This is a genomic window from Larkinella ripae (assembly GCF_054780775.1).
Genome location: NZ_BAAGVR010000008.1, coordinates 57,672 through 288,357, shown reverse-complemented (window position 1 = coordinate 288,357; position 230,686 = coordinate 57,672). Strand labels below are relative to the sequence as shown.

At 56.7% G+C, this 230,686-nt stretch carries 178 protein-coding genes and 1 riboswitch (2 of these 179 only partly in view); of the genes, 82 read left to right on the top strand and 96 right to left on the bottom strand.

From position 1 onward, the window contains the following. A protein-coding gene (locus ACYVHX_RS06050) for a hypothetical protein (RefSeq protein ID WP_460670730.1) crosses the window boundary here: on the bottom strand, nucleotides 1–56 show its start. Its footprint begins 358 nt before the window's first position; only the first 56 of its 414 coding nucleotides appear in the window; the start codon lies at nucleotides 54–56; the stop codon falls past the left edge of the window. 331 nt (nucleotides 57–387) lie between these two features. Here ACYVHX_RS06050 and ACYVHX_RS06045 point away from each other — a divergent pair, with 331 nt between their 5' ends. From ACYVHX_RS06045 to ACYVHX_RS06005, 9 genes are all read left to right on the top strand, one after another. Beyond that, entirely contained in the window at nucleotides 388–2,895 is a 2,508-nt protein-coding gene (locus ACYVHX_RS06045) for a DUF2339 domain-containing protein (protein WP_460670729.1), read from the top strand. Further along, on the top strand, nucleotides 2,870–4,105 hold the full coding sequence (locus tag ACYVHX_RS06040) for a hypothetical protein (protein ID WP_460670728.1): 1,236 nt from the start codon (nucleotides 2,870–2,872) through the stop codon (nucleotides 4,103–4,105). The genes ACYVHX_RS06045 and ACYVHX_RS06040 overlap by 26 nt, the downstream gene beginning before the upstream one ends. Nucleotides 4,106–4,146: 41 nt before the next feature. Continuing rightward, nucleotides 4,147–4,848 carry an SGNH/GDSL hydrolase family protein gene (locus ACYVHX_RS06035; protein ID WP_460670727.1) on the top strand — a complete coding sequence of 234 codons (702 nt, stop codon included), beginning with the start codon at nucleotides 4,147–4,149 and terminating at the stop codon, nucleotides 4,846–4,848. A 98-nt stretch (nucleotides 4,849–4,946) separates the two neighbouring features. Further along, nucleotides 4,947–5,741 carry a sialate O-acetylesterase gene (locus ACYVHX_RS06030; protein WP_460670726.1) on the top strand — a complete coding sequence of 265 codons (795 nt, stop codon included), beginning with the start codon at nucleotides 4,947–4,949 and terminating at the stop codon, nucleotides 5,739–5,741. Nucleotides 5,742–5,762: 21 nt separating this feature from the next. After that, nucleotides 5,763–6,626 carry a CE1 family esterase gene (locus ACYVHX_RS06025; RefSeq protein WP_460670725.1) on the top strand — a complete coding sequence of 288 codons (864 nt, stop codon included), beginning with the start codon at nucleotides 5,763–5,765 and terminating at the stop codon, nucleotides 6,624–6,626. A 128-nt stretch (nucleotides 6,627–6,754) separates the two neighbouring features. Continuing rightward, nucleotides 6,755–7,786, top strand: a complete 1,032-nt coding sequence (locus ACYVHX_RS06020; RefSeq protein WP_460670724.1) for a bile acid:sodium symporter family protein — start codon at nucleotides 6,755–6,757, stop codon at nucleotides 7,784–7,786. A gap of 6 nt (nucleotides 7,787–7,792) precedes the next feature. Continuing rightward, the gene (locus ACYVHX_RS06015; protein ID WP_460670723.1) at nucleotides 7,793–9,493 is read left to right on the top strand and encodes an arylsulfatase; all 1,701 of its coding nucleotides are present in this window, start codon (nucleotides 7,793–7,795) and stop codon (nucleotides 9,491–9,493) included. A 4-nt stretch (nucleotides 9,494–9,497) separates the two neighbouring features. Beyond that, nucleotides 9,498–9,662: a shikimate kinase gene (locus ACYVHX_RS06010; protein WP_460670722.1), complete on the top strand. Its 165-nt coding sequence runs from the start codon at nucleotides 9,498–9,500 to the stop codon at nucleotides 9,660–9,662. Nucleotides 9,663–10,085: 423 nt separating this feature from the next. Continuing rightward, nucleotides 10,086–11,195, top strand: a complete 1,110-nt coding sequence (locus ACYVHX_RS06005) for a lipase family protein (RefSeq protein WP_460670721.1) — start codon at nucleotides 10,086–10,088, stop codon at nucleotides 11,193–11,195. 139 nt (nucleotides 11,196–11,334) lie between these two features. Here ACYVHX_RS06005 and ACYVHX_RS06000 read toward each other — a convergent pair whose 3' ends face one another. Beyond that, nucleotides 11,335–11,943 (bottom strand): TetR/AcrR family transcriptional regulator, encoded by a 609-nt coding sequence (locus tag ACYVHX_RS06000; protein WP_460670720.1) that lies wholly within the window; start codon nucleotides 11,941–11,943, stop codon nucleotides 11,335–11,337. Nucleotides 11,944–11,998: 55 nt separating this feature from the next. Between ACYVHX_RS06000 and ACYVHX_RS05995 the strand changes: the two genes are divergently transcribed. Beyond that, nucleotides 11,999–12,553 carry a cupin domain-containing protein gene (locus ACYVHX_RS05995; RefSeq protein WP_460670719.1) on the top strand — a complete coding sequence of 185 codons (555 nt, stop codon included), beginning with the start codon at nucleotides 11,999–12,001 and terminating at the stop codon, nucleotides 12,551–12,553. Nucleotides 12,554–12,957: 404 nt separating this feature from the next. Here ACYVHX_RS05995 and ACYVHX_RS05990 read toward each other — a convergent pair whose 3' ends face one another. Then, the gene (locus ACYVHX_RS05990) at nucleotides 12,958–13,362 is read right to left on the bottom strand and encodes a hypothetical protein (RefSeq protein WP_460670718.1); all 405 of its coding nucleotides are present in this window, start codon (nucleotides 13,360–13,362) and stop codon (nucleotides 12,958–12,960) included. A gap of 139 nt (nucleotides 13,363–13,501) precedes the next feature. Further along, nucleotides 13,502–13,648 carry a hypothetical protein gene (locus tag ACYVHX_RS05985; RefSeq protein ID WP_460670717.1) on the bottom strand — a complete coding sequence of 49 codons (147 nt, stop codon included), beginning with the start codon at nucleotides 13,646–13,648 and terminating at the stop codon, nucleotides 13,502–13,504. A 232-nt stretch (nucleotides 13,649–13,880) separates the two neighbouring features. Here ACYVHX_RS05985 and ACYVHX_RS05980 point away from each other — a divergent pair, with 232 nt between their 5' ends. After that, nucleotides 13,881–14,912: an SDR family NAD(P)-dependent oxidoreductase gene (locus ACYVHX_RS05980; protein WP_460670716.1), complete on the top strand. Its 1,032-nt coding sequence runs from the start codon at nucleotides 13,881–13,883 to the stop codon at nucleotides 14,910–14,912. Between the two features lie 70 nt (nucleotides 14,913–14,982). Here the strand turns inward: ACYVHX_RS05980 and ACYVHX_RS05975 are convergent, their stop codons facing one another. Continuing rightward, nucleotides 14,983–15,225, bottom strand: coding sequence for a hypothetical protein (locus ACYVHX_RS05975; RefSeq protein ID WP_460670715.1), 243 nt, complete (start codon nucleotides 15,223–15,225; stop codon nucleotides 14,983–14,985). A gap of 220 nt (nucleotides 15,226–15,445) precedes the next feature. Between ACYVHX_RS05975 and ACYVHX_RS05970 the strand changes: the two genes are divergently transcribed. Together ACYVHX_RS05970 and ACYVHX_RS05965 are read left to right on the top strand one after the other, a co-directional pair. Beyond that, on the top strand, nucleotides 15,446–15,898 hold the full coding sequence (locus ACYVHX_RS05970) for a putative periplasmic lipoprotein (RefSeq protein ID WP_460670714.1): 453 nt from the start codon (nucleotides 15,446–15,448) through the stop codon (nucleotides 15,896–15,898). Nucleotides 15,899–16,007: 109 nt separating this feature from the next. Continuing rightward, a complete protein-coding gene (locus ACYVHX_RS05965) occupies nucleotides 16,008–18,011 on the top strand; it encodes a S9 family peptidase (protein WP_460670713.1) in 2,004 nt (667 codons plus the stop codon). A 1-nt stretch (nucleotide 18,012) separates the two neighbouring features. Here the strand turns inward: ACYVHX_RS05965 and ACYVHX_RS05960 are convergent, their stop codons facing one another. Then, nucleotides 18,013–19,461: a hypothetical protein gene (locus ACYVHX_RS05960; protein WP_460670712.1), complete on the bottom strand. Its 1,449-nt coding sequence runs from the start codon at nucleotides 19,459–19,461 to the stop codon at nucleotides 18,013–18,015. Between the two features lie 334 nt (nucleotides 19,462–19,795). On the opposite strand from ACYVHX_RS05960, the gene ACYVHX_RS05955 reads away from it, so the two are divergent. The 11 genes from ACYVHX_RS05955 (at nucleotide 19,796) to ACYVHX_RS05905 (ending at nucleotide 35,616) form a co-directional block, all read left to right on the top strand. After that, nucleotides 19,796–21,058 (top strand): efflux RND transporter periplasmic adaptor subunit, encoded by a 1,263-nt coding sequence (locus ACYVHX_RS05955; protein ID WP_460670711.1) that lies wholly within the window; start codon nucleotides 19,796–19,798, stop codon nucleotides 21,056–21,058. A 13-nt stretch (nucleotides 21,059–21,071) separates the two neighbouring features. After that, on the top strand, nucleotides 21,072–22,517 hold the full coding sequence (locus tag ACYVHX_RS05950) for a TolC family protein (protein WP_460670710.1): 1,446 nt from the start codon (nucleotides 21,072–21,074) through the stop codon (nucleotides 22,515–22,517). A gap of 12 nt (nucleotides 22,518–22,529) precedes the next feature. Beyond that, a complete protein-coding gene (locus ACYVHX_RS05945; protein ID WP_460670709.1) occupies nucleotides 22,530–23,192 on the top strand; it encodes an ABC transporter ATP-binding protein in 663 nt (220 codons plus the stop codon). A gap of 93 nt (nucleotides 23,193–23,285) precedes the next feature. Continuing rightward, a complete protein-coding gene (locus tag ACYVHX_RS05940) occupies nucleotides 23,286–24,533 on the top strand; it encodes an ABC transporter permease (protein ID WP_460670708.1) in 1,248 nt (415 codons plus the stop codon). Between the two features lie 73 nt (nucleotides 24,534–24,606). Further along, the gene (locus tag ACYVHX_RS05935) at nucleotides 24,607–25,761 is read left to right on the top strand and encodes an ABC transporter permease (RefSeq protein WP_460670707.1); all 1,155 of its coding nucleotides are present in this window, start codon (nucleotides 24,607–24,609) and stop codon (nucleotides 25,759–25,761) included. Nucleotides 25,762–25,906: 145 nt separating this feature from the next. Next, nucleotides 25,907–27,295 (top strand): sigma-54-dependent transcriptional regulator, encoded by a 1,389-nt coding sequence (locus ACYVHX_RS05930; protein ID WP_460670706.1) that lies wholly within the window; start codon nucleotides 25,907–25,909, stop codon nucleotides 27,293–27,295. A gap of 112 nt (nucleotides 27,296–27,407) precedes the next feature. Next, the gene (locus tag ACYVHX_RS05925; protein ID WP_460670705.1) at nucleotides 27,408–28,697 is read left to right on the top strand and encodes a sensor histidine kinase; all 1,290 of its coding nucleotides are present in this window, start codon (nucleotides 27,408–27,410) and stop codon (nucleotides 28,695–28,697) included. 234 nt (nucleotides 28,698–28,931) lie between these two features. Continuing rightward, nucleotides 28,932–30,263: an agmatine deiminase family protein gene (locus tag ACYVHX_RS05920; RefSeq protein ID WP_460670704.1), complete on the top strand. Its 1,332-nt coding sequence runs from the start codon at nucleotides 28,932–28,934 to the stop codon at nucleotides 30,261–30,263. Nucleotides 30,264–30,470: 207 nt separating this feature from the next. Further along, nucleotides 30,471–31,676 (top strand): hypothetical protein, encoded by a 1,206-nt coding sequence (locus ACYVHX_RS05915; RefSeq protein WP_460670703.1) that lies wholly within the window; start codon nucleotides 30,471–30,473, stop codon nucleotides 31,674–31,676. Between the two features lie 211 nt (nucleotides 31,677–31,887). After that, nucleotides 31,888–34,164, top strand: a complete 2,277-nt coding sequence (locus ACYVHX_RS05910; protein ID WP_460670702.1) for a TonB-dependent receptor — start codon at nucleotides 31,888–31,890, stop codon at nucleotides 34,162–34,164. 48 nt (nucleotides 34,165–34,212) lie between these two features. Continuing rightward, nucleotides 34,213–35,616 carry an HmuY family protein gene (locus ACYVHX_RS05905; protein ID WP_460670701.1) on the top strand — a complete coding sequence of 468 codons (1,404 nt, stop codon included), beginning with the start codon at nucleotides 34,213–34,215 and terminating at the stop codon, nucleotides 35,614–35,616. Nucleotides 35,617–35,705: 89 nt separating this feature from the next. Here the strand turns inward: ACYVHX_RS05905 and ACYVHX_RS05900 are convergent, their stop codons facing one another. The 9 genes from ACYVHX_RS05900 to ACYVHX_RS05860 all read right to left on the bottom strand — a co-directional run bounded on the left by ACYVHX_RS05900 (nucleotide 35,706) and on the right by ACYVHX_RS05860 (nucleotide 42,792). Beyond that, nucleotides 35,706–36,857 carry a hypothetical protein gene (locus ACYVHX_RS05900; RefSeq protein ID WP_460670700.1) on the bottom strand — a complete coding sequence of 384 codons (1,152 nt, stop codon included), beginning with the start codon at nucleotides 36,855–36,857 and terminating at the stop codon, nucleotides 35,706–35,708. A 229-nt stretch (nucleotides 36,858–37,086) separates the two neighbouring features. Continuing rightward, the gene (locus ACYVHX_RS05895; RefSeq protein WP_460670699.1) at nucleotides 37,087–37,443 is read right to left on the bottom strand and encodes a DUF6686 family protein; all 357 of its coding nucleotides are present in this window, start codon (nucleotides 37,441–37,443) and stop codon (nucleotides 37,087–37,089) included. A gap of 28 nt (nucleotides 37,444–37,471) precedes the next feature. Then, nucleotides 37,472–38,080 (bottom strand): HmuY family protein, encoded by a 609-nt coding sequence (locus tag ACYVHX_RS05890; protein ID WP_460670698.1) that lies wholly within the window; start codon nucleotides 38,078–38,080, stop codon nucleotides 37,472–37,474. A gap of 41 nt (nucleotides 38,081–38,121) precedes the next feature. Beyond that, nucleotides 38,122–38,349, bottom strand: a complete 228-nt coding sequence (locus ACYVHX_RS05885; RefSeq protein WP_460670697.1) for a hypothetical protein — start codon at nucleotides 38,347–38,349, stop codon at nucleotides 38,122–38,124. 134 nt (nucleotides 38,350–38,483) lie between these two features. After that, complete coding sequence (locus tag ACYVHX_RS05880; RefSeq protein WP_460670696.1) at nucleotides 38,484–39,518, bottom strand: hemin-degrading factor; 1,035 nt, start codon at nucleotides 39,516–39,518, stop codon at nucleotides 38,484–38,486. 9 nt (nucleotides 39,519–39,527) lie between these two features. Further along, the gene (locus ACYVHX_RS05875) at nucleotides 39,528–40,367 is read right to left on the bottom strand and encodes a heme ABC transporter ATP-binding protein (protein ID WP_460670695.1); all 840 of its coding nucleotides are present in this window, start codon (nucleotides 40,365–40,367) and stop codon (nucleotides 39,528–39,530) included. Nucleotides 40,368–40,465: 98 nt separating this feature from the next. Next, complete coding sequence (locus ACYVHX_RS05870) at nucleotides 40,466–41,572, bottom strand: FecCD family ABC transporter permease (RefSeq protein ID WP_460670694.1); 1,107 nt, start codon at nucleotides 41,570–41,572, stop codon at nucleotides 40,466–40,468. Nucleotides 41,573–41,590: 18 nt separating this feature from the next. After that, nucleotides 41,591–42,451 carry a heme/hemin ABC transporter substrate-binding protein gene (locus ACYVHX_RS05865; RefSeq protein ID WP_460670693.1) on the bottom strand — a complete coding sequence of 287 codons (861 nt, stop codon included), beginning with the start codon at nucleotides 42,449–42,451 and terminating at the stop codon, nucleotides 41,591–41,593. Nucleotides 42,452–42,609: 158 nt separating this feature from the next. Continuing rightward, nucleotides 42,610–42,792, bottom strand: a complete 183-nt coding sequence (locus ACYVHX_RS05860; protein WP_460670692.1) for a hypothetical protein — start codon at nucleotides 42,790–42,792, stop codon at nucleotides 42,610–42,612. A gap of 140 nt (nucleotides 42,793–42,932) precedes the next feature. Between ACYVHX_RS05860 and ACYVHX_RS05855 the strand changes: the two genes are divergently transcribed. After that, nucleotides 42,933–43,508 carry an RNA polymerase sigma factor gene (locus tag ACYVHX_RS05855; RefSeq protein ID WP_460670691.1) on the top strand — a complete coding sequence of 192 codons (576 nt, stop codon included), beginning with the start codon at nucleotides 42,933–42,935 and terminating at the stop codon, nucleotides 43,506–43,508. A gap of 1 nt (nucleotide 43,509) precedes the next feature. After that, complete coding sequence (locus ACYVHX_RS05850; RefSeq protein WP_460670690.1) at nucleotides 43,510–44,652, top strand: trypsin-like peptidase domain-containing protein; 1,143 nt, start codon at nucleotides 43,510–43,512, stop codon at nucleotides 44,650–44,652. Between the two features lie 78 nt (nucleotides 44,653–44,730). Here ACYVHX_RS05850 and ACYVHX_RS05845 read toward each other — a convergent pair whose 3' ends face one another. Next, a complete protein-coding gene (locus ACYVHX_RS05845) occupies nucleotides 44,731–46,266 on the bottom strand; it encodes a PKD domain-containing protein (protein ID WP_460670689.1) in 1,536 nt (511 codons plus the stop codon). A gap of 284 nt (nucleotides 46,267–46,550) precedes the next feature. On the opposite strand from ACYVHX_RS05845, the gene ACYVHX_RS05840 reads away from it, so the two are divergent. From ACYVHX_RS05840 to ACYVHX_RS05830, 3 genes are all read left to right on the top strand, one after another. After that, a complete protein-coding gene (locus tag ACYVHX_RS05840) occupies nucleotides 46,551–47,588 on the top strand; it encodes a helix-turn-helix transcriptional regulator (RefSeq protein WP_460670688.1) in 1,038 nt (345 codons plus the stop codon). 179 nt (nucleotides 47,589–47,767) lie between these two features. Next, nucleotides 47,768–47,911, top strand: a complete 144-nt coding sequence (locus ACYVHX_RS05835; RefSeq protein WP_460670687.1) for a hypothetical protein — start codon at nucleotides 47,768–47,770, stop codon at nucleotides 47,909–47,911. A gap of 29 nt (nucleotides 47,912–47,940) precedes the next feature. Beyond that, entirely contained in the window at nucleotides 47,941–48,075 is a 135-nt protein-coding gene (locus ACYVHX_RS05830; RefSeq protein ID WP_460670686.1) for a hypothetical protein, read from the top strand. Between the two features lie 189 nt (nucleotides 48,076–48,264). On the opposite strand, the gene ygiD is transcribed toward ACYVHX_RS05830, so the two are convergent. The 3 genes from ygiD to ACYVHX_RS05815 all read right to left on the bottom strand — a co-directional run bounded on the left by ygiD (nucleotide 48,265) and on the right by ACYVHX_RS05815 (nucleotide 51,076). Beyond that, a complete protein-coding gene (ygiD, locus tag ACYVHX_RS05825) occupies nucleotides 48,265–49,098 on the bottom strand; it encodes a 4,5-DOPA-extradiol-dioxygenase (protein ID WP_460670685.1) in 834 nt (277 codons plus the stop codon). A gap of 110 nt (nucleotides 49,099–49,208) precedes the next feature. Next, nucleotides 49,209–49,742, bottom strand: a complete 534-nt coding sequence (locus ACYVHX_RS05820) for a hypothetical protein (protein ID WP_460670684.1) — start codon at nucleotides 49,740–49,742, stop codon at nucleotides 49,209–49,211. 89 nt (nucleotides 49,743–49,831) lie between these two features. Further along, nucleotides 49,832–51,076 carry a sugar MFS transporter gene (locus ACYVHX_RS05815; RefSeq protein WP_460670683.1) on the bottom strand — a complete coding sequence of 415 codons (1,245 nt, stop codon included), beginning with the start codon at nucleotides 51,074–51,076 and terminating at the stop codon, nucleotides 49,832–49,834. 303 nt (nucleotides 51,077–51,379) lie between these two features. Between ACYVHX_RS05815 and ACYVHX_RS05810 the strand changes: the two genes are divergently transcribed. Then, nucleotides 51,380–52,045, top strand: a complete 666-nt coding sequence (locus ACYVHX_RS05810; protein ID WP_460670682.1) for an arginine-tRNA-protein transferase — start codon at nucleotides 51,380–51,382, stop codon at nucleotides 52,043–52,045. A 32-nt stretch (nucleotides 52,046–52,077) separates the two neighbouring features. On the opposite strand, the gene tenA is transcribed toward ACYVHX_RS05810, so the two are convergent. The 7 genes from tenA to ACYVHX_RS05775 form a co-directional block, all read right to left on the bottom strand. Beyond that, nucleotides 52,078–52,728: a thiaminase II gene (gene tenA, locus ACYVHX_RS05805; RefSeq protein WP_460670681.1), complete on the bottom strand. Its 651-nt coding sequence runs from the start codon at nucleotides 52,726–52,728 to the stop codon at nucleotides 52,078–52,080. 5 nt (nucleotides 52,729–52,733) lie between these two features. Next, a complete protein-coding gene (gene thiD, locus ACYVHX_RS05800) occupies nucleotides 52,734–53,540 on the bottom strand; it encodes a bifunctional hydroxymethylpyrimidine kinase/phosphomethylpyrimidine kinase (protein ID WP_460670680.1) in 807 nt (268 codons plus the stop codon). A gap of 88 nt (nucleotides 53,541–53,628) precedes the next feature. Further along, nucleotides 53,629–54,261 (bottom strand): thiamine phosphate synthase, encoded by a 633-nt coding sequence (thiE, locus tag ACYVHX_RS05795; RefSeq protein WP_460670679.1) that lies wholly within the window; start codon nucleotides 54,259–54,261, stop codon nucleotides 53,629–53,631. A gap of 2 nt (nucleotides 54,262–54,263) precedes the next feature. After that, complete coding sequence (gene thiM, locus ACYVHX_RS05790; RefSeq protein WP_460670823.1) at nucleotides 54,264–55,064, bottom strand: hydroxyethylthiazole kinase; 801 nt, start codon at nucleotides 55,062–55,064, stop codon at nucleotides 54,264–54,266. 46 nt (nucleotides 55,065–55,110) lie between these two features. Beyond that, nucleotides 55,111–55,215, bottom strand: a riboswitch (TPP riboswitch). 29 nt (nucleotides 55,216–55,244) lie between these two features. After that, entirely contained in the window at nucleotides 55,245–56,492 is a 1,248-nt protein-coding gene (gene fabF / locus ACYVHX_RS05785) for a beta-ketoacyl-ACP synthase II (protein WP_460670678.1), read from the bottom strand. A gap of 113 nt (nucleotides 56,493–56,605) precedes the next feature. After that, nucleotides 56,606–58,027 carry a SusD/RagB family nutrient-binding outer membrane lipoprotein gene (locus tag ACYVHX_RS05780; protein WP_460670677.1) on the bottom strand — a complete coding sequence of 474 codons (1,422 nt, stop codon included), beginning with the start codon at nucleotides 58,025–58,027 and terminating at the stop codon, nucleotides 56,606–56,608. 24 nt (nucleotides 58,028–58,051) lie between these two features. Beyond that, nucleotides 58,052–61,174: a SusC/RagA family TonB-linked outer membrane protein gene (locus ACYVHX_RS05775; RefSeq protein WP_460670676.1), complete on the bottom strand. Its 3,123-nt coding sequence runs from the start codon at nucleotides 61,172–61,174 to the stop codon at nucleotides 58,052–58,054. 124 nt (nucleotides 61,175–61,298) lie between these two features. Between ACYVHX_RS05775 and ACYVHX_RS05770 the strand changes: the two genes are divergently transcribed. Next, nucleotides 61,299–62,513, top strand: a complete 1,215-nt coding sequence (locus ACYVHX_RS05770) for a cystathionine gamma-synthase family protein (RefSeq protein WP_460670675.1) — start codon at nucleotides 61,299–61,301, stop codon at nucleotides 62,511–62,513. A 33-nt stretch (nucleotides 62,514–62,546) separates the two neighbouring features. Next, nucleotides 62,547–63,626 carry a class A beta-lactamase gene (gene bla / locus ACYVHX_RS05765; protein ID WP_460670674.1) on the top strand — a complete coding sequence of 360 codons (1,080 nt, stop codon included), beginning with the start codon at nucleotides 62,547–62,549 and terminating at the stop codon, nucleotides 63,624–63,626. A 50-nt stretch (nucleotides 63,627–63,676) separates the two neighbouring features. Here bla and ACYVHX_RS05760 read toward each other — a convergent pair whose 3' ends face one another. Continuing rightward, entirely contained in the window at nucleotides 63,677–64,579 is a 903-nt protein-coding gene (locus ACYVHX_RS05760) for a metallophosphoesterase (RefSeq protein ID WP_460670673.1), read from the bottom strand. 144 nt (nucleotides 64,580–64,723) lie between these two features. Here ACYVHX_RS05760 and ACYVHX_RS05755 point away from each other — a divergent pair, with 144 nt between their 5' ends. From ACYVHX_RS05755 to ACYVHX_RS05745, 3 genes are all read left to right on the top strand, one after another. Continuing rightward, nucleotides 64,724–65,359, top strand: a complete 636-nt coding sequence (locus ACYVHX_RS05755) for a response regulator transcription factor (RefSeq protein WP_460670672.1) — start codon at nucleotides 64,724–64,726, stop codon at nucleotides 65,357–65,359. Nucleotides 65,360–65,470: 111 nt separating this feature from the next. Next, nucleotides 65,471–65,920 (top strand): hypothetical protein, encoded by a 450-nt coding sequence (locus tag ACYVHX_RS05750; protein WP_460670671.1) that lies wholly within the window; start codon nucleotides 65,471–65,473, stop codon nucleotides 65,918–65,920. A 21-nt stretch (nucleotides 65,921–65,941) separates the two neighbouring features. Continuing rightward, entirely contained in the window at nucleotides 65,942–66,544 is a 603-nt protein-coding gene (locus ACYVHX_RS05745) for a hypothetical protein (RefSeq protein WP_460670670.1), read from the top strand. Nucleotides 66,545–66,560: 16 nt separating this feature from the next. Here the strand turns inward: ACYVHX_RS05745 and ACYVHX_RS05740 are convergent, their stop codons facing one another. Then, entirely contained in the window at nucleotides 66,561–68,828 is a 2,268-nt protein-coding gene (locus ACYVHX_RS05740; RefSeq protein ID WP_460670669.1) for an NADP-dependent malic enzyme, read from the bottom strand. A 215-nt stretch (nucleotides 68,829–69,043) separates the two neighbouring features. Between ACYVHX_RS05740 and ACYVHX_RS05735 the strand changes: the two genes are divergently transcribed. Both ACYVHX_RS05735 and ACYVHX_RS05730 read left to right on the top strand, forming a co-directional pair. After that, a complete protein-coding gene (locus ACYVHX_RS05735) occupies nucleotides 69,044–69,460 on the top strand; it encodes a hypothetical protein (RefSeq protein WP_460670668.1) in 417 nt (138 codons plus the stop codon). Continuing rightward, on the top strand, nucleotides 69,457–70,068 hold the full coding sequence (locus ACYVHX_RS05730) for a hypothetical protein (RefSeq protein ID WP_460670667.1): 612 nt from the start codon (nucleotides 69,457–69,459) through the stop codon (nucleotides 70,066–70,068). Before ACYVHX_RS05735 ends, ACYVHX_RS05730 begins: the two co-directional genes overlap by 4 nt. Nucleotides 70,069–70,084: 16 nt before the next feature. Here the strand turns inward: ACYVHX_RS05730 and ACYVHX_RS05725 are convergent, their stop codons facing one another. From ACYVHX_RS05725 to ACYVHX_RS05690, 8 genes are all read right to left on the bottom strand, one after another. Further along, nucleotides 70,085–70,969 carry an FHA domain-containing protein gene (locus ACYVHX_RS05725; protein WP_460670666.1) on the bottom strand — a complete coding sequence of 295 codons (885 nt, stop codon included), beginning with the start codon at nucleotides 70,967–70,969 and terminating at the stop codon, nucleotides 70,085–70,087. 19 nt (nucleotides 70,970–70,988) lie between these two features. Continuing rightward, the gene (locus tag ACYVHX_RS05720; RefSeq protein ID WP_460670665.1) at nucleotides 70,989–74,966 is read right to left on the bottom strand and encodes an FtsW/RodA/SpoVE family cell cycle protein; all 3,978 of its coding nucleotides are present in this window, start codon (nucleotides 74,964–74,966) and stop codon (nucleotides 70,989–70,991) included. 26 nt (nucleotides 74,967–74,992) lie between these two features. Further along, nucleotides 74,993–76,297: a serine/threonine protein kinase gene (locus ACYVHX_RS05715; protein ID WP_460670664.1), complete on the bottom strand. Its 1,305-nt coding sequence runs from the start codon at nucleotides 76,295–76,297 to the stop codon at nucleotides 74,993–74,995. A gap of 6 nt (nucleotides 76,298–76,303) precedes the next feature. Then, on the bottom strand, nucleotides 76,304–77,869 hold the full coding sequence (locus ACYVHX_RS05710; RefSeq protein WP_460670663.1) for a serine/threonine protein kinase: 1,566 nt from the start codon (nucleotides 77,867–77,869) through the stop codon (nucleotides 76,304–76,306). Further along, nucleotides 77,869–79,299 (bottom strand): PP2C family protein-serine/threonine phosphatase, encoded by a 1,431-nt coding sequence (locus tag ACYVHX_RS05705; protein WP_460670662.1) that lies wholly within the window; start codon nucleotides 79,297–79,299, stop codon nucleotides 77,869–77,871. Before ACYVHX_RS05705 ends, ACYVHX_RS05710 begins: the two co-directional genes overlap by 1 nt. A gap of 159 nt (nucleotides 79,300–79,458) precedes the next feature. Beyond that, nucleotides 79,459–80,469, bottom strand: coding sequence for an FHA domain-containing protein (locus tag ACYVHX_RS05700; RefSeq protein WP_460670661.1), 1,011 nt, complete (start codon nucleotides 80,467–80,469; stop codon nucleotides 79,459–79,461). Between the two features lie 129 nt (nucleotides 80,470–80,598). Further along, a complete protein-coding gene (locus ACYVHX_RS05695) occupies nucleotides 80,599–82,563 on the bottom strand; it encodes a hybrid sensor histidine kinase/response regulator transcription factor (RefSeq protein ID WP_460670660.1) in 1,965 nt (654 codons plus the stop codon). A 216-nt stretch (nucleotides 82,564–82,779) separates the two neighbouring features. Further along, nucleotides 82,780–83,175, bottom strand: a complete 396-nt coding sequence (locus ACYVHX_RS05690) for a hypothetical protein (protein ID WP_460670659.1) — start codon at nucleotides 83,173–83,175, stop codon at nucleotides 82,780–82,782. A 552-nt stretch (nucleotides 83,176–83,727) separates the two neighbouring features. On the opposite strand from ACYVHX_RS05690, the gene ACYVHX_RS05685 reads away from it, so the two are divergent. Then, nucleotides 83,728–84,333, top strand: a complete 606-nt coding sequence (locus tag ACYVHX_RS05685; protein WP_460670658.1) for a DUF3455 domain-containing protein — start codon at nucleotides 83,728–83,730, stop codon at nucleotides 84,331–84,333. 223 nt (nucleotides 84,334–84,556) lie between these two features. Here ACYVHX_RS05685 and ACYVHX_RS05680 read toward each other — a convergent pair whose 3' ends face one another. Next, nucleotides 84,557–85,441 carry a gliding motility-associated C-terminal domain-containing protein gene (locus ACYVHX_RS05680; RefSeq protein ID WP_460670657.1) on the bottom strand — a complete coding sequence of 295 codons (885 nt, stop codon included), beginning with the start codon at nucleotides 85,439–85,441 and terminating at the stop codon, nucleotides 84,557–84,559. Nucleotides 85,442–85,762: 321 nt separating this feature from the next. Between ACYVHX_RS05680 and ACYVHX_RS05675 the strand changes: the two genes are divergently transcribed. Next, nucleotides 85,763–87,145 (top strand): DUF4932 domain-containing protein, encoded by a 1,383-nt coding sequence (locus tag ACYVHX_RS05675; protein WP_460670656.1) that lies wholly within the window; start codon nucleotides 85,763–85,765, stop codon nucleotides 87,143–87,145. On the opposite strand, the gene ACYVHX_RS05670 is transcribed toward ACYVHX_RS05675, so the two are convergent. The 6 genes from ACYVHX_RS05670 to cobA all read right to left on the bottom strand — a co-directional run bounded on the left by ACYVHX_RS05670 (nucleotide 87,120) and on the right by cobA (nucleotide 96,933). After that, nucleotides 87,120–87,608, bottom strand: coding sequence for a nitrate reductase associated protein (locus ACYVHX_RS05670; RefSeq protein WP_460670655.1), 489 nt, complete (start codon nucleotides 87,606–87,608; stop codon nucleotides 87,120–87,122). The genes ACYVHX_RS05675 and ACYVHX_RS05670 overlap by 26 nt on opposite strands. Before the next feature lie 51 nt (nucleotides 87,609–87,659). After that, on the bottom strand, nucleotides 87,660–89,135 hold the full coding sequence (locus ACYVHX_RS05665; protein ID WP_460670654.1) for a rubredoxin: 1,476 nt from the start codon (nucleotides 89,133–89,135) through the stop codon (nucleotides 87,660–87,662). A gap of 83 nt (nucleotides 89,136–89,218) precedes the next feature. After that, nucleotides 89,219–92,818: a molybdopterin-dependent oxidoreductase gene (locus tag ACYVHX_RS05660; protein ID WP_460670653.1), complete on the bottom strand. Its 3,600-nt coding sequence runs from the start codon at nucleotides 92,816–92,818 to the stop codon at nucleotides 89,219–89,221. Nucleotides 92,819–92,935: 117 nt separating this feature from the next. Beyond that, nucleotides 92,936–94,252, bottom strand: a complete 1,317-nt coding sequence (locus ACYVHX_RS05655; protein WP_460670652.1) for a NarK family nitrate/nitrite MFS transporter — start codon at nucleotides 94,250–94,252, stop codon at nucleotides 92,936–92,938. 15 nt (nucleotides 94,253–94,267) lie between these two features. Further along, the gene (locus ACYVHX_RS05650) at nucleotides 94,268–95,797 is read right to left on the bottom strand and encodes an alginate export family protein (RefSeq protein ID WP_460670651.1); all 1,530 of its coding nucleotides are present in this window, start codon (nucleotides 95,795–95,797) and stop codon (nucleotides 94,268–94,270) included. A 377-nt stretch (nucleotides 95,798–96,174) separates the two neighbouring features. Further along, the gene (cobA, locus tag ACYVHX_RS05645) at nucleotides 96,175–96,933 is read right to left on the bottom strand and encodes a uroporphyrinogen-III C-methyltransferase (RefSeq protein ID WP_460670650.1); all 759 of its coding nucleotides are present in this window, start codon (nucleotides 96,931–96,933) and stop codon (nucleotides 96,175–96,177) included. Nucleotides 96,934–97,212: 279 nt separating this feature from the next. Between cobA and nirB the strand changes: the two genes are divergently transcribed. From nirB to ACYVHX_RS05625, 4 genes are all read left to right on the top strand, one after another. Then, complete coding sequence (nirB, locus tag ACYVHX_RS05640; RefSeq protein ID WP_460670649.1) at nucleotides 97,213–99,732, top strand: nitrite reductase large subunit NirB; 2,520 nt, start codon at nucleotides 97,213–97,215, stop codon at nucleotides 99,730–99,732. Nucleotides 99,733–99,841: 109 nt separating this feature from the next. Next, on the top strand, nucleotides 99,842–100,198 hold the full coding sequence (gene nirD, locus ACYVHX_RS05635) for a nitrite reductase small subunit NirD (protein WP_460670648.1): 357 nt from the start codon (nucleotides 99,842–99,844) through the stop codon (nucleotides 100,196–100,198). Between the two features lie 6 nt (nucleotides 100,199–100,204). Beyond that, the gene (locus ACYVHX_RS05630) at nucleotides 100,205–101,665 is read left to right on the top strand and encodes an ATP-binding protein (RefSeq protein WP_460670647.1); all 1,461 of its coding nucleotides are present in this window, start codon (nucleotides 100,205–100,207) and stop codon (nucleotides 101,663–101,665) included. Then, nucleotides 101,662–102,351 carry a response regulator transcription factor gene (locus ACYVHX_RS05625; protein ID WP_460670646.1) on the top strand — a complete coding sequence of 230 codons (690 nt, stop codon included), beginning with the start codon at nucleotides 101,662–101,664 and terminating at the stop codon, nucleotides 102,349–102,351. Before ACYVHX_RS05630 ends, ACYVHX_RS05625 begins: the two co-directional genes overlap by 4 nt. A gap of 123 nt (nucleotides 102,352–102,474) precedes the next feature. Here the strand turns inward: ACYVHX_RS05625 and ACYVHX_RS05620 are convergent, their stop codons facing one another. Then, on the bottom strand, nucleotides 102,475–103,449 hold the full coding sequence (locus ACYVHX_RS05620; RefSeq protein ID WP_460670645.1) for a sensor histidine kinase: 975 nt from the start codon (nucleotides 103,447–103,449) through the stop codon (nucleotides 102,475–102,477). A 265-nt stretch (nucleotides 103,450–103,714) separates the two neighbouring features. Here ACYVHX_RS05620 and ACYVHX_RS05615 point away from each other — a divergent pair, with 265 nt between their 5' ends. The 4 genes from ACYVHX_RS05615 to ACYVHX_RS05600 all read left to right on the top strand — a co-directional run bounded on the left by ACYVHX_RS05615 (nucleotide 103,715) and on the right by ACYVHX_RS05600 (nucleotide 109,818). Further along, the gene (locus tag ACYVHX_RS05615; protein ID WP_460670644.1) at nucleotides 103,715–104,122 is read left to right on the top strand and encodes a sugar 3,4-ketoisomerase; all 408 of its coding nucleotides are present in this window, start codon (nucleotides 103,715–103,717) and stop codon (nucleotides 104,120–104,122) included. Nucleotides 104,123–104,173: 51 nt separating this feature from the next. After that, a complete protein-coding gene (gene porU2 / locus ACYVHX_RS05610; protein ID WP_460670643.1) occupies nucleotides 104,174–107,536 on the top strand; it encodes a putative type IX secretion system sortase PorU2 in 3,363 nt (1,120 codons plus the stop codon). A gap of 21 nt (nucleotides 107,537–107,557) precedes the next feature. Beyond that, on the top strand, nucleotides 107,558–109,126 hold the full coding sequence (locus ACYVHX_RS05605) for a capsule assembly Wzi family protein (protein ID WP_460670642.1): 1,569 nt from the start codon (nucleotides 107,558–107,560) through the stop codon (nucleotides 109,124–109,126). Between the two features lie 119 nt (nucleotides 109,127–109,245). Continuing rightward, a complete protein-coding gene (locus ACYVHX_RS05600) occupies nucleotides 109,246–109,818 on the top strand; it encodes a dihydrofolate reductase family protein (protein WP_460670641.1) in 573 nt (190 codons plus the stop codon). Nucleotides 109,819–109,853: 35 nt separating this feature from the next. On the opposite strand, the gene ACYVHX_RS05595 is transcribed toward ACYVHX_RS05600, so the two are convergent. The 18 genes from ACYVHX_RS05595 to ACYVHX_RS05510 all read right to left on the bottom strand — a co-directional run bounded on the left by ACYVHX_RS05595 (nucleotide 109,854) and on the right by ACYVHX_RS05510 (nucleotide 132,887). Beyond that, a complete protein-coding gene (locus tag ACYVHX_RS05595) occupies nucleotides 109,854–110,843 on the bottom strand; it encodes an MraY family glycosyltransferase (RefSeq protein ID WP_460670640.1) in 990 nt (329 codons plus the stop codon). Then, nucleotides 110,821–111,975 (bottom strand): glycosyltransferase, encoded by a 1,155-nt coding sequence (locus ACYVHX_RS05590; protein ID WP_460670639.1) that lies wholly within the window; start codon nucleotides 111,973–111,975, stop codon nucleotides 110,821–110,823. The genes ACYVHX_RS05595 and ACYVHX_RS05590 overlap by 23 nt, the downstream gene beginning before the upstream one ends. 27 nt (nucleotides 111,976–112,002) lie before the next feature. After that, entirely contained in the window at nucleotides 112,003–113,013 is a 1,011-nt protein-coding gene (locus tag ACYVHX_RS05585) for an NAD-dependent epimerase/dehydratase family protein (protein ID WP_460670638.1), read from the bottom strand. Beyond that, nucleotides 112,946–114,193, bottom strand: coding sequence for a glycosyltransferase family 4 protein (locus ACYVHX_RS05580; protein ID WP_460670637.1), 1,248 nt, complete (start codon nucleotides 114,191–114,193; stop codon nucleotides 112,946–112,948). Before ACYVHX_RS05580 ends, ACYVHX_RS05585 begins: the two co-directional genes overlap by 68 nt. Continuing rightward, nucleotides 114,190–115,761, bottom strand: a complete 1,572-nt coding sequence (locus tag ACYVHX_RS05575) for a heparinase II/III domain-containing protein (RefSeq protein ID WP_460670636.1) — start codon at nucleotides 115,759–115,761, stop codon at nucleotides 114,190–114,192. Before ACYVHX_RS05575 ends, ACYVHX_RS05580 begins: the two co-directional genes overlap by 4 nt. Next, nucleotides 115,758–117,935, bottom strand: coding sequence for a bi-domain-containing oxidoreductase (locus ACYVHX_RS05570; protein WP_460670635.1), 2,178 nt, complete (start codon nucleotides 117,933–117,935; stop codon nucleotides 115,758–115,760). Before ACYVHX_RS05570 ends, ACYVHX_RS05575 begins: the two co-directional genes overlap by 4 nt. After that, on the bottom strand, nucleotides 117,932–119,845 hold the full coding sequence (asnB, locus tag ACYVHX_RS05565; protein ID WP_460670634.1) for an asparagine synthase (glutamine-hydrolyzing): 1,914 nt from the start codon (nucleotides 119,843–119,845) through the stop codon (nucleotides 117,932–117,934). The genes ACYVHX_RS05570 and asnB overlap by 4 nt, the downstream gene beginning before the upstream one ends. Before the next feature lie 7 nt (nucleotides 119,846–119,852). Further along, nucleotides 119,853–120,659, bottom strand: a complete 807-nt coding sequence (locus ACYVHX_RS05560; RefSeq protein WP_460670633.1) for a class I SAM-dependent methyltransferase — start codon at nucleotides 120,657–120,659, stop codon at nucleotides 119,853–119,855. A 113-nt stretch (nucleotides 120,660–120,772) separates the two neighbouring features. After that, nucleotides 120,773–121,492: a hypothetical protein gene (locus tag ACYVHX_RS05555; RefSeq protein WP_460670632.1), complete on the bottom strand. Its 720-nt coding sequence runs from the start codon at nucleotides 121,490–121,492 to the stop codon at nucleotides 120,773–120,775. 29 nt (nucleotides 121,493–121,521) lie between these two features. After that, entirely contained in the window at nucleotides 121,522–122,682 is a 1,161-nt protein-coding gene (locus ACYVHX_RS05550) for a glycosyltransferase (RefSeq protein WP_460670631.1), read from the bottom strand. A 54-nt stretch (nucleotides 122,683–122,736) separates the two neighbouring features. Next, complete coding sequence (locus tag ACYVHX_RS05545; protein WP_460670630.1) at nucleotides 122,737–124,059, bottom strand: O-antigen polymerase; 1,323 nt, start codon at nucleotides 124,057–124,059, stop codon at nucleotides 122,737–122,739. Nucleotides 124,060–124,065: 6 nt separating this feature from the next. After that, nucleotides 124,066–125,418 (bottom strand): lipopolysaccharide biosynthesis protein, encoded by a 1,353-nt coding sequence (locus ACYVHX_RS05540; protein WP_460670629.1) that lies wholly within the window; start codon nucleotides 125,416–125,418, stop codon nucleotides 124,066–124,068. A gap of 42 nt (nucleotides 125,419–125,460) precedes the next feature. Beyond that, nucleotides 125,461–126,564 carry a Wzz/FepE/Etk N-terminal domain-containing protein gene (locus ACYVHX_RS05535; protein WP_460670628.1) on the bottom strand — a complete coding sequence of 368 codons (1,104 nt, stop codon included), beginning with the start codon at nucleotides 126,562–126,564 and terminating at the stop codon, nucleotides 125,461–125,463. Next, entirely contained in the window at nucleotides 126,564–128,852 is a 2,289-nt protein-coding gene (locus ACYVHX_RS05530) for an SLBB domain-containing protein (RefSeq protein WP_460670627.1), read from the bottom strand. Before ACYVHX_RS05530 ends, ACYVHX_RS05535 begins: the two co-directional genes overlap by 1 nt. 364 nt (nucleotides 128,853–129,216) lie before the next feature. After that, the gene (locus ACYVHX_RS05525) at nucleotides 129,217–129,915 is read right to left on the bottom strand and encodes a class I SAM-dependent methyltransferase (RefSeq protein ID WP_460670626.1); all 699 of its coding nucleotides are present in this window, start codon (nucleotides 129,913–129,915) and stop codon (nucleotides 129,217–129,219) included. A gap of 63 nt (nucleotides 129,916–129,978) precedes the next feature. Further along, nucleotides 129,979–131,067 carry a non-hydrolyzing UDP-N-acetylglucosamine 2-epimerase gene (wecB, locus tag ACYVHX_RS05520; RefSeq protein ID WP_460670822.1) on the bottom strand — a complete coding sequence of 363 codons (1,089 nt, stop codon included), beginning with the start codon at nucleotides 131,065–131,067 and terminating at the stop codon, nucleotides 129,979–129,981. A 169-nt stretch (nucleotides 131,068–131,236) separates the two neighbouring features. Further along, nucleotides 131,237–132,685, bottom strand: coding sequence for a serine hydrolase domain-containing protein (locus tag ACYVHX_RS05515; RefSeq protein WP_460670625.1), 1,449 nt, complete (start codon nucleotides 132,683–132,685; stop codon nucleotides 131,237–131,239). Then, nucleotides 132,591–132,887, bottom strand: a complete 297-nt coding sequence (locus ACYVHX_RS05510) for a hypothetical protein (RefSeq protein WP_460670624.1) — start codon at nucleotides 132,885–132,887, stop codon at nucleotides 132,591–132,593. Before ACYVHX_RS05510 ends, ACYVHX_RS05515 begins: the two co-directional genes overlap by 95 nt. Nucleotides 132,888–133,124: 237 nt before the next feature. Here ACYVHX_RS05510 and ACYVHX_RS05505 point away from each other — a divergent pair, with 237 nt between their 5' ends. The 17 genes from ACYVHX_RS05505 (at nucleotide 133,125) to ACYVHX_RS05425 (ending at nucleotide 149,249) form a co-directional block, all read left to right on the top strand. Continuing rightward, a complete protein-coding gene (locus ACYVHX_RS05505; protein WP_460670623.1) occupies nucleotides 133,125–134,042 on the top strand; it encodes a hypothetical protein in 918 nt (305 codons plus the stop codon). Between the two features lie 6 nt (nucleotides 134,043–134,048). Next, nucleotides 134,049–134,480, top strand: coding sequence for a GPW/gp25 family protein (locus ACYVHX_RS05500; protein ID WP_460670622.1), 432 nt, complete (start codon nucleotides 134,049–134,051; stop codon nucleotides 134,478–134,480). Nucleotides 134,481–134,483: 3 nt separating this feature from the next. Then, entirely contained in the window at nucleotides 134,484–136,358 is a 1,875-nt protein-coding gene (locus tag ACYVHX_RS05495; protein WP_460670621.1) for a type VI secretion system baseplate subunit TssF, read from the top strand. Nucleotides 136,359–136,371: 13 nt separating this feature from the next. Next, nucleotides 136,372–137,304, top strand: coding sequence for a type VI secretion system baseplate subunit TssG (locus ACYVHX_RS05490; RefSeq protein WP_460670620.1), 933 nt, complete (start codon nucleotides 136,372–136,374; stop codon nucleotides 137,302–137,304). A gap of 18 nt (nucleotides 137,305–137,322) precedes the next feature. After that, nucleotides 137,323–138,480 (top strand): hypothetical protein, encoded by a 1,158-nt coding sequence (locus ACYVHX_RS05485; RefSeq protein WP_460670619.1) that lies wholly within the window; start codon nucleotides 137,323–137,325, stop codon nucleotides 138,478–138,480. 207 nt (nucleotides 138,481–138,687) lie between these two features. Further along, nucleotides 138,688–139,599, top strand: coding sequence for a hypothetical protein (locus ACYVHX_RS05480; protein WP_460670618.1), 912 nt, complete (start codon nucleotides 138,688–138,690; stop codon nucleotides 139,597–139,599). Between the two features lie 17 nt (nucleotides 139,600–139,616). After that, nucleotides 139,617–142,145 carry an ATP-dependent Clp protease ATP-binding subunit gene (locus tag ACYVHX_RS05475; protein ID WP_460670617.1) on the top strand — a complete coding sequence of 843 codons (2,529 nt, stop codon included), beginning with the start codon at nucleotides 139,617–139,619 and terminating at the stop codon, nucleotides 142,143–142,145. 3 nt (nucleotides 142,146–142,148) lie between these two features. Then, complete coding sequence (locus ACYVHX_RS05470; RefSeq protein WP_460670616.1) at nucleotides 142,149–142,451, top strand: PAAR domain-containing protein; 303 nt, start codon at nucleotides 142,149–142,151, stop codon at nucleotides 142,449–142,451. A gap of 42 nt (nucleotides 142,452–142,493) precedes the next feature. After that, nucleotides 142,494–142,940, top strand: coding sequence for a hypothetical protein (locus tag ACYVHX_RS05465; RefSeq protein ID WP_460670615.1), 447 nt, complete (start codon nucleotides 142,494–142,496; stop codon nucleotides 142,938–142,940). Between the two features lie 211 nt (nucleotides 142,941–143,151). Then, entirely contained in the window at nucleotides 143,152–144,513 is a 1,362-nt protein-coding gene (locus ACYVHX_RS05460) for a DUF5458 family protein (RefSeq protein WP_460670614.1), read from the top strand. 26 nt (nucleotides 144,514–144,539) lie between these two features. Next, a complete protein-coding gene (gene tssD, locus ACYVHX_RS05455) occupies nucleotides 144,540–144,914 on the top strand; it encodes a type VI secretion system tube protein TssD (RefSeq protein ID WP_460670613.1) in 375 nt (124 codons plus the stop codon). A gap of 28 nt (nucleotides 144,915–144,942) precedes the next feature. Next, a complete protein-coding gene (tssD, locus tag ACYVHX_RS05450) occupies nucleotides 144,943–145,497 on the top strand; it encodes a type VI secretion system tube protein TssD (RefSeq protein WP_460670612.1) in 555 nt (184 codons plus the stop codon). 61 nt (nucleotides 145,498–145,558) lie between these two features. Beyond that, entirely contained in the window at nucleotides 145,559–145,960 is a 402-nt protein-coding gene (gene tssD / locus ACYVHX_RS05445) for a type VI secretion system tube protein TssD (RefSeq protein ID WP_460670611.1), read from the top strand. A gap of 28 nt (nucleotides 145,961–145,988) precedes the next feature. Further along, the gene (tssD, locus tag ACYVHX_RS05440) at nucleotides 145,989–146,534 is read left to right on the top strand and encodes a type VI secretion system tube protein TssD (protein WP_460670610.1); all 546 of its coding nucleotides are present in this window, start codon (nucleotides 145,989–145,991) and stop codon (nucleotides 146,532–146,534) included. Nucleotides 146,535–146,552: 18 nt separating this feature from the next. Next, nucleotides 146,553–146,924, top strand: coding sequence for a type VI secretion system tube protein TssD (gene tssD / locus ACYVHX_RS05435; RefSeq protein ID WP_460670609.1), 372 nt, complete (start codon nucleotides 146,553–146,555; stop codon nucleotides 146,922–146,924). An 18-nt stretch (nucleotides 146,925–146,942) separates the two neighbouring features. Beyond that, nucleotides 146,943–147,449, top strand: coding sequence for a type VI secretion system tube protein TssD (gene tssD, locus ACYVHX_RS05430; protein ID WP_460670608.1), 507 nt, complete (start codon nucleotides 146,943–146,945; stop codon nucleotides 147,447–147,449). Between the two features lie 3 nt (nucleotides 147,450–147,452). Continuing rightward, on the top strand, nucleotides 147,453–149,249 hold the full coding sequence (locus ACYVHX_RS05425; protein WP_460670607.1) for a type VI secretion system Vgr family protein: 1,797 nt from the start codon (nucleotides 147,453–147,455) through the stop codon (nucleotides 149,247–149,249). A gap of 2 nt (nucleotides 149,250–149,251) precedes the next feature. Here ACYVHX_RS05425 and ACYVHX_RS05420 read toward each other — a convergent pair whose 3' ends face one another. From ACYVHX_RS05420 to ACYVHX_RS05410, 3 genes are all read right to left on the bottom strand, one after another. Further along, the gene (locus ACYVHX_RS05420; protein ID WP_460670606.1) at nucleotides 149,252–150,013 is read right to left on the bottom strand and encodes a TssN family type VI secretion system protein; all 762 of its coding nucleotides are present in this window, start codon (nucleotides 150,011–150,013) and stop codon (nucleotides 149,252–149,254) included. A 180-nt stretch (nucleotides 150,014–150,193) separates the two neighbouring features. After that, nucleotides 150,194–150,670, bottom strand: a complete 477-nt coding sequence (locus ACYVHX_RS05415) for a hypothetical protein (RefSeq protein WP_460670605.1) — start codon at nucleotides 150,668–150,670, stop codon at nucleotides 150,194–150,196. A 114-nt stretch (nucleotides 150,671–150,784) separates the two neighbouring features. Beyond that, a complete protein-coding gene (locus ACYVHX_RS05410) occupies nucleotides 150,785–151,768 on the bottom strand; it encodes a glycoside hydrolase family 5 protein (protein WP_460670604.1) in 984 nt (327 codons plus the stop codon). Between the two features lie 133 nt (nucleotides 151,769–151,901). On the opposite strand from ACYVHX_RS05410, the gene ACYVHX_RS05405 reads away from it, so the two are divergent. Both ACYVHX_RS05405 and ACYVHX_RS05400 read left to right on the top strand, forming a co-directional pair. Then, nucleotides 151,902–154,931 (top strand): sensor histidine kinase, encoded by a 3,030-nt coding sequence (locus tag ACYVHX_RS05405; RefSeq protein WP_460670603.1) that lies wholly within the window; start codon nucleotides 151,902–151,904, stop codon nucleotides 154,929–154,931. 94 nt (nucleotides 154,932–155,025) lie between these two features. Next, nucleotides 155,026–155,661, top strand: a complete 636-nt coding sequence (locus ACYVHX_RS05400; protein ID WP_460670602.1) for a response regulator — start codon at nucleotides 155,026–155,028, stop codon at nucleotides 155,659–155,661. Nucleotides 155,662–155,706: 45 nt separating this feature from the next. Here ACYVHX_RS05400 and ACYVHX_RS05395 read toward each other — a convergent pair whose 3' ends face one another. The 7 genes from ACYVHX_RS05395 to kdpB all read right to left on the bottom strand — a co-directional run bounded on the left by ACYVHX_RS05395 (nucleotide 155,707) and on the right by kdpB (nucleotide 163,929). Then, nucleotides 155,707–156,435, bottom strand: coding sequence for an esterase family protein (locus ACYVHX_RS05395; RefSeq protein ID WP_460670601.1), 729 nt, complete (start codon nucleotides 156,433–156,435; stop codon nucleotides 155,707–155,709). 70 nt (nucleotides 156,436–156,505) lie between these two features. Further along, nucleotides 156,506–157,099: an SGNH/GDSL hydrolase family protein gene (locus tag ACYVHX_RS05390; protein WP_460670600.1), complete on the bottom strand. Its 594-nt coding sequence runs from the start codon at nucleotides 157,097–157,099 to the stop codon at nucleotides 156,506–156,508. 109 nt (nucleotides 157,100–157,208) lie between these two features. After that, nucleotides 157,209–158,948 carry a sensor histidine kinase gene (locus ACYVHX_RS05385; RefSeq protein ID WP_460670599.1) on the bottom strand — a complete coding sequence of 580 codons (1,740 nt, stop codon included), beginning with the start codon at nucleotides 158,946–158,948 and terminating at the stop codon, nucleotides 157,209–157,211. Then, complete coding sequence (locus tag ACYVHX_RS05380) at nucleotides 158,945–160,072, bottom strand: sensor protein KdpD (RefSeq protein WP_460670598.1); 1,128 nt, start codon at nucleotides 160,070–160,072, stop codon at nucleotides 158,945–158,947. Before ACYVHX_RS05380 ends, ACYVHX_RS05385 begins: the two co-directional genes overlap by 4 nt. Before the next feature lie 60 nt (nucleotides 160,073–160,132). After that, nucleotides 160,133–161,236, bottom strand: a complete 1,104-nt coding sequence (locus ACYVHX_RS05375; RefSeq protein WP_460670597.1) for a porin — start codon at nucleotides 161,234–161,236, stop codon at nucleotides 160,133–160,135. 32 nt (nucleotides 161,237–161,268) lie between these two features. Continuing rightward, nucleotides 161,269–161,832, bottom strand: coding sequence for a K(+)-transporting ATPase subunit C (locus ACYVHX_RS05370; protein ID WP_460670596.1), 564 nt, complete (start codon nucleotides 161,830–161,832; stop codon nucleotides 161,269–161,271). A gap of 12 nt (nucleotides 161,833–161,844) precedes the next feature. Then, on the bottom strand, nucleotides 161,845–163,929 hold the full coding sequence (kdpB, locus tag ACYVHX_RS05365) for a potassium-transporting ATPase subunit KdpB (protein ID WP_460670595.1): 2,085 nt from the start codon (nucleotides 163,927–163,929) through the stop codon (nucleotides 161,845–161,847). A 31-nt stretch (nucleotides 163,930–163,960) separates the two neighbouring features. Between kdpB and ACYVHX_RS05360 the strand changes: the two genes are divergently transcribed. Further along, nucleotides 163,961–164,269 (top strand): hypothetical protein, encoded by a 309-nt coding sequence (locus ACYVHX_RS05360; protein ID WP_460670594.1) that lies wholly within the window; start codon nucleotides 163,961–163,963, stop codon nucleotides 164,267–164,269. Continuing rightward, nucleotides 164,256–164,612 (top strand): toxin-antitoxin system TumE family protein, encoded by a 357-nt coding sequence (locus ACYVHX_RS05355; RefSeq protein WP_460670593.1) that lies wholly within the window; start codon nucleotides 164,256–164,258, stop codon nucleotides 164,610–164,612. The genes ACYVHX_RS05360 and ACYVHX_RS05355 overlap by 14 nt, the downstream gene beginning before the upstream one ends. Here ACYVHX_RS05355 and kdpA read toward each other — a convergent pair. The 6 genes from kdpA to ACYVHX_RS05325 all read right to left on the bottom strand — a co-directional run bounded on the left by kdpA (nucleotide 164,601) and on the right by ACYVHX_RS05325 (nucleotide 170,064). After that, on the bottom strand, nucleotides 164,601–166,331 hold the full coding sequence (gene kdpA, locus ACYVHX_RS05350; protein ID WP_460670592.1) for a potassium-transporting ATPase subunit KdpA: 1,731 nt from the start codon (nucleotides 166,329–166,331) through the stop codon (nucleotides 164,601–164,603). The genes ACYVHX_RS05355 and kdpA overlap by 12 nt on opposite strands. Nucleotides 166,332–166,341: 10 nt before the next feature. Then, complete coding sequence (locus ACYVHX_RS05345; protein WP_460670591.1) at nucleotides 166,342–166,434, bottom strand: potassium-transporting ATPase subunit F; 93 nt, start codon at nucleotides 166,432–166,434, stop codon at nucleotides 166,342–166,344. A gap of 385 nt (nucleotides 166,435–166,819) precedes the next feature. Continuing rightward, the gene (locus ACYVHX_RS05340; RefSeq protein WP_460670590.1) at nucleotides 166,820–167,161 is read right to left on the bottom strand and encodes an L-rhamnose mutarotase; all 342 of its coding nucleotides are present in this window, start codon (nucleotides 167,159–167,161) and stop codon (nucleotides 166,820–166,822) included. 104 nt (nucleotides 167,162–167,265) lie between these two features. Beyond that, complete coding sequence (locus ACYVHX_RS05335) at nucleotides 167,266–168,078, bottom strand: TIM barrel protein (RefSeq protein WP_460670589.1); 813 nt, start codon at nucleotides 168,076–168,078, stop codon at nucleotides 167,266–167,268. Beyond that, complete coding sequence (locus tag ACYVHX_RS05330) at nucleotides 168,075–169,115, bottom strand: zinc-binding alcohol dehydrogenase family protein (protein ID WP_460670588.1); 1,041 nt, start codon at nucleotides 169,113–169,115, stop codon at nucleotides 168,075–168,077. The genes ACYVHX_RS05335 and ACYVHX_RS05330 overlap by 4 nt, the downstream gene beginning before the upstream one ends. Further along, nucleotides 169,108–170,064, bottom strand: coding sequence for an aldo/keto reductase (locus ACYVHX_RS05325; RefSeq protein WP_460670587.1), 957 nt, complete (start codon nucleotides 170,062–170,064; stop codon nucleotides 169,108–169,110). Before ACYVHX_RS05325 ends, ACYVHX_RS05330 begins: the two co-directional genes overlap by 8 nt. 462 nt (nucleotides 170,065–170,526) lie before the next feature. Here ACYVHX_RS05325 and ACYVHX_RS05320 point away from each other — a divergent pair, with 462 nt between their 5' ends. Next, nucleotides 170,527–170,793: a hypothetical protein gene (locus tag ACYVHX_RS05320; RefSeq protein WP_460670586.1), complete on the top strand. Its 267-nt coding sequence runs from the start codon at nucleotides 170,527–170,529 to the stop codon at nucleotides 170,791–170,793. Between the two features lie 164 nt (nucleotides 170,794–170,957). On the opposite strand, the gene ACYVHX_RS05315 is transcribed toward ACYVHX_RS05320, so the two are convergent. Further along, on the bottom strand, nucleotides 170,958–172,037 hold the full coding sequence (locus tag ACYVHX_RS05315; RefSeq protein WP_460670585.1) for an NAD(P)H-dependent flavin oxidoreductase: 1,080 nt from the start codon (nucleotides 172,035–172,037) through the stop codon (nucleotides 170,958–170,960). A 337-nt stretch (nucleotides 172,038–172,374) separates the two neighbouring features. On the opposite strand from ACYVHX_RS05315, the gene ACYVHX_RS05310 reads away from it, so the two are divergent. After that, entirely contained in the window at nucleotides 172,375–174,981 is a 2,607-nt protein-coding gene (locus tag ACYVHX_RS05310) for an ABC transporter permease (RefSeq protein ID WP_460670584.1), read from the top strand. Between the two features lie 8 nt (nucleotides 174,982–174,989). Here ACYVHX_RS05310 and ACYVHX_RS05305 read toward each other — a convergent pair whose 3' ends face one another. The 5 genes from ACYVHX_RS05305 to ACYVHX_RS05285 all read right to left on the bottom strand — a co-directional run bounded on the left by ACYVHX_RS05305 (nucleotide 174,990) and on the right by ACYVHX_RS05285 (nucleotide 185,342). Continuing rightward, on the bottom strand, nucleotides 174,990–178,412 hold the full coding sequence (locus ACYVHX_RS05305) for a VCBS repeat-containing protein (protein ID WP_460670583.1): 3,423 nt from the start codon (nucleotides 178,410–178,412) through the stop codon (nucleotides 174,990–174,992). Nucleotides 178,413–178,521: 109 nt separating this feature from the next. Then, entirely contained in the window at nucleotides 178,522–180,054 is a 1,533-nt protein-coding gene (locus ACYVHX_RS05300; RefSeq protein WP_460670582.1) for a RagB/SusD family nutrient uptake outer membrane protein, read from the bottom strand. Between the two features lie 42 nt (nucleotides 180,055–180,096). Then, on the bottom strand, nucleotides 180,097–183,621 hold the full coding sequence (locus ACYVHX_RS05295; protein WP_460670581.1) for a SusC/RagA family TonB-linked outer membrane protein: 3,525 nt from the start codon (nucleotides 183,619–183,621) through the stop codon (nucleotides 180,097–180,099). Nucleotides 183,622–183,648: 27 nt separating this feature from the next. Next, complete coding sequence (locus tag ACYVHX_RS05290) at nucleotides 183,649–184,641, bottom strand: FecR domain-containing protein (protein WP_460670580.1); 993 nt, start codon at nucleotides 184,639–184,641, stop codon at nucleotides 183,649–183,651. 83 nt (nucleotides 184,642–184,724) lie between these two features. After that, on the bottom strand, nucleotides 184,725–185,342 hold the full coding sequence (locus ACYVHX_RS05285; RefSeq protein ID WP_460670579.1) for an RNA polymerase sigma-70 factor: 618 nt from the start codon (nucleotides 185,340–185,342) through the stop codon (nucleotides 184,725–184,727). 209 nt (nucleotides 185,343–185,551) lie between these two features. Between ACYVHX_RS05285 and ACYVHX_RS05280 the strand changes: the two genes are divergently transcribed. Continuing rightward, nucleotides 185,552–186,754, top strand: coding sequence for a DUF4185 domain-containing protein (locus tag ACYVHX_RS05280; RefSeq protein ID WP_460670578.1), 1,203 nt, complete (start codon nucleotides 185,552–185,554; stop codon nucleotides 186,752–186,754). A gap of 154 nt (nucleotides 186,755–186,908) precedes the next feature. Beyond that, nucleotides 186,909–190,745 (top strand): PVC-type heme-binding CxxCH protein, encoded by a 3,837-nt coding sequence (locus ACYVHX_RS05275; RefSeq protein ID WP_460670577.1) that lies wholly within the window; start codon nucleotides 186,909–186,911, stop codon nucleotides 190,743–190,745. Between the two features lie 16 nt (nucleotides 190,746–190,761). Here ACYVHX_RS05275 and ACYVHX_RS05270 read toward each other — a convergent pair whose 3' ends face one another. The 7 genes from ACYVHX_RS05270 to ACYVHX_RS05240 all read right to left on the bottom strand — a co-directional run bounded on the left by ACYVHX_RS05270 (nucleotide 190,762) and on the right by ACYVHX_RS05240 (nucleotide 203,961). Continuing rightward, complete coding sequence (locus ACYVHX_RS05270) at nucleotides 190,762–192,261, bottom strand: glycosyl hydrolase (protein ID WP_460670576.1); 1,500 nt, start codon at nucleotides 192,259–192,261, stop codon at nucleotides 190,762–190,764. A 62-nt stretch (nucleotides 192,262–192,323) separates the two neighbouring features. After that, nucleotides 192,324–193,406 carry a cell shape determination protein CcmA gene (locus tag ACYVHX_RS05265; RefSeq protein WP_460670575.1) on the bottom strand — a complete coding sequence of 361 codons (1,083 nt, stop codon included), beginning with the start codon at nucleotides 193,404–193,406 and terminating at the stop codon, nucleotides 192,324–192,326. 99 nt (nucleotides 193,407–193,505) lie between these two features. Further along, on the bottom strand, nucleotides 193,506–195,074 hold the full coding sequence (locus tag ACYVHX_RS05260; protein WP_460670574.1) for a RagB/SusD family nutrient uptake outer membrane protein: 1,569 nt from the start codon (nucleotides 195,072–195,074) through the stop codon (nucleotides 193,506–193,508). Between the two features lie 103 nt (nucleotides 195,075–195,177). Continuing rightward, entirely contained in the window at nucleotides 195,178–198,396 is a 3,219-nt protein-coding gene (locus ACYVHX_RS05255) for a SusC/RagA family TonB-linked outer membrane protein (protein WP_460670573.1), read from the bottom strand. 204 nt (nucleotides 198,397–198,600) lie between these two features. Next, the gene (locus ACYVHX_RS05250) at nucleotides 198,601–200,382 is read right to left on the bottom strand and encodes an ATP-binding protein (protein WP_460670572.1); all 1,782 of its coding nucleotides are present in this window, start codon (nucleotides 200,380–200,382) and stop codon (nucleotides 198,601–198,603) included. Between the two features lie 82 nt (nucleotides 200,383–200,464). Next, nucleotides 200,465–201,109 (bottom strand): response regulator, encoded by a 645-nt coding sequence (locus ACYVHX_RS05245; RefSeq protein WP_460670571.1) that lies wholly within the window; start codon nucleotides 201,107–201,109, stop codon nucleotides 200,465–200,467. 245 nt (nucleotides 201,110–201,354) lie between these two features. After that, nucleotides 201,355–203,961 (bottom strand): galactose oxidase, encoded by a 2,607-nt coding sequence (locus ACYVHX_RS05240; RefSeq protein ID WP_460670570.1) that lies wholly within the window; start codon nucleotides 203,959–203,961, stop codon nucleotides 201,355–201,357. A gap of 330 nt (nucleotides 203,962–204,291) precedes the next feature. Between ACYVHX_RS05240 and ACYVHX_RS05235 the strand changes: the two genes are divergently transcribed. From ACYVHX_RS05235 to ACYVHX_RS05200, 8 genes are all read left to right on the top strand, one after another. Continuing rightward, entirely contained in the window at nucleotides 204,292–207,519 is a 3,228-nt protein-coding gene (locus ACYVHX_RS05235; RefSeq protein WP_460670569.1) for a SusC/RagA family TonB-linked outer membrane protein, read from the top strand. 10 nt (nucleotides 207,520–207,529) lie between these two features. Beyond that, entirely contained in the window at nucleotides 207,530–209,320 is a 1,791-nt protein-coding gene (locus tag ACYVHX_RS05230) for a RagB/SusD family nutrient uptake outer membrane protein (RefSeq protein WP_460670568.1), read from the top strand. Nucleotides 209,321–209,332: 12 nt separating this feature from the next. Further along, nucleotides 209,333–210,067, top strand: coding sequence for a DUF3823 domain-containing protein (locus tag ACYVHX_RS05225; RefSeq protein ID WP_460670567.1), 735 nt, complete (start codon nucleotides 209,333–209,335; stop codon nucleotides 210,065–210,067). Between the two features lie 342 nt (nucleotides 210,068–210,409). Further along, a complete protein-coding gene (locus ACYVHX_RS05220; RefSeq protein WP_460670566.1) occupies nucleotides 210,410–212,884 on the top strand; it encodes a glycoside hydrolase family 95 protein in 2,475 nt (824 codons plus the stop codon). Nucleotides 212,885–212,914: 30 nt separating this feature from the next. Next, a complete protein-coding gene (locus ACYVHX_RS05215; protein ID WP_460670565.1) occupies nucleotides 212,915–215,170 on the top strand; it encodes a DUF7133 domain-containing protein in 2,256 nt (751 codons plus the stop codon). Between the two features lie 139 nt (nucleotides 215,171–215,309). Then, on the top strand, nucleotides 215,310–216,593 hold the full coding sequence (locus ACYVHX_RS05210) for a glycoside hydrolase family 71/99-like protein (protein WP_460670564.1): 1,284 nt from the start codon (nucleotides 215,310–215,312) through the stop codon (nucleotides 216,591–216,593). Between the two features lie 195 nt (nucleotides 216,594–216,788). Next, nucleotides 216,789–216,926, top strand: coding sequence for a class I lanthipeptide (locus tag ACYVHX_RS05205; protein ID WP_460670563.1), 138 nt, complete (start codon nucleotides 216,789–216,791; stop codon nucleotides 216,924–216,926). Nucleotides 216,927–217,239: 313 nt separating this feature from the next. Further along, a complete protein-coding gene (locus ACYVHX_RS05200; RefSeq protein WP_460670562.1) occupies nucleotides 217,240–220,662 on the top strand; it encodes a DUF7133 domain-containing protein in 3,423 nt (1,140 codons plus the stop codon). A 53-nt stretch (nucleotides 220,663–220,715) separates the two neighbouring features. Here ACYVHX_RS05200 and ACYVHX_RS05195 read toward each other — a convergent pair whose 3' ends face one another. From ACYVHX_RS05195 to ACYVHX_RS05175, 5 genes are all read right to left on the bottom strand, one after another. Next, the gene (locus tag ACYVHX_RS05195) at nucleotides 220,716–221,405 is read right to left on the bottom strand and encodes a LytR/AlgR family response regulator transcription factor (protein WP_460670561.1); all 690 of its coding nucleotides are present in this window, start codon (nucleotides 221,403–221,405) and stop codon (nucleotides 220,716–220,718) included. Then, complete coding sequence (locus ACYVHX_RS05190) at nucleotides 221,386–222,468, bottom strand: sensor histidine kinase (protein ID WP_460670560.1); 1,083 nt, start codon at nucleotides 222,466–222,468, stop codon at nucleotides 221,386–221,388. The genes ACYVHX_RS05195 and ACYVHX_RS05190 overlap by 20 nt, the downstream gene beginning before the upstream one ends. Beyond that, nucleotides 222,465–223,574, bottom strand: coding sequence for a serine hydrolase domain-containing protein (locus ACYVHX_RS05185; RefSeq protein ID WP_460670559.1), 1,110 nt, complete (start codon nucleotides 223,572–223,574; stop codon nucleotides 222,465–222,467). Before ACYVHX_RS05185 ends, ACYVHX_RS05190 begins: the two co-directional genes overlap by 4 nt. A gap of 129 nt (nucleotides 223,575–223,703) precedes the next feature. Further along, nucleotides 223,704–225,068: an enolase C-terminal domain-like protein gene (locus ACYVHX_RS05180; RefSeq protein WP_460670558.1), complete on the bottom strand. Its 1,365-nt coding sequence runs from the start codon at nucleotides 225,066–225,068 to the stop codon at nucleotides 223,704–223,706. Nucleotides 225,069–225,226: 158 nt separating this feature from the next. Beyond that, the gene (locus tag ACYVHX_RS05175; protein WP_460670557.1) at nucleotides 225,227–227,455 is read right to left on the bottom strand and encodes an outer membrane protein assembly factor BamB family protein; all 2,229 of its coding nucleotides are present in this window, start codon (nucleotides 227,453–227,455) and stop codon (nucleotides 225,227–225,229) included. Between the two features lie 725 nt (nucleotides 227,456–228,180). Between ACYVHX_RS05175 and ACYVHX_RS05170 the strand changes: the two genes are divergently transcribed. Beyond that, a complete protein-coding gene (locus ACYVHX_RS05170) occupies nucleotides 228,181–228,900 on the top strand; it encodes a class I SAM-dependent methyltransferase (protein WP_460670556.1) in 720 nt (239 codons plus the stop codon). A 58-nt stretch (nucleotides 228,901–228,958) separates the two neighbouring features. Continuing rightward, on the top strand, nucleotides 228,959–230,686 hold the 5' portion of the coding sequence (locus ACYVHX_RS05165; RefSeq protein ID WP_460670555.1) for a glycosyltransferase family 39 protein. It continues 36 nt past the right edge of the window; 1,728 of the gene's 1,764 nt are visible here — the first part of the coding sequence; it begins with the start codon at nucleotides 228,959–228,961; the stop codon falls past the right edge of the window.

Genomic DNA, 230,686 nt, shown 5'->3' with positions numbered 1-230,686 from the left:
GAAACACCAGTACTTAACAGGGCTATCGTTGCGAGGGCGAAGATTGTCTTTTTCATGATCGTAATTTGTTTATTGGTTTGTTTCTGGTTCTTAGAAGCCGGTGCCGGGGCTGCGTTTAACCGGCCTTTCGTCCATTCGACCGGGAGCCGGTTTTTGCCGATCAACCCGCCGGTTTCACCGATTAGCGCACTGGCAGTTATCAACCGGGAAGCGGGTCCTGTGACTCTATTGCTACCATTTACCAAATTCCGGTACTGACCACCGTTTCTATTCGGCAATTTTGGAGCAAAAGACTTGGCAACCGGGGTTGCTTCGTGTATCTTGGACCTGCTATCCGGTCCCTGAATTCTGACGTTTACCCCATTCGCTCTACCCTCCCACCGCTCTATGGAAGCGTTTTTGTTAGTCATCGTCATTATCCTGATTCTGGTTGGATTCAGCCGCCTGAGCGACGTGAAGCAGTTGCTGCTGCGGCAACAGGACGAACTGGGCCGCCTGCGGACCGACCTGAAAGACGTCCGGACGCTCTTCGACTCCGACGCGCGCCCGACCCCGATCCGAACGATTCTCGACGAACGGGGCGCCGTGCTGGAAGTCATCGACGAGCCGGTTCCGCCCGCGGTCGTTCCCCCCGAACCAACGCCCGAAACCGCCCCGGTTTTGGTCGACCAGCCGGTTTTTGATCCGGAAAGTGCGCTGCCTCCGCCGATTCCAAAAGCCGGTGAAAAACCGCCCGTTCCGGTTTTGCCAACGCCCCCGCCGGTTCCGGCCGAACCCGTTCGGGCCGAACCGCAGCCGTCGTTTTTTCAGCGGTTTCTGCGCGACAACCCCGATCTGGAAAAATTCATCGGCGAAAACCTCATCAACAAAATCGGGATCGGGATTCTGGTGCTGGGCATTGGCTACTTCGTCAAATACGCCATTGATCAGGACTGGATCAACGAAATTGGCCGGGTGTTCATCGGGATTCTGGCGGGGGGCGCCCTGATCGGCATTGCCCACCGGCTGCGAAAGGCGTTCGGGGCGTTTAGCTCGGTGCTGGTCGGCGGAGGGCTGGCGGTTTTGTACTTTACGATTGCCATCGCGTTCCACGATTACCACATTTTCGGCCAGACCACGGCCTTTGTCCTGATGGTCATCATCACCGGTTTTTCGGTGCTGCTGGCCCTTTCCTACAACCGCGTTGAGCTGGCCGTGGTGTCACTGGTGGGCGGTTTTGCCACCCCGTTCATGGTCAGCACCGGCGACGGCAACTACCTGGTTTTGCTCACGTACATCCTGATTCTGGACGTCGGCATGCTGGTCCTGGCGTATTTCAAGAAGTGGAATCTGGTGCATAGCGTGGCCTACGGATTTACGGTTTTGCTCTACGGCGCCTGGCTGTCCGACGTGACTATCGACAAAAAACTGCCGGCCACCGGCGCCCTGGTGTTCGCAACCCTCTTTTATGGGGTGTTCATGGCCATGAATCTGATCAACAATCTGAAAGAACGCACCCGGTTTTCGGCGCTGGAAATCAGTCTGCTCCTGAGCAGCACGGCTTTCTTTTTTGCCGCCGGCATGGTCATTCTGGAAAACAGCGGTTACCAGGCTTATCAGGGATTGTTCACGGTGGCGCTGGCGGTGGTCAACTTCCTGCTGGCGTTTTTGCTGTACCGCCGGGAAGCCGTCGATCGCACGCTGATTTACCTACTGATCGGTCTGGTAATCACCTTTGTGAGTCTGGCCGTGCCGGTGCAACTGGAAGGCAATTTCATTACGATGTTCTGGGCGCTCGAAGCCGTGTTGCTGCTCTGGCTGGCCCAAAAATCCGGTCTGCGGTTTGTGGCGGCCGCTTCGGTGGTGGTCCTGGGACTGATGCTGACCAGCCTGGTGATGGACTGGATGCTGTTGTACGGCCCGACCTCAACCGAACCACTGCCGGTTTTGCTGAACAAAGCGTTCATTACCGGTTTGGTTGCCGGGGTGGGTCTGGTCGGTACGCGCTGGCTGCTGAAAAACCAGTCGGAGCCGATCCGGTTTTGGGTGGGCCAGTTGCCGGTGGCGGTTTACGACGTGCTGCTCACCTACCTGACGGGCGTTGTAATTTACCTCACGGGTTTGCTGGAGCTGGATTACCAACTGGCGAAACAGGTCGGTTTTGGTCCCAACCGCACCCTTCTGCTCGGCTGTTATAACCTGGTGTTTGCCGCCGGTCTGGTGCTGTGGGGACAGCGCGTCGGCGCCCGCAACAGCCTCTGGAAAGCCGTCGGCGTCGGTTTGGTCGGGATAATTGCCTATCTGTCCACCTACAGTCCGGCAACCATGAGTCTGCTCACCGATTATTTTCTGGGGAACGAGACCAGTCTGATCGGTTTTCCGTTTCATTACCTCAGCCTGATCGCTATCGTCGTGATTCTGTGGCTCATCGACCGCAACAAAGCCCGGCTGGAACCGCTGCCGCCCCTGGTGCTGCGGCTCTGGCCCTGGTTTATGAGCTACGTCATTGTGTATCTAGCCACCTCCGAACTGTTCGACCACGTCGTTTACTTTAGTTTTTCGGGCTCAAAAACCGGCGGTTTTGCCAGCCAACCCGCGCTGGTTCGCTTCGACGAGCTGCTGATTCAGATCAACAAAGTGGGCCTGCCGATTCTCTGGGGCCTCTGTGCGTTTGCGTTCATGTGGGTGGGCCTCAACCGGAAAAACCGCCAGCTCCGGATTGTGTCGCTGAGCCTGTTTGCCATCACCATCCTGAAACTGTTTCTGTATGATATTCAGGGCATTTCGGAAGGCGGAAAAATTGCCGCGTTTATTTCGCTGGGCGTACTTTTGCTGCTGATTTCGTTTATGTACCAGAAAATACGGAAACTCATTCTCACCGACGACGCCCATGCGACGCAGGATCCGATTGCTTAGTTTCATTACGGTTTTAACGCTCTCCGGCACCATCGGAATGGCCCAATCGTTCCGGTTTCGGTCCAACGTGCCCGCCGTGCCCAAAACCGGGTATTACCGCGTTCTGCTGCCCCCCGCCGTGCTGGGCCGCCTGAACGCGAACCAGACCGACATCCGGCTTTTCGACGAAAAGGAGCAGGAAATTCCCTACGTCCTGACGCAGCAGCAACCGAGCCGGGAAACGCAATTCCACGACTACGAACTGGTTCGAAAAGTCAACACCCCAACCGCCACGACGCTGGTGCTGCGAAATCCGGCCAAAAGCCCGATTCATTCGCTGGGTCTGATCATTAAAAACACGAACCTGCGTAAAAAAGCGCGACTGAGCGGCAGCAACGACGCCCGAAACTGGTACGGGATTGAGGATGATTACGAACTCGAACCCGTTGCCAGCAGCGCCAGCACCTCGGAAGCCAAACTCCTCGATTTCCCGCTGAGTGATTACGAATATTACAAACTGGAAATTAACGATTCGCTGAGCGCCCCGCTGAACATTCTGAAAGTCGGCTATTATTCCGCCACCACCGGCGCGGGCCAGTATTCGGAGATTCCCGGCCTTTCGTTTTCGCAGCGCGACAGTTCGGATCGCAACAGCTACATCCACCTTACGTTTCCGGGGCCAGTCCGGCCGGATCGTCTGCTTCTTACCATTCAATCACCGGATCAGTACCACCGGCGCGCTACGCTGGCCCACCTTCGGATTCAGAAAACGAAACGCCACCGCAGCCAGCGGTTTTTTGAACCCGTTCAGACCGTCGAGCTGGACTCGAAAGACAGCCTGCACCCGATTTTGATCGCCAATGAGCCCACCAGCGATCTGTATCTGATCATTGAAAACCGGAACAACCGGCCGCTCACCATCGGCAGCCTGAGCGCGCAGCAGGTAACGACGTACCTGATCGCGGAATTAAAACCGGCGGTTTCGTATCAGCTGGCGTTTGCGGCTCCCGCCGTTGGGGCTCCCGCCTATGATCTGGTGTATTTCAAGAACAAAATTCCGGCGGATCTGCCCGTCCTAACCGTCAGCGATCCCGTTGTTTCCCCAACCGCCCAGGCAGCCTCGTCCCCGGTTTTTACCAACCCCTGGGTAATCTGGGCGGCCCTGGGCGGAGTAATTCTGCTGCTTAGTTTCCTTTCGTATCGGATGGTCAACGAAATGAAAAGCCGCTGACGGAATCACTCACCGGGTCCACGGACTCTCGCCTTGCCCTTATGAAAAAGAAAGTAACCGGATTAGCGGTGGCTATTGCGGCTTTTTTGCTGCTGAGCGCCGTTCGGTCGCTCCCGAAAGTATACGTTGTCGGCAACAGCATTTCCATGCAGTACGGCCCGTTTCTGGAAAAATACGTTCAGGGTTTCTGGCAGTACGACCGGAAAAACGACGACGGACAGGCGGCCAGAAACCTGGATGTGCCGGTTGGCGCCAACGGCGGTGACTCGCGGATGGTGCTGGAGTTTCTGAAACTAAAAACCGCCGACAAGACTTTCCAGCCGGATGTGCTGCTGCTCAACTGCGGTTTGCACGACATCAAGCGACTCCCCGAGACGAATGCGATTCAGGTGGATTCCACCCAGTACCGGAAAAATCTGGAAGCCATCTGCCAGTTGCTGAAAAAGCGAACCATCCGGCTGATCTGGATGCGGACCACCGCCGTGGAAGACGAGCGGCACAACAGCCGCTCCAAAGCATTCAAGCGGTACGCCCGGGATCTGGATGCCTACAACGCCATCGCCGACGGCGTAATGCGCCAATCCGGGGTTCCGGTGATCGATCTGTATGCGTTCACCCGCAGCCTGGGCAGCGAACATTTTATCGACCACGTTCACTATGACGAGTCCGCCCGGGCCTTGCAGGCAGCTTTCATCGCCGGTTTTCTCCAAGCGAATACCTCCTTGCTCCGCCGGCGAAAGTGAAAGGATGACCAAACCAATGATTGCTTTCTTTGCAGAACGATATAGCGGTTTTACAGTATAATCGGTACCGAAACGGTTTTTCATCCAAAAGGTATGTCATGAAAATTACCGCCAGAATCGTTTTTAGCATCCTGTGTCTTTGCATCACACTGGCATTCAGGCAGGACCAGCCACCCCGCCTGCGCCTGTTTCTGTTGATCGGGCAGTCGAACATGGCGGGTCGCGGCCTTCCCGAAGCCGAAGATCAGCAGCCGAATCCGCGCATCTGGATGCTGACAAAGGAACAAACCTGGGTTCCGGCCCGTGACCCCATGCACTTCGACAAACCCGCCGTAATTGGCGTCGGGCCCGGTTTTCCGTTCGCGAAACACCTTTCCAGGGCCTACCCAACGCTGAACATCGGGCTGGTTCCCTGCGCGGTGGGCGGTTCGGGCATCGACGTCTGGCAACCGGGGGCGTATTACGAACCAACCCGATCGCATCCGTACGACGATGCGTTGCGCCGGGCGAAAAAAGCCCTCGAAAAGGGCGAACTGGCGGGATTCCTCTGGCATCAGGGTGAATCGGATTCGAATCCGGAAAAGTCGGCGGCTTACGAAGAAAAACTGGTGGAGCTGGTGCAGCGGTTTCGAAAAGAACTGAATGCGCCCACGGTTCCGTTTGTGGTTGGAACGCTGGGTGATTTTGTCGTAAACCGGAATCCGGAGGCCGGGAAAATCAACCAGACCCTGCAGGGCGCTACCAAACGCATCCCCGATTTTTACTGCGTACTGGCTTCGGGATTGACCCACAAAGGCGATTCGACGCACTTCGATACGCCCTCCGCCCGGACGCTGGGCCAGCGCTACGCCGACGTATTCATCCAAAATAACGTATTGAAAATCAAGCCATAATCTGAATTTTCACCGTACCCTATGCAACGTCTGTTACCCCTTTTCTTTTTTGTTTTGGCTGCCGGAACCGCCAAAAGCCAGCTCATCAGCGATTCGGTTTTGATCGAAGGCCATTACCGAACGTTTCATTTTCTGAAACCGGCGAAAGCCAAGGCCACCCTGCTGTTTGTGTTGCACGGGTCGGGGGGCAACGGCGAAGGCACCCGGCGCGGAGCCGGAAAACTGGAAGAAATTGCGCCCGCCGAAAACATTCTGCTGGTGTATCCCGACGGTTATAAAAAATACTGGAACGAATGCCGCAAAACCGCCCAGTCGGCGGCCAATCAGGAGAACATCAACGACAATGCGTTTTTTGAGCAGATGATCGCTTATTTCCGCAAGAACCACCGGATTGATCCGCAGCGGGTTTTTGCGGTGGGAACCTCCGGCGGTGGGCACATGGCCTACAAGCTGGCGCTGACGATGCCCGAGCAGTTCCGGGCGATTACGGCGCTGATTGCCAACCTGCCCGATACGAATAACCTGGATTGTCCCGAAAAACGGGTGGCCGTACCGGTGATGATTGTGAACGGCACGGCCGACCTGACCAACCCCTACGAAGGTGGTGAAGTCAAAACCGGCAATGTCAGTTTAGGGCTGGTCCGCTCCACCGACCGAACTTTCCGGTATTGGTCGGAACTGGCGGGATACCGGCAAAAACCGACCAGGGAGCTCCTGCCCGACACCGACCCCACCGACGGCAAAACCATCGAGCGGTATACGTACAAGGCGAAAGGAAAACCCGAAGTTACGCTGTTGAAAGTCCTCGGCGGCAAACACGATTACCCCAACGACATCAACGTCTATCTGGAAGCCTGGGCTTTTTTTAAGCGGCAGATGAACTAAACACCTGCCTTGTTATAAGGGTTATTTCGCAGAGGTTGCCAGAGAAAATCAGCGTTAAGTAGAGCCTCTGGTAAATCCTTTTTTACTCCGCTTAACGCTGCGGAATAACGTATACAACCTGAAAATCAGTGAAAAACCCGTCACCCACCCCTCCCCCGTTTTCGTTTTCGACCATTAGCACCCTGGCCGCGCGGGCCGGACTCGACTGGTTTCTGCTGGCGTTGCTGGGCATGATCGAGCTGGCGTATCTTTGGCCCGAACCCGGTATTCAGGAGGGGCCGTTCTCCTTGTCCAGTCTGGCCAACTACGGCGTTTCGCTCATCTTTTTTTTCTACGGTCTGAAACTGAACGCCGACAAACTGAAGGCCGGTTTGAGCAACTGGAAACTGCATCTGGTCGTCCACCTGTCCACCTTCATCCTGTTTCCTGCCCTGGTGCTGACCGGACGGTGGCTGTTTAAAACGGACGAAACCGCCCTGCTGTGGCTGGGCGCGTTCTACGTAGCCGCCCTGCCCTCAACGGTTTCGTCGTCGGTAGTGATGGTGTCGATCGCGGGCGGCAACCTTCCGGCGGCCATTTTCAACGCCAGCATTTCCAGCCTGCTGGGGGTATTCATCACGCCGTTGTGGATGGGGGCGGTTTTGGCGACGGAAGCGGGCAACTACGATCTGGCGGGGGTCATTGGCAAACTGGCGTTGCAGGTCATTGCGCCCGTCATCCTTGGCCTGCTGCTCAACCGGCAACTAAGCGGTTTTACCAAATGGACGCAAAAATACCTCAACCATTTCGATCGCATCGTCATTCTGGTGATCGTCTACACCTCGTTCTGCGAGTCCTTCGAGCGCCGGATGTTTCAAAGCCTGACGCTGCCGGATTTGCTGGTGCTGGGGGTGTGCATGCTCGGCTTGTTTTTTCTGGTTTACGGACTGATCAACGGCTTGTGCCGGGCCCTCGGTTTCAACCGGGCCGACCGCATCACGGCTTTGTTCTGCGGTTCTAAGAAATCACTGGTGCAGGGCAGCGTCATGGCGAACGTCCTGTTTCCGGAAACTATCGTCGGCATTGTCCTGCTACCGATTATGATGTACCACGCCCTGCAATTGATTGCGGCCAGTGCGCTGGCGCAAAGCATGGCGCGGCAAAACAACAGCGCTTCCTGATTAACGATGAAAACGAACCACGTATCCGGTTTTTTACGGGCGGTTCTGCTGCCAGCCGCAGCGGCTTTTCTGCTCGCTTTCAGTCGGTTGGCGACGCCCAACCCGCTTCATCAACCAGCCGGGGCAAAGGCTCTGCCAGGACCCAAAGCCGCCCCGCGCCCCAACATCGTGCTGATCATGGCCGACGACATGGGCTATTCGGATCTGGGCTGCTACGGGTCGGAAATCCCGACGCCGAATCTGGATCAACTGGCCAACAACGGCGTCCGGTTTACGCAGTTTTACAACACCGCCCGCTGCTGCCCGACCCGGGCCGCCCTGATGACGGGCCTGTTTCAGCATCAGACCGGCATTGGTCACATGACCAAAGAACCCAACAACGCCGTCAGCTACGATTACGGGGTGGATGGCTACCGGGGTGAGCTGAACCGGAACTGCGTCACGCTGGCGGAGGTGCTGAAATCGGCGGGCTATCATACCTACATGGCCGGGAAATGGCACCTTGGTTCCAGCAACCCGGATCTGTATCCGCGCCAGCGGGGTTTCGACCGGTATTACGGGTTACTCTCCGGGGCCAGCAGCTACCTCGATCCGGTTCACCCGCGCGGCATCTGGAGCGACAACGAACGGGTTGAAAAAGTAGACCAGCCGTTTTACACCACCGACGCGTTTACCGACCACGCGATTTCCTTTCTGAGCGAGCAAAAAGACCAGCAGCCGTTTTTTCTGTACCTGGCGTTCACCGCGCCCCACTGGCCGCTGCACGCGCTGGAAAAAGACATCGAACCCCTCCGGGGCAAATGCCGCCAAGGCTGGGATGTGCTTCGGGAACAGCGTTTTCGGAAACAGGTAAAAACCGGTATCGTGCCGGAACACTGGGGTTTGTCGGCGCGTCCGGAAATTTATCCGGCGTATACCGAACAGGATTCGGCCAGACGGCAGGACCTGGATTACCGCATGGCGGTGTATGCCGCCCAGATTTCCCGCATGGATCAGAACGTCGGCAAAGTGGTCGAGTACCTCAAAAAAACCGGGAAGCTGGACAACACCCTGCTGGTGTTTCTGTCCGACAACGGGGCCTGTCAGGAGGGCGGTATTCTGGGTGGTGGCAAAATGGGTGACATCAACGACCCCGCGAAAAGCGGGGCGATTTCGTACGGGGCGGTTTGGGCCAATGCGTCCAACACGCCGTTTAAAGGCTTTAAGCACGTTTCCTACGAAGGCGGTATTTCCACGCCCCTGATCGTGCATTATCCCGCCCTGACCAACCGGCAAAAAGGAAAACTCACGGCCACCCCGGGCTACCTGATCGACATCATGCCCACCTTCATCGAGGTCAGCGGAGCCCGGTATCCGGCGCAGGCTAGGGGCCAGTCCATTCAGCCTCTGGAAGGAAAAAGTCTGCTGCCGGTTTTGACGAAGGGAGCGCGGCAGTTGCACGACTACATGTACTGGGAACACGAAAACCACCGCGCCATCCGGTTTGGCAAGTGGAAAGCCGTGGGCATGATCGGGCAGCCCTGGGAACTGTACGACCTGGAAGCCGACCGCACCGAGCAGCACAACCGGGCCGCCGAACAAACGGAACTGGTGCAAAAACTCGACCGGCAATGGAACACCTGGGCCACCAGCCACCGCGTCTTTCCGAAGGGCAGTATGAAAACCGACTTCCGGAAGGAATGGAACTTCTTCCGGATCAGCGAATAAGGCGATGAAGCTTCACCTCTTCGGCGCGTCCGGCAGCGGTGTTACGACCCTCGGAACGGCCCTGGCCGCCCAGTTACACCTGCCTTATGTGGACAGCGATGACTATTTCTGGGAAAAACCGACCCGCCGTTTACGGTCAAACGCCCCCCGTCGCAACGAAATGCGCTGATTTCCGCCGACCTGGCAAACGCCGGAGACTGGATTCTGGGCGGGTCGGTCATCCAGTGGGGCCCGGCGGTTTTTCCGGTTTTCGACCTCATCGTGTTTCTCTGGATTCCGCCCGAAATCCGTCTGGAGCGCTTGAAAAACCGGGAATTGGAGCGCTACGGAACCGTTGTCCGGACCGATCCGGATCGCAAACAACAGTTGAAGCGTTTCTCGACTGGGCCGCCGACTACGACACCGCTACCGGCCTTGCCAACCGAACCTTGCCGGCCCACGAAAACTGGTTACGCCAGCGTACCGAACCGGTGCTGGAACTGCGCGGTGACCTGAGCACGGCCGAACGACTCGAGCAAATTTGGAAATGTGCCGGTAAGTTGCGTCTTTTCAGCCATCAGCCTTAAAACGAATCCTTTATCCGATTGGCTCTATGTCCACGACTACTTTCTTTCGGTATGTATTGCTCATCCTGCTGGTGTCGCAAACGGCATTCGGGCAGCATCTGAAACCCGGTTTTGACAAAGCCGAATACATTGAAACCTTGAAAATCAATCAACGGGCGCACATTGCCGTCAACCAGTGGATCGATAGCCTGTTGCTGCCGGCTCCGCAGAATTTCCGGTTTGTCTACCGTTCGCCCCGCGTGGCTTTCGACAACATCTGGGATTTGTGGGTTCATAACACCCAACCCGTCGCCCTGATTGCGGTGCAGGGCAGTATTCCCACCGGCGCGAGCTTTCTGGCGAACCTGTACGCAGCCATGGTTCCGGCCAAAGGCGAGTTGCAACTGGACAAAGGACTGACGTTCAAGTACAACCTTGCCGATCACCCGAATGCCGCCGTGCACGTGGGCTGGCTGGTGGCGATGGCGCATTTGTCGGCGACGATTGAGCACAAAATTGATTCGTGCTACAAGGCGGGCATCAAAGAATTTATCCTGACCGGCCACAGCCAGGGGGGCGGCATCACGTTTCTGCTCAATTCGTACCTGGAAAAGTCAAAAGCCGAAAACCGCATTCCGGCCGACGTTCGTTTCAAAACCTATTGCAGCGCCGGGCCCAAACCGGGTAATTTATTTTACGCCTACGATTATGAGAACATGACCCGGGGCGGTTGGGCCTGCAACGTGGTCAACGCGGCCGACTGGGTGCCGGATGTGCCTTTTTCCGTGCAGACCGTCGATGATTTTACCGCCGTGAATCCGTTCCGGGGTGCCAGGGCAATGATTAAAAAGCAGAAATTTCCCAAAAACCTCGCCCTGAAATACGCCTATAACCAGTTGAGCAAGCCGAGCCTGAAAGCGCAGCGGAACTACCAGCGGTTTCTGGGGAAAATGATGTCGAAAACGGTCCGAAAACAGCTCCCGAATTTCGTCATCCCGACGTATTACACCAGCAATTATTACGTCCGCACGGGCACCACTGTTGTCCTGTCCCCAACTGACGATTATTTCAAACTCTACAGCAACGACCCCGCCAACCCCAACATCTGGCAGCATCATTTGCCAAGGCAATATTTGTATCTGGTCGAGAAGTTGTAGGGTCGAGTTAAAAGAAAGGAAATTATGAATGTAGAATGCTGAATATCAAATGTAAAATGCTGAATTGGGAAATACTTTTACATTCGATATTCAGCATTCTACCTTTATAATTAAAACTCCAACCTGCTTCGGTGTCCTTTCACAACTCCGCTAAAAACCGCTCAATATCTTCCTGCCCTTTTGCCGTGGCATACGGGATAAAGAGCCTGGCCAGCAACTTCAGGTAGTGCCGAATCTGTTCCGCCGGACTCAGGTGCCGGAACGAAATCCGGGCTTCGGAAATCCAGAACCGGGCGACCACCGTGAGTACCGACACCAGAAAATCCGTATCGGCATCGGGGTTCAGATAGCCCGACTTCCGCAAAAAACCGAGGTTGGCAACGATGGTGGCGTAGCGTTGCTTTTCAATTCCCTGGTAGCGCCCGGCCATCACGCTGTTCTGCTCCATCAAATGCACAAAGCTGAGAAACAGACAACGGTACGCCATGTGATTCTGAAAGACCCGCCGAAACCGATCCAGAAAGGAATACAGGTTCAGGTTCTCTTCTTCAAGGACCACCTGCGAGTTCAGGGCGGTCAGATCAACCGACAGACGATTCACCAGATCATCTTTGGTCGGAAAATAATACGTGATGTTGCCAACCCGGATGCCGAGCGTAGCCGCCAGCTCGCGCAGTCCAACGTACTCAATTCCCCGTTCATTGAACATTTCTAACGCTTTAGCGACAATTTTTTCCTCTGTGGTCATTTTCAAATTTGGACAATGTCCTAAATATACTACATTTGAAAAAACTTCAAAGAACATGAACATTCAGTATCCTCACAGCATTCAAAACAGCACCGGCGAAAAACTGACGTTTCTGGCGGTTGAAAAAGGACCGGAAGGCGATAAAGTCCTGGTCGAAAATCAGGTGCTTCCCCAGTGCGGTCCGCCCATGCACACCCATTTTCTGCAAGACGAAGAACTGACGGTGGTTGCGGGCAAAATGGGTTACCAGATTCTGGGACAGGAGCCCCAGTTTGCCGAACCCGGCGACACGGTGTTGTTCCGGCGCGGCACCCCGCACAAATTCTGGAACGCCGGCGACGAGCTGCTGACCTGCAAGGGCTGGGTAGCGCCCGCCAACACCATCGTCTATTTCCTGTCGGCGATCTTCGAAGCCCAGAAAAAATCCGGCAAAAGCCAGCCTGACCCATTCGACGGAGCGTACCTGATGACCCGCTACGCCCGGGAATACGACATGGCCGACATCCCGGTTTTTGTCAAGAAGGCCGTGATTCCCGTCACGTATTTCATCGGTCGGCTGTTGGGAAAATACAGCCATTTCGCCGACGCTCCGACGCCCTTGAAGGGATGAAGGCGGTTTTGAAAAACCGGTATTCCGGCCCGTTCCAACCGTTCGGTCCCGGGTCGACTCCGGTGCTCTAGACTTTTGAAACCAGACCGGCTGTGAATCCGCCCAAACCGCCTTGTTTTTTCACGCTGCCCGCCTTGTGTACGCACTGAGCCTGCCGCAAAAGCGACGATAACGTCTTTCGACCTAACCGATTCCGGCCTGCTGAAGCTCTAGCTGGGCAGCCCTAATACCGAATCGGAGGTATTTCTTTTTGCCAGAAAATAACGGAATTCATACCACGCAAAAAGGGGCAGCGATACTCTGCTGCCCCTTCTTTGTTCACGGTGGGTAATTTTTGTTCCGGTTCTGGCTCCCGGTTTTTGTTGAAAACCGCCCATCAAAACCGTCAACTGACTAGATGTTCATTAGTACCGGCGACCGTAATAACCCCGATCGTTCCGGCGGTATTGTTGTTGGTAAGCAAAGAGTCGATCACGTTGCGAAGGCGTCAGCACGGACATGATTTCCTGATTTTTCCGGCGCAGCGTGTATTGATAGGCCCGCGGGTCCCGACGTCGGGAAGCCTCCATTTCGCGGTAATCGTAGCGGTCTTCAATGCGTTTCAGTTCCCGCTCCTGCCGACGCGACAGTCCCACGATGGCATCCAGCCGGTCAATTTTAATATCTTCCTGAAAATCGTCACGCCGTTCGTAGCGGGAGTCCAGGCCCGGGTGACGGTCGTAGCGGTCGTTGTCGTAGCCGCGTTGCGCCAGGGCGGTTCCGGTACTCAATACAGTTAAGGCGAAGAGGGTGATGATGGTCGTTTTCATGGCTGGTTGTGTTATTAATTTGTCCTTTTATGCCTCTTAGAGGACTAACCAGTCCCAGCGTTTAATCCAGTTTTATCTTTTTTTTTCACCAGGCGGTTTTCACCGACCAATCGCCCGTTTGGACCGATCAAGTCAGCTTCTACATCGATTGAAGCTCAACGCAAAAACCGGTATTCGCCGGTTTTTGCGTTGAATGGCACGGAAGCCGGAATCTGGCTTTGGCTAAAGCCGTCAAAAACCGCAAATAGCCCCCAATCCAGAGCAGGAGGCACCAAATTCGTTTCATGGGATTCAAAGAATTTTTGTTGCTGGCCAAAAAGACGGTTTTCCTCGTTGCGCCGGACAAAAAGGTGGTGTTTGGGTGCGGGAGCGGCCGGCGGTTTTCGTTCAAATGGCGTTTTTGGCCGATCCAGCGGTGAAACGCGCAGCCAAGGGGACCTGTTCGCTCGGAAAGGCGCTGGGTCGGCAACATTCCGCCCGGATCCCGGTTTGACTACTATCCATGCAAAGAAAAAACGATGACTTTATCCGGCACAAACAAAATAGGCTTGTGGGGTCTGGTGGGCCTGGGGGCCGTCCTGGCGACGAAAACGTTGCTCAATCAGATTCGTAAAATTGATTTTCGGGGCAAAACCGTAGTGATCACCGGCGGCTCGCGAGGACTGGGGCTGGTGATGGCGCGGGAGTTCGCGCAGGAAGGCGCCAATGTAGCCATCTGCGCCCGCGATGAAGCCGAACTGGAACGCGCCAAAGCCGACCTGGAATTAAACGGCGGACTGGTTTTTACGTATGCCTGCGACCTGACCGACAAAAATCAGGTGACCGCTTTCATCGAAGCCGTGCAGCAGGAAGTCGGCCCGATTGATGTGCTGGTCAACAACGCCGGTACGATTCTGGTCACGCCCCTTGAACACGCCACGGAAGACGATTTTCGGGAGGTGATGGAAACCAATTTCTGGGCGGCATTTCACACCATCCAGGCGGTTTTGCCCGCGATGAAACGCCGAAAAACCGGTCGCATCGTAAACATCGCGTCGTTTGGGGGCAAAGTTGCATTCCCGCATCTCTCCCCCTATTCGACCAGTAAATTTGCGCTGGTGGGCTATTCCGAGGGCATTCGCGCCGAATTGATCAAAGACGGCATTTATGTCACGACGGTGTGCCCCGGCCTGATGCGGACCGGCAGCCCGCGCAACGCCCTGTTCAAAGGCCAGAACGAGAAGGAATATGCCTGGTTTAAAATCGGCGATTCGCTGCCGGGCTTGTCAAAAAGTGCGGAAGAGAGCGCCCGGCAGATTTTGAATGCCTGCCGTTTCGGACGCGCCGAACTGATCATTTCGCTGCCCGCCAAACTGGCGTCGGCGATCCACGGTTTCGCGCCGGGTCTGACGGCGGAAGTGCTGTCGGTAATCAACCTGCTGCTGCCGGCGCCGGGTGGCATCGGCCAACAACGGGTCAAGGGCAAAGACAGCGAAACATCCGTCACCCGCTCGGTTTTTACCGCCCTGACCGACGATGCCGCCGAAGCCAATAATCAGTATTCGTGGTAACAGGCGATTCGTGCAAAAGCCCGGCACCGGATCGTACTGATCGGTGCCGGGCTTTTTTGCGGTCAACTTCTTATTGTTTTGCCTTGGCGGCTGAGTCTTTCGCCAGTTCCCGGTAATCCTGCCGGGCCGAATCCAGCTCGGCCTGCTCATCCCGAACGTCGCTGGTGTCGCCTTCTTCCTGCGCTTCAATGACGTCCTTGTATTCTTCTTTTACCTCATCGGATTTTTTTTCGGTTTTCGACTGGCAGGCCAGTTGCGTGGTTGCCGCCAGAAGGGCCAGCGAAAGCCCGCAGATCCATTGTTTCGTTTTCATGCGTTGATGTGAATTGCGTTTCAAAAATAACTCGCTGCTCCTGGGTTTGTTTGAAAAGTCAAAATTTTAACCCTTTTCTCCGGCCCGCCAAAACCGCCCTGGACAGTTCAGACGATTTGTTAACACTTCATAAATCAAAACTGCCACTTCATGTCATCCACGATTGATTGCCAGGGTGGTTAGAGGCTAAGTTTGTGACGAACAACAAACAACTACACTAATGAAAAAGCTATTGATTTTCCTGTTTGCCCTGGTTACACTGGCCGCCTGTAAGAAGGATTCCGAAACGGAAGTGGCCCCGAAAGACCCGGCTAGTGCCGTGACCGGAACCTACACGTTAAGTTCGTTCGATTACAAAGTGGGGGAAGAAAGCATTGTAAGCTACAGCAAATTACCCATTACGCAGAAAGGCGTTACCGTTTCGGCATCCGCCGACGTGCAAAAAACCGGCGATGGCACGGTTTCGCTGGTGCTGTTACTGAAAGCCACCGGCGAACAGGATAAAGAACTGGATCTGGGCGAATACGAAATCCGGGCGGAAGGCAAAACCTACGGCCTGTATACGGGAAATGGATCGCAGGTGGCCGAATTCAGTGCCGGTCAACTGGTTTTTGAAGCCTCCGGATCGTCCGATGGCGAACCGGTCGAGATCACGTTTGAAGCCAAGAAATAAGCTGAATCGTTCCTGATAAATCATCAGCCGACCTTCCACACCGGGTCGGCTTTTTTTATGCGGTTGCTTTTTTCGCTAACTTACCGGGCCATCTTAACCAACCGCTGGTATGAAAAAGTTTTCCGTTCTTCTGCTTGCTTTCTGGCTGACGCTGGCGGCAACGGCCCAGACGCCCGGGCTCATTGACCGGCAGTTGATTTTTGGCGATCCGGAAATCACCGGCGCCCAGCTTTCGCCCGATGGCTCGTATATGTCGTTCATTAAACCGTATAGGGGCACCCGGAACGTCTGGGTGAAAAAACGCGACGATCCGTTCACGGCGGCCAAACCGGTGACGGCCGACACCGCGCGCCCGATAGGTTCGTATTTCTGGTCGCGGGACGGCAAATTTGTGCTCTACGTCCAGGATAAAGGCGGAAACGAAAATTTCAACATCTACGCCGTCAGCCCGTCGGAAAGTCTGCAGGCCACTGAGGTGCCGCAGGCCCGCAACCTGACCGATGCCAGTGGCGCCCGGGCGCTAATTTATAAGGTTCCCAAAACCGACCCCAACACCCTGTACATCGGCCTGAACAACCGCGACAAAGCCTGGCACGATCTGTATAAACTGAACCTGACAACCGGCGAAAAAACCCTGCTGCGCCAGAATACCGACCGCGTAACGGGCTGGATCTTCGATTGGGACGACAAACTCCGGCTGGCGACCCGCACCGCCCCCGACGGCACCTCCGAAATCCTGCGGGTCGATGAAGGCGGTTTAACCAAAATTTATTCCACGACGGTTTTTGAAACCAGTTATCCAATCGGTTTTCACAAGGACAACCAGCGGTTTTACCTGGTGACAAACAAAGGAAAATCGGATCTTCAGAAACTGATTTTGCTCGACCCGGCTACCATGAAGGAAAAAACCGTCGAGTCCGACCCCCTGGCTAAAGTGGATTTTGGCGGCATCACGATTTCGGAAGTGACCAAAGAGCCCCTTTTTACGACCTACACCGACGACCGCTTGCGCCGGTACTGGAAAAACAAGGAGTTTGAAAAAGACTTTCAGGCCATTCTGCTCGAACTCCCCGGCATGGACATTCACTTTGTTTCCGCGACCAACGACGAGCAATACTGGCTGCTTTCCGCCACGAGCGATACCGATCCCGGCGCCACGTTTCTGTTCGACCGGAAAACCAAGGCGCTGACGTTTCAATACCGTCCCCGCCCGAAACTGCCGATCAATGACCTGGCCCGCATGGAAGCCATTCGGTACCCGTCATCGGACGGGCTGACCATCCCGGCTTTTCTGACGCTGCCCAAAGGCGCTGAAGCCCGCAATCTTCCGCTGGTGGTGGTTCCCCACGGCGGTCCGTGGGGGCGCGATTTCTGGGGGTATAATTCCTACCACCAGTTTCTGGCCAACCGGGGCTATGCGGTTTTGTCGATGAACTTCCGGGCATCGACGGGCTACGGCAAGAAGTTTCTGAACGCGGGCAACAAGCAGTGGGGCGAAAAAATGCAGGACGACATTACCTGGGGTGTCAAGTTTCTGGTCGATCAAGGCATTGTCGATTCGAAGCGGGTCGGCATCATGGGCGCTTCCTACGGCGGTTATGCCACGCTGGCCGGTCTGGCTTTCACACCGAACCGGTACGCGGCCGGAGTCGCCATTGTGGCCCCGTCCAACATCCTCACGCTCCTGAACTCGATTCCGCCGTACTGGGAATCCATCCGGAAGACTTTCTACGAACGCATGGCCGACCCGAACACGCCCGAAGGCAAGGCCCAACTGACGAAACAGTCGCCCCTGTTTTCGGCGGATAAAATCGTGGCGCCCTTGCTGGTGGTTCAGGGGGCCAACGACCCGCGCGTGAACAAAGCCGAATCCGACCAGATAGTGGTGGCGCTCCGCGACCGCGGTTTTCCGGTCGAATACCTCTGCGCACCCGACGAAGGACACGGTTTTGCCCGGCCCGTCAACAACATGGCGATGCTGGCGCTGGCGGAGAAATTCCTGGCCAAACACCTGGGTGGACGCTATCAGGAATCCATGCCGGAACCTGTCGCCAAACGCCTGAAAGAGATCACGGTAGACGTAAAAACCGTACAGCTGGCGGAGAAGAAATAGCTCAGCGAATTTCGATCACCCGTTCGAACGGTTCACTTTCGGTGGTCCGGTTGGCGGTTTTATCCGTCACCACCACGCTCATCCGATACGGTCCGGCGGGAATGGCCTCCGGAAATTGAACCGAGGCCGAAAATTGTTCTAAAACCGCCGAGCTGTAAACGTCCACCTGAAACGGCACCTCCACCACCTGCGGGGGTTGCGCCACCGAAACCAGTTTCAAAGCCGTCCGGAGGTTGGAACCGGCCAGCGGAGCCGTTTGCAGAACGAGCTGAAACCGTCCGCCATCCGCGGCATCCCGAACGACATACAGCGGATTGTCGGGATCGCAAACCTCATTGCCGGGCTGGTAGAACTGGGTATTGGTATTCCCGAAACTCGTAATGGACGGCTGCCCGGTGGTTTTGGTTACTGCCAGCCGGTAGCAGGTCGTGACCGGCTGACCGTTTTCCAGCAATCGCAGCCTATAATGACCCGGTTTTGCACCGGACCCCGGCGCAAACGTCAAGGCGGTTCCGAAACGGGAAAACCGCTGCGGTTTTCGGCGGATCACCGTACCGTCCGCGTGTTTCAGCTCCACTTCCAGGTTGCTGTTCTCAAACAGGTTCAGGCCATCGAGGGTCACTTCGGCTCCGTTCAGCGACCGCTGCGAAATCAGGTAGTGCGGAAATGCGCCCAGCCTGATCGGGCCTTTTTTAACCACTAACCCCTCCGGAGAAACCGCCGAACGCCCGTTGGCTTTCCGGAGTTCCAGCGCATACTCGCCCGGCAACAGCGCCACCTGGTCGGGAATCGTGACCCGGATTTGCACCGGATACTGCGTGTTTGCAACCCCGGCATCGGCAATGTATTGCTGCGTCTGATTGCTGGAAATCACCACCTGATCGCTGGCCGAACCGCCTTTTCGGGTCAGAATCAGCTGGGCCGAATGGTCGCTGTCGTCGTAAAAATTCTCCCCAACGAGGATAAATCCGTTGCGGTCGCCAATCGTGTAGGCATTAAAACTGTCTTCCGGAATCAGGCGAATGGCCAGTTTTCCGGGCTGAACAAGCCTGATCCGGTAGTCCACCACCGCGCTGGCCGGAAGCGGCACTGTGGCCCCCTCGGCGGCCACGCCAACGAGCCAGGTGTGTTCCTGCAAACTACCGAGGTCGAAATGGAGGGCGTCGGGGACGTAGCTTTCCCCGGACTTGGCCAATATCCGGCTTTTGGCGGTTAGTTGAAAACCGATCTGGGGTCGTCGGATCCGGTATTTATCGGGCAACGCAATCGTAATTTCCCGTTTTTCCGGATCGATCCGAATGGCCTGCTCCGGAATACCTTCCACGCTCATGCTCAGAATGCGGGGCGGTTCCTGGGGGTCCGGATCAGCTTTATCCGACTCCCGCTTACAGGAAACGAAGGTGGTTCCCAGAAAAATCAACAAGCTCAGAAAACGGAGTGCGTGGGGCATGACCGGCCGAAGTTTAGGTGCTATTTACGGATTCTAGAGCCAATTTCATACCAGATGGTTGCAATCTGTTCCTGGCGTGTGACGCCCTCCCGGTTTAGGGCGTTATGAAACCCATTCAGCTCCCCGGATTTGGCCCCTCCGGAGCTGAAATGCCCCTGCTGTCCTTTTCCCTAGTGTCGTGAGAACCGGAATTCGTTTTCACCCCACGTTCAGAACCGCACAAGCCGTGCGATTTCGCACTTAATCAGCAAAACCGACTTTCACGAAAATCCTCATTTACAGCGCTTTAACGACTGGCACACGGATTGAACTACTTGGGTCAACGTAAACAACAATGGACCGAGAACTAGCCCCCGAAATTGTCAGAAAAAGCCGCACCAAAACCTATACCATTGCCTTTGCGAGTCTGGTGGTGGTGGCCGTGGTGCTCTTATTCTTTCGCACTGTATTGAAAACTTCCGTCGAAGCCGCCCGAATCCGGACGGCAACGGCGGAAGTTGGGCCCGTCGAAAATTCCCTGAACGCAACGGGCGAGGTCATTCCGGCCTACGAACAGATCATCACCAGTCCCATCCGGGCCAGCATCCGGCGGGTTCTGCTCACCCCCGGCACGCAGATCAAGCCCGGCCAGGCCATCATGGACCTGGACAAATCGCTGACGATCATCGACTACGAAAAGATGCAGGACCAACTGGCGCTCAAACGCAACAGCATCGACCAGTTGCGGATGAAGCTGAACAAGAACCTGTTCGACGCCGAAGCCGACGATCAGATTAAATCCCTCAACATCAACCGCCTGAAAGCCGAACTGGAAGACACCCGGCGGTTATTGAAAGTGGGCGGGCGAACGCAGGAGGACGTAACCCGCGCCGAAAACAACCTGCGCATCGCCGAACTGGAAAAAAAGAAGCTCGAAAACGACCTCACCTACAACCGGCAGTCGATGAGTGCCAGTCTGAAAGAAACTGCCTTACAGGCGCAGATTGAAGAAAAAAACCTGAAAGAACTGGACCACAAACTGAAGCAGGCCAACATTCTGGCCGACCGGCCGGGCGTGCTGACGTGGGTGAACGAAAACATCGGGTCGGCGGTCAATGAAGGCGAAATGCTGGCCAAACTGGCCGATCTGGGCAGCTTCCGCGTCGAAGGTTCGTGTTCGGATGTGTACGCCGATCAGGTCAAAACCGGCTTGCCCGTCATTGTTAAAGTCAACGAAGTCAACCTGCGCGGAATCATCACGCAGGTCAAACCGTCGGTTAAAAATGGCGTCGTGCAGTTTGTGGTGCAACTGGATGACAACCAGCATTCGTCGCTGCGACCCAACATGAAAGTCGAGGTTTTTGTGGTCACCAACCGAACCACGAAAGCGGTGCGGGTGGCAAACGGTCCGGCCTTCAAAGGCAAAAAGCGGCAGTTCGTTTACGTGCTGAACGACAAGGGTGTAGCGCAGCGCCGGGAAGTCGAAACCGGCTTATCAAACTTCGATTTTGTGGAACTCCGGAGCGGCATTCAGGCCGGCGAAAAAGTCATCATCACCGACCTGAGCGAATACGAACATTTGCAGGAAATTACGATCGATAACGGCAGCCATGACTAGGGAACACGTACCAATGAACAAGCTGATCCGGCTGTTGCCCGGTTTCCTGCTGATGGCTTGCGGTGTGGTTGCTCAGCCGCAGCAGCTAACGCTGGACGATGTGGTGGGGATGGCCAAGACCCAGTCGATTGCGGCCAAACAGGCGGCTACGCAGAAGCAAACAAACTACTGGCAATACCGCACGTTTCTGGCCGGTTTTAAACCGCAACTGAGTCTCGACGGTTCGCTGCCAAACTTTGAGCGCTCGTTTATTCCCGTCACGCAGCCCGACGGAACGATCAATTTTCAGCCGATTTCCAACAACAACTCCGTTCTGAACCTGGCGCTGAGCCAGAACATTGCGCCGACGGGCGGGGCGGTTTTTGTGCAGAAACAGCTGCAGCGGTTCGACGACTTTCAGCGCAACAACCGGCTTTACAACGGAATTCCGTTTGCGCTGGGATTCCGGCAGCCCCTGTTTCAGTTCAACGCCATGAAGTGGGACCGGAAAATTGAACCCCTGAAATACGACGAAAGCAATCAGCAGTACATCGAGTCGATGGAGCAGGTCGCCGTCGATGCCACGAATTTTTATTTTGATTTGCTGGTGGCGCAGGTGAATTTGCAGATTGCCGAAAAAAACCTGAGCAATACCGACACGCTGTTCAAGATCGCCCGGCACAAACTGGAATTGGGCAAGATTTCGCAAAATGACCTGCTGCAACTGCAACTGAGCGTGCTGACGGCGCAGAAAGATTACGCATCGGCCCGGCAAAACGCCGAAATTGCCTCGCTGAAACTCCGCTCGTTTATGGGCTACCGGAACGAACAAACCCTGGCCTTGGCGGTTCCCACGCAGATCGTTGAGTTAACCATCGACGTCCGGAAAGCCCTGAATGAAGCGTCTACGAACCGTCCGGCGGCCATTGCGTTCCGGCGGAGAATCCTGGAAGCGCAGCGCGACGTCGACAAGGCCCGCAAGGATAATGGCCTGAATGCCACGCTCAACGCGGCTTTTGGCCTTTCCAACCGGGGGACTAATTTCGGGGACGTTTACATCCGGCCGCAGGACCGTGAATACCTCGAAATTCAGTTTGTGCTGCCCATTATGACCTGGGGGCGCGCCCAGGCCCGGACCGAGACCGCCAAAGCCAACCAGCAACTGACGACGCAATCCGTTGAGCAGGACAAGCTGAATTTTGAACAGGCGATTTACACGCAGGTGACCCTGTTGCAAATGTTGCAGCACCAGGTGAAACTCACCGCCGAAGCCGACGGAATTGGTCAGCAGCGGTACCAGATCGCGCAAAACCGCTTCATTCTGAGCGACCTGAGCGTGACGGACCTGGGCATTGCGATGCAGGAAAAAGACCGCGCCCGGCGGGATGCGATTCTGGCGCTGCGCGATTACTGGACGGTTTTTTACACCATCCGCCTGCTGACCTTGTACGATTTTGAACGAAACGAAAAAATACAGTAACCGACAAATACGATGATCAACCTTACCAACATCGAAAAAGTGTACCGCACCAGCAGCATCGAGACGCTGGCGCTGAACAACATCAACCTGACCATCAACAAGGGCGAGTTTGTCTCGATCATGGGACCCTCCGGCTGCGGCAAATCCACGCTCCTGAACATCATGGGCCTGCTGGATGCGCCCTCGCAGGGAACCGTCGAGCTGGACGGCCAACGGGTGGCGAGTTACCGCGACAAGGAGCTGGCCCACCTGCGCAACCAGAAGATCGGTTTTATTTTTCAGAGCTTTCACCTGATCAACGACTTAACGGTGGTCGATAACGTCGAAATTCCGCTGCTGTACCGGGCGACCAACGGAAAACCGCGTCAGACCTACGCCCGGGAAGCGCTGGAAAAAGTAGGACTGAGCAACCGCATCAAACACTTTCCGAAGCAACTGTCGGGCGGCCAGAAGCAGCGCGTCGCCATCGCCCGCGCCATTGTCGGCCAACCGGAAATCATTCTGGCCGACGAACCGACCGGCAACCTCGACAGCGCCATGGGCAACGAAATCATGAACATTCTGCAGGGACTGAACCAGGAAGGCGCAACCATCGTGATGGTGACCCACGACGAGAGCATGGCCAAACGCACCCACCGGCTCATCCGGTTATTTGACGGAACGCAGGTGCAGTGAATGTTCAATTTTGAATGAGTGAATGACAGAATAAAAGACGGTCAACTCATTCAGGTATTCACTCATTCTATCATTCACTCATTCAAAATTGAAATGCTAACGAACTACATAAAAATCGCCTGGAAGGTGCTCCTGCGGCATCCGTTCTACACCTTCATTACGCTCTTCGGCATCAGCCTGACCCTGACGGTTTTGATGGTGCTGACTTCGTTCATCGACCATCTTTTCGGGGCTCACTACCCGGAAACCAAGCGGGACCGGTCGCTCTACCTGCAGTTTATGACCCTCACCGACTCCAGCCGAAGTTCGCGCAGCCAGGGACCGATGAGTTTTAAGTTTCTGAAGAAACACGCCAAAACCCTCAAGACCACCGAACGGGTCACAGTTTGTTCTTTTTTCAGTACGTCGAATGCGTACGTCGGATCGCAGAAAATCAAACTCAACACCAAGTTTACGGATGCGGACTTCTGGCACGTCATGGAGTTTGATTTCCTCGAAGGAAAACCGTATAACGAGCAGAACATTGCCAATGGCGAACAGGTTGCGGTTATTACCGACGACTTTAAACGGCAGTATTTTGACGATCTGACCGAACCCGCCGTGGGCAAGGATGTTGAAATTGAAAATGTCCACTACAAGGTAATTGGCGTTGTAAAAGGCAGTCCCGTAACCCGCCTGTACAGCTACGCCGACGTTTATTTCCCGTATACGGCCCCCAAAAGCAATTACCAGAACACGGGCGCGCGGGGCAATTATGTGGCGGTTTTGTTGGCCAAAGACAAAAGCGACTTCCAGGCAATTAAGGATGAGTTTCAAAGCGGTATCAGCCGGATTCCCGTCGCCAGCCTGCAGGAAGAATCGAATTTTTCGATCATGGAAATCCGCAGCGAGCCCTATATGGAGAGCTTTATGGGGCAGATTTTAAACGGCGGCAAAGGCCTTAAAACGATTTTTTTCAGCGTTATCGCCTTTATCATGTTTATGCTGATGGGACTTCCGGCCATCAACCTGGTCAACGTCAACGTCAGCCGGATTATGGAGCGGGCGTCCGAAATTGGCATTCGGAAGGCCTTTGGCGCGCCCATCCGGACGTTGTTGTGGCAGTTTATCGTCGAGAACATTTTCATCACGTTTCTCGGTGGTGTCATTGCACTGGTGCTGACGCTGATCATCATTCAATTGATCAACAACAGCGGCTGGATTGCTTACGCCGATCTGACGATCAATGTTAACGTATTCGCCGTCAGCGTCCTGATCTGCCTGCTATTCGGGCTTCTGTCGGGCGTTGCGCCCGCCCTGCGGATGTCAAAACTCAACATTGCTGAAGCGCTCAAATCCTAATTAGTGAATGAGTGATTGAGCGAATAAAACCGTAGCTCACCCCATCACTCATTCGCTCAATCACTCAATAAACATGATCCGTCATCTCTTTAAATTAATCTGGAACAAGAAGAAGACCCACGCGCTGGTGCTGGTCGAAATCTGGGCTTCGTTCCTGGTCCTCTTCGGACTGACTTCGCTGATCGTCTACAACGTCCGGAATTACATTCAGCCGCTGGGGTTTGAATACAAACAAGTCTGGGCCATCAACCTGGGAAACAATCAGGACACCACCGAAATTGGCGATAAAACCCAGCGGATTTTGCAACGCCTGAAAGGATATCCGGAAGTAGAATCGGCATCCAGGATGAGCAATAATTTCCCTTTTTCGGGCAGCCAGATGGGCAATAGCGTCGAATACAACAAAAAAAATGTCCAGATTGATTACTACGCCACCGACGAAAGCTTTGCGCAAACCCTCCAGGTTCCGATGGTAGCGGGGCGCTGGTACATCAACGCCGACAGCGTCGGCAAATACTCGCCGGTGGTCATCAACCAAAAAACGAAAGAAGCGCTCTTTGGCGACGACAACGCCCTGGGCAAAATCGTCAGTGACCGGTACAAAATCATCGGAGTGGTCAATACGTTCAAATCACGGGGCGAATTTATGGCCGACTCCCCCGCCCTGTTTGAGCAACTCGACCCCAAAACCCAGTGGAACAGCCTGCTCCTGGTTCGGGTCAAACCGGGTACTGACGCCTTGTTTGAAGCCAAAATTGTGAAAGACATCACCTCGATGGTTACCGGATGGAGCGTGGAGGTTGATCACCTGACGGATTCGCGCAAAAACAAGCACAACCTCACGCTGGTGCCGGTTATCATTTTTCTGATTGTCAGCACTTTTCTGCTCATCAACGTGGCCCTCGGTTTGTTCGGGGTCCTCAACCTCAGCATCGCCAAACGGCGGGGTGAAATTGGTTTGCGCCGGGCGCTGGGCGCCACGGGCACCGGTATTTCCCGGCAGTTTATTGGCGAAATCTGGGTGCTGGCTACCTTTGGCCTGCTGATCGGTTTGCTGTTTGCCGTTCAGTTTCCGCTGATGAATGTGTTCGATCTGGAAGCCGGTATTTACATCACCGCCATTGTCGCGTCGGTCCTGATCATTTACGGCATTGTGACCCTGTGCGCCCTTTTTCCCAGCCGCCAGGCCGCCCGCATTCAACCGGCGGTGGCGCTGCATGAAGAATAAGCGTTTTTAAGAAAGTTGTTTCGCGGACGGGGCCGCCCGGCGGTTAAGCGGAGAAAAGAAGCGGTACGCAGCGTATTTTTGAAAAACTTTTTTTTCTCCGCTTAACTCTGATTTTCTCTGCGTAACTCTGCGAACTAGTTCAATCATGCTGCTCATCATCGACGACGATATTGCCGTTCAGACTTCCCTCTCGCTGCTGCTGCGCAGAGACGGTTTTTCCGTGCAGACCGCTTCCGATCCGGTGCAGGCCCTGGGCGTCATGGCCGCCGAAACCCCGGAGCTGGTGCTGCTGGACATGAATTTTTCCATCGAAACCTCCGGCGAAGAAGGGCTGAAATTAGTGAACGAAATCCGGGTGGCTCACCCCACGGTGCCGGTGATTCTGATTACGGGCTGGGGCACCATCGACCTGGCCGTGCAGGGCATGAAAGCCGGCGCGAAAGATTTCATTACCAAACCGTGGCAGAATGAGTACGTGCTGCAATCCGTCCGGACGCTGCTGAATCTGAACCGGCAGCAGTCGGACGCGGGCAAAACCGTGTCGCCCAGCCGCCGGAAGTTAGACCAGCAATACCAGTTTGGGCACATTGTCGGCGAAGATCCCCGGCTGCTCGAAATTCTGGAAACCATCGGCCGCGTAGCCCCGACCGATGCCCCGGTTTTGATTACGGGCGAAAGCGGAACCGGCAAAGAACTAATCGCCGAAGCCATTCACCAGAACAGCCGGCGCCGGAGCAAACCGTTCGTGAAGGTCAACCTCGGCGGCATTTCCTCCACCCTGTTTGAAAGCGAACTGTTCGGCCACCTGCGGGGCGCGTTTACCGACGCTAAATCCGACCGCGTCGGCCGGTTCGAACTCGCCAACAAAGGCAGCATTTTTCTGGACGAAATCGGGGATCTGGACATAACGAGCCAGGTCAAATTGCTGCGCGTGTTGCAGGACCGCACGTTTGAGCCCCTGGGCAGCAGCCGGAGCAAATCGGTCGATGTGCGGGTGATCTGCGCCACCAACCGCAACCTGGAAGAAATGGTGTCGAAAGGCACGTTCCGCGAAGATTTGTTTTACCGAATCAACCTCATCACCGTCAAACTTCCCGCCCTGCGCGAGCGCCCCGACGACATTCCGATGCTGGTTGATTCGTTTGTCAATAACCTGAAAACCATTTATGAACGACCTAAACTGAAAGCGACTCCGGACGCACTGAACTGGGCCCGAAACCTGGCCCTGCCCGGCAACATCCGCCAACTGAAAAACATCGTCGAACGCACGGTTTTGCTTTCGTCCACGGATGCGTTGGGCATCAGCGATTTCCAGAACCAGATTCCGCAAAGCCCGACACCCGCTACGCCCCGCAGCCTGCCCGAAGTCGGCACCATCACGCTCGATGAGCTTGAGTACCAGATGATTCGCCGGGCGATGGATTTCTACAACAACCGGGTCTCGAAAGTAGCGCGGGCGCTGGGCATCACCCGGTTTGCCCTTTACCGGCGGCTGGAAAAATACGGAATACCGTATGCAGCGGAAGACGTCTGAACTCGAATTACACCGATTAAATGATTAACAGGATGGCTACCGCAATCCTTTTTAATCTTTATATCTTAGTTCATCTTTTAATCGGTGTAATCCGAGTTCAGACTGTTCAGAAATGAATTTTTCCCTGCGCATTAAATACCTCCTTTACATCGTCGCCGTTCATGCGGCCCTGGTTTTTCTGATCTTCAAGTGGCTTCAGGAAGACAAGCTGCTGTTTATCGTCTCGGAGGTGTTTGTGCTGCTTTCGGTCGGGGCGGCTGTGCAGATTTACCGCTCGTTCGGGCAGCCCTCCAAATTTATTTCGGCGGGCATTGAAGCCATCAAAGACCAGGATTTCACGATCAAGTTTGTGCCGACCGGCAACCGCGAAGTCGACGGCCTGATCGAGGTTTATAACCTGATGATCGACCAGCTTCGTCAGGAACGCACCAAACAAATGGAACAGCAGTTTTTTCTGGAAAAGCTCATCGAAGCTTCGCCCATCGCTACCCTGATTTTTGATTTTGACCGGCGAATTGCTTCGGCCAATCCCAAAGCCGTAACGTTGCTGAAACGAACCGACGATCAGCTAAAGGGACGGTTTTTGTCCGAAATCGACCACCCTCTGTTAAACCAACTAATTGATACCGAACCCCTTGAAGCAAAGACGGTCAAAGGCAGCGGAATCGAAACCTACCGCATTCAGCGCTCGCACTTCATGGACCGGGGCTTCCGGCGCGACTTCATGCTGATCGAGGAATTGACGAGTGAAATTCTGGAATCCGAGAAAAAAGCGTACAGCAAAGTCATCCGGATGATGGCCCACGAAGTGAACAACTCCATCGGCGCGATCAACTCCATCCTGAACGTCACCAAAACGTACATGGAAGCCCCTGAACAGGAGGATGTTAGTTACGCACTCCAGATCGCCATCGAACGCAACGACCGGCTGAACCTGTTCATGCGCCGGTTTGCGGATGTCGTGCGGCTGCCGCATCCCCAGAAAACCGCTACCGATCTGACCGAACTGGTTCGCAACGTGGGGCGGTTAATGCAGCCCCAGGCCGAGGCCAAAGGCGTTCTGTTAACGCATGAACTGCCCGCCAACCCGGTTTTGGTCCCGGCCGATGCCCCCCAACTGGAGCAGGTGCTGGTGAACATCATCAAAAACGCGATTGAAGCCTGTTCGGCGGGCCAGACCGTCGAGGTAATTCTGGACCAGGATACGCTAGCCGTTCGGGACAATGGCAAACCGATTAGTCCGGATCTGGAAACCAATCTGTTCAACCCCTTCTTCAGCACCAAGCCCGATGGACAGGGCATCGGCCTGACGCTCACCCGCGATATTCTCCTCAACCACGGTTTTTCGTTCTCGCTCAAAACCCAGCCGTCTGGCTGGACCGCGTTTACCATTTCGCTCTAACGTCCTTTCTCTGATTATCCGGGCGGTTTTCTTCTGTTCGTCCGTCAACCGTTTGCTCATTCATCCCCGGATTCTCTCGTTTCGGGGCTCGGTCGGCCGTTTTCATCGCTTTCCCCAGAGCGCTTCGGCCGGACGTTGGTTGTCAGCCTAGCTTTGTTCCGTCACTTGCCCCATTCACCACCGAGCAAAGCGATTTCTGCCCGCTTTCTCATTAAACAACAAAAACAAACGAACATGAAACGGCTCCTCTTCCGCTTAGGCGCAGTTGCACTCCTCCCATTGGCTTTAGCCGGTTGTTTGAAAGACCATATTCCGGCCCATCCGGACGGGTCCGGCGATGAGGTATTTTACGTGCCCGCCGAATTCGAGTCGCTGGCTTCCATCTGGCTCTCCGCACCCACCTCCGACTACAAAGAAGGCCTTTCAATGCTTAACGTTCAGGCCGAAATGATCAGGGAAATTTTGCCGACGAGCACAAAAATCGATTATGCGATCAATGGGCCGGCAGACGCGCAGGCTTTAACGACGGCGCTGCTCAGCAAGGGCGTTTCACAGGCTGCCATCGACACGGCCATCGTGTTTCACCCGGTTTCCCACGGCGATCTGTGGATTCGGGATACCGGCGGTACGTTCCTGAAAAACAAGAAAGGCGGCTACCAAATCGTGGATTTCGACTTTGACGCCTACCGGACGAAAGACTACATTCCCGCCGAAAGCTACGCCGTTTACCAGCTTGACAACGACGTGTCGCACGGAACGGGCGCGGCAAAAGGGGCCGGCGTCATCCGTTCTCCGCTGGTTGCGGAAGGCGGAAACCTGCATTTCAACGGGAAGGGCACGGCGATTGTCGTCAAAAAATCCCTGCTGGCCAGCAATCCGGGTCTGAGCCTGACTCAGATCGAAACGGAACTGAAACGGGTTTTTAACCTCAAAAAAGTGATTTTTCTGAACGAAAACACCGGTACCGATTCGCACCCGGTTCTGGAATCGCCGAAACTGATCAATGGGCAGCCCTATTTCAACTTTGGCGTGTGGCATTCCGACGAGATGGTCACCTGGATCAACGATCATACCGTGTTGCTGCCGCACATTCCGGCGTCGGAACTGGCCGACGGCAACCCGTTCACCCAGCAGTCGTACCACGCGCTGGAAGATGCCTACCAGGTTTTGAGTCATTCGACCGATCAGGACGGAAAACCGCTCACGATCATCCGCGCCCCGGAGCCCAGCCCGATTGTGGTCGAACTGATTCCGGGTGATCTGATGTACGAATCGCTGAAAGAAATGGCTGGGATTCAGCACTTCCCGACCGATGGCAGCCCGATCAAGTTTGTGCTGGCGGCCAGTTACATGAACTACGTTGTTACCAATGAGGTCGTGCTGGTTCCTAAACTGTACAAACCGGGGCGGGACGCAAGCCTGCAACAAAAAGACGAAGCGTTTAAACTGCTGATTCAGAGCCTGTATCCAAACCGGAAAGTCACCCAGATTGAAAACGACGCCATCACCGTGGGCGGGGGCGGTATGCACTGCATCACCCAGCAGGTGCCGGCGCCCGAAAAATAAGAACCGACTCGATCCACCCAAAGTGTCCCGCCCGGTCTTTCGACCGGGCTTTTTTGGGGCCCGCAAGTACGGTATTTCCCCGAACCCACTACAAAACCGCACTTTCTACAGCATCAAAATAGCTAATTCATAAAACTAAATGCAACATAGTTGCATTTAAAATTGAAGTTTATACTTTTGCAACAATGTTGCATTAAAATAAACTTCATGAAAAAAACTACACTCCCTACTCGAACCTGGCTGGTCGGTTTTCTTGCCATCGCGTTAACGGCCTGCCAGAAAGACGACAGCCCTGTAAAGCCCGCCGAGGGTGAAGCCGCCTTCACGCGCCTGCTGGTTACCGACGCCGAAACCGGCGACATTACGCTGGTTAATCCGGCCAGGCAGACCAGCGAAAAATTCATGGCCCGGTTTCCGGGTAGTGCGCTCTATCCCACGGCCAGCGGCCGGTTTGCCGCCGTGGTCAGCGGAGCCAATAACTTCGTCCAGTTTTTCGACAGCGGAATTGTCGACCACGGCGATCATGCCGACGTAAAAGGCACGCCCAAATGGGCCGCCCTGACGCTGGATGCGCCTAAACCCACGCACACCTATTTCTGGGGAAACCGCATTGTGGTGTTCAACGATGGCGACGGTTCACTGTCGCTCACGACCGAAGATGAGCTGCACACGGCGGGTGCCAGAGCCAAAGTGGTAAACGTGGATGTTCCGCACCACGGCGCGGTGGTTCCGTTCAGCAATGGCACCTTCGCCGTGACCCGGAAAGACAATGCCGTGGCCGGAACGCTCCCGCAGGGCGTAAAAATCGTGGATGAAAATGGTACGGTCGTGAAAACCGCCACGCTGGCCGTGACCGGTATTCACGGGGATGCGGGCAACGGTGAGGTCGCCCTGTTCGGTACCACCAGCGGCATCCTGGTCGTGAGCCAAGACGGTAACCAGCGGATCATCAGGTATCCGGCGGAGTTTGGCGACGGTTGGCTGACGTCGGTTTTCTACGAAAAAAGTACCCAGACCTTTTACGCATCGGCGGCTAAACTGGGCGTCTACCGCATCGATCTGACAGCCAATACGATGAGTCCGCTCCTCAAAACCGATCAGTTGCAGGCCTTCAAGGTTTCAAACGATGGCGCCCTGTTTGCGCTCCTGACCGACGGCACGCTGAAAGGCTTCACGGCTTCCGGCACGGCTTTGGGAGAACTGAAGGTGGTTGATGCCATTGCCGCCGATGCCAAGGTAAAACCGGATTTCACCATCACCAAACGCTACGCCTACGTAACTGATCCGGCTAAAAACCGGATCATTCCGGTCTTGCGGGACGGTTTCACGGCCAAAACCGCCCTGCCGGTTTCCGGAAAACCGTCTAAAATTGCCGTCATTGGCGCGCAACAGGAACGCGCTGGCGACGATTAAGGCCCCCAGCCCCGCTTCATGCGTACATCAAACCCGGCCAGGAGGTCGGGTTTCTTTTTTAGCGTCCAGGTTCACCACCTTTAGGTAAATTTTCTCAAAAAAAAACCGGAACGATAGCAATGCTCAAAGGATGTATTACCTTTGCCTAAATTATAATCAGTCTTAATAAGAATAATTAATCAGTCTAAATAAGGGCGCGGGCGGTTCTACAATGAGACACTTCTTCCTCTTTCAATGCGGTTTCCTGCTGGTCTCTACGCTCATTCAGGCGCAGGAAATTACCGGAAAAATCAACGGCAAGGTGGTGACCAGCGACAGTAAACCCGCCGTGGGCGCAACGGTTTTACTGAACTCAACCCGCTACGGCACCACCGCCGATGCCGAAGGGGCCTATTTGCTAGAGGTGCCGGAAGGGCGTTACAATCTGGTTATTCAACGCATGGGACTGGAGTCGAAAACGGTTCCCGTTCGGGTGCAAAGCGGAGAAACCGTATCGGTTCCGGTCACGACCCTCAATGAATCGACCCGGCAACTGGACGATGTGGTCGTCACCGGCCAATATGAACCGCAGTCGATACGCCAGTCGGTTTACCAGATTCGCACCATCGACCGCGAACGGATTCAGCTGCGGGCGGCCACCAACGTCATCGGCGTGCTGAACAACGAACTCGGCATCCGGTTTTCCAACGATTTAACGCTGGGCACCTCCGATATTCAGTTGATGGGCATGTCGGGCCGCAACGTGAAGATTCTGCTCGACGGCGTTCCGATGGTCGACCGGGGCGACACCCGCGAGAGTCTGAATCAGGTCGATATCAACACCGTGGAGCGCATCGAAATTGTGGAAGGACCCATGTCGGTTTCGTACGGCACGGATGCGCTGGCCGGCATCATCAACATCATTACCAAAAAACCGGGCAGCGAGCAGCTTTCGGTCACGGCCCGCGTTCAGGAAGAAACCGCCAACAAAGAGTACAGCGCGTTTACGGGCCAGGGCGTTCATAATCAAAACCTTGGCGTCACCTGGCAGCGCAAGGGCTGGAATGCCTACGTGGGCGGTACGCACAATGCTTTCGGCGGCTGGCAGGGCATTTCGACGACCCGCGCCAAAGACTGGCACCCCAAACGCCAGTTGCTGGGCAATACGAAGGTTGGCTACCGCAACGAAACCTTCAACATCTGGTACCGGCTCGACGCCCTGAACGAAACGATCGACGCGCTGGGTCCGACCAACGTCAATACCAACCAGGCCCGCGATCAGAAGTACCTCACCAACCGGTTCACGCACCAACTCCAAAGCGACTGGAAGGTCAACGGGCAGCTGCAACTCAACGCGATTCTGTCGTATACCGACTACAGCCGGAAAACCCAAACCTCGAACATTGACCTAACCACCGGCCGCCGGACGCTCTCGCTGGGCGCGGGCGAACAGGATCTGTCGCTGTTCGACACCAAAATTTTCCGGGCAACGGCGCAGTACAAAGTCTCGAATGCGGTTTCCGTTCAGCCGGGCGTCGATATCAACCTGGACGGTGCGAGCGGAGCGCGGATTCTGGGTTCGCCGACGATCAACGACTACGCCTTTTTTGTTTCCTCCGAATTAAAACCGTCGTCGGCCATTACGCTGCGACCCGGTTTGCGGTTTATCAAAAATTCGGTCTACGACGCCCCGCCGGTGATTCCATCGCTGAACGCCAAACTGGCGCTGCACAAAAACACCGATCTGCGGTTTGCCTACGCCCGCGGTTTTCGCTCTCCGGCCCTGCGCGAACTGTATTTCAACTTTTTCGACGCCAGCCACTCGATTAAAGGCAACCCGAACCTGAAAGCCGAATATTCCAACAGCTTCAACGGCTCGCTGACCTGGCGTTCGGTATCGACGCCCACCCTGCGAATCAGTTCAACGCTGACCGGTTTTTACAATGACTTCCACAACCTGATCAGCTACGGCTTCGATCCGACCAATCCCGGGGTGATGATGACCATCAACATTGATCGGTTCAAAACCACCGGCGGAACGCTGAACAACACGCTGAACGCCCGGAATTTTCAGTTTACTCTCGGTTTTTCGCACGTCGGCCGGTTTAACAGCCTGGCGGAGGGCAGCACGGATTTGCCGGAATTTGTCTGGTCGCCCGAAATCAACGCCAACCTGACGTACCACGTCACCAAAATTGATACGAAGGTCAGCCTGTTCTACAAATACACCGGCAAACGCCCCGCGTACGAAACGCTGACCGACAGCCAGGGCGCTCCGACCATCCGGCTGGCCGAAACCGCAGCCTACCAATGGGCCGATGTCACGATCAACAAATCCATCACGAAATACGTCACGCTGAACGCCGGGGTTAAAAACCTTTTCAACATCACCCGCCTGAACAATACCTCGGGCGACGTGGGCGGTTCGCACAGCGCCGGCGGGTCGGTGCCGCTGAGCTACGGGCGCTCCTACTTCCTCGGCCTGAACTTCCAGTGGAGCAAACAATAACCTTTCTCTCGTAACCAATTCGCAAATACAATCAAATCCAATACGTCCATGAACCAAGTACGCTCACTTTTTCTGATGCTGGCGTTTGCCACGGTTTTGAATGCCTGCAAGCAGGAAGATCCCCCGCTACCCGATAACCTGGTGCAATTTGAAGCCACCGAACAAGGCTTTGAATCCGATAAGGCCGAAACCGAAATCAAACTGACGCTTACCCGGGCCGCCGAAGCCGCCACCGCCGTCACGGTCGATCTGGCCGCCACCGGCATTGCATACGGCACGCAGTTTACGACCAGCCCGGCCGCTGCCAACAACAGCCTGAGCGTCACGATTCCGGCGGGAAGCAGCACGGGCTCGTTCAAAGTAACCAAAGGCGCGAGTCTGTTCCTGAACGGCACGGAGTCGATCAAGTTTACGATCAAATCGGCCGCCAGCCCGGTGCTGCTCGGCGAGAAAAAAGACTTGACGGTGAAGTTTTCGTCCATCGTTTCGGCCGGTTCGTCGCTGAAACTGGAAGGGGGTGAAGGCGGTGCCAGCGCAGTTAACTCGGTTTTTGTCGATTTCAGCAATAACTCCCAAAAAACCGCAGCGCGCGCTAGCTGGGATTTAGGCTTCTACGGCGGCACCGATTTCCGGGTCATCATCAACGGGACCACCGGCGCTTCCGCCAAAGAGCTGACAAAAAATGACCTGGCTCAGGTAACGGCCGCCGACACGACGGGGCTTCGCAATCTGCTGATTCTCAGCCAGGGCACCGGCAGTTTCGAGAACGTTGACGATGTGGAAGGCGACCTGACCAAAACCGTAATCAAGACGATTTCGGCAACCGACGCGGAGAATAAAGTATACATCATTAATCCGGGGAATGCGGGTGTAGCGGCAACAGCGGCCAAGCCGTGGTATAAAGTCCGCGTAATCCGCAAAGGCACCGGCTACGCGCTGCAATACGCCCAAATTGCCGAAACGACGTTTAAAACCCTGGACGTTCCCAAAGATGCCAGCCGTAATTTCAGCTATGCCTCTTTTGATAAAGGGCTTGCCGAAGTAGAACCGGCCAAGGCGAACTGGGATATTGAGTGGACGCTGGCTACCTACAAAGCCGCATTAAGCGCCACTTCTTCCGTGCCGTATACGTATTCCGATTATGTTTTCATCAATCATTTAGCCGGAACCGAAGCGGCAGAAGTACTGACCAGCACCGTGACGTTTGATGCCTACGCCGAGACGAACATTGCCACAACTCCCTTCAAGAAAGACCGGAATGTGATTGGCAGCAACTGGCGTACTTCCGCCGGGCCGAACGGCGTTCCGGCTGGCGTTAAAGCCGATCGGTTTTACGTCGTGAAAGATGCCGCCGGTAACGTTTATAAACTGAAATTTGTGAATTACACTTCGTCTGACGGCGGGGTTCGCGGCTATCCGAACATCGAATACAAGCTGGTGAAAAAAGTCTAAATCCGTTGTGCAGCAGGGCGGGCAATCCATTCAAAACCGGTTGCCCGCCTTTTTCGTGTCTTTAACTTTAGGAACAACTACCAACGCCCTCACCGCCCCTGATCGGCGACGTAGTTCCGGCGGAAATTTTCGACTTCTTCGTTCGTAAACCCGTAGATGCCCTGCAAGCGGGCGACGGCTTCCGTCAGTTTGGGCAGCTCCTGCCGGGTGTTGGTGATAAACCGGTAGACGGCCGCCGACTGATCGTACGGCGCGTTCAACAGCCCGAGCAGTTCGTCGATTTGCGAATCAGAAATCTGCTTGTGTTGCGAATCGATGGTGCGCCAGCCGTGCAAAAAACCGGCGGCTTCGCTGATCCAGTGCAGGATTTCGGCCCGCTCCTGGTCGTTCAAACCGTCCGATTGCAACTTGACACCGCTCTCGTGCAGCTTGTGGATCACCGCGGCCGCCGTGATTTTCTCCCAGTTCAGTTTGATGGCCGCCAGCGCTTCGTCGCGGTAGCTGTTGTAATCCTCGCCCAGATCCAGGGCGGTTTTCAACTGAATGAATGCCTGGCGATTCTGGCTGTATAAACCAGTGCCGGTGGCATCGTCGCGTTGGGCCGCATAAGCCGCCGTCAACCGGTCGGCGCTGGCGTAGACCGCGGCATTATCGCTGTTGATAAAAACCGGGTTGGCACCGTATAAATACAGAATCTGATCGGCGGTGGCCGGGCTCATCGCCCCCCTGGTCAGCGACATCGCGTAGGAAAAGAGCGTTGCGCCGTACATTCCCTTTTCGATCATCTGCTGCACTTCCAGCCCGTACTCATCAAACAGGTAATTGCCGTAAACGCCCCCCTCCCAACTCCGGTCGAACGGGTGAAAACGGCCGGTGCTGGCTTTCGACAGTTCGGCAAAAAAACCGTTCTGCTGCGCCTGCAACCGGCTGGCGTAATACGGCGTCGTAATGGTCTGCAAAATGAAATCGCCCTGCGTAAAAGCCGCATTGAGCGCTTCTTCGGACACGTAGGTTCCGCTCTGGCGGCCTTTTTCCGCTTCGTGAACCAGCGCCATGTACTGATTCAGCAGGGGCCTGAGCGCCTGGCTATGGTAGGTAAAGCCCACGCTGTCGTACACCAACGGCAGGTTCAGCGAAGGTTTCAGATTCTCATCGGTTTCCTGTTTACAGGATGCCAGTACGGCGAGCAATCCCGTGGCCATCAGGATCACCGGCCGCCAGATCAGGTACGGTTTACGCATAAATTACTTGGGATGAAAGCTTGTCAAGCGACAACAGGCGCTAAAACCGAACCGGTGCTAAGTTCCCGGACGGTTATTTTCTCTTGTCTCTACTACTCTAGTACGCACAAAGTTCTGATGTATTGTTGGATAAAAAAAAAGCAGCGTCAAAGACACTGCTTTTTCGATCCTACTCACTATAGCTTTTACTGTATTATCGTCCTGATTGGCCCGTCGATGGGCCAATCACTTAGTTTAGTTCCGTCCAGGCTTTTTCCAGTGTATTCAGCCGCGCCATGGCGTTGTGCAGAATGCCCCGCAGGTTTTCCAGCTCCGTCCGCGTGAAGCAGAAATACAGCGGTTCGACCGTCGTGCCGAGGTAAAGCCGCCGGGGTTCACCGCCGGACTCGGGCAGCGGCAAACCGAAAAAACCGTCGGCGTCAACCGATTCGACGTGCAGAAACAATTGCCGGAATTCGCCCGGCGACATGATCTGGAAAATGTTGTTAAACCGGAAACTCAGGTTGGCCTTGCAGCCGCGGCAAAGATGGATTTCACCGTGTTCGTTCTGGGCCAGCGTAATGAAGCAGGTGTCGCGGTTGGTCATGAGCGGGAAGGTGTGGATATAGAATCGGTTAGTTAAATTTTTTGCTGCCGTCGGGCTGATACACGTAGCGGAACGTGTAAAACCGGCTTTCGCTGCCCGGACCGTCGGGGCCACCTTTGTAGTAACTCAGCACTTCCACTTTGGCAAATTTTCCGTCGGCCGTCCGGATTACGAGCACTTTATCCTCGGTCGGCGAAATGACGCCCCCGCCGTAAGTATACCAGCCGTTGCCCGAGCCGGTCGGAATGGCGAGCTTGTTGGTGTTTTCATCGACGCTGAAGGTCGCATTGTCCGGCACGGCCGTCAGGCTTTCGAAGGTTCCGCTGTGCACGTACGCTCCTCCCTGCCCCGCCCTTCCGGTTCCGCCGTTGACGATGATGGTGGTCGCCCGAAAACCGATGTCCCATTTGGCGCTGGCCGAGTCGCTGCTGGGCACCTGTTTGCCTTCTTTCAGGCTGTAAAAAGTGAACCGGTTGGTCGATCCCATCGGTCGGCCCGACTGCGGGTCGTTGTTGGCCGGATCGGCGGGCAAATCACTGACGGTAAGCGGTTTGATGGCCTGCCCCCGGGCCGATTGATACGCCAGCAGCGATCCCGCGGCCAGCAGACTGAACAGAAAAAAAGAAATTTTGTTCACGGTTTTATCGAAATTCAGTGTGTTTCAAAACATACGCTGGATCAGTCCAACACTTCGCATTTGAGTCCGGCTTTGGTCAGCAACCGGATGATGGTCTGCTCGTAAGCCTGATCCGGCGGATCGGTTGGTGCTTCAATCCGCAGCACGCAATCGCAGTCTTCCATGTCGATGCTCCACCGGCAGACCTCCCGCAGTTTGCACAACCGGCAAGCCGCTTTGTAAAGCCGCTGGGCGGTGTTGATGTTCGTTCGGAAAACCAGGACGTTCAACGCAATAAAGCAAGTACGGAATTAATTATTGTATTTAGTTTAATTCTAAATAAAACACTAAAGCCGTTGGTAAAACATTGATTTTATTTGGTGTGGCTGCGGTTTGATGAATTAAACCGCAGCCACGATTTATATCAGTTGGCGGCCAGAGCCGTTTGGGCAACCACTTCGCGCCATTCGGTTTTTTCCGGAAGACCCGGTTTCCGTTTTCCGAAAATCAGGGCAATCTGGTTGCCATCGGCGTCGAACAGTTCCAGGCTGGTGACCACACCGTCAGTAGTCGGTTTTTTCACCACCCAGGCCGACGCGACGTGATCTTCGCGCAGGTGCAGGTTAAACTGCGGGTCCAAGACGTTGAACCAGGGGCCCATCGGCACCAGCTTCCGAACCTCGCCCGTGTGAATCTGAATCGCCCCCCGGTTTCCGACGAAGATCATAATGGGCAACCCGCTTTGGGCCACCTCCGCGAACACGTTCTTCACCGCTTCCATCGTGGTCGGCTGCGCGAAGTCTTCGGGCGCAAATTTCATGGCCTGCAAACGCGACACCTTGTGTTTCCGCAGCATTCCGAAGAACTCGTGGGTATCCTGCAGGTTCCGCCAGGATTCCTGAAAAGCCGCCACGTCAATCTCCGCATCGGGCGTTGGAGCCACCGCTTCGGGTTTTGGCTCAATCGCCAGCACACCATCCTGATTCGCAGCCCGGTATTTGTCCACCAGATCGTCGTAGGCCGACGCGTTGCTTTTATCGGTCAGGTAGATTTTATGAATCGCTTCGCCATCAGCCGCAAAAAACTGCAGGCTTTTCCGGTCATTCTCGTGAACGGCAAAGCCAAATTTCCAGCCGGACATGAACAGGCGCAGGTCGATGTCTTCGCCCAGCACCAGGCCCATAGGGCCGTTGAACGACACGTCTTTGTATTCCCCTTTCCGCTCGTGGACCACGCTTTCGTTGCGGGTCAGGGCCATTACGAAGCCCAGCGTGGGGACTTCTTTCAGCAGCTCCCGAAAATCACCGTCCAGTTGCGTGGCGGTTTCGCCCACGCCCGTCGCGACCAGTTCGGCTTCGCTAACCCCCAGTTGCTTGGCTGCATCGCGGATGCGAACCTTGGAATTTTCGGCCTTGAAAGCCGCATACTGTTTTTTCAGATCCTGAATTGTGGTTGTCATGTTGTATAGCTAATTAGGAGTAGTCAGGAATGTAGGAATAGTCGGCCGGGTGTGAACAATCAGCGGACAGCTCAGCTCCGGTTGCTGGACGATCTGCACCGATAAATGGAAGGCTTCAAAAATCGTTTCGACCGTTAGCACGGAAGCCGGTCGGCCAAACGACAGCGCCTTTCCTTCCTTGAGCAACAGCACTTGATCGGCGTACTGCATCACCAGATTCAGATCGTGCAGAATGGCCACCACGCCGTAGCCCCGCCGGGCCAGTTCGCTGGCTACATCGAGCAGGCTGTGCTGGTAGTACAGATCCAGACCGGTGGTGGGCTCGTCAAGCAGCAGATACTTTGTTTGCCGGATCGGCGCCTGGGGCTGCTGCACCTCGTCGATGGTCATCAGTTGGGCCAACACCTTCGCCAGATGAACCCGCTGTTGCTCCCCGCCGGACAAAGTCGGCACAGCCCGTCCGGATAAATGGGTCATGCCGGTGCGTTCCAGCGCAAAGTCCACCACGGCCACGTCCTCGGGACGCGGGTGGCCCTCAAAATGCGGATAGCGACCCATCATCACCAACTCATAGGCCGTAAACTCGAAAGCCAGCGGATTTTGCTGGGCCAGAACCGCCCGTCGGCGGGCCAGCTCCAGCGCCGTAAAACGCCCGACCGGTTTTTTATCCAGCAACACGTCCCCGTTTGTGGGCGTCAGTTCCCGGCTGAAGGTTTTCAGCAAGGTCGATTTTCCGGCGCCGTTCGCGCCCACCACGGCCACCAACTCCCCCGGCTTTATGGCCAGGGAGACATCGTCCAGCAGCAATTTCCGGCCGATCCGGTGGGTTATGTGTTGCGCTTCCAGCATTTTTCAATTGTTTAAAGGTTTCGGTTTTCCGTATACGGTTTTCGGTGAAAAAGGCGCGTTAGCCAACTGTAAACCAAAACCGTAAACCGGGTGTCGGTTTATGCCCGATTACCGGCGCCCCGGATCAGCAGGAACAGGAAGGTCGGCGCACCGATCATCCCGGTAATGATGCCGAGCGGTAATTCGGCGGGGGCGACAATCGTACGGGCCACCAGATCCGACAAGGTCAGCACAATAGCGCCCAGCAAAGCCGATCCGGGCAAAACCGTGCGGTGATTCGCGCCCGCCATCAGCCGGATCAGGTGCGGAATTACCAGCCCAATAAACCCGATGACGCCCGAAACCGCCACCGCAACGCCCACACCGAGGGTGGCCAGAATGATGACGTTTCGTTTCAGCTTGGGCACATCCACGCCCAGGTGTCCGGCCTGACTTTCGCCCAGCGCAAAGGCATTCATGGGCTTGCTCATTCGCGGCATCAGCAAAACCGGAATCAGTAAAAACGGCGTGGCCACCTGCAAAACCTCCCAGCTCGCCCCGCCCAGGCTGCCCATGCTCCAGTACGAAATAGCCCGCAACTGCGCTTCATCGGCCAGGTACATCATCAGGCCGCGCAGGGCTTCGCAAAAAACGTTGATGGCGATTCCCACCAGCAACATCGTCGAAATAACCGTACGCCCTTGCTTACGAGCCAGCGTATAGACCAGCAGCGTGGTGCCGACGGCACCGGCAAAAGCCGCCAGCGATAACGCGTATAAACCGGAAAGGGTAGACAACTCCTGGAAAAATTTCAGTTGCAGCACGATCATCAGCACGGCCATGACCGAAGCGCCCGACGAAACCCCGATCAGGCTGGGGTCGGCCAGCGGATTGCGGAACAGCCCCTGAATGGCGGCTCCCGAAATGCCCAAAACGCCCCCCACCAGCACGCCCAGCAAAATGCGGGGCAGCCGAATGACGGTCAGTACCGTCTCCTGCTGCGGTTCCACCGTTCCGATTTCCCAACCGAGTTGCTTGAAGAGGATCACCAGAACGTCCGGAATCGGAATTGCCACGGCCCCAACGCCCACCGCCCCCAGCATGACGATCACCAGCAGCACCCCCAGCAGGCCGTTCAGCCACCAGCCCCGGTTGCGGGGCGGTTTGGCCGGGGCCGTTTGCGGGGCCGGAGCAGCCGTTAGGGTTTGTTGCAGGTCCGTTTGCATGGAACTCGTTCGTAGCGGTTAGTTTTTCAGGCTCAATTCCGGATTCAGTTTGCGGCTCAGTTCCTGAACGGCCAGTCCCAGGCGGGGGCTAAAACCGGTCAGCAGCTGGCCGTCCATCTCGATCACCCGGCGGTTTCGACCGGCGTTGGTCTGGGCAACGCCCTGTATTTTCAGCAGACCGTCGATGCCGCCCAGGCTTTCCAGACCGCTCGTAAACAAGAGAATAACATCCGGATTGCCAATGACCAAGGCTTCGGGGGTCAGGGGTTTGAAACTATCGAAATCGTTGAACGCGTTCTGGGCACCCGCCAGTTGGACAATTTTCTCAATGGGCGTGTTCCGGCCCGACACCATCATCGTTCCGGTGCCCCGGGCGTAAATGAACAGGACTTTCGGGCTTTTACCCGGTTTTTTCACTTTCGCCAGATCCGCATCCAGTTTGCGCGTCAGGGCCGTGGCTTTGGCCGAAGCGCCGAACGATTTTGCGACCTCCGTGATTAATTTTTTAGTGCCGGCCACGCTGGATTCCTGGTCGAACACCAGGGTTTTCACGCCCGCGCTTTTGAACTGTTGCAGAATTTCGGGTTTAATGTCCATACTTCCGTTGGAGCGAACCGCGACCACCACCGTGGGGCGCAGCGCCAGCACCGCTTCGGCGCCAATATTCCGGTTGTGGCCCACTTTCGGAACTTTCGCCATGGCTTCCGGGTAGGTGCTGGTTACATCCACGCCAACAATCTGATTTTGCAGCCCCAGATCGCACAGAATCTCCGTCAGGGTACCGTTCAGTGCTACAATGCGTTCGGCTTTTCCCTGCGCAAAGGCCGCCAGATTCCCGGCAATCAGGATAAAGACCAGTAAATAAATTCGCTTCGCCATGTCAACTTGTCTCGGTAATTCGACACAAATTAATTAGACTATTTCTAAATAAACAACACATCCCGCCGATTATTTTCTGAAGCCGGACGGAAATGGGTGTAAAAAAACAAAAGCCGCCCATTGCTGAGCGGCTTTCGCACGTTATGCTAACGTAAACCTTATCTTGCTGAATCAGCTGACATGCTGTCCGTAGCCATAGTCGTGTCAGACATCATCGTTGATGAGTCAGATGACATCGTTGATTCCGATGAAGTTGTATCTTCAGCTTTTTTAGACTGGCAAGCAGCTGCCAAAGAAACCATCGTTGCAACGAACAATACAGATTTTACAATACGTTTCATGAGAGTAGTCAGTTTATGTTAATTAGATCTCACCCTTAATACCGGAAGGACCGTTAGGTAACCCATCTTTTTTCGAAAAATTTAAAAATTATTTTTGGGTTACATTTGACCCGGAATCGTATTAAGTAGGCAAGGAACCAATGACAAACCCGAACCGTTTGCATTTATCTGACGACCAGTTGCTTGCGGGCCTGGCCAACGGTTCGGACGCGGTACTGGAAGAACTGTACCGGCGGTATTTTCCGATGGTGCTGCACCTGATTCTGAACAACAGCGGCACGGAAGATGACGCCAAAGATATTTATCAGGAAACCCTGATTGTGCTGTACGAAAAAGTAACGGCGGACTCGCTGGAACTGAACTGCCAGCTAAAAACGTACTTGTATTCGGTCAGTCGGCGGCTCTGGCTCAAGCAGTTGTCGCTGCGCAGCCGCAACGGTGCGCTGCTGCGGGATCCGGAAGAGGTGGCCGATGTTGAGGAGGATCTGGCCGGGCACGAAATCCGCGACCGCCAGTTCGAACTGATGGCCGATTCGCTCGAGCGACTGGGCGAACCCTGCCGGACCTTGCTGGAGGATTTTTACATCCGCCACCTGTCGATGCAGGACATTACCGAAAAGTTTGGCTATACGAACGCCGATAACGCCAAAACGCAGAAGTACAAATGCCTGATGCGGCTCAAACGGCTGTTCTTTTCCGTGTTTAAAGAAGAGTAATATGATCAACCACCAGCAATTCACCGATTGGACGGACAAATGGCTTCGCGACGAGCTGACCGAAACCGAGCGGCTGGAGTTTGAAGCACTCCGCCGGTCAGACCCGGTTCTGGCCCAGCGCGCCCGCGAACAGCAGCAGCTGGCGCAGGCGATGCAGCACTACGGCCAGCGTACGGATTTCCGCAAGCGTCTGAACCGGATTCACGCGAATCTGGACCTGGATGCGATGCGGGAAGAAGCGGAGAACGAATCGAACGGGCGGCCGCTCCACCGGAACCCCGGAACGATCCGGCAGTTGTGGCAGACCTACCGCCCCATTCTGGCGGTGGCGGCTTCGGTGGCGCTGATCACCACCTTCGGAACGCTGATGCTGATTCGTCAGTACCAGTCGAGCCACAAGCAGCAGGAACAATACAGCATGATGCGCCGGGATCTGCAAGCCATCCGGCGGTCGCAGAACGCCATTTTGCAGGACCTCAACGCCCGCGAACGGGCGCTCCAGATCAACCCCGGCCAGGTAGCGGGCTCCGGTTTTCTCCTGTCGCCGAACGGCTATCTGGTGACGAACACGCACATCATTCAGGATGCCGATTCGGTCTACATCCAGAGCACGAAAGGCGATATTTACAAAGCCAAGGTGGTTTATGCCGATCGCAAATACGATCTGGCGATTTTGCAGGTTCACGAAGACAGTGCGTTTCGGGTGAAAACCGCCCTCCCCTACGGTTTTGAAGCCGGTCCGTCGGATCTGGGCGAGCGCGTGTTCACCCTTGGTTTTCCGCGCGAGGAAATTGTGTACGGCGAAGGCTATCTCAGTTCAAAAACCGGGTATCGGGGCGACTCAACGGCGTATCAGGTGGCCATCAGCGTCAACCCCGGGAACTCGGGCGGGCCGCTGCTCGACGAAAAAGGCAACGTGATTGGTATCATCAGCGGCAAACAAACCTCCACGGAAGGCGCTACGTTCGCCATCAAAACGGATTACCTGTTCCGGGCCATATCGGCCATCCCGACGGATTCGCTCAAAAACAATTCGATCCGGATGAGTCGTAAAAACGGCCTTGCCAAACTCGCGCGCAAAGATCAGATCAAGAAGATTCAGGAGAGCGTGTACATCGTCAAGGTGTTCAAGCACGAAAAATAGCGTTCTTACGCGATCACCAAACGCCATCGACAGCCCCGGTTTTACGAAGCTGTCGATGGCGTTTTTCGTTTCGGTCCATCAGTTTTCGCGTCCGATGGTGGCCTGAACGTTGCCGTCGAAGGTGTTGCTGGCCGGAGCGTCTTCGTTGAGGCTTGACCCGTAGCCCACCCAGATGCCGTAGCCGCCACTGCCGCTGATGCGGGTGTTCTGAATGGTCAGCGTGGCGTTTTCCCCGTACAGCGCCAGGTTGGCCCGGTGGCCGGAGATGATCGCCTGGCTGCCCGCATTTTTGATTTCGGCGTATTCGATGCGGTTTTGGTTGCTGGCCGAGTGGCTCAGAATACCCCGCCAGTAAGCCGCCGTGGTTCCGGCCCCGGTGAACGTCACCTTTTGGCTGGCGGTCCCTTTCGCCAGCAGGTAGGCGTCTTCGTTGATGATAATCGATTCATCCCGCGCGATTTCGATTGTTACGCCCGGATTCAGTTTCCAGCCCGTGCGCACGGCTACCGTCTTCAGCAGGCGATACGGCGTTTTGTCGGCAAAACCGCCCCACACAATCTCGTCTTTCGATACGTTGTCGCCAATGTAATCGGTGTTGATCTCTACGACGTTCCGGCCGTTGCCGCTGCTGAAAACCGAGGCTGCATCCAGCTTCGCCACATTTTCAGTCGAAAGCAGAATCCCCGCTTCGGTGTTGTTGCTGAAGGTGTTCGTCGAGAATTCCCGCAAAACCGCCCCGCTGTAGACGTACAGACCGTAGCCATCGTTTTGGGCCAACAGGGTATTTTTCAGGGCAATCTGGCTGTCTCTGAACAGGGCCATTCCCAGCTTTTTGTTGTCGAGCAGGGGGCGGCTCCCCGCGTGCAGAATTTCGACCTGCTCGAACGCGTTGGCGTTGCTTCCCGAGTTGAGCATGATCCCGGCCCAGTAGCCTTTGGTTTGTCCGACGCCGATGAACCGGATCTTTTTCTCGGCGGTTCCCTTCGCCACCAGAACGCTGCCATCGCTGACGATAAAGGTCACATCGCGCTCAAAAGCAATCACCACCCCCGGATTGATGGTCAGTTCGTGCCGCACCTCGATGTCTTTCGGAACAATGTAATCGGGCAGATTCGGATTGAGAATGCGGTCTTCCAGCACGGTTTTAACCGTAATATCCTTGTTGAGCGTGAGGGGCTGGGCTACCGAGGCCGATACCAGGACTTTATCGACACTCGTTCCGGTCCCGTCGGAAACCGTCAAGCTCAGTTCGTATTCGCCGACTTCGTCGGGGGTGAAGGTCGGGCGGGCGGTGGTCGGAGCCGTCAGCGCCACCACGCTTTTGGCCGGTTTGGCGGTCAGCGTCCACTGGTAGGTCAGCGGTTTTCCCGAACCGTCACCCGACGCGCTCCCGTCCAGCGTCACCAGTTGGCCCACCTGCACCGGCTGGTCGGGACCGGCGTTGGCCACCAGGGATTCGGTCGGTTCCACGACGACTTTTTTACAGCCCGTTACCAGCAGAACTGCCACCAGCAAGAAAAAGAAGAATTTCACCGACCGGGCTACTCCGTTCAAAAAGGCGGTTTTTCGGGCGGTTTCCCCAGGCAAGGCGGGCAATTGATTCCGTGATTTCATTTGTTTTTGTGTTTACAGATGGTTGTTTGCAGGTACTTCCTGCGGTTTATTGTCTGCAAAATTCGGCGGAAAAGCCCGCTGCTGCCTACGCAAACCGGATTAGAACCTACTCCAAACGGATTATGGCAAAAAACCGCCTTTACAATTCAGCTTCCCAATTTGCCAGTTGACGACCGGCTTCTCCCAGTTGAGTCGCAAGCCCGTTCGCGCCTTCGGACCCTGCCCTTATTTTCGTCCTATTCAACCGGTATTCTTCGGGGGTTTTACCAACACTACACACGGCCATGGCAGCAAGTACGGTTTTACAGGCAGCAGATTTGTTTGATGCAGAAGTGATTGTTTCATCACAGGCCGCAGCTTCGCCACCGGCGGAAGCCGCCCCGGCCGGTTTTCTCCGTTTTCGCCATCCGAATGCCGGTTTGATCAAAGCCCGTCACACCGACTTGACGCACATGCAGGTGATTGAGATGCAGTGGGACCTCGACCGCGATATTGAGCTGCACGACGCCAGTTCGTCCGATTCGATCAGCATCAATTTCATGCTCGGCGGAGCCATCGACTCCCGGTTTCGCGGATTGGGCCACGACCTGAACATGCGACCCCAGACGCACAACCTGATTCATACGCCCGACGCCGGACACATCAACCAGCTAAAAGGCGGGCAGTCGGTGTCGACGCTGCTGATTAGTTTGAGCAAGGATTTTTTTGCTGCTTCCCTGGGTCAGACCGACGGCTGGAGCGAGCGGATTCTGGCGGATGTTGCCGCCGAACGGCCCTTTTCCGGCGTCAAAGGGGTTCAGACCATTACGCCCGCCATGCAGTGCCTGATCAACGATATTCAGAACAACCGGTCGTCGGGGCCGATGCGCAACCTGCTGCTTCAATCGCGGGTGCTGGAGCTGCTCGCCCTGGAAATCGAACAGTTTCAAACGCCAGCCGGCCCCTCCGACACCATGCCGTCCGACGAAGTGGAAAAACTGCACCACCTGAAGGCGTACCTCAACAGCCATTTTCTGGCCGACCACTCGCTCGCCCAACTGAGCCGCTACTGCCTGCTCAATGAATTCAAGGTCAAAAAGGGCTTCAAGCAGCTGTTCGATACCACGGTTTTCAATTACCTGCGGAAGTTACGGATGGAATACGCCGGGCAACTGCTGCGCAACAGCGCCCTCTCGGTTGATGAGGTGGCCGACCGCCTGAACTACGAACATTCGCAGCATTTTTCCATCGCCTTTAAAAAATACACCGGCATTTCGCCGTCCCAGTATCAGCACGGAAAACCACGGTTTCGGGTCACCGATTCCCGCCCGGTTTATGCGTAACGATTCCATTCGTTACGTCCAGGCTGTAAGGCTCTGGCCGTCCATTCCGACGGCGTAAACCCGGTTTTTTGCCTCCTGAACAACAACAACTGACGCATGAAACCATCGACGGCCAGCCTTAGTTTCGGCTGCTCGGTCAGGCGGTGCGGGGCCGGGGCAGCGGCCTGGCCGTCGGAGGAATGGTCAACACCGTGGGCGACATTCACCGGTTTTACCCGGCGCTTTTCAACGGGAAAATCATTTCGCAACCCCTGCTGGCCGCCCTGCAAAAACAGCAGCTGGCGAATTGCAACAGCATCGACTGCACCTACGGTTTGGGCTAAAAATCTAGGAGGTTGGCAAGCAGACCGGTTTGGGACCCAATGGCGCGCTCATCGGCACCGAAGCCAATGCGCTGTATTTTCCGGCAACCCAAACGACGGTGGTACTCTACAAAAATCGGGGTGGAGGATCGGACAAATCCTTTCTGGAAAAAATCGTTCCGTAAATAGCGGGCCCCGCGGCCCAAACCGGGGCGGTTTCTCATAAAAAAGAGATGGGCGGTAAACCACTGCCCATCTCTTCAATTGTCAAACAATACGTTAACTTTTTATTCCGGAACGAACTCGTCGTCTCTCGCAAAGACCGTCGTTGACAGCCTGTCTACAAAACTCTTTTTTGGACGGGCAGGTTCCGCTTAGCCAATTTTCACCGAGGTCATCGTCAATGAACCCGCCACGGCCCGGTCGTTGAAAAACGAAACCGGATCGTTAGCGCCTTTCAGGCCAAGGTTGTACAGTAACGGCAGGTAGTGTTCCGGCGTCGGAATGGCCAGCTGAGCGTCCCGGCCCAGGCTGCTGTATTGAATCAGCGGTTTAAAATCACCGGTGCTGATCAAATTCTTGAAGGTATCGTTGAGCGCAATCGCCCAGTCGTAGCCATAATTCGGCACATCCATTTTGTCCCAGGCCACCATTCGCAGGTTATGCACCATGTTTCCGCTGCCGATGATCAGCACACCTTTCCGCCGAAGTTCATACAGCTCTCTGGCCAGATCGAAATGATACTGCGGCCCTTTGGTGTAATCGATGCTCAGCTGCAAAACCGGGATGTTGGCATCCGGATACATGTGCCGAACCACCGTCCAGGTGCCGTGGTCGAGGCCCCAATCGTGCGCCAGTTCGACCGGAGCCGAGTGCAGCAAAGCCGCCGTTTCCCGCGCCAGAACCGGGTTGCCGGGCGCCGGATACTGCACCTCGAACAACGCCCGGGGAAAACCGCCGAAGTCGTGGATGGTTTCCGGAAAGTCCATCGCCGTAATTTTGGTGCCTTTCGTAAACCAGTGCGCCGAAACCACCAGCACCGCCGTCGGTGTCGGAATTTCCTGCGCCATCGCGGTCCAGCGCCGGCTGAACTCGTTGTCCTGAATGCCATTCATGGGCGAACCGTGGCCGACAAACAAAACCGGCATCAGCGTTTCCTGACGGTCCAGGCCGTCCGTAAATTTCTTGAAAGCGGGTAAATTATTCATACGCAGCAAAGCTGTTACAGGGTCCTGACAAACGGATTGCGTTCCAGGTCGGTCTAGGACCGAGCTTTTCGCAATCCTTATTTAATGTATCAACATCAAATGTATCGACATTAGTTCCTCAGGTACCTATCCGGTTTTTCGGCCAGCCGGCGTTCGTGGTGAATGGCAATGCTGTAGCCGCGGTAGTGGCCCGCAATGCCGTTTCCGGCGTCGGCGGGTTTAAAGCTGACGATGATTTTATCTTTGTAAAAAATCTGACGCTCCGTCAATTCGGCCCCGGCGACGGTTTCGGCCGGTTTAAAGCCCATTGCCATCAGCTCGTCCCGCAAAGCCGTTTGCCGCGCTTTCGACGGTTGCTGAAAATTCAACAGGCCCAGTTGCGCATTGCTGATGTACTGGATCAGGGTCGTCGTTTGGGTCAGGTCGCCGAGGTGCGGAAACGGTTCGTACGCGTAGATGCAGGCCGGATTGGCCACGCTCTCGGAGCGGCTTTTCAGGAAAAACCCCTTCCGAAACAGGCAGGAATCGACCTGGGCGGTTTTCAGGCCGGTCATGTCGAGCAGTTCCCGCATGGTAACCCGCTGGGCAAAAACCGGGCTGCTCAACACCAAAATAGAGATCAGGAAGCGACAGAAGCGGTTCATGGGCAAGCTTGTTTAGTTGACAGACAAGCAAACAAGCGGCCAAAGATTCGCCCGGACGGAGCCAGCGCGGCCCGGGCCGGGCGAATCCATTAGTGGGCTTTCGAGAAGCGGGCGCCGAACAGGAAAATCACGGCGTAGCAAATGATGGGCAGGTAATAGGCGGCAGCCACATCGTATTCGGCTACGGCCCCCATTGCAAACGGAAAAAGCGCCCCTCCGCACACCCCCATCGAAATAAAGGAAGCGGCCTGCTGCGTGTGCGGCCCCAGGTTTTTGAGTCCCAGACTGAAAATGGTCGGGAACATGATGCTGAAAAAGAAATTCAGCATCAGCAGGGCGATGAACGACGGCCAGCCGAAATTCTGGGCGACGATGAGACACATCACGATGTTGCTGGCGGCAAAAATGGCCAGCAGCGAATTGGGGGCAATAAACCGCATCAGGAACGTTCCGACGAAACGCCCGGCGAGCATCAGCGCCATGAACAGCACCATGTAATTCCCGGCCACGGCGTCGGTGAAACCCATTTTTTCGTGGCCGTAGTTAATAAAAAAGGCCCAGGTGCCACCCTGCGCGGCCACGTTGAAAAACTGGGCAATAACCGCCCAGACAAAGTGCTTGTGCTGAAAAAGGCTCTTACCCGGTTCGCTGTCGACGTTTACGGCCGCCGGATCGGTAGTGGACGTTGCGTGCGGATCGGTCAGTGCGGGAACGTTCACGAACGAGAACAGCAGGGCAATACCGGCAATGACGCTCCCAATCACGATGTAGAGCATCTTGACCGAGGTCAGATCCGTGCTGCCTTCGACATTGGTACGCAAGAGAAAAAAGGAACCGATGGCGGGGCCCATAATTGCCCCCAGCGCGTTGAAAGCCTGGGCAAAATTGATGCGCTGGTCGCTGGTCCGCTGGTCGCCCAGGGAAGCCACAAACGGGTGCGCCACGGTTTCGAGCGTCGAAAGACCGCACCCCAGAATGAACAGGGCCAGCCCGAAATAGGTAAACGAAGCCGCATTGGCCGCCGGTACGAACAGAAAGGCGCCGGTGGCAAACAAGCCCAACCCCAGCAGCACCCCATTTTTATAGCCAAACCGCTTCATGAACAAACCGGCCGGAATCCCCATCACAAAATAGGCCCCGAAAATGGCAAACTGCACGAAGGCCGATTGCGTTTTGGTCAGGCTCAGCACGTGCTGAAAATGTTTGTTGAGCACATCGCCCATCGTGATGGCAATGCCCCAGAACATAAAGAGGGAGGTGACGAATACCAGCGTGACGAGGTATTTCTTGTCGGTAAAAGCCGCTGGCTTTCGGGTACTTACACTTGATTGCATGGGTAAGGAGTTAGTTTAAGCGATCCGCTATCAGTTGAAACGAACTGAAATGCCGGGACAATGTAACGCTTAATTTTAATTTGGTAAACTCCCCACAAAAAAAGCCGGTCCGGCAGGCACGCTTCCCCGGCGCTCCGTTCGGTCGGGCTACCGGATTGAATCGGTGCGGGCCGCCGGCTCCGACGCGGGGACCCGAAAGCGGTTTTTCCGGCACCGCCGGGGCAAAACACCGGCTGCTTTCGCTGGAAAATGTGCGGTTTCGTCCTTACCTTGAGCCTTTATTTGGCGTAACACCCACCGACGATGGAAGGAAGTCAGTTGGATTTATACCTGAGCCTGGGGTATTTCCGGATGCACCAAAGGCTGTTTACGTGCCGGTTTCTGGTGCATGGCGATACGGTTTTTCCCGTTCACTGGCTGCGGTTTAACCTGCCGGAGGTCAGCTTTGGCAGCAAACAACGCGCGCTGCTCCGGCGCAACGAAGGCTTTTTGACCACGGTGAAGCGCTTTGCGCTGACCGACGAAATCGAAGCGCTCTACGCCCTGTACAAAAGCGCCGTCGATTTCGAAGCGCCCGAATCGGTTGATTTCTGGCTGAACAATGAGTCCACCTACAATGTCTTCAACACGTATTCGATTGAAGTGCGGCACGAAAACCGCCTGATTGCCGTCGGCATTTTCGATAAAGGCGGCAACAGCATTGCCGGCATCATGAATTTTTACCACCCGGAGTACCGCAAACACAGCCTGGGGAAATACCTGATGCTGCAGAAAATCAAGTACGGACGCCACCAGCAGAAGCTGTATTACTACCCCGGCTACCTCGTCAGCAATTACCCCAAATTTGATTACAAGCTGTTTCCCTGCGAAGCCGCCACCGAAGTTTTCGACGATACCAGCGGCCAATGGCTTCCTTTTTCCTGGGAAACCGTGCAGGCCCTGGCCGCCGACATTCTGGACGAATCGTAGCGCAATCCGGCGGTTTTCGCAAAAACCGGGTGTTACACCCGCCAGCGGTTTTGCTCGTAGGCATCGTTCCAGAAATACCACTCCAGCCGACTCGCCACCCGGAACGCTTCCTGCATCTGCGCCCGTTCGGCGTTGCCGGCCTGGTCGGCCAGGCGGTCGGTGATTTCCAGCATTTGCCGGACCGACTCGTCGAACGCCGTTCCGGCGTAGGTGTTGATCCAGGAGCGGTAGGGATTGGCCAGAATTGCCCGCTGGTAGATGTGTTTGCCGACTTCCCGGTAAATCCAGAAGCAGGGCAGGACGGCCGCAGCGCCCACCGCCACGGATTGCAGCGAGGTGGTCGCCAGCAGGTAATTCGTGTAGGCAAAACAGGCCGGCATTTTTGCGGTTTCCGGCTCAATTTCATACAGCGCAAAGTACGTCTCGTGCAAGGCCTGCTCAACCAGGAGGGCGTTCTGGGCAAACTGCGTAAACCGCAACAGATCGTCGGTCCGGGCCGCGCGGGCTGCCAGCTGGCTGAGCGCCCGGCTGAAATCCGCCAGATACAGCGCATCCTGCTGAATGTAATACTGAAACGTCGGCGTCGGCAGGCTCCCCGCCGTCAGTTTTTTCACAAAACCGTGTTGTAAAATGGCCTCATAAACCGGAAGAATGTCCTGCCAGAGCTGGTCGGTAAATTGCATGTGTGTTATCCCCAGAACGTGTAAAAATGATGAACAGGCCCGTGCCCCTGCCCTAGCCGGTACTCGGCACCCGCCCGGAGCGCCCGCGTTAGGTACGATTTAGCGGCCGAAACGGATTCTTCCACCGGCAATCCGTTGGCCAGACCGGCGGCAATGGCCGACGAAAGCGTGCAGCCCGTTCCGTGCGAATTGGCCGTTGCGATCCGGCTGGTCGAAAACCAGTGTTGCTCCCCCGTCGTCCGGTACAGCAGATCGCTGCTTTCGTCCGTTGTCAGATGGCCGCCTTTCACCAGAACCGCATCCGGCCCGAACCCGGCCAGATCGACGGCAGCCTGGGGCATTTCGTCCCGGTTTTCGACGGTTCGGCCCAGCAACACGCTGGTTTCGGGCAGATTGGGCGTAATGACCGACGCCAGCGGCAGCAAATGCGTTTTGAGCGCATCGACGGCTTCGTCCTGCAACAGTTTGTCGCCACTTTTCGCCACCATCACCGGATCGAGGACAATGTTGGTGACGCCAAACTCCGTCAGCGTCCGAGCCACCTGCACGATCACCTCCGGCGAATGCAGCATCCCGATTTTGACGGCATCGGTGCCGATATCGCCCAAAACCGCCTTGAGTTGTTCGGCAACAAAGGCGGCCGGAACGGGCAGGATTCCGGTCACGGCGCGGGTGTTCTGGGCCGTCAGCGCCGTCAGAACCGACATTCCGTAACAGCCCAGCGCGGCAAAGGTTTTAAGGTCAGCCTGGATTCCGGCCCCACCCCCGCTGTCGGAACCGGCGATGGTGAGCGCACGTGCGTACGTTTTCATTGAGTGAATGAGCGATTGAGTGATTGTGTGAGTTATAGTTGAGCGAATTGCGATTGAGTGATTGGTCGGGGAGCGAACAAAAAATCACTCAATCGCTCCATCGCAACTCACTCAATCGAATGAGTTCCCGCGTGGCTTCGTAGGGCGACGACTGGCCGCAGATGGCCGACACCACGGCCGCGCCCGTCACGCCGGTTTGCAGCACCGCCCGAATGTTGTGGGCGTTGATGCCGCCGATGGCGAAGGTCGGCAAGGTGGTCCGGCGGCAAATTTCCCGCAGCCCTTCCAGTCCGAGCAGGCTGGACGTGTCGTCTTTGGTGCCCGTCGGAAAAACGGCCGCAATGCCGAGGTAATCGACGGCGGTTCCGGCTGCGGTTTGCAGTTCGGCGAGGTTGTTCACCGAAAGTCCGATGAGTTTGTCCGGGCCGATCAGGTGGCGAACCAGCCGGGGCGGCATATCGTCCTGCCCCACGTGCACCCCGTCGGCGTCGATGGCCAGCGCCACATCGACCCGGTCGTTGACAATCAGCCGGGCTCCGTAGGCCTGCGTGATTTGCTTCAAGGCGGTCCCCAGTTCCACAAAAGCCCGGGTCGATGCGGTTTTTTCCCGCACCTGCACCCACCGCACCCCGGCCCGGCAGGCTTCTTCGACAAGGTACGGCACCGTATGACCGGCCTGACCATTGATGCCGGCATCGGTCACTAAATACAACTCGTTCATGATCAGGCGGTTTTCAGGCGGTTTTGAACGTCCAATTCGGTCAATTGATACAAGGCGTCCAGGAAATTGACCTGCAAGCTACCGGGAGCCGCCCGCTGCTCAACGGCCCGTTCCCCCGCAATGCCCATCACCGCCATCGCGTGCGTGGCAGCCTGAAAGTAGTCGGAATTGACGGCGGCAAAAGCGCCGGTCAAAGCCGTTGCGGTGCAGCCCATACCCGTCACTTTGGTCATCAGCGGGTGCCCGTTGGCAATGGTGGCGGTTTGGTCGTCGCGGATAATGTAGTCGGTGGCTCCGCTGATGATAACGACACAGTTCCAGACGCGGCTCAACCGCCGGGCGGCCTCGACGGCGGCATCGGACCCAACCGTACTATCGACGCCTTTGGTTTGCGCATCCAGCCCCGCCAGCGCCCTGATTTCCGACGCATTGCCGCGAATGATGTCGGGCGTCGCCAGCGTCAGCAGGTTCCAGCTGACGCCGTTCCGGTACGCGGTGGCCCCCACGCCCACCGGATCAAAAACCACCGGTTTTCCCAGGTCTTTCGCCCGGCGCATCGCCAGTTTCATGCCGGCCACAAAGGTGGCATCCAGCGTGCCGATGTTGATTACCAGCGCGCTGGCGATGGAAACAAAATCTTCGACTTCTTCGGGCGCGTGCACCATGGCGGGCGATGCGCCGAGCGCCAGCAGCGCATTGGCCGTGGTGTTCATGACCACAAAATTGGTGATGTTGTGAATGAGCGGAGCCTGAGCGCGAATCGTTTCGACGTCGGTCCAGATGGTTTGCGGAGTTGGGAGCATGTTGCTGTCAATGCGTTCGGTACACAGCAACTTCAGGAGAGCGGAGGGCGTCTCGGTAACTTTTCCCTACGGCAGCATGAACTGCATCAGGTGGTAAGGGTATGCTCTCAGTCAGCCCGGTTTTCGGTCGCTGACACCCCTAAAGTTGCCCGGCAAAGGTAACGGATTTCTGCGGTACGGTTATGCTATTTTTTGAAAAACCACGATGCCGTTGTGGCCGCCGAAGCCGAAGGTGTTGCTCATGACGGTCTTTACGTTCTTCGCCCGGGCCTCCTTCAAAACAATGTTCAGACTTTCCGGAATGGCCGGGTCGCGCTGCGTCGTGTTGATGGTCGGCGGAATCACGTTATCGCGCATGGCCAGCATACTGATCACGGCTTCGATGGCCCCGGCCCCGCCCATCAGGTGCCCCGTAATCGATTTGGTGGCGCTGATGTGCAGGTTTATTTTCCGGTTCCCGGTCAGGTGGGCCACGGCTTTCATTTCCGACAAATCTCCCACAGGAGTCGAGGTGGCGTGGGCGTTCAGGTAATCCAGGTCTTCGATGGTGATGCGGGCTTCCTGCAGGGCGAGTTGCATGGCCCGGGTGGCTCCGATTCCGTCCGGGTGCGTGGCCGTAATGTGGTAGGCATCACCCGTCATGGCCGCGCCCACCATCTCCCCATAGATCGTCGCGCCCCGCCGAACGGCGTGTTCGTATTCTTCCAGAATGAGGGCTCCGGCGCCTTCGGCCATCACAAAACCGTCGCGATCCAGGTCGAACGGCCGCGATGCGGTTTGGGGACCTCCGTTTTGCGTCGACATGGCTTTCATCGAACAGTAACCCCCAAACGACGAGGGCGTGATGGCCGCATCGCAACCGCCACTGACTATGATTTTGGCCTTGCCCAGCCGGATGTAATTAAAGGCGTCCATCAAGGCCGAATTGGAACTGGCGCAGGCCGAAACCGGGCTGTAGTTGATGCCCATAAAACCGTGCCGGATCGAGATCATGCCCGAGGCCAGGTTCAGCAGCACCTTGGGCACCAGAAACGGACTGAAACGCGGCTGTCCGTCGCCCCGCGCATACGCCGTGGTTTGCTCTTCCAGCGTTTCGGTGCCGCCCTGCCCCGATGCCCAGATGACGCCCACATCGAACGGGTCCATTTGGCCCAGATCAAAACCGGAATCCCGGATGGCCTGCTCGGCGGCAATGAGCGCAAACTGCGAAAACCGGTCGGTCCGCTTTACGTCGGCCCGGCTGAGGTACTGGGTCGGGTCAAAATTGGCAATTTCGGCGGCAAACTGCGTCCGGAACAAGGACGCATCGAAGCGGGTGATGGGCGCAAAAGCCGATCGGCCGTTGATAACATTGTCCCAAAACGTCGGAATATCGTGACCCAGTGAGGTAAACGCCCCTAATCCCGTAATAACAACCCGGTGTAACATGACTGCTGGTTAAATGAGTCCGCAAAGTAAGCAACTTCGGTGCGTGGGTACAAAAAAGCGGCTGACCCATTTCCGGAAATGGGTCAGCCGCGATCGGTCTATTCAAAAATAACCTACTTATCCCACCAGAGCGGAGTGGATAAAACCACTTCGGTCGGCACATTAGCACCGTTTTTAGAGGTTTCGCCGTTTGGATACGCGGCCCGGCGGATGTAGGTCGGCAAAGCCGCATTCAACGGCAGGCGGAATCCTTTGTACTTGTAATCGTACCGGCGGGCGTCGTTCCAGGCTTCCGGGTTCAGGTAGGTAGCCACGAATTTCTCCTTGAAAATCAGGTCGAGGGTCAGAGCCGCCGACCCGACCGCAACAACCGGATTGGCCAGGTAGGCATCGCGGGCAGCCGCAGCCACGCCGTACTTATCCATGTTGGCCCGGATCCCGGCCAGATAGGCCGTATAGGCGCGGGCCTTGTCGCCCGCCCGAAAAGCCGCTTCGGCTTCCACGAACCGCAGTTCGGCATGGGTTACAATCAGCAGCGGGGCCGCATCACCGGTCAGGGGCGAGTTCAGCGAAATGTACACTTCGTCCTTCACGGTGTTGTTACCGCCCACATTGCCCTGCCCGTTGCGGGTGCCTTTGTAGTCGTTGTTGACGGTTTTGTCCGTAATTTTTTCGACCCGCGGGTCCACAACACCGTAGGTCGTTCCGTTCAGGTGGTTGGCAAACTGATCGGAAATCCAGCCATCGAGCACCAGAGCCGCGTTGTTGCGGGCGATGGTTGCCCACGGATTCCGCAGCAGAAACGAAGCCATCTGCGCGTCGTCGGCATTGGTCGTATACGATTTGGAAACCGCATCCAGCACGTCGGCCGGTTTGTAGGACGCCTGCTTCGAGACCTTGTTCAACATCCGGGCTTTCAGCGCGTTGGCGGTTTTGATCCAGGCGGCCACACTGCCCTTGTGAATCAGGTCGTTAGCGGCAGCGTCGGCCAGTTTCAGCTTAGAGTCGGTTTTCGCCAGCTCGACCAGGCCCTCGTTCAGCAGGGTCAGGGCGGTTGTGTACAGGGCGTCTTCGGCATCGTATCTGGGCGTCAGGGTGGTTCCGGTGAAGGCATCGGAGAACGGCGCCCCGCCAAACACGTCGGCAATCAGGTTGAGGTGGTACGACAGCATGATGTTGGTCACGCCAACGTAATCGGAAGCCCCCTGCTCCTGGGCTTTTTTCTTGAGGTCATACAGATCGGCCATTCCGTAATAAACCGCATCCCAGGTCGTGGTATAATCCGTAATCTGGTAGGTATCGGTGGAGCCGCCGGTGCCGGGGCTAGCCAGGTACTGCACAAAATACGAGGTAAAACCGGCCACGCGCTGCGAATTCAGGGCGGTTTTCTGCGTGGTAGTCGACAGCAGCGACGCCAGGGGCGGATTGGCAATCAGGTTCGGATTGTCGTTCAGTTCGAAATAGTCCTTACACCCGCCCAGGCCCACCAGCAGCAGGGTCAGAACCGGAACCATAATTTTATAGGTGAATTTCATGATCTTCAGCAAATTGAGGGTGACTTAAAAATCAACGTTCAGCGAAAACAGGAAGCTGCGAACCGCCGGGTACGTAAAACCGGTAAAGCCGTCGACATTGCTACCGGCGCTGCTGGAGCTGGTTTCGGGATCGTAGCCGCTGTAGTTGGTCCACAGCGCCAGGTTGTTGCCCGTTGCGCTCAGCCGCACGTTTTTGATGAACGTGTTTTTCAGGATCGCGGTCGGCAGCGAATACGATACGCTCACCGAACGCAGCCGGACCCAGGACGCATCTTCGATGAAATTTTCGGACACACCCCGGTAAACGTTCCGGTAAAAACCGTTGGTATAATCGACGCCGTCCGGACCTTTGCCCTGGCCGAGCCAGACCGGCTTGGTGTTCGGCGTGCCGTCGGCCAGTACGCCTTCAAACACCTTCGTATCGTTCCGGTCTTCGGTGTATTTGGCAATTCCGAAGGCCGAGAAGAAGTTATCCAGCTGGTTGTACCGATCCTGGCCAACGCGGGCATCAAACAGGGCCGAGAGCGTGAAATTGCCGTAGCGCAGCGTGTTGTTCAGACCACCAATCCAGTCGGGCTGCGAATTGCCGAGCAGTTTCTGCGCCGTGTTGATAACCGGAAAACCGTTGGCGCCGATCACGACCGGGCGGCTGCGATCCAGCAAAACCGGGTCTTCCTCCGACGAATTGGCGTAATACCGGCGGTAGCTCCGGCCGTAGAGGTTGCCGTAGGCGTAGCCCGGAATAAGCTTCATGGTGACCGTCGAACTCGAATAGCCAAACTGCGATGCGTAGTTGATTTCCGTCAGTCCCTCGCGCAGGCTCAGGATTTTGTTGCGGTTGGCCGAAAAATTGAAATTGACATCCCAGTTTAGCCGGCCTTTCCGGATCGGCGTGGCCCGCAGCACCAGTTCAATCCCCTTGTTCCGCATCGAGCCGGAGTTGATGGCGGCTTTCACGTAACCGGTCGAGGAGGTCACATCAACCTGAATAATCTGGTCACGGCTGATCGAATGGTAGTACGTAAAATCCAGCCCCAGCCGGTTGTTCAGAAAGCTCATTTCCAGCCCCCCTTCGAAGGTATCCGTAAATTCCGGCCGCAGGTTCGGATCGCCCAGCAGCGACCCGCGCGTAAAACCGGTCGTTCCCGACGGCAGTTGCGTGTAGGCTGCGTAGCCCGTCACCGTCGAATACGGGGCCGCGTCCTTCCCGATCCGGGCGTAGGAAGCCCGGAGCTTGCCCATCGTGATGACCGTCGGCAGTTTCAACTGCTGCGAGAACAGGTAGCCTACGCTCACGGATGGGTAGAGAAAGGAATTGTTCGGAGCCTGCAGCGACGAGGTGATGTCGTTCCGGCCCGTCAGCGTCAGAAACAGGTAATCCTTGTAATCGAGCGTCAGTTCGCCGAAAACCCCCATCAGCCGGTAGTCCTCCGCCGATTGCGTGGGCGTGATGGTCTTGGCGTTCCGCAGGTCAAAATAGTTGTAAACCGTTAACTCGTTGCCTTCCGCGCCGAACGTCCGAATCTGGCGATCGTACAAATCATGCCCGAGCCGCAGCGTTGCGTTCAGGCTCTCCCCAAACCGGGTCGTGGCGCTGGCCGCAAAGGTCGAGGTAATGGCCCGGAAGTTGGTGTGATACTGGTAAATAAAACCGCGCACGTTGTCTTCGTACAGCCGTTCGTTGGCAATGCCGGAAGGGCCGGGCGCCGTTCGTTTGCGGTCTTCCGAATACGTATCCAGCCCGACGCGGTAGTTGAACGTCAGCCATTTGAGGGGCGAATACATGAAGTTCAGTCCGCCCACCAGCCGGTTCACGTTATCGCGCAGTTTGTTCGTCATCGCTCCGTAAATCGGGTTGCCGTTGCCGTAGGTTTTGTAGGAACCGTCCGGATTCAGGTAATCCTGAACGTCGTAGCGCGGTGACCAGTAGCTCAGGCTTTCGTTGTAACGGTCGGCATTGTAGCGGTCCCCGCCCGAATTGATAAAGTTTAGATTGGCGTTGGTCGAAAACTTCTCGCTGAACTTGACATTCGTGTTCAGGCGCACCGACAGTTTGTTGAAGTTGGTGAACGGAATAACGCCTTCGTGCCGCAGGTGGCCGATGGACGACAGGAAGTTGATTTTCTCATTTCCGCCCGAAAAGGACAGGTTGTTCTGGTACTGTTTGCCGGTTTGGTAGGCGTCCTTGAAGTGATTGTAGAGTTTCTGCGGGTGCGTCGGGTCGATTTTGATGGCATCAGCCACGGTTGGCCCCCAGGACGGAAAGAAATCCTGCGGATTGTAAACCCCCGAATACCCGATGGTGTATTGATCCTGCACTTCCGGGAATTTGTTTACATTTTCGACGCCGAAGGTGCTGTTGAAACTGCCCCGAAGCGCCCCGGTTTTGCCCGATTTGGTGGTGATCACCACCACGCCGTTGGCGCCCCGTAAACCGTACAGGGCCGTGGCGGCTCCGCCTTTCAGGATGTTGATCGTTTCAATGTCGTCCGGATTGATGTCCGCGGCCCGGTTCGACATGCCCCGGAATTCCGCGCCCGAATTGGCGGTTCCCGTCGTCGTGCTGTTGTCGAACAAAACGCCATCGACCACAAAAAGCGGCTGGTTGTCGCGGGTAACGTCGATGGAGTTGATGCCCCGAATCAGAATCCGGGCGCCCTGGCCCGGTGCTCCGCCCGTGCTGGAGATGGTGACCCCGGCCACTTTCCCCTGCAACGCATTGACCATGTTGGTCTGCCGGTTTTGCAGCAGCTCCTCCGAATTGACATTCTGGGCCGCATAGCCCAGCGCTTTTTTATCCCGGCTGATGCCGAGGGCCGTTACCACCACTTCGTTGAGCATCTTGCTGTCCTGCCGCAGCACCACGTCGATGCTCCGGCGGTTTTCAACCTGAATCTCCTGCGTTTCAAAACCGATGTAGCTGAACACCATCGTGGTTGTGCCCGAATTCACCCGGACGCTGTACCGCCCGTCCGCATCGGTCAGCGTTCCGGTGGTGGTGCCTTTAACCGACACATTGACGCCCGGCAAGGCGGTATCATCGCTCCCGGAAGTGACCCGGCCACTGACTTCGATCTGCTGCGCTATCCCCAGCGACGAACAGAAAAGTAAGGCCAGACCCATGTAAATACGTACTAGTTGCTTCATACTCTCCCAGCTCGTTAGGTTAAAAAATGGATGAAAACAATTTCATGGCAAGTTTAGCATTTATCTAAAATTTTGCAATTTTTGCCAGTCAACGAATATTATTCTGTCACGTACGGGACCCATAATGGATTTTCTTGAACAACGAAAAGGAACCACCGCCGTCTGGGCCGGTGAGGACGCGGTTTTCAGCCAGGGAGCCACCACCTCGCCGATTGTCAACAGCGTTGCTTTTGCCTACCACGATCTCGACGAATGGTACGAGGTCGCCACCGGAAAAACCGCCGGTCATATTTACAGCCGGAACACCAACCCGACGGTGCACGTTCTGGAAGAAAAAATCCGGATTCTGGAAGGGGCCGAAGCCGCCACGTCCTTTGCGACGGGCATGGGCGGCATCAGCAACACCCTGTTCGCCCTGCTCGGTCCCGGCAGGCGCGTGGTTTCAATCAAGGATACATACGGCGGCACCAGCCGGCTTTTCCTCGATTTTCTGCCCACCTACCAGATTCAGGTGACGCTCTGCGAAACCGGCGATCACGAAGCGATGGAAACCGAGATCGCCAAAGGCTGCGACCTCGTCTATCTGGAAACACCCACCAACCCGACGCTGAAAGTGGTTGATATTCGGCGCCTGGCCGCAGCCGCCCGGCAAGTCGGTGCGGTGGTCGTGGTGGACAATACGTTTGCAACGCCCATCAACCAGAATCCCCTGAAACTGGGAGCCGACCTGGTGATTCACAGCGCGACAAAGTTTCTTTGCGGGCATTCCGACGCGATGGGCGGGGTGTTGTGCGGCAAACAGGAACTGGTCGAAAAAGTCTTCCGGTTTCGGGAAATCAACGGGGCCAGCCTGCAGGCCGAACCTGCCTACCTGATTGCCCGGGGCCTGAAAACGCTCGAACTCCGGATTGAGCGGCAAAATGCGTCGGCCCTGACAATTGCCCGGTTTTTGAAAGCCCACCCCACCGTCAGCGATGTGTTTTATCCCGGACTCGAAACGCATCCCGGCCACGCCATTGCGGCCGCGCAGATGAGCGGTTTTGGCGGGGTGTTAAGTTTCTCGCTGAAAGGCAATTACGAGGACGTGAAAACCTTCCTGACCAGCCTGCGGTTTGTGCACCTGGCCGCCAGCCTGGGATCGGTGAGCACACTGGCCGGTCCACCGCGCACCACCAGCCACGTTGAACTGACGGAGGCCCAGCGCGCCCAGCTCGGCATCCCCGAAAGTTTGATCCGGTATTCGGTCGGCATCGAAAACGTGGAGGATCTGATCGCCGACCTGGAACAGGCACTGGCCGCCATCGAAACAAATCACGCAGTCGAAAACGCTGGCGCCTGAACCGCACCCCAAACCCTTACCCCACTGGTTACGATGAAAATACCTGTATACCGCCCGGCCCGGCTGCTGATGTTCGGCCTGCTCCTGCTGCTTGGCACACCCGGTTTTAGTCAGTCGAAAAAAAATAAAACCGCAGCGGCTGCGCCCGCGCCAACGGTTCCGAATGTCGCGGAGCAACGGTTGAATCAGGAGCTGGAACGCATTGCCAGACTCGCCAAAGGCAAAGTCGGCGTGTGCGCTCTGCACCTCGAATCCGGCCGGCAGATCAGCCTGAATCGCCACGAAAAGTTTCCGATGGCCAGCACCGTGAAAGTGGCGATTGCCGTCGAATTGTTCAACAAAATTGAGAAAGGGGAACTCTCGCTGCGAACCATGGTGGACCTGAAACCATCGGACCTGCACCCCGGCAGCGGCACGCTCGAAACGCTGTTTGCCAAACCGGGTGTTCAGCTGTCGGTCGAGAACCTGCTCGAACTGATGATGGTCATCAGCGACAATTCTGCCACGGATATTCTGCTGAATCTGGTCGGTGGGGTCGAGCCCGTCCGGGCGCGGCTGAAAGCTCTGGGCATCGAAGGCATGTCGGTCGACCGGACCATTGTCCAGCTGATTGCGGATTTGGAAGGCGTTACGCTCCCGCCGGTGGAGCAGTGGACGGTCGGATTCTACGATCAGCTCGGCGCTGCGGCCACCCCGGAAATCCGCCGGGCAGCCGCCCTGAAACTGGAACAGGACCCGCGCGACACCGCCACGCCGGAAGCGATGGTGAACCTGCTGACCCAGATTTACCAGGCCAAAGCCCTCAAACCCGAAAACCGCGACCTGCTGCTGGCCGTCATGGAACGCTGCCGGGGTGGTCAGGCGCGCATCAAAGGCTTCCTGCCGCCCGAAACCGTCGTCGCCCACAAAACCGGCTCGCTGAATTCCAGCGCCACCGACGACGTGGGCTTCATCACCCTGCCGGGCGACGCGGGGCACATCGTTCTGGCGGTTTTCATTACGGCCTCCGCCCAGGCATCGGCCGAACGCGAGCAAACCATCGCCCACCTGAGCCGCACGATTTACGACTATTTTCTGTTTCAGCCGGCGGTTGGTTCCCCAAAGGATCGTTGACCGGCGCCGGCCGTCTGGTGCTGACCCGCTACACCAGACGCCCCGCCAGTTTAGTCCTTCGTTAACACCCGATCCGCTTCCGAGGCATAGCCGGTTATCCGGACAGAATCGCGGTAAACGGTAATGATGGCGTACGCATTTTCTTCTTTTTCGACCATGCCTTTGAACGTAACAAAATGAAGGCCCTTGTGTACTGAATGACTCGGCTGGTGCACATGGCCGTTGAAGTACGCCAGCACATTCGGCTGGTTTTCCAGCAGGACCCGCACTTCCTCCGCGTTCCACAGGTTGTGCGGGTCCGTTTCCGGCCAGAGCGGCATATGACCGAGCACCAGCACTTTCTGGCCTTTTTTAGCAGCCGCAGCCAGTTCCTGTCTGAGCCACTGAATCTGCCGGGTGCCCAGTCCGCCGTTCCAGACCTGGGCGTTGGGCGCCTGCCGGGCCTTCATCGCTTCCAGCCGACCAACGGCTTCGGCATAAGCCGGACTGGTCTTCGGGTTTCCGTACACGCTGAGATCATTGCCATCCAGCACGATGAACCGCCAGCGGTTTCGGGTAAAGGAGTAATACCGGTTTTTCATTCCCAAAAGCGCCGGCACTTTTTCAATTTCCTCCTGCTGAACCGAAAAGTCGTGGTTGCCCAGCACCTGATAGAGCGGCCGGTTCAATCGCCTGACCAGCGTATTCAGGGTGTCGTAACTCCGGAAATCACGGTCAATAAAATCGCCGAGGTGCAACACAAACGCCACCTTCTCCTGATTGAACGTCCGGATGGCTTCGGTCAGTTTGCGTAGGGAAGACCGGTAATGGCGCGTTCCGGCGGTTTCGCAATCGCAGTATTGTACGTCCGTCATCACACCGAAAGTGAACAAGGGGCGGTCGGTTTGCGCCAGCGACCGGTTGCTGACCAGCCCGAGCCAGAGAACAAAGAGAACGGCAACTGCTTTCGACATAGCTAACCTGGTTTTATGATTCGGTAAAAGAATGCGGTTTTTTCACTCTACTGGAATTGTCGGTCTATGCTGCCCCAAACGCTTCCAATAAAATACTGCAAATGTAGTATGGCATTTCACCCAAAAATAGTCCAATATTGCCGGATGAAAACCCTGATTTCGGTTGCTATTGTCGAAGACAAGGAGCCCATCCGGCAGTCGCTGGCCATTCTGGTCGACGGAGCCGACGGTTTTGTGTGCCGATCGACTTTCGAAACCGCTGAAGACGCGCTCGATCAGTTGTCGCAGCAACCCGTGGATGTGGTGCTGATGGACATCGACCTGCCCGGCATGAGCGGCATCGACTGCGTGCGGCAGCTAAAACCGCTTTGCCCGCAAACCCAGTTCATGATGTGTACGGTATACGACGAGGACGAAACCGTCTTTGACGCGCTGAAAGCCGGGGCGACGGCTTATATTCTGAAACGCAGTCCACCCCACAAACTGCTCGAAGCCATCACCGAACTCCACGAAGGCGGAGCGCCCATGAGCAGCACCATTGCCCGCAAAATTGCGGGTTCGTTTCACGCCGGCGCATCCTCGGCCAGCGAGCTGGAGGTGCTGACCGCCCGCGAGCGCGAAATTCTGGACCGGCTGGCGAAAGGGCACAGCCACAAGGAAGTCGCCACCGAATTGTTCGTCAGCCCGACGACGGTTCGCAAGCACATTTTCAACATCTACGAAAAGTTACAGGTCCACTCCAAAGTGGAGGCCGTTAATAAATATTTAGGCCGGAAATAACCCCGCTTACGCGCCTAAAAATCATACAAATGCGGTATTGTCGGACCCGGAACCGACCGGTAGTTTTGCCTCAGTCATTTACCATGTTCACTCGCAAAACAATCCAATCGCATGAAAACGCTCGTTCTTTTTCTGTTCGCCCTGCTGGTTTTTGGTGCCTGTAAAAAAACCGAAAACGATCCGCAACCCCAGAACCCGGCCGATGTGGTCGCCGGTACGTACACGCTCAGTTCATTCCGCTACGAATCCGGTTCCGACCAGATCAACCTGCCCACCATGCCGTATACCCAGAACGGCCAGACCATTTCGGGAACGGTCAAATTAAGCCCCAATTCCGAGGATAACGTGACGCTGACGCTGACGCTGAAGGCCACGGGCCAGCAGGACGCCACCATCGACATCAATCAGGTGGAAGTCCGAAAAACCAGCGAAGCCTACGGCCTTTACGTGGACGGTGAACTGGTGGCGGATGCCGACGGCGACAACATCATTTTCAACCTGTCCGAAACCGATCCGCAGACCAAAGAAAGTCTCGCGCTGGTCTTCATCGCCAAGAAATAACCCGGTTTTTCCGCTGCACCGATGAAAAAGCTGCTTCTTTGCCTGCTGCTGGGTGGCCTCGCCGGGGGAGGCCACTTCAGCCCGGTTTTTGGCCAGGCCAGCGATCCCCTGTTCTTTGGCGGTGTCCACCTGAATATGCCGGTAGGACGCTATAAACCGCTGACCTTCGGCGCGGGCTTTGACGCCCGGTTTCAGTATCCGGTGCTCCCGAAGCTGGCCCTGACGGCCCGGGCCGGTCTTGAGCTTTTCCGCATCAACTACGCGTCTCTGAACCCGTATGCCTACCTGGGGTACGGCTACAATCCGATTTCGGGTTTCGGCTTCAATACGATGTACATGAGTTACGCCAGCCGCAACGAAAGGGTGACGGCCCTCAACGTGCCGCTGGGGGTTGGGCCGCGCCTGTTCCTGACCGACCGGCTGCACGCCGACGTACTGGCGGGGCTGGATGTGGCCGCCAGCGAACACATGCGGTCCTCATTCCGGCTGGAAGGGGGTGGCGGTTACCTCCTGCCCCTGCGGCAAGGCGGTTTTCTGGACATCAATGCCGGTTTTTTCACCAGTTTCGCCAAAGGCAGTAACCTGCTGACGCTGGGGGTTTCGTACGGTTTTAAACTCCGGTAAACAGCCCGGTTTTGTCTCACCGCCCCTGCGCTTCCACCACGGCGATGGCCACCATGTTCACAATTTCGCGTTCGGATGACCCCATTTGCAGCACATAAACCGGTTTGTGAATCCCGAGCAGAATGGGGCCGATGGTGTCCAGACCGGCGGCTTCGCGCATCAGGTTGTAGGCAATGTTGGCCGCCGACAGGTTCGGAAAAATCAGCGTATTGGCCCCTTCCTCCACCAGCTGACTAAAGGGATGATTCTGCCGGAGCAGGTCGGTGTCGAAAGCCAGGTGCGCCTGAATTTCGCCGTCCACGATCAGGTCGGGGTGTTTGCGTTGCAGGATTTCGACCGCCCGGTTCATTTTCTCGGCATCGTCGCCCTTGGCGCTGCCAAAATTCGAGTAGGTCACCAGGGCAATCCGGGGCTTGATGTTAAACCGTTCGACTGTCCGCGCGGTCAGTTCGGTGATTTCCACAATTTCTTCGCACGACGGATTGAAGTTGACGGTGGTATCCGAGAAAAACAGCGGCCCGTATTTCGTCAGCAGAATGTACATCCCCGCTACTTTCCGGACGCCGGGCGCTTTGCCAATAATCTGCAAGGCGGGCCGAATGGCTTCGGGGTAGCTGCGGGTCAGCCCCGAAATCAAAGCATCGGCCTCCCCGGTTTCGACCATCATCGCGCCGAAATAGTTGCGGATGTTCATCAGTTTCTGCGACTCCGCCCGGTTGACGCCCTTGCGTTTTCGCTTTTCGAAATACAGATCACCAAAGCGCTGCACCAGGGCCTCCTGTTCGGGCGAACGCGGGTCAATGATCGGTATTTGCCCCAGATCGAGGCTATTGCTCGTAATCAATTGCTGAATCTTGGCGATTTCGCCCAGCAAAATGGGGTAGGCAATGCCTTCGTCGCGCACCTGCTGAGCCGCTTTCAAAACCTTCAGATTTTCCGCATCCGTGAAAACGACGCGCTTCGGACCCGCTTTTGCTTTGGTCAGAATGACCCGCGAAATGGGGTTTTCCTGTCCGATCCGCCGGGCCAGTTGTTGCTCATACGCGTCCCAGTCCTGAATCGGGAGCCGGGCCACCCCCGACTCCATCGCGGCTTTTGCCACGGCGGGCGCCACCGTGATCAACAAGCGCGGATCAACGGGTTTGGGCAGAATGTAGTTCCGGCTAAAAATCATATTCGGCTCATTGTAAGCCAGATTGACCAGATCGGGCACCGGTTTTTTGGCGAGCTCCGCCAGGGCGAAGGTAGCCGCCAGCTTCATCGCTTCGTTGATTTCGGTGGCGCGCACATCCAGCGCACCCCGAAAAATGTACGGAAATCCGAGCACGTTGTTTACCTGGTTCGGATAATCGGAACGCCCCGTGGCCATGATCAGGTCCGGCCGGGCGTCGATGGCGTCCTGGTAGCTGATTTCGGGCGTCGGGTTCGCCATTGCAAACACAATCGCGTCCTTCGCCATCGAACGGATCAGGTCCTGACTGACGATATTGCCTTTCGACAAACCGATAAACACATCGGCCCCGGCAAACGCATCGGCCAGCAAGTGTATTTCCCGGCTGGTGGCAAACGGGCGCGTAATCGCATTCAGGTCCGTGCGGTCGGTGCGGAGCGGCCCGTGAACGTCGAACATCACCATGTTCTCGCGCCTGGCCCCCAGCGCCACGTACTGATTGGCGCACGAAATGGCCGCAGCCCCCGCCCCCAGAATGACAAACTGCACCGTATCGATCTGTTTGTGAACGAGTTCAAGCGCGTTCAGCAGGGCGGCCCCGCTCACGATTGCCGTGCCGTGCTGGTCGTCGTGCATGATCGGAATGCTCAGTTCCTGCTTGAGTTTTTGCTCGATTTCGAAGCATTCGGGGGCCTTGATGTCTTCCAGATTCACCCCGCCAAACGTCGGTTCCAGAATTTTGACGGTCCGGACAAACTCGTCGATATTGGTTGTATTCAACTCGATGTCAAACACATCGATATCGGCGTAAATCTTGAACAGCAGACCCTTCCCTTCCATAACGGGCTTGCTGGCGAGCGCGCCAATATCGCCCAGCCCCAAAACCGCCGTTCCGTTGCTGATGACGGCGACCAGATTGCCTTTGGCCGTGTAGATAAACGCGTCGTCGGGGTTGGCGGCAATGGCCAGGCAAGGTTCGGCCACACCGGGCGAATAGGCCAGCGAAAGATCCCGCTGCGTCGTGTATTCTTTGGAGGGGATTACTTCAATTTTTCCGGGGCGGCCTTTGGCATGATACTCAAGGGCGTCCTCGCGCCGAATGGTCTGCTGCATTGTTTCGGGAGCTGAAGTCAGTGAATCGCATTGATTCTCCAAGGAAGCCAATCAAACCGTTAAATCCTCACCAATCCCCGACTTTCGACCGAAATATCTTTCCGGCGGTTCCGTAAAATCTGATTTTCAGCCCGGCCTTTCGGGGTTTAGGGGATACGCCCTAAAGTTTGTAAATTCCGCCGGTTCCGACGAAAACAACCTTTTCAATGACGCTTATGACCAAACCGGTATCCGCCAAAATGGGGCTTCAAGCCGGCGCACGGGCGGTTTTTATCAACGCACCCGCCGATGCAATTGACGCCATCGCTCCGCCCGCGCTCGACCTCGACACCCAGCTCCGGGGTGATTTTGACTACATTCACCTTTTTGCCGCCAACCAGGCCGAGCTTCACGAGCATTTCCCGAAGCTGAAAGCGCATCTGAAACCGACCGGAACCCTGTGGGTGTCGTGGCCGAAAGCGGGGCAGCAGGGCACCGATCTGACCCTTCCCAACGTGATTAAAATCGGCTATGACTACGGGCTGGTCGAAAGCAAAAACCTGAGTGTGAACGCGGTGTGGTCGGCCCTGAAGTTTACCCATCCGAAACCGGGGAAAGTTTACAACAATTCGTTCGGGAAATTAAGCTGGTGAAAACGGAGCGATTCCGCCGGACGGCCCTCTCCCTTTTCTCCCTCGTTGGGCTGTTTACTTTCCTGCTTCAGCCGTTGCGGGCCCAGTCAAAGCTGGCCGGGCTGGGAGAGTTTCTCATTGGTCGGACGACGCCCGATTCGCTGCGTTCGTCCGGGTTCCGGGAGCAGGAGCTGGTGGTAGTCAAAGGAACGCTCGCTCTGCCTTGTGCGGGCATTCGGGTCTTTCTGGCCGACAGCCTGGCAATCCAGGGGATTCCGGTCACCCGGCTGTTTCTGGTTTTTTACGAAAACCGCCTGTTTCGCATCACCTGCGACTTCGGCGAACCGCTCCGAAAGGCTTTTGTGAAGCAACACGGTCAACGGAAAACCGTCCGCAACCAGCGCCTTTCCAGGTGCGATTCGGGAAACGCCCTGACGCTGACGTACGAAAAGTGGGAACAGGACGCTATTCAGGCGCTGGCGGTCAGCGCTGCGGGGCCTGACGAGCATTGCCAGCCCGAGCAGGTTTCCCGCCTGACCATCGTTCATCAGAAAACGGCCGCGATCACGTCGGAATGCGACCTGGATTTCATGGATCCGTACGTTGACCAAAGCGGGCGGACGCGTTAAAAAACCGCCCGGCCGTTCACCGGAGCGTAAACAGCAAGGTCACACTGCCGCCCAGCTCGATCTGGTCGCCGTCCTGGAGCGGATACGTCATGCCCGGAATGTCCGCCCGTTCGATGGTATCGTCCGGGTGCATGATTTTCGTTTTGTTGCCGCTCGCCGGTAGCCCGCCCGGATCGACCAGCAGGGTGTATTTTCGTTGCGCCGGGTTGTACTGAATGGTGGCGTGCGCCCGGCTTACCGCCCCGTTTCCGGCCCCTTTCTGCGGGTCAAAACCGGGGTCGTCGTCGGGCAGAATCACAATGTCGTTGGTCCGAACCCGGCCCGAGCTGGTCTGGGTCGACTGGCCGCGTCCAATGTAAAAACTGGTTTTCTGCGCCGGATCGAGCCCATATTCCGCCTGTTCCGTCTGGCCAACCAGCGTTTTGAGGGTGGCCCCCTGCGCGGGACCATCCGGTTTTTTGTTATCCAGAACGTTCAGGCCCAGATTGCCTTCGCGGTACGTGCTATCCGGTAAAGCATCCCGAAAAAATTCACAGGTAAATTGCCAGTTCGGCGGCAGGCTGATGTAATTGTCCGCCAACTGCCGGCGGAGTTCGCCCTGAAACTTGCCGGGCTGGTTGGTCCACAACGCCACCCGGTCAATCTCTTCCGCTTCGGCGCTTTCGTTCACCACAAACAACCGCAGACCGACCGGCGCATTTTCCGGCTCGTTCTGATACGCCCGCAGCTTTTCGATCACAAACCGGATGATCTGGTTGCGTCGCTGAGCGGCCGGCGGAGGCCCCGCCGGTTTGGGCCGGGCCGGACTGGTGGCCGGTTCGTTCCGTTCTGCCGGTGCCGGCGGAGCGGACGGCGTTGCGGTAAATCCAAACAGGTTCTTGACGGTTTCCAGAATCCCCATACTGTACGACGGTTTTAAATTAAAAGCTGCCTAAATAACCCCTTTTTTGTAAGATCGGTGCCACCACGGTATTGGCGAGTTGAACCGCATCGGCCGACGAATCACCCAGCTCAATCCGAACGCAGACCACGGTTTTGGATCGGCGGTCGGGCGTGGGCGCAAAGAACACGTACCAGCCGTCGTTGATTTTTTCGCCCAAGACAATGCGCTCGGGCGTCCCGGTTTTTCCGGCCACGCGAACGGCGCTGATCTTGCTCCGGCCCCCGTTCGGATTCGACTGCTCAATCATAAACGCTTCCAGCTGCTCGGCGTACTCCGGTCGGCCCAGGGTCGTGCCCGCCGGAATCGGTTGCGGTTTTCCGGCCAGATTCAGCACGTACCGCGAGGGCTGCAAAACACCCCGGTTGGCAATGGCTCCGGCCATGCGGGCCATCGACGCGGGCGTGGCCGAAAGTTGCCCCTGCCCCCAGGCCAGACCCGAAAACTCGCTCCGGTAACGCCGGGGGTAGCGATTGCTCTGGTACAGATTCCGCCGGACGACGAACGATGAATCGCGCCAATGCTGGCGAATGAGCTTCTGCTCCGGCTCGGTATGCGTATCGGCGTACGAATACCCCCCGATAAAATCGACATTCATGCCGGTTTTCAGGTACAGACTGGCCAGTTGGTCGTCCAGTTTGTTCTCGTTCGCCAGCCGGATAAAGTACACGTTGCTCGACCGGACAATGGCCCGTTTCATATCCACGGTTTCTCCGCAGGGTTCCGACTCCCGAACACCTCGCCGGATAATCTCCTGACAGCCAATTGAATACCTCACATCCGCAGCTGACGCTCCCAGCTTATTAAACGCGGACATCGCCGTTAAAATTTTCGCCGTGGAGCCCGGCGCCGTCGGATAAGTCATGCCCAGATCCCGTTCCGTCACCAGATACGGCAGTTTCAGCCGGTCGCGGTCGCCCAGCAGCATGGGTTCGGGGGTTTTCAGGTTCGGCAGTGGATGGATCGCCGACGCCATCACGTCACCCGAAGCCGCATCCAGGACCACGACCGAAAGGCGGTGGTTGCGGTAGTCGGACGTCGCCAGCCCTTTTTGCAGCGCCACCTGCAACTCGGCGTTGACACTCAGTTTCAGATCCCGGTTTTTGGCCTTGCGTTCCTCCACCTCGCGGCTGTCGATGCCGGCCCGCAGCGCGGGGGCCAGCTCCCGGTAATCATACACCGTTAGGGTCCGGGTTTGTGGCACCGGCTGGCTGAAACGGTCGGCGCGGTAGTCGGTGGTCACCAGATCGGTTTTGCGGGGGCGGCTGTTGAACCCGCGTAACTCGCTGAAATGCGCGGCCTCGGCGTAATAGCCGTTGCTTTGCCCCCAGAACAGTTGCGTGTTCAGGTCACCGACCCAGAAAAAAAGCTGTTCGCCGAACGGGTAAAACCGTCGCACCCGCTTCTGAACCAGCGAATTCAACTCGTCCGCCGGGAGTCCGCTTTGCCGCAGCCGCCCGGCTTGTTGCGCCACGATGTCTGGCTCACTCGTTGCCAGTACCAGCCCGTTGCGGTCGTAGATGGTGCCGGAGGCCAGTTTGCGGGTCAATCGCTCAATGCGGGGGTTGTAGCTGTAAACCGGGTCGCCAAAGCGCGTCACCACCCGAACAGGCCGCACAATGTAGTCGTTGCCGCGCCAGCCGATCACCGGCAGGAGCCGCCCGATCAGAATGACAACGCCGATCAGAAAGCCCGAAATGCCGGCCATCAAAACCGCATCGTAATGTTTTTCCAGGTACTGCCGCTGTTCCAGTTGCCCGGGTCGGTGCGCCACGCTGAAAACCGCCCCCATCGCCGTCAGGTTGAAAATCAGCGAAATCTTACCGTAACTCAGAAACGGCACGCTGATGCCCGTCAGTGGCACCAGACCAATGGAGCCGCCCGCAATGATTAGAAACTGCACCCCCGTCGCGATGGCAATACCGGCCACCAGAAAAAAGCTGAACGGCTGCCCCGCCCGCCGGGCCTGCAAAAAGATCCGGTGCAGCAGAATACCGAAGAGCAGAAACACGGCGATGACGCCCAAACCGCCCAGTTCTTCGCCCACGCTCGGCAGAATCATGTCGGTATGGGCCGCGGGCATGGCAGCCGCGAAGCCTTTGCCCAGCCCCTGCCCCGTCCAGCCGCCGGACGCCAGGGTCCAGAAACCGTGCGCCAGGTGGTCACCGCCGTACACATCGTTGTTCCAGGGACTCAGCCACATGGCTTTCCGGTCGGCCAGCCGATCACCCACGTAGGGCAGCAGATCGCCGAAGGAAAACATCGACAAGACCAGCAACAGCAGCACGGGAGCTTCGGTCAGCAAAGCAGCCCAGCCCAGCCCCGTGGTCGAACGGGCATCACCCCGCCAGACCAGGTAGCCCATCAGCGCGCCAAAACTGAGCAGCAGCGCCAGCCAGCCGGGCAACAGCCACAGGGCCAGCCCATAGCCAACGCCGGTTGCCAGCGTAACGGCCAGATTACCCCGGGCAATGCTGTAAAACAAAAGGAATGTAAAACAGACCACCAGCGCCGGACCCATATCGCCCAGCAACAGGTACAGCAGCATTAGCAAACCGGCGCCCGCCAGCGCCCCGAAACTCACCGAAAACCGCCAGCGCAAATCGGGCAATTCGCGGATCGGCTGCTCGTTGGCGGCAAAAAAACCGGCAAAGAACAGCAGCAGCAGGTATTTGGTGATCTCACTGGGTTGAAACGTCAGCCCCAGCAGTGACAGGTTCACCCGAACGCCACTGCCTTCCGGCCCGGTGCCGACGAACAGCGTCAGAACGGCCAGACCAATGGCAAGCACCAGCCAGGTCCAGCCCACCAGCCGGACAGACGACCGGTTTCGAAAGGCAAACAGCGCGTCAAACCACCGGTTCGTGTAGAAACGCCCCAGGTTTAGCTGCGACAAAACCGTCAGGCCCAGCAGACCCAGCGCGACGCCCTGGAGGGTTTGCCAGGCGTAGAGCGTGTCCTGCAAAGGGTCCTGAATCGCCAGCAGGGTCAGCACGGAAATGCCGGTGAGCAGCAGCAGGATCGGCAGCAGCAGTGGATCGGGCTGAAACCGCCGGAGCGTCCAGAAGCCCTGAACGGCCCAGAAAGCCAGCAGGAACAGCAGCACAATCGACCAGAAGTGCACGGTAAACGTCGTAGGCGTCCGGACCACAACGGCCTGATCGGCTTTCAGTTGGCCGTACACCACAGAGCCGATGGGCCGGATCTGGTGCGGTCGAGCCGCGAAATTATAGGATTGATCGCTTGCCAGGCGGCTCGTTCCCCGGCGGCTCCCGAACTCAAAACCGGGTTTGAGCGGCACCACGCTGTAGGCCGAATCGGCTTTCAGGCCGGTAAACGAAAACTGACCGTCGGCGTCGGTGCGGGTGTAGAAAAACCGGTCCTGCAAGGTATCCGGCTGGGCCGTGGGCGGGTGGCGTTTCAGTTGCACCAGCACCCCCGACAGCGGCAGTTCTTCCCGGGTCACCCGGCCCGAAACCGACCGGTTTCCGCCCCCAATCGCCAGCGTGGAAGCGTAAGCCTTCGGGTTGGTGCGCTCCCGGACGTACAGCACCGAGTCGAAGCCCATTTGCTGCCGCGACAGTTGCAGCCGGCTCTGAAAATCGGCCCCGCCCACCGAACTGCGCCAGGCCAGCGGAGCGCGCACCGAAAATTGCCGCTTGTTGACGGCCCCCAGATTTTCGGGCGACCCGTTCAACGCCAGTTTGGCGGCCAGCGAATCGGCAACCAGGGCCCGGTCTTTGGTGTCCTCGTAATAATTTCCCGTGCTGAGCAGTCTCTGGATGGCCGCCGGTTTAACGCCCGCCGTCAGGGTTAACACCCGCCCGTTCGCGAGCCCTTCGCTGGCCTGATTTAAATTTGGCAACAGATTACTATACAGCCGGATAAACAGCAGCAGCAACATCACCGTGGCGCCCACTAAATACAAACGTCCGGACGAAACAGGAGTTGATTTCATTCGTTACTGATTAGGTTGGTAAGTAATTAGTTGGCTGTTCGGGTCGTATCCGGGGCCGCTCGGGTTGAATCCGGCGTCGCGGCTGGCGGGACCGGAACCCGGTTGACGGTATCCGTCGGTGGCGCCGGATTGGGGTCGGTGGCGGTGGAATCCGCCGGTGTTTCTTCGACCGGAAAATCCCCGCCCGACTCCGCCGTATCCGCGACCGTTTCCGCCGACTCCAGCGAATCCGTGACCACCCGGCTCGAATCGGACCCGGTTTCAAAACCGGAGGTGGTGGGCTGGTTGCGGTAAAAAAAGAAAAAACCGATCAGAGCCGCAACCGCGATTACGCCCACGATCATCCACGACCCGTTGACGCCCGACCGGGCTTCTTCTTCGTACGCAGGCACAGAGGTTTCGGACTCGGTGGGTGGCGAAACCGGCACGGGCGCGGCCCGTGTTCGCTTCGGCACGGGCGCAAACCGCTCGCCGGACCGACCGGCCTGCAATTGTTCCACGTTGGCCTGCCCCAGCAACAACCGCAATTCGTTGCCGTCGCTCAGGCGCTGGGCCGGGTCTTTCGTCAGCATCCAGTGAATGAGCGTGTCCAGGCTGGGCGGAATGGCTTGCTCCGCAGCGGGTAGCGCAGGCGCTTCGGTGCGCAGAACCTGGTTCATGAACGACGCAATGCCGGCGCTGTCGGTCATGGAAAACGGCACTTTTCCGGCCAGGCATTCGTAGAGCACCACGCCCAGCGAATAGTAATCCGTGGCCACATCCACCCCTTTCGGATTGTCAAACTGCTCGGGGGAGGCATATTCGTAGGTCATCAGCGACTGCCCCGTCATGGTCTGGGACTGTTCGCGCAGCCGGGCCACGCCAAAATCCGTCAGCAGAAAATGAAATTCACCACTGGGCAGCAGCCGGTAGAGAATGTTTTCGGGTTTGATGTCGCGGTGAATAATGCCCTGCGGGTGAATGGCTTTGAAGGCTTCGGCCATTTGCAGCCCCAGCCGGATGGTGGCCGGCACGTCCAGCGTTCTTTTTTCGTTCAGGAGGGTTCGGAGGCTGCCGCCCTCGATCCATTCCATGACGATAAACGGCATGGCCAGCTCCAGGGCCACCTCCCGCACGCTGACGACGTTCGGGTGCCGGATGTTGGTCATCAGTTCCGATTCGAGCCGAAACCGCCGGAGCGTTTCGGCATCGGTATTGAGGGCAAAATGTTTGATGGCCACCAGATCGCCCGATGCCAGGTGACGCGCCTTCAGAACGCGGGCGTTCGAGCGGCCAATTTCGCCGATGATTTCGTAGCCGGGAAAATGCGTATTGACGCTTACAGTTGGCATGAACACTTAGTTTAACGAATCGGTTGGGATTTGGTGAATCAGCGAATCCAGCCGGGGAAGATCATACTTCAGGACTTTGCACGTGACGCGGGTTCCCCGATCGCTGTTCGGAGCCGTCCGAATGGGTGATGAATTAGGCGCGACCTTGTTGAAAAACATCTTTTCGGTTTTGTAAAGACCGCCATTGTCTTTGTAATAACTGACCTGAACCGCCACCGAAGGAAACGGAAACGCGCTGGCATTGTTGAGTTGAACCCGCACGTTTTTGATGCCTCCCAGCAGGCCCACGTTGAGATCCAGGACCTCGGCATTGAGTTCTTTTCCGGCGGCTGCCACCTCCGCCCGCAGTTGCTCCCGGCGTTTGGTTTCCTCGGCCAGCCGCAGTTGCAGGGTGTCTACGCCGGGCAGCGGAGCCGAAACCGCCGGGTCCTGATTCGGGACCCCGGCAACGGTCGAATCCGTGGGCGTCCGTAACGTCTCCAGCGGTTTGGACCCAAAATCGGTGATAACAAAATACAGTCCGGCCAGTCCGAGCACGATTACCGCGCCCAAAACCACCCATTTCAAACCATTTCCGGACGGTTTTGGGGAAACCGGAGAAATGACGGGTTCCACCGGCCCGGGGGCCGGCTGTTCGCTGAAGGGGACGGTTTTTTGTGGTTCACGGTCCGGAAGCGCCGGGGCTGATACGGTTTTTCGAACACTCTGCCCCGCCCGCCCGGCCTGCAAATAGGTCAGTTCGGCCTGCTTCAGTTGCCACGTCAGCTCGTCCGGATCGCTCAGCCGTTCCCCCGCTTTTTTCTGCAAAAGGCCCTGCAGCAAATCCGTGAACGGAACCAGCGCCGGGTCCTGATTCGAGACGATCAAAGCCGGGGGCGCATCGTTCAGCACTTTGTTCATGAAGGTGACGATGCCCGAATGATCGGCCAGGGCGAACGGCACGCTTCCGTGCAGGCATTCGTAGAGCACCACGCCCAGCGAATAATAGTCCGTGGCCGCATTGACGTTCTTCGGATCGTTGAACTGCTCGGGCGAGGCATATTCGTAGGTCATCAGCGACTGCCCCGTCAGCGTGCTCGACTGTTCGTGCAGCCGGGCGACGCCAAAATCCGTCAGCAGAAAATGCAGTTCGCCACTCGGCAACGGGCGGTAGAGAATGTTTTCGGGTTTGATGTCGCGGTGGACAATGCCCTGCGGGTGAATGGCTTTGAAAGCTTCGGCCATTTGCAGCCCCAGCCGGATGAGGGTCGGAACGCCCACCCGGTTTTGACCGGTAAGAAGGTTTTTCAGGCTACCGCCCTCAATCAGCTCCATCACGATGTAGGGCAGCTCGGCTTCCAGTTGCACTTCCCGCACCTTGACCACGTTGGGGTGGGCGATGCTGGTCATGATGGCCGACTCCCGCTGAAACCGCCGGAGCGTTTCGGCATCGGTATTGAGGGCAAAGTGTTTGATGGCCACCAGATCGCCCGATGCCAGGTGACGCGCCTTCAGAACGCGGGCGTTGCTACGTCCTAACTCGCTCAGCACTTCGTAGCCGGGAAAACGGGTATCAAATCGAATCGTGGCCATTAACGACGGGGAGCTGGGGTAGAAACCGGTAAATTCTGTACGGAAACGCCAAAAACCGTATTGCGAAACGTGTCCTGCCGAACAGCCGCGCTAACGGGCACGTCGACGTTGCGAAAGTACACATTGGAAAGCTGCATCCTGGTGTCGCGCGTGGTTTCGATGCCGGTTTTAAAACCGCTGATCAGAATATTTTCCAGGTGCGCCGGGCCCGACCGCAGGACCCGCAGCGCCACCGCAGCCCGGGCCGTATCGGCCGGCAGAAAAACCGCCAGGCGAGCGTCCCCCACGATCCGCAGCAACGAATCGGTCAGCAGCAGCGGTTTTTCAATCCGAAACGTATCGGCGGGCAAGGTCAGTTGATGGTCGGGAGTTCGGTAGGCGGCCTGCACCAGCGAATCCAGCCGGGAAGTCGGCGCTACGAATGCCGTGTCGGGCAAACGGCTGACGGCGGGCAAGCGGTCGGCGCCGGTTTCGGCGTGCAGACTCGAAGGCTGGTCCTGGTACCACCAGATTCCGGCCACCACGCCGACCAGCAGCAAACCCAGAACAAGCCATAAACCGCCCGAACGGCGCGGAGCCGGTTTTGCCGGGGGCGCAGCGGTTTCGGGAACAACCGGCGAAACCGGTTTTGACGGGGCGGTTTTACCGGCCTTCGTTGCGACGGCGGACTCACCGGCGGGTGCGTTGTTCTGCGCCAGCACCACCGTAATGTTATCGTTTCCGCCTTGCTGATTGGCCACCCGAATCAGTTCGGCGGCCTGGGCTTCGAGGGACAGATTCCGGCCCAAAACCGCCCGGATCTGGGCCTGCGTGATCATATCCGTCAGGCCGTCGCTGCACAACAGGAGCTGGTCGCCCGGTTCAAAACCGGTTTCGCCCGACTCCAGAAAATCCGGATCATCGACCCGGTGCGCCAGCGAGCCCACATCCCGCAAAATCTCGTTTCGGCGCGGGTGCTGCATGGCTTCGGTTTCGGTCAGCTCGTTGGCGTCTTCCCGAATCCCGACCAGCGAATGATCGCGCGTCAGTTTTTCAAGCACGCCCTGCCGAAACCGGTACATTCGGGTGTCGCCCACGTGCACAAAGTACACTTTCCGCAACCGGCTATCGACCAGGGCGGTGGTCAGCACGCAGGCCATCTGCGCCAGGGGCGGGTTTTGCTGGCGTTCCTTGTGAATTTGATTGTTGGCAAACACTACGGCTTCGCGCAGCATCGACAGCGGATCGCCGTTGGGCGTGGCCATATACTGCTCAATCGACTCCTTCGCGATGGCGGCTGCCCGGTCGCCCCCGGCATAGCCCCCCACACCGTCGATGGCCGCCAGCAGGGCGCTGGTTTCCGACCAGATCGGTGAGCAGATAAACGTATCCTGGTTGTCTTTTCGGCGTTGGCCGACATCGGTCTGTCCGGCGATTCCTAACGAATTCATTCAGAAATGGGAAACGGAAATTAAGTAAATGGCTTAGTAAGGCAACACCCAGAACGAACGGTTGTTTCCCTTACCGGGGTAAATCCTGAAAATGCCGGATCACCAGAAACCCGACAAACAGGAGCAAGACGACGACCAGCAGCGCATCTATCATACTTATTAAAGCGTACGTTGAAAGTTGAGGGTGACCATGCTATTGAGTAAAATCTGGGCGTTGTCCGGGAGCGGATGCCACTGCGGATTCGCCGGTTCGCTGCGCGGAATCAGCCGTTCGTTCACCCGGGTTTCGTTGCGGCTGAACGAAGCAATCTGAAACGCCTGGCCCTCGTCGTTAAAGCGAATCCGGGCGTGCGGATTGGAAACGTAGGCCGACTCGATCAGCAGGTAATTCGGAAAATGCTGGTTGTCGGTTTCCTTGCGGGCCACCACAATTTCGCGGTCGCGCATCGGATAAACCGCTTCCTTGTTCAATTCCGCGATGTAGTACTCGATCTGGGCCAGACCGACCGGGGCGTTCACGCTGCGGGGCAGAACCGGGGCGTTGCGGGTGGCCGGGTCCGGAGCCGACGGACGGTGGCTGGCCGGGGCGGTCGGTTCAAAGGCAAACTTGACGACAAAAGCGCCCGGTTCGCGAAAATCGATGTGCTGAAAGGTGTGCAGGTCGACGTCTACTTTTTCGTAGCGGTTCGTTTGCTTCACCCGGCGCGTGACGCGCACACTGTCCGAGGAGGCAACGGGCGCATGGCCCGGCAGAATCCCCGTCAGGGCCCCCACCACTTTGACATCGCCCGGATTGACGGTTTCGCCACCAAACTCCCGGCCCCCGCCAAATTTAAAAAACCAGGCCGACGCCACCGGAGCGACCTGCGAAAACCGTTCTTTCTGCGTTTTAATAACCGCCTGGAAAGCCGTGACGGCTTCGTTGACAATCACCGGAAAGGCATTCTGGCGTTCCTCGTAGGCATCCGGGTGCAAAATGATTAGAAAGTGCGCGTTGAACAGCATGCTGCTCCCGACGGACTCCCGGTTGATGGAATCCTCGAACGAGGCTATCAGCTCGTTTAAAATCTGGGTGTTAGTGACTTTGGAAGCGGAAGTAATCGGTATCTGGCTGGCCGGAACTAACAAGTTACTTAATTTGCCGAGCCAGCCGCTGGGTTGATCTGCCATGTGTGAACGCCAATGAGATGGTTCCTTCCCCCTTAAACGCTAAAGGGAAAAGTTTTCTTTTGGTTTTTTAAAATATGTTACCAATTGGTCGATCAGGCAACACGTTGGAGAATGAACCGGCTGGCTTATTTACCCCTTGCGGTACGAGGTTGGGGTCTGGTGATAAAACTCCCGAAAGACCTTGGTGAAATACGACGGCGATTCAAAACCGACCAGATACGCCGTCTCGGCCGCACTGTGCCCCAGCCGCAGCAAATCAATGGCCTTGCGAAGCCGGTACTGCCGAATCAGCTCCACCGGCGACAGGTGCGTCAGGTTGTGCACTTTCAGGTAGAGCGCCTTGCGGCTCATCGCCAGCTCATCGGCCAGCCATTCCACACTGAGCGTCGAGTCATCCAGGTGTTCTTCAATCAGCGTATACACCTTCCGCAAAAATTCGTCGCCGACGCTCTGCAGCGGGTTGGCGCTGTCGGGCTGGGCCAGTTGCTGGCGGTAATACTCCCGCAGCCGCTGCTGGTGGCTCAGCAGATTCCGCAACCGCAGCCGCAGTTCGCCCAGGTGAAAGGGTTTGGTCAGGAAATCATTCGCGCCCAGGGTCAGTCCGCGCAACCGGTGGGTTTCTTCCGCGCTCGCCGACAGCAGCATAATGGCAATGTGGTCGGTGGCCGGGTCGGATTTCAGGCGCTCGATCAAACCGTGTCCGTCCAGGCGCGGCATCATCAGGTCGGTGATGATGATGGAAGGCAGTTCTTCCTTGGCCAGCACCCAGCCTTCGTAGCCGTTGGTGGCCGACCGGACCCGGTAGGTCGTCGCCAGTTCGGCCACCATAAACTCCCGCAGTTCGGCGTTGTCTTCCACGACCAGCACCAGGGGTGGAGAATCGGTCAGCCCCGGCACGGTATTTCCCGATGACCCACCCGCCTGCGCGGGCAGGTCGATGACCACCGAGGGCGCTTCCAACCCCGGGGTTTCGTCTTCCGCGCCCGTGCGCTGAATGGGTAGATCGACCCGAAAAACCGTCCCCGATTCGCCGGAATCGTCGCCAATGCGGCTTTCAACCTCCACGGTTCCGCCCATTCGCAGCGCCAGCTCCCGGACCAGCGCCAGGCTGATGCCCGTGGTGTCGTTGGCCCGGATGCGCAGGTTGTCGCCCTGGTAGTACCGGTCAAAGACGTGCGGTAATTTGTGCGCGCTAATGCCAATGCCGGTGTCCCGCACGCTCAGCCGGGCGCCCGTAGCGGTCTGATGCAGGGAAACGCGGATGGTTCCGACTGACGTAAACCGGATGGCGTTGGTGAGCAGGTTGAACAGAATCGTTTCCCACTTGGCCGCATCGAAGCGGTAATTGCCCGTCGGCAGATCCGTCTCGTATTCCAGCGCCAGGTTTTTGAGGTCCGTCGAGGGGCGGAACAGGTCCACCAGCTGCTCGACGAAGGCGGGCAAATTGCCAACCTGTTCGACCAGTTCCACCTGCCGGGCTTCGAGTTGTTCGATGGCCAGCAACTGGTTGATGAGTCGCAGAATCTGCCGGGCATTCCGCCGAACGGTCGACAGGGGCTGGTGCAGATGATCGGGCAGATCATCGGTTTCCAGCAGCTTATCGACCGGGGAGATGATCAACGACAACGGACTGCGCAGTTCGTGGGTGATGTTGGTAAAAAACCGGGTTTTCATTGCATCGACGGCCTTCAGCTCCTGCGTTTCCCGCAACTGATGCACGTACCGGCGGCCCTTTTCGATGGTCGCTTCCAGGTCGTCGAAGTTGATCGGTTTGGTAAGGAAGTCGAAGGCGCCCCGGTTCATGGCGGTCCGGATGGTGGTCATGTCGCTGTAGGCCGTGAGCATCACCGTCGGCACGCCGGAATGAGCCTGGGAAATTCGGTCCAGCAGGCTCAGGCCATCCATGTCGGGCATGTTGACATCGGTCAGCAGCAGGTCAACATCGGGTTGCTCGTCCAGAATCTGCAACGCCTGCCGGCCGCTTTGGGCAAACACAAACTCGTACGTACCGGTTTGAATGGCCCGGCGAAACCGCTGCCGGAAAAGCGTTTCCAGGTCGGCTTCGTCGTCAACCAGAAGTATTTTGGTTTTCATTCCTCATTAAGTTTGAGTCACCGGAAGGCCCGGTGTGGTCACCCTTGCCCCATTCCTTTCCGGTTTGGCGGCTAACCGAAGGGCTAAAGTACAAAAGGATTGGGGACCTGAATCGTCCGGTCGGTTTAAATCTGTCGGAAACCGGGTGTCCCGGGGCGGGGCGGTTTTCACGACCCGTCGCCAACCGGCCGGTAGGCGACGGGTCAGCCCCGCTGGCTAGTTGATGGCGATGAGTCGGGGCGCCACGGAGGCATGAGTCGCGGCCAGGGTCACTTCCCGCGTCGTGGTTTCCAGGCCGTTGGTGATTTCGACCCGATACAACCCGTCGGGCAGGGCGCTGACATCCAGACGCAACCGGGTTGCTTCCCGGCGTTTGCCGATTTTATGATACAGGAGTTCGACCCCCGCGCTGTTCACCAGTCGAATCCTGACGGTGCCGCCGGTTTGTTTCCGCAGCGCAATCTGGAGCTTGCCTTCGGAAGTCGTGTAAATACCCGTTTGGAAGGCAGCCGCTTTTTTGGGCCCTCCAATCGGTTTGTGGGTTTCGGCCTGAGCCCGGGAGAAGCAACCCAGTGTCAGGGCGACGAGCAGGAAGTTGACGAGCGTTTTCATGGCGGTAAAGTTTGCAGTGTTGTTCGGTTTTGGATGAATCAAAGGTCCGCAACGGGGCGCCAAAAGCCTGTCACAAATGGGTCAATCGCTGCTATTTTTGGGAAAGGTCGCTGAAAACCGGCATCTGCTTTATTTCCTACAGCCATAAAACCGCCCTTTTTTGCGCCTTTACCCAGAAGATACTGACGAAGCAACGCAATCAGTCTGCGGCCCAGCAGCCGTCCGATGGAATGCCGGAGCCGGATGTAGCAGATCAAATCGATGTACGCTTGCCAGCAATCCGAAAGACGGGAATCAGGCCGGTTTTTTGCCAGAGCGGCAAAACAGGTTCAACGGTTCAGGCCCATTCAAATTCAGTCTTTCGATCAAAAATCACGGAATTCAGGGACGAAAAATTCACGGAAATCGGTGATTTTTCCGGCTTGCCAATGCGAGACCTTTGCCGGGTCTTTATCCGATCGGGTTTCTGGCGGCTATTGGGGAAGCGCCCCGGCGATTGCCTTACCCGGTTTTCAGGACAAAACCGGTTCAGTACGCTAAACAAGAACGAAAATGAACAAAATCAATGCTTGCCAGCCGCTTGGCGGTCTCTGGCTTTTTTTAGCCATCAATCTGAGCGCGTGTTCCGATCACCTGGAACCCAGCTCGTCGCCCGTGGAGCACATCCGGCAAAGCGAACAACTCAGCATTCCGGCGACCGTTGATCTCCCGGCGAATGCCCCCCAAGGGAACACGCGGGTAGCCACTTATTTTGCGGAAGGGGTGCAGAAATACAAGGCCCAGGCCAAAGCGGGGAGCGATCCGCTTACCTACGAATGGGTGTTTGTGGCGCCGGAAGCCCGCTTGTACGACGCCACCAACGCCCAGGTCGGAACGCACTTCGCGGGACCAACCTGGCAATTAGCCAATCAGGATCAGGTGATCGGACAAGCCTATTCGCCGGCGAAAACCGCCAGCCTGGACCCCAAAAGCATCGACTGGCTGCTATTAATGCCTAAACCGGGCACCGTCGCCAGCGGTATTTTCCAGCAGGTGGAATTCATTCAGCGCATTGCCACCACGGGCGGAAAAGCCCCCGCCACCCTACCGGCCACGGCCACCGAAACCGTTGAGGTTCCCTACACGGCCGTGTATCGCTTCTCGAAACGAACGCTTTGACCACCGCCCGGGCTTGATGCCGATTCATAGATCAAGAAGGGAGGAGTGAGAAATGTAAATCGGATGCTTCGTTACTGCCTTTGGTAGCAAGAGCTTCCTTCGGGAAATGTTGCCAGGAGTTCCCACAAAAACCGGGTCGTGAAGAAGCCTGGCTGGTTAGCCTAACTCATTCACGACCCGGTTTTTAAAAAGTGTTTTTTCTTTAAAGCAACGGCTTCTGCGTCTAGCGCGAAAGCGTCAGGGAGCGGGTAAATTTCCGGCCATCGCTGAGCCGAATGCTGTAGAAATAAGTACCGCTTGGCAAGTCTTTATTCCGATCACGCCCGTTCCAGTCGTTTTGATAGTCTTTTGATTCGTAAATCACGGTACCATTCCGGTCGAAAATGGTCACTTCAGCCCGCAGCCCACCCAGGTTACGGAGCACAAAATTATCGTTCGTTCCGTCGTTATTGGGCGAAAAACCTTCGGGTATCGCCACCTCACCCGCCACCTCCGGATTGGCCCCGGAGCACAAAGCCGCCAGCGACGGAATGGTCAGGCTTTCAAACACGCCACCCGCCTTTACCAGGTGAATGTCATAGTCGAAAGCAGTCCCATTTTTCTTTAGCACCACTTCGCTCAGGCCCGTCACCGGAAACGATTTGTCGTCGTGCCACTCAATGACCGTTCCGGCTTTCTCCTTCGGATTGACCAGATCGAATTGCAGGGTGGCAACGGGCAGCCAGGCTGCGTTCACCGGCGAAGCGTTTTCATCCGAGCCACTGTAAAAAACATTCAGGGAGACAATTCCCTGGGTGCTGCGCTCCACCGAACCGTTCAAGGTGATCGGCGAATAGTTTTCACTGGCTTTTTCGCCCAGGCTGGTAAAATTCTGCTGTTCAACGATTTCCGGTTTTTTCAATACGCGACTATCGTACGAAAAGCGAAAATTGGCGTTGCCCATCAAAAAAGAACTGGCGTCGTCGTGGGCTTTCAATTCGACCGTTACCAGCACTTTCTGATTACCACAGTCGGCCTTTTTGAGTTGCAACCGGACGTCGAAACGACCCTTTTGCGCTTCAGCAAAAAAAGGAATGCACAGCACCCAAAAAAAGAAAACCCGTTTCATATGTATTGCTTTTTCGTTCAGTCCCTTCAGGTTGGATCCGTCAGTTCCGATGGCTTTAGCCGCCAGACCCGCGAAAGCCTTTTCCAACCCGTGCTTATATAGACTGCCCCCGCCGAAAAAAGTCACATCGTTTCGCGTCCGATTCAAAATGAGCTTCGTGAAATTGCATTCACCCGGCGTCATTCTACCCCCAGGTGGTCAGTTACCTACCGGAAAATGCCGAAATGGCGCCCTATTGAAGAACATTTTCCGAAATTCGGTGCGCCGGCTGATCGGAAGATTCGATTTTTCCGTAAACTTAGGCGTCCATTTTTTGTCCTTATGCAGCGCTTTACCGCTTTTCTGCTTTTCGTTTCAATCCTGAATACCGCCCTGGCCCAAACCGCCCCCCGTCTGGTGGTTCGCACGAAACTAAACCACGTAAGCCTGTACGTGAACAACGAACGCGGAAATTTCAATGGCATCAACGAGCTGCCAAGCCCGTTTTCCTACGATTTTGGAACCGACCAGGCCACCACGCCATTTGCGATCGTTACCGAACAGGATTCCGTCGCGCTGCCCCTCCAACACGGCGTCAAAACCACCTGGCTGATCATCCGCGAAGCCAAGGGCGACACGCTTACCTGTTCGTTCAGCGCGCACAAACTGGTCAAACCGGCCACGTTTACGGACGCTTACAAAACTGAAAATCAGGGCAAAACCATCGTTCAGATTCCGGAGGTCTACGAATTGATCAACGTTCTCTTCGCTTTGACCAACTACGGCAAGACCGATGCCATCCACAAAAATACCGACTACTACCGCGCGGTGATGGCCCACTTTTCGCCCTTCGGACAACACGCGGCCGTCCGCACCATGGATTCGCTGCTGACGAAATCGCAGGATCTTTACGCCCCGCTGAAAATGGACAGTTACGCGTATGCCTTCACCGGCGATCAGATTCGGAAAACCGGGGTTTACGACCGTGTTAGCTGGGGCGAAACCAACGTGCTCGAACCGTACATTCCGCTGCTGGAAGCGTTTGCCCAGAAAACCGGGTTTCGGGCCTTTTTCCAAAACCATACCGCTTATTATACAGGTCTGATCAAGGATTACGAGGAGAATATCGACGTGGCCACGATGAAGCGCTGGCTCGAAAAGCAGTTTCCGCGCACCCGCTATTCGGCCGTCAAGGTGCTGTTTACGCCCCTGGTCGGCTGGAATCAATCGGCGAACAATTTCAGCGACAACGGTTTTACAGAGGCCCAGGCCCACGTCAATTTTCCGTTTGTCAACAAAACCGCCCCCCAGCAACCGGCCGCGATCACCCAGGCCGGACGGATGCTAATCGTTTTTACGGAGCTCAACCACAGCTACCTGAATCCGGAAGCCGATCAGTATTCGAAAGAAATTGCCGTTGCCTACAAGGATCTGTCGAACTGGATCACGCCCGGAAAACCGTCGGCTAATTACAACAATCCGCTCAGCTGTTTTGAAGAATACATGAACTACGGGCTGGTGACCCTGCTGTATGCCGACCTGTTCGACAAACCCACGTTTGAAACGCTCAAAGCCAAGCTAGAGCAAAACATGGTGACGGGCCGGGGATTCAAGCAGTTCCGGGCGTTCGATGAGGAGCTGTTAAAGTTGTACCAAAACCGGAATCCGGGGCAGACCGTCGCCGACTTGTACCCCGCCCTTATTGCGTGGGCTGGTCGGCAATAAGCCCAAACTCGCTCAATGCGCGGGGAAAGTTGCGGCCCTCGTGCCCGGAGCGACTCAGCTTTACCAGTGCAAACCGCTGCATGACGTCCAGGTGCATCCACTGCGTGAGCGACAAAGGCGGACAGCCCCATTCGGCGGTTTTTTGCTGCACCTCAGCGGGGACCTCGCCCAGCTGCTCCCAACCGGCATCGACCGGCGGCAAGTCGCTGACGGTTTTCTGGCACCGTTCGGCCACGCGTTCCAGCAAATACTGCCGGTAGTGCGCGATTTCCAAAACCGTGTGACAGGGCCGGACCGCCAGCTCCCGCTTTTCGGCCCCGCTCAGCTTCACCCATTCGGGCAATTTCAGCTTCAGTCCGCAGGTATCGAGCTTGTACCGCACGATCATGGGAATACACCGGAACGTATCGACAAAATCGGTTTCAAAAGCGAAAAAGACGGTTTCAACGGCTTGTGGTTTCATGAGTCAACGCATAAAAGATATAAAGAGCGAAAAAGTGTTCGACCAGCCTATTCAATCCATTTTGATCAGGGCAAGCGTTACCTCCACCAGCTCAGGTTTCGGGGCGTCGCAGGTCGAACAGCCATAATCAGCCGGCAGATTTTCGAACGGAACGCCCGCCGGAATACCGTTGCGTTCGTCGCCGTACTGCGGATCATAGACGGTAAAACAGTGCGGACACTGGTGCACCCGGTTTTCGGGTTCGACCGCCAACTCGGCCGGCTCGGTTTCCGGCCGTACGGTTTTTCCATTTTCCAGCAGCCGGCGGTTGTTGAATTTCCGGCACAGCCGGTCGATCTGGTTGGGCACAAATGCCTTGAGCAGCCCTTTCTCAAAGCGGAAATACGTGCGGCTGTTCGGGTTAAAGTTTTCGGTAAAATACAGATCGTAGACGCTGACTAACGCCAGTTGCCCAATTTTCAGCAAGGGCCGTTTGCGAACCAGAATGGACCCGAACACCTCAGATTTGGGCCGTGTCTGCACGCCAAAACAAAGCCCGAAGGTGCGCGTATCGTGTTTGCCGAAATACCGGATGATGTCGTTTTTCAGGTGAAGTCCTTCGTCGGTATGGTCTTCGGTTTGCCAGGCCAGTTCGTTGGCCGCGTGCCGGACGTTGATGTTGTGTTTACCCAGCACGTACGACCACAGGGCCCGGTCTTTTTCTTCAATGCCTTTCACAATCAACGATTTCCAGGGCGTTACGCAGATTTCGCCCATGCGGGTTTTGAGGCATAACGCGCAGAGATCCAGCAGAAAATCCACCGAAAACTGCTCATCCCGCCGGTAAAGTCCGAGCCACGACCGCTGCCCGTAGCGGTTGAACCCCTCGTAATACGGCAGCGAAAATTCCGGCAGTTCCACTTCCTGCGTCGCGGGCTGCGTAATGAACGCTTTTCGATGCGCCACCAGGGCGTACAGGGTTTCTTCGTCCAGCGAAGTACCGGCGTTCCACCCCTCCAGCAGCGCCGTTTCCACGGCTTTCGCCAGTCGCCCCAAGTCGTTGGTATAGATCAGGTCCGGCCAGCGAAAAACCGTATTGCTCTGCTTCGGACGGACGTACAAATACCAGAAGTGCGGTTCGGGCGAGGCAATGAAGTTCAGATTGCCCGTGAAAAACGGCGTAAAACTCTGGCTCGAATCCGACAGGTTAACCTTCAGGCGGGGCGGTTCGTCAAACTGATCCAAGACCGTGTGATACTCGCTTTCCCGCAACCAGGCTCCCGTCCGGAAAACGTCCTCCCCGCAGTACGAACTGATGATATTCGGGTGCTGATCGGTATTGACTTCATAGCGCACCGGCTGCGGTTTCAGCTCCTTTTCCAGAGCCCGCAAATCTTCGTAATGGACCGTCATCAACAACTGCTGGCGCGCCCCAAACCGCACCTGCCGAACGTTGGCGCCGTGGGCCGCCGTCAACACCTGCTGCAACGCACCGGGCGACACAATCCCCGCGGGGATGTTGATTTTCAAGGTATAATAATCCCTCATTTTTAAATGATGAGTTATGAATGATAAACGATGACTGGTTTTTATCTGCAGGCATTCATCGTTCATCATGAATCATTCATAATTTATACAACCACTCCTTCTCTGCTCTTTTCCAAGATGCTGCGTACTTCCGGGCGGCAGGAGCCGCAGCCGGTTCCGGCGCCGGTTTTCTGGCAGAGCTGCTGAAAATCGGTACAGCCGGATGCGATGGCGCGTTCGAGATTGCCCTGCCCCACGCTGTTGCAGGAACAGACCAGCTTGCCCTCCACCGGATCGACGGTTTTGCTGGCCCGCAGCAGTTGCAGCCTTTTTTCGGACAGTTCAAGCCCGTTGGCAATCAGATGCTGGAACTCCCGGAACTCATTTTTATCGCCAACCAGAATGGCCCCCACCAGCTTGTCGCCGTAAACAATGCACTTTTTATAATACCGCTTGGCTTTGTCGATAAAGACAATCTCTTCATACCCAGAACCGTTCAAGGGCACTTCGGGGAGGCCGATGCTGCACAGATGCAGCCCTTCCATTTTCAGAATGTTCATTGAAAGACTGCCCCGATACGGTTTTGAAACATCACCGGCAATGAAGCGGGCGGCTACCTCGGCCTGCTGCTCGGCGGCCAGCGTAATGCCCCACATCTGGCCGTTCCACTGCGCCAGTTCGCCGGCGGCAAAAATGGCCGGGTCCGAGGTTTGCAGATACTCATTCACCACCACGCCCCGGTTGCAGTCCAGTCCGGCTTCGCGCGCCAGTTCGGTGTTCGGCTCGGTTCCGATGGCCAGCACCACCACCTGACACGACAGTTTGCGCCCCGATTTCAACTGAATGCCTTCCACCCGTTGGGTTCCGGCAAACGTCTGGACTTCTTCGTTGAAATAAATTTCAATGCCCCGGTCTTTCAATTCCAGATTGAGCAATTCGCTGGCGAGCGGATCGAGTTGCCGCTCCATAAACCGCCCCGCCCGCTGAATGACCGTCACCCGGACGGTCATCTCGCGCAGCGATGCCGCCAGTTCGAGGCCCAGCAAACCGCCCCCGACAATGACCGCGTGCGGCTCGGCGCCGTCCGGTCCCGGCTTTAGAAACGGCAGCAGCGAATCGGCATCCAGCCGCGACCGCATGTTGAAAATGCCGGGCAAGCGGGGAACACCCTTCGGCATGAACGCGCGGCTTCCGGTGCCCAGCAACAATTTGTCGTAGGCATGTTCGACTCCGTTGCTGTCGGTCACGATTTTGGCCTTCCGGTCGATGTGAACAATGCTGACGCCCTTGTGAACGACAATCCGGTTTTCGGCAAACTGCTCTTCGCGCAGCTTCACGAGCTGCTCCCAGGACTGCGCCCCGCTGATGTAGTCGGGCAGCAAAACCCGGTTATAGAACGGATAAATTTCTTTCGAAAAAACGTGGATTTCGTCGTCGGATTCCAATTTTCGGTAGGCGTTGATAAAGCCCAGCCCCGCCGAACCCGCGCCGATGATCACAATTTTTTCGACCGGTTTTCGGTACGGTTTCACCTCGACCGCCGTGAACTTGAAATCCGGTTCTTTCGAGCGGGGATCGACCAGCGAATTGGTTACGTTATTCGTCCGTACCTGATTGTTATTCAGAATTTTACCCCAGTGCATCGGCAGAAAACACAGGCCCGGGCGCACATCTTCGGTCAGTTGTGCGTTCACCCGAACCTCCCCGCGCCGGCCCTGCACCACCACCAGCTGCCCTTCGCGAATACCGCGCGCCCGGGCGTCGGCGGGGTGGATTTGCAGCAGCGGCTCCGGGATGTGCTGGCTCAGCTTCGCGACCCGACCGGTTTTGGTCATGGTGTGCCATTGATCCCGGATGCGGCCCGTGGTCAGCACGAGCGGAAAGTCCTCGTCCGTCGGCTCCGAGGCATTGCCGTCCGGCACCGCCTGAATCTGCGCCCGCCCGTTCGCCGTATAAAACCGGTGGTCGGTGAAAAGCCGCTTCGTGCCGGGGGCCGGTATACGGTTTTCGGTATACGGTTTTCCGGCTTCTCGGGCTGGTGATTGGTCAAGATCAGGGAAACCGTTCGTCCGTTCTCCTTTCCGTCTTTCCTCCTTCGAAAAAGGCCACTGAATGGTCCGGTGTTTTTTCAGCGATTCGTAACTGACCCCGGTAACGTCCACGTTCGTGCCTGCGGTGATTTGGGTGTATTCCCGGTACACCTCGGCCGCAGTAGCGTAGTTGAAGGAGTCGCCGAAGCCCATTTTCCCGGCAAATCGCCAGATGATTTCAGCATCCGGCAGGGCCTCACCCGGCGCGTCGAGCACTTTGGGCAGGTAAGAAATCCGGCGTTCGGCATTGGTCATGGTGCCTTCCTTCTCAAGCCAGGCAGCCGCCGGCAAGACCACATCGGCAAACGCCACCGTATCGGCCCGGCTGGAAACATCCTGCACCACCACAAACCGGGCGGTTGTAAGGGCTTTCTCAACGGCATTGGCATCCGGCATACTCACCATCGGATTTGTGTTGATGATCCAGATGGCTTTTAATTCGTCCGTCGCCAGGGCTTCGAACATTTCGGTGGCCGTCAGCCCCGGTTTGGGAGCGATGTGGACCGGCCCCCGCCAGAACGCTTCAACTTCGGCGCGGTGAGCGGCATTGATCACTTCGCGGTGCGCGGGCAGGCTATTCGCCAAACCGCCCACCTCGCGGCCACCCATGGCGTTCGGTTGACCCGTCAGCGAAAACGGGCCGCTGCCGGGCTTCCCGATCTTCCCCGTAATCAGGTGTAAATTAATAAGCGACAGGTTCTTGTTAACGCCCACCACCGACTGATTCAGGCCCATTGTCCAGAGAGACAGAAAACCGTTGGCGCGCCCAATCCAGGCAGCCGCCTGCTGAATGGCTTCGGCGTCGATTCCGCAGAGGTCGGCCGCTTCGGCTATTGTCCGCTGCATCACCTGTTCGCGGTAAGCCGCAAAACCGTCTGTGTGGTCCAGAATAAAATCCGCATCGACAAAACCGTTTTCAATCAACAACCGGCCCAGGGCGTTGTTGAGCACAATGTCGGTGCCGGGCCGAATGGGCAGGTGCAGGTCCGACGAGCGGGCGGTATCGGTCCGGCGGGGGTCTACGCAGATGATTCTGACGTGCGGATTGGCGGCTTTGTGCGCTTCGATGCGTCGCCAGAGAATGGGATGACACCAGGCCGGATTGGCGCCCTGCACCAGAAAAACGTCGGCTTCCTCGATGTCGTCGTAGCAAACCGGCACGGAATCCTCGCCGAGCGAGAGTTTGTAGCCGACCACCGCCGAACTCATGCAAAGCCGGGAATTTGTATCGATGTTGTTGGAGCCAATGAACCCTTTTATGAGCTTGTTGACCAGGTAATATTCTTCCGTCAGGCACTGCCCCGACACGTAAAACGCCACCGAATCCGGGCCGTATTTCCGGATAAACGTCTTAAAAATAGCTGCTGTCCGTTCCAGCGCGGCATCCCAGCTCACCCGTTGCAGCGGCATCGACCGTCCAAACCGCATCTGCGGGTACAACAGCCGGTCCGTCTGATCCATCACCGTGTGGTGCAGATTCATTCCCTTCGAGCACAGCATACCGCGATTGGACGGATGGTCCTTGTCGCCCTCCACCGTCAGCCGGCCGTTCGGTTCCGGTTTGACCACAATCCCGCAGCCAACTCCGCAGTAACAACAGGTAGTTTTTATCATTGAAATGAGGAGTGATGAACGATGAATGAGGGACGATGAACGAGGGATGATGAATGATGAATGAATAGCGTTGCGTTAGCCAATTCATCATTTATCGTTCATCATTCATCATTCCTTTTACGCGGTTTGCAATTCAGCTTCGGCGGGTTGGACGACGACGGTTTTGCCAAAATTGACCAGGAACAGCAGCAGGCCGGTGATGGCGACGATACCGCCGATGTACAGAAAAGCTTCGCCGTAGCTGATCGATTGTGATTTAAAAAGAAAGCCCATCAGCATCCCGCCGATGTTGCCACCCGCCCCCACCACGCCGGAAATAACGCCGACGGCTTTGGGGTTGATAAACGGTACGATGGCGTAAGTGCCGCCGTTCGCCATTTTCAGGAACAGCGCGAAGACGATCATGGATAGAATCGCCAGCGGCAGGTTTCCGGCATTCGCAAAAAACATGATGCCCAGCCCTTCCAGCAAGAGCATACTCGCCAGCAAAATGCCTTTGCCGCGCATCCCGTAGCTGGCGCCCACTTTATCGGCCACGATTCCGCCCAGCGCCCGGGCAAACAGGTTCATAAACCCAAACAGCATGGCCCAGAAACCGGCTTCGGTTTCCTGCATGTGAAAATGGTCGAAGAAGTAGAGCGAAGCCACCCCGTCAAAGGTGATTTCCATGCCGAAGCAGCAGCCGTAGGCCAGCGCCAGCGCCCACACGCGAACGTCGGCGCAGGCTTTCCAGAAGCTTACTTGCTCGCTTTTCACTGCCGGGCGTTGCGTTTCTTCCGATCCGGCGTTCCGGTGGTTGCCGTTGGGCGTATCTTCCGTGAACCGGTAGTAGACAAACGCCATCACCAGCATCATCACGCCCGGTACCACCATCGCCAGCCGCCAGGCTTCCGGTTTGGTGTAGCCAAACCCGATGAGGGTCGCCATGATGAGCGGCATGGCCAGTTGCGTAATGCCTCCGCCCAGGTTTCCCCAGCCGCCCGCGACGGCGTTGGCCGTTCCTTTGATGTTGGGCGCAAACATCATGGACGTGTGGAATTGCGTGATGACGAACGACGCCCCAATGACGCCAATCGCCAGCCGGAAAAGCAGGAAGGTGGTGTAGTCGTGCGCCAGACCGACCAGCATCACCGGAAACGCCCCCAGCACGAGCAGGGCCGTGTAGGTTTTCCGCGGTCCCCAGGTGTCGCACAGCCGACCGACGAGCAGACGGGCGAAAATGGTGGCCGAAACGGCCGCAATGATGGTATTGCCCACTTCGGACTTGGTCAGCCCCAGGTCGGCGCGGATGGCGGGCATCAGCGGAGCCAGGCCGAACCAGCCGAAAAAGCAAACAAAAAACGTCATCCAGGTGATGTGAAATGTCCGCATCTGAATGCCTTTGAAGCTGAATACGGGTAGTGTTTCCAGTGGTTTATTGACGTGTGCGTTCATGATGGTTCGAGCGTGTTAGTTGGCGAAAAAATCGGGACGAATGTTAATCATCAGGTAGGCCCAGGTGCCCAATCGGGCTTTCTGGTTCATGGTACCCTGTTTGGTGTATTCCAGCGTATTGGTGCCGTTCATCAGCGCGTATCCCGCTTCGATTGTCGTGAATTTGTTCAAGCTGTAGGTGGCCGTGAAGTCGTATTCGATTCCTAGTCTGGAATCGAGTTTGGCACCGGCCGGAGCGTCCGGCATTTTGTTATAGGTGGTTGCCGCCAGCGCGAAGTAATGCACATCCAGGGCCGTCGTCAGCCGTTTTCCGGCGTACTTGAATTTGAGGAAAGCATCTTTCAACCCGCCGACCGGCGAACCCGTGCCGACGTAGAAATAATCCAAATAACCCCAGTGTTTGTGGGGAGTGCCGTACAGCGGATCAAACCGCCCGGTTTCACCCGGTTTTGCGTGGGCGGCATTGGTGCCGGAAAGAACCTCATAACCGGGCGTCACGCTCAGCAGACCTTTTTGGAAAGTAACATGGGCGCCGTAGTGGTAGGCGTTGCGGATGCGCAGACCATCGCGGTCGCGGCCACGCTGTCCGTAGCCAAACGCCTGCCACAGCAACTGGCCGGTTTTGCTGCCGGAAATTTCCCGCTGGCCCGTCAGCATGAGCCCGTACGTCAGCCGGGAATTTAGGCCGGAAACATCATACCGGCGCCCGTATACGTAACCCGTTGCAACACTGCCCAGCGAGTCGATGCGGTATTTGGCAAAGTCATCTTTGAAAATCAGAGCCGAGACTTTGGTTCCGTTAAACTTGCGGGTCAAATACGCCATCTGGAACGCCTTAAACTGCTGGTTTTGGCCGTTCGTACTGACGGCACTGGCCACCACCGGCGCTCCGCCCTTCCCGGCCGTTGGTAAAAAACCGCCCGGGATCGGCAGCGCAACGTTCAGGGTTGATAAGGCTGAGATGGGTGCGTTGGCGGGCGTATACCCCGTTCCGACTACCCCGAAGGCATCGGTATTCTGATTAAATCCAACGCCCAGATCCAGCGCCCAGCCGTGGTGCTGCGCTTTGAGCAAAGCGGCATCGAACCGGCGTCCCTGCTGAAGCCAGTCGAGATTGCCCAGCAGCCGGACGTCATCATAGACCAGTTCCTGCCGACCGATTTTAAGCGACAACCGCTCGATGGGGCTAAACTTCAGGGTGCTATCCGCGCGGTTGATCAAGGTCAGATCGGCCCAGGCTTCGTGAACCATCAGGCGGTTTCCGTCGGCGGCATTGATGGTGGAAGCATCCTGGCCCCAGACCCGAACATCCTGCACGGTTCCATGAAAGTGAACGCGGCTTCCTTTGTAGCCGACCGTCAGCCGGGTGCGCTGTGAGGTAAAAGCGGCCGGACGGCTGTTTTTGGGCGCCAGATTGCCGTACCCGTCACGGAGTTCCGTTCGGGTGCGGAGCTGGCCGACCAGCGAGACTTGCGCCCGGACTTGCGAATGGAGAAGGGGCAGCAGAAGGCACAGCAGCGCCAGCCGCCCGAAAGAGAAGTTCATGGCATACGTGGGTTGAAAGAAAAGCGCGGCCAGCGCAAAAACCGGTACATTCCCGCCAGAGCGTGGTAGGCAACAGCCTGTGAAGACGGAACTTGGAAGCGATGACGGGATTCAAACCGGCATCGGCTTCCGGAAAGGCAACAGCAGCAGAATTTGCTTTACGTCGGTTTTTTCATTTTCTTTGAACCGTTTGTGTTTTACATAGACAAACCCGTTTGGCCGATCCAAAGGTGCCCCCACACCGGATCGGCTTTTTTGTTTTACAGTATACCGTTTACGGTTTACGGTTGCTGGCGCATTCGTTGAACGCGTTTGTCGACATGCGTCAGCAACCGAAGCGTCGGCCCGGCGAAAACCGTATACGGAAAACGTAAACCTTAAGCTGTCACAGCCAGGCTCCGCAGACACTCGGCCAGATAGGACGGATGCAGCGTAACGACTTCGCCGATGACCAGCACAGCGGGCGCCCCCACGACCTGCTCAGCTACCAGATGCGGTATTTTCCAGACCTGCCCCACAACACACTGCTCGTTGAGCCGGGTTCCGTTCTGAACCACCGCCATCGGCACGTGCCCCCGTCCGGCCTGGCAATACAGCGCGCAGATTTCGGCCAGTTTGTTCATCCCCATCAGCACCACCACCGTTGCCTTCGACTGAACCGCCAGCCGCAGATCGTCGGACAGTTCGCCGTGGCGCGTGGTGCCGGTGATGACCCAGAAGCTTTCGCTGACACCCCGGGCCGTGACCGGAATTCCCTGCGACGCCGGAACGGCAATGCAACTGGATACGCCGGGAATTACGTCACACGCAATGCCGTACTGCCGAACGTGTTCAAACTCCTCGAAACCGCGTCCAAACACGTACGAATCGCCCCCTTTCAGCCGAACAACGTGGCCGTGCTCCTGCGCCAGCCGCACAATCAGATCGTTGATTTCTGCCTGCGTGAACGACGCTTTGCCGGCCCGCTTGCCTACGTAGGTCTTCAGCGCGTGTTCCGGCGCGAAATCCAGTAAGCTGTCATTCGCCAGATCGTCGTACAGCACCACGTCGGCTTGTTGGAGCGCCCTGATCCCTTTCAAGGTGATCAATTCGCCGTCGCCGGGACCCGCCCCCACGAGTGTAAGCTTTGGCTTCATCGCTGTGATTTTAAAGTTCCTTCTTTATAGTCAAAATCTACTATTACTACTATTTGCTAATTCTGAATTATTGGTTCAAAATTAAGGTCAATATTTTAAAAAACAAGTTAAATCAATAAAAATAGGATTAAAATTTATTCAATTCAGAAGAAAAATATAGGAAATAGCAAAAAGTCAGTTTAACTTTGAATCGTAGTATTCGGATACTAATTGGGGAATTTTATCAGAATAGTACAACAAATAAACGGGTTTGTTTTATTACTATAGTTACTATTAACTATGAACACAGGCAAAATGCAGCGCGTCGTTGTGATTGGCAATGGCATGGTCGGCTACAAATTCTGCGAGAAACTGGTAGCCAAACAAAAAAATGGGCAACGGTTTAGTCTGACGGTTTTCGGGGAAGAACCGCGCGTTGCCTACGATCGCGTTCATCTGAGCGCGTATTTTGCGGGTAAAACGGCCGACGAACTGACGTTGGCGCCCGAAAGCTGGTACACCGAAAACGGTATTCAGCTTTACCTGACCGATCCGGTGGTGGACATCGACCGCCAGCGCCGGGAAGTCCGCTCGCACCACGGCGTTGTCGTGCCGTATGATTATCTGGTGCTGGCGACGGGTTCGGGGGCGTTTGTGCCACCCATCTCTGGGGTCGAAAAAGACGGCGTGTTTGTGTACCGCACCATCGAAGACCTGGACCTCATTCAATCGTACGCGCGCCGGGCCAGCAAAGGAGCGGTGATGGGGGGCGGTTTGCTGGGGCTGGAAGCGGCCAAAGCCCTGCTCGACCTCGGCCTGGAAGAAGCCCACGTCATTGAATTTGCCCCCCGGCTCATGCCCCGGCAAATCGACGATGCGGGGTCCGGTATCCTGCAACGCCAGCTCGAATCCCTCGGCCTGACGATGCACCTTTCTAAAAATACCGGGCAGATCACGGGCGAGGATACCATCCAGGGCATCGCCTTCGCCGACGGCAGCACGCTGGAAGTGGACATGCTGATCATTTCCGCCGGAATTCGCCCGCGCGACGAACTGGCGAAAGCCGCCGGTCTGGATACCCACCCGCGCGGGGGAATCATGGTGGATAACGCCTTACAAACGTCCGATCCTGCGGTTTTTGCCATCGGGGAGTGTGCGGTGGCTCACCACATGATTTACGGGTTGGTGGCACCGGGCTACGAAATGGCTGAAGTAGTAGCCGCCCGGTTGATGGGCGACGAAAAGGAATTCAGGCCGTACGATATGTCGACCAAGCTGAAACTGATCGGCACTGACGTTGGCAGCTTCGGCGACCCGTTCATCAGCGAACCCAGTTGCCGCACCATCACTTACGAAAACAAGGCGAAAGGCGTTTACAAACGCATCAACATTGCGGCCGACGGCAAAACGCTGTTGGGCGGTATTCTGGTGGGTGATGCCGATCAGTATAACCTGCTGCTGCAAACCTGCAAGAATAAAACCGTACTGCCCCCCAATCCCGAAGACCTGATTCTGGGTTCACGCGGGGGTGAAGACGCGGGCGCGGGTGTCATGGGATTACCCGACGACGCGCTGATCTGTTCCTGCGAAGCCATCACCAAAGCCCAGCTTTGCCACGAAATCGGCGAAAACGGCCACACGAGCATCGATGCGCTCAAGAAAGCCACCAAAGCCTGTACGGGTTGCGGGGGCTGCACCCCCCTGGTGAAAGACCTGATTCAGGGCGTGCAGAAGCAACAAGGCCACTACGTCCGGAACGTCCTCTGCGAACACCTCGATTACACCCGCCAGGAACTGCTCGATTTGGTGAAAATCAACCACCTGAAAACCTTCGATGCGGTTTTAGACCAATTCGGCCAGGGCGACGGCTGCGAAGTCTGCAAACCGGCGGTGGCCTCGCTGCTGGCGAGTTTGTGGAACGAAAACATTCTGGAGCAGGGCCGCGCCACCATTCAGGATTCCAACGACCGGTTTCTGGCGAACATCCAAAAAGGCGGAACCTACTCGGTAGTGCCCCGCATTCCGGGCGGTGAGATTACGCCCGATAAACTGATCGTAATTGGTCAGGTGGCGAAAAAGTACGGTTTATACACCAAAATTACCGGCGGTCAGCGCATCGACCTCTTCGGCGCGCACGTCGGTGATCTGCCCCTGATCTGGGAGGAGCTGATTATGGCCGGTTTTGAAAGCGGCCACGCCTACGGCAAATCGTTGCGGACGGTGAAAAGCTGCGTGGGCAGTACCTGGTGCCGTTTCGGGGTGCAGGACTCGGTTTCGTTTGCCATCGAAGTGGAAGATCGCTACAAGGGCGTTCGCTCCCCGCATAAGCTGAAATCCGGCGTATCGGGCTGCATTCGGGAATGCGCCGAAGCCCAGAGCAAGGACTTTGGCATCATTGCCACCGAAAAAGGCTGGAACCTGTACGTGGGCGGCAACGGCGGCTCCAAACCGCAACACGCCCAATTGCTAGCGTCAGATGTTGACAAGGCAACCTGCATTCGCTACATCGACCGGTTCCTGATGTTTTACATCAAAACCGCCGATCCGCTGACCCGCACGGCCACCTGGATGAACAAAATGGAAGGCGGCATGACCTACCTGAAAGCCGTGGTGGTGGACGATGTGCTGGGCCTTGGCGCCGATCTGGAACGCGAAATGCAATTGCTGGTGGATACCTTCAAATGCGAGTGGAAGGAAGTGGTCGACAACCCGGAACTTCGCCAACGGTTTACCCACTTCGTGAACGTTCCCGAACTGAAAGACCCGACTGTGGAGTTTGCCACCCTGCGCGACCAGAAGCGGGCCAAAGAGTGGAGATGACCGTATTCACGGATTAAAACCTGCGTTTCATCCTTTCTCATTTTCTACAATCAACAAAAAATCACGGGCTAAACGGGGTCACCCGGGCGGTTTGTGGATACCTACATCTATGGAAGCGCTTATTGCTGATCAAGAAGAAATGACGTGGTTTTTGGCCTGCCGGGTAACGGATGTACCCGCCGACGGGGGCGCCTGCGTTTTGCTCAACGGCCACCAGATTGCCATCTATAACTTTGCCCGCCGGAACGAATGGTTTGCCACGGACAACGAATGCCCGCACCGCCAGCAGATGGCACTTTCGCGGGGCATGATCGGCAGCCAGGGCGACGATCCCAAGGTGGCCTGCCCGTTTCACAAAAAGACGTTCTCGCTCCGCAGCGGTCAGTGCCTCAACGACGACAGCTACCAGATAACCACCTTTCCGGTTAAAGTAACCGACGGAATGGTGTATATTGGGCTGGAATAAGCGAAAATGACCCAACTCGATCAGCAGGTTGCCCGCCGGTTAACCCGGTTTTATGTACTCGCGCTCACGGTGGTCGCGGTGCTGTCGCTGAGTGGCCTGCTGTTCATCCGGCGCACCCTGAGCGAGCACTACGACGACAGCCGGGTGGTGAATGTGGCCGGTCGGCAGCGGATGCTGAGCCAGCGCCTGACCAAACTGGCCCTGCTGCGAACAACGGAATTTTCGATCCCGGATACGGCATCATTTACGGCCCTGCTGAACACCTGGAGCCAGAGTCATCGCCAGCTGCGCGCCGGAACCCTGCACATGGAAAAGGCGTATCGGGTGCGCAAAAGCCGCCGGATCGACCAGATGCTGACCCAGCTTGAGCCGGTTTTTCAGTCCATGTACCAGAATCTGGTCCGAATCAACGACGCAGCGACAAGACCGGAGCAGAAAAAAACCGCCCTTCAGATCCTTCTGCGGGCGGAACCCTTGTTTCTGGAACAGATGAACACCATTGTGTTTCAGTTTGATAAGGAGATTTTCGAGCGCGTCCGGTCCCTGGAACAAATTGAATGGGCGCTGACGGTGGCGACCCTGCTGGTGTTACTGATCGAGGGCTTGTTGATTTTCCGGCCGGTGGTTAATCACACGAAAGACGTGATTCGTAAACTAACCGAGTCGGACGAAGCGCTCCGCCGGGCCAACGAGAACCTGGCCCTTGCCAACATCGATCTGGAAAACGCAAACCGGCAGCTGGTCATTACGCAACGGGAACTGCTGTGGGCAACGGAGGAAAAATACCAGCTACAGATGGCCGAAGAAACCGTGCGTTCGGCGGGGCTGCTGGAAGGACAGGAGGAAGAACGACGGCGGTTTGCGCGCGAACTGCACGACGGGATTGGGCAGATGCTGACCGGCTTGAAACTGCACGCCGAAACGCTGAAAAGCGTGCCGTTTCCCGAACCCAGACAACGGCAGCGGTTTGAAGAACTGTGCGAGCTGATTTACGACGTTATTCAGACAACCCGCCAGACCTCGCACAACCTCATGCCCGCGGTGCTGAGCGATTTCGGACTGGGAGCCGCTTTGCAGTTCCTGGCGGAGCAGACGACCCGGTCGTCCGGTATCCCGGTTGTTTTTGAGGGCGAAACGGCCGGAAAACGATTGACGCCCGCGCAGGAAATCGGCCTGTACCGAATTGCGCAGGAAGCGCTCAACAACGCCGTCAAACACGCCGATGCGCAGGAAATCCGGATTGGCTGGCAAAAAAAGGGCCGTGGAATCACCCTGACCATTGAAGACAACGGGAAAGGTTTCCAGCAAAAACCGCTGCCGAAAACCGCCGGGCGCATTCCGTCGATTAAGGGCCTGGAGAATATGAGCACCCGGGCGCGTTTGCTGAACGGCACACTGACCATTTCATCAAAACTAAAAAAAGGGACGAAACTAACCGTCCAGTTACCAGACCCACTTTCTGCATGAAACCAATCCGAATTCTTGTTGCCGACGACCACTCGGTGGTCAGAAAGGGCGTCCGGTTATTGCTGGAAGACGAAACCGACATTGAGATTGTTGGCGAAGCGCCCGACGGCGACGAAGCGATTGACCTGATTCCGGTCGTCAAACCGGATGTGCTTTTTCTGGACATCACCATGCCGCGGCTGTCGGGCATGGACGCCCTGCCCATCATCACGCAGCAGTTTCCGAAGGTCCGGATTCTGATGTTCAGCATGCACAACAACAAGGATTATATTCTCAAATCGGTGCAGCACGGCGCGGCCGGTTATTTGCAGAAAGACACTGACCGGGAGGAAATTCTGCGGGCGATCCGGGCCGTGGTCAGTGGCGAACTGTATTATCCGGCGAGCGCTTCGTCGGTGATCATCCGCCACCTGGTGCTGTCGAATGCGTCGGATGCCCCAGCGGAAGCCAGTCCGGCGACAACCCCAAAAACGTCAATCTGGAACAAAGTCAGTTCGCGCGAAGCCCAGATTCTGACCTGCCTGACCGAAGGCATGAGCAGCCCGGAAATTGCGAAACGGTTCGACATCAGCACCAATACCGTCGCCAACCAGCGCGCCAGTATTCTAAAGAAAGTGGGGGTAAAAAATACCGTCGAACTGGTTCGGCTGGCGCTGAACGAAAAAGCGCGGGGGTTGAAAAATTGAGGGGTGTGGAAAACAAGCACCTGCTTCTTCCGCGCCATTAGACTCCCCACGAAACCGCAGCGGCTTATGCTTGCAGAAGAACCACCGGAGCGTGCGGGGCGGTTTTCGCGGCTGCTTAAAAAATCAGTTCGGGATCGTCAGCAGAACCCGCAAACCACCGCTTTCGGGCGCTTCGTAAACAACGCTTACGTTCAGCAGACGCGCAAAATCCCGGATGATTTCGTGGCCAAATTGGGTGTGTAATTGCTGGACGGGTTCGGGCGAGCTAAAAAATTGATTGATGCGTTGCAGTAAAGCGGGCGACACCCCCACGCCACTGTCCGAAACCGTGATCACAACGTGTTCATACGCCTGCCGGGCCTGAATACGAATGACGCCCTCTTCCGTATTTTTGTTGGCATTATCGAGGAGATTTCTCAGAATTGTTTTTAGCAGAATTTTGTCCGTATGAAGCGTCAGGCGCGATGGAATTTCCAGTTCCAGTGTATTATCCTGCTGCAGAATACTTTCCTTACAGAATGCGTCCAGCTCCTGCATAATTTCCAGTAACGTATATTCTTTCAGGCGGATATGATAGGTATTATCCTGCGTGGCAATCCACAGCATCATTTCCTCCGTCAGGAAATGAATTTGCCGGGTTGAATTGTTGATTTCGGTAATTAACTGGTCCAGTTCCGAATGCGAATCCTGCTTCCAGTTTCGAAAAAGGTAAGCCGTATTTTTGTATAAAAAGCGCAGCGGTGACCGCAAATCGTGCGTTAAAAGCGAAATAAACCGGTCTTTTTCCGAAATAGACAAATCCAGTTTTTCCTTCGATAGTTTCAGCTGATTGTTGTGAAACTCCAGCTCCGAAATCAGTTTTTGCTGCTGTAAAATCCGGGCTTCAATTTCATGGTTCAGCCGCAGATGCTCGCGCTTTCGCAGGTTGAAGCGGAAGATAAGCCAGATAAAAATTCCCGCAACCAGGGTTCCCAGCACCGGCAGCCAGAGGGAGTCGTCGCCGGTTAGAATAATCCCGACAGGCAATGGGAAATACGTCAACCTATCCGGTGACGGAACTGGTTTGTCAACTTGTCTGCTCCACGTTTTGATACTCATACGCTTGCCTGTAGCCGGAAAAAATCCTTCCAAACTTAAGCAGGGCGGGTCTCGCACTTTGTAGAAAAAAATGTATTTTGATTCCTTCCGCTCTTTTCATCCCGACCATCCGGGCGTTTTGAAGACGCCGAAATGGATGATTTTCTACAGGAGAAATTCAAATCAATTGACAGCTTTGTAACGGGTCAGGTCGGCGCGCATAATGCGGTTTTGGGTCATTGCCACCCGTCCTGACAATCCATTCGCCTTATCAGCTTCGCCGGACATGGCCACCCTATACACACTAACATCAACGGAAAACCGGGTTGGCGAACTGGAAGCCTTCACGGGCCTGTCCTTTCAGCGATCCTACCTGATTTATAATGTCCCGGCGGGTTGCGTAAGAGGTCAGCACCGGCACCGCCAAAGTCACAGTGTATTGATGTGCCTTACCGGATCTGTATCGGTTTTTATTCAGTCCGCCGACACCGATACACTTTACCACCTAACGAAGCCGGAACAAGCGTTACACATTCTCCCGGCCGACTGGCGGGTTCTGTATCATTTTTCGCCGGACTGCCTTATCCTGGCGCTGGCCAGCAACACGTTTTCTGCCCGGGACTACGTATTTAATCCGTATCGACCCGTTTGTTTACCCGTTCAGAAATCCGTACGGAATCAGGCAGTGCTATAAGTTAGTTTACGAAACAACCAACCAATGAATCGCTTATTGTCAGACAATTTTATGACAAAATACTGTCTTATTTTAGGATTCACTTTATTCCTTTCCGAAGTGGATGCGCAAAACCTTCGCTTCGGAAATGAGTGGATTTCGTACGAACAAACCTATTACCGAATTCCGGTGACGGAGAACGCCGTTTACCGGCTGACGACCGCGGATTTACAAAAAGCGGGACTCCCGGTGGCCGCCATCGACCCGACAACGTTCCAGCTTTTCCGCCGGGGTGTTGAGCAGGCTATTGTGGTGACCGGGGAGTCGGACAAAAAACTGGACGCTGCGGATTACGTCGAGTTTGTGGGCGAACGAAACGATGGGTTGCAGGACACGCTGCTCTACCGACCGATGAACGCCCAGCCCCACCCCTACTACAGCATGTACTCGGATACGGCGGCTTACTTTTTAACCTGGCACACCGACGGCAAACCCGGCAAACGGATGGTGACGGTTCAGGAAACGAATACGACGGGCCTTCAGCCCGAGCTGTATCACCTGGCCGAAAACCGGGTGGTGCTGACGGACGAAATGTCGACCAACCCGGCCACCGGACCAATGCCATTTATTACCCAGAATGAAGTATTTTTTGAAACCGGAGAAGGCTGGACGGGGCCGATGCAGCAGAAAGACAAGCCCTTTACGCAGGTACTAAAGCTCCCCGGCTGGGTCAGCACGGCGAGCGAAAAGCCTGAACTGGTGCTGTTGCTGAACGGCCGGGACAACTACGACCACCTCGTTGACGTGAAGGCCGGAGCCGCAAATCGCTTCCTGAACACCCTCAAATTCAGTGCCTTTCAACCCGTCCGGTGGTCGGTGCAGCTTGAGAAAAGTGATCTTTCGGGCAAAGGCGACGGCCAGCCGGCCGAATTTACGCTGACTACCGTCTCGCACGGCCCGGCGGAATTTGACCGCTATTCGCTGAGCTACCTTCAGGTTCGGTATCCGCAGACGATCAGCTTCCAGAACGGGGCGCAGCAACTGCTCCGGCTGCTGCCCAAAACCGGGGGACGCTCGTACCTGGAACTGCTGGACGCGCCCGAAACCGCCCTGGTCTACGACCTTACCGAAGCCGGCGCCATCCGGCGCATCCTCGGTACCCAGAACGGTTCGGTTCGGCGGCTGGTCGTTACGAACACCACGGTTTCGCGTCGGCTCTGGATCAGCACGACGGCCGTGACACCCAGCCGACTGGAGCGGGTGGTGTTCCGAAAAATGGACCCGGCCAAAGCGAACTATCTGATTGTCAGTCACGAAACCCTCATGAAACCGACCGACCCCGGAACAGATGCCGTACGGGCGTACGCTGCTTACCGGGCCTCGGCGCCGGGCGGCCGGCACGACACCCTCGTCGTCACCATGAAGGCCCTGTTCAACCAGTTCAGTTTTGGTGAACGCACGCCGATGGCCATTCGCCGGTTTGCCGATTATATGCTGACGGGCGGCACAAATACGTTTCTGTTTTTGGTGGGCCGGTCGTCGGTCTATTTTCCGTTTCGCAAAAACCCCAATCAGTACTACCTCGACCTGGTACCGACCATCGGCAATGTACCCGGTTCCGACGTTCTGCTCACCGCCGGACTCGCCGGTTTTCCGGAAAACGTACCGGCCATGGCGACGGGGCGGCTCAACGTGCTGTATCCGTTTGAGGTGCTGAATTACACGGCCAAAGTAAAAGAATTTGAAAGCAATGCGGCCAACGTTCCCTGGCGCAAGGAGGTTTTGCACCTGAGTGGTGGGCGCTCAGAATCCGAACTGAAGGCGTTCCAGACGATTTTGAACGACGCTACCGCCATTGCCAGACAACCGTATCTGGGGCCGGAGGTCACGACCCGCGCCAAAACCAACAACGAACCCGTTGAGCGCATCGACATCAGCGACGAGGTCAACAGGGGCGTGTCGATGATCACCTTTTTTGGGCACTCTTCGCCCACCGTGACCGACCTCGACATTGGCTATGCTTCCGATCCGGCCTATGGTTACCGCAACAAGGGACGTTACCCGCTCATGTTTTTCAACGGCTGCGGCATCGGCAATATTTTTTACGGCGGAACCGTCCTGAGCACCAATTGGGTGTTGACGCCCGACAAGGGTGCCATTGCGGTTCTGGCCCATTGTTTTGAAGGCTTTACGACTCCGCTGAACACCTTTACGCTCCAGTTTTACAAAACGCTGTTTACCGACAGCACCTACTTTTCAAAACCGATCGGCATCGTTCATCAGGAAACCACCAGACGGGTGCTGGCGTCGACCAGCGATCCCTTCCAAATCGCCAATACGCACCAGATGGTGTTGCAGGGCGACCCGGCTCTCCGGTTGTTTCCGCTGCCTAAAGCCGATTTTCAGATCCAGTCATCCGGCATTTCCCGCACCGACGATGCCGCCGACTCGGTGCGGCTGCGGGTGGTCGTTACCAACGCCGGGCGGTTTGATGCAAACGATCACCTGAGCGTGACGATCCGGAAACGACGATCCGACGGCACACTCCATACGTACGGCACGGTTCTGCGTAAGGCCGTCGCCTACCGGGATACGGTTTTTTACAGCTTCCGGCCCGAGCTGGAGGCCGGTGGGCCAACGCGGCACGAACTGGTTCTGGACGCCGAAAACCGGGTGCAAGAGTTGGACGAAACCAATAACCTGCTGGTGTTCACGATCAGTCCGAACCAGAGCAAATTTACGGTCTTGCTGCCCGATTCCAGCCAGCAGTTTCCGCCGGATCGCTTCAATCCGTTGCTGGATGTCACCTTCGATGGCACCCGAATTGCCGACGGCGCGCTGGTCTCGGCCAACCCCACCATCCAGGTCATTGTGCAGGACGAAGATGTTTACCGAGTCCGGCAGGATACGCTGGGGATTGACCTGCTGCTCCGCAAACCGTGCACCAGCTGCGGTTTTGAACGCATTCCGCTGGGCGGTGCCGACGTTCGGTGGACACCCGCCGGGCCCGACAACCGCTTCACGCTCAACTATCTCCCTCAGAATCTGGCCGATGGCCGGTACACCTTGCGGGTCCAGGCGACGGATGTGAGCAACAACAAAGCCGGTTTTATTCCGTACGAAATTACGTTCCGGGTCAAAAGCGACGACAGTTCATCCGTGATCCGGCCCGTGCCGAACCCGTTCTGGACGCACACCCGGTTTCGGTTCACCATCACCGGAAACCAGTCGCCGGGCGACGGCCAGCTGTTCATTCGTACCCTGAACGGCCATTTGATCCGGACATTCCGGCAACCGCTCCGAATCGGAGAAAACGGTTTTTACTGGGACGGCACCGATCAGGGGGGCGTAGCCGTACCAAACGGCCTGTACGTGTTCCGGCTGGTCCGCGACGACGGGAAAGTCCAGACCGGGCGCGTTGTATTAAACCGCTAAACAACCTTTTGCAAACCGGCCATGATCACCCTTCGGGCATACAGAGTTCCGTTCCTGCTGACGCTCCTTGGCCTGATCATCACGGGTGCCTCCGCGCGGGCTCAGTCCACCACCGCCGAGATCGAAATTCCTGCCATCGAAAAAAAAGAAGTCCGCGCTTTTGCCGAAGCCGCCGGTTCGGCCAGTACGTCGGCGCAAACTCCGTTCTGGCTGCGGGCCAACCAATTCGGCATCATCCCGACCCGATCGCCCTTTGGCACAATCCGGGCGGGTATTTCAGCCAGTTACCTGTATGACCGAACCAAACCGGCGGCTCTCATCGGGAAAAAACGCCGGGTGATCGGCTGGGGCTACGGACTCGACGCACTGGCCAATGTAGGTCCGAAAACGGCGGTTCTGCTGCCCGAAGCCTACGTCCGGGGGCAGGTCTGGGGATTTGAATTCCTGGCGGGCCGGCGCCGGGAGGTGGTGGGACTGGCCGATTCCACGCTCGGAACCGGTCCGCTGATCGGGTCCGGAAACGCCCTGCCCCTGCCCAAAGTCCAGATTGCCCTGCCGGACTATACCCCCATTGGTTTCACCAAAGGCATCGTTTCGTTCCGGGGGCATTACGCGCACGGCTGGTTTGGCAACCGGGGGCCGGTTACGCATTCGTACCTCCACCAGAAAGCCCTCTACGGTCGGCTGGGAAAACCGGGCTGGCCGGTCCGGTTTTACGCCGGAATCAATCACCAGGTGCAGTGGGCCGGGCGCAGTGAGGTCGTTACCGACGAGGATCGAATCAAAAACGGGCGGTTTCCGAACGGCTTCACCAATTACCTGAACGCCATTTTCGGCACCTCACTGGCCGCCCGGGGCGACAACATCGACACTACCCAGTTCAGCAAAGCCGACCGCGGAAATCGGGTGGGCAATCACCTCGGCAGTGTCGATCTCGGCTTTGAAATCAACGCCAACCGGTTTTCGCTGCTGCTCTACCGGCAAAGCATTTACGAAGACGGCTCCCTGTTTTACCTCACCAACATTGCGGATGGCCTCAACGGCATCCGGTTTCAAAACCGCCGACCGGCGGCCCAGGGGTTGCACATTCAGACGGTGGTAGCGGAATTTCTGTATACGCTCAGCCAGGGCGGGGAGAAGTTTACGGAAAACGAAAAATACCGGGGCAACGACAATTATTTTAATCACTCGCAGTACATCGACGGCTGGTCATACCGGGGACTCACCATCGGCACGCCGTCTATTCCGCCCGCCCGCGATACCCGCCCGGATTTACCCCGCCCGCAGACCGGCGAATTTCCGCTTTTTAGCAACAACAACCGCGTCAGCGTTTTCCACCTGGGCGTATCGGGCCGTTGGCGCCAGCGGTACACGTTTCAACTTAAAGCGTCGATGAGCGAGAATCTGGGCACCTACGCCAATCCGTTTCCGGCCGATACCCGGCAATTTTCGTCGGTTCTGGTTGTGGGCATCCCGGTGGGCGGTTTTCAAACGACGGTTTCGCTTGCGCACGATCAGGGGAAACTCTACCCCAACAGCACCGGTTTTCACCTGAGTCTCCGCAAAACCTGGACCGCGACCCGGCCGTGAACGGTCCAACCCTCAGCACGACCAAATTGTCGTAATTCCCCCCGCTGAAAGGCGCACCAACAACCGACGAATCTGCGTTTTACCCGCTAGCTTTGCCAAAAATAAAACAGCAAACGACAATGAGAAACGTAAAGCTTCAGGTGCAAATGACCGTTGACGGGTACATTGGAGGACCGAACGGCGAAATGGATTGGCTGACCTACCCCTGGACCAAAGACATTGAGCAGTATGTTACCGCCCTTACCGAGTCGGTTGACACCATTGTTTTAGGCCGAAAGCTGGCCGAAGGCTTCATTCCGTATTGGGCTTCCGTGGCCGCCAATCCGGATGACCCGCAGCATTCGGCCGGTCGGAAATTTACCGAAACACCCAAAGTGGTTTTTACCAAAACGCTGGATCAATCGGCCTGGGACAATACCGTGCTGGCCAAAGGCGAGCTGGCGGACGAAATCAGGGCGCTGAAAAACCAGGACGGAAAAGACATCATTGCCTATGGCGGGGCCACGTTTGTCTCGGCGCTCCTCCAGCACAGTTTGATCGACGAGCTTCACTTATTCGTCAACCCGGCGGCCATCGGGTCCGGAATGACCATTTTCGACACGCCGTCGGGCAAGCAAAACCTGACGCTGGTGAAAGCCACCCCGTTCGACTGCGGCATCGTGGTCCTGCATTACCGGCCAAAACGCAGCTAAGGCCCCGTTTCGGCCCTGAACCGGCTGCCTACTCCTTACGCGCGGGCCACCATTTCTTCGCTCGCGGTGGGTTTGAGTAGCCGGTTTTTCAGCAGACAGTAACCAAGGGTTAAAACCGCCAGCAGGAAAAAACCGCCCCATAGCTGGGTGACTCCATCCTGCCGCACCAGCGCGATCACCAACCCGTTGATCAGCGCCTGCACCAGCGCATACAGGCCCGCAACCCGCAGATGGGGCCATTTCAGGCGGTGAACCAGCAATTGGTAGAGGTGCTGTCGGTGCGCCTGAAAGATGTTTTCTCCCTGCCACAAGCGGTACAGGATGGTCAGCACACTGTCGATGCCGTACACCGTCAGCAGCAAACCGTAGGTGAGTAAACCGCTTTTGTGCATGAGGGTGATGAGGAGAAAGAGCACGATGAACGCCATCGAAACGCTGCCCACATCACCGGCAAAACACCAGGCAGTCCGGCGGGCGTTGAAAACCGTAAAAACCGCCAGACTCAGGAGGGTAAAACCGGGCAAAACCGGGTCCGCAAAGGGCAGCCAAAACCGATTGATCAGCAGCAGCGTCGCCACCGTAACGATGCCGTAAAAGGCGGTCATGCCGTTGATGCCATCCAGGAAGTTGCAGGCATTCAAGACCCCGCAGGCCAGCACAACCACGAGCGCCAGCCACCAGCCCAGGTCGGTCCCAAGTCCGGTTTGGTAGAGCAGGAGTCCGATGCCCAGCAGCTGAATTCCAAACCGGACCCGGCTGGAAACGGAGTTTACATCATCCAGAAAACTGATGAAGGCCACCAGCGTCAGTCCCGCAAAAAAAACCGGGTTGGCAAAACCGCCGACGACAAACGCGACCAGGGCCGCCAGCCAGAAAATCACCCCGCCCCCGCGCACGGTCAGGTGGCGGTGGGAGCTGCGGTGGTTGGGCCGGTCGACAATGTTGAACCGGGTGGCCAGGCGCATGTACAGCATTTCGGCCCCGAGCAGCAACACGGCCAGGCTACTGTACAAGATCCAGTTCATACCGTTCCGTAGAAAGCAAAGACGCGTATAAATTCAGCAATTTGGGTTGTTCGCTCGCCCAGTTGAAGGTGGTTTCGGCCGCCCACCGCCCCCGGTTTCCCATTTGCTCAGCCGCCAGCGGATGGTCGATCAGAAACCGCAATCGGTCGGCCAGCGCGACCGGATCGGACGGATCGATGCAAAAACCGCACTGATTGGCTTCGATAACATCCTGATACAACGGAAAATTAGCCGTTATGACCGGCAAGCCAAGGGCCATGTATTCAAACATTTTGGTGGTATACGATTCCGGGTAGTCGCCAATGGGTTTCAGCAGAGCCAGGCCGGCAACGGCTTTGGCGGCATACGCGAAGGCTTTGGACTGGTCGGTATAGCCGTAGAAAATCAGGTTTTCTTTCACCTGCTGATAGGCCGGGAAGGCTTCCAGATCCTGATCGGTAAAGGAACAATTCCCAAATAAATGCATTGTAAAAGCCGGATGCGACGCCTTCAGCAGCGCCAGCCCGTCCAGCAGGGTGACGATGGAGCGTTCAAAACTCAGCCAGCCGATGTAAAAAAACTCCACCGGATCCGTCGAGCGCCGGTAAGGCCGCCGGTATGAATCCAGAAACGACAGCAAGGGATAGTTGTAAATTACCGCGTGCGGTTTGGCCAGATCGGTGTACGTCGTCAAATAACCGTGTTCGGTAAAAATCAGCGAAAAATGCTGGCGGGCCAGCTGGTCGAAAAACTGAAATCCGCGTTCCAGCAGCCAGCCCCGGTTGTGGCGTTTCAGGTGAATTTTTTTGTACAGATTTTCCTGAACTTCGTAGATCACCGCGCTGCCCCGCCACCGAAACAGGTACGCAAACGGCAGGAATTCAGGCGAATAAATGTGAATCAGGTCCGGCCGGAGCCGCCAGGTTTTCCAGACAATCAGCGGACAGGTAATCAAAAACCGCCAGATCACCTGCCTGAAATACGGCAGGTTGATGAACTGCACGGCGGGGACCGCTTGGGGGTCGGCGCGCGGAATGGCGCAGAAAACATCGTACCGCTCCGTCAAAACCGGCAAATATTTATACATGATGCGCGGATCATAGGGAGGATGAGCCGTGCTGATGTGTAAAATCCGTTGCCGTTTCTGGTTCATGAATGGTGTCTGGAACGCGGGCGTTCCTTAAAGAATACGGTTCAATTCCACCTTTTCGGGCGTTTCGGCCCTTTTCGGAGGATGGAGATTCGAATCAAAATCCGGGTGATAAAACGCGCTGACCGGGCGCGGGTCCCAGCCCAGAAACTGCCGGGCTTTCTGGTCCGAAAAGGTCAATGAACTCGTCAATTTACGGATTACCGGTGAATTAATCGGAACCTGTTTTCCCGTCAGGAAAGCAAGGCCATCGCCCAGCCGGCCAGCGAGCCGGGCCAAACCAATGGGAATCGACAGCGCCCACCGCCGACCGGTTTGCCGGACAATGGCGTCGCTCAATTCGCGCACCGAGGGATGAACGCCGTCGGTCAGGTTGTAAATACCGCCAATCTGGGCCGCTTTCGGAATCAGGCGGGCGACATCGCCGGCCAGCACCATGCTCCGCCGGGCCGCACCGTCGCCGATCCGGACGTAACGCCCCCGCCGAATGGCTCGCACCAGTTTCCCCAGGTTCCCGGGGGCTTCCTCGCCAACGAGCAGCGGCAGACGCAGAATCAGGTAGCGAACGCCGTGGATCTGACACCAGGTTTGCACCGCCTGTTCGGCCTGAATCTTGCTCTCGGCGTAGGGCGTCCGGCCGTTTAATTCCGTCGTTTCGCTGATGTTGTCGCCATCTTCACACCCGTATACCGCCACGGTGCTAATAAACACAAAGGCATCCGGCAGCTTCGTTCCCATTTCAAGCGCCCGGAGTAACCGAATCGTACCGATTTCGTTGGTCTGAAAAAAAGCCTGCTTTTCCTTCTCCGTCCGGGGGATGCTATGGGCTTTCCCGGCCGCATGGACGACAACCTGAATAACTTTACCGGACAAATCAGGTTGTTGAAGGGCCAGATCGCAGCGGATGTCGCCTTCGGTTCGGCCCAATTTCAACACCCGAAAACCGGCTTCTACCAAGGCGACAGTCAGGTGCTTACCCAGAAACCCATTGGGTCCGGTCAGCAAGACCGTCGGTTCGTGTTGGGGTGGATTGACAGACATGGTGCAAGGCATTTAAATAATCGGATGCTAACTGGTTTTTGTCAAAAAGCCGCCGGGCGACGGCCGCTGCCCGCTGGCTCATGGGGGCTCGCCAGGTGGGGTCGTCGGCCAGTTTGACCAGCAGATCGCCCAGTGCTTTCGGATCCTCCGAGCTGAACGTAAAACCGCACTGGTGTTCGTCCAGAAACTGCCGGATCCAGCCCTCCGTGGTTTGAACGACCGGTATGCCGGCGGCCAGGGCTTCCATCAGTTTGTTCGGGGAGGAGGTGTCCAGCAACGGGGCCCGCTTGAGGGGCACGATGGCCAGCCAGGACCGCTGCACATACGCAACCAGCTCATCCTTAGGCATTAAATCATAGATTAGAAAGTTAGGCAACTGTTCCTGCCGCTGCCGGGCCTGCAACTCCTGCTTCAGTTGGCCGTCGCCGATGAGCAGAAATACGATGTCGGTACGGTGCCGCAGCACCTTTGCGGTTTCGTACAGCAGACTGGAATTGTTGACGGCTCCGAGGTTACCGGTATAGATGACCACTTTTTTCCCGGCCAGCGCCGGAGCGGTCGGCCCATTCGCTACGGGCGTGCCGAACAGATCCAGGTTGGTGGCATTGGGAACGGAAATGCTGTGCTGAAAACCGTAGCGGCTGGCGATGTTCTGCTGAATGCCCGGCGAGAGGGCAACGATCAATTGCGCAGCCCGGTAACACCGTCGCTCAAACCAGTAGGCCAGTTTCTGAGCCCATTGATTCGGCAGAGCGCCCATCAGAATCGCCGTGTCGGGCCACAGATCCCGGACTTCGAAAACCAGCTTTCTCCCCCGCAGATACCGCGCGATCAGGCCCGGAATTCCCACGGTAATCGGCCCGGAAGACGCCACCACGACGTCGGCGGGCAACGTCAGCGCGTACCAGCTCGACCAGACAGCAAACACGAAAAACGTCCAGATTCGCCGGAGAATCGACTGTTTGTTGCTGATTTTCAGGTTCAGGATTTTCACCCGAATGCCGTCGATCAACTGTTCTTCGGCCCAGCGTTCGGCTTTCAGATCGGATTTGGCGTAGATGCTGGTCACAACCGTCACCGAATGGCCTTCTTCCGTCCAGCGTTTGGCAAAATCATAGACCCGGGTTCCCCAGGCTCCTTTTGGCGTTGAAAAGTACTGGTAGAAATACACTATTTTCATTCCGCACAAAGTAAGGTCTTTAACGTTTGTTTGAATTGCACTTCAATCACCAGCGCCGGTACCAGCCGGTTGAACTGTTGCGCAACCCGCACCGGTTTCTGGCTGATTTCCAGCGCATTTTCCCAGCGAATGGTTCCCCACGGAAACCGGATGCGATTCCCATCGAGCGGCAAAGGCTGCCCACCGGGGGCCAGATAAAACCGGGCCGTTGCGGTTTGCTCACCCCGAACGGTATCGACGATGGTGAGTTGCCCGTCCGTCACTTCCCACGAACGCTCGTGGATCGCGCCCAGATGCCGGTATCCGTCGTGTTGGGCGCGCACCAGCCCCGGTTTGTCCTCCAGAACCGTAACGTCGGCCCGCCGACCCACCCGAAAACCGCCCCACACCTCCGACGAATCGACCCCGGCCAGCTGGACGGTATTGTGAGCCGCCGTGCTCCGCTCCCATTGCCGCCGGGCATTGGTTTCGTAAGTCGATGTGCCCGCGTCGATGAACAGGGGTCGCCCGCGAACGTGCAGGACGAAGCTGAACGTATCGGCATGCGCATGGCCGGGCTGGTAGGTCGGTCCGATGGCGCCGACGTTGGCCACCAGCTCGTAGTCCGGCGTCCGGAACCGGCGAAAACCGCTGTCCGATAAAACGGTTTGTTTCGGTTCAATGCCGGCCAGTCTGGCTTTGGCGCGGATCTGGTCCGTTGTGGGGGCAATGCCATTGGCGGCATCGTTCATCAGCGGAACGGAACCGTCGGCAAACGTGATCGCTTCCAACCAGCCCAGCATCCGGTGGGCCTGTACGAGCAAAAATGAATCGGCATTATCGTCCTGGTGCCAGGCATCCCGTCGAAGCGCAAAACAGCAATCCAGCAGCCGGTCCAGGAGAATCTGGTGGTACATCGGACTCCGTTCGTAGTGCCCGCCGTCATCGCAGAGCTGTTCGTTCAGTTCCAGCCGAACCAGGTTAATGGCTTCTTCGTATAAGTCAACGTCCTGAAAATAAAGCGAAGCGGTCAGCAGGGCAAAGCCGTTTTCCAGCAAATGATTTCCCAGCAGATGGTATTCCAGCCGGTTTTCCAGCAGCCGCACCTGCGCCCGCAGATGGGTGTCGATGTCGGCTAATTGTAGCTGGTGGTGCGACAAAAACCGGATCCAGTTCATGATTCGCAGGGAAACCGGGTACGGCTCCAGGCTGTCGTGCAGCTCCTCCGTTTTACGCATGAACTCCCGAATCAGGCCCAGGCCCTGCTCCAGGGGCAAACGCTCCCCGTTCGGCCCCACCTGATTCAGAAAATCAAAGTAATTCAGGTTGTACTGCCAGAGTTTGCCGTTGGCACCGTAATTCCAGTCGATGTCGCCCGAAAAAGTGACGGACTGATTCAGAAACGTGAACGTGCGGTCACTCAGGCTCCAGGGTTTAGCAGGGGGGGGAAAGGCCAGCCACTGGGTGTGCAGCGGCACCGAGTCGATGAGCAGCGACGGTTTGGACCGCACCCGGTTGGCCACCTGATAAAGGACCTGCTGCAACCGCAGATACCGGATGGTGTTCCAATAAAGCTGCCAGCTTTTCATACGATGTAGGGCTGTTCCGCCGATTGGTGAATTTCCTGACCAGCCGCCACGTCCACCCACTGCCGGGCCTTCAGGCTTTGCAAAGCCGCCAGCATCGTGCGGGAGGTGTTAACCAGCTCCTCAAACGGAATCAGCGGTTCCCCGCCCGTGCGAACCTGCTCCACCAACCGCTGAAACTGCGCTTTGTGGCCTTTGTCCTGGCGCGTCGACAGGTCCGAAAAGCCTTTGAAACCGTAACCTTTCAGCGTTCGGAAATTGTCCAGCACCAGCGTCCGCTCCTGCGAATACACCTCAAACCGCTCTTTGGCGTAGGCTTTGCTGCCGTTGGCAAAATAGTTGATGACGCCCGTCGAACCGTTTTCGTAGCGCAGCAGCAACGAAGCCGAATCGCTGATTTCGCTGGCCTGCCGCCCCATCGCGTTCATGCAAACCGCTACCACCCGGCTCCCGGTCAGAAACGAGATCAGATCGACGTAATGGCAGGCTTCGCCCAGCATCCGGCCACCACCCACCGCCCGGTCGTGGACCCAGGAATTGGCCGGAATGAACCCCGCATTCATGGTGGCAACGACATTCATCGGCACCTCGCCGGAAGCCGAACCGCCCAGCAGAGCCTTCATTTTCAGGGCGTGGGGCGAAAACCGCCGGTTAAAGCCCACCAGCACGGTTTTGGTGGATTGCTGATAGATTTCGACCAGCTCGTCCAGCTCATCTTCGTAAATCGCCAGCGGTTTTTCGACAAAAACGTGTTTGCCCGCCCGCAGCGCTTTCCCCGTTAGTCGGGCGTGTTGCTGGTGGCGCGTGGTTACGACCACCAGATTGATTTCCGGGTCGTTCAGTACTTCGCGGTAATCGCTGGTACTGAGCGCAATACCGTATTTCTTCGCCAGCAAGGTGCCGTTCAGCCCATTTGCGCTGGCGATGGTTTTAAGCTGCGCACCGGTTTCCCGGAAGGCCGGTAACAAAACCGCACTGGTGAAATTACCGGCCCCGATTAGGCCCACCACCGCGCTGGTGACGCCTTCGTACCGGCTGTCGCGCAGGCGGATAACCGGTTTTAAATTCAGCTTTTCGGGATAGCTCAAGAGCGACGCAATCGAGGCCGAGCGGGAAATACCGCCGTAAATCCGCTCGAACTGATCGAACGGCACCACTTCCGTAATCAGCGGTTTGACGTCCAGCTGCCCCGATTCCAGCAATTGCAGAATCGTCTGAAAATTGCGGTTTTGGGTCCAGCGAACAAACGGAAGCGGGTAATCCGAGCCTTTCTGTTCATAAACTTCATCGTAGCGGCCCGGTCCGTAGGAGCATGACACCTGAAACGTCAGTTCTTTTTCGTAAAACTCCGCCCGGCTCAGGTTCAGGCCGATGACACCCACGAGCACAATCCGCCCGCGTTTGCGGCTCATGCGGGCCGCCTGCGAAATCAGTTCGTCGCTTTTGGCCGACGCCGTAATCACGATTCCGTCGGCTCCAATGCCCTGCGTGAGCGCCAGCACGGCCTTCACCGGGTCGGTTCCGCCCGCCGGATTGAGCGCCACAATGCCCCGGCTGCGCGCCAGCTCCAGTTTTCGTTCGTCGACATCCAGGCCAATGACCCGGCAGCCGTTCAGCCGCAGCAAATCCGCCGTGAGCAGTCCAATCAGGCCCAGCCCCACCACCACGACGGTTTCGCCCAGCGTGGGATTCAGCAACCGCACGCCCTGCAACCCGATGGAACCGATGACGGTAAAAACCGCTTCGTCGTCGCTGACGCCGTCCGGCACGCGGGCCACCAGGTTGCGGGGAACGCACACCACCTCGGCATGGGGCCCGTTGGAAGCCACGCGGTCGCCGACGGCCAGATCCGTAACGCCCTCGCCAACAGCCACCACCTCCCCCACATTGCAATACCCCAGCGGCAGCGGCTGGTCCAGTTTGTTAAAAACCGTCTCTAGCGTCGGAATCAGGCCATCCGTGCGAATTTTCTCCAGCACCTGCTTCACGCGGTCGGGTTGCTGGCGCGCCTTGGCAATCAGGCTGCCCCGGCTAAATTCCACCAGCATCCGCTCAGTTCCGAGCGAAACCAGCGTCCGGCGCGTTTGAATCAGCACCTGCCCCCGCCGAACCTGCGGGGCGGGAACGTCTTCCAGCAACGTATTCCCGGTTTTGAGGTGTAAAATCAGTTGTTTCATACGATAGGTTGGTCGGAATCAACAAACTGCCGAAACCACGATTCGATGGCCATGAGGCCCCAGATCGAATAGGTCGCATCGAGTTTTCCGTTTTGATTGTCCCGGATTAACTGGTGTACGGCCGCCGGATCGAATATGCCCCGTTGCCGCAAACTCTCTTCAGACAGGTATTTTTGCAGCATCCCGTTGAGCTGCCCGGAGCAAAGCCAGTCGCGCAGGGGGGTGCCAAAGCCGGTTTTTGGGCGGTCGATTACCGCCGACGGCAAATACCGCTCGGCGACTTTCCGGAGTAAATACTTCGTCGTGCGGCCCCGCATCTTGAGCATGGGCGGCAAGCGGGTGCTGAATTCGACCAGATCCGGGTCCAGAAAAGGCACCCGCGCTTCGACCCCCACCGCCATGCTCATTTTATCGGTATAATTCAGGTTGTGATCCGGCAAAAAATAAGATAACTCCCAGAACAACAGTTGATTGAGCAAATTTTTTTCCTCCGGAATGCGTTTCAGCGCCATCAGCAGCTGGTGGTTCGGCTGGTAATTGGTCAGCGCCTGCCCAATGGAACCGGCAAACAGGCGGTGGTTGGTGGCGATGGGCAGCCGGGCAAAATAATCCGCCATGCGTTCCTGCTGCGGTTGTCCCATGCCAGCGGTCACTTTCTGAAGCCGCCGGAGCAGCGGCACCCCGTTGGTGCCGAGTTTGACCGTCCGGTTCAGCAAACGGCCCACCGCCGGCGGAATACGGTTCAGCAAGGGTTCGATGCTCAGGGCCTGATGCCGCCGATAGCCCGAAAACACATCGTCGCCCGCCGTGCCGCCCAGCAAAACCGTATGCCCGTTTTTCCGGGCCTGCCGGCAGATATTCAGCACGTTAAACGGGGCGGTATCGGCCTGCGGTTCGTCGAGGTGGTAAATCATGCGGTCGAAATCCCGGACAATGTCGGCATCGGCATCCACCTCCACCAGATCAACGTTCAGGTGGGCCGCCACCCGCCGGGCATACGGCAGATCGTTTTCAAACCCTTCAAATTTTCCGTTCTGAAACGCCGTCCGGATCGTGTAGCCCGTCAGCCGTTCGTTCGGGTAGGCCCGTTTGGCCATCGCCATAATCAGGCTCGAATCCAGTCCGCCCGACAGAAAAAAAGCCAGGGGAACGTCGGATTGCAGTTGCCGCTTCACCGCCGTAAACAGGCGCTCGTCGAGCTCTTCCAGCAGCTGGGATTCGGATTGTTCGGAATACGTGCCCCGAAACGGCAGGTCGTAATAGCGTTTGAGGTGAATCGTGCCGGGCGCATCGACCGCGACCTGCATGTAATGGCCCGGCAGTAGCTTGCTGACGTGCGCAAACGGCGTCTGTGTGCCGGGCGAATACAAAAAATGCAGGTAATTGACGAGCGCCGGGTAGTCAATGCTCTTGTCGATGCCGGGATACCGGGCAATTGTTTTCAGCTCGGAACTAAACAGCAGCAGGCCGTTTTTGTGGTAATAATACAGCGGTTTGACCCCGAACTGATCGCGGACCAGCACCAACTGGCGCGTGACGGTATCGAAAATAGCGCAGGCAAAAATCCCGTTCAGTTTCCGGAAAACGGCGGTTCCGTAGGCGGCAAACCCGTAAAGCAGGGTTTCGGTATCCGAAGTCGACTGGAACACGTAGCGGTCGGTTAGTTCCGCGCGCAGGCTCTGGTGGTTGTAGATTTCACCGTTGAACACGATGACATACCGTCCGTCGGCCGTCTGCATGGGCTGGCTGCCATTGGGCGACAAATCCAGAATAGCCAGGCGCGTATGGGCCAGTTGAATCCCCGGCGCGTTAAAAATACCGTCGCCGTCCGGCCCCCGGTGCCGGATCGCCGAACGGCTGTCGATCGCCGACGAAATAGAAGCGCTCACGATGCCCGCAATGCCACACATACGGTTGTTATTTGGTTGCGGAAATCATCAGGTACAGTCCGTGATTCGGAAAAAACGTTTTAATAAACCAGCGGGGATACAGCCGGCGGCTGATCGTGAGCAGCCAGCTCCGGTGCCGTTGCCCCGCACCGGAAGCCAGCAAATCGGCGTGCGTCAGTACGGTTTTGAGGTTGACCCGGCTGAATTGCGAAAACAACTGACGGGCTTCCGCTTGGCTGTAGGCTTTCGTTCCCGGACTTTCCAGGTGGTTCGCGTAGATCGTTGCCAGCCCGGTCGCCGGTTTTCCGGCGGCAAGGGCGTAGCGCAGCCAGAGCAGGTATCCCACCCAACTGTGTTTGTGGTAAATCATGATCTTCGCTTCTCCGCCCGGTTTCAGCACCCGGTAAATTTCGCTGGCGACCCGCTTCGTATCCGGGCTGTGGTGAATTACCCCCCAGGAATACACCAGGTCAAACGAGTTCGTCTCATAGGGTAGGTTTTCGGCGTCGGCCACGCGCAATGCCGACGACAGATTGAACAGTTTCAGGCGCTCACGGGTGTGCTCAACGGCGCGTTCGGTGAGGTCGCAGCCCTGCAAACGGCTCTGCGCTTCGGCAAACCGCTGGTGGTCGGCGCCCAGCCCCACCCCGATTTCCAAAACCGCCTTGTCGCCATAAGACTGAAAATCAGCAAATTCGGCGATATACGGTTCCAGCGTATACCGATCAGTGGCCTGCTGCTGGTATTTCTGGCGAAGCGTCTCCCCTTTCAGGTACAATTCCTCACCGCAGGAAGCTTCATTCCAAAAATCGTGGACCTGTTGTTTCGCATTCATTTGGCCGATTCGTTAGTCGGTATAAGTACCAAATATCGCCAGGAAGCAGCATGCGGGACTGTAGAAAACCGTCCATAATGTTGCCCGTCGCGTAAATAGAGACGCATCCCTTTTCATTCTTTCCCGTACGACCGCAGCCGCAGGTACCGCCGAAAACCGTAGTCGATCTGGGCTTTGCCGATGCAGGCGGGTGTGGAGGAGCAGAACTGCAACTGCACGGTTTCCTTATAAATCAACCCCACCTGGCGGGCGTATACTTCCAGGCGTTTGTCCTGCGAAACCAGCGTCGAATCGTTTTGCTGAACAACGGTGGCGGTTTCGGTAAACGGCTGGTTCAGAACCGCATAGGGCTTGCCGGCATTTTTAACCTGATACAGATCCTCCCCGTTCGCATTGAAGGCGTTGCCATTCCACTGAAACTGGTCGATCACCGGAAAAACCAATTTCACGTACGAGCGATTGTTCTCGGTTTTGATCAGTTGATCCTCCCGAATCTGGAGACTTCCGACCGAATCCGGCTGCCAGGGCTGGCTGTCGCTGGCCCGGCGGTGGCGCTCGACCCGGTACAGCGTCTCTTCCGTGATGGCGGTGTAGGCATGGGTAATGATCTCCCGCAACTGATACGTCTGGGTCGTTGGCGCACCGTTGAGCGAAAACCGCTGTTCGCTGACGTCGTAAATCCAGTAGTGGCCGGGCTCCAGCGGCTGGTAGTCGTACCCGGCCGACGGCAGTTCGGTTCCGGTCTGGCAGGCCGTCAGCCCAACGACGGCCATCAGCCACGAAATGGCCGGAAGCGCCGGAAAAAGTCGTCGAAAAAAGAAGGAGGTGATCATTGGTTCTAAAAGAGAAAAGGACTTATGGACTATTTCCGGCTCGGGATGGCCGGCCCGACCGGCTCACCCAGCGACTTCAGCAGTTCCCAGCAGTTCCGGCTGACTTCGGGCCAGTCGGGCAGGGCCGTGGAACGCCGTCGCCCTTCCGCGATTTTGTGCTGCCGGAGCACGTCATTCGAGTACCCGGTATGGATGGCGTCCACAATGCTTTGGGCCGAGTGGGGATCAAAATAGTAGGCGCTTTCGCCACAGACTTCTTCCGCAAAATCCCGCTGGGAAGTGAAAATCGAAACGCCAAAATGCATGGCATCCACGTAGGTGGCCGAAAACGATTCCAGTAGGGTGGGCATAATCATGCCATCGACCTGCTGATACAGCGACGGCACCTGATCGGCGGGCACGTTGCCAACCGAAATCAGAATATCCCCCAGCGACTCGCGGGCAATCTGGTCCAGCAGCCGGGCCGCTTTGGCGTGTTGCTCCGCTTCGATGGTGATCAAAAACCGGTAGGGCAACTGGCGGTTTTTGATGTGCCGGGCCACCTCCACCAGTATCTCCAGATTTTTGTGCAGGTAATAGCGCGACAGACACAGGAGGTAAAGTAACCCGGGTTGTTTTTCGACGGGCAGCCGATACGCAACCTGGCTGTTGAGCAGCGTGTAAGCATTCGGAAAAAGCTGAACGGCAGGCAGTTCCGTATACAATTGGCGCAGGCGGGTCCGCATGGTGTTGGTCTGCACGAGCAGCACATCGACGTGCTTGAGCCGTCGCTTAAAAACCCAGGTCCGCAACTTGATTTTGAACAGAATCTCAAAGCCCAGCTTCTTCCAGAGCAGCTGGTCGTGCGGGTAAGCCAGGTGCGATAAATGCAGCAACACCACCTGTCGGCAAGCCACCGGGGAAGGAAAGTTTCCCATGGTAAAAATGATGTCCGGATTGACTTTTTTGACCAGCCTCGGATACCAGACCGTATCCATGTACGGCCGGGTAATCCAGGGGTTCAACACCTTCGGCAGTAAATGAATTTTCAGACCGTCGGTTTCCAGGGATTCATAGCCGCAATCCTGCGGAGCCACGACATGAATGATATCACTTTCGCTTTTCAGATGCCGAATGTTTCTCAGAAAATTAAGCGCCACGTTCAGTCCGCCCGCCGAAGCCAGGTTAAACGCATTGATAAGCAATTTCATAACAGATCGATGCTTAAATGAAAACCTCCGAAAACCGTCCTCCCAAAACCCCCATCAGACCACCTCTGCGCTTGCTTTTTTCAAGGATTTTGCCAACAGCCAAACCGGCAACGACAGGTAAACGAAGTTGTCCAGAAACTGCGGAAAATACCCCCGGCTGATAAACATGAACAGCGACAGCGACAGCACAATTTGATTCAGCAGACCAACCGGCGTTGTAGACGGATTTCTGCTTGAAAAAAGATGGATCACAAAGCCCAGCAAAAACGGCAGAATGACCGCACCGAACCAGCCGAAAGCGCCGTAAAAACCGCCGTAGTGCATGGTGGTTTCCCCGGTTTTGGGCCATTCGGGCGGAAACTCCAGCGAATCGTTCACAATGGCCAGAGCCGGGGGCGGATACGGTTTTTCGCCGTTTTTAAAGAAGAATTTCGGAATCGCCTTGATGAAAACGTACCCAAACATGGTTAACCCGTAGTCGGGACCGAGTTCGGAATTTTCTTCGTAATACCGAATCAGGTTATAATCATTCAGCGACTGGTGCGTTTGGTCGAAGAACATTTCATAGTCAAACTCCGCGGGATTGTAGGCCAGATCATTGAACCGGCCCGCAATAAAATTCCAGCGGTTGTAGGTAATGAAAAAGATGAAATACAGCACGCTGCACCCGATAACCGCCCACTTCCGGACGTTAAAACTGGTGGTTGAACTCATTATCGATCCGATGCTAACGCCCATCACAGTGACGATCATCCGGTAGCGGAATCCCATGAGGGCAAACAGCATAAAAGCCGGGATGATCAGTAAGGCCAGCTTGCCCGGTTTTCCTTTTAAAAAGGAAAAGATAATGATTGTGGTCACCAGACAATCGGCGCAGTTCCGGAAATAAAAAGAGCGCGTGGAGCCTTCGTTCAAAAAAATCCCTTCGTCGGAAACCCCCGTTAGCAGCGCAATCGGATTAATCCCACTGACGAGCAGATCAAGGAGAACGATGGCAAAAAAAACACCGTAAAGCCCCACGGTTTTCCGACGTAAATCCCTATACGCTTCCTGCCTTACCACCAGATTCTCCAGGCGTTCCGGGTACCATTTCCACATAAAACCGGCCACAAAAAACACGTTGGCGATCAGGTGGAACAGCATTCCTTTTTCGTAATACTGCGTGATGTCTTTTCCGGTAAACAGAAACAAACCCTGGTCGCCCACAATCGTTTTCCGGCCTACCAAATAGAAATACGTGGGCGTTAAAACGCAGTAAATCAGCAGCAGAATGAGGCAGACGGCGAAGGGCATCGTCTGGCCCGAGCCCAGGCGCCGGGTCTTTTGAAAAGCCGTCAGCAACACCACCGAACTGCCCGCTATGTACATCCAGATCATGGTCGTTTATCCTTTTCGTAATTGGCCCAGCCAGCCGAAATCCGTTACAATGGCGGGCACCAGTTTCCCGACGCGCTCCTCCAGTAGAATATTCAGGCTGTTCCGAAAAACCGGAAACAGCATGAAACAGTCGCCGATCAGCAGGCCCATGGCCAGGCCCGATAAGCCAAAGCGCGGAATCAGCCAGACGGCGGCCACCAGGGCCGCCAGGCTGCTCAGCACGAACGACAGGGCAATGGTCTGATGCCGGTTTACCGAAATGGCAATGGTGGCACTCGTGAGCCACAAACTGTACGGGAGCGTGGCCAGCAGCAGGAGCGTAAAAACCGGCTGCACGGGCTGCACGGCCCCTTTTGTCCAGATCGCCAGAATGGGGCCGCCCGCGGTTTCCAGCAGCAGCAGACAGATCACGGAGGTCCAGAGGGCAATCTGGCAAACGCGCCGGTGGAGCACCACCGCCTTCGAAAAATCATGCGCGACCAGCGCCCGCGTCAGCTCGGGCCAGACGGCGGAGGTGAGCAGGTTCATGAGTTGCCGGATGAAATTGCTCAGGGTCCGGAGTGCCGTGTAAACGACCACCTGAACCGGCGTCAGGAACGCGCCAATCAGGATGGTGCTCCCCTGCAGGATCAGGGCGTTGGCCAGCGCAAAGCCGAAAAAAGCAAGCGAGGGACTCAGCAAATGCCGGATTTCGGCCAGCGGAAAAAAACCGACCGTCACCTGCCGGACCCACGAAAACCGCCGGCGGTAGACCCAGAACATGATGCCCCAGCTCAAACCCCGGACTGCCGCGTACCCCAGCGCCACCGCCACGGCCTGAGCCCCCAGCCCCACCAGCACCACCACAACGCCAAATTCGACCAGCCGCGTGATGGTGATCCAGATCCGGCCACTGGCGTTGTCGCCTTCGGCCCGCGGCACCGTGCTGAGCAATTCCTGCTGAAGCAGCAGCAGCACGTAAAGCATCAGAAACAGCAGCGTCAGCCAGGCGTCCGACTCACCGATCTGCCTGATTTTCAGCCAGGATGTGAAATCAGAAAACCGGAGAACGAGCGCTAAAAGGGCCGAGCCCAGCCCCCCGAAACCGATGATGAACGTCATGCCGTTGCCGAGCAGTTTCGCGGCTTTGGTGTCGTTTCGGGTGCCGACCTCGATCAGCAATTCATTGGAAAGCGCCGAGGTCAGCCCCACGTCACTCAGCGTCAGGTACGACGGGATTGTGAACAGCAGCAGCCATTCGCCGTAATACACCAGCCCCCAATAATGAATCAGCACCGGCACACTCACCAGTTGAATCAGAATCTGGCTCGCCTGTCCGAAGGCGCTGGCCCCCAACGACTGTAAAACACGCTGCAACATCGGTATCGATCTCTAACTTTCTGTTCGTTCTTTCCTCGCCGGTTAGTCCGCCAGCCCCCGGCGCAAGCGGCCTAAGGCATTCACTTCCAGCGCCAGGCTGTAGAGGCTTCCAATCACAAAACCCGCCAGCGTATACAGCACGACCATGGCCGTCCGCCGGGGTGATGAGCGTTTCAGCGGAATTTTGGCGGGTTCGAGAATCTTAAAAACCGGGGTCTGCTCCTGCACCTTGATTTTGGCCTGCTCAAACTGCTTGGCGAGTTCGGTGTATACGACCTGCGAAATGGTCAGTTCCGCTTCAATGCGCTGCTTTTCCATCGTTGCCGCCTGCACCACCATGTATTTATGCTGGTCCGTGTACTGAAACATGCTGTACTGCGCCCGTTCAAAACGCCGTTTGGCTTCCTGCACCCGGTTGGTGTAAAATTCCAGGTCGCGCCGGACTTTCTCCGTCCGGTACGTGGTCACGTAGCGCGTCAGGTAATCCAGCGTGATTTCGGTTACTGCCGCCACCGCCACCGGATCGGGCATCTGGGCCGAAACCGTAATGACGCCGGAGCGCGTATCCATCTGGGCCGAAACCCGCTGCTGAATGTCTTCCAGTAAATCCTGCTGTTCCTGGGTCAGCCGCAGGGTTTTCAGGTTGGCCGGGGCCCGGACGCTGTCGGTTTTGGCGGACGATGAAAACCATTTTTTGCTGAACCAGGATTCATTCTGCAACAACAAATCAGCAACCACCCTCTTTTCGCCGTCGGCCGTCGGTACCACCTGTTTCATCAGCGACAGGATGAAGGGGGTGCTTTGCAGCACTTTGGGGTACAGGTCGGGCCGCACGGCGTCGACGCTGCCGGTTTCGCCGAACTCCAACCCCGCAAAACCGGCCACCGTCGCCAGTCGTTTGATCAGGTCGCCGGAACCCTGACTGATTTCCGGCATGATGCGGGCTTCGGACGTAAATTCCGGTTTGGTCAGCAGCGAAACCAGAATGCCGATTCCCGCCCCAAAAACCGTGATGGCGATCAGCCGGACCCGGTTTTTCCACAGCGCTTTTCCGATCCGGCCCGGCGACAATCCCTGCCAATAGCCCACCTGAACGGGCGGGTGCGCTACGTGGTTCGCGGTCGTTGAAAGGGTTTCTGTTTTCATTAAAATAATCGGATAACGCTCAGTACCACGGCCGCCAGGGAGGTGATGCCGGTCATGACGGCCACGCGCTCGGCGGGCGACAGCCGGCTTTCTTCCCGTTTCGGTTTGCTCGGAATGATCAGCTCCATGCCCGGGTCCGGCTTGGGATACGAGCGAAATACCAGAAATTGCTTGGTGCGCCGGATTTTGCCGTTCGCGTAGATCACGTACGCCTTTCGCCGTTGCGCTTTCGACGTAAAACCGCCCGCTTCGTCAACGTAGGTATGGAACGATTTGCCCGGGTTGTAATCCACCGTCGAAGGATTCAGCACTTCTCCGCGAATTCGCACGAGTTCGACTTTGCGCGGAATTGCGATGGAATCCCCCGCCAGCAGCAGCAGATTTCCGCTATCAGTCGGTTTTTGTAAAATTTCGCGAATATCGATGGAGATAACTTCGCCTTTCCGAATAAAGCGGGCGGCATTTAAAAAGGCTTCCGGCTGCAATCCACCCGCCCGGCTGATCAGTTCGGACACCCGTTCGGATTTGTCGCGAACGGCATAGCGCCCCGGATAACGCACTTCGCCGGTGATGGTCACGAGTTTCTGGACTTCGTAGCGGGGCGACGTCCGCACAAACACCTGATCGAACGGATGCAGATGGAAGCGGGCATCGGTTTCGGTCAGCCGCAGGTTTTCGTCCAGGTCAAATTGAAAAATCCGAATGTTCTGGTTGCTCGGCAAACCGGTCGTATCGTTCCGGAGCCGCCGGGCAATTTCGATGCGGGAGGCCGTAGCGCCTTCCGAAAAACCGCCCGCCAGCACAATCAGGTTCGCCACGCTCATGCTGTCGGCGTATTCAAATTCGCCGGGTTTATTCACGGCGCCCTGCAACCAGACCAGTCGCTTCTCGCGCAGATCGCTGTACGAAAGCACGGTAATGTTATCCTCCCGCTGCAACGCAATATCCGCTACTTCGCCCCGCATCAGCTTCCCCAGATCGACCGAAATCAGCTCCGGATCGAGGTTTGGGCGAAGCCGCCGGATGGTTCCCCGGTTTAGAAAAGCATCTTCCCGCAAGCCTTCCGCAGCGGCAATGAGCTGCCGGAGCGTCGGGCTTTTCTGCAGCGAATAGGTGCCGGGCCGGAACACCGCGCCACCCACCACCACCCGGTTTGAAAACCGCTCGATGATGCTGCCCACCACGTATTGATCCCCGCGTTGCGGCACAAACTTTTCCAGATCCGGGGCCGGTATGGTCCCGATCTCCAGTTCTTTGGCGGTATTCCGGCGCAGGGTGAGCGATGCCGTGTAAGCCTTATCCGTGAAGCCACCGGCGAAGGCCAGTACGGTTTTCAATACCTCGTTTTTTTTCACTTCGTAAATACCGGGTTGCTTCACTTCGCCACTCAGCTCAACCCGGGTGTCGTAATGATTGACAAACACAATGTCCTGATCCTGCAACCGGATGTTGTCTTTCTGGTCGGCCCCCAGCAGAAAATCGTAGATGTCGAGCGTGCGAACTACGCGGTTGGCGCGGTACACCCGAATGTCGCGAAACGAGCCCCGGTCGGGATCGGGACCACCGGCCGCGTAGAGCGCGTTGAAAACCGTCCCCAGCGACGAAAGCGTGTAGGTTCCCGGCTTGACCACCTGCCCGATCAGCGTCACCTTGATGCTGCGGATGTTGCCCAGCGACACCTCCGCGTGCACCCCGCTGGCGGGCGAATTCAGGCCCGTGTACAACTGCCGCAAGCGGCCAACGATGCGCTGCTCGGCCTGTTCGACCGTCAATCCGTTGACATAAATGGGGCTTAGATTTTCGAGCCGGATGGTGCCTTCCGGGTTGATCTTGGCGCGGTACGTTTGCTGGGCATTGCCGTAGATATCCACCACCAGTTCGTCATCCGGACCCAACTGGTAGTTTTTCGGGGTCGGAATCCGCAGATTGGGTTCGAACGTCAGGCTGGCATTGGTAAACAACGACGCGCCAAAAACGGCGGGAGACTTGTCCGTTGGTTCCGGTTTGACCGCCGGTTGCGGGGCCGGAACCGGCGCTTCTTCGGCCTGGGTGCGGCTGCTGCCCAGGTCGCGGACCGGTTCGGGTTGCACACGGGGTTCCCGGTTGGTGATCCGCTGGCGCATTTTGGTGATATCGGCCTGGGTAAAACCGCGTGACAGGGCCAGTTGCTCAATTTGGGTTTCGGTCATGCCGCTCGCTTTGGCCTGCTGGACAAACTGCTGCACCTGCTCGTCGGTTAACTCGCTTACTTTTTGCCCCATCGCCGGAGCAACCAGTCCTGACCCCATCACGACGATCAGGTAAATCAGCTTTTTTCGTATCCTGCCAGTTGAACCCCAAAAAATCACGGTATAAATCGGATAAGTACGTAGAAACACCCGGGAAACTGACCCGGAGCTCAGTATGGTAAATATAGAAGGCGACCGGAAGGCGGATGTGTAGAAAACTAGCCAAATGTCGGCGCAATCGGGCGGTTAGTCAGTCCCAGACGAGGGCTATTGAACCGCACCGAATCGGGTGGTTTTAGAAAAAACCGCCCGGCGTAAATTGGCGATCTGCCGGCCCTTAAAGCAGAAAAGTAAAACAAAAACCGCAACCGTTCAGCCGGTTTTAAACAGACTCAACCCGCCGTTCCGTAGCCAGCGCCGGTTTTTATCTGGTCAGGACCAGCAGCGAAAAACCGCCCAGCAACCGCGCGGCCAGGTCTTCATTCAGCGCGAAAATAATCTTCCTGGGCAGGACCGCAACTTTCGATTTGAAATCCTTCATGGGCAAATCCAGCGAACCCGTCGTGTAAAAAGAATCGACCACCTCATAGCCCGCATCCACCAGCGTGGCCAGGGCGGTTTCCTTCATGAAATAATGCAGGTGCCCCACCGATTTTCGTCCGGCAATGAGCCGGTTTCGCAGGATGGCACTGGCCGAAAGATCCAGCGGTATGTGGAAAATGGTATTTTTAGCCTTGTTTTTACACTGCCTCAAAAAGCCCAGGTAGTCATCAACGTGTTCGAAAACGTCCATCATGATCAGCAGATCGAACACCTCGTCGGACTGAAAAAAGTCCTCCTGCCTGAACGTCAGCCGGTTTTTTGCCCGCTGCCGGGCGAACGCGATGGCATCACCGGAAATATCGTAGCCCGTAAAATGGACCTCATCGGGCATTGATGCATGCAGCTGATTCAGAATTTCCCCGGCTCCGCAACCCACTTCCGCCACCGTTTTGGGCTGGATCGGATGGCGGTTGACCATCTTCAGAATTTGCCGGGCTTTCCAGGGTGAATCTTCGACGTGCCAGGTCGGATTGTTTTGCAGATATTCACCGTTTACGGCTGTGTATAGTTCACCAGTCATGGCGCTTTATTTTCTTTGGAAAGGAAGTTTCGATGAGCGGACAACTTGGTCAGGCTGACCAAATCAATCAAACAGAATTCCGGCGATTCGACCGGCGGCTTTTCCGTCCCAGAGCGGAGGAATCACGCCCTGCTTGGCGCGCCCTTCCAGGATTTCAACGACCTTCTGGTGGACGGTTTTGGGGTTCAGGTCGGCCAGCAATTGGTTGGTGCCCAGTTCGACGGTCACGGGGCGCTCGGTGCTGTCGCGGAAGGTCAGGCAGGGCACCTGCAAATACGTGGTTTCCTCCTGAATGCCGCCCGAATCCGTCACCAGAATGGCCGCGTGTTCCATCAGGTTCAGGAATTCCAGGTAGCCCTGCGGCTCCATCAGCTCCAGATTGGCAATGGCTTTCAGGCGGGCCGACAACCCCCATTTTTCGATGTTACTGGCGGTGCGGGGATGAATCGGAAATAAGACTTTTTGGTAGCGGGCCGTCTCTTCAATGATTTGCAGAATACTCCGCAAGCCGTCTTCCGAATCGACATTGGCCGGTCGGTGCATGGTCATCAGAACGTATTCTTTGGCCTGCAAACCCAGTTTTTCAACCGTTCGGGTTTCGGCGGCTTTGGACCGGTAGTGCACCAGCGAATCGATCATGACGTTGCCCACAAAGTGTACTTTTCCGTCATCGACTCCCTCGCGTTTCAAATTATCCAGACCCGCCTGCTCGGTGATGAACAACTGATCGGCAATGCTGTCGGTCAAAATCCGGTTGATTTCTTCGGGCATCCGACGGTCGTGGCTGCGCAAACCGGCCTCGACGTGCACCACCGGAATGTGCATTTTCACCGCCACCAGCGCGCAGGCAATGGTCGAGGTGACGTCACCCACAACCAGCACCAGATCCGGTTTTTCGGTTTCCACGACGGTTTCAAATTCCATCATGATTTTAGCCGTCTGCTGGGCGTGCGACCCTCCGCCGATGCCCAGAAAATAATCCGGGCGGGGCAGTTCGAGCTGGCTGAAGAACACATCGCTCATTTTGGCGTCGTAGTGCTGCCCGGTGTGCACGATGATCGACCGAACGGACGGGTAGTGCTGAAACGCCCGGTGCAGCGGAGCCACTTTCATAAAATTGGGCCGGGCACCAACGATGTTCAGGATTTTGATTGGCTTGAGCATGGTACGGATCGAAAAGCAGTCCGTACAAAACTTGGCATTAATCAACCGTTGTACTGTAGAAAAAAAAGGAAATGCTAAAACCGGTTAGACAAATTTCGATGGAGTCTACGGTTTTGGGACAGCATGGCCCATCACCACGGTGTTTCCGTCACGGCATTTACAAAAGCCGTTCGAGCATCTGTTTTCCGCCTTTGTTATCCGCGTTGAGCGCAATCGATTTTCGGTACATCGCAATCGCTTCTGCTTTTTGCCCGTTCCGGAACAGGGCCTCGCCGTAGCTGTCGTAGACGTTCCAGCTTTCCGGATACAGATCGGCGTTCAGCTTGAAAATGGCGAGGGCTTCCTTTATTTGCCCCCGGCTCATCATCCGGTAGGCCCAGTCGTTCAGGTCGGCTTCGTTTGGTTGAAACGCGGGATTTTTCGTTTTTTCTTCCTGAAAAACCGCACCAGCCTGATCAAAACCGCGTTGCCGCAACTGACTACGGAGCGCCGTGATCGGGTCGGCTTTCGGAATTTCCGGGTTATAGGCACCGGCCAGTTCATCGATAAAATCCTCCGGCGAGGCCCCCGCCAGATTCGTTACCACAACGATGGCCAGTTCATCGTCGGGATAAACAAAAAACGCCGAGCGCCCCCCGCCGGTCGCCACAACGGCCCGGTGTTTCAGTCGCGGTTTGGTCATCCAGCCGAGCGCCCACTGGGTGGGGGTGCCGTTGTTGTACGTTCCGGCCGTCCACAGGGTGGTCAGGGCGGTTTTGGTTTTGAGCAGCTTGCCCGTTTGCAGGGCGATAATCCAGCGGGCCAGATCCTCGGCGGTGCTGTTCATACCGGAAGCCGTCCGGCGAAACGGCGGAAACTCTTCATACGCCACCACGTATTTCCCGTCGGGATAAGGCTGCCCCTCCAGTTGCGTCACGAACCGGTAGGAGGGCGCTTTCCGCAGAATAACATCCCGCGAATCGCCAAAACCGGTATGGGGCATCCCGGCCACCTGAAACTGGCGCTCCCGGAAAACCTGCGCGAATGGTTTTCCGCTGAATTGGTCGATAATCCGGCCCAGCAGGGCATAATTCGTCTGGTTGTAGCTGAACTGCTCGCCGGTCGGAAACTGCATCGGGGCCGCTTTTGTGGTTTTCCAGGCCGTCTCCTCATCGATGCCCTGGTTTCTCGGGGCCGACTCCAGAATCCGCAACACATCCGGCAGCCCCGAAACATGGGTCAGCAGTTGCCGGATCGTAACGGGCTGCCAACTGGCCGGCAAATCGGCGAGGTAGCGCGACACCGGAGCCGCCAGCTCCACCTTCCCCTCCTCCACCAGTTGCATCAGGGCCACGCCCGTAAACGCTTTTGTGCACGAATTGATCGAAAAAACCGTCCGGTTTTCCACCGGCACTGAATCCTGCAGATTGGCCAGGCCGTACGATTGAGCCAGAACCATCCGCCCCCGCTGCACCACCGCAATCTGAAGACCGGGAATATGGCGCTCCTGCATCTCGCGCCGAATAATCGTCTCAATTGAGGCCTTTTGGGCCAAAACCGGGTGGTTTCCTGAAAAACCGCTGCCGACCAGGGCGAGCAGGACCACTCGCCAGATTCGCTGATTCATTGTTTTTGTTGTCGCTGGATTGGAGAAAAAACGCCTGTCCGCCAAAAGATCGCTGGCTTCGGGTGCGGACCAGCCGCGCCGAAAACTCGTCCGCCCGCAAAAGGTTACGCATCCCGGCTCTTTTTTTCGGTCCGATGAGCAACGTCGGCGTCCGCGCCCATTCGACCTCCGACCAGTTCACACCGTGGTACCGTTCCGTCAATGTGTGTAAAGGGTTATTGTACGAGTAAGCCCCAGCGGTAAACTTTGTCAGTACCAACGAACAGGCTAATTCACCGCTTGTCCGTCACCGAATCAGCCATTTTCTGCTTCCCGAAGCCGGGAAATAGCGGGTCGGGTGAGTACGGCCCAGAATGCGAAAACCGCCCACCGCCCGGCCGGGAAGGCGTCCATTGAAGTCATGCGTAAATGAGGATTCATTCCGTAAAAACCAAAGACTATGACCCGTTATCTCTGCGTACTTTGTTTGCTGATTGCCCGTTTGACGGCAACCCACGCCCAACCCCTGCTTGCCCGCAACACGCCCGGCCGCGCAACGGATGCCACCACGAATCCAACCGCTCCGCGCAGTCCGAAAGCGACGGAATCGCCGGTTTACATCAAGGTATACGGTTTTTACGGCCTGATTACGCCCGGCGCGCAGTTTCGCACCAGCTCGTCGCTGAACATGGCGGGAGCCGCCACCTCCTACAAAGTCAATACCCGCGGCCTGGGAGCCGGTCCGCGGGCGGGTGCCGGCGTGGGCGTGATCGTGAGTGATTTCATCAACCTCGGTATCGATGCCGACGTGCTGATCGGGGAAAAGCTGACCAACGACAATGTGTACGTCGGCAGCAACTACACCTACACCTCCACTAGCTCCGTCCAGTTCAAGGTGCTGTCGGTCATTCCCAACATCACTTTCAAAGCCCTGTCGCGCCCGTCGTTCTACATCTACAACCGGCTGGGCCTGGTGGGCGGTTTTGTCCTCGATTATGCCACCACGTCAAACTCGCTCAATACCCCCAATACGGGCAACAAAACGATTTATGAAAACCGGGACGAGTACCAGAAAAATACCCTGGCGGTCGGCTATCAGGCGGCATTGGGCATTCAGTTCCGCATTAGTCAGCGGCTGCGGGGCTTTGCCGAAGTGGTGGGTTACAACCAGTCGTTCCAGCCCAAAGAAGCCCATACCACCTATTCATCGAAAGTGGGCAATGCGGCCACCCAGACAACCAAAGGGATTCGGTATTACAAACGAGAGGGCGACTATATTTCCACCCAAATCGGTGATACGAACGTCGACGAGATGCCGCGAACCAACCTCTCGATGAACAGCATTGGGGTGGGCGTCGGTCTGGTCTTCCGGTTTTGAGGAACGATGGCACAGCCTTACTACGCCCTGCCGCTGCGGTTCGACGAGATTTTGCAGCATCAACCGCACCCGGTTTGTTCGCTGCCGCAGTCGATTGCCCAGAACCTGTACCTGATGCTCACGACCCACTTCGCCGAAGCCCGGTTTGACGAAACGTTCGGGTGCAGTTTGTGGGATGAAGACTTCATGAATCAATCGACCAGCCGGTGGAAAGAAGACATCCGGCAGTCCATCGAAACGGCGGTTGCCGAACGCGAAAAGCGACTGACGCAGGTCCGCATCCGGGTTGATCTGACCGATCAGGAAGTGCACCTGGGCCGGGGCAACCGCCGGGCCAAACGGCGGCTGACGATCTGGATTGACGGACTCCTGACGCGAACCAACGAGTCGTTTTCGTTTCAACGCAGCCTGTTTCTGGCGCCTTTATCAACGGAATAAACCATGCCAACCTCAACCCTGATGACGGAAAGCTTTGCCCGCGAGCACGTTAAAAACCGGATGCTGCGCCGGGCGGCTGATCTATGGGGGTATGCCGAAACGGATCTGGACAGTTTCGACCCGCTCGTGGCCCTGCTGATCGAGGCCTGTGCGGTGGAGTTTGAACGGGTCGCCGTTGAGATCGGAAACACCCAGCACCGTCTGCTCGACCGGCTGGCGCAGGTGCTCCACCCGGAGCCCGATGTACCCCGCCCGGCCTTTGGCATCGCCCAGGTGCGCCCGGTCGAACCCCACGCGACGATTTCGCCCGCTACGCAACTGTCTGTTAAACGCAGCGGCAACACCCGGCCCGGGACCGGTTCATCGACGGGTAGTCAGGAAGTTTATTTTTCGCCGGTTGGCACCTATCCCCTCGTCAACGGCAGCGTACGGCTGATGGCTACCGCCGAAACCCTGTTTGGGGTGGACGACGCCAACCAGAAAACCGCCCTGGCGCAGGGCCAAAACGAACCAACCATCCTGCCGTACCAGTCGCTCTGGCTCGGCCTGGACCTGGACGAAACCATTGCTTCGCTGGAAGGCCTTTCCTTTTGTTTCGAGGCCCCGGCCGAAGCCGACCGGGCCATGATGCAGTCGCTGCTGGCGTCCGGTTTCTGGCGATTGGGTCCACACGCCCTGGCGGTCGAAGCCGGTTTGCCCCAACGGGAAGCGACCACCGCCCCAGTTTCGTTCCTCGAACAGGAATTTAACCTGATGCTGAAAGTGGAAAAGCAGGCCGAAAGCGCCAGCCAGCGCCATTTTATCACGGTCAAAACCGCCCCTAATTTTCAGGACGCTGGCGTACTGCGGCAGCCGTATCCGGCCCCGATCGGCCAGTGGTTTGCCGACCGCGATCTGCGCACGCTCCGGGAGCCGCTCTGGTGGATCGAAATTCAAGTGCCCCATACCGTGTCGTCCCAGACGCTGGCGGGGCTGTTTTGCGGGTTGAATTGCTTTCCGGTTATCAACCGGCGGCTCAACCGGCTCACCTACCGGCTGCAACCCAATCTCAACTTCATTCCGCTCGAAACCGACCGGTGTTTTCTGGCCGTGCGGGAAGTCCGAAACAGCCAGAACCGCCCGCTGACCGCCCGGCCGCTGAATAATCCGGCGGATCTGGAAACCGAAACGTACACGGTTCAATACGGACTCAGCCGCTTCGACGACCGCGACGCCCGCCGATCACTCGTCAATCTGCTGGATCTACTCCGCGACGAAAGTGCCGCATTTGCCGCCCTGGGCGAAGATTTTCTTTCGTCGGTGATCCGGGATCTGAATCAGGCGCTGGCCCGGCTGGAAGCCAAGGTCGATCAGAAAATGCAAAAACGGGACGCCATTCCGTACCTCGTCATCAAGCCCAAGCGCCCCGGCGAAACCGTCTTCATCGAATACTGGACCTGCGACGGCGAAAGCGCCAACCGGCTACCGGTGGGCAGTCGGCTGAGTCCCTACACCGATACGACCCTCCGCCGGGAGTCCGGTTTTCTGGTGACCAGCACCCTGGGCGGACGCGAACGGGCGGGCGAAGCTGAGAAAATCACCCAGTACAAACAGGCGCTTCTGACCCGCAACCGGATTGTCACCCCGGAAGATGTGCGGGCCGTTTGTCAGGCGGAACTCGGTGCGCACCTCCGCGCCGTGACCGTTGAACGGGCCTTCCGCGTGGGCACCGCACCCGAAACCGGTTTTCAGCGCTGCATCCAGGTCCGGCTGCTGCCGTCGGCAGGCAGTTCCTATACCCCCGCCGACTGGGAACAGCAGACCCGGCTTTTGCAACTCCGGCTGGAAGCGCAGTCGGTAGCTTCGCTGCCTTACCAGATTCTTGTTTTGCCTGCCTAACCCGCCACAACGCATGGAACCGATCATCCCGTACGCTGAACACCTGAACCACCTGCCGGTTGACCTGCGGGCCGAAGTGGTACTGGCCGAACTGCTCGAAGAGGGCGTCTCGCCCGATCAACTGATTGTGAATCCGGTGGGCGCGTTCAAGCGCCCCTTCGGACGCGACATCGACCAGGCCACCTGGCGCGAATCGACGCACACTGCCAAACGGTGGTTGCAGCTGGATCTGAACCGCACCGGCCTCTACGACCTGCTGCCGGAGGGCGTGTTTCACCAGCCAACGTCCGGCGAAGTGACCCGCTCGAAGGAAACGCTCCTGCTCGAAATGAAGGTGCAGCGCGAGCGTGAGCAGGCGGCCCGGCGGTTTTTTCTGCCGATCGAACAGGAGTTTTTCCGGCAACGGGTCCGGATTGAGCAGGAACAGCGGGCATTTGGGTCCGATGCCGAAACCGCCCCCGACGATCGGCTCGGCCGGTTCTGGAACTTGCCCGACTTCCTGACGCCCGCGCAAACCAGCCACCTGCTGTATCTGCTGCCGGTTATGCACCGGATCGCGGGCGACTTCAGGGCGATGGCCGACTGTTTTGCGCGGGTGGTGGAAGAATCGGTGAGTCTGCAACGGGTTTCGCCCGGCCACACGCGGGTCGAGGCACCGACTCCACCCCTGGGCGAGTGGCAGTTGGGGGCCACGTCGGTGCTGGATGGCTGGCTGCCCGACGAAGAACCGCAGGTGCTGCTGACCGTCCACCTTACCCGCAGGGAACGCCTGGCGGAATACCTGCCGGGGCAAACCGGGCGGAAGCTGATTGAGTGGCTGGCGGGCTATCTGGTTCCGCTGGATTTAACGGTCCGCATCGAACTGGATACAGCGACCCTTGAAGAACCGTTCCGGTTTTCCGGTGATGAGTACGCGGCCCGGCTCGATTTTACAACCCGTCTTTAACGCATTGACCGATACAGTATGCTTGTTCCTGAACTCACCTATTTACCCGTCAACTGGATCGATGGCATGAAGATCGCCCGTCGGCATTTTACCGAATGGGAAAACTTTATGCACGATCAGCTGCGCGACACGCACGCGCTGGGGTTATCGAAATTCCGGTACGGTATTTTACCCGCCGACAATGCGCTGGACCTGCAAATTCAGTGCGATTTTAACCAGCAGATCCGGGTTCAGGTGCGGAGTTGCCGGGCCATCAGCCCGCACGGGGGCCGCATCGACTACCACAACGCCACCGACGCGCTGACCTGCACTACCTCGTTTGCCCGGCTGGCCGAAACCTACGGTCTGCAAACCGGGAAACCCCAGACGTTCGATGTGGTGCTGACGGTCGATCCCTTCAACCGGGTGCCAACGGGCGAACCCCTCCTGACCGAAACGCCCCCGCGCCATCCGCACACCCGGCCCAACTACCAGCTCACCGTCGTGCCTTCCGCGCAGATCCGCCCCGGCGAACTCAGCTATCAGCTCGTCATTGGGCGGGTGCGCTACAGCAACGGCGAGGTGCAGCAGGACGTCGATTACCTGCCAGCCTGTACGGCCGTGCAGAGCCTGCCCCGGCTTCAGCAGTGGCACCAGCAGTTTGGCAAACACCTCGAATCGCTCGAAACCAATACGTTTAAAATTCTGCAAAAAAGCAAGGAGCGCGACCCTAAAAACACCCTGCAAAGCGGCATTTTGCTGATGGCCGAGCGGCTGGCTTTTGTTCTGGCCGATATCAGCACGCGCTTTAGCTGGATTATTCCGCACGAACCGCCCATCCAACTGGCCGAACTGCTGATGCGGCCGGTGCAGGTGGGGCGGGTGGTGATGAACATGCTGAGCGGCCGGGAGCGGGAGGAATTCGTGAGTTACATCAGCGAGTGGGCCGACCTGACGCCGGGCGCACTGGAAGCCCAGATCAATGCGACGCTGCAACTGCCGTACGAACACACGGAGCTCGGCACGCTCCTGACCGAGCTGGATACGTTTTACCGCACCCTGACGAATGTTTTCTATAAACTGGCCCAACTGGACTTTGTGGGCAAACGGAAAGGACAAAACGTCTTCATCATCGAGCACGAAGTGAAAGAAACGCCCCCCGAAAAACCGCGTTCGCGCTGGAGTCCGCTGGGGTAAAACCAGTATACGGTTTTCGGTATCCGGTTTTCGCGGGCCGAGGTTTCGGTGGGTGGCAAGTCCTTAGCTGAAGTGATTTATACTGAATTAACTGGCAAATAATGAATAGCGAATAAAGAATAACGAATACCGAAACGTCAGTCTGGCGAAAACCGGGTACTGAAAACCGAATCCTGTAAACCGAAAACCGTATACCCTTAAAAAAACATGGAACCGCTGAATAAATCCGAACGACAGCAGGCTTTTGGCCGGTTCATTGGCGTCTACTGCCTCTCGCTTAGTGTGCCGTTGCTGGCGGTGTATCTCCTGTTTAGTGCGCCCAATTACGTGCTGAAGCAGGAAAACGCCCGGCTGAACGAAACGCTGACGGAACAGAGCCAGAAGCTGATGAAGCGCATCGATGGGGCCACCTCCGATCTCAAAACGCTTCAGACCACCGACCAGGCTTATCTGAAAGCAACCGATCTTGAAAAAGGCAGTCTGAAAAACCAGCTTTCGGGTCTGGAAAACGGCCTGCAACAGCGGGTCAACGGTCTGAAGGCCGATACCGCCCAGCTACAGCCCATCAACCGGCAACTTTCAAAGGATATCATCGGGGCTTACGATGCCGTGCTGACGTACCGGAACAACATCGGTTACCTGCGCGAACTGCTGGAAAAGAAGGGCATCGACGCCAGTCAGGTCGATAAACTGACGGCGGCTCTCGTTCAGGCGCGGCAGGAAAACGAAATGCTGAAGATTCTGGCGGCCAAACCGGCGGCTGCGGCCCCCGCGCCAGCCCCCGGCGGGGGTGGACCGAATTACCTGACGCAGTACCAGGATTGTTCGGGCAAACTGACCACGGCCCAAAACCGGATCATGCAACTCCAGGACCAATTGAAAGCCGCCGGTAGTGTGGTTCCCGCAGCGGCTCCGGCTACCGGCGTTTCGCGGGCCGACATCGAGATGGAGCTGGTGGATCGCTGCGAGAAAAAAGCCGACGCGACCAATCGACCGCCCCTCTGGCGACGACCACTCTACGAATTTGCGATGGAAACCCTCGAAGCCAATTCGCGCCCCGACGCCAAACAGCGGATTTCCGCCATCAATGCCAAATTACGCCGACTCGGTTCCGACTGATTTTAAACCCCTTGATCATGGCGTACACGGAAAGTGTGAAACGGGCCATCCAGATTGCGCAGGCCCTCTCGAAGGAATACCAGAACGAACTGTTCGCTCCGGCCCATTTGCTGCTGGGTTTGCTGCACAACGAAGTGGGGATGGCCTCCTGGCTGGCGGTCATCGGGCAGGACGTTCCGTACCTGCGGGAATGGGCCGAAGTGCGGCTGGAAGCCAGTCCGAAATCGGCGCGCCTGTCGACCAATCCGCCGGGCGATGAACAGGTCAAAACCGCCATGGAACTCGCCGATCTGGTGGCGCTGCAATTGGGAAAACCGCAAACCGATCCGGTCTGTGTGCTGGCCGCCCTGCTCAAACCGGGCGTTGCGTTTACCGCCGAGCAACTGCGGAGTCTGCCCCTGACGCAAACCGACCTGATGCAGGCGGCCCTGGCCGACGCGGACGTGGAAACGGCGCTTGCTCCCGAAAAAACCGCCAGCGACAAACGGGCCTCGAATCCGGCACCGGCATCGGAACAGGCCCTGTTGCGGTATTGCGTCGATAAAACCGCCCTGGCCGCCGAAGGACGGCTGGACCCCATCATTGGCCGCGACCGGGAAGTGCGGATGATGACCGAAACCCTGGGCCGCCGGACGAAACCGAATGTGATTCTGGTGGGCGAACCGGGGGTGGGCAAAACCGCCCTGGCCGACGGTTTTGCCCTTAATATCGTGGCCGGAAATGTGCCCAACCACCTGAAAAATGCCCGCTTGCTCGAACTGGATCTGGGGGCGCTGGTGGCTGGAGCTTCCTACAAAGGCGAGGTGGAAGACCGGCTGAAAAACATCCTGAAAGAACTAAAACAGGACACCAAAACCCTCCTGTTCATCGACGAAATTCACCAACTGCTCGACAGCCGCGGGCCGCTCGGCACGGGCATTGCCAACCTGCTCAAACCGGAGCTGGCCAAGGGCAACCTGACGGTGATCGGCGCGACGACGCTCGACGAATACCGCAAATACATCGAAACCGACGAAGCGTTCAGCCGCCGGTTCGACCTGATTCGGGTGGAAGAACCGGACGTGGAAACGGCCATCCGGATGGTGCAGCGGCTGGTCCCGTTCTACGAAAGTCACCACCAGCTGAGCGTCGGCGCCGATGCGGTTTCGGAAGCGGTGGTGCTGGCGAAACGCTACAGCCGCAACCGCCGGCTGCCCGATGCCGCCGTAGATCTGCTCGACCGAACCTTGTCGGCGGTGCGAATGATTGGCGAGCGTACGCCCGCCGAAGTGGCCCAGCTCAGCGAACAACTCGATCAGATCACGAATGCCGGCGGGACCGACTCGCTGCGGGAGCTACGCTATCTGCATCAGGAACTGGAGCATAAAATCAGTCCCATTCTGCTGGCGAACCTCAACACGGCGGAACCCGCGGCAGATGAAACCGGAAATGCCCTTTTTGAGTCGGCGGAGGCCCTGGCAACGCACATCCGGCAGCAACTCAACCGCTTGTCGGCCCTGACGACCACGGCCAAAACCGGCGTCGACCGGCACGATGTGGCCGCCGTGATTTCGCACAAAACCGGTATTCCGCTGGGCAAAATCCAGAGCCAGGAGCGGGACAAACTGCTGGCGATGGACGAGGTGCTCAAACAGCGCGTCATCGGGCAGAATCACGCGGTGAAGGCCGTTGCCGACGCCATTCTGGAAGCGCGCTCTGGTTTGACCAAAGCCGGTCAGCCCATCGGTTCTTTCTTTTTGCTGGGACCCACCGGCACGGGAAAAACCGAGCTGGCGAAGTCGCTGGCCGATTTTCTGTTCAACGACGAGTCCTTTCTGATCCGGTTCGATATGTCGGAATTCAAGGAAGAACATTCGGCGGCTTTGCTCTACGGCGCCCCGCCGGGTTACGTGGGCTACGAAGAAGGCGGTTTGCTGGTGAACAAAATCCGGGAAAAACCGTATGCCGTCGTGCTGTTCGATGAGATCGAAAAAGCGCATCCGTCGGTGTTCGACATTTTTCTGCAAATCCTCGACGAAGGCCGTCTGCACGACCGGCTGGGCAAGGAAGGTGACTTTTCGGATGCGGTCGTGCTGTTCACGTCGAACATTGGCAGTCAACTGGTTATCGAGCGGTTTTCGGCGGGACAGATTCCCACGACGGCGGAACTGATGGAGTCGATGAGCCGCCAGTTCCGGCCGGAGTTTCTGGCCCGTCTGACCGAGATTGTACCCTTTGCGCCGATTTCCGAGGAAAATGCCGTCCGGATTTTCACCCTGCATTTGCGGGGCTTAACCGACCAGCTTCAGAATCAGGGCATTACCCTCGAGATTACCCCCGAAGCGCGCAAACACCTGGCGCTGGCCGGTTTTACGCCCCAGTACGGCGCCCGGCAACTGAAAGGCGTCATCCGCAACCAGCTCCGGCGGCCCCTTTCGCGGATGATTGTGGCCGGTGAAGTTACGAAAGGGTCCACCATTCAGGTCGGTTTGCAGCAGGACGAACTGGCGTGGACGATAAATCACACCGAACCGATTGTTAATGAGGAATTTGAACAAACCACTTAACCCATGTCGCAACCAGCCGCCCGCCTGATGGATATGCACGTTTGTCCGATGCAAACGCCCGCCGTGGTGCCCATTCCGCACGTTGGCGGCCCGATTATGGGGCCGGGCGTTCCGACGGTGCTGATCGGCGGGCAACCGGCGGCCACCGTCGGCGATCTCTGCACCTGCGTGGGTCCGCCCGACCTGATTGCGAAGGGCTCGGCGACGGTTCTGGTGGGCGGAAAACCGGCCGCCCGGATGGGCGACACAACCGCCCACGGTGGCAGCATCGTGGCCGGCTGCCCCACGGTTCTGATCGGCGGATAAGGCCCAAAACTGATTTCTAACCATTTAACTGACTGTAAACTTATGTTCGATTACGGAATTGGTGGTCAGGAGCGCAAGCTCAATGTCAGCGAGAGCATCGTGGACATTCCCCAGAACAAAACCCTGCTCATTGAAAAATTAACGGCCGATCCCCCGATTCGTCCGGAGGTGGTGGAGGGACTTAAAACGGTCGGCGAGGTTTTCGCCCATTTCAAGCCGGAACAGGACGTGGAATTTGACACCGCCGACGGCAGCACCCTGAGCGAAACGCTGCGGTTTCGTTCGCTGGCGGATTTTGGCCGGAAAGGCGTGATCGCCCAGAGCAATTATTTGCAGGAACTGAATATGACCTTCGAAGATTTTCAGCGCTACGTCCGGCAACTCAAGTCGAACAAAATTCTGAAAACCCTGCTCGAAAATCCCGACGGCAAAGCGGCTTATCTGGCGGCCATTCAGGCCATGATCCGCGAACTGGAAGAAACCGCGTAGGGATTAGAGGGCGGTTTACCGTTTTCGGTACACGGTTTTCGGTTCTCGCTGGCCGCCGTTTTGGTGGGATGGCTGAACGCCAAAAGCATGAGAATCGAACACTGAATACCGAATAGTGAATACCGGACAACGCATTCGGAAGAGCACAAACCGGAAACTGAAAACCGTAAACCGTACACCAAAAACCGTATATCGTAAACTAAAATACACGATGGAAGCACAGGATAAATCATTGAAAGTAGGCGAAAAAACGACCGAAGCGGTTCTTTCGCTCGACGATAGTTGCACCAAACTGGCCAAATACGGCGGTTTTGCGATTCTGGAAACCACGCTCGAAGGCGTGCAGAACCTGAACCCGGAGAAAAAAGCCCGCAAGAAAATCTTTCTGACCGAGCAGGCCAAACAAGCCGAACGCACCGAACTGAGCAAGCGCCTGCATCTGCTGCTCGACTTGCTGAACAGCGCCGATACCGTGCCGGACCTGATCGAAACGGCGCAATCCAAGGCCGAAGCGGCCCAGGCCCTGCTGAGCGAAAACCTGCGCCGGGCCTTCGAAGCCAACCGGGGGCTGGAGCAATCGTACCGCTCCGTGGCCAGTTTTTACGCCAACACCGATCAGGATAAGGTCAAAAACGTCAACCTGGTGAATGCCGAGCCGGAGCAGATTACCGACCTCGACAACACGACGTTCATCGACGCGGTGGCCGAAGAATTTGCCCGCAACTACGACCGGCTCGACCTGCGCGACAGCTATTCGCTGCTGGTGTTGCCGGGCTATCTGGGCTCCAAAAAAGTGGTGGACAAATGGGCGCAGATCGCGCACAAGAACAAGATCATGCTGGTGACGGATTTTCAGCACCTGGATGCGCCGGAAGACGTGGTGGATTTGTTCGAGTCGGCGGAACTGACCGGCGGAGACGCCTACCTGTCGAACGTGATGATGACCTGCAACTGGCTGGCGGGCCGGGGGCGGCACCAGGACGTGGGTGAAGAAGACGATCTGTACGTGCCGGGTTCGGGCGCGCTGGCCGGAAAAGTCTACGGCACGCTGATGTCGCAGGTGACGGCGGGCCGCAAACACGGGGCGCTCAACGAGGCCGATGGCGTCCGGTTTCCGCTGAAGAAAAGCGAAATCGCCACGCTGGAGAAAATGGGGCTGATTCCGATGGTGAACGAGTACGGAAAGGTGATGCCGTTTTCGGCCAAAACCCTTTTCAGCGGTGACAACGTCGGTTTGCAGACCTATTCGGTCGTGCGGGTGTTCGATTACATCACCAAAGTGCTCATCGACTTCCTGAACCGCCGGGCGTTTGAGAACTTCAACACGAACACGCGCATGGACATTCAGAAGCAGATCGTCAAGTTTCTGGACAGCGTAACTGGGCCGGGCAAGCTCATCGAGAAGTTCAAACTGCTGCGTTTCGAGCAGGACCCCAAGCAGAAAGACCGCATCTACCTCGACATTCACATGGTGCCGTATTTTCCCTCGAAAACCTTCCTGATCAAGCTTGACGGCCAGAAAGGCGACGATCCGGATTCGGCGGAGTGGAAAGCGGATTACGATCAGCAATAGTCTAACTCCTTTAAAAACGGACCACGATGATTTATTCGGAAATAGAAGTAGGTGGCGTATCCAAGGCCCTCATGTCCTGTAATTTTTTTGCCATCCGGAAACGCGACGCCAGAGCCCGGGCGGTGTCGAATACTGCCTGGACGATCCGGATTGCGCTGCATGCCTTCCGGGAAGAAGTTTTCACGGAATGGATGATCGATCCCACCAAGAAGAAGGACATCACCATCCGGTTTATGAACGCCGACGGGGAAACCAAGGAATGGTTTTTTATAAACGTGTTTTGCATCGGCTTCGATGAGACCTATATCGAAGACGTGGGCTACTTTCAGACCGTCATCATCCTGACCGGGCAGGGAGTCACCAACGGAAATGCCACGATCGAATACGACTGGGGCTCTTAATTTTCAATCCTTCTAACTCTTTACTACGATGCCAAGAAAAGCCGTTTTATCCGTGGCCGGGCAGGATTTCAGACTCCTCGAATTTAACATTAGTCTGGGGCAGAAGATTAACAACCAGGGAAAACCGGCTTCCGGCGTGTACCTGGGTGATTTTTACTTTATTCTCGAAGGAGGCACCGACCTTTTTTTTGAATGGCTAAGCGATCCGGAGCGCATGGAAAGTGGCATTGTGAAGGTTTATTATAACCAGGCCACACCCTTTGTCGAGTACTCGTTTGTGCAGGCCTACGTGACGACCATCCTGGACAACACCTACGAAAATATGGAATCGGGCAATTCGTACAACAGCGTCAGTTCGGTGGAGGACATGAGCGAAAAGTTTGAATTCTGGACCAATCTGATTTCGCTTACGGCCAAGGAACGGGGGGATGCGGTGGCCGGCCACGCGCTCATGAATTCGGTGGCCAGAACCCGGCAATTTCAGCAACGAACCGGTTTTTACCACGTGCTCATGGTGACCCTGGCCTGCGAGCAGGTTACGATTCGGAACGTTACCCACAACAATGAGTGGACCAAGTTATAACGGCCGGTTTTCCCGCCGGGCTGGCGGTATTCTTTCATTTTACCTTTTAAACGCTTGACTTATGGACGGAACGCTTCGCGCTGAAATGGAGGTCGATAATGACTTATTTGTCCTCAACCGGATTTTCTTCACGGCTTCCCGCAAACGCAACATTCACGGGGAACCGGCTTCGGGCGTCTCCTGGCGATTGTACGTGGCAATGGATGTGCTGGAGCAGGCCACCTTTGCCGAGTGGATGTTTGATGCGAATATGCAGAAAGACGTAAAAATCACCTTTTACGCCGATGACATGCAGGGAGGAGGACAAACAAAACTAAAGGAATGGACCCTGAAGGGCGTCTACTGTTACGGCATGGTCGAACTGTTCATCGGTGATGCCTCCTTCGAGACGACCAACTTCTACTTCACGGGAAATACCGTATCGAACGGCAACGCAACGCTTCAAATGGAAGACGAAGCATAAGTGCACCTGACTTTTATCAACCCACATTATGGCTCACAAAGCAATTATTACGATTGGCGGGCAGGAACTGGAAGCCCTCGAATTTATGGTTTCCTTTAAACAGGCGGCCAATCGCCGGGGGCAGCCCGCTTCCAAAGTCTACCTTGGTGATTTCTACCTGATTCTGGAAGGCGGTTCCGATTTTTTCTTTGAGTGGCTGGTCGATGAAGACCGCATGGAAAGCGGACACATTAAAACCTACCGCAATGGTCAGCCCAACGTTTTTCTGACCTACGAGTTCGAAAATGCATTTGTCACGGACGTCTCGGAAAGCTATTACGACAACCGGGGCCAGCTGAAAACGCAGTTCAATCAGGTCAGTTCGGCCGAAGATCTAAGCGAGGACGCCTACGAGTTTGGCTACAGTTCCAGCCGGCTCACCAAGCAGGACAACGTTCTGATCAAAAACATGTGGAAGCGCGTCCGCCAGTTTCAGGAACGCACGGGCAACGCCTACTGCCTGTTCGTGACGATGTCGTGCGAGAAAGTCAAACTGCGCGACGTGCCCTTTAACAACGCCTGGGATACTGAATAACCGTTAACGAAAACCGCTATGGCTTACGAAGGCACTCTCAGTGTGGACGGAACCGACTATACCATTACCTGGATGCTGATGCGCGTATCCCGGGATGAAGACAAGCGGGGCGTTCCTTCATCCCGCCCCGAATGGGGAATGCTCATCGGCCTGGATGCGATGGAAGACAGTACGATCAAAAACTGGATGATCGACCCCACCATGCAGAAAGACGGCAAGGTGGTGCTGCACCGGATTGACGAAGATGCGACGTACAAGGAGATCGAGTTCAAGAAAGCGTATTGTGCGCTCTACAAAGACGAGTTTTTCGCCGACACCGAATACCTGAATACGGTTATTTACGTCGTCGGCACCGAAATTACGTTCAACAAAGCCACCCTGAAAGCCTAACCCCTAACCTCCGGTCCGATGTCGTTCAAAGCCACCTTAACCGTCGAAGGCAAATCATTCAATGTCTTGCAGTGTTCGCATTTCCTGAAGCAAAAAAGTGAGCGGGGCAAAGTAACCTCCGGGGTGCGCGGTGGGTCCATTACCCTGATCATCGACAGTTCGGATGAGGAACTTTTCGGAAGCTGGGCCACGAGCCCAACCGCCAAAAAGAACGGTGAAATCGTTTTTAACCGCATCGACCAGCAATCCGCCCTCCAGAAGCTCGAGTTTGAAGACGCCTATGCGCTCTTTTATTTTGAGTTGATGGCATCCGACTACATTTCCAATATCGATGCGATCCTTGACGTATCCGAGGATGTCTATGCCCTCGATTTAACGGAAATCAACCTGTACCTGAACCGGCTCACGTCGGCCACCAAAACCATCCTGCGTTTTGCCGAACGAACCCGGGTTAGCAACTGCATCCTGCTCCGGCTGTCGGCGGCAAAGATCAAACTGGACGGTATTGACCACCAAAACACCTGACCGATGGCCAAGCAGGTCATACCCCACGTCGAACTCGAAGGCGGCAAAGAACTGGAAAACGTTTCGCGGCTGACCATCGAGCAGGATTTGTTCGGCCACCACCAGTTTGCGCTCTCCGTGCCGTTCGAGGATCTGGAAGACGCCAACGAACTGTTTTTTCACGAGTCGCACCGCAACGTGGTCGGCAAAACCATCCAGTTTTCGTTTGAGCCCCTGCTCGAAAAAGGCGCCTTCGATTTCAGATTCAAAGGCATCGTCACCGAACTGGCCCTGAAAAACACCAGCGATACGTCCAACGTCTTTCTGCTGAAAGGCTACAGCCTGACGGTTTTGCTGGAAGACAGTCGGTTGCGCCGGACGTTTCTGCAATGCAGCCTGCGCGACATTGTCAACCAGGTGCTGAATCCGTACCCCAGCAACCTGCTCCGGCGGTCGGTGAATCCCAAACACAACAGCACGCTGAAGTACGTGGTGCAGTACGACGAAACCAACTTTGAATTTCTGACCCGGCTGGCCGCCGAATACGGCGAATGGTGTTTCTACGACGGGCAGCAGCTGGTGTTTGGCGAACCGGACGACCACCAGGCCGATTTCCGGGTCGATGGCATGCAGACGTTCGCCATGTCGCTTCGGCTGATGCCCGCCAAATTCCTCTACACCCGCTACGACTACACCGCCGACCGCACCTACGAGAGCCATTCCAACGACCAGTCGGTGAGCGGTTTGGGCCAATGGGGCGATTTCACGCTGGACGAGTCCGAACACCTGTTCAGTCAGGAATCGCAACTGCCGCTGCCCAAACCGGTACACGCCCAGAGCGAACTGGACGAGATCACCAAAACCCAAAAAGCGATGCAGGCCAGCCGGCTGGTTGATTTTCAGGGTTTTGGCGAAAACCCGGACATTTCCGTCGGAACGGTCATTGCGGTGAAAGGAACCCGCATCACCAACCGGGGATCGTCGGAAGAAAATTTTGGCAGCTACCGCGTGACGCACGTTTCGCATTCGCTGGACAGCAGCGGCAATTACGCCAATGCGTTCCGGGCCGTGCCGGATTCGGTGGCCTACCCGCCCCCCAATCCGTCGTTCAAACCGCCCGTCGGCCAGCCCGAACTCGCCAAAGTGATTGACAATCAGGACCCTGAAAAACTGGGCCGGGTGAAGGTGGCCTTCCTGTGGCCGGGCAGCCACAACCAGTCCGACTGGCTGCGGGTGGCCCATTCGTACACGGCCGAGGGCGAAGGAATGCTGTTTGTGCCGGAAGTGGATGCCCAGGTGATGATTGCTTACGAGTCGAATCTGGCCGAATACCCGTTTGTGCTAACCAGCTTGTACCCTAAAAAAGAAGGGGTTCACTATACCGAAACCGACAATCTCCGGAAAGTAATCCAGACCAAAGGCGGGAATCAGATTCGCCTGTACGATAAAAACGGCGAGCAGAAAATTGAATTGACCAACACCCATAAAACCGAAACGCAGGTGGTGCTGTCGTTTGCCGACGACGGGAAAATCACGCTCGAAACAAAGGGCGAAATCCTGATTTCCGGCCACGATATTCAGGTAAAAGCCAGAAACGACCTGAAACTCGAAGCCCAGAATAACATCGAACTCAAGGCGACCAACGCCGTAAAAATTGAAGGAACCGCCCAGGTCGAGCTGAAAGGAGCCGAGATCAAGGCCGAAGCCGACGCGACGGCCACCATCAAAGCCAACGCCCAGCTGGCGCTCCAGGGCGCGCAAACGTCCGTCAAAGGGGATGCGATGGTGGAGGTGAAAGGGGGCCTAATTATGCTGAACTGACCCTACTCCGCCCGCATCGCCAGAATGGTGTCGTTATCCGCGACTTCGTTCTGCACAAACGTCAGCACCGGGTCGAGGTAACGGCGTCGCTGCCACCAGGCGGTTTTTTTCGCGAATACCCACCCATACGGTTTTCCCGCTTCGTCGGCATACTGGATCGGACTGGCGGGCGTGCGCTCGTTGTAGTCGTTGATGAACACCAGAAACAGATCACCGAGCGTCATGGCCACGGGGGCCTTCGCCTTGAAATTCGTGCTGTTCGCATCACCCGGTTTTTTTAGAAACTCAAACTGGATGACCAGAATTTTGGAAAGATCGAGCAAATCCAGATCGGGCATATCGCCGTTGAGCGGATAATACCATTTTCGGTAATCGGCGGGCGGAATCCGCTGGTACGACCGGTAGGACTGCCCCACCAGAAACGGAATCACAAACGGAAGCAGACTCGTCGCAAACGTCCAGCGGCTGGCCAGATCCCCCGTTTGCAGGTAGATCACCAGCGCCACGCCCACACCCAGCAGCAGAATGCCCAGCGTGACGCCCAAACCGCGCCCGAACGAGCTAAAAAAAACCGGAGCAAACCGTTCCCCCACCCCCTGGTGCAGGATTCCGACGCCCAGCGCCAGCAACTGCACGATGAAATAATACGACTGAAAGCGGCTACCGTCAGCGGTGCCCGCCAGCCCCAGTGCACCCAGCAGCAGGCCGATCACAACGCAGTAAAGAAGCCCCGGCGATCGTTTTACGGAGGATAAAATGGGCATTATGCGAATGAATTAGGGGTCGTTACGAAGTTGACAACGATGGGCAAGCCAATCGCAGCGGAAATTTAAGAGAACACGCCAAAAAGTCAACGATGATCCACTAAAACATTCCTGTAATCAGCCACGGCAGGTACCGGGGCCCGCCGTCGCCGGGCCAAAAACCGCCCGGTGGGCCGCGCCTTATTCGCGTTTAAATTCGACGGTGTGCCGCACGGTGTTTCCCTTGCTGGTTTCGTCGAAGCCCCACTGCATGCCGGCATCGCTGACCTGCAAATCGTATTCCTTGCGCTGCCCTTTGCCATCCTGCAAAATCAGTTTCGTACCACTGGCTTCCCAGGAAGCTTTGTTGCCGGAAGGCATAAATTTGGAAGCCGCTTTCATAATCACGTTCCCCAGCGGATTCTGGCACCCCTTGACCGGACTCATTTTCAGCGTACCGTCGGTGTTCAGCACCAGGCCCATGTCTTCCCGGCAACCGCCGTAAAGGTCTTTAAAATGCGTATACAAATCCGTAATCCCGTCCAGGGCCGGGTCAACCCGGTGGGCCGTCATCCGCCAGGAACCGGCCACTTCCGGCGGGTTGCCTGGCATCAAAGCAAGGCAGAACAAAGGCAGCAGGGTGGTCAGCAGGAGCCGACGCAGCATCCGGTTTTTCATAATCGTATGGGGAGTTCTCCCGGGTTGTTTTCTCAAAGTTCACCAATCGCCCGCGCCTTGTCCATAACCCTTTATACCCACTGATCGAACGGCACCAGCGCGGCCCCTGTCGGCTCAGATCGTCAGCAGGAAAGGCGAGCGGACGGCGGTGTTCTGAATGCCGTTCGCGTGGGTCAGGGCCACCTCTTTGCCCCAGCCTTTCAGATTGGCAAACTGCCCGTCGGTGGTCATGTCTATGATTTTACAGAGCGGGTCGCCCCCGCCCTCGTTGCCCGGTCCCCACTCCCAGGCCAGCCAGCCGATGTCGAGCCGGTGCGCTTCGGCCAGAATAGCTTCGTAATCGACGCGGCCTTTCGGACCGCAGATGCTTTCGCCCCCGGCGTAGGCCCCGAAACCCGCAAACTCACCCACAATAAACGGCAACCCGGCATCCACGGCCGCGTCGAACTGGTCCCGGATAAATTCTGGCGTCGCGCCGAACGCAATCGGCCAGTAGGTATGCACCGAAAACAGCAGGTTCTGCGCCGGGTCGGCCCGAATCAGCTCCGGGCCGACCCGCACCAACTGCTCCAGATTTTTGCCCCAATCGGCCCCGTCGATCACCAGCGTCGTGCGATATCCGGCCGCCCGGAGCTGGACCACGGCCTTGCGGTAGCCCTGCGTAAACTGCGCGTCGGTCACCTGATCATCTCCGCACTCGTTGGCAATGTTGACCAGCACATACGGCTCATGTTCCCGAATAACCGCCCGAATATCAGCGCGTTTCCAGAAGGTCACCATCTTTCCCAACTGGCTCCAGTCGCCGGTTGCGTCGTGGACTTCCACCATCGGAATCATTTTCTGGGCGGCACATTTGGTGATCAGGTGGTCGAGATCGGCGGCTTTGGTTGGCTTGCCGTTGTCTTCCCGCGCTTTCCAGACGATCCGCACGCAATTGGCCTGGGTCTGCGCAATCTCGGCAAACGAAGCGCCGGTCCGGTCCGTCCAGATGTTCATTTTGTTGACCCCGCGCAGGGTGACTTTGTTACCGGCGGCATCGTATAAAAACCGCCCCTGCACGTAAAAACCGGGGTGAGTTGTGGGGGTAGAAGGGGTCATAACAAGCGGGGAGTAGAGGTTTCAGACCGTAAAGTCCGTAAAAGTCTATTCTTTCCGTCAATCGTTCAACCGCCCATTCCACCTATTTACTTAGCGGTTACAAATCGTTGCTGAAAACGGCTACTTTTATGGATTGAGCTACTTCCTGATGCCCAAACCGTTCGTCTTCATCATCTTTTTCTGGCTTAGCCTGTTCACCGCGCATGGTCTGGACGCCCAACCGCCCAACGTCACCTTCGAGCACCTGTCGGTGAAAGACGGTTTACCCGGCAGTGCCGTCTACAGCATTACCAAAGACCGCAAAGGCTTTATGTGGTTTGGCACCCGCCGGTGTCCGGCCCGTTACGATGGCGTTAGTTTCCGGCCGTTTCTGTTCCCGGAAACCTACCTGATTACGGGTATGGCGGCCGATTCGGCCAACCGGATGTGGGTAACGAGCGACCGGCAGGGCATCTGCCGGATTGACCCGAACGCCCTGCGGTTAACGCCCGTTCTGAAAACCCCGCAGGCAACGGGCTATTTATTCCGGGATTCGCAGGGCGAAGGCTGGTTCAGCGACAACAACGGCATCGGACGGATTAACTTTCAGACGGGGGCCGTCCGGCGGTATCCGCTGCGTCAGACCACCTTTCTGGGCCTGAAAGCCTGCGGTTTTCTGGAAGATTCTCAGCGTACGCTCTGGGCTATCGGCAGCGACAACGGCCTGTTTCGCTTCGACCGCCGGCAAAACCGCTTCGTCTGCGTACTGGGCCCGGATTGCCCCGATCCGAACCGACGGTTTCGGGTCTATTTTAGCCGGGGCAGCATCGACGCCGACGGCATTCTCTGGATTGGCACCTACGGCAAGGGACTGCTGCGGTTCGATCCGAAAACGGAAACGTATGGCTTCCTGAAAACACCCGAAACCCAGAACTGGGTTACCTGCGTGCAGGAGGGTCGGGATGAAAACGGGCGTCGGCTCCTCTGGGTCGGCGACGACAAGGGCCTGCTCGTTTTCCGGCCGGAACAGCAGCGGTTTTTTCGGCTGGAACGGGTTCGCCCGGAACCCTTTTACGTTTACACGCTGTATTGCGACTCGGCGACCGGGATACTGTGGGCGGGCACGTCCGACGGGGTGTTGAAATACAACGCCCGCGATAACCTGATCCGGACGCTGGCGCTCCCGCCGGACCTGGTTCGCCAGCCGGTGATTGTCAAGGTCATCAAAGCCGACCGGTCCGACCCCACCGGGCAAACCTTCTGGCTGGGTCTGTCGCATTCGGGCTTCGTCCGCTGGCACCGCCCGAGCAATCAGTTTACGCTGATCCGGTATCCCCACGAGACACCCGAAACCATGTGGATTGAGCAGGCCGACGACGGCCGTCTCTGGATTGGCCTCCGGCGGTGGGACTACAAAGGCGATGGGGTGCTCGTTTACGACCCACCAACCCGCCGTTTCGTGCAGGTTCCGGCGGGGCAGCGGGCGGGTAAACTGTTTTCGGTCCCGTTTGTCGATCACGGTTTTCTGGATCGTCAAAACCGGCTTTGGGTGGGCAATAATGACGAAGGGGTGCGGGTGCTCAACAGCCGTACGGGCGAAGTTCTTCCCTATTGGCCTGATTCCGCCATCAAGGCTTTGCACCGGAACAATAATTTTCTGACGGGTTTGAAAAGCAGCCCCACGGGCCGCGTCTGGCTGGCTACTTACCGGGGGCCTTATTATGTGGACGATTCATCGCACCGGTTTCGGCGGGCCGACGACCAGAATCCGAAAATCCGCCAGCCCGAAGAACCGGCCACGAACGACCTGCTGATTGCCCGCAACGGTCATCTGTGGGCCGCCCGCTGGGGCAGCGTTACGGAAAGCCTGCCCAACGGCCGGCTCCTGACCACACTGACGGCCCGCAACGGTCTTTACGACCGGGAAAACCGCCAACTGGCGGAAGATCAGAACGGTACCATCTGGATTGGCAACTTTGAAGGACTTCACGCCTACTACCCGCACACCCGGCGGCTGCTCCGGCTCACCACCAGCGACGGACTGAGCCGCAACAACACCACGGCGGCCCTGTATGTCCACCGCGGCACCGACTTGTTCATTGGTCAGGAAAACAGCCTGAATTATGTGGACGTGCGCCGGGTCGATCAGCAGTTTCCGACGCCACCGGTCGTCATCAGTTCCTTTCGGGTCCACGACCAGGAACGCCCGTTCGATCCCGCCCGGTCCATCCGGCTCGCCCGCTCCGACAATGCCTTCAGCGTCGATTTTGTGGCCCTGACCTACAGCCGCCTGCCGACTACCCGCTACGCCTATTTTCTGGAAGGCTTCGATAGCCGCTGGAACTACAGTGGCGCGGTAAACCGGGCTTACTACACCAATCTACCCCCCGGCCACTACACGCTCCGGCTCAAAGCCGCCGACTCCTTCGGCAACTGGAGCCGCCAGCCCGCGCCCCTTTCCATCACCGTCTTACCGGCTTACTACGAAACGTGGTGGTTTCGGAGCCTGGTCGTGCTGGTCATTGCCGGCGCGTTGTACGGTTTGTACCGCTACCGGGTCAACCAGTTGCTGCGCGTCGAACGGATCCGAAACCGGATTTCGGCCGATTTACACGATGAAATTGGCTCCTCGCTGAGCGGGATCGGAATTTTGGGCGCCATCGCCAAACAGAACCTGCCCACCGGGCACCCGTCCGGTTCGATGGTGGAGCGGATCGTGACCGAAACCCGGCAGATCAGCAGTTCGCTGGATGATATTGTCTGGAGCATCAATCCGCACAACGACGAGATCAGCAACCTGATGGCCCGGATGAACCGGTATGCCGCCGAACTGTTCGAGGCTTCGAATATCGCCTATGCCATTACGGTTCCTGATTCCGTCGACCACCTGCGGCTGTCGATGGAAAAACGCCAGGATTTTTACCTGATTTTCAAGGAAGCGGTCAGCAATCTGGTGAAACACGCCCAGGCCACGGAGGCCCACCTGAAGATCGGGCTGGCGCACGATCAGCTGCGTCTGGAAGTGATCGACAACGGCGTCGGTTTTGACGCCACGGCGGAAACCAACCGGCACGGCCTGCGCAACATGCGAACCCGCACGCAGAATCTGCACGGTAAACTGTCGATCCAAACCGCCCCCAGCCAGGGCACCCACCTGCGGCTCGACTTCCCGATTTCGGGATGACACAAAAGGGTTATTGACAAACTTGCGCCAACCTGAGTTCTTTGTTCCCATCGAAGTCCGTATACAGTTTCCAGCTTCTCCACCCGGCCTGCTTATGATATCGGTTTCTATTTACGAGGACAACAACCAGCTCCGCTCCCTGCTCGAACTGCTGATCGGGAATACCGAAAATTTCTCGGTCGCCGGTTCGTACAGCAACGGACAGGACATTACCGAACAGGTGCTGCTCGACCGGCCCGATGTGGTGCTGATGGACATTGACATGCCGGGCCGCGACGGCATCGAATGCGTCAGCCGGGTCAAGGAAGCCAACGCCAGCATCCGGGTTTTGATGCATACGGTTTTTGAAGACGACGAGCGTTTGTTTGCCTGCCTGAGCAGCGGAGCCGACGGCTATCTGCTCAAAAAAGACACGGCCACGCACCTGCTCAACGCGCTCGGGGAGGTTTCCAAAGGCGGTGGCCCGATGTCGCCCAGCATTGCCCGCCGGGTCCTGAAAACGTTTCTGCACATTCCCCAGTCCAAACAAGACAACTACGGCATCACCGAGCGCGAACAGCAGATTCTGCAATTGCTTTCGCAGGGCTACACGTACCGCATGATCGGGATTCAGTGCCACATTTCGGTCGAAACCGTTCGGCGGCACCTGAAAAACGTTTACCAGAAACTCCACGTCCAGTGCGGCACCGAAGCCGTCGCCAAAGCCATCCGGGAGCAGTTAATCCAATAATTTTTCTGGTAATGCCGGGCGGCATGGCCTTCGGGCGGTAAGCCGTCAGAGATACACCCGCACCATCTGCTGCCAGTCGGCGGCCTGGTGGGCGCGGCCCTCCCAAACGTATAAATCGTGCGGAACCTGTTTTTCGGCCAACGCCCCGCTTAAAGCCCGGTTATTTTCAAGAAACGGATCTTCCTGCCCAATGGCAATCACAAAGTGCATGCGTCGCAACAGCGTCAGGATCTTCTCGTCGTGCAGATTGGGCAAAAAATGCGTGGGCGTGTTGTAATAAATCGTCTCGTCGTAATAAGCATCAAACAGGCCCCGAAAGAAGTCAACGGGCGTTGACAAATCGTAGCGGCCGCTCAGCGCCACCACTTTGCCGAACCATTGGGGGTGACGCAGAGCGATGTTGACGGCATGAAAAGCCCCGAAGCTGCACCCGAGCGCGATCATGAACGGCTGCGGATTTTTCAGGCGCGTAAACGGCAGCACTTCCTCCAGAATGTATCCCTCGTATTGCAGGTGCCGCAGCACGCGCTCGTGCGGGGGAATGTCCTTGCTGTACAGGCTCTCGGCGTCGATGCTGTCGACACAAAACAGTTGCAGACGGCCGGTTTCCAGCTTGTCCGCCAGCGCTTCCACGAGTCCGAAATTCTCAAAATCAAAAAACCGCCCCCGCCGGGTTGGAAACACCAGCACCCGCGCTCCGGCATGGCCGAAGACCAGCAACTCCATGTCGCGATTCAGGCGCTCACTAAACCATTTTTGGTATTCACGCTGCATACGGCCCCCTTTCTATCGGCAATATGCACAGTTTTGGGGTACCGCAATAACTTAGCGCTTAAAGGATTTGTTAAAAAATCTCGGGGTGTTGCCCGAGAATCTGCTGCCAGAGGGCGTAGCCTTTCGGACTCAGGTGCAAACCGTCCGGCTCGAACAGCTCCCAGCGCGGGTGCCCTTTGGTGTCGAGCATGGCCGGGAAAATATCCACGTACTGATACCCGGGCAACTCCTTGATTTTCGCCCGGATCAGCTCGTTCGCCAGCCGGATGCGGTCGATGATGTGCCAGCGGGCCGGACTCGGTTTGATGGATATAAACGCGAAGGGGACGTCGGGCAGGTGCTGCTGCATTTTCGTAACCAACGCACTGAAAAACAGAAAGACTTCTTCCGAAAACCGCCCGTCGCCCAGATCATTGTCGCCGGCGTAGAAAATGAGCGAACGGGGGTTCGTCGGGATCACCAGCCGTTCAAAAAACCAGTCACAGGCCGCCAGCGTCGAACCGCCAAACCCGAGGTTCAGCACCTGTTGATCCGGAAAGTCCTGTTCCAGCGTCGTCCATAACCGAACCGTCGAGCTGCCGTAAAAAACCGTACGCCCGCTGCGGTTGGCGGTGGTCTGAATTTTCTTTTCGAGTTGCTGAACTTCCTCTTCGTACCAGGTCATGGGGTTGGTTAATGATGCCGACAAAGGTACGTACCTTCGGACTGGGTCTGTTTTAATTTTTTCGTAAAAACCGGAAATCAGCGAAAACCACCGCGTTCAGGGCCGGCTGTCAGGCAACGGGGAGCCGGAAATAAAAAACCGCCCCCGGCTCCACCCCGTCTTTCAGGCCAATTTCGCCCCCCATCGACTGGATGAATTCCTTGGAAATCGCCAGCCCCAGGCCCGTCCCGCCCGGCTGTCCGTTCGGCCCCGGCGCGCGAAAATACCGGTCGAAAACCCGGCTGCGGTGTTCGGGGCGCAATCCGGAGCCGTAATCCCGCACCGTAAATTCCACCTGATTGCCAAGCTGCTGAACGGAAATGTCGACGGTATTTTCTTCCGGGCTGTGCCGCACGGCGTTCGACAACAGGTTGACCAGCACCCAGGTGGCCTTGTCGGCGTCGGCCTTAATGGCGGGCAAACCGCTCAGACCCGAAACCGCAAACCGGATGTGCCGCCCGGTGGCCGCTACGTCCAGCGCCCGGGTGGCGTACTGCACCAGCTCCGCCGGATCCACGGCTTTGATTGTCAGTTGGATCTGGCCGGACTCGACCTGGGCCATGTTCAGGAGTTCGCCGGTGATGTTCAGCAGCCGGTCGGCGTCGTTGCGAACGTGGCCGACGAGTTCTTTCTGTTCCTCGTTCAGCGCACCGATCCGCTGATCGTCCAGCAGTTTCAAACTCATTTTAATGGCGGCAATGGGGGTTTTCAGTTCGTGCGAAACCGTGGCGATGAAGTTGGTTTTGGCCAGATCACGTTCCTGGTAGGCCGTGATGTTTTCGAGCACAATCACCCACCCGGCGGCAACCGGCTGCTCCTCGCCCGTGCGGGTCAGCGTCACCACGTGGGTTTGGCGGTTGAAGTAGCTCTCCCGGCCTTCGTCGTAGATTTTCAGCAGCTTGCGGTCGGGCTCCGGCTCCGGTTTGGCGTCCATCAGATTCTGAATCAGGGTCCGCAGCAAATCGTTGGTCAGGGCCACATCCGGCGCGTACCGGCCCACCAGATCGGCTTCGTCGATGCCCAGCAGGCGGCTGGCGACGGGGTTGACAAACCGGATGTTCTTTTTCTCATCCAAACCGACAATCCCGTTGTCCATCAGTTGAATAAGCGTGTCGATGCGTTTTTTTTCAAACAGCACGTCGGCCAGTTGCGTGTGCTCGTATTCATCGAGTTTGTGCGCCATCGAGTTGAAGGCCCGCGCCAGTTCGCCAAACTCGTCGTCCGAGCGGAAGTGCAACCGCTCTTCAAAATTTCGGCTGGCCACCTCCTGAATCCCGCGGGTCAGCTCCCGCAGCGGATTGGCGATGTAACCGGGAAAATTGATGATGAACGAAAAGAGAATCAGGAAGCAAACCGTGCCCGTCACCACCAGCCAGACCATCGCATCTTTGGCGGTTTGCTCGGCCACGTTGTTTTTGCGGAACATGGCCTGCTGATTCACCTCACCCAGTTGCAGCAGATTCTGCCGGATGCGCGCCAGGGTCAGCGAGTCGTTGGAATTTCCGGTTTTAAGCCGGTCGAAATCGAGCCGGATGGCATCGGCTAAGTCTTTTTCGCCTTCTTCCGTCAGGTTTTTTTCCTGGTGGCGAAGCGCCGACTCGAAGGTTTTCAGGGCGTTCGGGTCGGTATGACGCGTCAGCAGCGCCTTCTGCATCCGCCCCACAAATTGCAGGGAGGTATAGTTGTCTTTCAGAATCGCCTGCGCGTCGTCGGCCAGCTGCCGGAGGTAATACATTCCCGACCCGCCCAGCAGCAGCAGAATGGCAAACAGAAAAACCAGCGCCAGCGATATTTTTAGTTTGATGGTCATGACAGAATCACCAGGTCAATGTCCGACTCCGATAATTTATTAAGCAACCGATTGAACGCATGGGTCCGCCAAATGACCTGCATCAGATTGAAATGCGGTTTTCCGATGCAAACCGTCGTGATCTTGCGTTTTTCACATTCCTCAACCAGCGCGTTAAAGATACTCCGGTTTTTGACCTGAATCACTTCCGCGCCCAGTTCCGTCGCCAGTTTGAGGTTATTGATCAGGTGCCGCTGCACGTCCAGTTTAATGCGGTTGGGGTCCTCGGCGGGCGTCTGCACGTAGAGCACAAACCAGCGGGCCTGGTAATAAGCCGCCAGCCGGGCGGTTTTGCGGATCAGTTTCCGTGCGACCCGATAGTTGCTGCTGATCGACGCCATCAGCCGTTCGTGCTTGAACTGGGTGTTGACGGGCAGCATCGTTTCCACTTTCCGCTCCACGGCCGTGGCCACTTCCTTGAGCGCCAGTTCGCGAAGTTGCAGAATTCTGTCGGCCTGGAAGAAGTTTTTCAGCGCCATTTCCACCTTCGCCGGATCGTAGATTTTCCCTTCCCGGAGCCGCGTAATCAACTCATCGGCGGGCAAATCGATGTTCACCACCTCGTCGGCGGTTTGCAGCACCCGGTCGGGCACGCGCTCGCCCACGTCAATGCCGGTAATGTCGTGGACTTCCTCGTACAGACTCTCGATGTGCTGGATGTTGACCGCGCTGACCACGTTGATGCCCGCGTCCAGAATGTCGAGCACGTCCTGCCAGCGCTTTTCGTTTTTGGAACCGGGCACGTTGGTGTGGGCCAGTTCGTCGACAATCACCAGTTCGGGGTGGCCGTTCAGAATAGCCTGCAAATCCATTTCCTCCAGTTCCCGGCCCCGGTAAAATAATTTTCGGCGCGGAATCAGGGGCAAGCCGTCGATCAGGGCCTGGGTTTCGGCCCGGTTGTGCGTTTCCACAAACCCAATTTTTACGTCGATACCGCCCCGCAGCAGCGTGTGCGCTTCCTGCAACATCCGGTAGGTTTTGCCCACGCCCGCACTCATGCCGATGTACACCTTGAACTTCCCCCGGCGCGACTGCTGAATGAGTCGGAGAAACTGCTCGGCCGATTGATCGCGGTTGTTTTCCATGTTGGTTGGCGAGGTGAGAAACGACCGGAGCAAAAAGGCGGTTTTTCGCTCCGGTCTGGATTAAAAACGGATTGCCAAAGAGGTTGTCAGGGCGTTGTTGGTTCGACGGGCCGGGCCCGATGCGGTTTCGGTAAAAATAGCGTCCTTGCTGCTGAAACCCCGGTATTCAATGCGCCAGACGGCCGAAGGAAAAATTGCGTAATCGTAGTTGACGGAATACCCCCAGGTTTTAAAACCGTTGGCGGTGCTGATGATCACGCCGTCTTTGTCATCAAAGTACTCAATCCGACCGGCGACCTGACTTCTGGAACTGGTCGCATACCGGGCAATCACCACGGGTGTATACCAGACGTACCTACCACGCCCCTCAAGTCGGCTTCCGCTGACTACCGGTTTTCGGTCGGTACCGATGTCGAAGCCCAGCGTGAGGCCAACCTTACTGGTGGGGTTGATGATGGCGTAGACGTTATTGTAAAACCGGGTCTGCCTGAGCGAATCCGGCCGGTCGGAACCCAGGAAGGTGCTCCAGTTGAGCGTAACGGCGGAGCTGGGTTTGTACTGCACCTGCGTGCTCAGCGACGGTTTGGTGTAACCCGGCGGGCGGTTGATGCGCTGCCAGCCGTTGAGCACCGACCCCAGCAGCGTCCATTGGCCATTCGGTGTGCTGTAAGTCAGTTTGGCCCCGGCCAGGTAATACGGTGAATTTTCGGCCACCAGGCTGCGGGTCAGCGTCCAGCAGTCTTTCGAGATCGCGCTTTCAAAACCGATGTGCGAAGCAAACACCCCGGCATCCAGCCACAGATCCCGGTTTTTACTGAGCTTCAGCCCGGCATTGGCTTCGTAGATATTCCGCAGGAGCGGTTGTTCAGCGGCATAGTTATACTGCGCGTAGGTGCCCACCTGAAGGGCCAGATTGCCGCGCAGCCGTTCGCCCGCGTAAGCCGCTTTCAAAAACGCCAGATTGACGTTGACTTCGCGATTTCGCTTGTGGTTGTAAAGAAAACCGGGTCGCTCCTGCGCCCTGGGCTGATTCAAATCCTGCCCGTAATACAGTTCGGCGTAGCCCGAAAAGGTGAGGGTGGGAGTGGCTGTGGTGTCCGGTTGCTGAGCCAGTGCCGTTGACCAGAGGATCACACCCGCCCCGGCTAAAAAATACGTTTTCATGTTTTGTTGTACGTAACGAAAGACAAGCGGTTTTACTTCAAACCATCCAGTGCGCTATTCAGCCGAAGGACATTCACTTTGGCCGGGCCAAACAAGCCCAGCAGCGGCCCCTCCGTCTGGGCATCGACCAACTGGTTCAATCGTCCGGCGGAAATGCCGCGAATTTTGGCAACGCGCGCCACCTGAATCTTGGCCGCTGCCAGCGACAGATCGGGATCAAGACCGGAGCCGGAAGCCGTCACCAGTTCGGCGGGAATGTCGGCTTTCTGCACCCCGGGATTGTGCACCAGAAACGTGTCGATGCGGGCCTGAACGGTTTTGAGGTAATCCGGATTGCCCGGTCCTTTGTTGGAACCCGCCGAACCGGCCGCGTTGTAATCCACCGCCGACGGCCGGCCGTTGAAATACCGGTCTTCCGTAAAAGCCTGCCCAATCCGGGCGTAGCCGACCACTTTCCCGTTCACCAGGACGGTTTCTCCCTTGCCACCGCCCGGGGCCAAACGAGCGATTGCGGCAACAAGCAGGGGATAGATGACCGCTAATAAAACCAGCATCACGAGGGTCAGTCGAATGGCGGGGGCAAAGTGTGTTTTCATGATTTTGAAGGTTTATACAAAGAGTCCGACGACTAAATCCAGTAATTTGATCCCAATGAAGGGGACCACCAGCCCGCCAAACCCGTAGATGAACAGGTTCCGGCGCAGCAGCGCACTCGCGCCGATGGGTTTGTATTCCACCCCCCGCAGGGCCAGCGGAATCAAGAGCGGAATAATGATTGCGTTGAAAATCACCGCCGACAGAATGGCCGACTCCGGACTGTGCAACAGCATGATATTCAGGCTTTGCAGCGCCGGGATCGACACCGTAAACAGGGCCGGAACGATGGCGAAATACTTGGCGACGTCGTTGGCAATTGAAAAGGTCGTCAGCGTGCCGCGGGTGATCAGGAGCTGCTTTCCGATTTCCACCACTTCGATCAGTTTGGTCGGGTCGTTGTCCAGGTCCACCATGTTTCCGGCTTCTTTGGCCGCCTGCGTGCCGCTGTTCATCGCCACGCCCACGTCGGCCTGCGCCAGGGCCGGAGCGTCGTTGGTGCCGTCACCCATCATGGCCACCAGTTTGCCGCCGGTCTGTTCGTGACGGATGTAATTCATTTTGTCTTCCGGTTTGGCTTCGGCAATGAAGTCGTCGACCCCGGCTTTCTGGGCGATAAATCTGGCCGTCAGCGGGTTGTCACCCGTCACCATGACGGTTTTAACGCCCATTTTCCGCAGCCGCTCAAACCGCTCGGCAATACCCGGTTTGATGATGTCCTGCAACTCGATAACGCCCATCACCTGCTCGTTCTGGGCCACAATCAGGGGCGTTCCGCCGTTGGCGGCAATCTGCTGCGCCTGTTCCTCGGTTTCGTTCGGGAACGTGTTGCCCGCCCGCGTAACCAGATTACGGATGGCATCGGTGGCGCCTTTCCGGATTCGCAGCCACTCGCCGGCCTGACCATTCAGCGGCAGGTCGATGCCCGACGAACGGGTTTCGGCCGTAAACTTGATCAGCGTGGCGCCCGCCGTGCTCAGGTTGCGCGTGACCTCCGGACCCGAGTCTCCACTCCGGGCCAGTTCCACGATGGATTTACCTTCGGGTGTTTCGTCGGCCAGCGAACTCAGGGCGCTCGACCGGATCATGTCGGTTTTGGAGATGCCGGGAGCGGGGTAGAAGTGGGTGGCTTTCCGGTTTCCGATGGTAATGGTGCCGGTTTTGTCCAGCAGCAGCGTATCCACGTCGCCTGCCGTTTCGACGGCCCGGCCCGATTTGGCAATGACGTTGGCGCGCAGGGCGCGGTCCATCCCCGCAATTCCGATGGCCGACAGCAGTCCGCCGATGGTGGTCGGAATCAGGCAGACGAAGAGCGAAATCAGGGCTGCGATGGTGATGGGCGTGTTGGCGTAGTCGGCGAACGGTTTCAGGGCCACGCAGACGATGATGAAGATGAGCGTAAAACCGGCCAGCAGAATCGTCAGGGCAATTTCGTTCGGCGTTTTCTGGCGGGAAGCGCCTTCCACCAACGCAATCATTTTGTCCAGAAACGACTCTCCCGGCTGGGTCGTCACCTGCACCTTGATTTTGTCGGAAAGCACTTTGGTCCCGCCCGTAACGGACGATTTATCCCCGCCCGCTTCCCGAATCACCGGGGCCGATTCGCCGGTGATGGCCGACTCGTCGATGGTGGCTAAGCCTTCGATGATCTCCCCATCGGACGGAATGATGTCGCCCGCTTCGCAGATAAACACATCGCCTTTTACCAGTTGCGAGGAGGAGACGGTTTGCACGGTATTATTTTTCAGGTTGTTCCCGGCGCGAATCACCCTGGCGGGGGTTTCCTGCCGGGTTTTGCGCAGCGATTCGGCCTGGGCTTTGCCGCGCGCTTCGGCGATGGCTTCGGCAAAATTGGCAAACAAAACCGTCATTAGCAGGATGACAGTAATAACCCCGTTGTAACCCAGTGTCCCCTGCGACTGATCGCCGGAAAGGGCGATGTACGCCGTGACCAGTACCATGACCAGCGTACCGACTTCGACGGTGAACATGACCGGATTCTTAATCAGAACGGCCGGATTTAACTTCATAAAGGATTCCCGGATGGCTTTTCCAACGAGTTCGCGCTGGAAGAGGGAGGGCTGTTTTGGCTGTGCCATTTTTGTTATCTTTGAAAAAACGTTTTGTGTTATGACCGTTCGACAAGCTGTAATTGAGTTGGCCGTTCAGGAAATAGGGTATGAGTCGGTTTACGATTACGCAGCGGAAAAACTCCGGGAATCCCTGTTAGCGGAAATTAAAATTAGTCTGGACGCTATTGCGGCTTTTGAGAAAAAGTACGGTATGGATTACATCCGTTTTCGTTCGCAGTTTTTCGAATTGACTCAGTTTGACCTGTTTGAACGGGAAGATGATAGCATGGACTGGTCTGCTGAACTGGAGCAATTGCGGTTACTGGAAAAACGTTTAACCCAACTGCTGCCGAATGCAACTGCCTGATCTCGCTGCATTTGATCCGATCATTCAACATCAGGAAGTCATTCAGCTTAAAACCCGGCCGGACTTAATTCATTTAAAGCTCAAAATCACACTTATTGACGGTTCGATTCTTCACGTTCGGGAAAATCACCTGCCCCTATCGAACTGGCACGAATATTCTTATCAGTGGCAAACCGCTAATCATCAGTTCATTCACCGGTGGGACAATGCCCACGAACGCCATCTGATTTCTATTCCCTCGCATCATCAGCATGTCGGTTCGCGGGAAAACATCCTCCCTTCGGAGCCCATGACTTTGCAAAAAGTGCTGGAACACATTGCGAATCATCTATCACCGCAGTGAGAAAAACTCTGCCAGCGGCCCCAGCGCCAGCGCCGGGAAGAACGACAGGGCGGTGATGATGAAAATGACGGCGAAGATCATCAGGCCGAAGGTCGGCGTATCGACCGGCAGGGTGCCCGACGATTCCGGAACGTACTTCTTCTTCGCCAGCAAACCGGCAATCGCCACGGGACCGATGATCGGGATAAACCTCCCCAGAATCAGGACAATCCCGGTGGCGTAGTTCCAGAAAAAGTTATTGTCGCCCAGCCCCTCGAAACCCGACCCGTTGTTGGCGTTGGCCGAAGTGAATTCGTACAGAATTTCCGAAAAACCGTGAAAACCGGGATTATTCAGCCAGGCCGACGGTTGTACCGCCCAGGTCGCATCGCCGTACTTCAGGAAAACCCAGGCTCCCAGGGCCGTTCCCCCCTTCACCAGCAAGGCGCTCAGCAGGGCCACGATGGAAGCAATCTTGATCTCCCGCGCTTCGACTTTCCGGCCAAACAATTCCGGTGTGCGGCCCACCATCAAACCGGCGACAAACACGGCAATGATCAGAAAGTAGTAGAAGTTGAGCAGCCCCGCTCCCGCCCCGCCGTAAAACGCATTGACCATCATGCCCAGCAGTTGCATCGCGCCCGAAAGCGGCATCGAACTGTCGTGCATTGAGTTGACCGAGCCCGTCGAAATGATGGTTGTGACGATGCTCCAATATGACGACGCCAGCGCCCCGAAACGAACTTCCTTGCCCTCCATTGCCCCCGCCGGCTGCGAAATTCCCAGCTGCGCAAGGGCCGGATTACCGGATAGTTCAGAAAGAATGGTCGGCACCAGCAGGCAAAGCATCCCGACCGTCATAACGCCGTAGATAACCCCGGCAAACCGCCTGCGGTTAATAGAGAAGCCCAGCGCAAAGATCATCGCAATCGGAACAAGCATCTGGGCGATCATTTCCACCATGTTGGTCAGGTAATTGGGGTTTTCGAGCGGGTGCGCTGAATTCGCACCAAAGTATCCTCCACCGTTGGTGCCCAGGTGTTTGATGGCCACAAAACCGGCTGCCGGGCCGCGCGAAACGCCGACGGTATCGCCCTGCATCGTCACGATGGTATCTTTGCCGTCGAACGAAGCCGGGGTTCCGTTGAACGCCAAAATCAGGGCCACTACCAACGAACCGGGCAGCAGGAGCCGGGTGATGGCTTTGGTAAACAGAACGTAAAAGTTACCGACGGTATCGGCGGTTTTGGGCAGAAACGAGCGGAACAGCAGCACCGCGGCCGCAATGCCGGTAGCCGCCGAAACAAACATCAGAAACGTCATGACGCCTACCTGCGTCAGGTAGGTCGCGCCCGATTCACCCGAATAGTGCTGCAAATCACAATTAACCAGAAAACTAATCGCCGTGTTGAACGCCAGATCCGGCGTTTGCGAAGGGTTGCCGTCGGGGTTGAGCGGCAGGCTGCCCTGCGTGACCAGCAGCACAAAGGCGTAAACCAGCCAGACGGCATTGATCGTTAGCAGGGCGACCAGATTTTCCTTCCAGTGCATGTCCCGGTTGGGGTTGATGCCGCCCAAGCGGTAAATCAGACGCTCCAGGGGCGCCATAAAATCAAAGGCCGGTCCGCCGTTGCGGGTTGGTTCACCTTTGAAAACGTTTGCGAGGTATTTGCCGAGCGGGATCGCCAGCAGGACGGTGAGTCCGTACATCGCAATCACGCCAATCCATTCCGTATTCATAGGGGTTGTATTAAAATTTTTCCGGTTTAATCAGCACGTACAGCATGTAGGCAAAAACCAGGAGTGCAATGCAGAAAATAAGCGTAATCATGGGCGTGTGCATTAGATTTTCTCAAACCAGTCGATGGCTTTGTAAAAGAAGCCGAAGCAGAGCAGGACCGTGACGATCAGAACGAAGTAGGTTTCCATTTTTCAATTTGGTTGGTACTGCTTTCGGATTGGCAAAAAGAATTCCGTCGTTGACCAAAGCGGACCAACGAAAAATAACGCACTCACAAACAGACGATTAGCCTAGAAAATAAAAATTAACGACTCGGAATACCGGTCTGTACCCTACCAAAATGGCACGGTATTTTTTCAAAATGGAAGGAGGCCGCTCACCGGCTCGGACGAACAGAGCGCCGAAAACCGCAGGAAAGGCCTTGCGTGCACCGCATAAAAAATGCCGACCCGCGGGTCGGCAGTGAAATACATTAAAAAGCAGACCGCTATTTTTCAAACTGGAAAATCTGTTCCATCAGCACCCACTTTTCCCCTTCTTTGGCCCAGGGCAACGGCTGCTGAAATTTCCACATCAACTCCTCCCAACGCTTCACGTGCGGACTGTCGGCATCCAGGGCGGCTTTTTTTTCAAACGTAAAGTCATCGTCCGTTTCCAGAATCATCACCATCCGGTTGCCGGTGCGGTAAATTTGCAAATCCAGAATCCCGGCCGCCAGATCGTTCTGCCGGACTTCCGGCCAACCGCTGCCGGGCGCGTGCCACTGTTCGTATTCGGCAATCAGATCGGGGTCATCCTGGAGATCAAGGGCGAGGCAAAAGCGCTGCATGGTTTGGGCGGTTTATGGTTTTGGTTTTCAGTGTACGGTTTGCGGTTTTCGGTGTGGCTCCCCGCCGGAAATCAGGCGACCCGACGAATACCGGATACCGTATACTAGTTAAAATACTGCTTAAAAGCCGTGATCGTTTGCTGGGCCGCCTGATCGGGATCGGGCCAGGGAAACGCTTCGGCGGAGATATAACCGGAATAGTTGATTTCGTGTAAAGCCGCAGCGACTTCAGTTATGGCGGTATGCCCAAAGCCCACCGGCCGGCGGTTGCTGTCGGCAAAATGCACATGGCCGATGAATGCCCCCGCCGACCGGATGCTGTCGGGCAGCGCCGTTTCCTCAATGTTCATGTGAAACAGATCGGCCAGCAACTTAACGGACGGATTGTTCAGCGTTTTCAGCAGGTTTACGCCGTCGTCCAGCCGGTTGATCAGGTTGGTTTCGTAGCGGTTCAGCGGTTCGTAAATCAGGGTTACGCCCTGATCACCCGCCTGTTTTCCCAGAATATTCAGGCCCTCGGCCAGCCAGTCCAGCGCCTGTTCGCGCTCCACCCCGGACACCGCATTGCCCTGCATTGAACCAATGATGGCCGGAGCCCCAAAACCGGCCCCGAATGCGATCATGTCCGCAATGAAGGCAACGGCTTTGGAACGTACGTGCGGGTCCGGATCGGTGAGTGTCAAGCCGTGGATTACCTTTCCGGCCCCGGTGCCAACGGCGGCAATTTTCACGCCGAACTGCCCGCTCAAAGCCGCCAGCCGATCGGGCGCCACGGCATCCGTCGAAGCCGTAAAGAGCTCAACGGCATCGAAGCCCAGCGAAGCCGCTTTCGCCATGCCCGCTTCCAGATCGTTCCAGTAAATCCAGGGGCCGGTTTTGATCTCGGGCACTAACGCAATGGTGACGGCGGATTTCATTGGATGAGGCTGTTGTCAAAATCGACCATAATTTTCGTGATCGGTCCCGGATTTTCGGACCAGTCGGCCAGGGCGGCCCCGGCATCGTCCAGCGACACCACCCGGCTCACCACGGCATCCACCGGAAATTTGCCCGACTCCAGGTAGCGGATCACATCCGGGAAATCGCCCAGGCAATTGCGCGACCCCAGAATTTCAATTTCTTTCCGGACGAACGTACCCGTGCTGTAATCCACCGGTTTTTTGGCGTAGCCGATGTACACCACCCGCCCGGTATAGGCCACTTCCTCCACGGCCGCGCGGTAGGTCGCCGGATTCCCCACGGCTTCGATGATCACATCGGGCCCGTCGCCGTTGGTCATTTCCATCAAGGCTTCGTGCAGATCGACTTGGGTGGTATTGATGGCGTGAGTCGCGCCCGCCAGTCTGGCAATCCGCATTTTGGCGTCGTCAATATCCACGGCAATCACTTCGGCGCCCCGGCTGACGGAAGCCGCAATGGCGCCCATGCCGACGATGCCACAGCCGATCACGGCTACTTTTTCGCCAGCCGCCACCCGCCCCCGCGCGGCCGCGTGGAAGCCCACCGTCAGCGGTTCGACCAGCGCCAGTTCGCGCGTTGACAGCTTAGACGACGCGTGCAGTTTTTGCCAGGGAACCGTAATGAAACGGGTCATCGCGCCCGGACGCCGGACGCCCATTGTTTTGTTGTCCTGACAGGCATTCGGACGGCCTTTCCGGCACGACACGCAGTGGCCGCAGTTCAGGTACGGATTTAGCGTAACCCTGGTGCCCGGCTGGAATTCGTCCGGCACCTGATCGCCAACCTCCCGAACCGTCGCGCCGACTTCGTGACCCAGCACATTCGGGTATTCCTGCAACTCGAACAAGCCGCGAAAACCGTTCAGGTCGCCCCCGCAGAAACCGACCATGTTAATTTCCAGCAGGGCTTCGTCCGGTTTTGGCGACGGGATATCAATCTGGCGAACCTCGGTTTTTCCGGGTTCAACCAGCACCAGGGCGCGTTGTTTAGTCATGGTGAAACGGGGGCTTGGGAAGGTTGTTTTCCGGTTTTCCTTCAAACCACAGGTGATTTTTGACCGGTGCAACGAGCGTTTCGATGCGTTGAAGGAGTTCGTCGGGTAGCTGAATATCGAGCGCCCGAACGTTCTGTTCCAGGCGGTTTTGCTCGGAAATGCCAACAATCGTCGTGGCAATCACCGGATGGCCGACGGCGTATTTCAGGGCCACGTCGCTCAGCTCCAAACCGTATTCGCGGCACAAGGCCAGCAGCGTCGGTTGCAGGTCTTTCACGGCCTGCGGAGAGCTCTGCCAGACCGGAATCGGCGCATCCGACAGAATCCGCTGCATCAGCGGGGCGGCATTGAGCAGGCCAAATCCTTTCTCCAGCGAAAGCGGCACCAGCTCGTCGTTGATTTCATCGGCCAGCAGCGTGTAATGCCCCCACGACAAAATCGTATCGACCTCCACCTCGCGGGCTACTTTCGCCAGATACCGCACCGGTAATCCCGAAAAACCGACGTAACGCGCCTTGCCCATTTCCTTGATTTTCAGAGCCGCCGGAATGGCTTCATTGATCACCAGATCGTGGTCGCCGAACTCGATATCGTGCACCGTCAGCAGATCGACGTAATCGGTTTGCAGGCGCTCCAGCGATTCGTCGATGCTGCGCAGAATCCGGTCGGCCGAAAAGTCGAACACGCCGTTGCCGTACCGTCCGCATTTCGTTGCCAGGTAAACCGCATTCCGTTTGGTTTTCAGGGCTTTTCCCAGCCGGGTTTCGGCCAGCGTGTCCCCGTAAAACGGAGCCACATCGAAGAAATTAATGCCATGATCGATAGCCGCGTGAACCGCCCGACGACCTTCGTCTTCGTCCGTTTCGTCAAACACATTGCCCAAAGGCGACGCTCCAAAACTGAGGAGCGAAACGTTCATATCCGTTTTTCCTACTTTGCGATACTCCATTAGCTGCTTTTCAAAAACCGGCACCTTATGAAAAACCGGATTCCTACGAAAGTACTTACCCTAATTAAGGCCGTTGGCCGGGGTTTCTACTACCATTTTCCCAAATTCCTCCGCTCCCATTGCCTTGCTGCGCCACCCGTTTCTGTCCATCTGGCCTGATTTTTGCCTAGTTTATACCATACCCTTTTCTGGGTAGGACAGAATTAAAGACAGCCCGGCCACTCGAGCCGGGTTTTGTGTTTTCAGGAAGTTCGCCGGTTAAAAGCCACCCCTCAGCCTGGACCGACGGTTTTTGTTCGGGACCCGATAGCCGCCCGGACCTCCGGTTTTATTGGTACAGATTTTGCCCGGTTGAATCCAGAAACATCCGTAACTTCTTTTATTTTTGTGCAAACAATATTGAAACATTTCGGATATTGTAACCAGCACTACCGCGAGAGCTTCCCATAAAATGTTGTATGTATGACAAACTTATTCACTAAATCAAGAGAAACCGTCATTGCCGGCCAATTTAAAGGCCACGCCACTGTTTTCTCCGTCAGTCCATCGACCCGGTTTGAACGCCGTTGCCATATTTTGTACGAATCCTACAGCCGCCTGATTGAAGACGGCGAAAAGGTCTTGGCGGCCGATATTCTGAGCATCATGAAATCGGTGCTCGACGACGAAATCAACGCCCTGCACACACCTTCCCTGAACGCCAACAAGCCGGTTTCGGAGAGTTTCTGAGCCGCGCACCTTTCCAGCGTCTAGGGGCTCCCGTCACCAGATCCAGAGCCGCCGAAGCACCGTTTTCCGGTACTGCTTTGGCGGTTTTTTTTGTCCAACCAACGGGAGCGCTTCACAACCGTACGGAAAAGAGGATGACGCTCCGGCTGAAAAACCGGGTCTCTTTACGAGCCCTTAAAGGCCGTCAGCTTTTTCAGGGTTTCTGCGGCCAGCCAGCGGGTCAAGTCGCCCGCCGGAAGTTCGCGGCTCAGGGAAGCGGCCTGCCCCGACCACAACGGCATGAAGTCGGACGAGCCGGCCGGTTCGGCCTGGGCGCGCAACGGCACCAGCGCCCCGCCCGCCCGCGGAAACTCCGGCACGGCATCGGACAAAGGCCCCAGTTCGCGAACCAGCCGATTGACGATGCTGCGGGCCGGGCGGCCCGTAAACACGTTGGTAAGGATGGTATTGGCATCGGTTGCACGGTGCAGCGCAGCGCGGTAGAGGGGCGAAAGTTGGGCTTCCGGACAAAACAAATAGGCTGTCCCCAGTTGAACCGCCGATGCGCCGAGCGCCAGGGCGGCCACAATGCCCCGGGCATCGGCGATTCCGCCCGCAGCAATCACCGGGATTTTCACCGCATCGACAACCTGCGGCACCAGCGCCATCGTTCCGGCCTGGGTCGAAACATCCCGGCTCAGAAAAATACCCCGATGACCGCCCGCTTCGGCCCCCTGCGCAATCAGGGTGTCGCAGCCTGCCGCTTCCAGCCAGCGGGCTTCGGCCACGGAGGTCGCCGACGACAACACCCGGGCTCCGGTAGCCTTGACGCGCGCCACCAGCCGCCGGTCCGGCAGACCAAAATGGAAACTGACCACCTCGGGCCGAAGCTCCTCCACCAAGTCACACAAGGGCTCGTCGAAAGGAGCGCGGCTGGAGGTGGGAACGGAGCCCTGAGGGTCAATCCCCAACTCGGTATAGTAGACTCCCAGAAGCTGCCGCCAGCGGTTTTCGCGATCCGGGTCAGCGGGGGGTGACGGGTGGCAGAAAAAATTGAGGTTAACCGGTTTTTGGGTCTGCTGCCGGATCGTTCGGAATTCGTCCCGGATTTGTTCGGCGGTCAATAGCGCACCGGGCAGCGAACCCAGCCCGCCCGCTGCCGAAACCGCAACCACCATTCTGGACCCAACCGATCCGGCCATCGGGGCCTGAATGATCGGGAGGTCGATGCCCAGCAAGTCCTGAATTCGTTGATCCGGCCACATACTTTGGGAGTTTTGTTCGGACGCAAAACTATTTATAAATCCCACAAAGCCGCCGTTCGTTTCGACAAAACCGGATGCCCCCAATCATTTTTTTGCCCCGAACAAACTGTCCAGAAGCGTACAAAAACTGTCCGTTTCTGGACAGACCAACGGTGACTAAACCGCCCTGATTCACGCGCTGCAGGCTTTTATGCCTTTGGCAAGGCATTTGTTATACATTTACACAACTAATGTTTCAGCACCGTACGAACGGCGTTTTGCCGGTCATCTGAATGAAAAGCAACGGGTTGAAGCCTCCAACTGCCATGAACCGCCTGTCCAACCGCCCTACTTTAGGATGAAACCGCCCGAACCCCGTCCCCCCCGCTGGGCCATCTGGCTGTTGCAGCTTTTGTGTCCACCCAATCGGGCCGACGAAATGGAGGGCGATCTGGAGGAACTGTTTCGGCAACGGCTTCCGCTGGTTGGCCGTCGGAAAGCCCGCTGGCGCTACGTTCGGGATGTGCTGAGTTTGTTGCGTCCATCGCTTCTGAAGCGCGATTCTGCCGACGATTATTCTCTCTCACCTTTTTTTCTAAGCCCCGTTATGCTCCGGAATTATTTCAAAATTGCCTTCCGAAACCTGCTCAAGAACAAGGTGTATTCCTTTATCAACGTCGCGGGACTGGCAACCGGCATGGCCGTTGCGATGCTGATTGGTTTGTGGATTTACGATGAACTGTCCTTCGATTCGTACCACGCCAACCACCGCCGACTGGCGCACGTGATGGGAACGCAGACCTACAACGGCCAGACGGAAACCTACGCCAATATTGTTGTGCCGCTGGAGAACGAACTGCGGACCCACTACCCCCAGGACTTCAAGCGCTTGTCCCTGACCTGGAACAGTACCAACATTCTGGCGGCTGGTGAAACGAAAATCTCGCAGGCCGGGATCTGGGCGCAACCCGATTTTCCGGAAATGCTGACGCTCACCATGCTGAAAGGTAGCCGGGACGCCTTCAACGATCCGTCCTCGGTGTTGCTGTCGGAGTCGGTGGCGGTTGCCCTTTTCGGGGATGAAAACCCGGTCAATCAGGTCATCCGGATTGATAATAAAACCGACATGAAGGTGGCCGGCGTGTATGAAAACCTGCCCCGCAACACCTCCTACGCCGATGTGCAGTACATCCTGCCCTGGCAAAACACGGCCAACCGGTGGAACACCCAGACCTCGGCCTGGCGGAATCACGGCTGCTCGCTGCTGGTGCAGGTGAGCGATCAGGCGGATTTCACGCAGGTGTCGGCCAAAATAAAAGACATTATTTTGCCGCACATCAAGGAAATCGAATACACCTCGCTGCATCCGATGGATCACTGGCGTTTATACACCGATTTCGAAAACGGCAAAGTGGGCAGCGGGCGCATCCAGTTTGTCTGGCTGTTTGGCATCATCGGCGGGTTCGTGCTGCTGCTGGCCTGCATCAACTTCATGAACCTGAGCACCGCCCGCAGCGAGAAACGGGCGAAAGAAGTTGGCATCCGCAAGGCCGTCGGCTCCCTGCACGGCCAGTTGATCGGCCAGTTCCTGAGCGAATCCCTTCTGGTGACGTTCATTGCGCTGGCGTTCACGCTGGTGCTGGTGCTGGCAACGCTCCCGGTTTTCAACCAACTGGCCGACAAGTCGATTGTCCTGCCCGGGCGCAATCCGGTTTTCTGGCTCATGGCGCTGGGTTTCACGCTGTTCACCGGGTTTGTAGCGGGCAGTTACCCGGCGTTTTACCTGTCCAGTTTCCGGCCGGTCAAAGTATTGAAAGGCACCTTTCAGGCCGGGCGGTTTGCGTCGGTCCCCCGCAAAGTGCTCGTCATCACGCAGTTCACCGTATCGGTTACGCTCATCATCGGCACCCTCATCGTTTACCGGCAAATTCAGTACGCCAAAAACCGCCCGGTGGGCTACACCCGCGACGGACTGATTACGGTCGTGATGAATACGCCGGAACTATACAGCCGCTACAATGCGCTGCGAAACGAGCTGATCGAGTCGGGAGCCGCAGCCAATATGGCCGAATCCAACAGCTCGCCCACGCAAATCTGGTCGAACAACACCGGTTTCAACTGGGAAGGCAAGGACCCGACCAGCGATCCGCTATTTGGCACCATTGCCGTCACCCACGATTTTGGCAAAACCGTCGGCTGGGAAATCGTGGCGGGTCGGGATTTCTCAAGGGATTTCCCCACCGATTCCGGCGCGTTCATCCTGAATGAATCGGCCGTCAAACTGGCCGGTTTCAGCCAGCCAATCGGCAAAGTGATGCGCTGGAACGACCGCGATCACGTCATCACCGGCGTGGTGAAAGACATGGTGATGGAGTCTCCCTTCAAACCGGCGCACCCGACGGTTTTCCACCTCGAATACGGCTGGGTCAACCTCATCACGGTCCGCATCAATCCCAGCCTGCCGATGCGCGACGCGCTGGATAAAATGGAGACGGTTTTTCGGAAATTCAGCCCGGGCAGCCCGTTCGAATACAAATTCACCGACGACGAATACGCCCGCAAATTTTCCGACGAAGAACGCATCGGCAACCTGGCGACCTTCTTCGCCGTTTTCGCGATTTTCATTAGTTGCCTGGGTCTTTTCGGACTCGCTTCGTTCGTGGCCGAGCAGCGCACGAAGGAAATCGGCGTCCGCAAAGTGCTGGGCGCGTCGGTTTTCAACGTCTGGCGGCTGCTGTCCCGCGATTTTATCCTGCTGATAGCAATTTCCTGCCTGATTGCCGGGCCGTTGTCCTGGTATTGCATGAACAGCTGGTTGCAGCAGTACGATTATCGAACGACCATTGCCTGGTGGATTTTTGCGGTTTCCGGTCTGGGAGTCCTGGTGATTACGTTGTTGACCGTCAGTTATCAGGCCATCCGGGCGGCTTTGGTCAACCCGGTCAAAAGTCTGCGCAGCGAATAGGGCAGCGGCTAGGGGGTGGTTGGCGGTAAAAACCGGTTCAGTTGCAGGCCCTGCCCATTGACCGCCGTCACCAGAAGCGGGTCAAGTCCGCGGCCCGCCAGCCAAACCGAGCGCCGGGCGTCGCCGGTAACAAAAAAACCGCTTTCGCGCGGCAACAGGGGCTTGAAATGGCCGCGACCGTCGCCCAGCAGCACCAGCCCGAACGAGGCATCCTGCCGCCCCATGTTTACTTCGTTCGGGTAAAAATTGCCGGTCAACACCGCATCCAGCTTCCCGTCGCGGTTCACATCCTGAACCACAATGCCGAAAACTGGGGATTGTTGGGCCAGGAGCGGCAGCGGAGTCAGCGTAAACTCGCCGTTGCCCCGGTTTTCGACGTAGGCACTCTGGAGATAAGTGGCCTCCGCCCGATAAGCGCCGTCGAGGTCATCCGGGCTCAGCAACTCGTCGAAGGTCACCTCCGCGTAGTCGGCGTAGCGCTGGTATTTTCGCCGAAACTGGATGACCTGCTGGTTCAGCGCGTCGCGCGGAATGGCCGGGTAGCTGACGCCCCTGATGAAATAGCCCATCAGGGGATCAAAAGTGCCGTCTTTGTTGAAATCTTTCGCTACAATCCGGATCGGCTCTTTTTCCGACGCCCGGTACAGCGTATTCAGCCCTTCGTTGCCGACGATGTAGTCCACGTCGCCATCGTTGTCAAAATCCCCCTGCGCCAGGGCGTTCCACCAGCCGGTGCACGGCGTGAAGGAGCGAATAGGGGAATGCGTGAAGGATTTTCCCCGCTCATTTTTCAGCAGCGTCAGGGGCATCCATTCGCCGGAGAGCAACAGGTCGGGAAAACCGTCTTTGTCGGGATCAGTCCAGAGGGAGGCACACACCAGACCGGCTTTGAGCAAATCCGGACAAAGCGGGGCCGTAACGTCCGTAAAGCGGCAGGAGCCGGTTTTGCTGTCGTTGCGCAACAAATAACTCCGGGCCGGAAGCGGGTACTGACCGGGAATCTGCCGCCCGCCCACGAACAAATCCAGGTCGCCGTCGCGGTCGTAATCGGCGGCCACCACGCAGGAGCCACTGCCGGAGAGATCGGGCAGGGTATTCGCCGGGGCGGGGCTGAAATCACCCCGGCCATTGTTCAGGTACAACCGATCCTGGTAGAACGCCCGGTCCGACGCGGGCCGCTCCGCTCCGCCCTCCACTACGTACAGGTCCAGATCCTTGTCCCCGTCGGCATCGAACAGCAAAGCCGCCGTGTCGTCGCGATTCGGGTGAACGGGAAACGGTTTTTTGGTAAAACCGCCGGTTTTGGTCCGCAGCAAAAAACCGGCTTCGCTGCCCTGGTACGTTCCACCCACAAAGCAATCGTCCAGCCCGTCGCCGTTGACATCGCCCGTGGCCAGCGCAAAACCGCTGCGCGACAGCATTTTGTGCAGAGCCGCCGTTTGTTTGAAATCCACAAAGCCCGACGAACGGTGTTGAAAGTCCACCGGAATCTGGTCGGTCACCGCGGCAAACAGGAGTTCGACCGCCGGTTTTGGGGGCGGTATGTCGTCCTTCACCGCGCGGTTGGCATGAACGATCAGCCGCTGGTTGGTCTTGACCCGGTAGTGCCGTTGCCGCCTGCCGCCCGGCCATTCGACGAGCATCGAATCGACAACCGCCGATTTTCCCAGCCCGAAATGCAAAACCGGCTCGACCGACGACAGAAAACCGCGTACCGGCGACAATTCGGCGTACTGCATCTGCCCGCCCGCCCAGAGCGTCACTTTCGTTCCGATTCCCTGCCGGTTGCCGGATTCACCGTCGAGCCGGATGGATAGATACGGGGCCGGCTGGTGCTGCTGCGACTGGTTTAGGTACACCAGCGCTTCGGAGTCGATGGTGTTGACGACCAGATCCAGGTCGCCGTCGCCGTCGAGATCGGCGTACGCGGCCCCGTTGGAATAGGACCGGTCATCGAGTCCCCACGCCTTCGAAACATCCGTAAACGTCAGATCGCCCGCGTTGCGGTACGCATAATTCGGCACCTGCACTTCCGGCACTTTCCGGATCAGTTCCTCCCGTTTTTCCTTCTGAAATTCCGCCGTTCCAAAACCGGAAAACTCCTCGGTGAAGGAAATAAAATCCCGGTCGGTCACATCCCGGCGGTAGCCGTTGGTGATGTACAGATCCTTCCGACCGTCGTTGTCGTAATCGGCCAGCAGCGCGGCCCAGCTCCAGTCGGTTTTTGCCACCCCCGCCAGCAGCCCGATTTCGCTGAAAACCGGCACCGCATCCTGACCCGGTTTTTTCAACGGCTCGCCCAGATTCAACTGCAGCGAGTTGCGCATGTACTGCATCTGGTAGCGATAGGGTTCGGCAATGCTCAGTTCCTTGCGGTCGTAGTCCTGCCCGGCCAGCATCTTTTTCTGGCGCGCATTCTCTTCCGGCAGCATGTCGAGCTGGAAAATATCGGGTAAGCCGTCGTTGTTAAAATCGGCCACATCGACGCCCATGCCGTAGAGGCTCGTGTGCGCCGTGGCCTGCCGAATGACGTTGGTGAAGGTGGGGGCTCCGGGGGCGGTTTTTCCGTTGTTCAGATACAGCATGTCGCTGCTGATGAAGTCGTTGGAGCAGTAAATGTCGGGATAACCGTCTTTGTTCAGGTCGCTGACGGCCAGCCCCAGCCCCAGGCCTTCGTAGACAATGCCGGCCGGTTTGGAAACGTCTTTGAAAACCGGGTGTCCCTGCGGCCCGACGCCTTCGTTGCGGTACAGCCTGCCGGTGCTGGGGTACGATCCATCGTTGATCGGGACCCGCAGGTAATTCGGGTTCTGCAAATCCGGGCCCGTGTTGAGCAGGTACGCATCCAGATCGCCGTCGAGGTCGTAGTCAAAAAAGGCGGTCTGGGTCGTGAACGAGGCATCGGCCAGGCCGTATTCGGCGGCCATTTCCTTGAAAACCGGCGTTATTGTCCTGATTTTATTCCACTGGTTGATGAACAGCAGGTTTTCGGACTGCGGCAGACCCGGGTGTTTGGCCACGCTGACGTAAATATCCAGCCAGCCGTCGCCGTTGACGTCGGCCATCGAAATACCGGTGCACCAGCGATTGGTTTTCAAACCGGCGGCTTCGGTTATATCCTCAAACTGTACCTGCTTCGTAACGGGGTCGATGCGGTTCAGGTAAAGCCGGCAACTCACCTGATTGCCGCCAAAAAAGACATCCGGTCGGCCGTCGTTGTTCACATCCCCGATGCCGACGCCCCCGCCGTTGTAGAAATTGGTGAACGTAAAGGCATTGACCTGATCGGTCGGCTGGAGATTGTTGGCAAAGGTAATGCCGGTTTTATCGGACGGAAGGCGCTCAAAAAGGGCCAGCTCCGACTGGCGGCAGGCCCCGCAGACCCCCAGCAGACCGATAAGATAACGACCGATAAAAGAGAAAAACCGCATGAATTTTGCTGACTAAACTGCTGCCTGAAACTAATAAAGCGAGGAGCAAGCGGTTTTTAACCGTTGCCCCCCGCCCGTTTCCTATTTCATCATGGTTATCGTCGGCTCATTAATAGCCCGGATTCTGGTCAGTAGGTTCGATTTTGGGATTGTTGTCGACTTCCTGCTGCGGAATCGGCAGCAGTTCGTGTTTGCCTTTCTGGAAATACGTAAACGGCTCGGCTTTCAGCTTACCGGCTTTCCGCCAGCGCAGAATATCGCGGTTCCGGATCTGCTCCCCGCTCAATTCCACCCGCCGTTCGTGCATGATGGCCGTCATCACCTGGTCTTTGGTGCTCACCGGAAAAGCCGCCGTCGGGTACGCGGGCATGTTGACGCTCTTGCGGGCGCGCACCAGGTTGAGGTATTTCACGGCTTCGGCCGTTGTCCCGATTTCGTTTTCGACCTCGGCCATCGCCAGCAGCGTTTCGGCATACCGCATGATCCGCTGGTTGATGCCCCCCGTCAGATACGACTGATCGGTTTTGTACATCAGCGAGAATTTCCGCCAGCTTACTTTCAGCGCCTGCCCGTCGACGGTCGATGCGTTGCCATTCTGAGCGGCATCTGTCAGCGTGTTCTTGTCGAGGTTATACTTATCGCCCGTCACGTAAAACGACTTGGCAAACCGGGGGTCGCGGCCCGTGGCGGTTTTTTCAAACTCATTGAGCAGGCTGTTCGACGGAATGACGTTCCGCCAGCCGATGGCTGAATACTCCTGCGTCCGCACGGTTTCGGTTCCGGCCGTAGCGCCGTTGCCATCGGCATCCCAGTTGTAGTTCCCGCCCGCCGGGAAGAAGTTAATTTCAAAGATCGACTCTTTGTTGAATTCGGTTTCTTCCAGGAAGTTATCGCTGTATTCATCCACCAGGCTATAGACGCCGGAGGTGATCACTTTTTGCAGTTCGGTTCTGGCGTTCGCGTAATCGGCCTGTTGCAGATACACCCGCGCCAGCAGCATCTGGGCAGCGCCTTTGGTGGCCCGGCCCAGGTTGTCGGCGTTGTAGGTAGTCGGCAGGGCTTCCTGCGCGGCTTTGAGGTCAGCGACGATAAAATCGTAGACTTCTTTCTCGGGCGAGCGCGGCAGGGCGCCTTCGACGGAGGTCACGTAACTTTTATACAGCGGGATATTGCCCCACATCGTCACCAGATCAAAATAGGCCCAGGCGCGCAAAAACCGGGTTTCGGCCAGCAACCGGGCTTTATCAGCCGCCGGCAGATCCGCCACTTTTTCGGAGAGATCGAGCGTGGCATTGGCCCGGTGAATCATCCGGTAGAACCCCTGCCAAACCGACCCGGCTACGCCATTGTCCGTCGTGTAACTTCCGATCAGAATCTGGTTGCGGGGCGTTTCCAGTTGTCCACCCCCGGCAGCGACATCGTCACTGCGTAAATCGTGCAGAAAAAACCATTCCCGCGAGGTGAGGGCATTGGCTTTTGCCAGTGCGTAAACGGCATTGACGGCACTGGACAGTTCGGCGCCGTTCTTGTAAAACGTGTCGACCGTTACTCCGTTCGGATTTAATTTGTCCAGATCGCTTTCCTGACAACCCACCACAAGGCCCAGAAAGAGAATACCGGAAAGAAGAAATTTATTTTTCATTGGAATCTTCGTTAAGGCTGTTCATTAAAAAAAACCGCTTTTTTAAAAACCGATGTTCAAACCGATCAGCAACGTACGCGGTTGCGGATACTGGCCGTAGTCGATCCCGTTGGTCAGCAATTTGCTCGCGTCACCCGCACTGCCGTTGATCCCCACTTCCGGATCGAGTCCCGTGTATTTCGTAAACGTCAGCAGGTTTTGGGAGGAAACGTAAATGCGTGCTTTCGTCAGCGTATTGGCCGTAAACCGGCCCAGAACCGACGCCGGAATGGTATACCCCAGGCTCAGGTTTTTCACCCGCATGTACGAACCGCTTTCGATAAAACGATCGGAGGTCCGGCTGTTATTGTTCGGGTCACCGCTGATGGCCCGGGGCACGTCGGTCCCGGTATTGGTGGGTGTCCAGGCATTCAAAACCTCTTTCCCGGCGTTGAACAGCCGCAGCATTCCCTGCTCAATAACTTTGGTACCATTGTACAATTTGTTGCCGTAAACGCCTTGCAGGTAAACCGTTAGGTCAAAGCCTTTGTAGTTCGCGCCGAAATTAACCCCGTAGCTGAACTTGGGGATGTAACTGCCCAGGTAGACCCGGTCGCTGGCATTAACGACGCCATCGCCGTTGACGTCCTTAAACTTGATATCGCCGGCAGATGTGTTCTTCGTGGGATCGTGCGCTTCGCGGCTATCCGGCCGGGATTGCGGTTTTGGTGAACTATACACCTCATCGACCGATTGGTAGATGCCTTCGACCAGATACCCGTAGAAGGACTGAATAGGCTGACCGGCTTCCGTTTTTGTAATGTCAGCACCGCCAAAATCCGCATTGGATCCGGAGTAGATGGTGGCGCTCGGCGTTGCCAGACTGGTTACTTCATTGCGGGTTATGTCGAGGTTGGCCGACACGTTCCAGCGGAAGTCGCCTTCGTTCTGGTTGTAACCCACCTGAAACTCGTACCCCCAGTTTTTCATGCTGCCGATGTTGGCTAATGGCGACGACGAATAGCCGATGGAGTTCGGAATCGGGACGCTCAGCAGCAGCCCGTTGGTTCTGCGGTTGTAAACTTCCCCCGTAAACGTCACTTTGTTGTTGAAAAGGCCCAGATCGACCCCGATGTTGGTCATTTTCGTGGTCTCCCACCGCAGGTCAGTATTGCCGAGCGACGCAAAATACGACCCGAGCACTTTGTTGGCCCCGAACACGTAGTTGGTGTTGTCGGCCGAAATCAGCGACTGCCAGGCGTAGCTTCCGATGCTGTTGAAACCGGTTTCGCCGTAGCTGGCCCGCACTTTCAGTTCCGAAATCGACGGTACGGCTTTCAGGAATTCTTCTTCGCTCACCCGCCAGCCCAGCGAAGCCGAGGGGAAGGTTCCCCATTTGTTGCCGGGCGCAAACCGCGACGACCCATCCCGGCGAACCGAGCCGCTGATGAGGTATTTGCCGGCAAACTCGTAATTGACCCGACCAATGTAGGAAATCAGACTGCTTTCGTCGCGGGTGCTCGTCACACCGGGGTTCGAAATCCCCTGCAACACGTCGATGTCATTGTTGGGCCGGAACCCGTTTGCGTTCAGACTTGAACTGCGGAAACTTTGTTTTTCGGCAACGGCCGTTACATTGATGTAATGCTTGCCAAACGTTTGATCGTAGGTCAGCTGGTTGGTCAGGATGGGCGAATAATACGAGGTTCGGTTGTCCTGAATATCGGCCTGCACGCGGCTTTTGTAACCATCGTTATAAATCGGAAAAATGTTGTTGCCGATGTTGGTCACCACATCTGCCCCGAAGCTAAACCGGTATTTCAGGAAGCTCGTGAATTTGACTTCCGTAAACAGCGTTCCCAGCAATTTGACCCGCTGGTTGTAGCTCTGATCCTGCAGGGCAATCCGTACCGGGTTGTCGGGGTCCGTACCGTCAGCCGCCGTCGGCGAGCTGTAACCGCCTACCTTCGTCGGGTCCGAAACCGGCCAGTAGGGCAGGTTCCGGATGGCCTGCATCACTGCCGTGCGGCCGCCCCCGAAGCCCTGCTCACCCCGCATTTTGTCGTACGAAATCATCAGGGTCTGCCCGAACGACAGAAATTTATTGATCTGGTGGTCGGAATTCAGCCGGACGTTGGCCCGTTTGTAGTTCGTCCCGATCAGAATGCCTTCCTGGTCGAAATAACCGGCCGAGGCAAAAAACCGGGAGACGCTGTTGCCGCCCGATACCGAAAGCTGGTGCTGCTGAATGGGCGCCGTGCGGAGCATCACATCCTGCCAGTCGGTTTCGGTTTGGGCAAACGTCTGGGTCGCGCCGTCGTAAATGGGCGTATTCAGGTTGCTCAGGCGCGCCGGCATCGCAATTTTGGCGTTACCCAGCAGCGCCGTTGCGTACTGGCTGTATTCCTGGGTGTTCAGCAAATCCAGTTTTTTCCAGGCGCTCTGCGTCCCGAAATACGTATCGAAATTCACGTGCAGCTTCCCATCCTTCGTGCCTTTTTTGGTCGAAATGATCACGACGCCGTTGGAAGCCCGCGACCCGTAGATGGCGGCTGCGCTGGCGTCTTTCAGGACTTCCAGGGATTCGATGTCTTTCGGGTCGAGGTTGTTCAGGTCACCCGACGGCACGCCGTCGATTACGTACAGCGGCCCCGATGCGTAGTTGATCGAACCAACCCCCCGGATGCGTACGATAGGCGCCTGTCCCGGACTTCCGTTGTTGACAACCCGTACGCCCGGCACCCGGCCCTGCATGGCCGATTCGGCGCTGATCACCGGCAGGGCCGTCAGGTCTTTCGGGGCTACCGACGAAACCGCCCCCGTGACCGACGCCCGTTTCTGGGTTCCGTACCCGACCACCACCACTTCCTCCAGCGCCCGTTCGTCCTGCACCAGCGCAACGTTCAGCGAAGTCCGGCCGTTGACCGGTACTTCCTGCGTAACGTAGCCGACAAAACTGAAAACCAGCGTGGAATTGCCCGGCACATTGAGCGTGAATTCGCCCTGACCGTTGGTGGTGGTGCCCCGGGTGGTGCCTTTGATGACCACGCTGACGCCGGGCAGGCCGTCGCCGTTGGCATCCGACACTTTCCCGCTTACATCTTCCACCAGTTTATCGGCCGAAAGCACCGAATACCCGATGCGTTCGAGCCTGATCAGGTTGACATCCGCCGACGTGACGGGTTCGCTCCCCGACTGGGGGTCAAATCCCTTCTTTTCAATCTGGTTTATTTTCCGCAAAAACCGGTTTCCCTTTTCTTTGCTGGCCACAATGACGTAAAAGTTGGCCTGAATTTTCTCGAACGTCAACCCTTTGTCGGTCAGCAGGTTGGTCAGCGCTTCCTCGACCGTACGCTCCCGGTGACCGTTCAGTACCACTTTGGTATCGACCAGATCCGTCCGGTAAATAAACGAAACCCGGTATTGCTTTTCCAGTTCCGATAACGCAGCCCGAAGGGTGACCACCGGCGCGGCTACGTCTTTTTGCTGCCGCCACACCCGATGTCCGTTCGCGGCAATCAGCTGGGCCTGGCTCGGCAAGCTTCCGATCAGTAGCATTCCCCCTAGAAAGAAACCTATTTTTTTCATGCGTAAGTAGAGTTTATTCAATAGAGTTTATTCAATGACAATATGATTGACCTTACGGGTAATTTTCAAGTCGAACAGGCCGGAAAGCCCCTTCAGAATGGTGTCGGCATTCTTGCTGGGGAAGGTTCCGGTTATCTTTTGCTGCAGCAGGTCTCGGTCCCGAATCTCGACGTCCAGGCCGTACGTATCTTTCAGCAACTGCGCGATGTCAGCCAGGGTCGCCCCCTCGAAAATCAGCTGATTGGTGCGCCAGGACGACTGGGCCTGGGCATTGACGGTTTTTTTGTAGAACGCTTTCGTTTGGGCGTCGGCAAAGAACATCTCACCCGGTTTCATTTCGAGGTGGCTTTTCGGACCTCCCGACACCCGCATCTGAATGCGTCCTTCGTTCAGCACCACTTTGGTCCGGGATTTCCGGGTGTAGACATTGAAGCGGGTCCCCAGCACCTCGACGTTCATCTGCCCGGGCAGATGCACCTGAAACCGCTGGTGGTTTTGCGTGTGCACCACTTCAAAAAAGGCTTCGCCCTCCACCCACACTTCGCGCGGGGCGTCGGTTTGCCAGTGTTCGGCGTAGTGAATGGACGTATTGCCGTTCAGGGTCACCACCGACTGGTCGGGCAGCACCACGCGCCGGGTTTCGCCAAAACCGGTACGCACCGCAATGGCTTCGGGCTGAGCAAACTCCCGGTAGAACAGCAGCGATCCGGTGGCCAGCAGCAGAATCCCGACGGCGGCTGCCGCCATCCAGCGCCAGGTGCCGCCCAGCCGGCGAACCGGAGCTTCCGACGGCCTGACAGGTGCGTCTTTTTTGCCCGCCCGGATTCGCTGGAAGAGCCGATGGGCATTCTGCCGTTCGGTGGCATCGAGCGGGAGTGCAGCCGGTTCGGTCAGGTCAGCGTCCAGCAGGCGCTGCAACTGGCGCTGCCCGTCGGTGGTTGCCAGGTGCTGCAAAACCGCCTGAGCTTCTTCAGGAGTGCATTCATTTCGTAAATACTTCTGTAGAAGTTGTGTATCCATGAAAGGACTTAGGAATAGTGCTACTCTTTCCTAAATAGATACACACGAGCGGACGGAAAGTATTACGCTGGGAAGAAAAAATATCAGGAGACCAGAAAAATGAGGAGAAGCGGCAGAATACCTTCCAGATCGGCGTGCTTGCTGAGGTACTCCTTGATGAACTTTGTCGCCTGGTGGAACTGCACCTTCACCGTGTTCACCGAGACCGATAACTGCCTGGCTACTTCATCGTTATCCAGCCCGCCGAACACCCGCAGCCGAAATACTTTCGCGCGCTGGGGCGTCAATTCCCTGATGCCCTGCTCCAGAATGGCGCTGTATTCCTGCAACTGGAACAGATTGGTGGTCGTGTCTTCGCCCCGGCTTTCCTCCACTTCGCAGGAAATGTATTCCCAGATCGCCTGGTGGTGGTCCCGAATCACGTTGAGAACGTGATTTTTCATCGAAACCGAGAGAAAATTCTTGATCGCGTGGGCTTCGTTGAGGGCTTCGCGGTGGTCCCACAATTTGAGAAAAATATCCTGAACGGCGTCTTCGGCCAGGTCGGGGCTCTTCAGAAACTTGATCCCGATGGCGTACAGGTGCTTGTAATAGCGGTAGAAGATCTCCTCAAAGGCTTTCTCATCGCCCGCCTTCAACCGCAGGGCGATCTCCTTTTCAGCGTCTTGACCCGACCGAATGGGTAATTTTCGGATACGCATGAACTGGCCTTTTGAGTCTTTTTCGGTTAACAGGTAGAGCAACTAAGTAACAAGTAGCTAATGTAACGATTAAAACCGTACAATTCCAATAAAAAATTCTCTTTTAACAGAATAATTCCGGGTAAAAAGTGGTGAGCGTCCCGAAATTTTACCTAAAATGGACCGCCGTGGGCGGGCAATCACCCGCTAACCCCGACGGCCTTTTAATCATGAAACGTTGTCGCCTGCTTTTGTTTCTATTCCTATTTTCGTGCAGCCAAAAACCAGCTGATAACCAGGAATCTGCGCCCGAAATGGAACTCGACGAAAAAGCCTTTACCGTTGAACCGGCGCCCGAATGGACAAACCTGTTTCTGCGTCAATCAGGCTGGTTTGGGGGCGACGGTCTTTTTGTCATACCGTTTTCGGGAAACGATTCTGCCAAACGCGACAGCCTGCTTTTCCTGTTCAGCGATACGCTCCTTGGCGAAGTCGAAGACGGGACGGTGAAACCGGGCTTTGTCATGGTCAATAATTCGGTCGCCATCCTGACCAAAAAAGCCCCTGATTCAACACAGATTGCGTTTAAAGTGGCGAAGGATAACGCCACGTACAAAGCCATTTTTGTCCCGCAGTCGAAGAAGCCGGACCAGGATACCTATTTCTGGCTGGGCGACGGTTTTGTGAATCCGGATGCCAGCAACGACCTGTTTCTGTTTGCCTATCAGATCACCAACACCAACGACAACTCCGCTTTTCCGTTTAAAGAAACCGGCAACACGCTCATCCGAATACCGGGCACTAGCCGGTTTCCCTACGCCGATCAAAAGCACGTTAATCTACCGTTTAACAACTACAGCAAGAGCGAAGAAACGGTTTCGTTCGGTGCGGGGGTCTTCAATAACGCGGAGTCGGCGGGCGAAGCCGAACCGGACGGTTTTCTGTATGTCTACGGCATCAAAGGGAAAAGCAAAAAACTGGTTGCGGCCCGGGTGAAACCGGAGCAGGTAGACGCCTTCGACACCTGGGAATTCTGGACCGGAGCCGCCTGGACCACCGAACTAAAATCGGCCACGGCCTTGAGCGATTCGGTTTCCAATGAAATGAGTGTCAGCAAAATAGGCAAGGGCAAATATGCGCTGGTGTATCAATTGAACGGCATTTTCCCCGACATTTGTCTGCAGGTGGGCCCCTCCCCGGTGGGCCCGTTTGGCCCCCGGATCACGCTTTACAAAACCACTGCTGACATTACCGACCAGGACCTGTTCACCTACAATGCGAAGGCTCATCCGGCGCTTTCGGCCCCCGGCGAACTGCTGATCTCGTACAATGTCAACAGTTTCAAGTTCCTCGACGTCATCAAAAAGAAGCCGAATCTCTATCGCCCCCGGTTTATCCGGGTAAAATTCAAAAAACAACCTGCAACCCACTGACAGTGAAGCGATATTATCCTGTCCACAGACTGCACTGACACCGGTTGCGTTGGCAATCAGAACGACGGGTTTTGTTTAAGTGCGCGGTTTTGTCATTCTTTTAGAGGGTTTCGTACTAAATTGGGCGTTGAAATGACATTGCTCCTAAACCATTATGAAATCGATTATCCTAGTCCTTAGCCTCCTTGTTGTTTGTTCCGGAAGCGTTTTTCAGTCGACCAAACCGGTTTCTTCCGGAAAACCGCCCGCGCCCGCTGCCAAATTGCTGCTCAGGCAGGATGCCAAAACCGGCACCCTCTCGGTTTTTCGGGTCGGTGGCAAAACGCCGATTTTGGTTCAGAATGCCAAACCGGATTTTCGCCCGTATATCCACCCCATCGCGGCACCCGACGGCAAGGGCGTACTGACCGAATACAGCCCCGGCCACCACAAACACCAGACGGGTTTGTACTGGGGCTACACCCGCGTCAACGGCCGGGATTACTTTCACCATCCGCAGGGTGATTACTGGCGCCGGGTGTCGGCCAAAGTGGTGCGGGCCACCGGAACGGAAGTCAAATGGCAGACGGTATACGACCTGCTGGACGAAAAGGGCGCTGCGGTTTTGACCGAAACCCAGAACTGGTCGATGCGCGAGAAGGACGGCAAATTTCTGCTCGATCTCGAATGGAAAGGCAAAGCCAACACCGACGTTACGATTGGTAAGTACGATTACGGCGGTTTGTTCCTGCGGATGCCCTGGCGCGAAGGCATCAAGGGCGAGGTGATCAACGCGGCCCGGCAGCGCAACGAAAAAGCCGAAGGCCAGCGCGCCATGTGGGTCGATGTGGGCATTCAGGTGGACGGCCGGAACGACCTGGCGCACATCGCGATGTTCGATCATCCCGAAAACAAAGGCTATCCGCAGACCTGGCGCGTCGATAACCAGATGGGCATTGGTCCGGCGCGGGCGCGCAACGGCGACTGGAAAATTGAAAAAGGCGATACGGAAATCATTCGGCACCAGCTGGTGGTCTATACCGGCGAACTGAACGACGTTAAACTGACCCAGACCTGGAGCGAGTTCAGCGGCAACACCTCGATGTACAACACGTCGATGCTGTGGGGACTGGCGCAGAAAGAGGGCCTGGAAGCCAAATTTCTGACGCCCGCCGAAGCCGTCAAAAGCATGACGCTGAAAGCCGGTTATCAGGCCAACGTCTGGGCATCGGAGCCGATGATTACGCAGCCGATGGCCTTCTGCTGGGACGACCGCGGACGGCTGTGGGTGGCCGAAAACCGGGATTACGAATCACGCGGACACGGTTTTTCCAAAGCCGGCAACAGCCGGATCCTGATTCTGGAAGATACCAACCACGACGGTGTGGCCGACAGCCAGAAGGTGTTTCTGGACAGCATTCCGTTCCCGGCTGCGATGGCGGTGGGTTTCGACGGGCTGTTTCTGGGCGCTCCGCCGAATCTGCTGTTTGTGCCGGATCGCAATGGCGACGACCGGGCCGACGGGAAAGACATTGAAGTCCGGCTGACGGGCTGGGGCATCCGCGACCGGCACGAAACCCTGAACAGCCTGCACTGGGGGCCGGATGGCTGGCTCTACGGGCTCCAGGGTTTTGCCACCCCCTCGAAAGTGCGAAAACCGGACGGCAAAGGCAAGCTGTATAAACACAATGACCCGTTTCCGGAAGATATTCTGGAGGGCAAGGGCACGGACATCAACGGGGGCGTCTGGCGGTATCACCCCACCCAGGACCGCTTTGAGGTAGTCGCGCACGGTTTCAGCAATCCCTGGGGCATCGACTACAACGCGAAGGGCCAGCTGGTGATGACGGCCTGCGTCATTCCGCATCTCTGGCACGTCATCCCGGGCGGTATTTACCACCGGCAGGGCGGGCAGCACTTCAATCCGTACGTGTACGAAGACCTAAAAACCATCACGGACCACAGCCACCGCTCGGCCCACGGCGGGGCGCGGGTCTACCAGTCCGATGCGTTTCCGCAGTCGGAGCAGGGGCGGCTTTTTATGGCGAACATTCACGAGCACGCGGTTTTATCGGACGTTCTGGAACCCAAAGGGTCGGGTTATGTCGGGCACCACGGCGACGATTTTTTGCAGGCCAACAACGCCCAGTGGGTCGGCTTCAGCGTGGAGATCGGGCCGGATGGCGGACTTTACGTGCTCGACTGGCACGATGCCGATATTTGCGGCAAGGAAGTACTGAACGGCGAAACCGGCCGGATTTTCCGGATCATGCCCAAAACCTCGCTGGCCGAAAACTGGGCCGGACGGTATTCGGATCTGGCCAAAATGACCGATGCGCAACTGGTCGGCCTGCAAACGTCCAAAAGCGACTGGCACGCCCGCCGGGCCCGGATTATTCTGCAAAGCCGGGCGGCCAAGGGCAAACTCGACAGCCAAACCCATGCCCAGCTTCGGCACCTGTTTGAAGCCAATGCCAACGCCGATTACCGGCTGCGGGCGATGTGGGCGCTGCACGTTACGGGCGGTTTTAACGAACCGGAACTGTTCAAAACGCTGGACGACAAGGATCCGTACGTCCGGGCCTGGACCGTTCAGTTGCTGTGCGAAAGCCGTTCGGCATCCGCGGCTGCTCAGGCAAAGTTTGTAACCATGGCCCGCGAAGAAGCCTCGCCGGTAGTGCGGCTGTATCTGGCGTCGGCCCTGCAACGGGTACCGGCCGAAACCGGCTGGAAAATCGCCGGGGAATTGATGCAGCACGGGGAAGACAAGGGGGATCACAACCTGCCGAAAATGATCTGGTACGGTTTTGAGCCGCTCGTCAAACAAAATCCCGAACGCGCCCTGGCGCTGGCCGCCCGCTGCGAAATTCCGATGGTGGCCCGGTTTACCGCCCGCCGGACCGTCGATGCCGACCAGACCCCCGCCCTCGTAACCGTACTCGGCCAGGCGCCCAAAACGGCGACCAGTCTGCTGGAAGGGATGCGCGATGGGCTAGAAGGCCGCACCGATCTGACGGCTCCCGCCAACTGGAAAACCGTTTATGCCAAACTAAAAGCCAATCCCAAAGCAGCTCCCCTCGCACAGCAGGTGGCCCAGTTGTTTGGGGATACCGAAACCGCCCGCCAGTCGTTGGCCACGCTGAAAAATACCAAAGCGCCCATCGACCAGCGGCAGAAAGCCCTCCGATCCGTTGCGAGCCAGCAACGCCCGGAACTGCTGGGAGAATTTCCGGCCCTGCTGAACGAAGCGAATCTGCGGACGGACGTGATCCGGGCCATTGCCGGGTACGATCAGGAATCGCTCGGTGAACTGCTGCTGGCCCGCTACCCGAATTTCAGTCCGGCGGACAAATTGCAGGTGGTGCAGACGATGGCGTCGCGCCCGAAATACGGCTGGCAACTGACGCAGGCGCTGAAAACCGAAAAGATTCCGAAGCGGGATGTGCCGACCTACGCGGCCCGGCAACTGCTGCGGGTGGTCGGCAGCGGATTTGTCGAAGTCTGGGGACCGATTGAGCAGAACGGCATTGATGAAAAAGCGTACGGTCGCTACCAAAAACTGCTCTCCGACCGGGCCTTGCTGGCGGCCAACACCACGAAAGGACGACTGATATTCCAGCGTACCTGCGGCCCCTGCCACAAGATGTACGGCGAAGGCGGTTCCATTGGTCCGGACATTACCGGTTCCAACCGCGCCAATCTGGATTACCTGCTGAGCAATATTCTGAACCCCAGTGGCGAAATTCAGGACGACTACAAAATGGTGGTCATCACCACCCGCAATGGCCGGACGTACACGGGAAATGTGGCCGGCGAAAATGAACGGCAGCTCACCCTGCGCGTCGTCGGACAAGACCCCGTGGTGCTGAACAAATCGGAGATTCAATCGCGCGAAGTGACGCCCAACTCCATGATGCCCACCGGTTTGCTCGATGGCTTGACGGAAAGCGAAATCATTGATCTGGTGGCGTTTCTGCGGACCCGCGAGCCGGTGAAACAGGCGAAGAAATAACGAAGCCGGTACGGTTTCAGCGATTGGAGGAAACCGTACCGCCGTTTCCGCTCCACTGCCGCCAGTCGGGCAGCTCGTCGCGGGTAATTACGTCTTTATCGGTGTAGACGGCTTTCAGGGTTTCGAGGGGTTGCTTTTTGAGGTAATTGTCGCCGGTCCAGACCGAAAACCAGGCCCACCAGCTGCCGAAATCGCGCATCTTGGCCGCGTCTGGCAGGTTGCCCGTTTCCGTTAACGCCACCATTTTTTTTCCGTTAAATGCCGCGACGGTGTTGTTCCAGTTGCCGCTCAGACTGGCCGTCGGGTCGGTATAAATATCCAGCCCGATAATGTCCACGTAGGAATCGCCGGGATACCAGTCGGGGTGGATGGAATCCGTTCCCGCGTACACCCAGATCAGGTTGTGCAACTGGTGGTGATTCGTCAGCCGGTCGTAAAGCAGCCGCCAAAGCGCCTTGAAGGGTTCCGCGCCTTTGGCGCCCCACCAGAACCAGCCGCCGGATGCTTCGTGCAGCGGTCGCCAGAGCACGGGCACATCGGCGGTCTGAAATTTCTTTAATTCGCCGGCAACCCGGTCGATGTCGCGGAGCAGCAACTGGTACCGTTCCCCATTTTTATCGGCCAGAACCGCAGCCAGATCGAAGGTGGTGGCCCGGGTGTAAAAACCGCTCCACCAAAGTTTGTCGGGTTCTTCGTCGATCAAATCCATCGGCGCGTTCCAGTGCCAGAGCAGACTGACAATGCCGCGCCCCTCCCCTTTCTTGGCCCAGGCAATGCCCGCTTCGCTGGAACGCAGGGGCGTCGCACCCCGCTGCGCCCGGCTGGGTGAATAATCCATCAGATCGAACGAGCCGATGGCCGGTTCCTTGCCGGTTTTTTCCAGAATGTATTCGACATCATCCTGCTGCCCGGCAAGGACTTTGCTGCCGTATTGGTCAATCAGGTAGGAAAAAAGGGCGCGGGTCGAGGGCGTTGCGCGGGCGTCTACGAGCGTTTTGGGCGGTTTGGATACGGCTAAAATCGTCGCCGGATCAACCTGAATGTAATCGATGTGGAAAAAGCCCCAGCCCCGCAGAATCGTGACGGTATTCTGCCCGTCGTGCAAACGGACCGTCCCCAGTTTCGCCCGGCTAAAATCCGCAGCGGTTTTTATGAGTGTGCCGCTGCCTTTCTCCCCGTTCACCTGAAAATCAACGCCTTTATCGCCCGTTGGCGACGAATAGCCCACCGACAGTTCATACAAACCGGCGGTCGCGTTCACCGTGACGGTTACCTGATCGGTAGCCTCATCGAAGCCCGTTACGTAGCCGTTTCCGGAAAAACCGCCCAGCGCACTGGCGGTTTGCAGGCCGACCATTGTGCCGGTTTCGGCTTCGACCTGCACGGTTTTCGGATCGATTTGGACCGGTTCCGGCTTGGAAACCGGAACACAGCCCAGCGAACCGATCAGGAGACACGTACCCACGGACCGGCGGGCAACCCCGTTGAGTCCGTGTGATTTTTTTAACAGGAACATCTTCAAAAATTCAAAATCACACGGATTCAACGGGATCGCCCGCCGATCCGTAGGTACGGCGGTTATTTAATCAGGACAACATCGTCGAAATAAAACGTTTCGTCCTGTTTGTCAGGACCCTGAATCCGGAAACCGACCTGGGAGAGTTTCTTGCCCGCCGACCAGAAATCGATGTCCGAAATCTTGAATTTGAAGTAGTTCCAGACTCCGGCTTTCACGTCGATTTTGTTTTTGTCGTCAAAGTTGCCAAAACCGGCTTTGCTGGCATCGGTGGTCAGGTAGAGCGAGTAGTCCGCCGAAGCTCCTTTGATCCAGCCCGATACGTAGGTGTAATCGGCCGAATAGGAAATGGCGGAAGCGGACCAGTTGGCAAACGCAATCAGGTGCCAGTTGCCTTTCTGGTAGGTTTTGCCGACCGAAGCCGCGCCGGTTTTAAACTCCTTCGTCGAAACCGCCCCGGCATCCCCCCAGGAACCGTCCGCAAAACCGGTACCGTAGGCATCCGTGAAAATCTGGTACGCTTTGTCAACGTTCACCAGTTCCTGCGTGGTGCGCAGCAAACCCGTGCCGTTGATAATGTCCAGCGTCGCGCGGTTGGCCGTCGTCGCGGGCATCTTCAGGACCAGCTTCTTTTTTTCTTTGGAAACCACGGTGGCCATGTCCGACGTGCCGGTCAGTTTCACCGACACCACATCGTCCAGGTTATTGCCGGTAATGGTGATTTCGGAATCTTTTCTGAAGTTATAATTGGACACCTCGGCCACCGTCGGATAGGCCAGCACCCGGAACGGCACCGACACCGAACGGCCTTCGCTGTTCGTAAAAGTGACCTTTTGTGTGCCCCCCACCACTTCGTCGGGCACCCGGAAAATCAGCGCCTGATCGGTGTTCAGCGTCGGCTGGAAACCGGCGGCCACACTGTCTTTTTCGAAAACGATGGTGCGCATATCGCCCAGGCCCGTACCGGTCAGCGTGATCACGGTTCCGCCCGCGGCCGAGTCAGGCGCCAAGGTCGTCGCCACCGGATTCCCGGCGGCATAGTCCGGTCGGCCGTCGGTTTCTTTTTCGCAGGAACTCATCACGAAACCGGTCACCAAAACCGCCATTGACAAGCCCGTCCATTGATTGAATCTATTGAATTTCATGGTATTGCTTCGTTTAAAGAGACGGTAGACCAGCGGGTTTCGGGAAACAGGAAATCGGCCTTCCCATCCCGCTTGTCGTTCCTGCCTCATCGCTAGTGTCTAGTTATAATACGGCACCGGATCTTTGCCCAATTCGGGATCCTGAACAATTTCACCCGCCGGGATCGGCAGATACATCTTGTCTTCGGTGAAGTTGGTGATGTACGTAGGATTGCCGGTTGCCCCCCGGTTTTGCTTCTCAATCATGGCTTTCGCCTTGGCAAATCCCTGGCGCTGAATGTCGTACCAGTAGTCACCCTCGAACGCAAATTCCACCCGGCGTTCGTGCAGGATCTGGTCCAGCGTCAGCGAGGTCCGGGGGGTTAAACCCGCCCGCGTCCGCACCGCATTCACGGCCTGGAGGGCTTTGGGATCGGCGGTGGAAGCTGCTCCCGCCAGCGTGGCTTCGGCGTAAATCAGCAGCACATCGGCGTAGCGCAGCAGCACCACGTTGTTGCCCGAATTCTGCCCCAAAACCGCATCGCCCCCGAAGCTCTTGCCAGGACCGGCAAAGTATTTGGTAATGTTCGAGCGCGTTGGACTCAGACTTCCGCCGTCGGCGGTGGGTTGCAGCGTATCGTACTTAAACCCGTTGGCCATGAAGGCGTTGTATTTCGGGGCGTTGACGCGCTGCGGTTTCCAGCTGGGGTTGGTCCAGCCGTGCTCCATCACCGACCATTTCCGGCGCAGATCGCCAAATTCGTATTCTTTCAGCAGATCCAGTGACGGCACGTACATCTCCCAGGCATCGGCCTCGGCGGTGCGCAGGGCACTCGCTCCCCGATCCGGGTTCTTGATGTTACCCGTTCCCCAGGGGTCCTGCGCCAACTGGTGCTGAATCGAGAAAAGCGACTCTGGATTGTTGTTCATGCTCATTTTCGTGAACATGCCGTTGTAATCGGCCACCAGGCTGTATTTACCCGAGTTGATCACTTCTTCCGACTTGGCTTTGGCGTTCGCGTAGTCTTTGTTGTAGAGATACAACTTCGCCATCATGCCCTTCGCCGAGTATTTCGTCAGCCGTCCGGCCACGTCCGATTCAGGCAAACCGGCTTCGGCCATTTGCAGTTCTTCCAGCGCAAACCGCAGCACGTCTTTTTGCAGGTAACGCGGAATGTTGAAGTTGCCCGACAAAGCCGTGCTGCCCGGATCGGTGATGATCGGCGCGGCTCCCCAGGTCCGGGCGATGTAGAAATACAGCGTTCCGCGAATGAAATGGCACTCCGCAATGGCCGGATCGAGGTAAGCAGCCCCACCTCCGGCGGCTTTTTTCTCCTCAAACGTCTTGATCATTACGTTGGCGTACCCAATGATTTTGTAGAACGCCCCCCAGGACGCCCCAATCCGCTCGGAAGCCGACGAAACCGTAAAGTTCAGGTAGTCGACATCCGTGTAGGTAAACATATTTCCGGACATCACGTCGCCGATGGCGTCCTGCGCCCGGCTTTCGTAATTCCGCCAGGGCAAACCGCTGTAGAGCGTACTGGTGGCACCCCGAACTTCTTCGGCGTTGTTGTAATAGTTACCGGTTGTTGTGCCCGACAGCGAGGGCCGCTCGATGAAATCTTCTTTGCAGGAAGACAGCAGCAGCGCCGAAATCGCCAGGGCGTATAGGGATTTTCGTTTCATTTTCTTTATGGTTTACGGTATTCGGTTTTCGGTATACGGTTTGTGACCATCTCTCCTGATTCGCGCGTCAGCCACCGTAAACTGAAAACCGGATACCGATTACTTAAAATTGAACATTCGCGCCGATCGTAAACGTCCGGGGGTTCGGGTAGTGACCCGTATCCACGTTCATGAGCTTGATGCTGTTGTTGAACGCGCCGATTTCGGGGTCGTAGCCGGAGTACTTGGTGAAGGTTTTCAGGTTCTGGATGGAACCGTACACCCGCAGGTTCGTCATCTTCACTTTGCTCAGGATGTTTCTCGGCACCCGGTAGCCGAGCGTGATGTTCTGAATCCGCCAGTACGAAGCGTCTTCCACGTAGCGGTCCGACATGGCCGTGTTGTTCTTGTTGGTGGTCGTAAACCGGGGCAGCGCGCCCTCCGTGTTGGTTTCGGTGTAGCGATCGGTCACGGTCCGCATCTGGTTCGACCAGGCGTTGTTCAGCCCTTCCAACTGCCAGCGGAGGAAGTTATAGGCCTTCGCCCCCTGGCTTCCCTGCAAAAACAGCGAAAAGTCGATATCCCGGTAGTTCAGTGAGTTGGTTAACCCCCAGGTGAATTTCGGCAGCGGACTACCGATGAACGTCAGGTCGCTGGCGTCGATCTTGCCGTCGCCGTTGATGTCCTTGTAGCGAATATCGCCCAGCCAGGTTTCATTCGGATTCACCTTGTAGCCAAACTGCGGCAGGCTCTGGTCCAGCTCAGCCTGCGTCCGGTACAACCCGTCGGTGACCAGTCCCCAGAACGATCCTACGGCACTGCCGGGCGTCGTGTGCGTGATCAGGTAGTTGTTGTAATACACTTTCCCGTCGAGCGCCGAAGCCGCACTGGCCGCCCGGTCGTAGGTGTTTTTGAAGTGCGTAAAAACCGCATTGGTTTTCCAGGTGAAATCCCCTTTCTTGATGTTCGTAGTCGTCACGCCAATGTCAATTCCGGTATTGGTCATCTGGCCGGCGTTGCCCAGTGGCGCTTTCAAATCATCCCACTGGTCGCCCACGCCAATCAGGTTCGGGCCGGTCAGGAAGATGATCATGTCGGAGGTTACTTTCTTGTACACGTCAATTGTTGCGTCGATCCGCCCCCCCAGGAAGCCCAGGTCAACCCCGGCGTTGGTGGTTCTCACCGATTCCCATTTCAGGTTCGGGTTCGGAATCCCGTTGATCATGTTCGATGAACCAAAACCGACTGGTCCGGAGAAAAACTGCACCGCGCCCACGTAAGCCGGGTTGGGTGCCCCGCCGGGGAAGTTCTGGTTCCCCACCGTTCCGTAACCGACGCGCACTTTCATAAAATTCAGCACCGTCGAAACGTCGCCTTTCATGAATTTTTCGTTGGAAACCGTCCAGCCCGCCGACACCCCGGGGAAATACCCCCAGCGGTTGTTCGGACCGAAGTTCGACGAGCCATCGGCGCGGAAACTGGCCGAGAGCGAATACCGGTCGTCGTAGGTGTAGTTGGCCCGCGCAAACCAGGATTCCATCGCCCAGTGGCCTTTTCCACCGCTCAATCCCCAGGTAGTCTGGTCGGAGCTACCGGTATTCAGGTCAAAAATGTTGGCCTGCAAATCGACCTTCGTCCCCGACATCGACTGATAGTACGAATTCTGCGCCTGGTGACCGACCGTCGCCTGAATACCGTGTTTGCCGATATACTTATTGTAACTCAGGTAGTTCGTCAGCGACCAGTAGTAGCTGTCCGAACGCGAGTCGATCAGTTTGCTCCGGAACGAGGTTCCGCCCACATTCCCGGCTTTCTGAAACGCAACGTTGTTGTCCTGCCCCAGCGAATACGATACTTCGTTCCGCAGCGACAGGTCTTTCATCAGTTGCAGTTCGGCGTAGAGACTCCCGAACACGTTGTTCGAGGTTTTGGTATTGCCCCGGAACTGGCTGTTTCCGACGAGGTTGGAGTTGCTGTATTGCACCCCGCCTACGGTTTGTCCACCGCCCCAGGAACCGTCCAGGTTTTTCACCGGCACCAGCGGGCTCGTCACCGCGCCCCACCAGATCGTACCTTCGGCGGCATCGGCCAGCGACACATCCTGAATGCTGCGCGAGACGTTGGCGCTCAACCCGACTTTCGCCCAGCTTTTCAATTGCGTATCCAGGCTAAACCGGCTGGAATACCGCTTGAAATTCGAGCCCAGCAGAATCCCTTTGTTATCGAAATAGTTGAGCGACAGGTAGTAGGTGGTCCGCTCTTTGCCGCCCGAAAAGCTCAGCTGGTGGTTATTGATCGATCCGCGCTGAAACATGGCATCCTGCCAGTCGGTTCCGCGGCCCAGCAAATCCGGGTTTTTAAACTCGTCGGCGACCGGGTTTCCGATGATCGGCAGCACCTCGTTCTGGTAGCGGGCAAAACCCCGCAAATCCATCAGATCCAGGCGTTTAGCCACTTCCGAAACGCCGGTATACATTTCGTAGTTGATCTTCCCTTCGCCCGATTTGCCTTTTTTCGTGGTGACCAGAATCACCCCGTTAGCCGCCTGTGAGCCGTAAATGGCCTGCGCGGAGGCATCTTTCAGAACGTCGATCGACTCGATATCGTTGGGGTTCAGCATTGCCATAACGCTGTTTCCGGTTTGACCATCGCCCCCGCCCAGACCGGCATACCCGGTGCTGTTCGAGGTGTTGCCCCCCACAAACGGAACGCCGTCGATGACAAACAATGGGTCGTTGCTGTTGATGGACGTCACCCCGCGTACTTTTACTGACACCCCGCCACCCGGCTGACCGCCGTTGCTGGTTACCGTTACCCCGGCGGCTTTCCCTTGTAGTAACTGGTCGATCCCAGCCGCCGGAATGTCTTTCAGTTCGGCCGCTTTGATCGTGGTGATGGACGAGGTTACGTCCGACCGTTTGGCCGTACCGTACCCAATCACGACCACTTCATCCAGCGATTGGTCGCCGGACAGGAGGGTGATGGTCAGATTCGTGCGCGTGCCTACTTCAACTTCCTGCGTTTTCATCCCGATAAACGAGATTACCAGCACATTGGAACCGGCCGGCAGGTTGATCGAAAACCGGCCATCCGCGTCCGTGGTGGTACCTTGCGTGGTGCCTTTAACAGACACCGTTGCACCCGGCAGCGTATTGCCTTTGTCGTCGGACACCACCCCTTTGACCAGGGCGTTCACATCGGATTTGCCGACATTCGCATTTTTCAGAGACGCCATCACCACCGGATTTTTCGCCGGAACGGTGACGGTATTGGTTCGGTTCTGAGCGTGGACCGCCGTCCAGGAACTCAGCACCAAAACCCCCGAAAGCACATGTTTTATCATACGTAGTTTGAAAAAAGGGACAAAAAATGGGCAACTCTCCAAAAAGCAAAGCCTGAGAGCGCTGGGTAAAAAGTCAAGTTTTTTATGAATGTGTAAAAACCTCAGTAAGTCGAAACGTCCAATTGAAATAACCGGTCAGATCAATCAGAAAGTCCGTTTGGCATAAGCGAAAGAGCGTTAAGTAAGGGTTTAGGATCAAATTTATCAGACTACAAAAGACAGTGGATTCTTAACCAGTTTCTGCATTGGCAGCGAAATCATCACGGAGGTTCCTTTGCCCGGTTCGCTTTGCCACATCACCTGCCCGCCGAGGTACGCAATCCGGGATTTGATGTTGGCAATGCCGTTGCCCTTCATCGAATCGGTTTCGAAATCTCCGCCTTTTCCGTCGTCATCCACACTGATCAGCACGGCTTCGTCATTCGTCATCATCTGCACCGTAATCGTGTCAGCCTCAGCGTGTTTCAGTGCATTGTTCAGCAACTCCTGCACCACCCGGTAGATCATGACCGACGCTTCGTCGCCCAAATCCGGCACTTCGCCGTAGTGTTCGAGTGTCAGGGCGGTTTCGTTCACCAGATTCAGCTTCTGCACCAAATCTTCCAGCGCCGGAATCAGGCCGAAGGTCGACAGGGTATAAGGCCGCAAGTCGCTTGAAATCAGCCGCGTTTCGGTGCAGGCTTCGTCCAGAAACTGGTTCAGCGGTTCCTTCACCGACAGCGGCAGCTGCTCCTGGTGCGCTTCCACAAACAGCTTGATTCGGGACAACTGAATGCCCAGGCCATCGTGCAGATCCCGGGCAATCCGGCTCCGCTCACTTTCCTGCCCCTCAATCATGGCCTGCAACGATTTCAGTTCCAGATCCCGAATCTGCTGCTGTGCAATAACGGTTTGTTGATGCGTAATTAATTTTTGCTGCCGCCGACCGTAGACCAGCGCTCCAACGCCTAAAACGCTGATTAACAGCCCAAAAGCCAGCATCATATTCAGCATATGCTGATGGCGGCTTTGTTCTTCCACCAGTTGTTTCTCCATGGCCAGCGTTTTCACCTGGCTGTCGAGTTCCTGCAACCGGATGCTTTTGGTCTGCTCCGAATAATAAAACTGGTTCGTAAAATCCAGCGTTTTCAGCGCGCTCTCGTACGCATTTTTGTAATCGCCTTTGTGCGAATAACTATCGGCCGAATGCCGGGATAATTCCCGCATCATCGACACGTTTTTTTCCGCTTCGGCGAGCTGGTAGCTTTTCCGGTAAGCCGCAATGGCTTCGTCCGGGCGGTTTTTAAATTGCTCGACCAGACCCAGATAAAAGTAATTCAGCGCAATCAGCCAGTGCGTATTCAGCCGCGTCGACATGGCCAGACTCCGGCTGGCGAAATACTGGGCGGAGTCGGGCTGCTTGTTCCGCAAGTACGTATTAGCCAACAAATTATGCGCGTAGGCCTGCAAATACTCCTGCTTGTACCGGGCGCTCATCTGTTCGGTTTGCCGCAGCTCGGAAATCAGGCTTTTCGGAATCGGGTCTTTCTTCTGGGCCAGGTTCGCAAACGCCAGCCGGCACTCAATCACCTTCGGCCAGTTCTGTTTCCGCCTGAAATACTGGAGCGCCTTCCCCAAGTACTTTTCGGCGTAAGGCTGCATAAAAACGTCCTGGGTGTAATAATCGCCAATCTTGATGTGGACGTCGTAATACCCCAGCGAATCACCCCGCAGGTGGTAGTACTTCATGCCGTTGAAATATGCATCGAGCGTATACTTGTTGTAACCGTACTGCTGCTGATACAACCAGCCCAGGTGTTCGTACGATTCGGCGACCCCGGCATAATCGCGGTCTGCCACCAACTGCCGGATCTGGTTCTTCACGCTATCAATCGACGCCGGTTCGGAAGCCGCCTGCGCTATCGACCACAAACCGCCCAACCCCCCAAGCACCAGCAGGCTCAGGAATCGTTTCAGGAGGTAATGGGCCCGGACAGGTGATCGCATCAGAGGAGTCGGCAAAGGTGACGTTGTATCTATAAAACCTTTAAATATGTCTATTTATTGTTATAAAACTTCAAGTCGCCTGTTAATCAATGCACTGTAATTCCATGGCGGTTTTGATCAGCAAAGCCGTATTCGGAACGCTGAATTTCATGAGCAGGCTGCTCCGGTGAAATTCGATGGCTTTGGCGCTGACGAACAACTGCGTTGCCATCTGCTGCGTCGTCAGGCCCTGCGCAATCAGCGTTAGCACTTCGGATTCGCGGGGCGTCAGGTTCGGCTTTACGCCCGGCCCGTGCGCCGGTTTTTTACGCGGTTCGTCGTGCAGCAGAATGTTCGTAATGGTTTCGTTGAAATACGGTTTTTCGTCGTAAACCGTCCGAATCGCCTGCAACAACTCTACTTTGGTGGTATTTTTCAGTAAATAACCGCGCGCGCCTTTCTTCACCACCCGCTTGATCAAACTTGCATCATCGTGCATCGTCAGCGCAATCACTCTCGTTTTGGGATACACCCGGTTGATGTGTTCGCAGAGCGCCAGGCCGTCTTCGATGTGCGGAAACGAAATGTCCAGCAACACCACGTCGATCGGCGTCTGATGCAGTTGCGCCATCACCGATGATCCGTCAAAACAGCGCGCTGTCACGTCAATTTCCGACGAACCCGACAGGAGCGCTGTAATCCCCTCCACAAACACATTATGATCATCCGCAATCAGTACTCGTATCATCAATCCGTTTACGTTACTCTGCTGGCCGAAAAACCGTATCGGTCGTATAACAGCAGAACGGTCGTTAAAATTTACCAATTCCGCCATCAATTTTTCCCAGCGCTTAAATTGAATATTGTTTAGCAAAAATAGGACAATGCGAGTAGCTTTCGGAATAGGGGAAACCCCCGTTTTTTGAAAATTAGGGAAAACCCTAAGTCCGGTCAATGGGTTGGGAAACGCACGGCCAAAACCGGCAGGAGCCTTTAGTCAAGGATGGTCGAGAACGGCTGCTCGTAGGCTTCGCCGTAGATGGCTTTGTAATCGCGGGTAAATTTTTCGAAGGCTTTTTTAGCCAGGGTGTGTTTGCCCATCAGGGCCAGGGCCTTGCACTTCAGAATAATGGCGTCTTCGTTGACGGGATCGTAGTAAAAGATAAAATTGGTTATCTCGATCAGAAACTCCGGATCTTCGTGAAGGTCCAGCTTCTCAGCGTATTGCAGAAAGGTATTGATGATTTTATTCGAAATATCGGACTTGAAATCGTCCAGCCAGTAGTATTCCGTATTCAGCAGAAACGGCCCGCGCTGCGTGATCTCGCCCAGTTCAATGACGGTTTGTTTCGTGAAGGTTTTCTTATCGTTGCTAAGCACCAGATACCGCTCATAATCCACGTAAACCTGATTAAAATCGAACTCCACTTTCCAGTAGCCCGACTCTTTGGAGAGCGAGCAGCCGCCCACTTTTTCCAGCAGATTGCGCAGTTTGGTCATGTTGACCGAGCGGTTGTTGCTGGCATCCCGACCGGATTTATCGGGCCAGAGCAGTTCATTCAATTTCTCGGAGGGAACGCCCCGCTGTTTGCCGATGCTGTTGAGGGTCAGCAGCAGAAAAAGCTCTTTCAGGAGCGGAGTAAACGCTTTGGTGAGGTCAAAACCGGCCTGATCGACCACCTGAAAATTACCAAACAAAAAGAGGCTGGCCGGTTTTTCGGGATCTGGTTTCAAGGCCGGCCCCACCGGCAGAACCTCACTGGTAGCCAGCGGTTTTTCGTCCACGGTCGTTTCAACGGCTTCCGTCATCGGGAACGCAGCCGGTGGCCCTTCCGACGGAAGCCGCATGACGCCAACGCCGTATTGTCTGCGTACGTACAGCACCACCAGCGCCCCCACGACCAAACCGCCCAGACCCAGCAGCCAATAGAGCGAAACCGCCGGTTTCTCGGAAGCCTGCTGCACCACCAGTCCATTTGGCGGAAACGAAATCGTGTAGAGTTTCACCGCGGTTTTGCCTTCATTCTCATTCCAGTACGAGGTGACGGCGACCAACTTCTGGCTGGTGGGACAATAATAAAGATCCGCGTAGGAATGAACATCGTGGAACGGATACGGAATGGCCTTCCCAAGCGCTTCGAATCCGGGCTTGGTCAGCGAACCGCGGATGAGCTGGAGATTCGATTTAAACTGCTGGTTGGGGAAAATAAGGCCGTAAAACTGCCGGGATTTAGGATCGATGACCAGCGAATTGGCAAAGGCAAAATCGGTTTTGGGCAGGTCCAGTTCAAAAAGTTTATGAAACGTATGGTCCCTGACCACATACTGCAAAAAGTCGTAGGAATTCCGGGGGTTCAGCATCTGCTCGCCCGTCAGACTGCCGTACCCACCCATCACGTAGGCCGTGTCCGAACCGGGGGTTACGCCCAGCGCAGCCAGGTAACGCGGTGTGTATACGTCATTGGTCACCGGGCTGGTTTCCCACGTCCGGGTTCCGAAATGATACGTTTCAATGCGGTTTTTATAGGTCAATTGCCCATACCCGCCGAGAACGTACAGGGAGGTGTCCGGGCCGGCAATGAATTTGTTGGCGTGCCAGTATTCGGTCACCGGCACCGCGTTGGGCGTGATCGCTTCGGCCGACCACTGGCCGGAAACCGAGTCGTAAACGGCAATGGCTTTCTGATCCAGGTAGAAATTATACAATCTGCGGGTGAACGGATTAAAAACCGCCTGACTGCCCCGGAAGAAGCCCGGCGGGCGGTTTTTCTGGGGCAGCACCCGCCCCTGCCGGTTTGGGATCGAATAGCGGTACAGCTGATCGGCGCCAACCAGGTAAACGGTTTCCGAAAACGGGTCGAAGGCCACCGTCGCGACGCCTTTTATAACCCGCTGTTCGGCCAGCTTCCACTCCGTGTGCAGCGACTGAACCCAGACCGGATTTTTGATGACCGCCAGCCGCCCGCTGATTGCATCTTTCGCCGTGGTTCCGTTGACCTCCTTCAGCGGCCAGTGATACGCGGGTTTGCCGTCTTCCGAAATCACAATGTCTTTCACATTCATGGGCGGCAAATCCTTCGACTTGAATTCCCGAAACTCATTGCCTCCGAAAAAAACTCTGAAACAGCCTTTGCCCCGGAACGATCCTTTATCGTTGACGACCAGCGCCTGATTCGCATACACCTGCACGGTATTCTGCGTCCGGTCGAAGCGGATTCGGAAGTGGTTCCACTGCCGGTAGAGCTGACGGGCATCGAGCCGGATGACGGATTTGGAAAACCGGTCGCCGATAATCACTTTAAAACACAGGGATTTTTGATCGTACAGCAGATCGAGGTTGTGCTTCTCGTCCTGAACAATCCGGAAAATATACCCAAAATAGGTCTTGTAATTCGGAACCAGCGACAGATCGAACGACAGGTCAACGACGCCATCGAGGCACAACGGTTTATCCGGGCTCAGGTCCAGCGACGTCCGCGCATCCTGAATGTCTTCCTGGCCAACAAAGCGCAAACCGTAGGATTGCGCCCTGAGCGTTGGCAACGTCAGCAGGCCGGTTACAATCGTCAGAAAAAGAATTCGCAGGAAGTTGCTGTCCATCGGTTTTTTGAAACCCAACGCCCGGTTAACCACCCCGCCGGCCCCGGCGGGTCGCGGTAGGTTGGCTAGCTGCGCGTCGGCTTTCCTGTCATTGCTTGCCCTCCAGAGCACCACACGTTGCTCATTGCCTTGGAGTTACCCGGCATCCCGTCGTTGTCAAACCGCCGGAACGAAAGCTGCCCTCCAAAGCAGACCGACTAAATTAGAAAAATCTGATAATAAAATTAACAAAATACAGAGCCTGCCCCCGCTTATTAAGCATTTATTAAGATTTTTTTAAGCCCTCCCCGCGTACTTCGTAGCCTGTTTAATCCAACAAAATCAGGATTTATGAAAAAAATTACTTCTACTTGCCAAACGCTGGGATCGTTCGTGTGGGCGTGTCTGCTGGCCGGACTGGCCGGGTCACCGCCTGCCTGCGCCCAGGCCGTTCTGGCCCGCCAGACGCAGCCGACCGCCGGACTCAGCCGGAGCGTCCAGGACCGCACCGTAACCGGCCGGGTGGGCGACGAGAAAGGAGCCGCCTTACCGGGGGTCAGCGTGCTGCTGAAAGGGTCGACACGGGGCACGACCACCAACGAAAATGGGACGTATTCGTTCAGCATTCCGGGCGGAGAAGCCACGCTGGTTTTTTCGTTTGTCGGTTATACGTCGCAGGAACGGGCCGTTGGCAACCGGAGTACGCTGGACATTACGCTCGTTGAAGACGCCAAAGCGCTGAGCGAAATCGTGGTGGTCGGCTACGGAACCCAGAAGAAAGTAAACGTGACGGGTGCCATCGCCACCGTCGCCAGCAAAGACATTGTCATCAATTCGAACAACGACGTAACAAACACCCTGACCGGCCGCGCGCCGGGCGTGCGGGTGGTGCAGATGTCCAGTCAGCCCGGCAAGTACGATTCGCAGATCGACATTCGCGGGTTCAGCTTTACGGACCCGAACGACATCAACGGCAACCAGACCGGCGGCCCGCTGATCATCGTGGACGGCGTTCAGCGCGACAAAGCCGGTTTTGACCGGCTGGACCCGAACGAGATCGAAAGCGTATCGATTCTGAAAGACGCGACAGCCGCCATTTACGGGGTAAAAGCCGCCAACGGCGTGGTGCTGGTCACGACCAAAAAAGGCACCCAGGGCAAGGTGCAGGTCAATTACACGGCGCATTTCGGGCAGCAGATCATCACCAAATACCCGGAACTGTCAAACGCCTACCAGTATGCCACGCTTTTCAATGAGCAGCACGTCAACAACAACATCAGCAACCGGCAGGAGTTTACCCCGCCCAAGTACTCCGCGCAGCAACTCGCCGATTTCCAGAGCGGTACTGCGCCAAGCACCGACTTTCTGAAGGCCGTCATGCGCAACCGGGCGCCCCAGCAGCAGCACAACCTGACCATCAACGGGGGCAACGAAAAAATCCGGTATTTTGCCTCCGCCGGTTTTTTCGGGGAAGACGGTTTGTTCAACTCGAACATCATGATCGGCAAAAAGTACAACCTCCGGCTGAACGTCGATGCCGAACTGACCAAAGGACTGACGATGGGGGCCAACATCGCCCTGATCAACTCGATCAGCCGGGAACCGAGCCAGGCCATCTGGTCGTTGCTGAAAAACACCTGGCAGTGGGACCCGACCGAACCCCTCTACTCCAACAACGATCCGGCGTATCTGCGCCAGCCGCTCAGTGCGTTGAGCCATCCCATTGCCGACTTTTCGGAAGCCTACAGCGGCTACAACCGGAACAACGAAAAATTCCTGACCTCCACGTTTCAGTTAACCTACCAGATTCCGTTCGTCAAAGGACTGAGTGCGAAAGCCCAGTACGCCTACGACAACAACTACAACGTCCGGAAGCAGTTCACGAAAAAGTACAACCAGTACGAATACCTGTTCGACGCAGCCACGCAGTCGTACTACCAGAAAGCCTACGCCCACCTGGCGCCTTCGCGGCTGACGGAAGCCTTCGGACAGGGCCGGCGGAATGACATTCAGCTGTCGTTCAACTACCAGAACACCTTCGGCAAACACAACGTCGGCGCCCTGGCCCTCTACGAGCAGATTGACCGCGAAAACACGAGCAACAACGCCAGCACCCAGTTCATCATCGACGCCGTGGATCAGCTCGTGGCCGGAAACCGGAAAACCGACGCCATCGGCTCCGGCTACAGTTCGAGCGCCAACATGAGCTACGTGGGCCGGCTCAATTACGACTACGACGGTCGGTATCTGATCGAAGGCGGTTTTCGCTACGACGGTTCGTCGAGTTTCCCGAAAAACAGCCGCTGGGGCTTTTTCCCGTATGTCTCGGCGGGCTGGCGGCTTTCGGAAGAGACCTTCGTGCGCGACAATCTGCCCTTCGTTTCCAATCTGAAAGTACGCGGCTCCTACGGGGTGCTGGGCGACGACGGCATTTCGGGCGCATCGTTCCAGTTCCTGACCGGCTACACATACCCCAGCAGTGGCTACCAGTTCGGCACCACCTTCGTCGGCGGACTCGGGTTCAAAAACTCGGCCAACCCGGACATTACCTGGTACACCTCCACCACCACCGATTTCGGGCTGGAAGGCAGCTTGTGGAACGGGCTGCTTTCGTTCGAAGCCGACGTGTTCCGGCGGGACCGCGATGGGTTGCTCGGCGACCGGATTTCGACCATTCCGGCAACCTACGGCGTGAACCTGCCGCAAGTCAATCTGAACCAGGACCGGACGCAGGGTTTTGAGGTCGTGCTCGGCCACCGCCATAAAGTCCGGGGCATCAGTTACTCGATTTCGTCAAACCTGAGCTACGCCCGGACGCAATACCGCTACCGCGAAGAAACACCCGCCAACAGCGATTATGATTTCTGGCGAAACCGCAACGCGGGCCGGTTTAACGACATCGTCTGGGGCTACAAAACCGACGGTCAGTTCACCAGCCTGGAAGAAATCCGGAGCTGGCCCATCATGGACGGTGCCGGAAACCGCACCATTCTGCCCGGCGACATTCGGTACGTGGACCTGAACGGCGACGGCATCATCAACAACCTCGACGAAACCATCATCGGACGCGGGCAGAGCAAACCGGCCATTTATTTCGGAACGAACCTCACGCTTTCGTGGAAAGGCTTCGATGTGGCGGTTTTGTTCCAGGGCGCCACGATGTACCAGGTAGCGTACCAGGATCAGCTTTCCCGGCCTTTCTACTTCCAGACCGCCAACCCGATCAGCGCGTTCAACGACCGCTGGCACCGTACCGACGTGGTGGATGCCGCCAGCGAATGGATTCCGGGCAAATACCCGTCTACCGGCCAGCGGCAGAATTACAAAAGCAACGAATTCTGGCGGTTCGATGCCACCTACCTGCGGGTGAAAAGCCTCGAAATTGGCTACAGCCTGCCAAAAACGCTGCTGAGCAAGGCCAAAGTGAGCGGTTTGCGGGTGTTCGCCAACGGGTATAACCTTTTCACCTGGTCGAAAGGGCTGGATTTTGTCGATCCCGAATACACCGACGACCGCTTGTACAGCTACAACTACCCGCTGACCATGAACGTGAACCTGGGTCTTCAACTTTCTTTTTAACGTACTGACCATGAATCGTTTCAAAACGTATATTTCCTTCCTGACCCTCATCCTTCTGTCGGCCTGCAGCGACAGTCTGCTGGACAAAAAACCGGTGGACCTGCTAACCGCCGAGCAGGTTTTCAGCAGTCCGGAGGCCGTGGAAGCGTATTTCGCGACGTTCTACAAAGATTTGCCCGTCGAAGATTTCAGCTACTGCAACGGCCGGTTTGGGGAGTTTCCGGGCAACGGCGACGGCTACACCGCCAACTGGACCTGGGAGTCGACCAACTCGACCAACGCCCAGAACAACGACGAGAACTGGGGTAAACTCTACCGCGCCATCCGCAACGTCAACACGTTCATCAAGGAAATCGCGACGGTCAGTATTCCGGAAGCTACCAAAAAGGGGTACGTAGCCGAAGCCCGGTTTGTGCGGGCGTACTACTACCAGGAACTGGTCAAATACTGGGGCGGGGTGCCCATTTTGCTGGAACCGCAAACCGTGGACGGCAGCGACACCCAGGCGCTGAACCTGCCGCGCAGCAAGGAAGCCGAGGTCTGGGACCTGGTGAAATCGGACCTGGATTTCGCGGCCGCCAACCTCCCCGCAACCAGCGTCTACGGACGGGCCAACAAATACGTCGCCCTGGCGCTGCTTTCCCGGACCATGCTCCACGCCGGTTCCATCGCCAAGTTCGGGACGGTGCAACTCGACGGGCTGGTCGGCATTGATGCCGCCAAGGCGAATGCCTATTTGCAGGCGGCTTATGATGCGGCCAAAACCATCATGGCCGACGGCAAATACAGCCTGTTCAACAAGTACCCGACCGACAAGGCGCAGAATTTTCAGTTGCTTTTTTACGAACTGCAGGGCAATCCGGAAGCGATTTTCTGCAAAGGCTGGGACTACGAATCGACCCGCCGGACGCACTCGCAGGATCTGATGGCCTTGCCGGAAGCCATCCGCTCGCCAATTGGATACGCCAACCGCCTGACGCCGAGCCTGGACATGGTGGAACGGTTTGATTACATCGACGGGTCAGCCGGTGCGCTCAACATCGGTACACCCGGCGCGTACGTCCATTATAAAAACCCGCAGGACGTGTTTAAAAACAAAGATCCCCGGTTTTTTGGCTCCGTCATTTCAACCAACAGCGCGTTCAAGGGCGTCGAGATTACCGGCCAGCGGGGCGTCATCTACAACGGCGTCCGCTACAACGGCACGGCCCTCAACCAGTATTTCGACATCGATAAAAAGCAGATTGTGGCCAATCCGACGGCCAATTCGGTGCGGGCCACGGGCAATTCCAACAACGGCGCGGTGACGTTCTGGCTGAAAAAATGGCTCGATCCCACCCGCCCCGCCAACCTTTGCGTCGACTGGAGTTCGGAAACCGACTGGCTCGATATGCGGCTGGGGGAAGTGCTGCTGAATTACGCTGAAGCGGCTTTTGAACTCGGAAAACCGGCCGGCGAAGCCCTGGATGCCGTCAATCAATTGCGGACCCGGGCGGGCGTTGCCACCCACAAAACCATCGACCGCGACAAAATCCGCCGGGAGCGAACCGTCGAACTGGCCTGGGAAAACCGCACCTTCTGGGATTTGCGACGCTGGCGGACCCTGACCACCGAGTTCAGCGGCTGGATCCCCAACGGCTTGTACATCTACTACGACGTCAACGCCAAAGATTACGTCTTTGAACGGACGCCAAACGGCGGTGGCAAGACCTACCAAGAACGCGATTATTACTTCCAGATTCCGGGCGGTGAGCGCAGCAAAGCGGGCTCTTTACTAGGCAACGGCAACCCCGGTTATTAACAGCATCAACCCATGAAAGCGATCAAACTTGTTAGTATCCTTCCCCTTCTGCTCGCTGCGGTTTTCAGCGGCTGCAAAAACTGGGACAATTTTGTGGCCCCGGATTCGGGCATCTACGGCAAACTGACGGATGCCGAAAACGGCCAGGCGCTCGAGCTCCGGCAACCCGGCGGAGGAACCGTCCGGTTGATTCAGTGGGACAAGGCGAAGTACCCGAATCCCGGCACGACGGACATCGAAATCAAAGCCAACGGCGAGTTTTCGGCCACGCAGTTTTTTGCCGGAACCTACAAAGCGTTCCCGCGCGACGGGGCGTTTCTGTACCTGCCCGCCGATTCGGCCACCATCCAGTTGAACGCCGGGGACCGCTCGGAGCTGAATTTCAACGTCACGCCCTTTTACCGGATATCGGCCACGGTCACCGACAGCACGTTTTCGTACACCATTACGAAACCGGCCGCCAACACCACGACCAAGATTTCGCAGATAATTTTCATGATCGGCGACTACGAGATCGTGAACGAAAGCGTCAGCTCCAATGCCTCGGGGTATTACATCAACCTCTGGCGGCAGGACATTCCCGGCAGCACGACCGACGCCAGCATCGTGGGCGTTCCCCGCACGTTTACCTTCAAATGGGCCGACACCCATTTGAAAAAAGGCGAGTACTATTTCCGGGTCGGCGTCCGGACCACCGCCGTGGCCAAATACAACTACAGCCCGGTGGTCAAAGCCACAGTCCGCTGACGGTTTTTGGTACTTGGCGGTCTTAGGGTCGCACAGCCCCCGGTTTGCACCGGGGGTTAGTGAATCGTGTCTGGCACATGCCCAAACGGTTATTTCTAACCCCACTTAATATCGCCCCATTCTTCCTGCAAACGATTATGAGCTAAAAAACTATATTTGGGAGGTAACGACCCTTATCTCAATTCACTATGGAGCCGAATCCTGAGGAACTTCGTCAGCAGGCCGAACAATTATTTAAAGAAAAAAAGTATCGCCTATAATTACCACATCAAAGACCAGTTAAAAGATCAGCCCGAAAAAGTAGAAATCGTCATTTCGCATTTGCCGTTTAAATAAGCCTGAATGAAAACCGTCTTTCCCTGCCTATTCCTGCTCACTTGTTTCCTACCCGGTTTTTCCCAAAAACCGGGTTCCTTAAAACTCTGGTACAACCAGCCCGCGGGCAACACCTGGACCAATGCGCTGCCGGTCGGCAACGGGCGGCTGGGCGGCATGGTCTACGGCAATCCGGAGCAGGAAATCATCAAACTCAACGAAGCCTCGGTCTGGTCGGGCGGGCCCAACCGCAACGACAACCCCGACGCGCTGGCGGCCCTGCCGACGATCCGGCAACTGATTTTTGACGGCAAACACGCCGAAGCCCAGAAACTGGCCGCCGAGAAAATCGAGTCGAAGAAAGCACAGGGCATGCTGTTTCAGCCCGTCGGCACCCTGAATCTGGCGTTTCCGGGTCACCAGACAGGCACCGATTACTACCGCGAACTGGATCTGGAAAAAGCCGTTACGACCACGACGTACACGGTCGATGGCGTCAAATACACCCGACAGGTCCTGGCCTCCGTGCCCGATCAGGTCATCGCTGTTCGCCTGACCGCCAGCCAGCCCGGCAAACTGACCTTTGCGGCCTTCCTGACCAGTCCGCAAAAAGCAGAACGAACAACCGAAGGTCCGAACAAACTGGTGCTCACCGGCATCACCAGCGACCACGAAGGCGTCAGGGGCCAGGTGCGCTTCAACGCCCACGTCCGGCTTTTGCCCGAGGGCGGAAAACTGAGTAAAACCGACACTTCGGTGGTGCTGACCGGAGCCAGCGCGGCCACCCTGTACGTGTCCATCGGCACTAATTTTGTCGATTACCAAACGCTGACGGCCAACCCGCAGGCCCGCGCCGATGAGTACCTGACCAAAGCCGCCGGAAAACCGTTCAAAACCGTACTGGCCGCCCATCTCGCCAGTTACCAGACCTATTTCAGGCGCGTCAACCTGGACTTAGGCTTTACGGACGCGGCCAAACTTCCCACCGACGAGCGCGTCCGGCAGTTTGCGTCGGGCCACGATCCGCAGCTCGTTTCGCTTTATTTTCAGTTCGGGCGGTATTTGCTCATTTCCTGTTCGCAGCCGAAGGGAACCGGGTATCCGAGCCAGCCCGCGACGCTCCAGGGGATTTGGAATGCGGAAATGAGACCGCCCTGGGACAGCAAATACACCATCAACATCAATACCGAAATGAACTACTGGCCCGCCGAAGTCACCAACCTGACCGAGATGCACGAGCCGCTGGTTCAGCTGGTGAAAGACCTCTCGCAAACCGGCGCAGAAACCGCCCGGGTGATGTACGGCGCGGGCGGCTGGCTGGCCCACCACAACACGGATTTGTGGCGCATCACCGGCCCCGTCGATCCGATTTTTTACGCCCTCTGGCCGATGGGGGGCGCGTGGCTGAGCCAGCACCTTTGGGAGAAATACCGGTATTCGGGCGACAAAGCCTACCTGAAAACCGTCTATCCGGTCATCAAGGGCGCGGCCCGGTTTTTCGTCGATTACCTGATCGAAGAACCGACCCACCGCTGGCTGGTAGTCAGCCCCAGCATGTCGCCCGAAAACGCCCCGGCCAGCCGCCCCAACACCACGATCGGCGCCGGGCATACGATGGACAACCAGCTTGTTTTTGACATCCTGACGAGCGCCCTGCGAGCCGCCGAAGCTCTGAACACCGACGCGGAGTTTGTCAAAATCCTGAAGGAAAAACGCGCCCGGCTGGCCCCGATGCAGGTCGGCCAGGTCGGCCAGCTGCAGGAGTGGCTCGAGGATCTGGACAACCCGAAAGACCAGCACCGGCACATTTCGCACCTCTACGGTCTGTATCCGTCGGGGCAGTTGTCGGCCTACCGCACGCCCGAACTGTTCAGCGCGGCCCGCACCTCGCTCGAACACCGGGGCGACGTTTCGACGGGCTGGTCGATGGGCTGGAAAGTCAACTGGTGGGCGCGGCTGCTGGACGGAAACCGGGCGTATAAACTCATCACCGACCAGCTCTCGCCCGTGGATGCGCCGGGCAAAAAAGGCGGGGGCGGCACCTACAAAAACCTGTTCGACGCCCACCCGCCGTTTCAGATCGACGGCAATTTTGGCTGCACCGCCGGTATTGCCGAGATGCTCATGCAAAGCTACGACGACGCCATTCATTTGCTACCGGCGCTGCCCGACGTCTGGCAGTCCGGCAGCATCAGCGGTTTGCGGGCGCGGGGCGGTTTTGAACTGGTGTCGCTGGAGTGGAAAAACGGCAAAGTGACCAGGCTGATCGTCAAATCCAACCTCGGCGGCAACTGCCGGATCCGGACACCGAACAACCTGAAAGCCAGCATCATTACGTTAAAAACCGCACGGGGCGCAAACCCTAATTCGTTCTACCAGCCGGAAGAAACCGCCAAAGCCCTCGTATCACCCAAGGCAACCTCTAGTCCACTGACCCTAAAAGAAACGGTGGTGTATGATTTCCCGACGCAGGCCGGAAAAACCTATCTTCTTACGTTGTAACTTACGGGTAAAATTGTCATTCCTGAACCCATGAAAAACCGTATCTGGATCGCCAGTCTGCTGGCGGCATCCGCCCTGGTGGTGACCTGCCAGGTTTCCCGCCAAACCGCCACCCCGCAAACCGCCAGCCCGAAGGCCGTTCCCCGCAGCACGAACGAAACCGCGGTTCCGGCGTTTACGATGAATCCGTCGCCCGCTCACCTGACGCCCGAACAGAGCCTGAAATCGTTCCGGCTGCCGAAAGGCTATCACCTCGAACTGGTTGCCAGCGAACCGATGATTCACGAGCCCGTCGCCGTGGCCTGGGACGGCAACGCCCGCATGTACGTCGCCGAAATGGACACCTATATGCAGGATGTGGACGGCACCAACGAGCACGCGCCGATCAGCCGGGTAAAACTGCTGGAAGACACCAACGGCGACGGGAAGATGGACAAAAGCACGGTTTTTATCGACAAGCTGCTGCTGCCCCGGATGCTGCTGTGCGTCGGGCACGAACTGCTGGTCAACGAAACCGATACGTACGACATTTTTAGCTACAAAGACACCAACGGCGACGGCGTGGCCGACGAAAAAAAACCGGTTTTTGTCTTGGGCAAAAAAGCACCCGGCAACCTCGAACACCAGCGCAGCGGCCTGGACTGGAACCTCGACAACTGGATTTACGTCACCGTTGATCCGATCCGGTTTCGCTACGCGAACGGGGTCCTGAAAGCCGACTCGATTCCGAGCGGTTCGGGCGGTCAGTGGGGCCTGACGCACGACAATTACGGGCGGCTTTTCTTTTCGTCGGCGGGGGGCGAAGTGCCCGCACTGGGATTTCAGATTAACCCGATTTACGGCCGCTTGGAGCTTCCCGATCAGTATTCGCCGGCGTTTAACGCGGTTTGGCCGATCATCAAAACGCCGGACGTTCAGGGCGGGGTGCAGCGCATCCGGCCCGCCGACACGACGCTCAACCACTTCACGGCCAGTTGCGGTCAGGTTGTTTTTCGCGGAGACCGGCTGCCCGCCGACCTGAACGGTGATTTGCTGATCTCCGAGCCGGTGGGCCGTCTGATTCGCCGGGCCAAAGTCCGGACCCAGGCGGGCAAAACGACGCTCGAAAACGCCTACCAGCAGCAGGAGTTCATTGCATCGACGGACATGAATTTCCGGGTGGTGAATATGTACACCGGTCCGGACGGCTGCCTGTACCTCGTGGACATGAACCGGGGCATTATTCAGGAAGGCAACTGGACAAAACCGGATAGCTACCTCCGCCCGCAAATCACGCGGCTGGGACTGGACAAAAACATCCAGCACGGCCGGATTTACCGGCTGGTGCACGACGGAATCAAACCGGGTCCGGTGCCCAGACTGCTCGACGAACCGGGCGCCCAACTCGTGACGTACCTGAGCCATCCGAACGGCTGGTGGCGCGATAACGCCCAGAAAGAACTGATTGTGCGCAACGATCAATCCGTGGTTCCGGTCCTGAAAACCCGGGCTGCCGATCCGAAAAACAGTGCGCTGGGCCGGATTCATGCACTCTGGACGCTCGAAGGGCTGAACGCGCTCGATAAAACCGTCATTCTGAGTGCCTTGACGGATTCCGACGAGCAGGTTCGGCGGACGGCGGTCCGGTTGACGGAACCGTATCTGAAACAAAATGATGAGCAACTGCTCGCCCGCGTTGGGGAGCTGACGAAAGACCCGAGCGCGGATGTGCGGACGCAGTTGATTCTGTCGCTGTCGTACAGCCAGGGTCCGCAGGCCAAAGCATTGGCGCAGCAAACGGTTGCAATGGCGCCCGAGGTTGACATGCTGGCCCGCGCGCAGCGGAGTCTCGACCGGAACGAAGACGTGAAGAAATTCGGCCGGAAGCTGGGCAGTCTGGAGGAAATGGACCGAAAACTGGTGCTCAACGGCGCCAACATCTACAAATCCCTCTGCACGACCTGCCACGGCCCCGAAGGCAAGGGTCTGGACAGCAAAGCCGCTCCCCCGCTGGTGAACTCGCAGCGGCTCCGCGGCCGGAACAAGGAGATTCCGATCCGGATTTTGCTGCACGGTTTGTCGGGCCCGATCGACGGCCAGACCTACCCCGACCTGATGCCGCCGATGGGGGCCAACGACGACGAATGGATTGCGTCCGTGCTGAGTTACATCCGGTACGAATTTGCCCCTTCCAACAGCCCGGCCGTGCGGCCCGCCGACGTAAGAGCGGTTCGCGAACAAACCACCGGACGCGAGAAACCCTGGACGATGGACGAGCTGATCAAACCGGGTAGTCGTGGGCGCTAACCCCCGCTCGTCCGACGATTTTTAAACCGCCCCCATCACCTCACCAAGCCGGGCATCCTGCGTAAACCCATTCCCTACCGGTGATCCGTCCCCTTCAGGGGTTGGGTGCCTATTGACCAAATTTTACCAAAACGATCTGATGAAAAACCGTTCCTTCTTCCTTGTCTCTTGCTTTATCCTGCTGTTCCTGAGCGCCCAAAGCCGGGCGCAGGAGGTTACCTATGATGAAAAAGGCTGTCTATTCACGCGTTACAACGGGCTGGTGATGGCGGGCTACCAGGGCTGGTTTGCCGCCCAGGGCGATGCGTCGGAGCGCGGCTGGCACCACTACCAGAAACGCGGCAAGTTCGAACCCGGTTTTGCGTCCATCGACTTCTGGCCCGATGTAAAAGACTATCCCACGACCTATAAAACCGCCTTTCAGTACGCCAACGGCGAAGCAGCTTCCGTGTACAGTCCGTACGACGAGTCCAGCGTCGATCTGCATTTCAAGTGGATGAAGGAGTACGGCATCGACGGCGTGTTCATGCAGCGGTTTCTGGCCGAGATCAAGTCGGAAAAAGGCAAACGGCATTTCAACAAAGTGCTGGAAAACGCCCTGAAGGCATCCAGAAAATACGGCCGGGCCATCAGCATCATGTACGACCTGAGCGGTTCCAGTTCCGCCGACCTGGACCTGCTGGTAAAAGACTGGGAAGAATTGCAGCAAGTTTTCGCCCTCTTCGACAACCAGAAACACCCGGGCTACCTGCGGCACAACGGCAAACCCCTGCTGGCGATCTGGGGCGTCGGCTTCAACGATGGGCGCAAATACACCGTGGCCGATATTCAGGCGCTGGTGGAAAGCGTGAAAGGACCGACCAAAAAAGCGTCCATTCTGCTCGGCGTGCCCTACTACTGGCGGACGATGACCAAAGACACCGAACCTTCGGAGCAGCTCCATGCGCTCATCAAAAGCGCCGACGTGATCATGCCCTGGGCCGTGGGGCGCTACAACCCGACCACCTACGCGACGGTTTCGGGTACCACGCTGGCGGACGATGTGGCGTGGTGTAAAGCCAACCAGATCACGTACGTACCGCTGGTGTTTCCGGGCTTCAGTTGGGGCAATCTGAAAAACGCGCCCACCGTCTATAACCAGATTCCGCGCCTGAAAGGCGATTTTCTGTGGCAGCAGGTCGCCGGAGCCCAACAGGCCGGAGCGAAAAATCTATACGTGGCGATGTTCGATGAAGTGGACGAAGGAACGGCCATTTTCAAGACGAAAAAAGAAGGTGAATTGCCGCTGAACGGCGACGGCCGGTTTGTCGGTATCGAAGCCGATCTGGATTCGGATTATTACCTGTGGCTGACGGGCCAGGCGACCCACTGGTTTCACGGCAAAAAAGGCTACAGCGCCCAAAAGCCCGTGCGCAAAAAATGACTCCGACGGTCAGAGTGACCCATAAAGTAATTCCCGCCACTTACCAGCCCATTTCCGCCAGTTACCAGTTGCGGTTTCGGATTCCGTTCGCAACCCGCCAAGTTTGTATCGGCCAAACGAAAAAGCCGCAAGGGGACGCCGAAAACCTGGTTAGAGTAGGCACAGCAAACACACCAATTTAAAACACAAATTCTAATGAAAAAGCAAGTTTCAAAAATCACGCTGAAGACCGACAAAATCATCGCTTTATCAAAAAACCAGGCTCAGAACGTCCTGGGTGGCCGCCCGCACAAAACCGCAACGGCTTGTACGTCTAAAATCTGCGAACCGTAAGCCATACCCGCCGGTGCGGTTTTCCCGCACCGACTGCACTGACAGGGACGAAGGAGCTGGTGCTCCTTCGTCCTTTGTGTTTGGGGCGTATCCGACTCCCGTTTTTTTGGCGATCCCCAACGAGATTGATCTTCGGTAGTACAATCTTCAGTACGCACTGGAATCTTGAAAAATGGGAGCAATGGGTATGGTTCCTGCTCCGAATGCTTTATCTTCGTAGCAATCCAAAACCGGAAAACCGTCTGCCTGTTGGGGGCTATCCAGCGGTTCCGGTCCGGAAGATGAATTACCCAATCGCTCAACACATTCACGAATGATTCCGAGTAAACGCTTTCGAACACCGCTGCTCTTTTCGGGCGCTATCGCGGTTGCCGTTGTATCCTGCATGAAAATGGGGCCATCCGGTTCGTCCCGGACGGCTTCCGGCGCGCCCCAGGTGGTGCAGGAAAACCCGGCGCAGGCCCTCGCCCGCGCTAAAGAGATTCGCGAAAAAACCGTCGTCAAGCTGGCCGACGGCCTGAAACTGGATCTGTGGGCCTCCGACTCACTGGCTCCCGATCCGGTGGCAATGTCCATCGACGACCAGGGCCGCGTGTACCTGACCCGGACGAACCGCCAGAAAAATTCCGAATTCGACATTCGCGGCTACCGACACTGGATGACGCCCTCCATCGCCCTGAAAACCGTGGAAGATCGGCGGGCGTTTCTGCGCAGCACTTTTGCGCCGGAAAAAAGCAAGGAAAACGAATGGGTGAAGGACCTCAACGGCGACGGCAGCCACGACTGGAAGGATCTGGCCGTGGAAAAAGACGAGGTCTGGCGGCTGGAAGACACCTCCGGCGACGGCATTGCCGACAAAGCCACGCGGATTCTGAACGATTTTTTTGAGGAAGTATCTGACGTTGCGGGCGGTTTGCTGATCCGGGCCGAAGACGCGTTTGTGGCCATTGCGCCCGACCTGTGGCGCTTGAAAGATACCAACGGCGACGGCATTCTGGACCAGAAAACGTCCATCAGCCACGGCTACGGCGTCCATATCGGCTTCAGCGGCCACGGCATGTCGAACCCCATTGAGGGGCCGGATGGCAGGATCTACTGGAACATCGGCGACATTGGGGCCAACATCACGACTAGGGAAGGCGTCAACCACAACCGCTCGAACGAAGGCATCATTGCCCGCTCGAACCCCGACGGCTCGGATTTTGAGATCTTTGCGGGCGGGTTGCGCAACACCCACGAATTTGTCTTTGACGAATACGGCAACCTGATCAGTTCCGACAACGACGGCGACCACCCCGGCGAAAGCGAGCGGCTGGTGCACGTTGTGGAAGGCTCCGACGCGGGCTGGCGGTCCAACTGGCAGTACGGCAAATACACTGACCCCAAGAACAACAGCTACAAGGTCTGGATGGACGAAAAGCTGTACAAACCGCGCTGGGATGGACAGGCGGCTTACATCATTCCGCCAATCATGAATTTCCACAACGGCCCGACCGGCATGGTCTACAACCCCGGCACGGCCCTCGGCAAAGCGTGGAAAAACAAATTTTTCCTGGTGGAATTTGTGGGCAATCCGGCCCGCTCGCCCATCTGGTCGTTTGGTCTGAAACCCAAAGGTGCTTCGTTTGTACTGGACGGCGAGAAAAACATTCTGAACGGGATTTTGCCCACCGGCATCCGGTTCGGACCGGACGGCGCGCTGTACATCGCCGACTGGATCAACGGCTGGGACACGAAGAACTACGGCCGGGTCTGGAAACTGGATGTCACCGACGACAAAAACGATCTGAAAGACCTGCGCGCCGAAACCAAGCGCCTGATGACGCTCAATTACGGGTCGCAAACGGAAGACCAACTGCTCGCCCTATTGTCGAACCCCGATATGCGCATTCGGCAAAAATCGCAGTTCGAGCTGGTGAAACGGGGGGCCAAAGGCGCTGCGGTTTTGCAGAAAGCCATCGCCCAAACCAGCAACCAACTCGCCCGCATTCACGGCATTTGGGGAATGGGTCAACTCGAACGGGCCGATAAATCCTACACGGCTTCGTTGCTGCCGTTGCTGAAAGATTCGGACCTGGAAATTGTGGCCCAGGCCGCCAAAATGCTCGGCGACGCGGCTGCTTCGGAAGCCGGGCCGCTGCTGGTTCCGTTGCTGACCAGCGAGAATCCCCGCGTGAAGTTTTTCGGTGCCCAGGCGCTGGGCCGTATCAAATACCAGCCCGCCGTCGAACCGCTGCTGAATTTAATCAAGGCCAACAACGACGAAGACGTGTACCTGCGCCATGCCGCTGTGCTGGCCCTGTCGCGCATTGGTCAGGCCGAGCCGATGGTGGCATTGGCCAATAACCCTGACAAATCGCTGCGGCTGGCGGCCGTTTTGGTGTTGCGCCGGTTGAGCAGTGAAAAAATAAGCGCGTTTTTGCAGGACAAGGACGAATACATCGCCACGGAAGCCGCCCGCGCCATCAACGACGATCTGTCCATCGAAAAAGCCCTGCCCGCCCTGGCGGCAACGCTGAACGACACCCGGTTTTCGTCGGAACCGCTGCTGCGCCGGGCCATCAACGCCTGTCTGCGCGTGGGTGGTGAAGAACAACTGAATACGCTCGTGGCCTTTTCCAAACGCCGGGACGTCATCAAAGAACTGCGGGCCGAAGCGCTGGCCACCCTCGGCACCTGGGCCAAACCCTCGGTGCTCGACCGGGTTGACGGGCGCTACCGGGGCGTTGTCGAACGGAATCCGGCGGTGGTGAAGGCGAAAATTCAACCGCAGATTGCGGCCCTGTTGCAGGATTCGGACCCGGCGGTTCTGGTCGCTACGGCGCAGATGATGAGCAATCTGGGCCTGACCGAGCAAACCGGCGATCTGGCTAACGTTCTGGAAACCAGCTCGTCGGCCGAGGTGCGGTCGGCCGTGTTAATGGCCCTGTCGCAACTGAAATACAACGGCATCGAATCCGCGATTACAAAAGGCATGAACGATGCGGACGCCGATGTTCGGACGACGGCGCTCGGGCTGGTGAGCGGCCTGAACCTGTCGCCGGAAACGCTGGCGGAGGTGTCGAAGGCGGTTTTTGAAAAAGGAACCGTTCGGGAACAGCAGCAGTTGCTGCGGGTGCTGGGCGGTATGCCGGTTGCCAAAACCGAACCGATTTTAGCCAGCGTGATCGACAAAATGGTCAGCAAGCAATTGCCGCCGAGTCTGGCGCTGGAACTGGGCGAAGCCGTCGATTCGACCAAATCGGCATCGCTCATTGCCAAGCTGGCTCCGTTGCGGAAAACCGGCGCGGGCACGGCCGACTACCAGGATGCGCTTTTCGGCGGCAACGCGCAGATGGGACGCCGGATTTTCAACACCAACTCCACGGCGCAGTGCGTGCGCTGCCACGCCATCGGTGGTCAGGGCGGGGCGGTTGGTCCGTCGCTGACCAACATTGGCAGTACGCTCAGCCGGGAGCAGATTCTGCAGGCCCTGGTGGAGCCCAGCGCCCGGCTGGCCCCCGGTTTTGGCATGGTGTCGCTGACGCTGAAAGACGGCCAATCCGTGAGTGGCATTCTGAGTGAAGAACACCAGCACGAACTGGTTCTGAAAACCAGCGAAGCCGAGCCGCTGAAGGTGCCGCTGGCCCGCATCGACAAACGGGAGAATCTGCCGTCGAGCATGCCGCCGATGGGCTATATTCTGTCCAAACGCGAGATTCGGGATGTGGTGGAGTTTCTGGCGGGTTTGAAGTAGCTTATTTTTTGGTCTGAAATCCCCGGAATTTTCTGCGAAAATTCCGGGGATTTTTATTTTTCCGCCCGACCGATGAGCTGATAAAACCGGTCGCGGAAAGTCGCCGAAACCGGAATCACCGCCTTACGGATGGTCAGCCGGTCGCGCTCGATGGATTCGATTTTATCCAGCGACACCAGATAGGATTTATGCACCCGGCAGAATTGCCGGCCGGGAAGCCGCTGCTCCAGTTCCCCGAAGGTTTCGAGCGTCATCATTTTTTCATCCGTCAGGTGAATCCGCCGGTAGTCGCGCATGCCTTCGATGTACAGAATTGTATCGAAGGCCACTTTCTGAAGCCGGTGTTCGGTTTTGACAAACAGAAACGCATTTTGGTGCTCGTCCGGCCGCGGTTTCATCCGCTCCTGCACCTGGTTGACGGCTTGCAAAAACCGGTCGAAGGTATACGGTTTTAACAAATAGTCAACTACCTGCAAATCAAAGGCTTTCAGCGCGTAGTGATCGTAGGCCGTCGTCAGGATAACGGCCGGGCGTTTGGGCAGGGATTCCAGCAATTGCAGGCCCGAAAAACCGTCCATTTCGATGTCGAGAAACACCAGATCGATCGGTTCCCGCTGGAGCAGCGGAATGGCCTCCAGCCCATTGTCAACGGCGTGGCTTAACCGCAGAAACGGCACCCGCTGCACGTATTCCCTGAGCCGCAGCATGGCGAGCGGTTCGTCTTCAATGAGCAGACAGTTCATGGGTTATCACGGGAAGTTCCAGGTTGACACGGTATTCGTTTTCAACCGCCTGAATGGTTAATCGATATTTTTCCTGATACAGTAACGTCAGCCGTTGCCGGAGCAGTTTATTCCCCAGGCCCCTGTGCGTTTCCACCGAACTGCGGTTTTCGTCAAACTGGTTAACGCATTGAAAATGAATGAATTTTTCATCAATCACCAGGGAAATCCGAATCGCATCGCTCTTTTTTTTATTGGTCGCATGCTTGAACGCATTTTCAATGTACGGCACAAACAGCATCGGCGCAATCAGCAACCCATTGGGCTCTCCATGAATTTGCAACGTGACATATTCCGCGTTGGTCGTGCGGATTTTCTGCAACGCGATGTATTTTTTGATGTAGTCCAGTTCCAGCGTCAACGGAATCTGATCCGCCTGGGTTTCGTACAACACAAACCGGAGCAGATCCGACAGCTTATTGAGGTACAACGAGGCCCTCGGTGCGTCGTGCTCAATCAGAATGTCGATGTTGTTCAGGGTGTTGAACAGAAAATGCGGATTGAGCTGGGCTTTCAGCAAAGCGAGTTCCGTGTGCAGTGTTTTGTTCACCAGCACTTCCCGAACGTGAATGTCGGTATACCAGGTAATGAACCCCCGGATGGTGGTGCCCAGCATCCCGTTGATCACGGAAATCAGGGAAAATCCGATCAGCAGAATTTGCAGATCTTTTCCGGAAAACGTGATCAAGAAAACGTTCTCAAAAACCACCGATAGCAGCACCGAAATCGCCACGGTCGTCAACGCGACCATCCCGCCCGTGGTGGCGATGTTCACCACCAGCCCCCACCTGACGAATTGCCGAATCTTCCGGCTCGTCAGGTACCGGGGAACCAGCCACGAATAAAAGGCATAGAAGCTGATCAAGCCAATCAGTAAGGCAATTGCCAGAATGATCAGCCCGTCGTCCCAATCCTCCAAAGCGGCCGAAAGGCTCTCGGCGGACAGGATGAAAAGAACCGAAACCACTAGGCAATAGACCAGCCAATACCCCAGATGCAGCAAAGGTATCGTTGACGTTTTCATCGCTTCGCCGGAAAAAAATACCGGGCAATGGCTTCGGCTTCCGGCTGATTGATGCCGCCTGTGCTCCTATTGGCCGCAATCGCCACGATCAGGTCGTCTTCCGGATACAGCAGCAGAAAGGTGCGTCCGCCGTCGATCAGCCCGCCGTGGTGAATGATTTTACGGCCCTGCCAACCGGTGCCGATGCGCCAGCCAAAACCGTACTGCGTGTTTTTGCCATCCGGTAAACGTTGGGGGGTGAACAGCAGGGCAACGGTTTCCTGGCGCAGGAGCTGGTTGCGCAACAAACCGCCTGCCATCCGGACCAAATCCACCGGCGTGGACAACAGGCCACCGCCCGCCCACTTGTAGCTGTTATCGACCGGGGCCGCATGGACCCACTTTTTGTTCTGGTACTCATAAAACCGCACCCGGTTGGCAATCAGGCTATCGCGGTAATCCGCCCCGGTGTTTTTCATGCCCAGCGGTAAAAAAACCGCCTGCTGCAGGTACGATACGTAGTCGGTCTGGCTGGCGGCTTCGATCACGGCGCTCAGCAAGGTATAGCCATAGGTCGAGTACTGAAAAGCCGTACCGGGCTGAAACAGCAAACTGTCCTGACTGAAAATCGTCAGTCCTTCCTGCACGCTGGCATAGCGTTTCGGACACGCCAGGGGGTCGGTGTTTCGGTAGTGCCGGATGCCTGCCGTGTGCGTCGCCAGTTGCCGGGCCGTAAACGGGTATTTTTTGACCGGGAAACCGGGAACGTACTGCGCAACGGGTGCGTCGAGATTCAGTTTCCCTTCCTCCACCAGTTTGCCAACCGCCAGCGACGTAATGGATTTGGAAACCGAGCCCATGCGGAATCGGGAAGAAACCGTCACCGGAAGCTGCGCTTCCAGATCGGCCAGGCCAAAGCCCTCCGCCCACAGGATTTTTTCGCTCGTGCCGACGCAGACCGAGAGGCCCGGAATAGCCTGTTTCGTGCGTAGCGAATCGACAAACCGTTCAGCCTGCGCAATCGCCCGCCGGCAGGCTTTCTCTTTGATCGATTTTTCGGTATCGCGGGTTTGCCCGGCCGCCCAGTAACCGGGAAGAATCAAAAGGAGAAGGAGTTGCTTTTTCATGATGCAAGGGATCTGATTCATAGTCACATCAAAACTGCACAAACTCCTCTGTCGCCCAAAACCGGGTCGGCAAACAGCGAAAAGTTGTCTGCCAGATCCCGGTTTTGGGCGGCAAGCCGCACCCGGCGTTTACGGCCTTAACATTGTGCCGTCGCTTTTCCGAATAATCCAGCGGGACTTGGTGCCGATCGGGTATTTGGCGGCTTCCTTTTCGTTGATGTCGATGCCCAGACCCGGTGATTCGCTGACGGAGTAGTAGCCGTTTTTGATCGTCGGGCAACCCGGAAACACCTCTTTCACGCGGTCGTTGAACTGCTGCGACTCCTGAATCCCGAAGTTCCAGACGGCAATGTCGATGCTGTTGTTGGCTGCGTGACCCACCGGGGAGGTGTCGCCCGGGCCGTGCCAGGCCGTGCGGATGTTGAACCACTCGCCCAGCCGCGCCACTTTCATGGCGGGCGTAATGCCGCCAATCTGCGAAATGTGAATCCGGATGAAGTCGAACCACTGGTTCACCATCGGCTCCTTGAATTCGTTGATGTTGTTGAACAGCTCGCCCATCGCAATCGGCACGGAGGTCGTTTCGCGCAGCAGTTTGAACCACTTCATGTTTTCGGGCGAAAACGGGTCTTCGATGAAATACGGCCGGTATTCTTCCAGCCCTTTGATCATGTTGATGGCGTCGACGGGTTCGGTCAGCTCGTGCATATCGTGCAGCAGCTGGATATCCTCCCCGCAGCGTTTCCGCACCGTCTCGAACATTTTCGGGACCCGTTTCAAATACGTCTGCTGGTCCGAGAAGTCGTCGGACTCGCGGCCAAAACCGGCAGCCTTAAAATCCGGTTTGATTTCGGCCATGGCGCCCACGCCCCCGTACCCGCCCTGCTGAATCCGGATGTGCCGGAACCCCTGTTCCATAAACTGCTGCACCTTGTCGGCAATGGCTTCGGGCGTGGGGCCGCTGGCGTGGGTGTAGGTATCGACCGCAATCCGGGCTTTGCCGCCCAGCAGTTGATAAACCGGCAGTTTAGCGCGTTTCCCCTTGATGTCCCACAGCGCCTGATCGAGCCCGGAGAGCGCATTGTTCAAAACCGGGTCGTTGCGCCAGTAGGAGCTGACGTAGGCCGACTGCCAGGTATCCTCGATGTTGTCGACATCCCGGCCGACGCACAACTCATGCAGGTACACATTCACGGCCGGAACCACGACCTGCGCCCGCTGCGTGAAGGTCGCACAGCCCAAGCCGTAGAGACCCGGCTCGGAGGTTTCGACCTTGACAATCACCAGGTTCGGTCCGCCCGGCGCGGTGGTGATGGCCCGAACGCTTTTGATGGTGACGGGCGCCATGCCTTTGGCGTAGGACGGGGTAGCGTACGTGTCGGCCCGCGCCTGCGGACTGTCGAACAGGCCCAGAATCCCGGCGGTGGAACCCAGTCCGAGCATTTTCAGGGCGTTCCGGCGGCTGGCGTCGGTCTGCGACTGTGTTTTTTTCATAGCAGGTTTGTTTTCAGGTTCAGGAGGTTTGGTAATCAGTTTACGGTATTCGGTTTACAGTATTCGGTTTTCGGTATACGGTTTTCGGCCGCTCACGGTTGCTGATCGGGGCCGGTGGCCCACCGTAAACCGAATACCGTAAACCATAAAACCGTTTTTCATTTCAACGCAAAGGCAATGTAGTTGCCGCCAATTTTCTGACCACGGCCCCCGCCCGCGGCAATCACCACATATTGTTTGCCCTCGACTTCGTAGGTGATGGGGGTGGCAAAACCGCCCGCCGGAAGCTGGTATTCCCACACCACCTGGCCGGTTTTTCGGTCGAAGGCGCGAATTTTTTCGTCCTTCGTTCCGGCAATAAACACCAGCCCGCCCGCCGTCACGACGGGTCCGCCGTAACTGTCGGTTCCGGTGGTCGGAACGCCCTTCTTCGCCAGTTCGGGGTACTCGCCCAGCGGCACCCGCCACAGGGATTCGCCGGTGTTCAGATCGACGGCATTCAGTGTGCCCCAGGGTGGTTTGATGCCGGGATAGCCGTTCTGGTCCGTAAACCGTTGCCAGACTTTGCTCACGTAAGCCGGCACGTAGGGAAAACCGTCTTTGCTGGCCGGAGCAGTCGCCGGAGCCTTCGCCACCGTCGCCGGACCGGTTTCCCGGTTCAGCAGAAAGCTGACAATGGCCTCGCGGTCCTTCTCCGGCAGGTGCTGGAACGACGGCATCCGGCCGCTCCCGGTTTTCAGAATGGCCCGGATTTCGTCGGCGGAGCGTTTTTTGGCAATGTCGATCAAGGGGGGTAGTTCGGGGCCGCTGCCCTTCCGGTCCTGCCCGTGACAGGCCGCGCAATTGGCAATGTACAGCGCGTTTCCGGCCGTCAGCGGGGCATTCGGTTTGTTCAGGCTGGCCCGTTCCGTCATGATCAGCTCCCAGGGTTCTTCGTTGACATTCTGGTACAGCACACCGGTTGGGTCGATGGCATTGCCGCCCCATTCTGCCCCCCCGCTATACCCAAACAGCAGGGTTCCCGTCGTGGTCGGTGGCGTAAACTTGTGGTCGGCTTTCAGTTTCAAAAACCGCTCTTTCACGTGCGCGTGCGCTTCCGGCGACAGGTCCGTCAGATCGGCTTCGGTATACACCTGCCGGTTCAGCGGCAGTGGTTTGAGCGGGTATTTCTGCGTCGGATACGGGTGTTCGCCGGGCAAACCGTTTGTGGGCACCTTCCGTTCTTCCACCGGAAACAGCGAGGTGCCTTTGTCGCGGTCCAGCACGTACACCAACCCATCTTTGCTGGCCTGCACCACCGCATCGACGGTTTTGCCGTTTCGCTTCAGCGTAATGAGGTTGGGCGGACAGGAATGGTCGCGGTCCCACAGATCGTGGTGGATGGTCTGGTAATACCACTTCATTTTACCGGTTTCGGCATCCAGCGCCAGAATGCAGTTGGCAAACAGGTTGGCACCCCGGCGCTCGCCCCCGTAAAAATCGGAAGCCGGAGAACCGGTGCCCAGGTAAACGACCCCGCGTTTTTCGTCGAGCACCATACCGCTCCAGTTGTTGACCGCGCCAATTTTTTTGTACGCATCCTTGGGCCAGGTGTCGTAGCCCAATTCGCCGGGCTGCGGAATGGTGTGAAATACCCACTTGAGCTTCCCGCTCACCACATCGAACGCCCGGATGTGGCCCGGAGCCGCATCGCCCGATTCGGACACGCTCGATCCCATCACCACCGTGTTGCGGTAGATGATGCCGGGCGTCGTGGCCGTCACCGACAGTTTGCTGACGTCGTGATCCAGGTTGGTTTGCAGTCCCTGATGCAGATCCACGCGCCCGTTGGTGCCAAAACCGGAGACAATCTGCCCGGTTTCGGCGTTGACGGCGTACAAGCTCGCGCCCACGGTGTACAGAATGCGTTTGTCGTCACCATTTTCCCAGTACATCACCCCCCGGTTGGAGTTCAGCCGGTCGTCTTTGGAGGGTTCAAACTTCCAGCGTAGTTCGCCCGTGCCGGCTTTGAGCGCAAACAGCTTCAGTTCGGGCGTGGTGCCATACAGAACGCCGTGAACCACAATCGGCTGACACTGAATGGCCCGATCCCTCCGCCGACCGTTGGCATCCGGTTTTTCGGAAGCATCATACATCCAGGCCACCGCCAGGTTTTTCACGTTTTCGGTCGTGATCTGCGTCAGGGGCGAATACCGGTTTCCGGCTTTGTTGCCGCCGTAATTGGGCCAGTCGCGGCCGGTTTCCGGGGCTCTGCCCGGTTCCTGCAGGCCGTAGAGCAGGCAACTTCCCAAAAACAGCCCCGCGATGATTGTGCTGCGGGTGGTCAGTGTCCCAGTGAATCGACCGGTTTTTCCGGCCGGTCGTCCTTGTTTTTTTATCCAGTTCATTAGTGGGTTTTGTCGGTATCAGAAGCCAAGTCAGCAGGCGACCGGTTATCGGATGAAAGAACGAATTGCCCCGATTTTACTAGATGCCGCGCCCGGTTTTATACCGGTAGTCTGCAATTCGCTTTAGTGACATAACCTAAAACCGGCTTTGCGAACACTCAGTCTGGCCTACGGCTTTGATAAGTCGCTAAAATCAAGGCTATTCGACCGACTAAAACACTCCATTCAAGTTCTCTAATGGTGACATTCTACGCCCAACACACCAGTTAAACGCTGGCCGTTTAATCCGATTTTAATGTATTTACTTGCTTTTTTTAATTTCTTTTTAATCTTTGCAGCCAGTTACACGACCATTATGCTGCAACTTACTCCCCCCTGATGACGACTTTGCGCTGACTATCCCTTAGTCAGGCTGTTCATACGGCGCTTTTCGAGCGCCGGGGAGATTTCCTTTTGTTTTTCTTACTGTTTGTCTGCTGGTAGAAACTACCAGCCTCATCGGCTTTTTCATTCCTTTTAGTTTCTCTTCCGGAGAAGCCTGAACTCCTGTTTTAGCCATGCGACCATTCGCTCCGCCTTAATAGACAAAAACCCATATCCTTCTGATTGGCAGACTTTTACGCACTCATCACTGAGCGCGACGGGATTCTTTTGCCTTTTTCTACGGCCCGTACCCACTCTTCGCCAAAGCTTGAATCATTCACTTCAAACTCCCTGTTACAACCATGAGCTTAAAAAAGAACGTTCAGGAATTTAATCGGAACGTAAACGAAAACGGTGGATTTCTTTACACGACCAATGCCACTTTCTCATCTCATGTAGCCAACAAACGCATCTCCGACGAAATTTTCAAGTTTATCAAGCCCCACTACCGAACGCTGGTAGATATTGGCTGCGGAGATGGCTTGTACACGCCCAACATTAAACAGAATTTTCCGCAACTGGCCGTATCCGGTTTTGATCCCGCCGACACCGCCATTGAGGCTGCCCGCCAGCAATACCCAACCGTCCGGTTCGACACCATCAACCTGCTGGACGATCACCTGCCCGTACCGGCTAAAAAATACGATGTGGCCGTCATCCGGGGGGTTCTCCACCACCTATCCGACCAGCAAAAAGCCATCGCCAACGCCTTCCAACTGGCCGACAACCTGATTATCATGGAGCCCAATGGCAATAATCCCATTCTGAAATGGATCGAGAAAACCTCGCAGTACCACATCGAGCACGAAGAACAGTCGTTTTTTCAGTGGGAACTGAAGCGGTGGATACGCAACGCGGGCGGGCAGATCAACGCCTGGAGTTATGTTGGGTACGTGCCGTTTTTCTTTCCGACCGCACCCGCGAAAATCATTTACTTTTTTCAGCCTTTTCTGGAAAAGTTACCGCTGCTGAAACACATTTTCTCCGCCCAGTTCATTATTTCCTGTTCGCTAAAAAAATAAACCAGCTCGGCCCGTCCTACTGATGCAGGTTCGGGTTCTGCTAACCATTCCGCTGTTTATGAGACTTATGAAACATCCGGTTTTTCTGCTCCTGCCCATCCTGCTGATCGCCTTTGGGTTGCGGGTGTACCAGTCCGGTTCTTACGGTTTGTATCTCGATGAAAAGTACACCCTGGTTATTTCGCAGGGTGTGGTAATGGAAGGAGCCAATCAGAAAGAGGTGTTTTTTACGCCGGGAAAAACCTACTTTACCCCCCGCGAATTCTGGAAAGCGAAAACCATCGACGATTTCATCGAAGCCAACATCCGGGGTGACATCGGCAATAGCCCCAGCTATTACGCCGTGTTATGGGGCTGGATGCAACTCTTCGGGCTCAGCGATTTCTCCGCCCGCTTTCCGTCGGTGCTGTTCAGCACGCTGGTCGTGGGACTAATTTACGTGTTTATCAACCGGCATTTCCGCTCCCCGCCCCTGGCGCTGCTTAGTGCTTTTCTGGCGGCCATTGAGCCTTTTTTTGTGGCATACAGCCACATGGCGCGCAATTATTCGATGAGTTTTTTTTTGACGCTGCTGGCAACGCACCTGTTTCTGCTGATCGTGGAGCGGGACAAAAACCGGCTCCCGACCCTGGGCCTGTATCTGGGCTACGGCCTGACGTTCGTCATCGCGCTGCTCTCCCATTACCTCACCCTCACCGTCTTTTTGTGCCACGGACTCTACGCCCTGCTCTTCATTCGCCCCCCGCGTCGGTGGGTCGCATTTGCGCTGACGGCGCTGGCGGGCGTCGGGCTGGTGTCGCTATGGTTTATTTACGGCGGTGGCGCGTACACGTTCCAGACACTGGCCCATCAGGCGCAATTATACCGGACGGTAGCGCTTACGAACCCCTACAGCAGTGCGTATGGCGTGGTTCTGCCAGCCACACTGGCCAACGTGTTTCAGCGATCGATGCCGCTCTGGGCGGATCTGTTCATCATCTCAAACGGCTTGGGACAAATCGACGCGCTGGGCATCCGGAACCTGGCGCTGGCGCTGATTCTGGGCCTGGGAGCGGCCGTACTGCTGTACCGATTCGGTCCGCCAAAACCGCTGCCGCGCTGGGGGCAGTTTCTTTTTCCGCTTCTGCTGGTGGCGGGTCTGCCATTCTACACAGTTCCCAACCTTCAGCTGGTTGTGGTGGCCGCCCTGCCTTCGTTCGTTTACCTGCTGGCCCAGGCCATCCGGCAGACGCCGTTTCCGGGTTCCCTGCTGGTTTTTATCGCCATTCTGTCAGTGGTTCCCACCCTGTTTCTGATCGTGATGGCCTTCCGCAACGGCCACACCTACGGCATTACGCAGCGGTATTCCGGTTTTTCATTTCCGTACACCGTCATTCTGGTCGCCATGATGCTCTGGCAACTGGTCCACTCGCCTGCCGTCATCCGGTTCACCCTGGCAGTTGTTCTGCTTATTCAGGGCTATTTTGTGGCTCAGGTGCTAATCCGGATTTACGCCGATCGCGACCCAAAGTACACTTATTTCGCCCGGCCGCGCGGCCCCAATCCGTATTACCTGACCGCCCGGCGAATTCAGGAGGAATACGCGCCCGGCGACACGGTTTTGTACCCGTCCATCCGGCTCATCCCGCACGATGAGGTTGAAAAAACGTACTGGCCGTACTCGATTCAGGATGCCCAGCTGACCAATTTGTATTTGCCGAAAAATGCGGCTTATGTTCAACGGCTGGATACCACGGAGGTGGACAAAATCCGTCTGGTGAAAGGCCAGTCGGGTGAAGTGCTGACG

Excerpts from the sequence above, each read along its gene's own strand:
- ACYVHX_RS05275 (WP_460670577.1), top strand. The coding sequence starts at position 186,909 with ATGAAATCGATTATCCTAGTCCTTAGCCTCCTTGTTGTTTGTTCCGGA.
- ACYVHX_RS05585 (WP_460670638.1), bottom strand. The coding sequence starts at position 113,013 with ATGTCTGTCAATCCACCCCAACACGAACCGACGGTCTTGCTGACCGGA.
- ACYVHX_RS05935 (WP_460670707.1), top strand. The coding sequence starts at position 24,607 with ATGATCCGTCATCTCTTTAAATTAATCTGGAACAAGAAGAAGACCCAC.
- ACYVHX_RS05545 (WP_460670630.1), bottom strand. The coding sequence starts at position 124,059 with ATGATCTGGATGTACATAGCGGGCAGTTCGGTGGTGTTGCTGACGGCT.
- ACYVHX_RS05400 (WP_460670602.1), top strand. The coding sequence starts at position 155,026 with ATGATATCGGTTTCTATTTACGAGGACAACAACCAGCTCCGCTCCCTG.
- bla (WP_460670674.1), top strand. The coding sequence starts at position 62,547 with ATGAAAATACCTGTATACCGCCCGGCCCGGCTGCTGATGTTCGGCCTG.
- ACYVHX_RS05245 (WP_460670571.1), bottom strand. The coding sequence starts at position 201,109 with ATGATACGAGTACTGATTGCGGATGATCATAATGTGTTTGTGGAGGGG.
- ACYVHX_RS05410 (WP_460670604.1), bottom strand. The coding sequence starts at position 151,768 with ATGACCCCTTCTACCCCCACAACTCACCCCGGTTTTTACGTGCAGGGG.
- ACYVHX_RS05575 (WP_460670636.1), bottom strand. The coding sequence starts at position 115,761 with ATGAAAAGCTGGCAGCTTTATTGGAACACCATCCGGTATCTGCGGTTG.
- ACYVHX_RS05875 (WP_460670695.1), bottom strand. The coding sequence starts at position 40,367 with ATGCTGGAAGCGCAACACATAACCCACCGGATCGGCCGGAAATTGCTG.
- ACYVHX_RS05325 (WP_460670587.1), bottom strand. The coding sequence starts at position 170,064 with ATGGAGTATCGCAAAGTAGGAAAAACGGATATGAACGTTTCGCTCCTC.
- ACYVHX_RS05850 (WP_460670690.1), top strand. The coding sequence starts at position 43,510 with ATGATCAACCACCAGCAATTCACCGATTGGACGGACAAATGGCTTCGC.
- ACYVHX_RS05985 (WP_460670717.1), bottom strand. The coding sequence starts at position 13,648 with ATGAAACGAATTTGGTGCCTCCTGCTCTGGATTGGGGGCTATTTGCGG.
- ygiD (WP_460670685.1), bottom strand. The coding sequence starts at position 49,098 with ATGAATAATTTACCCGCTTTCAAGAAATTTACGGACGGCCTGGACCGT.
- ACYVHX_RS05225 (WP_460670567.1), top strand. The coding sequence starts at position 209,333 with ATGAAAGCGATCAAACTTGTTAGTATCCTTCCCCTTCTGCTCGCTGCG.
- nirB (WP_460670649.1), top strand. The coding sequence starts at position 97,213 with ATGAACACAGGCAAAATGCAGCGCGTCGTTGTGATTGGCAATGGCATG.
- ACYVHX_RS05385 (WP_460670599.1), bottom strand. The coding sequence starts at position 158,948 with ATGACCATCAAACTAAAAATATCGCTGGCGCTGGTTTTTCTGTTTGCC.
- ACYVHX_RS05525 (WP_460670626.1), bottom strand. The coding sequence starts at position 129,915 with ATGACTGGTGAACTATACACAGCCGTAAACGGTGAATATCTGCAAAAC.
- ACYVHX_RS05285 (WP_460670579.1), bottom strand. The coding sequence starts at position 185,342 with ATGCGTATCCGAAAATTACCCATTCGGTCGGGTCAAGACGCTGAAAAG.
- ACYVHX_RS05290 (WP_460670580.1), bottom strand. The coding sequence starts at position 184,641 with ATGGATACACAACTTCTACAGAAGTATTTACGAAATGAATGCACTCCT.
- ACYVHX_RS05600 (WP_460670641.1), top strand. The coding sequence starts at position 109,246 with ATGAGAAACGTAAAGCTTCAGGTGCAAATGACCGTTGACGGGTACATT.
- ACYVHX_RS06000 (WP_460670720.1), bottom strand. The coding sequence starts at position 11,943 with ATGACCACAGAGGAAAAAATTGTCGCTAAAGCGTTAGAAATGTTCAAT.
- ACYVHX_RS05870 (WP_460670694.1), bottom strand. The coding sequence starts at position 41,572 with ATGCAAACGGACCTGCAACAAACCCTAACGGCTGCTCCGGCCCCGCAA.
- ACYVHX_RS05705 (WP_460670662.1), bottom strand. The coding sequence starts at position 79,299 with ATGAATTCGTTAGGAATCGCCGGACAGACCGATGTCGGCCAACGCCGA.
- ACYVHX_RS05695 (WP_460670660.1), bottom strand. The coding sequence starts at position 82,563 with ATGAAAACCAAAATACTTCTGGTTGACGACGAAGCCGACCTGGAAACG.
- ACYVHX_RS05680 (WP_460670657.1), bottom strand. The coding sequence starts at position 85,441 with ATGAAACGGGTTTTCTTTTTTTGGGTGCTGTGCATTCCTTTTTTTGCT.
- ACYVHX_RS05215 (WP_460670565.1), top strand. The coding sequence starts at position 212,915 with ATGAAAAACCGTATCTGGATCGCCAGTCTGCTGGCGGCATCCGCCCTG.
- ACYVHX_RS05865 (WP_460670693.1), bottom strand. The coding sequence starts at position 42,451 with ATGGCGAAGCGAATTTATTTACTGGTCTTTATCCTGATTGCCGGGAAT.
- ACYVHX_RS05880 (WP_460670696.1), bottom strand. The coding sequence starts at position 39,518 with ATGACAACCACAATTCAGGATCTGAAAAAACAGTATGCGGCTTTCAAG.
- ACYVHX_RS05920 (WP_460670704.1), top strand. The coding sequence starts at position 28,932 with ATGAAACGGCTCCTCTTCCGCTTAGGCGCAGTTGCACTCCTCCCATTG.
- ACYVHX_RS05755 (WP_460670672.1), top strand. The coding sequence starts at position 64,724 with ATGAAAACCCTGATTTCGGTTGCTATTGTCGAAGACAAGGAGCCCATC.
- ACYVHX_RS05945 (WP_460670709.1), top strand. The coding sequence starts at position 22,530 with ATGATCAACCTTACCAACATCGAAAAAGTGTACCGCACCAGCAGCATC.
- ACYVHX_RS05855 (WP_460670691.1), top strand. The coding sequence starts at position 42,933 with ATGACAAACCCGAACCGTTTGCATTTATCTGACGACCAGTTGCTTGCG.
- ACYVHX_RS05925 (WP_460670705.1), top strand. The coding sequence starts at position 27,408 with ATGAATTTTTCCCTGCGCATTAAATACCTCCTTTACATCGTCGCCGTT.
- nirD (WP_460670648.1), top strand. The coding sequence starts at position 99,842 with ATGGAAGCGCTTATTGCTGATCAAGAAGAAATGACGTGGTTTTTGGCC.
- ACYVHX_RS05625 (WP_460670646.1), top strand. The coding sequence starts at position 101,662 with ATGAAACCAATCCGAATTCTTGTTGCCGACGACCACTCGGTGGTCAGA.
- ACYVHX_RS05210 (WP_460670564.1), top strand. The coding sequence starts at position 215,310 with ATGAAAAACCGTTCCTTCTTCCTTGTCTCTTGCTTTATCCTGCTGTTC.
- ACYVHX_RS05700 (WP_460670661.1), bottom strand. The coding sequence starts at position 80,469 with ATGGCAGATCAACCCAGCGGCTGGCTCGGCAAATTAAGTAACTTGTTA.
- ACYVHX_RS05395 (WP_460670601.1), bottom strand. The coding sequence starts at position 156,435 with ATGCAGCGTGAATACCAAAAATGGTTTAGTGAGCGCCTGAATCGCGAC.
- ACYVHX_RS06030 (WP_460670726.1), top strand. The coding sequence starts at position 4,947 with ATGAAAATTACCGCCAGAATCGTTTTTAGCATCCTGTGTCTTTGCATC.
- ACYVHX_RS05740 (WP_460670669.1), bottom strand. The coding sequence starts at position 68,828 with ATGCAGCAGACCATTCGGCGCGAGGACGCCCTTGAGTATCATGCCAAA.
- ACYVHX_RS05720 (WP_460670665.1), bottom strand. The coding sequence starts at position 74,966 with ATGAAATCAACTCCTGTTTCGTCCGGACGTTTGTATTTAGTGGGCGCC.
- ACYVHX_RS05500 (WP_460670622.1), top strand. The coding sequence starts at position 134,049 with ATGGCACAGCCTTACTACGCCCTGCCGCTGCGGTTCGACGAGATTTTG.
- ACYVHX_RS05375 (WP_460670597.1), bottom strand. The coding sequence starts at position 161,236 with ATGAAAACGTATTTTTTAGCCGGGGCGGGTGTGATCCTCTGGTCAACG.
- ACYVHX_RS05810 (WP_460670682.1), top strand. The coding sequence starts at position 51,380 with ATGGAAGGAAGTCAGTTGGATTTATACCTGAGCCTGGGGTATTTCCGG.
- ACYVHX_RS05175 (WP_460670557.1), bottom strand. The coding sequence starts at position 227,455 with ATGAACTGGATAAAAAAACAAGGACGACCGGCCGGAAAAACCGGTCGA.
- ACYVHX_RS05595 (WP_460670640.1), bottom strand. The coding sequence starts at position 110,843 with ATGAACTGGATCTTGTACAGTAGCCTGGCCGTGTTGCTGCTCGGGGCC.
- ACYVHX_RS05305 (WP_460670583.1), bottom strand. The coding sequence starts at position 178,412 with ATGCGGTTTTTCTCTTTTATCGGTCGTTATCTTATCGGTCTGCTGGGG.
- ACYVHX_RS05280 (WP_460670578.1), top strand. The coding sequence starts at position 185,552 with ATGAAACGTTGTCGCCTGCTTTTGTTTCTATTCCTATTTTCGTGCAGC.
- ACYVHX_RS05840 (WP_460670688.1), top strand. The coding sequence starts at position 46,551 with ATGGCAGCAAGTACGGTTTTACAGGCAGCAGATTTGTTTGATGCAGAA.
- ACYVHX_RS06025 (WP_460670725.1), top strand. The coding sequence starts at position 5,763 with ATGCAACGTCTGTTACCCCTTTTCTTTTTTGTTTTGGCTGCCGGAACC.
- ACYVHX_RS05490 (WP_460670620.1), top strand. The coding sequence starts at position 136,372 with ATGGAACCGATCATCCCGTACGCTGAACACCTGAACCACCTGCCGGTT.
- ACYVHX_RS05270 (WP_460670576.1), bottom strand. The coding sequence starts at position 192,261 with ATGTTCCTGTTAAAAAAATCACACGGACTCAACGGGGTTGCCCGCCGG.
- ACYVHX_RS05750 (WP_460670671.1), top strand. The coding sequence starts at position 65,471 with ATGAAAACGCTCGTTCTTTTTCTGTTCGCCCTGCTGGTTTTTGGTGCC.
- cobA (WP_460670650.1), bottom strand. The coding sequence starts at position 96,933 with ATGAAGCCAAAGCTTACACTCGTGGGGGCGGGTCCCGGCGACGGCGAA.
- ACYVHX_RS05620 (WP_460670645.1), bottom strand. The coding sequence starts at position 103,449 with ATGAGTATCAAAACGTGGAGCAGACAAGTTGACAAACCAGTTCCGTCA.
- tenA (WP_460670681.1), bottom strand. The coding sequence starts at position 52,728 with ATGCAATTTACCGACCAGCTCTGGCAGGACATTCTTCCGGTTTATGAG.
- ACYVHX_RS05960 (WP_460670712.1), bottom strand. The coding sequence starts at position 19,461 with ATGCCCCACGCACTCCGTTTTCTGAGCTTGTTGATTTTTCTGGGAACC.
- ACYVHX_RS05535 (WP_460670628.1), bottom strand. The coding sequence starts at position 126,564 with ATGAAAACAGAAACCCTTTCAACGACCGCGAACCACGTAGCGCACCCG.
- ACYVHX_RS06035 (WP_460670727.1), top strand. The coding sequence starts at position 4,147 with ATGAAAAAGAAAGTAACCGGATTAGCGGTGGCTATTGCGGCTTTTTTG.
- tssD (WP_460670610.1), top strand. The coding sequence starts at position 145,989 with ATGGCTCACAAAGCAATTATTACGATTGGCGGGCAGGAACTGGAAGCC.
- ACYVHX_RS05230 (WP_460670568.1), top strand. The coding sequence starts at position 207,530 with ATGAATCGTTTCAAAACGTATATTTCCTTCCTGACCCTCATCCTTCTG.
- ACYVHX_RS05690 (WP_460670659.1), bottom strand. The coding sequence starts at position 83,175 with ATGAAAACGCTCGTCAACTTCCTGCTCGTCGCCCTGACACTGGGTTGC.
- ACYVHX_RS05980 (WP_460670716.1), top strand. The coding sequence starts at position 13,881 with ATGACTTTATCCGGCACAAACAAAATAGGCTTGTGGGGTCTGGTGGGC.
- ACYVHX_RS05895 (WP_460670699.1), bottom strand. The coding sequence starts at position 37,443 with ATGACCAACCGCGACACCTGCTTCATTACGCTGGCCCAGAACGAACAC.
- thiE (WP_460670679.1), bottom strand. The coding sequence starts at position 54,261 with ATGAACGAGTTGTATTTAGTGACCGATGCCGGCATCAATGGTCAGGCC.
- ACYVHX_RS05470 (WP_460670616.1), top strand. The coding sequence starts at position 142,149 with ATGTCGCAACCAGCCGCCCGCCTGATGGATATGCACGTTTGTCCGATG.
- ACYVHX_RS05650 (WP_460670651.1), bottom strand. The coding sequence starts at position 95,797 with ATGAACTTCTCTTTCGGGCGGCTGGCGCTGCTGTGCCTTCTGCTGCCC.
- ACYVHX_RS05995 (WP_460670719.1), top strand. The coding sequence starts at position 11,999 with ATGAACATTCAGTATCCTCACAGCATTCAAAACAGCACCGGCGAAAAA.
- ACYVHX_RS05300 (WP_460670582.1), bottom strand. The coding sequence starts at position 180,054 with ATGAAAAATAAATTTCTTCTTTCCGGTATTCTCTTTCTGGGCCTTGTG.
- ACYVHX_RS05260 (WP_460670574.1), bottom strand. The coding sequence starts at position 195,074 with ATGAAACGAAAATCCCTATACGCCCTGGCGATTTCGGCGCTGCTGCTG.
- ACYVHX_RS05950 (WP_460670710.1), top strand. The coding sequence starts at position 21,072 with ATGAACAAGCTGATCCGGCTGTTGCCCGGTTTCCTGCTGATGGCTTGC.
- ACYVHX_RS05465 (WP_460670615.1), top strand. The coding sequence starts at position 142,494 with ATGTTCGATTACGGAATTGGTGGTCAGGAGCGCAAGCTCAATGTCAGC.
- ACYVHX_RS05715 (WP_460670664.1), bottom strand. The coding sequence starts at position 76,297 with ATGCCAACTGTAAGCGTCAATACGCATTTTCCCGGCTACGAAATCATC.
- ACYVHX_RS05195 (WP_460670561.1), bottom strand. The coding sequence starts at position 221,405 with ATGAACTGTCTGCTCATTGAAGACGAACCGCTCGCCATGCTGCGGCTC.
- ACYVHX_RS05675 (WP_460670656.1), top strand. The coding sequence starts at position 85,763 with ATGCAGCGCTTTACCGCTTTTCTGCTTTTCGTTTCAATCCTGAATACC.
- ACYVHX_RS05955 (WP_460670711.1), top strand. The coding sequence starts at position 19,796 with ATGGACCGAGAACTAGCCCCCGAAATTGTCAGAAAAAGCCGCACCAAA.
- asnB (WP_460670634.1), bottom strand. The coding sequence starts at position 119,845 with ATGTGTGGCATTGCGGGCATCGTGAGCGCTTCTATTTCGTCGGCGATC.
- ACYVHX_RS05335 (WP_460670589.1), bottom strand. The coding sequence starts at position 168,078 with ATGAAATCCGCCGTCACCATTGCGTTAGTGCCCGAGATCAAAACCGGC.
- ACYVHX_RS05560 (WP_460670633.1), bottom strand. The coding sequence starts at position 120,659 with ATGAATGCGAAACAACAGGTCCACGATTTTTGGAATGAAGCTTCCTGC.
- ACYVHX_RS05200 (WP_460670562.1), top strand. The coding sequence starts at position 217,240 with ATGATTCCGAGTAAACGCTTTCGAACACCGCTGCTCTTTTCGGGCGCT.
- kdpA (WP_460670592.1), bottom strand. The coding sequence starts at position 166,331 with ATGAATACGGAATGGATTGGCGTGATTGCGATGTACGGACTCACCGTC.
- ACYVHX_RS05930 (WP_460670706.1), top strand. The coding sequence starts at position 25,907 with ATGCTGCTCATCATCGACGACGATATTGCCGTTCAGACTTCCCTCTCG.
- ACYVHX_RS05420 (WP_460670606.1), bottom strand. The coding sequence starts at position 150,013 with ATGCCCATTTTATCCTCCGTAAAACGATCGCCGGGGCTTCTTTACTGC.
- ACYVHX_RS05495 (WP_460670621.1), top strand. The coding sequence starts at position 134,484 with ATGCCAACCTCAACCCTGATGACGGAAAGCTTTGCCCGCGAGCACGTT.
- ACYVHX_RS05900 (WP_460670700.1), bottom strand. The coding sequence starts at position 36,857 with ATGCGTAAACCGTACCTGATCTGGCGGCCGGTGATCCTGATGGCCACG.
- ACYVHX_RS05710 (WP_460670663.1), bottom strand. The coding sequence starts at position 77,869 with ATGGCCACGATTCGATTTGATACCCGTTTTCCCGGCTACGAAGTGCTG.
- ACYVHX_RS05340 (WP_460670590.1), bottom strand. The coding sequence starts at position 167,161 with ATGCAGCGCTTTTGCCTCGCCCTTGATCTCCAGGATGACCCCGATCTG.
- ACYVHX_RS05530 (WP_460670627.1), bottom strand. The coding sequence starts at position 128,852 with ATGGGGTCAGGACTGGTTGCTCCGGCGATGGGGCAAAAAGTAAGCGAG.
- ACYVHX_RS05390 (WP_460670600.1), bottom strand. The coding sequence starts at position 157,099 with ATGACCTGGTACGAAGAGGAAGTTCAGCAACTCGAAAAGAAAATTCAG.
- ACYVHX_RS05590 (WP_460670639.1), bottom strand. The coding sequence starts at position 111,975 with ATGAACCAGAAACGGCAACGGATTTTACACATCAGCACGGCTCATCCT.
- ACYVHX_RS05860 (WP_460670692.1), bottom strand. The coding sequence starts at position 42,792 with ATGAAACGTATTGTAAAATCTGTATTGTTCGTTGCAACGATGGTTTCT.
- ACYVHX_RS05735 (WP_460670668.1), top strand. The coding sequence starts at position 69,044 with ATGACCAAACCGGTATCCGCCAAAATGGGGCTTCAAGCCGGCGCACGG.
- ACYVHX_RS05940 (WP_460670708.1), top strand. The coding sequence starts at position 23,286 with ATGCTAACGAACTACATAAAAATCGCCTGGAAGGTGCTCCTGCGGCAT.
- tssD (WP_460670608.1), top strand. The coding sequence starts at position 146,943 with ATGTCGTTCAAAGCCACCTTAACCGTCGAAGGCAAATCATTCAATGTC.
- ACYVHX_RS05380 (WP_460670598.1), bottom strand. The coding sequence starts at position 160,072 with ATGGAAAACAACCGCGATCAATCGGCCGAGCAGTTTCTCCGACTCATT.
- ACYVHX_RS05170 (WP_460670556.1), top strand. The coding sequence starts at position 228,181 with ATGAGCTTAAAAAAGAACGTTCAGGAATTTAATCGGAACGTAAACGAA.
- ACYVHX_RS05475 (WP_460670617.1), top strand. The coding sequence starts at position 139,617 with ATGGCGTACACGGAAAGTGTGAAACGGGCCATCCAGATTGCGCAGGCC.
- ACYVHX_RS05835 (WP_460670687.1), top strand. The coding sequence starts at position 47,768 with ATGGTCAACACCGTGGGCGACATTCACCGGTTTTACCCGGCGCTTTTC.
- ACYVHX_RS05250 (WP_460670572.1), bottom strand. The coding sequence starts at position 200,382 with ATGCGATCACCTGTCCGGGCCCATTACCTCCTGAAACGATTCCTGAGC.
- ACYVHX_RS05725 (WP_460670666.1), bottom strand. The coding sequence starts at position 70,969 with ATGGGGATTCTGGAAACCGTCAAGAACCTGTTTGGATTTACCGCAACG.
- kdpB (WP_460670595.1), bottom strand. The coding sequence starts at position 163,929 with ATGGCACAGCCAAAACAGCCCTCCCTCTTCCAGCGCGAACTCGTTGGA.
- ACYVHX_RS05315 (WP_460670585.1), bottom strand. The coding sequence starts at position 172,037 with ATGTGGCCGGATCAACGAATTCAGGACTTGCTGGGCATCGACCTCCCG.
- ACYVHX_RS05540 (WP_460670629.1), bottom strand. The coding sequence starts at position 125,418 with ATGTTGCAGCGTGTTTTACAGTCGTTGGGGGCCAGCGCCTTCGGACAG.
- ACYVHX_RS05205 (WP_460670563.1), top strand. The coding sequence starts at position 216,789 with ATGAAAAAGCAAGTTTCAAAAATCACGCTGAAGACCGACAAAATCATC.
- ACYVHX_RS05190 (WP_460670560.1), bottom strand. The coding sequence starts at position 222,468 with ATGAAAACGTCAACGATACCTTTGCTGCATCTGGGGTATTGGCTGGTC.
- ACYVHX_RS05660 (WP_460670653.1), bottom strand. The coding sequence starts at position 92,818 with ATGATAAAAACTACCTGTTGTTACTGCGGAGTTGGCTGCGGGATTGTG.
- ACYVHX_RS05255 (WP_460670573.1), bottom strand. The coding sequence starts at position 198,396 with ATGATAAAACATGTGCTTTCGGGGGTTTTGGTGCTGAGTTCCTGGACG.
- ACYVHX_RS05320 (WP_460670586.1), top strand. The coding sequence starts at position 170,527 with ATGACAAACTTATTCACTAAATCAAGAGAAACCGTCATTGCCGGCCAA.
- ACYVHX_RS05345 (WP_460670591.1), bottom strand. The coding sequence starts at position 166,434 with ATGCACACGCCCATGATTACGCTTATTTTCTGCATTGCACTCCTGGTT.
- ACYVHX_RS05845 (WP_460670689.1), bottom strand. The coding sequence starts at position 46,266 with ATGAAATCACGGAATCAATTGCCCGCCTTGCCTGGGGAAACCGCCCGA.
- ACYVHX_RS05550 (WP_460670631.1), bottom strand. The coding sequence starts at position 122,682 with ATGAAATTGCTTATCAATGCGTTTAACCTGGCTTCGGCGGGCGGACTG.
- ACYVHX_RS05760 (WP_460670673.1), bottom strand. The coding sequence starts at position 64,579 with ATGTCGAAAGCAGTTGCCGTTCTCTTTGTTCTCTGGCTCGGGCTGGTC.
- ACYVHX_RS05355 (WP_460670593.1), top strand. The coding sequence starts at position 164,256 with ATGCAACTGCCTGATCTCGCTGCATTTGATCCGATCATTCAACATCAG.
- ACYVHX_RS05570 (WP_460670635.1), bottom strand. The coding sequence starts at position 117,935 with ATGAAACAACTGATTTTACACCTCAAAACCGGGAATACGTTGCTGGAA.
- tssD (WP_460670609.1), top strand. The coding sequence starts at position 146,553 with ATGGCTTACGAAGGCACTCTCAGTGTGGACGGAACCGACTATACCATT.
- ACYVHX_RS05485 (WP_460670619.1), top strand. The coding sequence starts at position 137,323 with ATGCTTGTTCCTGAACTCACCTATTTACCCGTCAACTGGATCGATGGC.
- ACYVHX_RS05630 (WP_460670647.1), top strand. The coding sequence starts at position 100,205 with ATGACCCAACTCGATCAGCAGGTTGCCCGCCGGTTAACCCGGTTTTAT.
- ACYVHX_RS06045 (WP_460670729.1), top strand. The coding sequence starts at position 388 with ATGGAAGCGTTTTTGTTAGTCATCGTCATTATCCTGATTCTGGTTGGA.
- ACYVHX_RS05780 (WP_460670677.1), bottom strand. The coding sequence starts at position 58,027 with ATGAAATTCACCTATAAAATTATGGTTCCGGTTCTGACCCTGCTGCTG.
- ACYVHX_RS05425 (WP_460670607.1), top strand. The coding sequence starts at position 147,453 with ATGGCCAAGCAGGTCATACCCCACGTCGAACTCGAAGGCGGCAAAGAA.
- thiM (WP_460670823.1), bottom strand. The coding sequence starts at position 55,064 with ATGCTCCCAACTCCGCAAACCATCTGGACCGACGTCGAAACGATTCGC.
- ACYVHX_RS05770 (WP_460670675.1), top strand. The coding sequence starts at position 61,299 with ATGGATTTTCTTGAACAACGAAAAGGAACCACCGCCGTCTGGGCCGGT.
- ACYVHX_RS05910 (WP_460670702.1), top strand. The coding sequence starts at position 31,888 with ATGAGACACTTCTTCCTCTTTCAATGCGGTTTCCTGCTGGTCTCTACG.
- ACYVHX_RS05555 (WP_460670632.1), bottom strand. The coding sequence starts at position 121,492 with ATGATCACCTCCTTCTTTTTTCGACGACTTTTTCCGGCGCTTCCGGCC.
- ACYVHX_RS05235 (WP_460670569.1), top strand. The coding sequence starts at position 204,292 with ATGAAAAAAATTACTTCTACTTGCCAAACGCTGGGATCGTTCGTGTGG.
- ACYVHX_RS05185 (WP_460670559.1), bottom strand. The coding sequence starts at position 223,574 with ATGAAAAAGCAACTCCTTCTCCTTTTGATTCTTCCCGGTTACTGGGCG.
- ACYVHX_RS05415 (WP_460670605.1), bottom strand. The coding sequence starts at position 150,670 with ATGAAAAACCGGATGCTGCGTCGGCTCCTGCTGACCACCCTGCTGCCT.
- ACYVHX_RS05970 (WP_460670714.1), top strand. The coding sequence starts at position 15,446 with ATGAAAAAGCTATTGATTTTCCTGTTTGCCCTGGTTACACTGGCCGCC.
- ACYVHX_RS05330 (WP_460670588.1), bottom strand. The coding sequence starts at position 169,115 with ATGACTAAACAACGCGCCCTGGTGCTGGTTGAACCCGGAAAAACCGAG.
- ACYVHX_RS05370 (WP_460670596.1), bottom strand. The coding sequence starts at position 161,832 with ATGAAAACACACTTTGCCCCCGCCATTCGACTGACCCTCGTGATGCTG.
- ACYVHX_RS05180 (WP_460670558.1), bottom strand. The coding sequence starts at position 225,068 with ATGAAAAAAACACAGTCGCAGACCGACGCCAGCCGCCGGAACGCCCTG.
- porU2 (WP_460670643.1), top strand. The coding sequence starts at position 104,174 with ATGACAAAATACTGTCTTATTTTAGGATTCACTTTATTCCTTTCCGAA.
- ACYVHX_RS06010 (WP_460670722.1), top strand. The coding sequence starts at position 9,498 with ATGAAGCTTCACCTCTTCGGCGCGTCCGGCAGCGGTGTTACGACCCTC.
- ACYVHX_RS05460 (WP_460670614.1), top strand. The coding sequence starts at position 143,152 with ATGGAAGCACAGGATAAATCATTGAAAGTAGGCGAAAAAACGACCGAA.
- ACYVHX_RS05915 (WP_460670703.1), top strand. The coding sequence starts at position 30,471 with ATGAAAAAAACTACACTCCCTACTCGAACCTGGCTGGTCGGTTTTCTT.
- ACYVHX_RS05670 (WP_460670655.1), bottom strand. The coding sequence starts at position 87,608 with ATGAAACCACAAGCCGTTGAAACCGTCTTTTTCGCTTTTGAAACCGAT.
- ACYVHX_RS05615 (WP_460670644.1), top strand. The coding sequence starts at position 103,715 with ATGGCCACCCTATACACACTAACATCAACGGAAAACCGGGTTGGCGAA.
- ACYVHX_RS05905 (WP_460670701.1), top strand. The coding sequence starts at position 34,213 with ATGAACCAAGTACGCTCACTTTTTCTGATGCTGGCGTTTGCCACGGTT.
- ACYVHX_RS05310 (WP_460670584.1), top strand. The coding sequence starts at position 172,375 with ATGAAACCGCCCGAACCCCGTCCCCCCCGCTGGGCCATCTGGCTGTTG.
- ACYVHX_RS05295 (WP_460670581.1), bottom strand. The coding sequence starts at position 183,621 with ATGAAAAAAATAGGTTTCTTTCTAGGGGGAATGCTACTGATCGGAAGC.
- tssD (WP_460670612.1), top strand. The coding sequence starts at position 144,943 with ATGCCAAGAAAAGCCGTTTTATCCGTGGCCGGGCAGGATTTCAGACTC.
- ACYVHX_RS05580 (WP_460670637.1), bottom strand. The coding sequence starts at position 114,193 with ATGAAAATAGTGTATTTCTACCAGTACTTTTCAACGCCAAAAGGAGCC.
- thiD (WP_460670680.1), bottom strand. The coding sequence starts at position 53,540 with ATGAAAACGTACGCACGTGCGCTCACCATCGCCGGTTCCGACAGCGGG.
- ACYVHX_RS05480 (WP_460670618.1), top strand. The coding sequence starts at position 138,688 with ATGGAACCGCTGAATAAATCCGAACGACAGCAGGCTTTTGGCCGGTTC.
- ACYVHX_RS05605 (WP_460670642.1), top strand. The coding sequence starts at position 107,558 with ATGATCACCCTTCGGGCATACAGAGTTCCGTTCCTGCTGACGCTCCTT.
- ACYVHX_RS05505 (WP_460670623.1), top strand. The coding sequence starts at position 133,125 with ATGACCCGTTATCTCTGCGTACTTTGTTTGCTGATTGCCCGTTTGACG.
- ACYVHX_RS05685 (WP_460670658.1), top strand. The coding sequence starts at position 83,728 with ATGAACAAAATCAATGCTTGCCAGCCGCTTGGCGGTCTCTGGCTTTTT.
- ACYVHX_RS05240 (WP_460670570.1), bottom strand. The coding sequence starts at position 203,961 with ATGGACAGCAACTTCCTGCGAATTCTTTTTCTGACGATTGTAACCGGC.
- tssD (WP_460670613.1), top strand. The coding sequence starts at position 144,540 with ATGATTTATTCGGAAATAGAAGTAGGTGGCGTATCCAAGGCCCTCATG.
- ACYVHX_RS05820 (WP_460670684.1), bottom strand. The coding sequence starts at position 49,742 with ATGAACCGCTTCTGTCGCTTCCTGATCTCTATTTTGGTGTTGAGCAGC.
- ACYVHX_RS05220 (WP_460670566.1), top strand. The coding sequence starts at position 210,410 with ATGAAAACCGTCTTTCCCTGCCTATTCCTGCTCACTTGTTTCCTACCC.
- ACYVHX_RS05265 (WP_460670575.1), bottom strand. The coding sequence starts at position 193,406 with ATGAAATTCAATAGATTCAATCAATGGACGGGCTTGTCAATGGCGGTT.
- ACYVHX_RS05775 (WP_460670676.1), bottom strand. The coding sequence starts at position 61,174 with ATGAAGCAACTAGTACGTATTTACATGGGTCTGGCCTTACTTTTCTGT.
- fabF (WP_460670678.1), bottom strand. The coding sequence starts at position 56,492 with ATGTTACACCGGGTTGTTATTACGGGATTAGGGGCGTTTACCTCACTG.
- ACYVHX_RS06015 (WP_460670723.1), top strand. The coding sequence starts at position 7,793 with ATGAAAACGAACCACGTATCCGGTTTTTTACGGGCGGTTCTGCTGCCA.
- ACYVHX_RS05360 (WP_460670594.1), top strand. The coding sequence starts at position 163,961 with ATGACCGTTCGACAAGCTGTAATTGAGTTGGCCGTTCAGGAAATAGGG.
- ACYVHX_RS05665 (WP_460670654.1), bottom strand. The coding sequence starts at position 89,135 with ATGAGGGATTATTATACCTTGAAAATCAACATCCCCGCGGGGATTGTG.
- ACYVHX_RS06040 (WP_460670728.1), top strand. The coding sequence starts at position 2,870 with ATGCGACGCAGGATCCGATTGCTTAGTTTCATTACGGTTTTAACGCTC.
- ACYVHX_RS05745 (WP_460670670.1), top strand. The coding sequence starts at position 65,942 with ATGAAAAAGCTGCTTCTTTGCCTGCTGCTGGGTGGCCTCGCCGGGGGA.
- ACYVHX_RS05975 (WP_460670715.1), bottom strand. The coding sequence starts at position 15,225 with ATGAAAACGAAACAATGGATCTGCGGGCTTTCGCTGGCCCTTCTGGCG.
- ACYVHX_RS05815 (WP_460670683.1), bottom strand. The coding sequence starts at position 51,076 with ATGCAATCAAGTGTAAGTACCCGAAAGCCAGCGGCTTTTACCGACAAG.
- tssD (WP_460670611.1), top strand. The coding sequence starts at position 145,559 with ATGGACGGAACGCTTCGCGCTGAAATGGAGGTCGATAATGACTTATTT.
- ACYVHX_RS05965 (WP_460670713.1), top strand. The coding sequence starts at position 16,008 with ATGAAAAAGTTTTCCGTTCTTCTGCTTGCTTTCTGGCTGACGCTGGCG.
- ACYVHX_RS05990 (WP_460670718.1), bottom strand. The coding sequence starts at position 13,362 with ATGAAAACGACCATCATCACCCTCTTCGCCTTAACTGTATTGAGTACC.
- ACYVHX_RS05655 (WP_460670652.1), bottom strand. The coding sequence starts at position 94,252 with ATGAACGCACACGTCAATAAACCACTGGAAACACTACCCGTATTCAGC.
- ACYVHX_RS05515 (WP_460670625.1), bottom strand. The coding sequence starts at position 132,685 with ATGAATCAGCGAATCTGGCGAGTGGTCCTGCTCGCCCTGGTCGGCAGC.
- ACYVHX_RS06005 (WP_460670721.1), top strand. The coding sequence starts at position 10,086 with ATGTCCACGACTACTTTCTTTCGGTATGTATTGCTCATCCTGCTGGTG.